The sequence below is a fragment of the Pseudomonas sp. HR1 genome, assembly GCF_030175875.1.
Lineage (GTDB): Bacteria > Pseudomonadota > Gammaproteobacteria > Pseudomonadales > Pseudomonadaceae > Chryseomonas > Chryseomonas oryzihabitans.
This window is the reverse complement of the sequence record NZ_JASNRF010000004.1, coordinates 111,753-334,063: the sequence shown is the minus strand read 5'-3', so window position 1 is coordinate 334,063 and position 222,311 is coordinate 111,753. Positions and strand designations below refer to the sequence as shown.

Genomic DNA, 222,311 nt, shown 5'->3' with positions numbered 1-222,311 from the left:
CCTTCGCGGTAGTCGTCGGCCTGGTCCACGTGATGCTGCCCTTCATGATCATCCCGGTGTGGACCTCGCTGCAGAAACTCGATCCTGCCGCCGAACAGGCCGCGCTGTCCCTGGGCGCCAGTCACCTGACGGTGCTGCGCCGCATCGTGCTGCCCCAGGTGATGCCCGGGGTGCTCTCCGGAACCCTGATCGTCTTCGGCCTGGCCGCCAGCTCCTTCGCCATCCCCGGCCTGCTCGGCGGACGCCGGCTGAAGATGGTCGCCACCCTGATCTACGACCAGTACCTGGCCGAACTCAACTGGCCGATGGGCGCCACCCTGGCGGTGGCCCTGCTGCTGCTCAACCTGCTGGTGATGCTGGGCTGGAATCGCCTGGTGGAACGCCGCTACAAACGTGCCCTGGGAGTCTGACCTCATGACCCGCAACGGCCCGCTCGGGCTCGCCTTCCATACCCTGGTGATGGTCTTCATGCTGGCGCCGCTGGTGGTGGTCTGCCTGGTGGCCTTCACCCCGGAGAACACTCTCAGCCTGCCCACCGCCGGCTTCTCGCTGCGCTGGTTCGCCGCCGTCTTCGAGCGAGCGGACTTCCTCACCGCCTTCTACAACAGCCTGCAGCTGGCGGCGCTGTCGGCCACCCTGGCGACGCTGATCGCGGTGCCGGCGGGGCTGGCCATCACCCGCTACCGTTTTCCCGGCCAGGGCTTTCTCAACGGCCTGTTCCTCTCGCCGATCATCATCCCGCACCTGGTGCTGGGCGTGGCCATGCTGCGGCTGTTCGCCCTGCTGGGGGTGAACGGCAGCTTCAGCTGGCTAGTGCTGGCCCACGTGGTGGTGATCACCCCCTATGTGCTGCGCCTGGTGATCGCCGCCGCCATCGGCATCGACCGCAGCGCCGAGCAGGCCGCCGAGAGCCTGGGCGCCAGTCGCACCACGCTGTTCTGCCGCATCACCCTGCCGATGATCCTGCCCGGGGTGGCCGGCGGCTGGCTGCTGGCCTTCATCAACAGTTTCGACGAGGTGACCCTGTCGATCTTCGTCACCTCCCCGGCGACCCAGACCCTGCCGGTGCGGATGTACGTCTACGCCACCGAATCCATCGACCCGATGATGGCGGCGGTGTCGGCCCTGGTGATCGCCCTCACCGCGGCCACCATGATCCTGCTCGACCGCATCTATGGCCTGGATCGCGTGCTGGTGGGCAAACAATGAACAGCCGAGATCCCTCCATGGCACTGCTCAAGCGGGTGGCCGAACGCGACCGCCCGACCCTGGCCTTCACCCTCGACGGCCAGCCGGCCGAGGGCCTGCAGGGCGACACCCTGCTCACCGCCATCCTGACCCAGAGCGATCACCTGCGCGGCAGCGATTTCGGCGGCGAACCCCGCGCCGGTTTCTGCCTGATGGGCGCCTGCCAGGATTGCTGGGTGCGCCTGGCCGACGGCCGCCGGGTGCGCGCCTGCGCCACCTTTCTCGAAGCGGGCCAGCAGGTCAGCCGCGATCCGGGGCGGCCGCTGTGAGCGCCGTCGTGGTGGTGGGCGCCGGACCGGCGGGCATTCGCGCAGCCCAGACGCTGGTCGCCCATGGCCTTGCGCCGGTGCTGCTGGACGAAAGCGCGCGCGGCGGCGGCCAGATCTATCGCCAGCAACCGGGCAATTTCCGGCGGCCGAGCAAGGCGCTGTACGGCTTCGAAGCCGGCAAGGCCCAGGCGCTGCACGGCGCGCTGGAAGCCGTGCAGGCACAGCTGGACTATCGACCCGACACCCTGGTGTGGAATGCCGAAGCGCGCGCCCTGGATACCCTGAGCCAGGGCCGCTATGTCGATCGCCTGGCCTTCGACCAGGTGATCGTCGCCACCGGCGCCACCGACCGCATCCTGCCGGTGCCGGGCTGGACGCTGCCCGGCGTCTACAGCCTGGGGGCCTCCCAGGTGGCGCTCAAGTTCCAGGGCTGCGCCATCGGCAGCCGCCCGGTGCTGGCCGGTACCGGCCCGCTGCTCTATCTGGTCGCCTATCAATACGCCAAGGCCGGGGCCAAGCCGCTGGCGGTGCTGGACAGCGCGCCCTTCCGCGACCAGGCCGCGGCCACCCCGGCCCTGCTCGGTCAACCGGCCACCTTCGCCAAGGGCCTCTATTACCGCAGCTGGCTGGCGCTGCACGGCGTACCCGTGCATCAGGGGGCCGAACTCCTCGCCGTCGAAGGCGAACGCCGGGTGGCTGCCGTGCGCTGGCGCGCCGCTGATGGCGAGGCGCACCGGCTGGAATGCGACGCCCTGGGCTTTGGCCAGACGCTGCGCAGCGAAACCCAGCTGGCCGACCTGCTGGGCTGCGACTTCGCCTGGAGTGACCTCAATCGCGCCTGGTTGCCGGTGCGGGATCCGGGTGGACGCAGCAGTCAGACCGGGGTCTACCTGGCCGGCGACGGCGCCGGTATCCAGGGCGCCGATGCCGCCGAACTGGCGGGCGAACTGGCGGCCCTGAGTCTGCTGGACGATCGCGGCGTGCCGGTGGACAGAACGCGCATCCAGACCCTGCAAGCACGCCTGGCGCGCTTCGAGGTGTTTCGTCAGGGCCTGGAGCGGGCCTTTCCCTTCCCCGCGGACTGGGCGGCCAAGGCGCCGGACGAAGTCACGGTCTGTCGCTGCGAACAGGTCAGCGCCGGCGAGATCCGCGCCGCCGTGGCCCAAGGCCATTGGGAGATCAACAGGGTCAAGGCCACCTGCCGGGTAGGCATGGGCCGCTGCCAAGGGCGCATCTGCGGCGCCGCCGCGGCCGAGCTGATCGCCTGCGCCAGTGGTCGCCCGCTGGACCAGATCGGCCGGTTGCGCGCCCAGGCGCCGATCAAGCCGCTGCCCTTTGGCGTGGAGCTGGCGCCATGAGCCGGCTGGACGTGGATGTCCTGATCATCGGCGGTGGCATCGTCGGCAGCAGCGCGGCGCTGTTCCTGGCCCAGGGCGGCCAGCGCGTCGCCCTGCTGGAACGCAACTTCTGCGGCGCCCAGGCCAGTGGCGTCAACTACGGCGGGGTACGCCGCCAGGGCCGCCCGCTGGTGCAGTTGCCGCTGTCCAGTCGCGCCCATCAGATCTGGGGCGGTCTGCGGGACCTGCTGGGTACCGATGGCGAATACCTCAGATCCGGCCACCTCAAACTGGCCCGTAGCGACACCGACTTCGCCTCCCTGCAGGCCTATGCCCAGGCCAGCCAGGGCTTCGACCTCGATCTGCAACTGCTCGACCGGGGCGAATTGCGCCGGCGCTTTCCCTGGGTCGGCGACATCGCCGTGGGCGCCTCCTTCTGCCCGGAGGACGGCCACGCCAATCCGCGCCTGGTCTCCCCGGCCTTCGCCCAGGCGGCTGCCCGCGCCGGCGCCCGCATCCTCGAACGGACCGCCGTGACCGCGGTCGAGCACGACGGCCAGCGCTTCCAGCTCCGCACCGACAGCGGCCTGACCCTGAGCGCGCCCTGGCTGCTCAATTGCGCGGGTGCCTGGGCGGCGGAGCTGGCCGCCCGCTTCGGCGAGCCGGTCCCTCTCACCGCGGCCCATCCGGCCATGCTGGTGACCGAACCGCTGCCGCCGTTCATGACCGCCAGCACCGGCGTAGAAGGCGGCGGCATCTATGCCCGCCAGGTGGCGCGGGGCAATTGCGTGCTGGGCGGCGGGCGCGGTTTCGCCCTCGACGCCGACCGCGCCCGCCCCGGCCAGCTGGCCATCCTCGACATCCTGAGAAACGCCGCCGAACTCTATCCGGCCCTCAGCGGTGCCCAGGCCATCCGCACCTGGAGCGGCGTCGAGGGCTATCTGCCGGATCACCAGCCGGTGCTCGGCCCCAGTCTCACCACCCCCGGCCTGCTGCACGGCTTCGGCTTTGCCGGCGCGGGCTTCCAGATCGGGCCGGCGGCTGGCGAAGCCCTGGCCGAGTGCATCCTGCAGGGCGCCCCCCGGCACAGCCTGCAGGCCTTTTCCATCGCCCGTTTCCCATCCCAGCCCAGGAGTTCCCAAACATGCGCCTGACCCCTGCCCTGCTCGTGGCCCTCGCCGGCCTGCCCCTGGCCGCCGTGGCCGAACCGACGCTCTACCTCGGCATGAATGGCGGCACCATGGAGCGCCTCTATGCCGACAGCGTGCTGCCCGCCTTCGAGAAGGCGCACAACGTCAAGGTGGTGATCGTGCCCGGCACCTCGGCGGACATCCTCGCCAAGGTCCAGGCCAGTCCGCAGAAGCCGCCGATCCATGTGATGTTTCTCGACGACGGCATCATGTACCGCGCCATCGGCATGAATCTGTGCAGTCCGCTCAAGCCCAGCGCGGCCCTGGCGCAGATCCCCGAAAAGGCCAAGATCAAGGACCAGGCAGCCGCCGTCAGCCTGGGCGTGACCGGTCTCGCCTACAACAGCCGGCTGTTCAAGGACAAGGGCTGGGCGGCGCCGACCTCCTGGGCGGACCTCGCCGATCCCAAGTACAAGGGCAAGGTGGTGTTCCAGTCGCTGTCCTCGTCCACCTTCGGGCTGCATGGTTTCCTGATGTTCAACCGGCTCAAGGGCGGCACCGAGCAGGACGTCGACCCCGGCTTCAAGGCCTGGTCCACCACCGTCGGCCCCAATGTGCTGGAGTACATACCCAGCTCGGCCAAGCTCTCGGAGATGGTGCAGACCGACGAGGCGGCGCTGTTCCCGCTCACGCCCACCCAGGTCACCGCGCTCAAGCTCAAGGGCATCCCGGTGGAATACGCCCCGCCCAAGGAAGGCGCCGTGGTGCTCAACGTCGCCGAGTGCGTGACCGCCAACAACGACCAGCCCGAGCTGGCCCAGCAACTGGCGGAATACCTGCTGACCCCCGAGGCCCAGGCGCCGGCGCTGGAACTGGGCGACCAGATCCCGTCCAACCCCAACACCCCCACCACCGACAAGACCCGCGGCCAGGTGGAAGCCATGCAGAACTACCTGAAGACCGCCGTGACCATCGACTGGGACGAAGTGAACAAGGTGCGGCCGCAGTGGAACGCCCGCTGGAATCGGCAGGTGGAGCGCTAGCCGCTCGGACAGCGCAAATGCACCGTTAGGTGTCGACCCTGGACAACCCAGCTTCGGGGCGACCCTTCACCCTTGGCGGCTTCCATCACCAGGAGAGCCGCCATGGCCAACCCGCCCATCACCGTTCTGCGCGACACCCAACCCCTGCCCGTGGTCGATGCCTGCAAATGGGAGCGTATCGAGGGCGAGCCCCATACCGTCAATCTCAATGCCTACACCTCCGATGACGGCAGCAAGATCATGGGCACCTGGATCTGCACCCCCGGCAAGTGGCGCGTCGACTACGTGAAGTGGGAGTACTGCCACTTCCAGGAGGGCTACTGCATCATCACCCCCGATGGCCAGGAGCCCCTCCACCTGAAAGCCGGCGACATCTTCGTCGTCGAACCCGGCATGAAGGGCACCTGGGAAGTGGTCGAGACGGTGCGCAAGTATTTCGTGTTCGCCTGATCAGGTGAGCCCCCGGCACTGGCGTCGGGGGCCGGCTGTCACCGACCGTCGAAACCGCGGAAGAAGCGCTCGGCGTTGTCGCTCAGGGTTTCCAGGTCGTATCCCCCTTCCTGCACGATCACCGTGGGCAGCCCCAGGGCCTTGATCCTTCCGCCCAGCAGACCGAATCCCGCCTGACTCACCGCCACCTTGGACTGCGGATCGTTTTCGTAGATGTCGAAGCCGAGGGACAGCACCAGCACGTCCGGCGCCCATTCACGTAGTGCCGTCTCGGCCTGATCCAGCCGGGCGAAGAAGTCCGCCTCGGAGGCGCCGTGGGGCATTGGCAGATTGAGGTTGCAGCCCTCGCCCCGCCCGCTGCCGCGTTCATCGGCGAAACCGGCCACCACCGGATAGAAGTTGGTCGGATCGCCATGGATCGACAGGTAGCAGACGTCATCCCGGTCGTAGAAGATTTCCTGGATGCCCTGGCCGTGGTGCATGTCGGTATCGAGGATGGCGACCCGGGCGAAGCGCGCGCGCAACTCCTGGGCCGCGATGGCGGCGCCATTCAGGTAGCAGAAGCCACCGGCCGCCTCGGCACGGGCATGGTGCCCGGGTGGACGACAGAGGGCATAGGCGGCTGGCGCGCCATCTCGTACGCAGCGCGCCGCGGCGACCGCGCTCTGGGCGGAGCCATAGACGGCGGCCCAGGTCTGGGCGCCGATCGGACAACTGCCGTCTGCCAGGTAGCGGGCGGTCTGGCCGAGGATGCCACGCAGCGGGTTGTTCTCGCGGATATAGATGTTCGACATCACCTCGTCACCCCAGTCCTCGGGTACCTGGTGCCAGTCGCGATAGGCATTCTCCAGGTAGGTCACATAGGACTCGCCGTGCACGGCATGCAGCGGCGCGCGACCGTGATCCGCCGGCTGTTCGAGGGGATAGCCCAGTCGCTCCACCGCGGCCAGCAAGGCGTCGAGGCGGGCCGGCACCTCCTGGGGGGTGCGCATCTGGCCACGGGACAGGTAGCTGCGCGGATGATGCAGGCGCTGATCGGGATGGAAAAAGGTCTTCATGTCATCTCTCCTGATGGCCCGCGCGGGCCAGCACGGCATTGAACAGGACGTCGGCGCCGCGACGGACGTCATCGAAGCTGGCCGACTCGGCCTCGTTGTGGCTCAGGCCGCCGGCACAGGGGATGAAGATCATCGCCGTGGGGCAGTGCTTGGCCAGGTGGATGGCGTCGTGACCGGCGCCGCTGATGATGTCGCGGTGGGGATAGCCCAGCGCCTGGACCGCATCGCGCACGGCGGCGACGCAGTCGGCGGCGAAGGGGGTAGCAGGACTCAGCCAGTGCCGCCGGACGTCCAGCGACAAGCCGCGCTCGGCGGCCACGGCGGCCAGGCATTCCCGCGCGGCGGCTTCCAGCGCCGCCAGGGTCTGGTCCTGGGGATGACGCAGGTCCAGGGTGAAGTGCACCTCGCCGGCGATGGTGTTGCGCGAGGAGCGCGCCACGTCCAGTTGACCCACGGTGACCAGTCCGTCGCCGAAGCGAGTTGCGAGATCCTCCAGCGCGGCCAGCATCCGGCCGACGCCGAACAGGGCATCCCGGCGCCGGGCCATGGGGGTGGTGCCGGCGTGGGCCGCGGTGCCCTGGACGCACACGTCGAGCCAGCAGATCGCCTGGCCCCCGGTCACCACCCCCACGGCCAGGCCTTCGTCTTCGAGGACCGGACCCTGTTCGATATGAGCCTCGAAATAGGCGTCGAAGGTCCGCCCCAGCGGCTGGTCGCCGGCATAGCCGGTGCGCTCCAGGCTGGTGGCCACGGAGATGCCATCCCGGTCGCAGGTCGCCAGGGCCTCGGCCAGCGGCAGTTGCCCGGTGAAAACCGCGGAGCCCAGCATGGCCGGGGTGAAGCGGGCGCCCTCCTCGTTGGTCCAGACGGCGACTTCCAGGGGGCGGTCGGTCTGGATGTCGGCATCGTTCAGACTGCGCATCACTTCGAGACCGGCCAGCACCCCATAGACGCCATCGAAGCGCCCACCCTTGGGTTGGGTGTCCAGATGACTGCCCATGACCACCGGCGCGGCCTGGTCATCACGGCCCGGACGACGGGCGAACAGGTTGCCGATGCGGTCCACCGTCAGACTGAGACCGGCGGCCGCGCACCACTGGCTGAACAGTGCCCGTCCCTGGCGATCCTCTTCGCTCAGGGCCAGCCGGCTGCTGCCGCCGGCTTCGCCAGGGCCGATCTCGGCCATGGCGGCAAGGCTCTGCCAGAGACGCTCGCCATCGATTCGATACATGGTGGATTCCTTGTGTTCAGGCGGGAGAGACATGGGCGGTCGCTTCCCGACGGCGCGCCAGAGCGGCCACGCACAGCAGCGACAGACCGGCCAGCAGGGAGTAGAAGACCGCCAATGGCCACCACTCGCCCGTGAAGCGGTGAGCCAGCAAGGTGCCGATCATGGGTGTGAGGCCACCGGCGATGGCGCCACAGATCTGGTAGGCCATGGAGATGGCGGTGTAGCGCACCCGGGTAGCGAAGACACCACTGACGAAACCGGCGATCACCGCATAGAAGGACGCCATGCAGGCCGCCGCCAGGGCGATTCCCAGCACGATCAGCGGCGCCGAGCCGGTCTTGACCAGCACGAACATCGGATAGGGCGAGGCCATGGCAAGGGCCGCGATCAACAGCAGGAAACGGGCGCTGCCCAGGCGCTCGGCGAACAATGCGGCCAGCGGCTGGACCAGAAACTGGATGAGGGCGACGAACAGCAGGCAATCGAGGATCAGCGAGCGCGACAACTCCAGCACCTGGGTGGTGTAGCTGAGCATGAAGGTGTTGGTGAAATAGACGCCGGCGATGCCCAGGGTATTGGCACCGATGCACAGCAGCAACGGACGCCAGGCGCTGCGCAGCACCTCGGCCGCCGGCGCCTTGACCGTTTCCTGGCGCTCCTTCATCTCGGCGAATTCGGGGGATTCATCCACGCCCAGGCGGATGGCCAGCCCGACCACCAGCAGCAGCGCGCTGGCCAGAAACGGCAGGCGCCAGCCCCAGCTGAGCAGGTCCTCTTCCGGCAGGCTGGTGACGCTACGAAAGGCAATGATCGACAGGATCAGGCCGGCCGGGCTCCCCCACTGGGCGAAGGAAGCGAAAAAGGTACGACGGCCCGCAGGTGCATGCTCGCCGGCCATCAGCACGGCGCCGCCCCATTCACCCCCCACGGCAATGCCCTGCACCACCCGCAACAGGATCAGCAGGATCGGCGCCCAGACGCCAGCCTGGCTATAGGTGGGCAGAATGCCGATGAGCACGGTGACCACGCCCATCATCAGCAGGGTGACGATCAGGGATTTCTTGCGGCCGATGCGGTCGCCGATATGGCCGAAGACCAGGCCACCCAGAGGTCGGGCGAAGAAGCCTACGGCGAAGGTCCCGAAGGCAGCCAGGGTGCTCAGCAAGCGGTCTTCGGAAGGAAAGAACAACTGGCCGAAGACCAGCGCGGCGGCCGTGGCGAAGATGTAGTAGTCGTACCACTCGATGGTGGTGCCCACGAAGGCAGCGGCGGCGGCGCGTCTGGGTTGGCGACGAGGAGAGGTGGACGGCATGCAGGGTGCTCCTATCGACTGCCGGAAAGAGAGGCGGCGCGGCGGATTGGAAGGCCGGACGCACGGAGAGCAATGGGCAGGGGCGATCAGGGCGACATGGACGCAGCACTCCTGGGGGTATCGTTCTTGTTGGGCAGGAGAGGAAGAAGGATCGAGGACGCTCTAGGGCGCCTTGACGTCGTTATCCCTTGGCGGGCTAAGATTAGTCAATTTTCTAATTCTTATACTTATCTATAAACATGGCTAATAATCAGGATGAACCGCTCTCCCCCGCGCCCTTGCCCGAGGGCCGGCGTTTTCTCAACGATCGGCTGGACTGGAATCTCCTGCGCACCTATCTGGTGATCGTCCAGGAAGGCAGCGTGAGTCGTGCGGCCGCACGGCTGCACCTGACTCAGCCAGCCGTGAGCCAGGCCCTCAAGCGGCTGGAGGAACAACTCGATCGCGCGCTGATCATTCGCCGTGGGCCGCGCTTCGCCCTCACCGAGGCCGGCGAAGAGGTGGCCCGGATCGCCAGCGACCTCTATGGCAACGTCTCCCGCCTTGGCGCTGCCTTGGAGCGCTCGACGGAAACCGTGGTGGGCAAGGTGCGGATGCTCACCATCAGCCGCATCCAGTCGCGCTGCTACGACGACTTCCTCGCCGACTTCCACCGTCGCTTTCCACGGGTAGAACTGGAGATCGACGTGATGCGCAGCTCGGACATCATCAGCTCCCTGCTGCAGAAGACCGCGACCCTGGGCCTCGCCCTCTGCCGTATTCCTCAGCCCAAGCTGGAGCAGCGCGTGCTGTTGCAGCAGCGCTACGCCTTCTTCTGCGGACGCCGCCACCCCTTGTTCGGGCGCAGTGGCCTGTCGCTGGCCGATCTGCAGGGCGAAAACTTCGTCAGCTTCACCAGCGACCAGATTGGCGGCAGCCTCTCGCCGCTCACCATCTTTCGCGATCAGCAGGGCTTCACCGGACGTATCGTGGCCTCCTCGCCCAGCCTCGAAGAAATCCGCCGCCTGGTCGGCGCCGGTTACGGCATCGGCTGTCTGCCCCAGCATGTGGTGGCCGACGAGGTGGCCGCCGGCGAACTCTGGCGCCTGCCGCCCAGCGAGGGCGTGGCCGATGTCGACGTGCACCTGCTCTGGCACCGCGAACAGCGCATGACCCAGGCGGAAACCGCACTGCTGGAAGGCTTCCAGCATCTGCTGGCGACCACCGAGGTCGCCGCGCGGCTCTAGGCCTCAGGGCGTGGCATCGCTCGCATAGCAGGCCCAGGCCGGGCGGGTGGCCAGGCGTTCGAGATAGGCCATGATGGCCGGCGCGGCGATGCGCTCCATCGGGGTGCTGCGCCAGCGGTGCAGCGACAGGCCCAGGGCGATGTCGGCCAGGCTGAAGGACTCGCCGGCCACATAGGGACCGTGCTGCGCCAGGTGCGCCTCCAGAATGGCGATGCGCCCGTTCCAGGCGGCGATGCCTTGCGCCAGGCGTTGCGGATCGGGTTCCGGTGGCTGCTGCTTCACCAGCGCCAGATAGGCATAGCTCCAGGCCGGATTGAGTTCGCAGGCCTGCCAGTCGAGCCACTGATCGACCCGCGCCCGGGCGCGCGGAGCGGTAGGATAAAGCGCCTCGCCGCCATGGGCATTGGCCAGGTAGCGCAGGATGCTGTTGGACTCCCAGAGCACGAAGTCGCCATCCAGCAGAACCGGGATCTGGCCGTTGGGATTCCACTGCAGGTACTCGGCGGATTGCGCCGAGCGAAAGCCGGCGCCCCAGTCCTCACGCTCATAGCCCAGGCCCAGTTCATCGAGGCACCAGAGCGCCTTGCGTACGTTGATCGAAGAGACGCGACCAAGAATCTTCAGCATACCGAGGCGACCTCCCGGGATGGATGGCTGAGATAGGGCTCGATATTGCCGAGCGCGCGCTGCACATAGTCCTCCTTCTCGCCCACCGGTGCCACGTAATGCAGCACCTCGGCCGCCGCGTCACGGCCCAGCAGCCTGGCGATGGCCCAGGCCGCCAGGTAGCTGGAAGCCAGGCAGCCGCCAGCGGTGGCCAGGTTGCCGCGGGCGAAGAAGGGCTGATTCAGCACCTCGATGCCGGCTTCCTGCACCCAGGGCTTGGTGGTGAGATCGGTGCAGCCGGGTACGCCGTCGAGCAGGCCGAGGCACGCCAGCAGCAGCGTCCCGGAGCACTGGGCACCGATCAGCTGGCGCCCGGGATCGAGCACCGCCAGCTGTTCCAGCAGCGCGGCGTCTCGCGCCAGTTCCCGGGTACGGCTGCCACTGCCCACCAGCACGGCGGTGCAGTCCGTCAGTTCGTCGAAGCCGGCCTGGCGCTCCAGGCGGACGCCGTTCATGGACGTGATGAAGGGGGTCGGCGCCATCAGCGAGACCCGCCAGTCCGGGCGCCTGATGCGATTGAGCAGGCCCAGGGCGATGAGGGAGTCCAGTTCGTTGAAGCCTTCGAAGGTGAGGATGGCGAGGTGCATGGGAGCTACCAAGGGCTTGCTGTCGATCCAAGGATTCTTGGCCGCGACTCTGCCGTTCGACCAGATACAGTGCCGCACCGGGCTGGCCATACAGTCATGCCAATCATCGGCAAACCGCTCTAAGCCGCGCAACGACGACGCTGGAGCACTGGAAGCTATGGCACTTAGCCATTACAGTGACACACCCTGGCCGAGCCACCGGCCGATTTGTCATCGCCCATCGGCCTTACCCCCTTTCGAGATGTCGATGGACAACGAGATTCGTTATGAACAGCACGTCCGGCGGGTGCTGCGCACGCCCCTGCTGGTGCTGCAGCCGCTGATGCTGGCGATGTGGCCGCTGACCCTGTGGTGCAATCCGCTGATCGGCAGTCCTTACAAGGGACGCTATTTCGCGCTGATGCTGCTGTTGCTGGCGATCAGCGCCCTGCTCAGCGTGGCGCGCAGCGCACGCATGATGAGTCTGACCTTTACCGGCAACATCTGGGCATTCGCCCTCGCCTTCCGCATCCAGATCCAGGATGGCGGCGCCGTGGGTCACTACTGGAACCTGCCCGTCGCCCTCATCATCATCCTGGGCACCTGCGGCCTGACCTACCGCCTCTCCCACTACCTCATCACCCTGGCCGGCGCCGGCTTCATCCTCTTCATCGGTCAGGACCGGTTGATACCCAGCGCGATGCCGGAGCAGTTGGTCGGGCTGCTGGTCAGTGTCGCCCTGGCAATCGGCATCGCCTACAACCACGCCAACAGCCAGTGGATGCGACGGACCTTCAGGCTCAAGGAGCGCTATCGGATTCTCGCGGAAACCGATGAACTCACCCGGATCGCCAACCGCCGCAAGCTCCTGCAACAGCTGGACGCGGCGCGGGGCGAGAGCGGACGGGAAGCCAGGCATTTCGTCATGCTCGACATCGACAACTTCAAGGAGATCAACGACCGGCACGGCCATCAGGTGGGCGATGAGGTGCTGGTCGCCACGGCGCGGGAACTCGATCGACTAGATCCGCGACTGGAGGGCGGCCGCCTGGGCGGCGAGGAATTCGGCCTGCTGATCCGCGGCCTCGATGAGGCAAGGATCAGCCACCTGCTGGAAACCCTGCGCGAGCGCCTGGCCGAGGCAGCCCCCTTGGGCATCCGCTTCAGCGCCGGAGCGCTGCGCCTCGCGCCGGAGCTGTCGCTCAACGAGCTGCTGCGCCGAGCGGACGAAGGCCTCTATCAGGCCAAGCGCCAGGGCAAGGATCAGGTGGTCTGGCCGCGCTAAAGGCGCTACTCCAGCTTTTCCACCTTTACTGCGGTGGTGCCGTCGTCGACCATGTCCACCCGCCGGGCAGCGGCGCGGGAGAGATCGATGATGCGGCCGCGGATATAGGGCCCGCGGTCGTTGATGCGCACCACCACGGCGCGATCATTTTCCAGGTTGGTCACCTTGACCCGGGTGCCGAGCGGCAGGGTCTTGTGGGCGGCGACCAGTTCGTTGTTGTTGAAGGTCTCGCCACTGGCGGTTTCCTTGCCGTGGAACTTGCGCGAGTAGAAGGAGGCCTTGCCGCGCTGTTCGAAGCCGGCTTCCTTCTTGACCGGTGCCGCGACGGTCTTGGCGTCCTTTTCCTGGCAGGCGGTGCAGGCAAGTATCAGAAGCAACACGAGGGATCTGGGACGGATGAACACGTTTCACCTTCCTCTTTTTCTTGGTTTTCGGGAAAGCAACGCTCGGGGAGTGGATTCAGCTAGCTCTGAACCCGGGCGCCCCCGGGAGGTTCGCCAGGGATGGCCAGCGGCCATCCTATCTGTGACGAGCCCCTCAAGACCGCCCTAGGGCGCCGGCAGCACGTACCTGAGGATGGCCACGAAATGCAGGGCGCTGCCGGCCATGACGAAGCCGTGCCAGATGCCATGCCAGTGGCGGAAGCGATCGTCGAAGACGAAGAAGAGGATGCCGACGGTATAGAGCACCCCGCCGGCCGCCAGCCAGGCGAAGCCCTCGCCGCCCAGGCGGTCCAGCAACGGCCCCACCGCCACCAGCACGATCCAGCCCATGGTGGCGTAGATCACCAGCGACAGGATGCGCGCCTCCGAACGCGGCTTGAGCTCCTGCGCCATGCCGATCAGCGCCAGGCCCCAGACGATGCCGAACAGCGTCCAGCCCCAGGGACCGCGCAGGGTCACCAGGCAGAACGGCGTGTAGCTGCCGGCGATGAGCAGGTAGATCGACAGGTGATCGAGCTTTTGCAGCAGGCGTTTCGCCCGCCCCTTCACGCTGTGGTAGAGGGTCGAGACACTGTAGAGGATCACCAGCGCGACCCCATAGATGGCCACGCTGACGATGCGCCAGGGATCGCCCTGCAGGCTGGCCAGTACCACCAGGGCAATGGCGCCGGCCAGGGCCAGCAGGGCACCGACCAGATGGGTCCAGGCATTGAGACGTTCGCCGTAGTACATGCGTCCTCCGGTGTAGGTCGCAAACGAGCTCAGGGTCTCGCCGAGCCCTCGCGACGGGCAGTGAGGCGCTCGTAGCGGTCGAGCAGCGGCTGGATGGAAATCCCGTGGACCGCGATGCTCAAGGCCACCACCGACAGGGTCAGGTCGACGATGGTCCCGGCCCAGTCGGCCGTGACCTGATGCGTGAGCGCGTAGCACAGATAATACAGGCTACCGATGCCACGGATGCCGAACCAGCCGATCAGCGCACCCTGGTGGCGATCGATGCGGGTGAAGGGCAGCATGCTGGCCACGCCCAGCGGGCGGATCACCACGAACAGCAAGGCGCCCAGCAGCAGCGCGCGGCTGTCCCAATGGGTGATCAGCACCACCCCGAGCAGGGTCACCAGCAGCACCTCGAAGGAGCGCTCCACCAGGCTGCCGAAGGCGAGCATGTCGCCCATCATCACCCCAGCCGCCATGCGCGGCTCCTCGATGTCCTCGGCGTTGGCCACCGTGGCACGCTCCGGCGCTCCGGTGAGATGCCCGATCACCGGTTGCGCCAGTTGCTCGGAAGGCGTTTCCGCATTACCGGAGGTCTGTACCTCGGCCTGGCGCAGGCCCAGGCCGGCGGCGAACACCGCGAGAAAGCCGAAGGCGCCGATCTCGTCGGCCAGCACATAGGACAGGGCGATCAGCGCCAGGGCGAGGAAATCGTTGGGCGAGATGGTGCTGTCGCCATGCCGCGTGCGCAGGAAGATCATCAGCCGCCCGACCCCCTTGCCCATGACATAGCCCAGCAGCAGGCCCGCCGGTACGCCCCAGACCACATTCTTGAGAAACCACTCCAGGGTCCAGCCCCACTGGAGTTCGCCATGCTGCAGGAGCAGCAGACCGAGCAGCACGAAGGGAAAGGCGGTGCCGTCGTTGAGGCCCGCCTCGCCGGAGAGACCGAAGCGCACCCGGTCGAAATCCTGAGCGTGGTTGACCTGCACCAGCCCGGCCAGCACCGGGTCGGTGGGCGCGAGGATGGCGCCGATCAGCAGGGCCACGCCCCAGGGCAGACCGAGCAGGTAGTGGGCGACCAGGCAGACCCCGGCGATGCTGAAGATCATCACCGGCCCGGCCAGCAGATAGGCGCCGTGCCAGGAAGAGCGATGAAAGGACAGGCGCAGCTTGAGGCCGCTGACAAACAGCGAAAAGAGCACCGCCACCTCGGTGAGGTGGCCGATCCAGGTCGCCGATTGCTGGAAGTCGACCTCGGCCAGGCCCAGGCCGATGGGGCTGATGAGCATGCCGAAGGCCAGGCAGACCACCGAGGTGGTGACCGGTAGCCAGCGCAGGTAGGCGGAGGTCAGGGCGAGGATCATCAACAGCGATCCCAATACCCCGACCCAGACGAGAAAAGTCATGTGGGTAGCGTGATCCAGAACAGAGAAGGAAGAACGGGTAGCAGACGTCACCCTTCTGATGGAGACTGCGCCGACGTAGCCACGTGCCCCCTATCTGCCGAATGGCGCGCCTCCGGGTGACCCCGTGGCCCTGGCCGGGGTCCCATGCCCTATAGTCCCCAAGGAAAGCCTCTACCCGCATGAGCGATCACCACCTCCGCAAGCAACGCCGCCTCGAACGCCTGCAGCGCTTCCTCGACTGGGCCGGCCGCACCCATCCCGACTTCGTCGCCAAGCAGCAGCACCAGGAACTCTGGTTCAAACCCTATTCGGGCTATCCCCTGCCGCACCTGGGTCGTATCGCCAAGGCCTTCTGGCTGGGTCTCGACGAAGCCACCGCGGTAGCCGTCGGCAGCGCGCCCGATCCCGACAGCCTGCTGGGCCAGACGCTGCTCAATGCCGGCAAGACCTTCGGCTATCCGGTGGATGTCTTCGGCAGCGAAAAGCTCTTTACCGGCGGCGCGGCGAGCGAATTACTCGAACCCCACTGGGCGCTGAATCTGGCCGACAGCGCTTCGGCCGAGGCCTTTGCCGCCGCGGTCAGCGAGCGTCTGGGCGATGCCGTGCGCGAGCGCCTCGGCATTCTGGCGGCGCCCTTCGCCGAGATGGCCGACGAGGATCGCCAGCGGGTGCTGGAGCGGGTGCCCCAGGCGTTGATCCGCCTGGACGACTTTTTGCCGCGGGCGGTGGAGGTGCTCAACGAAACGCGCCACGAATTGAGATTCAACGTGGTGCTGACCCACGAGGACATTCGCCTGGAGATCCCCCGGCGGCTGGCGGCCAACCAGGGCCGACTGCTGAGTGACGCCGATGTCGCCGCGCTCAGGGCCGAAGCCGAGGCGGACCTGCGCGAGCGTTTCGCCGTGCTGGTGGGCGAAGCCGATGCCCTGGACTTCGATCTGCACCAGCTGGGCACGCCGCGCCTGCAGGAGCTGATGCGCCTGGAAGCCGACAAGCTGCGCCGCGCGCTGCGCCACGCCGTGACCCAGCAGCGCGAGAAGATGGCCTTCGCCGTTCTGCTGGAAAACAATCCGCGCTTCGGCCAGTACCATCAGAATTATCCGGCCCGCCGCCTGACCCGCACCTGGACCGCCCTGCTCGGCCCCACCAACAGCGGCAAGACCCACAGGTCCATCGAGGCCATGGCGGCGGTGACCCATGCCATCTACCTCTCGCCGCTGCGGTTGATGGCCCTGGAAAACCAGGAGCGCCTGGAGTCCCTCGGCGTGCCCTGCTCGCTGGTCACCGGCGAGGAGGAGATCATCCGCCCGGGCGCCACCCACTTCTGCTGCACCGTGGAGGAATTCGCCCGCTTCCGCCGCCAGCAGTGGGAGGTGGTGGTGGTCGACGAGGTGCAGATGCTGGCCGATCCGCAGCGCGGCTGGGCCTGGGTCGATGCCCTGGTCAGCGCCCACACCAAGCGCCTGCTGATGACCGGCCCGGCGCTGATCGAACCCTCGCTGCGCACCCTCTGCGAGCTGTGCGAGGACCGCCTGGAGATCAAGCCCACCAAACGCCTGTCGCCGGTCACGGTGGCGCGCCACGCCACCACCCTGGAGCGCCTGGAACCGGGTTCGCTGCTGGTGGCCTTCAGCCGTCGGGTGGTGCTGGAACTCAAGGGCCTGCTGGAGATGGCCGGGCGCCGGGTGTCGGTGGTCTATGGCGCCCTCTCGCCGGAGGTGCGGCGGGAACAGGCGCGGCGCTTCCGCGAAGGCGAGACCGAGATCATGGTCGCCACCGATGCGGTGGGCATGGGCCTCAACCTGCCGGCCCATACCCTGTGCTTCTACACCGACGAGAAATTCGACGGGGTGGAGAACCGGCCGCTGCGGGTGCAGGAGGTCAAGCAGATCGGTGGGCGCGCCGGACGGTTCGGTCATCATGCCGAGGGCGAGATCACCGCGCTCGAACCCCATGTGCTGCGCAACATCAAGCGGCTGTTCCACAGCCCGGACGATCCGGTTGACCTGCACCAGTTCCAGGTGCGGCCGAGCCTGGAGCACCTGCGCGCGCTGTCCGAGTTCATGGAGGAGCCCAGCCTGCTGCGCACCTGGCTGACCTTCAATCGCAACATCAACTATGGCGACGCCTTCGTCTCGGTACTGCCCGACGAGCTGGCCGAGTGGATCAAGCTGATCGACCTGCCCGGCATCGACTTCCAGCTGCGCTGGATCTTCGCCTGCACGCCGATCCGTGGCGGCCTGGAAGGCCCGGCCAGCAGCCAGGCCCAGCGCTGGCTGAGAATCGTCGCGCGGGGCGAGCCGGTGGATTTGCCGCGCATCCCCATGGGCACCGATCTCGCCGGACTGGAAAGCGCCCTGCACGTGGTGGAGACCTATCTGCACCTGTCCCGCAGCCTGCCCGAGCTGTTTCCGGCCCTGGAACGCGGCCAGGACCATCGCGACCTGCTCAACGACGCCATCACCCGGGAGTTGTCCCGTCGACGCCGGCCGCGTGGCCAGGAAAAGGGCCAGGGCAAGGGCGGCCGCCGCCAGGGTCGCGGCGAGCGGCGCAGTGGGCGCTTCGGGCGTTAGGCGGCGCGGAAAGTTGCCAGCGGTCGCGCTACCGATCGCGGCCATGGGCCGCTCCTACAGGGAAATGATGCTCCTGTAGGAGCGGCCCATGGCCGCGATAGTCCAAGCCAGAACGGCCGCATCGGCGGACCGCCATGGCCGCGATCATGGCCACGATAAAGAAAGACAGTCGCTCCTACCGGGACGTCCCCAGCGGCGCCCGCGCCTTGAAGCTCCAGGTGAAGAAGAATTCCGCCACCTGCTCACCGCTTTCGTCGGTGCCGATGCTGCGCAGCTCGACCTGCTGCGGCTTGCCGGTCTCCCGGGCGCGCACCAGCGCCGCGGCGATGGCCGCGCCCTGGTCGCAACGAAAGACGATGGTGCCCACGGCCTTCTTGCTAAAGGTCGCGCTCATGGCCACTACCAGCATGGCGTAGCGGCTGCCGGAACGGCGGATGTGCCGGTCGGCGAGGATGCCGGTGGAAAATTCCGCCGCCATGCCCTCCACCGCCCAGAACATGCTCTTGAAGGGATTCTGGTTCAGCCAGCCATGGGTGACCTGCATCTGGCAGCCGGCATCGTCCAGGTGGCGCAGGCGCAGGCCGGCGATCTTGGCGATGGGCACCTTGGTCCAGACGAAGAGATTGAACAGCAGTCGATTCATGGCGAGCGCATCCGGCAGCCTGGCCGGAGCGCCAGGTGCCCGCAGCTTAGCGCTTCGCCCCGGGCCGCTCCATGGCTGGCGGACGCGGCCCGGTAGACAGTTCGCGACCCCTGGGTCGCGCGGCCGGGGGGCCTCGCCGAAGAGGCGCCCGCGGGCCTTATAGCGGATTGGCGTTGAGTTGCTCGGCGTAGCGCCGGGTCATGAACACTGCGAACAGCAGACCGGCCACCGCCAGGCTGCCGCCCACCAGGCCGACGTAGGGCATGCCGACATGGGTCCCCACCACGCTGCCGAGCAGGGCGCCGCCGCCGATGCCGACGTTGTAGATCCCGGAGAACAGCGCCATGGCGACGTCGGTGGCGTCCTTGGCCAGGGCCAGCACCTTGGATTGCAGCGCCAGGCCGAAACTCATGATGGCGATGCCCCAGATGACGCTCAGGCCCTCCAGCATGAAGCTCTTCCAGGCGAACGGCAGCAGCAACAGCAGCGACAGGGCGATGCCAGCGATGGCCGCGATCAGGAAGCCATTGGGGAATCTCAGGCTGTAGCGGCTGAACAGCAGCGAGCCGATGACGCCGGAGCCGCCGAACAGCAGCAGCAAGGCGGTGATCTGCATACCACCCATGCCGGCCACCTCCACGGCAAAGGGCTCGATGTAGCTGTAGCCGGTGAAGTGGGCGGTCACCACCAGGGTGGTGAGCAGGTAGATGCACAGCAGCGCCGGGCGCTTGAACAGCACCGGCAGGCTGGCCAGGGAACCGGAATTCTCGCTGGGCAGCAGTGGCAGGTTGCGCGCCAGCCAGAGCACCGTGCCCACCGCCAGCGCCGCGATGGCGACGAAGGTGTAGCGCCAGCCCAGCAATTCACCCAGCACCCGGCCCAGCGGGATGCCCAGCACCATGGCCAGGCAGGTGCCGGTGGCCAGCAGGCCGAGCGCCTGGGTCTGCTTGCCGGCCGGGGCGATGCGCACCGCCAGCGAGGCGGTGATCGACCAGAACACCGCATGGGCGAAGGCGATGCCGATGCGGCTGGCCACCAGCACCTCGAAGCTCCAGGCCACCCCGGAGAGGCCGTGGCAGGCGATGAACACGATGAAGACGAACACCAGCAGCCGGCGCCGCTCGATGGAGCGGGTGGCGAGCATCATCGGCAGCGACATCAGGGCCACCACCCAGGCATAGATGGTCAGCATCAAGCCGACCTGCGAGGGGCGCATGTCGAAGCTGCGCCCGATGTCGCTGAGCAGCGCCACCGGAACAAATTCCGTGGTGTTGAAGATGAAGGCGGCCAGGGCCAGGGCGATGACACCGGACCAGCTGGGCTTCCGGGCTTCGGCGGTAGCATCCATGGGGGGTCTTCTACTCCAGAGCGAAAGGGTGGATGGCGACTCTCGGTCAGAAAGCCGACGACAAAAACCCACGAGCAAAGGCCTGGCCCGCCTGCGACGCCGGGTCGCGAGCGAGAAGTCTGCCGTAGGTAGGGATTGGAATTGAATGTAGTAAAAATTCTACGCTGTCGATTCGGACCATCACAACCTCCCGCAGTTGCGCCTGACAGCGGCAATCGCCTGGCCGAAGCGGCCAACCGCCTGATCGGTGGCGCTTTTTTACCCGGGAGCAGCACGCCGATCGCCTAGCGCTGCGACAAAACATCGCGAAACCTTTTGCCTGGACGAAGCTCCGAGCGAAACGCGCCGGACGATTGACCTTACCCCAGGGGCAAGCTCTAGCCTCGGCGTCACCAGCCCAGTCAGGAGCCTCCCCCATGCGTATCGTCCTCTCCTCCACCCTGCTCGCCCTCAGTCTGCTCGCCGGCGGCGTCGCCCAGGCCGCCGAGACCCAGCACCCGGCCCACCAGGACATGCAGAAGAGCATGGAGACCATGCACCAGGGCATGGAAGAAGGCCTCAAGGCCAAGGACCCGGACCTGGCCTTCGCCAAGGGCATGCTGGCCCATCACGAGGGCGCCGTCGACATGGCCCGCTATCAGCTGCAGCACGGCAAGGACCCGGAGATGCGCAAGCTGGCCGAGGACATCATCCAGGCCCAGCAGAAGGAAATCGACCAGCTCAATCGCTGGATCAAGGCCCACGGCAAGTAATGGCGCACCGCATCCGGGACTGGCACAGTGGGACGCCAGGCCCGAAGCGGAGTCCACCATGCTGATCGACCATCTGGATCATCTGGTCCTGACCACCATCGACCTCGCCGCCTGCGAGGATTTCTACACCCGGGTGCTGGGTATGCGCCTGGAGACCTTTGGCGCGGGGCGCAAGGCGCTGCGCTATGGCAACCAGAAGATCAATCTGCACGAGCGGGGGCACGAATTCGAACCCAAGGCGCACCTGCCGGTGCCGGGCGCCCTCGACCTCTGCTTCATCGCCCAGGAGCCGCTGGACCAGGTGATCGCCCATCTGCAGCGCGAGGGCTGGCCGATCATCGAAGGCCCGGTGGCTCGCACCGGCGCCACCGGACCGATTCGCTCGGTCTATGTCCGCGATCCCGACCTCAACCTGATCGAGATCGCCGAGTACCCGACCTAGGCTCTGCGCGAAAGGTCGCCGAGCGAAGGTCAGGCGAGGCGAAAAGAAGCCTGAGGAAGCGGAGTTTACGAGTGGTAAATGAGCATTCCGAAGGCTTTTTCAACGACGCATCACCGAGTGCAGGCACTTTTCGTACAGAGCCTAGCGCGGCCGACCGAACACCTGAGTCCAATAGAGGCTGTGGGTGCTCCGCGGATTCAGGGCATAGGCCGCGCCCATTTCGGTGAATTCCGGATTCATCAGATTGGCGCAGTGGCCCGGACTCGCCAGCCAGCCCTGCATGGCCTGGCTGACCGAACCGGCGCCCGCGGCGATGTTTTCACCGATGCGGGTCCAGCCGTAGCCCTGTTTGCCCACCCGCTCGGCCACGGTGCCGCCGCCGGGGGCGGTATGGGAGAAGTAGTCGCGACCGGCCATGTCCTGGCTGTGGGCCAGGGCGGCATTGGCCAGCGCCGGATTCCAGCGCAGCGGGGTGGTCGCGGCAAAACGCCGGGTGCCGCAGGTGCGCGCCTGGGCCCGGGCGCGATTGACCTCGGCCAGCACCGCCTTGCCGGCGCTCTGCCAGTCGCCCAGGCCGGCGCTCACCACCGGACGCGCCAGCACCAGCTGCCAGCGCGGACCCTGCTGACTCACCCCGATCTGCGCATAGTCGCTACTGGCCAGCGGCCGGCAATACTGCTGGCGCAGCCCGGCCATGGCCGCCTGGGCGGTAGGGGCACCGGCCAGCATGATCACCTGCACCGCTGACGCCTGATAACCCGCAGCACGCAGATCGCTCTGCAGGCGATCGCGGCCGCTCAGGCGTACCGCCGCCAGGCGATTGTCGGCGGCGAGCGGTGCGGCGGCGCGGGTGCCCGGGCAACCCTGGGGGGCGGCGCGATAGGCGTTGATCAGGCTGACCAGACGCGCCTCTTCGGGCGTCGCCGCCAGGGCGGCCTGGCTCAGCAAGGTCGTGGTCAGCAGCAGGGACAAGGCAGGGAAACGGGACATGCGTGAGCGGATCCGGAAAAGACGGAAGCGCTATGTACCCGGCCTGAATCCGGGGCGCAAGCCAGACCGGTGGCCAGCCGAGGAACGGATGGCAGTTTGCTTGCAAGGGTGATTGGAGTAGGCTCGCCGGCTCATTCAACAGGAGTCTCTCCCATGGCCAAAGCCTCTGCCCGCCACATCCTGGTTTCCAGCGAAGCCAAGTGCAACGAACTCAAAGCCGCCATCGAAGGGGGCGCCGATTTCGCCCAGGTGGCCAAGGACAACTCCAGCTGCCCCTCCAGCCGCCAGGGCGGTGACCTGGGCACCTTCCGCCCGGGCCAGATGGTCAAGGAATTCGACACCGTGGTGTTCAGCGCGCCGCTGCATCAGGTCCAGGGTCCGGTAAAGACCCAGTTCGGCTATCACCTGGTGGAAGTCACCAGCCGCGAAGATTGATCGCGCCGGTGCTCCCGCTCGCAGCGGGGGCACCTCCCTTCCCTGCGCCCAACCGGCTATCCTGCAGACCTCCTGTCTCACGAGGATAGTGCCATGTCCCTTCCCCTCGAACGTCACGGTCAGTGCCTGTGCGGCGCCGTCCAGCTGGATTGTCGCCTCGACAGCCTTGCCGTCTCGGCCTGTCATTGCCGGACCTGTCGCCGCTGGAGCGGTGGCCCGCTGCTGGCAGTGGACTGTGCTCAGCCACCGGTGATCGGCGGTGGCGATGCCCTGGCCGTCCATGCCTCGTCCGACTGGGCGGAGCGCGGCTTTTGTCGCCACTGCGGCACTCACCTGTTCTATCGCCTCAAGGCCGAGCCTTACTACGCCATTCCGGTGGGCCTGCTCGAGGGCAGCGACTGGTTGCTGGACAGCGAGATCTTCATCGAAGAAAAGCCGGCCTGGTATTGCTTCGCCAACCAGACCCGCCAGCTGACCGGCGCCGAGGCCATCGCCGAGCACGGCGAACAGGACTAGTCGCCTTCCGGCGCCAGCCATGACCACCGGTCGCCTCGCTGCGGGCGACCTCGGGGTCCTGCGCACGCTCGTTATCACGCCAAGGCTCATGCCAGAGCCCCGGCCTCTGCCGCCCCCCTGATCCGTTGCGCCCGGTCGCCTGCGGCCTGGACGCACACCCCTATCAAGCCGCTGGCAAACGCGCCGATGCCTGGGTGAGCTCCCTTTCCCAGCCTGCCAGACAAGAGGAACAATCATGGGGTTTCTGCAACGCTTCGGCGCGCGTGCCCGCCAGGGCGGTAGCGGCGTGTTCAGCCTGACCTGCTCCGCTCGCGAACTCGGCGACCGCCTCGGCGGCGTCGCCCTCAAGCCCACCTATATCGCCGGCTTCGTTTCGCCACACCTGGACCTGGACGCCATCGCCCGGCAGCTGGCGGGGCGCTTTCCCGGCGCATCCATCAGCCTGTGCACCACCTCCGGCGAACTCTGCGGCAGCGAGCAGCGCCTGTATTGCCCCGCCGATGGCGCCTGGGACCGGCTGGTGCTGCAATTCTTCGACGCCTCGGTCATCGCCTCGGCCGAGGTGGTGCACGTTCCGCTGGACAGCGAGGACATCCGCCGTGGCGGACCGCGGCGCAGCATGAAGGAGCGCCTCGCCCGCCTGACCGAGTCGCTCAAGCGCCTGCAGGTGCGCACGCCCATCGATCACCGCGATACCCTGGCCTTCGTGCTGTTCGACGGCCTGTCCGCCTCGGAATCCTTCTTCATGGAGGCGCTGTACGAGTCCGGCCGCTTTCCCTGCCTGTTCGTCGGCGGCTCCGCCGGCGGCAAGGGCGACTTCCGCCAGACGCTGCTGCACGATGGCCGCAAGGCCTATGAAAACCATGCCCAGCTAGTCTTCCTGAAGATGGCCCGGAACACCCGCTTTGGGGTGTTCAAGAGCCAGAATTTCAGCGCCACGCCGCTCAGCCTCAGTGTCCTCACCGCCTCCCTGGAAGAGCGCTACATCAGCCAGGTGGTCGACAGCCGCGGCCAGATCAAGAGCATGGTGGCGGCCCTCTGCGAGGCCCTGAGCTGCCGCGCCGAGCAGCTGGAGCAGCGCCTGGCGGACTATTCCTTCGCCATCCGCGTGGGCGAGGAGCTGTTCGTCCGCTCCATCGCCCGCATCGACTACGAGCGCGAGCGCATCCACCTGTTCTGCGACGTGGCGCCCGGCGAAGAGCTGGTGATGGTCAAGCGCACCTCCCTGGTGGACGCCACCCGCGAGGACTTCGCCCGCTTCCTGCAGGGCAAGAGCGGCACCCCGCTGGTAGGCGTGCTCAACGACTGCATCCTGCGCCGCGCCAACAACGGCGCCGAGCTGCCGCGCATGGGCGAGGTGTTCGGCCAGACGCCGGTGGTGGGCTTTTCCACCTTTGGCGAGATCCTCGGCCTGAACCTCAACCAGACGCTCACCGCGGTGTTCTTTTTCCGTACCCCGGAGGGCGCGCCCTTCCGCGACGACTACGTCGACAACTTCGCCGCCCACTACGGCGAGTTCAAGGCCTTCTTCCTGCGCCGGCAGATCAAGAAGCTGGCCGGGCTAAGCCAGGTGGTGGTCAACCAGATCAACGAGTTCAAGCGGCAGAACTTCACGGGTGTGGTGGATGCCCAGGGCCTCGACGACTCCATCCAGGCGGTGTTCGGCGGCCTCGCCGACCTCGGCCAGGTGCTGCGCCAGGCGCACCAGAGTCGCCAGGAGATCGGCGAGCAGTTGCGGCACTACTCCGGCGAATTGCACAGCAGCATGGACGATCTGGCGGGCAACATCTTGCAGCAGGGCGAGGTCACCCGCCAGGCCGACAGCACCGTGCAGCACCTCACCGAACAGGCGGAGGACGTGGTGCGCAGCGCCAACGAGCTGAGCCAGTCGAGTCTGCGCATCCAGTCCATCGTCCAGGTGATCCAGCAGATCGCCGGCCAGACCAACCTGCTGGCGCTCAACGCGGCCATCGAGGCGGCGCGCGCCGGCGAGAGCGGTCGCGGCTTCGCGGTGGTGGCCGACGAGGTGCGCAACCTGGCGGCCATCACCCACAAGAACGCCGCCGAGATCGGCGCCGACATCGACCAGTTGTCGCGCGCCATCAGCGAGGTCGGTGCCCATATCGCCGGCCAGGCCCAGGACGTGGGTTCGCTGCAGGAGCTGCTCGCCGTCCTGCGTGAGTCCGGTCGCCTCACCGCCCAGACCTCCCACCGCACCAAGGACATCGCCGATACCCTGACCGGTCTCACCGCCGCTACCTCGTCCTAAGGCAGGAGGGGACTTACCGTTCGTCGGCACTGACCGGCAAGTCCCGCCCTCTTCCCGCGCCGCCGCCCCTCACCAGGAGGGGCGACCGGAGGCCGCCGGCTCACCCTTTGAGTGACCGCAGGGTCACGGCCAGCGCCGTGGCTTGCGGCCCTGTTTTGCCCTCATCGGCGACCCATGGGTCAGCAATAGACGCCCCAAACCCGCTCCCAGCCGCGTCTACGACTTTTGTAGTGACTATACGAAAGCACTACAAAACTGAGTTGACGACGCCCTTATCTCCTGCAAATCTCTAGCTGCACCGGACGCGAACCCCCTATCCATGCGGGTCGCGCCTGGGCTCCGGGTGACCCTCGGGCCGTCTTGCGTAGTGATGCTCAAGAGGCACTACAAGAGAAGACGACTGAAATGCCGCGCTGCTCGAGGCAGCGTCGCCAGAGGTGACGTCCGGATCCATGCAGGAACGTACGGCGACATGACTCGACAGCTGGGCTGACCTTTCGCCTTCGCGACCGGTATCCGGGTGGCAACCGCCATCCCGCTGCCGGACGTTGGGAAAAGACTGGTACCCAAGCCAACCTCATCGAGAAGGATCGACTCATGTCCGCTTACGAGAACGACGTTCAGGCCATCGCCGCCCTCAAGAACAGCACCGGCAATCACTGGAGCGCCATCAATCCGGAGTACGCAGCGAGGATGCGCCTGCAGAATCGCTTCAAGACCGGTCTCGACATCGCCCGCCACTGCGCGGCCATCATGCGCCGGGACATGGCCGCCTACGACGCCGACAGCAGTGCCTACACCCAGTCGCTGGGCTGCTGGCACGGCTTCATCGGGCAGCAGAAGCTGATCGCCATCAAGAAGCACCTGGGCAGCACGAAAGGCCGCTACCTCTATCTGTCCGGCTGGATGATCGCCGCGCTGCGCTCGGAATTCGGCCCGCTGCCGGATCAGTCCATGCACGAGAAGACCAGCGTGCCGGCACTGATCGAAGAGCTCTACACCTTCCTGCGCCAGGCCGACGCCCGCGAGCTGGGCATGCTGTTCCGCGAGCTGGACGCCGCCCGCGCCGCCGACGAGAACGCCAAGGCCGCCGCTATCCAGGCCAAGATCGACAGCCATGAAACCCATGTGGTGCCGATCATCGCCGACATCGACGCCGGGTTCGGCAACGCCGAGGCCACCTACCTCCTGGCCAAGAAGATGATCGAGGCCGGCGCCTGCTGCATCCAGCTGGAAAACCAGGTCTCCGACGAGAAGCAGTGCGGCCACCAGGACGGCAAGGTCACGGTGCCCCACGAGGACTTCCTGGCCAAGATCAACGCCGTGCGCTACGCCTTCCTCGAACTGGGCGTGGACGAAGGCGTCATCGTCGCCCGCACCGACTCCCTGGGCGCCGGCCTGACCAAGCAGATCGCCGTGAGCAAGCAGCCGGGCGACCTGGGTGACCAGTACAACAGCTTCCTCGACTGCGACGAGGTAGACGCCAGCCAGCTGGGCAACGGCGATGTGCTGATCAGCCGCGGCGGCAAGCTGCTGCGGCCCAAGCGCCTGGCCAGCGGCCTGTTCCAGTTCCGTGCCGGCAGCGGTGTGGATCGCGTGGTGCTGGACTGCATCACCTCGCTGCAGAACGGTGCCGACCTGCTGTGGATCGAGACCGAGAAGCCCCACGTCGGCCAGATCAAGGCCATGGTCGACCGCATCCGCGAGGTCGTGCCCAATGCCAAGCTGGTCTACAACAACAGCCCCTCCTTCAACTGGACCCTGAGCTTCCGCCAGCAGGTGTTCGACGCCCTGCAGGCCGAGGGCAAGGACGTCTCCGCCTACGACCGCGCCAAGCTGATGAACGTGGACTACGACGACACCGAACTGGGGCGCCTGGCCGATGCGCGGATTCAGAGCTTCCAGCGCGATGCGGCGCGCGAGGCAGGCATCTTCCACCACCTGATCACCCTGCCCACCTACCACACCGCGGCCCTGTCCACCGACAACCTGGCCAAGGGCTACTTCGCCGAGGAAGGCATGCTGGCCTACGTCAAGGGCGTGCAGCGCCAGGAGATCCGCCAGGGCATCGCCTGCGTCAAGCACCAGAACATGGCCGGCTCGGACATGGGCGACGACCACAAGGAATACTTTGCCGGGGAAGCCGCGCTCAAGGCGGCGGGCAAGGACAACACCATGAACCAGTTCCACTGATCACGGCCACTGCGGAGGACACGCTCATGAACCTGAACGACAACCCCAGCCTGGACGATCTCAAGCAGCTGTTCGGCCGGCTCAAGGACAAGAACCACAACCACATCCTCTGGGTCTGCGAGAGCGGCGCGGTGCACGTCGACCGCCTGCCCGGCGGCGAGACGCCCGAGCAGTTCGAAGAGCGCCATCCCAGCCTGCGCATCCGCTTCAAAACCTACAACAAGGGCGGCGGCTACGTCGGCAAGTCGGCAGCGGCGGACGACAACTTCATCCGAAGCGTCTACACCGCCCTGCAGGAGCACTGGCGCCTGGCCGGTCGGCAGCAGCAGCCGGCCTATGTGGATCGCTACTACTAAAAGAAAAAGGGCGCGGCGGGGAGCTGATCACCCGGCGCGCCCTGCCCCACCTCTGAGGCGACTCGCCTGATCCTGGATGGCCCTCCGGGATCGAGCGAGTCGCCTCTTCCGTTTACAGCACGAACAGGTCCACGAAGCGATGCACCGGGGTGGCTTCCAGGCCTGCCTGGTCCTTGCACAGCGCGAAGATCTGGGCGCAGCGACCGGCCGGGAAGCGCGTGGCCAGGTTGCTCTGGAATTTGCGCTCCAGCAGCGGAATGCCCTCTTCGCGGCGCCGGCGATGGCCGATGGGATATTCCACGGCGATCTTCTCGGTGCTGCTGCCATCGGTGAAGAACACCTGCAGGGCATTGGCGATGGATCTCTTGTCGGCTTCCAGGTATTCGCGGCTGTAGCGCTCGTCCTCGACGATCTCCATCTTCTCGCGCAGCTGGTCGATGCGCGGATGCGCCTGGTGGAAGGCGTCCTCGTAGTGCTCGGCGACCAGGTCGCCGAACAGCAGCGGCACGGCGATCATGTACTGCAGGCAGTGGTCGCGGTCGGCGGCGTTGGCCATGGGGCCCTGCTTGGAGATGATGCGAATGGCCGATTCGTGGGTGGTCACCACGATCTTCTCGATCTGATCGACGCGGTCGCGCACCTGGGGGTGCAGGATCACCGCGGCTTCGGCGGCGGTCTGGGCATGGAATTCCGCCGGGAAGCTGATCTTGAACAGCACGTTTTCCATCACGTAGCTGCCGAAGCCCTGGGGAAAGCTGAACTGACGCTGGTCCGCCGGCTTGGTGGCCAGATCCTTGTTGGTGTGGCTGAACAGCACGTCGTAGAAGCCCCACTGGGGCGCGCTGAGCACGCCCGGGATACCCATCTCGCCACGCAGAGCGATGTCGGCCAGGCGCACGCCGCGGCTCGAGGCATCACCGGCGGCCCAGGACTTGCGGCTGCCGGCATTGGGTGCATGGCGATAGGTGCGCAGGGCCTGGCCATCGACGAAGGCGTGGGACAGGGCCGCCAGCAGTTGCTCGCGGTTGGCGCCCATCAGCTTGGCGCTGACCGCGGTGGAGGCCAGCTTGACCAGGAAGACGTGGTCCAGGCCGACACGGTTGAAGGAGTTCTCCAGGGCGAAGACGCCCTGGATCTCGTGGGCCATGACCATGGCCTCCAGCACCTCGCGCATGGTCAGGGGCGCTTCGCCCTGGGCCACGCGGCGCTGGGAGAGGTGGTCGGCCACCGCCAGGATGGCGCCTAGGTTGTCGGAGGGGTGGCCCCACTCGGCGGCCAGCCAGGTGTCGTTGTAGTCCAGCCAGCGAATGATGCAGCCGATGTCCCAGGCCGCCTTGACCGGGTCCAGGCGATAGCTGGTGCCCGGCACCCGCGCGCCCTGGGGCACCACGGTGCCCTCCACCTGGGGGCCGAGCAGCTTGGTGCACTCGGGGAAACGCAGGGACAGCAGGCCGCAGCCGAGGGTGTCCATCAAGCAGTTGCGGGCGGTGTCCAGGGCCTCGCGGGAGGTGACCTGGTAGTTCAGCACGTAATCGGCCAGGTCCTGGATGACCTGGTCGTAATCGGGTCGGTTGTTGAGATCGACGTTGGCGCTCATGGGTTTTGGTTCCTAAATATCGTGGTCATGGCGGTCCGCCGATGCGGCCGCTGTACGGGGTTAGGTTCATCGCGGCCATGGGCCGCTCCTACAGGACGCTCCCGCCCTTGTAGGAGCGGCCCATGGCCGCGATCAAACAATCAACGATTGGCGATGGGCGTGAAGGCCCGCTGCTCGACACCGATGTAATCCGCGCTGGGGCGGATGATGCGGTTGTCGGCGCGCTGCTCGAAGACGTGGGCGCACCAGCCGGCCGTCCGCGAGCAGACGAAGATCGGGGTGAACAGCGGCGTCGGGATGCCGAGGAAGTGATAGGCCGAGGCGTGGTAGAAGTCGGCGTTGGGAAACAGCCCCTTCTCTTCCTTCATGGTGCGGTCGATGGCTTCCGAGACCGGGAACAGCACCCGGTCGCCCACCTCCGCCGCCAGTTGCCGGGCATAGTCCTTGATCACCTCGTTGCGCGGATCGCTGTCGCGGTAGATGGCGTGGCCGAAGCCCATCACCTTTTCCTTGCGTTCGAGCATCTGCTTGAGGCCGGTGACCGCCTCCTCGGGCGAGGCGAAGCGCTCGATCAACGCCATGGCCGCCTCGTTGGCGCCGCCATGCAGCGGGCCGCGCAGGGAGCCGATGGCGCCGGTGACGCAGGAATAGAGATCCGACAGCGTCGAGGCGCAGACCCGGGCGGTAAAGGTGGAGGCGTTGAATTCGTGCTCGGCATAGAGGATCAGCGAGACGTTCATCACCCGGGCATGCAACTCGCTGGGCGCCTTGCCGTGCAGCAGGGTGAGGAAGTGGCTAGCGATGTCCGGGGCGTCGCTGGTGCAGTCGATGCGGGTGCCGCTCTGGCTGAAGTGGTGCCAATACAGCAGGATCGCCGGAAAGGCGCCGAGCAGGCGATCGGCCACCTGCTGCTGGTCGGCGAAGCTGTGCTCCGGCTCCAGGGTGCCCAGCAGGGAGGCGCCGGTACGCATCACGTCCATGGGGTGGGCGCTGGCGGGGATACGCTCCAGGCCTTCCTTGAGCGGCTGCGGCAGGTCGCGCAGGGCCGCCAGGCGCTGGCGATAGGTGTCCAGTTGCGCTTGCGTGGGCAGCTCGCCATAGAGCAGCAGGTGGGCGATTTCCTCGAAGTCGGCCTGAGCGGCCAATTCACGGATGTCGTAGCCCCGGTAGGTGAGGCCGGCGCCGGTCTTGCCGACGGTGCAAAGCGCGGTGCGGCCGGCGACCTGGCCACGCAGGCCGGCGCCGCCGAGGGTTTTGCTGTCTGCCATCGTCTCGCTCCTCTTGGATTTGTTAGGCGAAAAAGCGGGCGTTCAGGGTGGAGCGTCAGTGTTTCTGTTGTTGGAACAGGCGATCCAGCTGGTCCTCGTAGCGGTGATAGTCGATGCGGTCATAGAGTTCGGCGCGGGTCTGCATGGTGTCGACCACCGCCTGCTGGCTGCCATCGCGGCGGATCGCCGTGTAGACGTTTTCGGCGGCGCGATTGGCCGCGCGGAAGGCCGACAGCGGATAGAGCACCAGGCCGACATCGGCCCCGGCCAATTCTTCGGTGGTGAACAGCGGCGTGGCGCCGAATTCGGTGATGTTGGCCAGGATCGGCACCTTCACCGCCTGGGCGAACTGGCGGTACATGGGCAATTCGGTCATGGCCTCGGGAAAGATCATGTCGGCGCCGGCCTCGACGCAGGCGCAGGCGCGGTCGATGGCGGCCTGCAGGCCTTCCACCGCCAGGGCGTCGGTGCGGGCCATGATGACGAAGTCGGGATCGGTGCGGGCATCCACCGCGGCCTTGATGCGGTCGACCATCTCCTGCTGGCTGACGATCTCCTTGCCCGGCCGATGACCACAGCGCTTGGCGCCGACCTGATCCTCGATGTGCATGGCCGCCGCGCCGGCCTTGATCAGGGCACGGGTGGTGCGGGCCACGTTGAAGGCCGAGGCGCCGAAGCCGGTGTCGACGTCCACCAGCAGCGGCAGGTCGCAGACATCGGTGATGCGGCGGACGTCGATCAGCACGTCTTCCAGGCCGCTGATGCCCAGGTCCGGCAGCCCCAGGGAGCCGGCCGCGACCCCGCCGCCGGACAGGTAGATGGCCTGGAAGCCGGCGCGCTTGGCCAGCAGCGCATGATTGGCGTTGAGGGTGCCGACCACCTGCAGCGGGCGTTCGGCGGCGACGGCGGCACGGAATTTCTGGCCGGGACTGACGGCAGGCATGGCGTTACCTCGACTGAGCTTGGACTAGGGGATGGTGCTGCAGATTGCGCTTGGAGGCGGCGATGTGGCGGCGCATCAGCAGTTCGGCCAGTTCGCCGTCGCCCTCGGCCAGGGCATCGAGGATGCGGTGGTGCTCGGCGAAGGCCTGGCGCGGACGATTGGGGGTGGCGGAGACCTTGAGCCGGTACATGCGCACCAGGTGATAGAGCTCGCCGCAGAGCAGCCGCACCAGCATGCCGTTGCCGCTGGCCTGGATGATGCGGTAGTGGAAGTCGTGGTCGCCTTCCTGCAGGTAGTAGCCGGTGCCGGCCTGGAACGCCGGATCGCGTTCGTGGGTATCCAGCAGCTGGCGCAATTCGTCGATGCCCTGGGGCGTGAGCCGCTCGGCCGCCAGGCGGCAGGCCATGCCTTCGAGGGATTCGCGGATTTCGTAGAGTTCGACCAGTTCGGCCAGGCTCAGGGCGGCGACCCGGGCGCCGGCATGGGGCACCCGCACCACCAGCCGCTGGCCTTCCAGGCGGTGGATGGCTTCGCGCAGCGGCCCGCGGCTGATGCCATAGGTGCGCGCCAGCTCGGGCTCGGAAATCTTGCTGCCCGGCGCCACGTCACCGCGGACGATGGCCTCGCGGATCCGGCGGAACACCTGCTCGGAGAGGGTCCCACTGTCGGTCTCGGGCGCTTCGGCCTGGAGGGGGCTATCGATCATTGTCGACACCTTTTGTGTTTATGGCCTGAATAACTACGCCTGAACGCCTTTCCCGTCAATCTTTGTCGACAATCCAGCTGTGACACCCTGTATCTCGCTCCGCCAGAGGCGGTTCGCTACACTAGCGCGCCGTCCTTCCCAGCCGACCTCGCCATGCCCCTCTGCCACCTGCATCCCCTGCCCTACCACGCCGATCCCACGGCGCGTTTCGCCCTGCTGCAGGGCGAGCCCGGCGCGGTGCTGCTGGATTCGGGGCGGCCAGTGGCCGAGCGCGGACGCTACGACCTCATGGCGGCCTGGCCGCTGGCGGTGCTGCAACCGGCAGCCGAAGAAGATGGCCGCGCTTTCTTCGCCCGGGCGCGTACCGCCTTGGTCAAACTGGGCCGGGCGGAATTGCCGGACGAGGTGGAGCTGCCTTTCGCCGGTGGCCTGCTGGGCTATCTCGGCTACGACTTCGGCCGGCGCTTGGAACGGCTGCCAGACGGCGCCCACGCCGATCTGCAACTGCCCGATAGCCGCCTGGGCCTCTATGCCTGGGCGCTGATCAGCGATCACCAGGCGCGGACCAGCCAGCTGGTCTGCCATCCGGCGCTGGACGCGGAGGAACGCCAGCGACTGATCGCCCTGTTCGAAGCAGAGGAAACGCCCGAGACCTCTGACTTCAGCCTCACCGCACCCTTCACTGCCGATATAGACCGTGATACCTATCGCCAGCGCATAGAGGCCATCCAGGCCTATGTCGCCGCCGGCGACTGCTACCAGGTCAACTTCGCCCAGCGCTTTCGCGCGCCCTTCCAGGGTTCGCCCTGGACCGCCTACCAGGCGCTGCGCGCGGCATGCCCGACGCCCTTCTCCGGCTATCTGGCGCTGGAGCGCGGCGCCCTGCTCAGTCATTCGCCGGAGCGCTTCCTGCGGGTCAGCCGCGGTCAGGTGGAAACCCGCCCGATCAAGGGCACCCGGCCAAGGCGCGCCGAGGCCGGTGCCGATGCCGCCGAAGCCCGTGCCCTGCTGGCCAGCCCCAAGGATCGCGCCGAGAATCTGATGATCGTCGACCTGCTGCGCAACGACCTGGGGCGCAGCTGCCGGATCGGCTCGGTACGGGTGCCCGAGTTGTTCGCCCTGGAGAGCTATCCCAACGTCCACCACCTGGTCAGCGCCGTCACCGGCGAACTGGCCGCAGGGCTGGACGCCCTGGATCTCCTGGCCGGCAGCTTTCCCGGTGGCTCCATCACCGGGGCGCCGAAGATCCGCGCCATGCAGATCATCGACGAGCTGGAAGAGACCCGCCGCGGCCCCTACTGCGGCTCGCTGCTCTATCTGGACGTGCGCGGCGAGAGCGACAGCTCCATCCTGATCCGCAGCCTGCTCGCCGAAGACGGCGTGCTCAGTTGCTGGGGCGGCGGCGGCATCGTCATGGACTCGCACTGGGCCGACGAATACGCCGAATCCCTGGCCAAGGTGCGAGTGCTGCTGGAGACGCTGGCAGCCCACAGCTGATCCGGCTTTGCTACCATGGCCCCATCCCTTACCCGGCTGGAGTCCGCCATGTCTCTCGATCTCGCCCGCATCAACGCCGACCTCGGCCGCGACCCCGAAAAGCTCGTCGCCTGGGCCCTGGGTCTGGGTAAAAGCGCCATCGTCACCACCAACTTCCGCCCCTTCGAGGCGGTGATCCTGCACCTGGTCAGCCAGGTCAAGCCGGACATCCCGGTGGTCTGGATGGACAGTGGCTACAACACCCCCGCCACCTACCGCTGCGCCGACGAGATCGTGCGCAAGCTGAATCTCAACCTGGTGACGTACCTGCCCAAGCGCTCGCGCGCCCACCGCGAGGCCATCGACGGCCCGGTACCCGGGCTGGACGATCCGCGCCACGCCGCCTTCACCGAAGAGGTCAAGCTGGAACCCTTCGCCCGCGCCCTGCGCGAGACGGCGCCCGAGGTCTGGTTCACCGCCCTGCGCGCCACCGATACCGCGGTGCGCGCCCAGATGGACCCGGTCAGCGTCAATCCGGACGGTCTGATCAAGGTTGCGCCGCTGCTGCACTGGACCTCCAAGGATCTCTACCAGTACCTCACCGCCCACGACCTGCCCAACGAGTTCGACTACTTCGATCCCACCAAGGGTGACGAGAACCGCGAGTGCGGCCTGCACCTCGCCCACTGAGTCCGTGCCTTTCGCGCGTCCGCTCCCGGGCGCGCGCCCTGCTCCTGCTGATAGCTCGCCCATGACCGCTTCCCGCCCTATCCACTCCCGCAAGGGCGTCTTTGCCGTGGTGCTCGGCAACGCCGTGGAGTTCTTCGACTTCGGCGTCTACGCCACCTTCGCCGTGCTGATCGGCCAGGTGTTCTTTCCCTCGCAGAACGCCTTCGCCAGCCTCATGGCCAGCGTCATCACCTTTGGCGTCGGCTTCGTCGTCCGCCCGCTGGGCGCCATCCTCATCGGCGCCTGGGCCGACCGGGTCGGGCGCAAGCCGGCGATGCTGCTGACCATGGTGCTGATGGCCCTGGGCACCGGCGGCATCGCCGTGCTGCCGGGCTACGAGCAGATCGGCATCGCCGCCCCCATCCTGCTGGTGCTGACCCGGCTGTTGCAGGGCCTGGCCTGGGGTGGCGAAGCCGGCCCGGCCACCACCTACATCCTGGAAGCGGCGCCGCTGCACAAGAGGGGCACCTACGCCTGCTGGCAGGTGGTGGCCCAGGGCCTGGCCGCGGTGGCGGCCGGCCTGATCGGCTATGGCCTGACCCTCTGGCTGACACCGGAGCAACTGCTGGCCTGGGGCTGGCGTCTGCCCTTCCTGCTCGGCCTGGCGATCCTGCCCATCGGTCTCTACATCCGTCGCGGCCTGGTGGATACCCACGTCGGTGAAACCCGGGGCACCGGCGCGGTGCTGGGCGAGGTGCTGGCCACCCAGCGGCGGCCACTGCTGCTGGGACTGCTGATCCTCTCCGGCAGCACCATCACCCAGTATTTCCTCAACTACATGACCACCTTCGCCCTGGTGGAGCTCAAGCTGCCGGCCGGGATCGCCATGCTCGCCACCCTGGTGATGGGCGCGGCCATGGCGGTCTGCTCGATCCTGGGCGGGGTGCTCAGCGATCGCTATGGCCGACGCATCGTGCTGATCCTGCCGCGGCTGCTGTTGCTGGTGTTGCTCTATCCGGCGCTGGAACTCATCACCCAGGCACCCGGCCCGGGCACCTTCCTGCTGACCCTGGCCGTGCTCTCCGGCCTGCACGGCATGAGCGGCGCGGCCCTGATCGTGCTCCTGGTGGAAAGCTTTCCGCAGCGGGTACGGGCCACCGGCTTCTCGGTGGTCTATGCGCTGGGGGTGGCGGCCTTCGGCGGCACCGCCCAGATCGTGGTGACCTGGCTGATCGGCGCCACCGGGGATCGCATGGCGCCGGCCGGCTATCTGCTGGTGGCCAATCTGGTCTGCCTCGGCGCCGCCTGGTTTGCCGCCGAGACCTGCCCGGGGCGTCAGCCGGCGGAACGCTCCGCGGCGTAACCCTCTTCCCGACGGTTCTTGCGCTCCAGGCGGGTGTAGACGATGCCGGTCAGCAGGAGGCCAAACACCAGCACCGCGGCCAGCAGATAGAGACCCGAGGCCAGGGTCCCGGTCGCCGCCTTGAGCGCGCCGATGCCATAGGGGCCGAGATAGCCGCCGAGGTTGCCTACCGAATTGATCAGGGCGATGCCGGCGGCGGCACTGGCCCCGGCGAAGAAGCGTCCGGGCAGGGTCCAGAACAGCGCGGTAAGGGAAAACAGGCAGAAGGCCACGACCGACAGCGCCGCCAGTTGCAGCACGGCGGTGCCGAACCAGGCGCTGCCGGCCATGGCCAGGGCGCCCACGGCATAGAGCACCGCCAGGTGACCGTAGCGATCGCCCAGGCGATCCGAACTGCGCGGCACGATGAGCAGGCCGAGAATGCCGAAGGCATAGGGGATCGCCGAGATGAAGCCGGTGGTGAGATCGCTGCCGCCGAACTGGTGGATCAGCGTCGGCAGCCACAGCCCCAGGCCATAGATGCTCAGGGTCACCGGCAGATAGTAGAGCGCCAGCAGCAGCACCCGGCGGTCCTTGAGCGCATGCAGGGGGTTGCCATGGCGGGTCTGGTCGAAGAGGTGCAGGTCCTTTTCCAGCTCCGTGGCCAGCCAGCGCTTTTCCTCGGCATTCAGCCAGGCGACCTGTTGCGGACCATCCGGCAGCCGGGTCAGGGTCGGCCAGGCCAGCAGCACCGCCGGCGCGCCGATGCAAAGGAACAGCCACTGCCAGCCGTGCAGGCCGAGCGCGCCATCCAGTTGCAGCAGCATGCCCGACAGCGGCCCCGTCACCAGCATGGCGATGGGTTGGGAGAGGATGAACAGCCCCATGATCTTGCCGCGGTGACGCACCGGGAACCACTGGGTGAGGTAGTAGAGCACCCCGGGAAAGAAGCCGGCCTCGGCCACCCCCAGCAGGAAGCGCATGACATAGAAACTGGTGGGACCCTGGACGAAGGCCATGCCCATGGTGATGGCGCCCCAGGTGATCAGGATGCGGGCGAACCAGCGCCGGGCACCGAAGCGCTCCAGCAGCAGATTGCTGGGTACTTCGAAGAGGAAGTAACCGATAAAGAACAGGCCGGCACCGAGGCCGTAGGCGGCGTCGCCGATGCCGACGTCGGCGCCCATGTGCAGCTTGGCGAAGCCCACGGCAGAGCGGTCGATGTAGGCGACCAGATAGAGCAGGACGAGAAAGGGAATCAGCTTGTGCGTGATCCGGCGAATGAGGACGGATTCGGGGTGCATGGCGTTCTCCGACTTGTTGTTTTTGTGCGGTTGAAGCGCAGATCGCCCTAAAGTCTAACGTAATATCATTAAGACGTTAAATAGCCATAAGCCGCCATTAATCGGCACTTAAGGTAAATTTGGTACTATTAAAACAATGTTACGAAGTAGGAAATCTTACCTCTTGCTTTCCGCTGATCCCCATTACAGAGCCGCCTGGCCCACGATAAGATCGGTTATCGCGCTGATGGTGTTATAGTGATGGCACGACGACTTCGGATGCCTTTCGATGAATTACAAGACACCGCTGCCGCGCAAAAGCAGACACGCTCGCATCGTTCATGAGCTCGGTACCCAGATCGTGTCTGGACACTTTCTGCCAGACCAGCGCCTGCCCCCCGAGGCGCAGCTGTGCGAAGAGTACCAAGTGAGCCGCCCTGTCCTGCGTGAGGCTACCCGGGTGCTCGTGGCCAAGGGCCTGGTCAGGTCCAAGCCCAAGGTCGGAACCGTGGTCAAACCACGCAACGAGTGGCATCTGCTCGATCCCGACGTCCTGCATTGGCTGCTGGAGAGCGATTCGCGGCACAGCTTCTACGAGACCCTGGTCAAGGTGCGCAACATCATCGAGCCGGAGGTCGCCGCCATGGCGGCTGCCAATGCCCAGCCCGAAGACGTGAAGGCCATCGAAGACGCCTACGAGCGGATGGAGCAGGCCGTGGACATCGCCAACATGGCCGAACCGGACATGGCCTTTCACCTGTCCATCGCCACGGCCACCCACAACGAATTGCTGACTCACCTCTACAGCATCATGTTGCTGCCGGTGCGGGACTACCTGGAACGCTCCTCGGCGCTGTTCGCCGCCGGCGACAGCCTCAACCTGCTGGTCTCCCGGCACAAGGCGATCCTCACCGCCATCCAGCACCGCGACCCGCTGACCGCTCGCCACGCCGCCATCGCCCAGCTGGCCGGTGTCAATGACATGGTCGCCGAGGCCTTCCGGCCGCAGCCCTTGTCTGAAGGTGAAATTTCGTATGATCATTGAGGGCAAGAACCCACTCGCGGTATGCCCTCATGTCCAGCAGCTACCATGCCTCTACCGTAGAACAACTCGGCCAGCGCCTCGCGGCCGGGCAATTTCCGCCCGGTAGCGCCCTCAAGGTAGAGGCGGATCTCTGCCAGGAGCTGGGCGTCAGCCGCACCATCCTGCGCGAAGCGATCAAGACCCTGGCGGCCAAGGGCATGCTGGAAGTCGGCCCCAAGGTCGGTACCCGGGTCCTGCCGCTGAGTCGCTGGAATCTGTTCGATACCCAGGTGGTGGGCTGGCTGGCCACGGGCGGTCTGCCTGCCCATTTCGTCAAGGACTTGCTGGATCTGCGCCACGCCATCGAGCCGGCGGCGGTCCGCTGGGCCTGCGAAAGAGCCACCCCTGAGCAGGTGCAGGCGATCCAGGTCGCCTACCAGCATCTGGAAGCCTCCCTCGAGGGCGGCGACTACAACACCGCCGACCAGCGTTTCCACGAGTGCGTCCTGGCGGCCAGCCACAATCAGTTCATCGAGCAGATGGTGCCCGCCCTGGGCGCCCTGCTGGCGGCCTCCTTTACCCTGTCGTCGGCCGATCCCGCCGAATTGCGACGTACCCTCCCCCTGCACAAGACCCTCGCCGACGGCATCGCCTCGCGCGATGCGGCGCGCGCCGTCTGGGCCTGCATGATGCTGATCGACAGCGCGGCGGTGACCCTGGCGCGCTATACGGACTGACGTTTCGGTCGGCAACCTTGGCGTCGCCGCAGGTTCCCATGCCTGGACTTCCCGTACTGCCACAACAAGAGAGGTGAACGATGGATTGGCAGCCGCTGCTTCCCCAGCGCTTCAAACTGGCCGAGGGCCCCTTCTGGGACCAGGAGACCCAGGCGCTCTACTGGGTGGACATCGCCGGCTTCAAGGCCTGCCGCCTGAGCGGCGAGCACTATCAGGAATGGCAACTGGATCGGCCCTGTTCCGCCTTCGTGCCCACGGTGCGCGGCGACGCCCTGGTGACCCTGCCAGACGGCGTCTTCCGTCTTGACCTGGATTCGCCACCGGACCGTCCCGCCCTGGAACTCTTCTGCGTCGCCGATCCCGATCCGGGCAATCGCGGCAACGAAGCCCGCTGCGATGCCCAGGGGCGACTCTGGCTGGGCACCATGCAGAACAATCTCGATGCCCAGGGTGGCGACGTGGCCATCGACCGCCACTCGGGCGGGCTGTTCCGCATCGATCCGGACGGCAGCGTCAGTCGTCACGCCAGCGATCTCGGCATCGCCAACACCCTGGTCTGGAGCGCGGCGGACAACCACGTCATCAGCGCCGATACCCTCAAGGACACCCTCTATCGCTATCCGCTGGATGCCAATGGCAACCTGGGGACCCCCACCGTCTGGGCCGGCCCCCACGAGCGCGGCTCGCCGGACGGCTCGGCCATCGACAGCGAGGGCTGCGTATGGAATGCGCGCTGGGATGGCAACTGCCTGCTGCGCTTCTCGCCGGAGGGCGAGCTGCTGGAGATCGTCGAACTGCCCGTCCAGCGCCCCACCAGCTGCGTCTTCGGCGGACCGGATCTGCGCACCCTGTACGTCACCAGCGCCGCCGCCGATGGCGCCCTCGACGGCGCCCTGCTCAAGGCCACCGCACCGGTAGCCGGCATGCCCTGCCACAGGTTCGCTGGCTGATTCATCCTACCGACCCAGGCGCCCCTCTGCGGCGCCTTTCCGTTCCAGCCCCTATGTAACAGCTTGGTGACACAGGTGACGAAAAATCTCGTCACCTTTTCCTTGCACCCGCACCCATCCAATCATAATATCAATGAAGAGCGGTGTCGTCTGACCTCCACGACGGCAGCCCGCCGCCTCGCATTGCCTGGCCACACCAATAAAAACAAGGAGTTCCAGCTATGTTCCGTGTTCCGGGAGTTCGTTCTCTGCTGCGTGCCGCCCTCGCCGCCGGTGCCGTCAGCCTGTCTCTCTCCGCTTTCGCTGCCGATCCGGTCAAGATCGGTTTCCTGGTCAAGCAACCCGAGGAGCCCTGGTTCCAGACCGAGTGGGCCTTCGCCGAGAAAGCCGCCAAGGACAAGGGCTTCACCCTGCTCAAGATCGCCGTGCCGGATGGCGAGAAGACCCTCGCCGCCATCGACAGCCTGGCCGCCAACGGCGCCAAGGGCTTCGTAATCTGCCCGCCCGACGTCTCCCTCGGCCCGGCCATCGTGGCCAAGGCCAAGCTCAACGACCTCAAGGTCATGGCCGTGGACGACCGCTTCGTCGACGCCAAGGGCAAGTTCATGGAAGACGTGCCCTACCTGGGCATGGCCGCCTTCGAGGTCGGCCAGCAGCAGGGCGCCGCCATGGCCGCCGAAGCCGAGAAGCGTGGCTGGAAGTGGGATGACACCTATGCGGTGATCAACACCTACAACGAGCTGGACACCGGCAAGAAGCGCACCGACGGTTCGGTGGAAGCCCTGAAGAAGGCCGGTTTGCCCGCCGATCACATCATCTTCGCGCCGCAGAAGACCCTGGACGTGCCCGGCAGCATGGACTCCACCACCTCGGCCCTAGTCAAGCTGCCCTCGGGCGCCAAGCACCTAATCATCGGCGGCATGAACGACAACACCGTGCTGGGCGGCGTCCGCGCCACCGAAAGCGCCGGCTTCAAGGCCGAGCAGGTGATCGGCATCGGCATCAACGGCACCGACGCCATCGGCGAACTGAAGAAACCCAACAGCGGCTTCTTCGGCTCCATGCTGCCCAGCCCCCACGAAGAGGGCTACCAGACCGCCAGCATGATGTACGAGTGGGTCACCACCGGTAAGGAACCGCCCAAGTACACCGCGATGGACAAGGTCACCCTCATCACCCGCGCCAATTTCCAGCAAGAGCTGGAAAAGATCGGCCTCTGGAAGTGATGACCCCGGCGGCGCCTCGGCTGGCGCCGCCCTCCTCTTTCGTCTGACAGGAGTGCCCCATGGCAGCCCTGGAACAAACCACCGCCCAGAGCGCCGACAGCCTCGGTTTCGTCGGCATCGGCAAGACCTTTCCCGGCGTCAAGGCGCTCGCCGACATCTCCTTCAACGTGCGTCCCGGCTCGGTGCACGCCCTCATGGGCGAGAACGGTGCCGGCAAGTCGACCCTGCTGAAGATCCTCAGCGGCTACCACGCCCCCACCACCGGCCACCTCAACATCGACGGCCAGGAGCTGGTGTTCAAGAGCACCGCCGAAGCCATCCGCGCCGGCGTCGCCGTGATCCAGCAGGAGCTGCAGCTGGTGCCGGAAATGACTGTCGCCGAAAATCTCTTTCTCGGGCACCTGCCGGCGCGCTACGGCATCGTCAATCGCGGCCACCTGCGCCGCCAGGCCCTGGACCTGCTCAAGGGCCTGGCCGAAGAAATCGACCCCAATACCAAGGTCGGGCGCCTGTCGCTCGGTCAGCGCCAGCTGGTGGAGATCGCCAAGGCGCTCTCCCGGGGCGCCCGCGTCATCGCCTTCGACGAGCCGACCAGCTCGCTGTCCGCCCGCGAGACCGATCGGCTGATGACCATCATTGCCCGGCTGCGCGACGAAGGCCGGGTGGTGCTCTATGTCTCCCACCGCATGGAAGAAGTCTTCCGCATCTGCGACGCGGTGACGGTGTTCAAGGACGGCCGCCACGTGCGCACCATCGAGCGCCTGGCCGACATCACCCCCGACCAGCTGATCACCCTGATGGTCGGCCGTGATCTCGCCGACATCTACGACTACCGCCCGCGCGAGATCGGCGGCGGCTGCCTCAAGGTCGAGGGCCTGCTCGGCCAGGGTCTGCAGCAGCCGGTGGGCTTCGAGGTCTGCCAGGGCGAGATCCTCGGCCTGTTCGGCCTGGTCGGTGCCGGTCGCACCGAGCTCTTGCGTCTGCTGGCGGGGCTGGAAAAGCACAAGGCCGGCAGCCTGAGTCTCAAGGGCGCCCCGGTCAGCCTGAAGTCGCCGCGTGACGCCATCGCCGCCGGCATCCTGCTGTGCCCGGAAGATCGCAAGAAGGAAGGCATCGTGCCCCTGGCCAGCGTGGCCGAGAACATCAACATCAGCGCCCGCGCCCACCACGCCAGCCTCGGCTGCCTGATCCAGGGTCGCTGGGAAAAGGCCAACGCCGAAAAGCAGATTCGCGCGCTGAACGTGAAGACGCCCCACGCCGGGCAGAAGATCAAGAATCTCTCCGGCGGCAACCAGCAGAAGGCCATCCTCGGGCGCTGGCTGTCGATGCCCATGCAGGTGCTCTTGCTCGACGAACCCACCCGCGGCATCGACGTGGGCGCCAAGTCAGAGATCTACGCCATCATCCATGACCTCGCCGCCCGCGGCATCGCCGTGGTGGTGGTGTCCAGCGACCTGATGGAAGTCATGGGCGTGGCCGATCGCATCCTGGTGATGAGCGAAGGCGCCATCACCGGCGAGGTGGCCCGCGCCGAGTTCAACGACGAGCGCCTGCTGCAGCTCGCCCTGCCCCGTACCCGGGCCTGATGAAAACAAGAAAAGAGGTCACGTCCATGTCCGCCCAACCCCACAGCCTGACCCCGCCGCGCCGCGGTTTCGACACCCGCCGCTTCCTCGACGACTGGGCCATGATGCTGGCCGCCGTCGTCATCTTCACCCTCTGCGCGCTGTTCGTGCAGAACTTCCTCTCGCCGCTGAACATGCGCGGTCTGGGTCTGGCGATCTCCACCGTGGGCATCGCCGCCTGCACCATGCTGTTCTGCCTGGCCTCCGGCCACTTCGACCTCTCGGTGGGGTCGGTCATCGCCTGTGCCGGGGTGGTTGCCGCGGTGGTGATGCGCGAATTCGACAGCGTCTTTCTCGGCGTCGCCGCCGCCCTGGCCATGGGCCTGGTGGTGGGTCTGATCAACGGCCTGGTGATCGCCAAGCTCAAGATCAACGCCCTGATCACCACGCTGGCGACCATGCAGATCGTGCGCGGCCTGGGCTACATCTTCTCCGACGGCAAGGCCGTGGGCGTCTCCCAGGAGCAGTTCTTCGTGTTCGGCAACGGCCAGCTGTTCGGCCTGCCGGTGCCCATCGTCATCACCCTGCTGTGCATCCTGTTCTTTGGCTGGCTGCTCAACTACACCACCTTCGGCCGCAACACCATGGCCATCGGCGGCAACGAGGAAGCCGCGCTGCTGGCCGGCGTCCACGTCGACCGCACCAAGATCATCATCTTTGCCATGCACGGGGTGATCGGCGCCCTGGCCGGCGTGGTGCTGGCCTCGCGCATGACCTCCGGCCAGCCGATGATCGGCCAGGGCTTCGAACTCACGGTGATCTCCGCCTGCGTGCTGGGCGGGGTTTCCCTGGCCGGCGGCATCGGCATGATCCGCCACGTGATCGCCGGCGTGCTGATCCTGGCGATCATCGAGAACGCCATGAACCTGAAGAACATCGACACCTTCTATCAGTACGTCATCCGCGGAACCATCCTGCTGCTGGCCGTGGTCATCGACCGCTTCAAGCAGCGCTAAACCTTGACTCTGCCCTCCCCCGCGGCGCCAGGCGCGCCGTGCCGGGGACCGCTTTGCCCGTGAAATGCCCGAGGACCAAACAATGACCACGCCCAAACGCCCGCTCCGCTCCGCCCAGTGGTTTGGCAGCAACGACAAGAACGGCTTCATGTACCGCAGCTGGATGAAGAACCAGGGCATCCCGGACCATGAATTCCAGGGCAAGCCCGTCATCGGCATCTGCAACACCTGGTCCGAGCTGACCCCCTGCAACGCCCACTTCCGGAAGATCGCCGAACACGTCAAGCGCGGCATCTACGAAGCCGGCGGCTTCCCGGTGGAATTCCCGGTGTTCTCCAACGGCGAATCCAACCTCAGACCCACCGCCATGCTGACCCGCAACCTGGCCAGCATGGACGTGGAAGAAGCCATTCGCGGCAACCCGGTGGACGCCGTGGTGCTGCTCACCGGCTGCGACAAGACCACGCCGGCGCTGCTGATGGGCGCCGCCAGCTGCGACGTGCCGGCTATCGTCGTCACCGGTGGCCCCATGCTCAACGGCAAGCACCACGGCCGCGACATCGGCGCCGGCACCATCGTCTGGCAGATGCACGAGGCCTACAAGGCGGGTGCCATCGACCTCAACGAATTCCTCTCCGCCGAAGCCGGGATGTCGCGTTCGGCCGGGACCTGCAACACCATGGGCACCGCCTCGACCATGGCCTGCATGGCCGAGGCCCTGGGCACCTCGCTGCCGCACAACGCCGCCATCCCGGCGGTGGATTCGCGGCGCTACGTGCTGGCCCACCTGTCCGGCATGCGCATCGTCGAGATGGTGGAAGAAGACCTCCGGCTGTCGAAGATCCTCACCAAGGAAGCCTTCGAGAACGCCATCCGCGTCAACGCCGCCATCGGCGGTTCCACCAACGCGGTGATCCACCTCAAGGCCATCGCCGGCCGCATCGGCGTGGACCTGGAGCTGGACGACTGGACCCGGGTCGGCCGCGGCACCCCCACCATCGTCGACCTGCAACCGTCCGGACGCTTCCTGATGGAGGAGTTCTATTATTCCGGCGGCCTGCCGGCGGTGATCCGCCGCATGGGCGAAGCCAATCTGCTGCCCCATCCCGAGGCCCTGACCGCCAACGGCAAGACAATCTGGGCGAACTGCGCCGAGGCGCCCATCTACGGCGACGACGAGGTCATCCGCGCCCTGGACAACCCCCTGCGCTCCGACGGTGGCATCTGCGTATTGCGCGGAAACCTGGCGCCCAAGGGCGCGGTGCTCAAGCCCTCGGCCGCGACCCCGGCGCTCATGCAGCATCGCGGTCGCGCCGTGGTGTTCGAGAACCTCGAAGACTACAAGGCGCGCATCGTCGACCCGGATCTGGACATCGACGAGACCTGCGTGATGGTGCTGAAGAACTGCGGGCCCAAGGGTTACCCGGGCATGGCCGAGGTAGGCAACATGGGCCTGCCGCCCAAGCTGCTGGCCAAGGGCATCACCGACATGGTGCGCATCTCCGACGCCCGCATGAGCGGCACCGCCTACGGCACCGTGGTGCTGCACGTGGCGCCCGAGGCCTCGGCCGGCGGCCCGCTGGCGGTGGTGCGCGAAGGCGACATGATCGAACTGGACTGCGCCTCCGGGCGCCTGCACCTGGATATCCCCGACGAAGAACTGGCCGCGCGTCTGGCCGACTGGCAACCGCCGGCCGATCAGCTGCTGGCCGGCGGTTATCGCCGCCTCTACGTCAACCATGTGCTGCAAGCCGACGAAGGCTGCGACTTCGACTTCCTGGTCGGCTGCCGCGGCGCCGAGGTGCCCCGCCACTCCCATTGATCCGCTTCTACCCCCTCTCCCTTCGGGAGAGGGTTGGGGTGAGGAGGCTTTACCGCCCCTCCTCCGGCTTCCGGGTCGCCTGACCCACCCTTGCACAACAACAAACCGAAAAGGTGGTCGAGATGAAACGCACGTTAGCCCTCACCGGACTTGGACTGTCACTCATGATCAGCACCCTTACCGCCCAGGCGGCCGGCCTCAGCAGCCAGCAGTCGAGCTTTGGCAAGCTGCCCGATGGCACCCCCATCGAGAAGTTCGTCCTGACCAACAGCCACGGCATGCAGGCCACCGTCATCACCTACGGCGGCGTGCTGCAGGCGCTCAAGGTGCCCGACCGCAAGGGCCACAGCGAAGACGTGGTGTTGGGCTTCGATGACGTCCAGGGTTATCTCGACAACCCCACGGTATTCTTTGGCGCCACCATCGGCCGCTTCGGCAACCGCATCGCCGACGGTCGTTTCAGCCTCGACGGCAAGAGCTACCAGATCCCGCAGAACGACAAGACCAACGCCCTGCACGGCGGTCCCCAGGGCTTCAACACCAAGGTGTGGAAGGCCGAGCCGGCCAAGGGCGACGGCTGGGTCGGCGTGACCCTGAGCTATGTGTCTCCCGATGGCGAGATGGGCTTTCCCGGCACCCTGACCACCCAGGTGACCTACCAGCTGGACGAACACAACCAGCTGACCCTCAAGTACCGCGCCACCACCGACAAGCCGACGGTGCTCAACCTGACCAACCACAGCTACTTCAACCTGGCGGGCGCCGGCAGTGGCACCGTGCTCAAGCAGGTGGCGATGCTCAATGCCGACACATACACGCCGGTGACCGCCAAGCTGATTCCCACCGGCGAATTGCCGCCCGTGGCCGGCACACCCCTGGACTTCCGCAAGCCGACCGCCATCGGCAAGCACATCGCCGACGACAACCAGCAGCTGAAGTACGCCGAACCCAAGCAGGGTGGCTATGACTTCAACTGGGTGCTCAACACCGCGGGCGATCTGCAGAAGGCCGCCGCCGTGGTGACCGATCCGGGCTCCGGCCGCACCCTGACCCTCTACACCACCGAACCGGGCGTGCAGTTCTATACCGGCAACTTCCTGGAAGGAAACATCAAGGGCAAGGCCGGCAAGACCTACGGCCACTGGGGTGCCTTCACCCTGGAAACCCAGCACTATCCGGACGCCCCCAACCAGCCGAACTTCCCCACCACCCGCCTGGACCCCGGCCAGACCTACACCCAGACGACCATCTTCAAGTTCGCCGCCAAGTAAGGCGATTGCCGATGCACGCAAGGCCGCTCCCAGGAGCGGCCTTCTTCTTTGGGGATTGTGCATGCGGCTTCCCTCACCCCAACCCTCTCCCGGAGGGAGAGGGGGTTGTTCCGGCACGCGCTTGGCTCTTCAGTAGCGTGGAAAACGGCGCAGCCTTTTCCACTGTCCTGCCACCCCCCTTCCACCACCCAATACACCACCCAATAAAAAAACCGGCGTCTCGCGACGCCGGGTTCTCAACCACTCAGGACCGCGCGATCAGATCGCGGCCTTGGTGTTCTCGCCGTTCACCAGGCGCTGGATGCCCAGCGGGTTGGCGTTCTGCAGGGCTTCCGGGAGGAAGGCGTCCGGATAGTTCTGGTAGCACACCGGGCGCAGGAAGCGGTCGATGGCCAGGGTGCCGACCGAGGTGCCGCGAGCATCGGAGGTCGCCGGATAGGGACCGCCGTGGACCATGGCGTCACAGACTTCCACACCGGTGGGATAGCCGTTGAGCAACAGGCGCCCGGCTTTCTGCTCCAGCAGGCCGATGATGGCCTCGAAGCGTTGCAGATCGGCCGGCTCGGCCAGCAGGGTGGCGGTCAGCTGGCCATGCAGGCCTTGCAGCGCCTGGTGCAGCTGGGCCTCGTCAGCCACCTCGACCACCACGGTGGTGGGGCCGAAGACTTCTTCCTGCAGCAACTCGTCGTTTTCCAGCAGCAGGCTCACGTCAGCCTTGAACAGCTGCGGACGCGCCTGGTTGCCTTCCTGGCTGGCACCGGCCAGGTGTTGCACGCCGGAATGGGCCAGCAGCGCCGCGACGCCCTTTTCGTAGCTTTTCAGGGTGCCCGGATTGAGCATGGTCTGGGGCGCCTGCTCGTTCATGGCACCGGCCAGGCGCTCGAGGAAGGCGCTGAATTCGGGCGAACGCAGGCCGATGACCAAGCCCGGATTGGTGCAGAACTGGCCGCAACCCAGGACCACGGAGGCCGCGAGTTCGCCGGTGATGGCGTCGCCACGGGCCTTGAGCGCCTCGGGCAGGACCACCACCGGGTTGATGCTGGACATCTCGGCGAACACCGGGATCGGCTGCGGACGGGCCGCGGCCATGTCGCACAGGGCGCGACCGCCGCGCAGGGAGCCGGTGAAGCCCACCGCCTGGATGGCCGGGTGCTTGACCAGCTGCTCGCCTACGCCACCGCCATAGATCATGTTGAACACGCCCTTGGGCATGCCGGTCTTCTCGGCGGCGCGAATGATGGCGTCGGCCACGTATTCGGCGGTGACCATGTGGCCGCTGTGGGCCTTGAACACCACCGGGCAACCGGCGGCCAGGGCCGCGGCGGTGTCGCCACCGGCGGTGGAGAAGGCCAGCGGGAAGTTGCTGGCGCCGAACACGGCCACCGGACCCAGGCCGATACGGTACTGGCGCAGGTCAGGACGCGGCAGCGGCTTGCGCTCGGGTAGCGCGGTGTCGATGCGCGCACCGTGGAAGTCACCGCGGCGCAGCACCTTGGCGAACAGGCGCATCTGGCCGCTGGTACGGCCGCGCTCACCCTGGATGCGGCCAGCCGGCAGCGCGGTTTCCTGGCAGACCAGCTGGACGAAGTCGTCGCCCAGGGCATCCAGTTCGTCGGCGATGGCATCAAGGAAGCTGGCGCGCTTTTCGGCGCTCAGCTTGCGGTACAGGGGCGCGGCCTGCTCGGCGGCGCGGGCGGCGGCATCGACCTCGGCCGTGGACGCCTGGAAGAATTCGTAGGGCAGCTTTTCGCCGGTCGTGGCGTCGATGCTGTAGACCCGCACCTCGCCCTCGCCGCTACGAGCGCCACCGATGTAGTTCTTGCCTTGGATCTGCATTGTTCTCGACTCCTTATACCTAGGGGTTCAGGGAAGACCACCCGCTACGGGGAGGTCTTCGAAAGGGTGGCACGCTCGGTGTCCGAGCGGCCGGGCCAGCCTGTGCGATACCCACTCTAGCATTCGCATAGTCAGCAGTCATCATACAACCATCAGAGCTGACGGACCTGCCCGGGCTGGAAAGCTGCCGTGCCGGCCTTGACGCCATTGCTCAGCGGCTCGCCGAATTCCGGCACCGCGATCTCGAATCTGTCGCCCGGCTCGACCCGCACCCCATCGGCGAAGGACAGGGTCGCCGTGCCGAAGAAATGTACATGGACATCGCCCGGCCGCAGGAACTGCGCGTACTTGAAGTGGTGATACTCGAGGTTCTCCAGGCTGTGGCACATGTTGTCCTCGCCCGAGAGGAATTCCTTCTCCCAGATCACCTGCTCGCCGCGACGGATCCGGCTGGTGCCCGCCAGATGGCTCGGCAGTTCACCGGTGCGCAAGGCCGGACCGAAGCTGCAGTAGCGTAGTTTGGAATGGGCTAGGTAGAGATAGTTCTTGCGTTCCATCACGTGGTCGGAGAATTCGTTGCCCACCGCATAACCCAGGCGGTAGGGCTTGCCGTCGTCACCGATCACATAGAGACCGGTCAGCTCCGGCTCTTCCCCGGCGTCCTCGGCGAATTCCGGCAGCGGGATGTCGCCGCCCGGACGCACCAGGATGCCGCCGTCGCCCTTGTAGAACCATTCCGGCTGTGCACCGGCGCTCCCCGCCGCAGGCCGACCGCCCTCCACGCCCCATTTGAACATGCGCATGGAGTCGGTCAGCTTGGCCTCTTCCTGGCTGTTCTGCTGGTGCATCTTGTCGCGGGTGGCGGCGCTGCCCAGGTGGGTCAGACCGGTCCCGGTGACCAGGCAGTGCGCGGGATCCTCATGGTCCAGCGGCGGCAGCAGGCGACCGGCCTCGAGCAGCTCGGCATAGGCCGGGCCGGGCTCCAGGCCCAGGGTCTGCACCTGAGATTCCAGGGAAACGCCGGCACGGATGGCCTGCAGCGCCAGGGTCCGGGTGCTGGTCGCGCCGCGGACCTGCTGGACTTCACCGCGCTCGACCACGCCGACGCGGCGCTGGCCCTGTTGGTCTTCGAACTGAATCAGGTGCATGGCATTCTCCTTGTTGGTTATCGCCTGCAGGAGACTTTACTCGGCGCCATGGGGCCTGCCTAATGAGAGCTCCCTATCCCGCGATAACCAACGGTTATTCCCATGCTGCCATCCCTGGGCTCCATCGCCTCCCGTCTGCGCCTGCGGCAACTGCGCCTGCTGATCGCCCTCGACGAGGAAGGCTCGCTGCACAAGGCCGCCGAGCGCATCGCCATTTCCCAGCCCGGCGCCACCAAGGCCCTGCACGAGATCGAGAGCACCCTGGGCGCCACCCTCTTCCTGCGCACCCACCAGGGCCTGCAGCCCAATGACCTGGGCCGCTGCGTGATCCGCTATGCGCGGCTGATCGAAAGCGACCTGGCCCATCTGCGCGAAGAGATGCTCGGTATCCTGCAGGGCGAAGGCGGTCGGCTGGCGGTGGGAGTGATCATGGGCGCCGTGCCTCGGCTGACCGCCGCGGTGTCGCGCCTGGGTGCGGCGCAGCCCCAGCTGGGGATCGAGATCATCGAGGACACCAGCGTGCGCCTGCTCGACCTGCTCGACGCCGGTCGCATCGAACTGGCCATCTGCCGCAGCAGCGTCAGCCGCCGGCCGGATGCCTACGACTGCCTGGAGGTGCGCGAAGAGCGGCTGGAAATCGTCTGCCATCCCCGCCATCCGCTGGCGGAGTCCGAGACGCTGAGCCTGGCCGAACTGGTCGACAGCCGCTGGATCGTCTATCCGGCCAACCTGCCCATGCGCCTGACGCTGGAGCGGGAATTTCGCGCGGCGGAACTGGAGTTTCCCCGCTATCCGGTGGAAACCTCCTCGACCTTCACCCTGCTCGGCCTGCTGCAGGAGGACGCCAACCAGGTGGCCATGCTGCCCAGCGACATCGCCCAGTTCGGCGAAAGACACGGCCTGCTGCGCCGCCTGCCGGTGGTCCAGCGCACCCGCAACGAACCCTATTCGATCCTGGTCCGTCAGGGCGCGGGATTGTCGGCGGCCGCGCAGCTGCTGCTGGAGCAGTGGCGGTTGGCGGGGTGAGGTAACGCATCGTGGCCATGGCGGTTCGCCGATGCGGCCGCTCCTACAGATGGAAGCACGACGGCTTGTTGCGATTTCGCCGAGGCTGACGTGACTGAACGCCTGCTTGGATAGCCCCCTCTCCCCTCGGGAGAGGGTTGGGGTGAGGGTGCCCCCTACAGCGCAGTCTCCAGTGGAAAAGGCTACGCCGTTTTCCACGCTACGTGCTGCTGCGGCCGCGATGATTTCAGCGAGAGGAAGCCCTCAATACGTCGGCAGCGTCACCCCATGGAACAGGGTCTCCAGCTCCTGCCGCGAGGGCGTCTGCATGGCCTCGGTGAGGACATCGCGGGTCAGGTGCGGCGCGAAGCGGCCGATGAAGTCGCACATGAAGCCGCGCAGGAAGGTGCCGCGGCGCAGGCCGATCTTGGTCACGCTGGCTTCGAAGAGGTGGCTGGCGTCCAGGCAGACCAGGTCGGCATCGGCTTTGTGATCCACCGCCATGTCGGCGACGATGCCCACGCCCAGGCCGAGGCGGACATAGGTCTTGATGACGTCGGCGTCCGCCGCGGTCAGCACCACGTTGGGCTCAAGACCCTGGCGGGCAAAGGCCTCGTCGAGCTTGGAGCGGCCGGTGAAGCCGAAGACGTAGGTCACCAGCGGCTGTTCCGCCAGGTGTTCCAGGGTGAGGTGCTCCACCTTGGCCAGGGGGTGACCCTGGGGCACGATGACACAGCGGTTCCAGCGATAGCAGGGCATCATCACCAGATCGTTGAAGCGTTCCAGACCCTCGGTGGCGATGGCGAAGTCGACGGTGCCGTCGGCGGCCATCTCGGCGATCTGGGTCGGCGAGCCCTGATGCATGTGCAGGGCCACGTCCGGATACTGCTTGATGAATTCGCTGATCACGTCCGGCAGCGCATAGCGCGCCTGGGTGTGGGTGGTGGCGATGGACAGGGTGCCCTTGCGCTCGTTGGAGAATTCCTGGGCGATCTGCTTGATGCTCTCGCACTTGCGCAGGATCTCGCCGGCGGTCTGGATGATGCGTTCGCCGGCCGGGGTCACCCGGGTCAGGTGCTTGCCGCTGCGGGCAAAGACCTCGACCCCCAACTCGTCCTCGAGCAGGCGGATCTGCTTGCTGATGCCAGGCTGCGAGGTATAGAGGCTCTGGGCGGTGGCGGAAACGTTCAGATCGTGGTGGGCGACTTCCCAGATATATCGCAACTGTTGCAGCTTCATGCCGGCTCCTCGCTGACCCATGCGCAAGCATATAACAGTAAAGCAGGCCTTAAGGTTTTTCTAGACCGAAATCGAATTAAGTCGCGGAGGAGCAAGACTGACGCTTACGGATCAGCCCTGTCGCAGCGGCACCAGGTACACCGGAATGCGTGCGGTCTGCAGCAGACGGCTGGCGGTACGTCCCAGTGGGGCGACCTGGGCGTCGCCCTGGCTGCGACTGCCGATCACCAGCAGATCCGCGGCGAAGTCCTGGGCCTGCTTGAGAATGGCCGCCGGCGGATCGCCCTGCACCACCCGCACGGCCCGGATCAGACCCGCGGTGGCCGGGATCTCCAGCAGGTCCTCGCGCAGCGACTCGAACACCTGCTGCTCGATGGTCTCCAGCACCAGCTCCAGACCGCCATTGCGCAGGCGATCCAGGGATTCACCATTCGGATGCTGTTGCAGCAGCGTGGAGGCCAGCAGGCCGAGCGGCTCCACCACATGGACGACATACAGCCGGGCCTGATGGATGCGAGCGAGATTCAAGGCATGCTGAAAGACATAGGACGAACACAGGCCCAGGTCCGTGGCATAAAGCAGCGAGCGGATCACGATTCCTCCTGGCCAGATCAGGCGACCTGACCGGTGCAATGCGGGATAGCCCTTTCCAGCGTAGCAGGGGAAAGACATTTGCGCTGCGAAGCGCGCGTTAGAGGCCTTTCAGGGTATTTCCTCGGGTTCCCGCGCCGCCGCGGCCTGGATCGCCGCCACCAGGGCCGGCTCGCGCAGGGGCGCCTGCACCGGGCCGAAGAAGTCGCCATCCCCGATCAGGAACAGCGCCGGCAGATGAAAGACTCCATAGCGCTGCACCAGACCGCCACTGCGCTCGGCATCCACCCAGTACAGCCGCTCGACCGGCAGCGCCGCCGTCGGCAGCACCTGGCGCGCCAGGCGGCAGGAGGCGCAACCGGCGCTGGTAAAGATCAGCAGGGAGCGCCCCGGCGCCGCCAGCAGGACGGCATCGGCCGTCCCATCGTCCAATTCCATGCTTTCCTCGTCGCGATCATCGCCAAAGCACGCCTTCGGGCGCGTCGATAGCGTCGTAGCCATTGTGAGCGGGCGGTACAAGCGTTAAGGTGCCCCACCCTCTCCATCGTATTTTGCCTGCACGGGCCCTGACCTGTCGCAGCGCCGTGACCGACGAGTAGCACCATGGCCGCACAGCCCCGCCTTAACGACCTCAACATCGAAGCCAACGAGCCGCTCATCACCCCCGAGCAGCTCAAGCAGGAGATCCCGCTGAGCGATCTCGCCGCCGACACCGTCGCCCAGGGCCGCCAGGTCATCCGCGACATCCTCGACGGCAAGGACCATCGCCTGTTCGTGGTGATCGGCCCCTGCTCCATCCATGACATCAAGGCCGCCCACGAATACGCCGAGCGCCTCAAGGCCCTGGCCGCCCAGGTCAGCGACAGCCTCTATCTGGTCATGCGCGTCTACTTCGAGAAGCCCCGCACCACCGTGGGCTGGAAGGGCCTGATCAACGATCCCTACCTGGACGACTCCTTCAAGATCCAGGACGGCCTGCACATCGGTCGCCAGCTGCTGCTGGACCTGGCGGAAAAGGGCCTGCCCACCGCCACCGAGGCGCTGGACCCCATCTCCCCCCAATACCTGCAGGACCTGATCAGCTGGTCGGCGATCGGTGCCCGCACCACCGAATCCCAGACCCACCGGGAAATGGCCTCGGGCCTCTCCTCCGCGGTCGGCTTCAAGAACGGCACCGACGGCAGCCTGACCGTGGCCATCAACGCCCTGCAGTCGGTGTCCAGCCCGCACCGCTTCCTGGGTATCGACCAGCGCGGCCAGGTATCCGTGGTCATGACCAAGGGCAACGCCTATGGCCATGTGGTGCTGCGCGGCGGCAACGGCAAGCCCAACTACGATTCGGTCAGCGTCACCCTGTGCGAGCAGGCGCTGGTCAAGGCCAAGGTCAAGCCGAACATCATGGTCGACTGCAGCCACGCCAACTCCAACAAGGACGCCGCCCTGCAGCCGCTGGTGATGGACAACGTCGCCAACCAGATCGTCGAGGGCAACAACTCCATCGTCGGCCTGATGGTGGAAAGCCACCTGGGCTTTGGCAGCCAGCCGATTCCGGCGGATCTGTCGCAGCTGCAGTATGGCGTCTCGGTGACCGACGCCTGCATCGACTGGGCCATGACCGAGAAGAGCATTCTCGACATGCACCGCAAGCTCAAGGATGTGCTGCCGCGCCGCGCGCGCAGCTGATCCTGCAGCAGATACGAAAACGCCGGGCTCAGCCCGGCGTTTTTCTTGGCGTGGCCATTCAGGCCAGCGGCGTCACCTGGCCACGACGTTCCAGGTAGTGCTCCACATAGGAGCAGGAGGGAATGACGCTGTAGCCGCGGCTCTCGGCGTAGTTCAGCGCGTACTCGGTCAGCCGCGCTGCCAGGCCGCGCCCACGCAGCGCATCGGGGACGAAGGTGCGATAGAAATCCATGGTCTGCTTGCCCAGATCCATGTAGGCGAGATAGGCGCGCTGGCCGTCGACAGAAAGGTGGAATTGATGATTGGCCTCATCGTGTTCCACGTGCAGGGACTCGTTCATGACTACTCCTTGGCGGTTTGGCTCCGCCTTATCCATTGTTATCGATGATACCCGAAGACGAGAACGCACCCTTCCTGTGCGGGACTGAGCCACAGCGCGTCAGACCCCTCCGGAAGAAGCAGGTTCTGACCAGCCGTCGCACCGAGAAGACACACTATATCAGGGCCGCCTGCGCGGGAGCAGGCGCGGCTCGGCGCTTGACAACTTCCGCTCATCCTCTAACGTTTTGAAACGTTCGCGACTTTCAGCCATCCAAGCAGTTGCTGATACCGGGTGCGCAGGGATTCCGGGACGAACACGGGGAGCCGAGAAGGATTTTTCCGCAAAAAATCCTTCTTCAACGGGTTCGCTCAGTTTACTTACGACCGGTAATGAGTAGTATGTAGCCGCAATTTTCCACCTGGGAAATTGATCTTAAAACAGGATGTCTACCTCAAGGGGTTTACGATGAACAACGCTCTGAAATTCGCCGCCCTGGCTCTGGCCGCTGCTCTGGCCACTGGTTGCAGCACCGCTAACAAGGAAAGCGAAGCTCGCCTGACCGCTACCGAAGACGCCGCTGCCCGCGCTCAGGCTCGTGCTGACGAAGCCTACCGTCACGCTGACGAGGCCCTGGCCGCCGCTCAGAAAGCTCAGCAGACCGCTGACGAAGCCAACGAGCGCGCCCTGCGTATGCTGGAAAAAGCCAGCCGCAAGTAAGCGCCTCGGCTGGAAAGGCGAGTGGCAACAGTCGTCTTTCCCGGAGCAAACAAAAAGCCCGCCATCTCAGATGGCGGGCTTTTTGTTTGTCTGGCCGGCCGAGCGCGCTCAGCCGGTCGCGATCACAGGGTCTTGGCAGGCGCCTTGGCCACCGCACCCGGCGTCATCCCGGCCGGCAGGTCGGCGATTTCCACTGGCAGGCCGTCCTGGCCCTGGACCACGTCACGCACCGTGTTCCAGTTCACCGCGCTATTGGCCTGCAGCAGGTCGTCACGCTTGATCAGCGCATTGACCACCGCGGCCTGACGGTCGATCTCGGTCGGATCGCCCTTCACGGTCACCGGCTGGTGGGCTTCCAGGTAGAGCTTGCCCTGGCTCACGCCGAACTTGTAGGGCTCGTCGATGATGCGCACCGGCGTGCCCACGGGCAGCATGCCGACCAGTTCGGTCACGTTGAAGTTGTACATGCGGAAGCAGCCATGGCTGACCTGCATGCCGATGCCGAATTTCTTGTCCGAGCCGTGGATGAGATAGCCCGGCAGGGTCAGGCGGATCTTGTAGGGCCCCAGGGGATTGTCCGGACCGGGCGGCACCACCTTGGGCAGCGGATCGCCTTCGGCGGCGTGCTCGGCGCGTACCGACTCCGGCGGATACCAGGACGGATCCTTGATCTTGTCCACCACCTTGGTCACGCCGATGGGCGAACCCCAGCCTTCGCGGCCGATGCCCAGCGGGTAGGTGAACACCGTGTGACCACCCTTGGGGTAGTAGTACATGCGGTATTCGGCGATGTTGATGACGATGCCTTCGCGCGGGCCGGGCGGCAGGATGAAGCGCGTGGGCAGCACGATCTCGGTGCCGGCACCCGGCAGCCAGGCATCGACGCCCGGGTTGGCGGCCACCATCTCGGTGTAGCCCAGATCGTACTTCTGGCCGAGATCGGCAAAGGTGTCTTCGTAGGCGGCCTTGATGACCTGAACCTCGCCGACCACGTCTTCACCGGGTGGCGGCAGCGGCAACTCCAGTGCCTGCGCCGTACCCGCGCTCAACAGACCAAACAGCGAGAGGGAACCGACCAGGGTCGAAACGCGCGCGGGCATGGGATGAATCCTTGCAAGGAGCAAAAAGGTGACGGCGCGAATTGTACACGCCTCGATCGGCGTCCGGCAGGGCCTCAAAAGACCTGTAACGGATTCGGCAAGCCCCGTTTGGCGCCTTGCAGCCGCTGCATGCAGGCCGGACAGAGGGTCTTGAGGCCGAGCGCCCGGCGATTCAGCGGATGCAGGCGGGGACGCGCCGGCAGCAGGGTACCGCACAGCGTCCGGTCGGTCGGCGAGCCCAGCTCCAGCTGCCGGGCGACGATATGGACTCGGCCCTCGCGGCAGGCGAACAGGTCGAGCTGGGCATCGGGCTGGATCAGCTGATAGCCGTGCATGGACCGGGAAAGGCGGGACATCGGGATACTCCAGGGGCGGTTCCGCCGGGCGGTCGATTGGCCGGACCGGCGGGGCGCGCAACCTTAGCGGAAAGCCCCGTCGGGGAAAAGTCCGGCGTTCAGTCGCGCAGCAGCGGCTGCAACTGGGGCCAGGCGTTGTCCAGCAGGCGCTGCTGGGCATTGGCCTGGGGGTGGATGCCATCCGGCTGCATATAGGCCGGATCGCCGCCTACCCCTTCCAGCAGGAAGGGCACCAGGGCCACCTGCTGGGCCTTGGCCACGTCCGTGTAGACCTGGGCGAAGCCATCGGTATAGCGCGGTCCGTAGTTGGGCGGCAGGCGCATGCCCAGCAGCAGGACGCGCGCGCCTCGGGCCTTGGCCTGTTCCACCAGGGCGGTGAGGTTGCGCTCGAACTGCGCCAGCGGCTGGCCGCGCAGGCCGTCGTTGCCGCCCAGCTCGATGGCCACCACGTCGGGTCGATGCTCGGCCAGCAACCGTGGCAGTCGCGCCAGGCCGCCGGCGGTGGTGTCGCCGCTGATAGAGGCATTCACCACCTGATAGTCGAGCCGCTGCGCCTGCAGGCGCTGCTCCAGCAGGCGTACCCAGCCCTGCCCGTCGGCGAGGCCGTAGCCGGCGCTGATGCTGTCGCCCACCACCAGCAGGGTGCGCGCCATGGCCAGGGGCGTGAGGGTCAGGCAGAGCAGCGCCAGCAGCCAGGCAATGCCTTGCCGCAAAGGCGCGCTGGACTTCGCCCGCTTTTTTGACTCTAACTCGCCACAGCCGCCCGCATGCGGGCCCTTCGAATACGGCATCGGATACCTCATGAGCGAAGTCATACTGCTGGCACGCGACCTTAGCAAGGTCGTCACGGGCGCGGAAGGCGCGCTGCCGATCCTCCAGGCGCTGGATCTGCAACTGCAGGCCGGCGACAGTTTGGCCATCGTCGGCAGCTCGGGTTCCGGCAAGTCCACCCTGCTCGGACTCTTGGCCGGTCTCGACCTGCCCAGCGGCGGCGAGGTCCATCTCGCCGGTCAGCGCCTGGATACCCTCGACGAAGACGCCCGTGCCCGCCTGCGCGCCGAACGGGTGGGCTTCGTGTTCCAGTCCTTTCAGCTGCTGGACAGCCTCACGGCGCTGGAAAACGTCATGCTGCCGCTGGAGCTGGAGGGCGTGCGCCAGGCCCGCGATCAGGCGATGGCCCTGCTGGAACGGGTCGGCCTGGGCGAGCGGCTGCGCCATTATCCCCGGCAGCTCTCCGGCGGCGAGCAGCAGCGGGTCGCCCTGGCGCGCGCCTTCGCGCCGCGCCCGAGCATTCTCTTCGCCGACGAACCCACCGGCAATCTCGACAGCCGTACCGGTGCCCATATCAGCGATCTGCTGTTCGAACTCAATCGTGAGCGCGGCACGACGCTGGTACTGGTGACCCATGACGAGCGCCTGGCCGCGCGCTGCGCCCGCCAACTGCGCCTGGAAGGCGGCCGGCAGGTCGCGGCATGAGGCGTACCGGTCTGCCCTTCGCCCGGCTGTTCGGCCTGGCCTGGCGCCAGAGTCTGAGAGAGCTCCGCGCCGGCGAGATCCGCATGCTCTGCCTGGCGCTGGTGGTGGCCGTGGCCGCCAGCGTCGCCATCGGCTACTTCACCGCCCGCCTGGGCGCGGGCATGGAAAATCGCGCCAGCGAATTCCTCGCCGCCGACCTGGTGCTGCTGGGCAGCGAACCGCCACGTCCGGAACAGGTGGACGCCGGCCTGCAGCGGGGCCTCGAACACAGCCGCTCGCTCAATTTCAGCACCATGGCCGCAGGTGCCGAGGCCCTGCAGCTGGCCAGCGTCAAGGCGGTCCAGGCCAACTTTCCCCTGCGCGGCGAGGTGCGCAGCGCGGCGGCGCCGGACGCGCCCGACCAGCCGGGCGGCGCTCCGGCGCCCGGGGAGGCCTGGGTCGAGCCGCGCCTGCTGCTGGCCCTGGACGCCAAGGTCGGTGATCGCCTGGACATCGGGCGCAAGGCCCTCACCATCACCCGGGTGCTCACCTACGAACCGGATCGGGCGGGTGACTTCTACAGCCTGACGCCGCGGGTGCTGATCAATCTCGACGACGTGGCCGCCACCGGGGTCATCCAACCCGGCAGTCGGGTGCGCTATCGCGAACTCTGGCGCGGCGAGCCCCAGGCCCTGGCCGCCTATCGCCAGGCGCTCACCCCGGCCCTGGCCGCCAACCAGCGCTTCGAAGGCCCGGGCGATGGCAATCGCCAGCTGGGCAATGCCCTGGAACGTGCCCAGCGCTATCTGGGGCTGGCCAGCCTGGTGGCGGTGGTGCTGGCCGGCGTGGCCGTGGCGCTGTCGGCCAATCGCTTCGCCGCGCGGCGCTTCGACGCCAGCGCCCTGCTGCGCTGCCTGGGTCTGACCCGCCGCGACGCCCTGGTGCTCTATGGCCTGCAACTGGGGTTGCTGGGCCTGGCGGCGAGTCTGCTCGGCGCCCTGCTCGGCTGGCTGGCGCAGCTGGTGCTGTTCGAGCTGCTGCATGGCCTCCTACCAGCGCGCCTTCCAGCGGTCGGGATTGGCCCGGCGCTGGCCGGCATGGGCACCGGCCTGGTCGCCTTGGTCGGCTTCGCCCTGCCGCCGCTGGCCGCCCTGGGGCGGGTCCCGCCGCTGCGGGTGTTGCGCAGCGATCTGCAGCCCGTCCCCCTGCGCACCTGGCTGGTCTATGGCTGCGCCCTGCTCGCCCTCGGGCTGATCATGTGGCGCCTGTCGCTGGATCTGCGCCTGACCCTGGCGCTGCTGGTGGGTGGCCTGGTCGCGGGACTGCTGTTCGGCAGTCTGCTCTACCTGGCCCTGCGTGGCCTGCGCCGGGCCATGCAGGGTGCGCCCCTGGCCTGGCGGCTGGGTCTGGGTCAGCTGCTCCGGCATCCCCTGGCGGCGGTGGGCCAGACCCTGGCCTTCGGCCTGATCCTGCTGGCCATGAGTCTGGTGGTGCTGTTGCGGGGCGAGCTGCTGGAACGCTGGCAGGCGCAACTGCCGGCCGAGGCGCCCAATCACTTCGCCCTCAATGTGCTGCCGGACGAGGGCCAGGCCTTCGCCGCGGCGGTGGCCGGTCTCTCGCCCCACGCCAGTCCGCTCTATCCCATCGTGCAGGGCCGCCTGGTCAGCGTGAAGGGGCATCCGGCCCAGGAAGGCCTGGAAGACGACTCCCGCGGTGGCCGCGCCACCCGGCGCGATCTCAACCTGACCTGGTCGGCTGGGTTGCCGGACGGCAACCGCCTGGAAGCCGGTCAGTGGTGGGACGCGCTGCCCGCCGGCGACCTGCCCGGGGTGTCCCTGGAAAGCGAGCTGGCGCGCAGCCTCGGCGTCGGCCTGGGCGACACCCTGGGCTTCGTCATCGGCGATCGCCAGATCGAGGCGCGAGTCACCAGCCTGCGGCAGGTCAGCTGGGACAACTTCCAGCCGAACTTCTTCGTGATCTTCGCCCCGGGCGCCCTGCAGGACGTGCCCTTCACCTACCTGGGCAGCTTCTACCTGCCGCCCGGGCACGATCGCGAATTGCTGGCCCTGGCCCGGCAATTCCCGGCGGTGACCCTGTTGCCCATCGACGCCCTGCTCGATCAGCTGCGCAGCATCCTGCGCCAAGTCAGCGTGGCGGTGGAGTTCGTGCTGCTGTTCGTGCTGGCCGCCGGCATCGCCGTGCTGCTGGCCGGCCTGCAGGCGACCCTCGACGAACGCATCCGCCAGGGCGCCCTGCTGCGTGCCCTGGGTGCCCGGCGCGAGTTGCTGCAACGGGCGCGGCGCACCGAATTCATCCTGCTCGGCGGCGCCAGTGGCTTGCTCGCGGCGCTCGGTTGCGAGATCGTCAGCGCCCTGCTCTACCGGCTGGCCTTCGACCTGGACTGGCAACCCCATCCCTGGCTGCTGCTGTTGCCGGTGCTGGGCGCCCTGCTGGTCGGGGCGGCGGGCCTGCTGGGCACGCGGCGGGCCCTCACCGCCAGTCCGTTACTGATCCTGAGAGAAAGCTGATCCATGAGTCGTTACCGTCCGCCGCGCACCGCCGGCACGCCCCTGATCACCGCCGCCGGCGAAGCCCGGTTGCGCGCCGAACTCCACGACCTGTGGAACGTGCGCCGGCCCCAGGTCACCCAGGCGGTGAGCGAGGCGGCCGCGCTGGGCGATCGTTCGGAAAACGCCGAGTACATCTACGGCAAGAAGATGCTGCGGGAGATCGACAGCCGGGTGCGCTTCCTGCGCAAGCGGCTGGAGAATCTCAAGGTGATCCGCGAACGACCGGCCGATCCGACCAAGGTCTATTTCGGCGCCTGGGTCACCCTGGAAGACGACGAGGGCGCCGAGAAGCGCTATCGCATCGTCGGCCCGGACGAACTCGACCTCCGGCAGAACCTCATCAGCATCGACTCGCCCCTGGCGCGGGCGCTGGTCGGCAAGGCGCTGGACGCCGAGGTCCGCCTGCAGACGCCGGCCGGCGAACAGCGCTGGTACATCGTCGAGATCGCCTATCCCGAGGAATGACGGCTAGCGGCGACGGGTGATCACGCCCTGCCGCGCCACGCGGGTCAGTTCCCGCACCAGGGATTCGAGACCGGCCTGGCCCGGCGACTGCACCACGGCGAAGTCGAAGCTGTCGTCGCCAAAGGCGCGCAGCTGTTCGGCCCGGTCGGCGAAGCGAATCTGCAGGGTGCGGCTGTGCGGCCAGCGCTTGGGCCAGCCTTCGAGGTAACGCAGCAGGGTGGGCTGGTCGGGACCGCCGAGGAGGATGGCGGGATGACTGGCGAGTTTGCCCTGGGTCAGGGGCGTCAGGCGTAGCGGGAGCGGTAGCATGGACGAAATTCCGCCTCGTAGATCCAGCTGGGCGGTAGTACGAGGCCTGTTCCGTCCAGCGCTTTAGCGGTATTTGGGAGCGCCCCGCAAGTTGCTGTTTAAATCGGCGCGGGATCATCCTAGGGAGGGCTCGACCGCCCTGTCAAGCGGGCTTCAACCGTCCCCGCGGCCGTTCTCCCTGGCACCGGTCGCCGCTACGGCCGGCGCTTCCAGCCGGGCCCGTTCGCGACTGAAGGCCACCCGGTACTTGTTGACGCTGGCCACGTAGTTGACCACCCCGATACCCACCTCCTCGGCGGCGATGCGCTCGACCTGGAAGAACCAGCGATCGCCGTCCAGCCCCTGCTTGCGCGCCTTGGCCCGGAGCGCCTGGACGCGCTCCGGGCCAAGGTTGTAGGCCGCCAGGGTAAAGGCGCGGCGCTCGCGCTCGGCGAGCCGCGGACTGGAGAAGAATTCGCGGCGCAGGCGCGCCAGATACCGGGTGGCGGCCCTGACGTTGTCCTCGGCGGAATGCAGGTTGCGCACCCCGACGCTGCGCGCCGCCCGCGGGGTGATCTGCAGCAGCCCTGCGGCGCGGCCGGCACCGCGGGCATGGGGATCGAGGCCGGATTCCTTGTAGGCCATGGCGGCCAGGGTCAGCCAGTCGAAGTCGTAGGCCTTGGCGTAGCGCTGCAGCAGCGGCCGCACCTGGGCCAGGCGCTTGCGGTCATGGGCCTGCAGCGGATCGCGCACCTGGTAGCGGCGCGCATAGGCCTGGCGAAAGGCCTGGTCGTCGTCGCGCGCCTGGGGTTGCCGGGCGAAGGTCCGGATCCGCTCGGCGAGCTGGTGCGCCGGGGCGCGCAGATACCAGAGCTGCGCCTGGTCATGGGCCACCACCAGCCGATCGGCCACCCGCAGGCGTGGCAGCACCCGCGCCCAGCGATGGGCCAGCCCGGACTCGACGACGCTGAGCGGATAGATGCCGGCCTGGGTCAGCTCCAGGACGTCTTCCACCGCCAGGGTCGGATCGGCCCACTCGACCTGCACCGGCCGCAGCCTGCGCTTCTCCAGCTGGGCGTTGAGCCGGGCCAGGGCCGGACCGGCCGCGCTGCCCTGGGGCAGCACCACCCGCCGCCCGGCCAACTGCTCCAGATGGCGGGGCAGGCGCTGGCCGCGCCCACCCACCACCACCAGACTGGTGGGCGCCGCCACCGACGCGGCGATCAGCGCCGAATGCGGCGGTGGCAGCAGGGTTTCGCCGGGCGCCACCAGATCGCCCTCGCCGCGCTGCAGCGCCGCCAGGAGGTCGTCCTTGGCCTTGGGCACGAAGACCAGGCGCAACGGCCGGCCCCCGGGCTGGTGCTGCAGGTAGCGGGCGAAGGCCTGCAGGCGCCGATACTCGATGCCGAGGGCCTGGCCGTTCCATTCGCCGGAGCTGTGCCGACTCTGGTTGACCAGGACGCGCAACTCGCCGGCCCGCTCGATGGCGGTCAGGTCGCGCGCCGCGACATGGCGTGGTGCTTCGGGTGGCAGGGCACCGAGCCGTGCCTGGGCGGAGCAGGCGAGCAGGCAGCCAACAAGGACCAGGGTGAATCGAAACGGCATCCAGGACTCCTGACCTGGCCGGGACAGCGCCGATAGCACCCGGACTACGGATAGAATGAAGGGACAAAATCTGTGGAAGGTCCGCACCATGCAATTGATCGACATCGGCGTCAACCTCACCCACCCTAGTCTGCTCAAGCGGGTGGACGCGGTGATCGAGCGGGCCCAGGCCGCCGGTGTGATGCAACTGGTGCTGACCGGCACCACCCTCGAAGACAGCGAGAACGCCCTCAATCTCTGCCTGCGCCTGGATGCGGGCGAGGCGCTGTTCAGCACCGCGGGCGTCCATCCCCACGAAGCCTCGACCTGGAACGCGGCCGCCGCCAGGACCCTGCGCGACCTGGCCAGCCAGCCCAAGGTACGAGCCCTGGGCGAATGCGGCCTGGACTTCAATCGCGACTTCACCCCGCGGCCGCAGCAGGAGCGCTGCTTCGAGGAACAGCTGGCCCTGGCCGCCGAATTGCGCCGCCCGGTGTTTCTCCACGAGCGCGACGCCAGCGAGCGCATGCTGGCGATCCTGCGCGACTATCGGGACCACCTGCCGGCCGCCGTGGTGCACTGCTTCACCGGCGAACGCAAGGCGCTCTATGGCTACCTGGATCTCGACCTGCACCTGGGCATCACCGGCTGGATCTGCGACGAGCGCCGCGGCCTGCACCTGCATGAGCTGGTCGGGCAGATCCCGGTCGGTCGGCTGATGCTGGAAACCGATGCCCCCTACCTGCTGCCGCGCACCCTCAGACCCAAGCCGCGCCATGGCCACAACGAACCGGCGTTCCTGCCGGAGATCCTGCGCACCGTGGCGCGCCTGCGCAACGAAACGCCCGAGCAGACCGCCCTGCACACCAGTGCCACCGCCCGCGCCTTCTTCGGGCTGCCGGAGATCGCCGTGCCAGAGCGGATCGAGGAATTCGACTAGGCAGGGTTGCCGTTTCGCTAAAGTCAGACCCGTGCAAGCCGTTAACCTTTGGGCTTATTCCACGGCGTCAGACGTCTTCTCGCAGGACATTGACGCCAGTCAAGATCCGGGTCGCGCCGGCCTGCCAGGCTGTGCGGCCCCGCCGACTGGATGCCCCCTATGTTTGCCTGGCTGCGCGATATTTCCCTCAAGTACAAATTCTGGGCGGTCAACGCCGTTGCCTTCGTCACCAGCCTCCTGCTGGTGCTGTTCGCCATGCAACTGGAGGTCTCCGGCCGCGCCGAGCAGCTCAAGGCGGTCAAGGCCGTCGTGGGTGAGGCGGCTGCCAGCCTGAGCGCCCCGACCTTTACCGACATCTTCCTGGCCCGGGCACCGGAATACGCCCTGGCCGTGGGCGTGCTGATGCTGGTGCTGCTGGTGGCCTCGCAGCTCCTGATCCGCTTCATCCTCGGCAATCTGCAACGCCTCAAGGACACCATGCTGCGGGTGGAGCGCGACGGCGACCTCACCGCCCGGGTCGAGGTGCGCGGGCGCGACGAGGTCGGGCAGATGACCCAGGCCTTCAACGCCATGCAGGACAGCTACACCCGCGTCGTCGGTACCGTGGCCGCCAGCGCCGCCCGCCTGGACGAAGGCGCCGGACGCCTGGCCAGCGGCATGCAGGGCGTGCGGGGCGGCATGCAGGATCAGCAGCACGAGACCGACCAAGCGGCCACCGCCATCAACGAGATGAGCGCCACCGTGCAGCAGATCGCCGAGCACGCCGCCGGTACCCGTGACCAGTCCCAGGAAGCCGACCGCCTGGCCGGCGCCGGCCAGCAGGCGGTGGAGCGCGTCAGCCATTCCATCGCCGACCTCTCCCAGGGCGTGCAGCAGACCGCGGTGATGATCCAGGAGCTGGCCGAAAACAGCGAGCGCATCACCAGCGTGGTCAACGTCATCCATGGCATCGCCGAACAGACCAACCTGCTGGCGCTCAACGCTGCCATCGAGGCGGCCCGCGCCGGCGAGGCTGGCCGCGGCTTCGCCGTGGTGGCCGACGAGGTGCGCAACCTGGCCAAGCGGGTGCAGGGTTCCACCGACGAGATCACCCGCATGGTCGACGGCCTTCAGGCCGGCACCCGCGATGCCGTGGAATTCATGCGCGAAAGCTCGCTCAAGGCCGATGACTGCGTGGTCCAGGCCGGCGCTGCCGGGCAGGCCCTGGCCGACATCACCGCCGCCGTGACCCTGATGCGCGATAGCAACACCCAGATCGCCGTGGCCGCCGAACAGCAGGCCCAGGTGGCGGAAGAGATGAGCAGGTCGGTTGTAGGCATCCGCGATGTCACGGAAAGGACCATGCTGCTGACGCAGGAGTCGGCCAGCACCAGCACTGAACTGGCCGCCCTCGCAGGAACCCTGAATCAGGCGATTCGCCAGTTGCGCCTATAGCCTCCATAGCGAGAGCGCATTCGCGCGGTTGCCCGACAGGCGGCAAGATGCCCGCACGTTTTTCGGAGAACCGTCATGCGCTCGGTCACCACCCTCACTTCCGCCGTGCTGTTGTTGCTGGGCCTGGGCTGCATCGCCCAGGCGCTCGGCAACCCCCATCCACAACCGCTGATCCTGGCGGCCGTCGTCTGCCTGGTGGCCTTCGCCCTGCAAGAGCCTGACGCCCTCCCCGTGCCTCAGTCGCTGCGCGCCTGACGGCCACGCAGCTGACGTTTCAATAGCTTCAGCGTCCTGGTCAGAGCCGCAGGATCCTGCGGCCGACCGGCATAGCGCTGCGCCTGGAATTCCTGGGAAAAGGCCGAGATCGCTGCGCGCGCCGCCGGCAGCTCGGCCATGGCGCGTCCGGCGAAGCTGCCCGCCGCCTCGCCGCTTCGACGCCTGACGCCTTGCCGCGCCAGCAGCCGCTCGAACTGGTCGAAACGCGTCAACAGGGGATCCCGCGTCCGCTGCCAGGGCTTGAGCACCAGCAGGGCCATCACCCCGAGCACGCCCAACACCACCAGCGCCAGCAGCAGCCCCAGGCGTTGCAGCGAACCCTCGCCGAGCAGCCGCTTGAAGAGTTCGCCCTGGGTATCCTCCTGGTAGTTGAGCACCCAGCGCTGCCAGCCGTAGTTGAGGCGGTCCCAGCCCAGACGCAGGTCATTGAGCCAGGCCAGGTTGCGATAGCGATTGGCGGCGAAGGGATTGTCGGCGAGGAATTCGTTGGCCGCGCCCTGGGCCGCCAGGGCCTCCTGCAGACCCCGCTCGATACGCTCGGGCGCCACCTGGGCGGTAGGGTCGACGCTGACCCAGCCGCGCCCCGGCAGCCAGTATTCCACCCAGGCATGGGCATCGAATTGCTGCACCAGCAGATAGCCGCCCGCGGCATTGAATTCACCGCCCTGGTAGCCCGCCACCACCCGCGCCGGAATGCCCGCCACCCGCAGGGCAAAGGTCATGGCGCCGGCATAGTGGGCGCAGAAGCCGCGATGGTTGTCGAAGAGAAAGGCGTCGATGGCATCGACGCCTGCCGTGGGCGGTTGCAGGGTGTAGACGAAGGGTTGCTGGCGGAAATAGGCCAGGATCGCCTGGGCCAGGGCCTCGGGCGTTGGCGCGCGAGTCTTGAGCCCGGCTACCCAGGCACGGGTGCGCGGCTCGCCGCCACTGGGCAGCTGCAGCGCGCGCCTCTGGCTGGAGGCGGACAGCCGCTCCGGCTCGCGAGTGGCCTGCGGCCAGCTGGATACCCGATAGAGCAGCGCCTGATCCACCGGGCGGCGGCGCTGCAGATGGAAGTCGCTGGCCAGGCGCACGTCGCGCTGATCGCTGCGCGCCACGTCCAGGCCGTAGAGCCAGGGCCGACCGCTCGGCTCCATGACCACCTGGTAGTCCAGTCGGGGACCGCTCGGCGTCCAGGCCGGTTCCGGACTCCAGGCCGTGTCGGGATCCACCGACCAGCGCGCGCCGTCGAAGCGCTCGTAGGTGGTGGCCCGCCAGTAGAGATCACGCTGCGCCGGCCGGTCGCCGGCGAAACTGACGCGAAATACCCGCTCGGCGGATTGCGAGAGCTGGGCGATCTCCCCCGGCGCCATGCTGTCGCCCAGTCCGGTGCGCGCCTGGTCGCCCGGTTGTGGCAACGACCACAGCGGGCCGATACGGGGAAACACCAGGAACAGCAGCAGCATCAGCGGCACCGCCTGCAGCAGCAGGGTGCCGGCGACTTTCAGCGTCGCCAGCGGCCGACTGGCCAGGGCACTCTGCTGCAGGCCGATCAGCGCCGCCACCAGGGCGGTCACCGGCAGCAGGCTGTAGAGCGCGGCGAGCAGGCCATCCTCGAACAGGTAGGCGATCACCACCGCGAAGAACCCCAGGTAGATCACCACCAGGGCATCGCGGCGGCTGTGCATCTCGATCAGCTTGAGGGCGAAGGTCACCAGCAGCAGCACGGCACCGGCATCCAGGCCGATGAAGGAGCCACGCGACAGCCAGATGCCGCCCATGGTCAGCAGCAGCAGGCCGCCCTTCTCGATCCGCGTCGGCGCCCGCACCCGCATGCGAAACAGCAGCACCCGCCAGCCGGCGCAAAAGGCCCAGAGCAGGCCGACCCAGGGCGGCAGATGGGTGAGGTGCGGCAGGATCACCAGCGCCTGGGCCACCAGCAGCCAGATCAGGGCGATGCGCGGAATGGCTTGCGGCACGGCGGTGCTCATGATGGCCGCCCGAACAGGGCCAGGGCCTGCAGCGCCGCGTCACGCTGGCTTTCGCCGCTGGCCGGCGCCAGCTCCACCCCGGGCACCCTGAGGCCGAAGCGCAGCTGGCGGGCGCTGCAATCCAGCACCGCCTGGCACAGCCAGGACAGCCGCGTCTCGGTGTCACCATCGAGCACGCTGAAATCCAGCCAGAGTTCGCTGCCGGCCAGAGCGGTGAAGTCCTTGACCAGCAGGCCCTGCCCGCGGGAAAAGGCCTTCCAGTCCAGCCGCCGGCGCGAATCGCCGGGCTGATAGGACCGCAACCCCTGGAAGTCGTCGGCGCCCTGCCCCGTCTGGCGCTGGCCTTCCTCGTTGCCGGCATCCTGGCCGCTGCGCAGCGGCGTCGTGGTCGCCAGTGGCTGCGGATAGACCAGGGCGCGCACGTCCAGGTCCAGCCAGCTCCAGGCGACGAACAGGCCGAGGGGAAAACGGCTCTCCACCCGCAGCCGCCCGGGTCTGAGCCAGCCGCGATCTGGCGCCGGGTGGAAGATCTGCAGGGCGACGCTCTCCCCCGCCGGCACGTCGCTGAGCACCAGCGGCTCGTTGCGCCAGCCCAGGGCGATGCCCTGGTGCGCGCGGCGCTCGCTCTCCAGGCGCAGGCGAAAGCCGGCGGCCTCGCCGGCGAACACCGGACTGGCGCCGCCGCCGACCAGTTGCAGACCGGCCAGGTTGCGATAGGTGTGCAGCATGGCCACCAGCGCCAGGGAAAACAGCAGGAAGGTCAGGCCATAGGCCAGGCTGTTCTGGTAGTTGATGCCGGCCAGCAGCATCAGCAGCAGGGCGATGGCGAAGGCGCCCCCCTGGCGGGTGGGCAGGATGAAGATGCGCCGCTGATCGAGGATGATGCGATTGGCCGGAGGAATCCGCCGCGCCAGCCAGCCGTCTCGATAGCGCTGCCAGGCGCCGCCGGTCACAGCGCCGGGACTTCGCGCAGCAGCCACTGCACCAGGGCGCCGCCGCCATGCCCGGCGGGATCGGCGATGTCGCGCAGGCGATGCCCGGCCACCGCTGGCAGCACCGTCTGGACATCCTCGGGCAGCACATGGTCGCGCCCCGCCAGCAACGCCCAGGCGCGCGCCGCGGCCAGCAGCGCCAGACTGCCGCGCGGCGACAGGCCGAGGGCGAAGGACGTCTGGGTGCGGGTGGCCTCCACCAGGCGCAGCACGTAGTCCACCACCGCCTCGCTGGCATGGATGCGCGGCACCTCGGCCTGGATCAGCCGCAGCTGGGCGTGATCCAGCAGGGGCTCGAGGCGCGGCAGCTGCTCGCGCCCGGAACCGCCGAGCAGCAGCGCCCGCTCGGCGGCGCGTCCGGGATAGCCGAGCGACAGGCGCATCAGGAAGCGGTCGAGTTGGGATTCCGGCAGGGCGAAGGTGCCGCCCTGGGAGATGGGATTCTGGGTGGCGATGACAAAGAAGGGATCGGGCAAGGGCCGGGTGGCGCCCTCGATGGTCACCTGCCCCTCCTCCATGGCCTCGAGCAGCGCACTCTGGCTCTTGGGCGTGGCGCGGTTGATCTCGTCGGCCAGTAGCAACTCGGCGAACACCGGCCCGGGATGAAAGACGAACTGGCCGCTGTCGCGATCGAATACCGAGGTGCCGAGGATATCGCCGGGCAGGAGGTCGGAGGTGAACTGGATGCGCTGGAAGGACAGCCCCAGCACCTTGGCCAGGGCATGGCTGAGGGTGGTCTTGCCCATGCCGGGCAGGTCTTCGATCAGCAGGTGTCCCCGCGCCAGCAGGCAGGCCAGCGCCAGCCTGACCTGGGTTTCCTTGCCCAACAAAACGCCGTCTACCGCCTTGAGACAGGCGTTCAACCTATCGTGCATGCCCTGAGGTCTCTCGCCTTGCGCCGACATGAGAAGGCGTCGGCCTGCAAGACGAGAATAGCAGCACCTTTTGCCGGCGACCGCCGCCCTGGAGCTTTACCGCTTATTTCAGGGTAGCGAGGATCTCTTCCACGGCGCGGGCCGGATCGGCGGCGCGGGCGATGGGCCGGCCGATCACCAGGTAGTCGGAGCCGGCGTCCAGGGCCTCGCGCGGGGTGAGGATGCGGCGCTGGTCATCCAGGGCGCTGCCGGCCGGCCGGATGCCGGGGGTGACCAGTTGCAGCGCCGGTTGCGCGGCCTTGAGCGCGGAGGCCTCCTGGGCCGAGCAGACCAGGCCGTCCAACCCGGCGCGAGCGGCCAGACCGGCCAGGCGCAGTACCTGCTCTTGGGGATCCACGTCCAGGCCGATGTCCGCCAGGTCCTCGCGCTCCATGCTGGTCAGCACGGTGACACCGATCAGCAGCGGCTTGGGACCCTGGAAGGCCTCCAGAGTCTCGCGACAGGCGGTCATCATGCGCAGGCCGCCCGAGCAGTGGACATTGACCATCCAGACGCCCATCTCCGCCGCGGCCTTGACCGCCATGGCGGTGGTGTTGGGGATGTCGTGGAATTTCAGGTCGAGGAAGACTTCGAAGCCGCGCGTGCGCAGAGCCTCCACCACCCCGGCGGCGCTGGCGGTGAACAGCTCCTTGCCGACCTTGACCCGGCAGGTGGCGGGGTCGAGGCGGTCGGCCAGCGCCAGGGCGGCGGACGACGAAGGGAAATCCAGGGCGACGATGATGGGAGACTGGCAGGCGGACATGGGAGCTCTCGGCAAAACGGCAAAGGCCGGCATTTTCGCAGAAAAGCGCCGCGCCGGCACTTGGCCGTTCTCGTCCGTCAGCTCGGCCTGAGCAGGCGTTCGCGCAGCCAGTTGCCCGCCGGACCCAGTGGCCGTCGCCGTGACCAGACCACGTCCACCGCCACCCGTTGCGGCCAGCCCGGCACGGCCAGCTCCACCAGCCGCCCCTGGCCAAAGGTCGTCACCAGCCACAGCGGCAGTTCGGCCCAGCCGAAGCCCTGCACCGCCATGTCCAGCAGCAGCAGGTAGTCGGGCGCCGACCAGCAGCGGCCGCGGGTGTCCGGCAGGCGGCTGACCTGGGGAGAGGCTTCGGTCACGGTGCTCAGGCGCAGCAGCCGATAGGGCGCCAGGTCGGCCGGTGTGACCCGCTCCAGCGCCGCCAGCGGATGATCGACGGCGACATAGAGACCGAAGGTGACCAGACCATCCAGGGTGGCCGCCTCGATGTCCGCCGGATAGGGCGGCTGACCGGCCAGCAGGCCCAGATCCGCGCGTCCCTGCACCAGGCTGAGCACATCGGCGTCCTCGGCGATCAGGCATTCGAACTCGAGATCCGGATAGCGCTGGTCCAGCTCCGTCAGCAGCGCCTCGTAACGGGTGGGCTGATAGGTATCGGAGATCACCAGGGTCAGGCGCGGCTCCACCCCGGCCGCCAGCTGGGTGGCGCGATTGGCCAGGCGGTCGTGGGCCGAGAGCACGGCGCGGGCCTGGTCGAGCAGTTGCTCGCCGGCCGCCGTCAGCAGCGGGTAGCGGCCCTGGCGATCGAACAGCGACACCCCCAGGTCGTCCTCCAGCCGGGCGATGCTCTCGCTGATACTGGACTGCCGCTTGCCCAGCACCCGTGCCGCGGCGCTGAAGGAGCCGGCCGCAGCCGCCTCGACGAAGGCCTCGAGGGCTTCGGCATTGGGATACATATCGGCTCAGCCTATGGGATCCACTTTGATCTCCCCAGCTTAACCGATGAGACTGAGGGCCTGTCCATCGTGGAGTCACCTCATGTCCGGCCTCCTCACCCAGCGTCCCGCCAGTGCCCGCATCCTGCATGCCCTGCTGTTCGAGGGGATCGCCGTGCTGCTCGCCACTCCGACCCTGGCCTGGCTGCTGGATCGCTCCCTGGGGCACATGGGCCTGCTCACCGCCGCTTTTTCGGCCATCGCCATGCTCTGGAATCTGGTGTTCAACCTGGGTTTCGATCGGCTGCAACAGCGCCTGGGCTTCACCCGTGGCCTGGGTGTCCGCCTGCTGCACGCCCTCGGCTTCGAAGGCGGACTGATCCTGGTGCTGGTGCCGCTGGCCGCCTGGTGGCTGTCCATCAGCCTGTGGCAGGCGCTGCTGCTGGACCTGGGACTGATCCTGTTCTTCCTGCCCTACACCCTGGCCTTCAACTGGCTCTACGACCTGGGTTACGCCGCCTGGCTCAGGCGCACGAATGCGACCTGCCGGGCGCACTGATAGCCTTGTCCGTGGTCGAAGCGATATAGCCACTCAAGGAGAAGACAGATGCCCTGGTATGCCTGGTTGATCCTGCTGGTTGCCATCGGCTCGGTGGTCGGCAGCCTGCTCATGCTCAAGGACACGGCGCGCAAGGTGCCCTTGACCGACGAACAGAAAACCAAGATCCGGCAGCGCAATGCCGAGATGGATGCCAAGGAGGCCCAGGACCGCTGATCGCGCGCCCCGGGCGTCCAGGCAGAGCCCTGTCACCCTCTGGGTGGCAGGGCTCTGTAGCATCAGGACTCCAGCGGTGCCTTGGTATTGACGTACTCCGGCACCTCCGCCAGTGGCAGGCTGCGCACCTGCTCACGGGTCGGTCCCTGACGCTTGGGCAGCGGTTCCAGGGATTGCGGCTGACCGCTTTCCAGGGCGCGCTCGATGGCCGCCAGCACACGCACGTCGCGCCAGCCCTCCTCCCCGTCCATTTCCGGCTGCCGATCCTGCAGGATGCAATCGGAGAAATAGGCCGTCTCGCCGCCGAAGTGATCCACCACCGGCGCCTTGAATTCCTCGGTCTCTCCGTCCACGGTCAGGCGATAGCCGATGGCGACGCCTTCACCGAAGCCAAAGCACGGCGAGGCTTCGATCTCGCCCTTGCGGCCGATCAGCTGGAAACGCTCGGTATTGGGGCCGCTGAAACTGACGGTAAAGCTCGCCAGCCGTTCTTCAGGAAAGCGCAGGGTCACGGTCACGGCATCCCAGGTCGTGACGTCACGCCCAGGCGTCTGGACCCCCACGGCACTGACTTCGATGGGCTCGTCAGCGAAGAGCGCCCGCACGGCATTGAGCGGATAGGGCCCCATGTCGGTGACGGGACCGGCCCAGAAGCCGCTCTGGGCGCGGTGGTTGGCCGTGTCGACCGGCTGGGTGAAGGTCGAGGTGAACAGACGCGGATCGCCGATCTCGCCATTGCGCACCCGCTCGATGATCTCCACCGTGCCCGGCTCGCAGTGCAGTCGATAGGCGATCATCAACTTGGCGCCGGAGCGCGCGGCCGCGGCGTTGATCGCCTGGCATTCTTCCTCGCTGATGGCCATGGGCTTTTCCAGCAGGACATGGATACCGGCCTCCAGCGCCGGCACCGCGAACTCCAGATGGCGGAAGTTCGGCGTGGCCAGGTAGATGGCATCGATCTCGCCCGACGTGAGCAAGCTGGGAAATTCTTCGTAGCTGTAGCTCTTGAGGCCGTACCTGGCGGCCAGGTCCCGCGCCTTGATGGGATCGCCGGTGACCAGGGCGGTCATCTCGGAATTGCTGGTCTGGCCGACCCCGGGCATGAAGGCGCCCTGGGAAATCCAGCCACCTGCTACCACTGCATAACGAATCTTGCCTGTTGCGCTGGGCATGGAACGCTCCCGAATCCAGGCAGACAACGTGTCCGCCACCTGAACTGTCGGCAAGCGTTGCGGCCAGGAAGTTCCGGACAGCCGTGCAACGACGGCACGGCGCCCGCGTCAGGCTAGCGGCGAAAGCGCAACTCGACTTCCGCGCCTTCGAAATCGTCGCTGCGATCCCGGCTGATCACCCGCCCGCCCAATTCGAAACGCCCGGGATCGTCCGCCTTGCGAAACAGCTGCGGCAGCAGACCCGCCTCGGCGACGCTGCTGTCGGCCTTGCCTGCGCCCAGGTGACGCGTGCTCACCGCCTGGGGCGTGGCCGCCTCTCCGGGTACGCTGAGATCGAGGGGATGGGCTGCAGCCGGTGCCGGCTTGGGCACGGCGGGCTTCTTGACCTGGCTGTTCTTCGCCAGGTCCTGCTTTTTCGGGGGCGGTGCCGGCAACACGAAGGCCTTGCCGGGCAGTGGATCCAGGCGGTAGGCGCGCAGATCGGCGGCGCTGCCCTGGGGCTCGGCGGCCACTGGCGGCTTCGGTGCCTCTGGCACTGGCGCTGGCGCTGGTGCGGGAGGCGTCTTGGCCGTGGCGGGCGGTGACTCGTTATCGCAGCCCGCCAACAGCAGGGTCACGGCCAGCGCCGTCGTTGCCAGGTATCCACGCATGGGCTCACCACACTCAGGGTATCGCACCCGGAGCGGAGCATCGGGGGCGACAGGGGTCAGTCTCTACAACCGACTCCGCTGCCCCACGGCGGGTTCCAGGCCTGCCGCTAGGCGGCCAGGGTTTCCTGGCAGAGTTGACGGGCGAGCAGGCCCAGGGTCATCAGAGCCCGCTGGGCATCGCGCCCCCAGGGCAGACCGCAATTGAGGCGGATGCAGTGATTGAACTGGTCGGTGTTGCTGAAGATCATGCCGGGCGCGATGCTCACCCCCTGATCCAGGGCACGCTGGTGCAGCAACCGGGTATCCACCCGCACCGGCAGGCTGACCCAAAGGATGAAGCCGCCATTGGGCCGGCTCATCTGGGTGCCCTCGGGGAAATGCTCCTGGATCGCCAGCTGGAAGGCGGTCATGTTGCGCCGGTATTCCTGGCGGATGGCGCGCAGGTGGCGGTCGTAGCCGCCGTTCTCCAGATAGGCCGAGACGCCCATCTGGGTCACGCTGCAGGCGGAATGGGTGGTGAAGGTCTGCAGGCGGCAGATGTCTTCCTGGTAGGGCCCGGCCACCACCCAGCCGATGCGGACGCCCGGCGAGATGGTCTTGGAAAAGCTCGAGCAGTAGATGACCCGCCCCTGCTTGTCGAGGGCCTTGAGTGCCTTGGAACCACTGTCGTAGGTCAGCTCGCCATAGATGTCGTCCTCGACGATGGCGATGTTGCGCTCGGCGGCCAGCCTGAGCAGCTGCTTCTGCCGCGCCTCCGGCATGCTGCCGCCCAGGGGGTTGCTCAGGCGGGCGGCCACCACCAGGGCCTTGACCGGCCACTGGCTCGCGGCCAGCTGCAACGCCTCCACGCTGAGCCCGGTATCCGGATCGCAGGGGATCTCGATCACCTTGAGGCCCAGCACCTCGGCCAGTTGCAGCAGCCCGTAGTAGGACGGCGATTCGGTGGCGATCAGGTCGCCCGGCTTGGTCAGCACCCGCAGCGACATCTGCAGCGCATCCACGCAGCCATGGGTGATCACCACCTCTTCCGGCCCCACCACCACCCCCGCATCGCGCAGGCGAATGGCGACCTGGCGGCGCAGGGGCTCGTAGCCCGGACTGTGCAGGTAGGAAAAGGCCGCGCGGGCCTGGAAACGGGTGACCTTGGACAGCTGCTGGTGCAGGGCCCGCAGCGGCAGATAGTCGGGCTGGGGCACCGCCATGCCCAGGGGCACCACGCCTTCCCGCCGTGATTCCGCCAGCACCTGGTTGATGATGCCGGCACGGGTCACCAGACTGGGCCGCTCCACCGTGGCGATGTCCGGCGTCGGCGCGGTCAGCGCCGGGGTCTGGTGCACATAGAAGCCCGACTGCGGCCGGGCGCGGATCAGCCCCTGGTCTTCCAGGGTGGCATAGGCCTGCAGGACGCTGGCATGACTGACGCCCAGCTGCTGGCTCAGCTTGCGCACCGAAGGCACCCGTTCGCCGGGCTTGTAGACCCCCGTGCGGATGTCGTTCGCCAGTTGCTGGGCGATGCGCTGATAGAGCAACAGATTGGTCATGGCGTCTTCCTGGACGAAAGCGGAACAGTAGCAGGCTACCCTGAAGGTATACCGGTACAGCTAGGCCTGACCTTAACCCTTCCCTTCCCGGGGCGGCAATGTCCAAAAACGACAAGGAACCGGCGCACCTCTCCTTGACGCCAGGGGCTCTGCCAGAGGGCTTGTCGCGCCCATGAAAAAGCCCGCCAAGGGGCGGGCTCTTGCACGGGTGTGGGCCTCAGACGGCCTTTTCCAGCTCGGGGATCAATTCGAACAGGTCACCCACCAGGCCGTAGTCGGCCACCTGGAAGATCGGCGCCTCCTCGTCCTTGTTGATGGCGACGATCACCTTGGAGTCCTTCATGCCCGCCAGGTGCTGGATGGCACCGGAGATGCCCACCGCGATGTACAGCTGCGGCGCGACGATCTTGCCGGTCTGGCCGACCTGCATGTCGTTGGGCACGAAGCCGGCGTCCACCGCGGCGCGCGAGGCACCCACGGCAGCGCCCAGCTTGTCCGCCAGGGCGTAGAGGATCTTGAAGTTGTCGCCGTTCTGCAGACCGCGACCACCGGAGACCACCACCTTGGCGGCGCCCAGCTCCGGACGGTCGGACTTGGCCAGCTCTTCGCCGACGAAGCTGGAGATGCCGGCGTCCTTTACCAGGCTCACGCCTTCGATGGCGGCGGAACCGCCCTCGGCGGCGACCGGATCGAAACCGGTGGCGCGCACGGTGATCACCTTGATCGGCGCCGTGGAGCGCACGGTGGCGATGGCGTTGCCGGCGTAGATCGGACGCTTGAAGGTGTCGGCGGATTCGACGGCGATGATCTCGGAGATCTGGTCGACGTCGAGCAGTGCGGCGACGCGCGGCAGGAAGTTCTTGCCATTGGTGCTGGCAGCGGCCAGGACATGGCTGTAGTTGGCGGCCAGCTCGACCACCAGCGGCGCGACGTTTTCCGGCAGCTGGTGAGCGTAGGCGGCGTTGTCGGCCAGGAGGACCTTGCTGACACCGGCGACCTTGGCGGCGGCGTCGGCGACCGGCTGGGCATTCTGGCCGGCGACCAGCACATGGATATCGCCACCGATGGCCTGGGCCGCGGCGACGGTGTTCAGGGTAGCGCCGAAGAGGTTGGCGTTGTCGTGGTCGGCAATGACGAGAATGGCCATCAGATCACCTTCGCTTCGTTCTTGAGTTTTTCGACCAGTTCGGCCACGGACTTGACCTTGATGCCCGCCTGACGACCGGCCGGGGCTTCCACCTTGACCACCTCGTAGGAGGCCTTCACCGCCACGCCGAGGGCGTCCGGGGTCAGGGTTTCCAGCGGCTTCTTCTTGGCCTTCATGATGTTGGGCAGCGAGGCGTAGCGCGGCTCGTTGAGACGCAGGTCGGTGGTCACCACCGCCGGCAGCTTGAGCGCCACGGTCTGCAGACCGCCATCGATCTCGCGGGTCACGTTGAGGCCGTCACCGGCCTGCTCCACCTTGGAGGCAAAGGTGCCCTGGGCGAAGCCGGTCAGGGCCGCCAGCATCTGGCCGGTCTGGTTGTTGTCGCTGTCGATGGCCTGCTTGCCCAGGATCACCAGCTGGGGCTGTTCCTTGTCCACCACGGCCTTGAGCAACTTGGCGGTGGTCAGCGACGACAGCTCGGCAGTGCCGGTGTCGATCAGCACGGCGCGATCGGCGCCCAGTGCCAGGGCGGTACGCAGTTGCTCCTGCGCCTGGGCGGGACCCGCGGTCACGACCACGATCTCGCTGGCGATACCCTTTTCCTTCAGGCGCACCGCTTCTTCCACGGCGATCTCGCAGAAGGGGTTCATGGACATCTTGACGTTGGCCAGGTCGACACCGGTCTGGTCGGCCTTGACGCGGACCTTGACGTTGTAGTCCACCACGCGTTTGACAGCTACGAGAACCTTCATGAATCCCTCGATTTATTCTGGTGAATAAACAGGACGCCAAGGCGGCCTTGCGTTGGACACGACCCCTGCCGCTCCAACCTTGTTGCAAATTCTTCTTATGTTGACCTCCACGGCAGCAGGGGTCAACGCGACAGTCCGTCAGGGGCCAGTAACTCCCGAGTCTAACAGGCTTGCAGAAAATTTAAACAAACGTTTGAATGGGTGCCAGGGAGCACGCGGGATATAATGAAGTCTTTTGTTGCACCCCTACATAAATAACCAGATCGTGAGCTTTGCCTGAGGAGAGTGAGCCGTGGAACGCGAATACATGGAATTCGACGTGGTGATCGTCGGGGCCGGCCCCGCGGGCCTGTCCGCGGCCTGTCGCCTCAAGCAGCAGGCGGCCGAGAAAGGCCAGGAGATCAGCGTCTGCGTGGTCGAGAAAGGCTCCGAGGTCGGCGCCCACATTCTCTCCGGTGCGGTCTTCGAACCGCGCGCCCTGGACGAGCTCTTTCCCAACTGGAAGGAACTGGGCGCGCCCCTGAACACCCCGGTCAAGCGCGACGACATCTACCTGCTCAAGGACGAGCGTCAGGCGACCAAGGTACCGAATTTCTTCGTGCCCAAGCCCATGCACAACGAGGGCAACTACATCATCTCCCTGGGCAACCTCTGCCGCTGGCTGGGCCAGCAGGCCGAAGCCCTGGGCGTGGAGATCTATCCGGGCTTTGCCGCCCAGGAGCCGCTGATCGATGAGCAGGGCGTGGTGCGCGGCATCATCACCGGCGACCTGGGCGTGGATCGCGAAGGCCAGCCCAAGGAGGGGGTCTACACCCCCGGCATGGAACTGCGCGGCAAGTACACCCTGTTCGCCGAGGGCTGCCGTGGCCATCTGGGCAAGCAGCTGGGCCAGAGATTCAAGCTCGGCGAAGGCGCCGATCCGCAGCACTACGGCATCGGCATCAAGGAGCTGTGGGAGATCGACCCGGCCAAGCACGAGCAGGGCCTGGTGATCCACACCTCCGGCTGGCCGCTGGACAAGGAGAACCCGGGGGGTTCCTTCCTCTATCACCTGGAAGACAATCAGGTGGTGGTCGGGCTGATCGTCGATCTGGCCTACAGCAATCCGCACCTCTCGCCCTATGACGAGTTCCAGCGCTACAAGCACCACCCGGTGGTGGCCCAGTACCTGGAAGGCGGCAAGCGCGTCTCCTACGGCGCCCGCGCCCTGGTCAAGGGCGGCCTTAATTCCCTGCCGAAGATGGTCTTTCCCGGTGGCGCCCTGATCGGCTGCGACCTGGGCACCTTGAACCCGGCCAAGATCAAGGGCAGCCACACCGCCATGAAGTCCGGCATGCTCGCCGCCGACGCCATCGTCGCCGCGCTGGCGGCCGGTCGCGAAGGTGACGAACTCCAGGGCTACGTCGATGGCTTCAAGGGCAGCTGGCTGCAGGAGGAACTCCATGCCAGCCGCAACTTCGGTCCGGCCATGCACAAGTTCGGTCCGCTGCTCGGCCCGGCCTTCGCCTTCGTCGAGCACAACCTGCTGGGGGGCGCCCTGCCCTTCACCCTGCACGATCGGCGCATGGACCACACCTGCCTGAAGAAGGCCGACGAGGCGCCACGCATCAGCTATCCCAAGCCGGATGGCAAGCTGAGCTTCGACAAGCTGTCCTCGGTGTTCCTCTCCAACACCAATCACGAGGAAGACCAGCCGGTTCACCTGAAGCTCAGGGACCCCTCGATTCCCATCGCGCAGAACCTGCCGCTGTATGACGAACCCGCCCAGCGCTACTGCCCGGCCGGCGTCTACGAGGTGGTCCGCGATGGCGGCGAGCCGCGCTTCCAGATCAATGCCCAGAACTGCGTCCACTGCAAGACCTGCGACATCAAGGACCCGGCGCAGAACATCACCTGGGTGGCGCCGGAAGGCAGCGGGGGCCCCAACTACCCCAACATGTAAGCGTAAAAAAGGGCCCCGAGGGGCCCTTTCTTCATTCAGCGGGCGCTACGGGAAAGAAGCTGCCACGGCTCCAGAGACCGAGCCAGGAACGGCCCTCGTGGTCACTCTCCTCGACCCTCTCCATCAGCCGGTAGAACACCGCCCGATTGAGCCGCGCCTCCAGACCGCCACGCACCCGCACATAGGGTGCCGGCTGGTCATCCTGCTCCTCGAAGCGCAATGGATGTTCGGCATCGACGGCGACCCTGTCGCCCACGTTCGTAACCAGATCCAGGGTCTGCTCCTGGCCACTGCCACGCCATTCGACGTCCACGGCCATAAAGGGCACGTCTTCCACCTGGATGCCCACGCATTCCACCGGCGTCACCAGCACATAGCGCTCGGGATCGCGGCGCAGGATGGTGGAAAACAGCCGCACCATGGCCGGTCGGGTGATGGGGGTGCCCTGGTGATACCAGGTGCCATCCCGGGCGATGCGCATGTCGATGTCGCCGCAGAAGGGCGGATGCCAGAGCTCCACGGGCGGCAGCCGGCCCTCTTCTGCAGCTGGCAATTGCGCCAGCAGGTTGCGCGTCACATCGACCTGGCTCACGTCCCTCTCCTCTAGCGGCTGCCCAACCCCAGCAGGCGTTGAGCGTATTGGTTGAGCGCCGGTCCGAGCAGGTCTTCCGGACGCTCGTCATAGAACGTCAGGAAGCCGCCACGACTGCGGATCCGCGCCGTGTCCACCAGGCGGAAGGTGGCGACCTCCACCAGCATCATCTGCACGACGCTACGATCGCGCCCTACCCGGCCGATGTCGTCCTGGTCTTCCCACTCTTCCCACGTCCCGATGCGATCGTCCGCACCGGCGAAGCGGGTGTAGAGCACATAGTGGGCCCCAAGCTGGCGGGCCTTGGCCATGGCCTCGTCGAAGCCCTCCGGCTTGTCCGCCCGACGCACCCGGGGGAAATACTCCACGAAGCCCTTGAAGGCCTCTTCCGCCACCACGTTCGGGCGGGCATAGGGATGGCCGAGGGGCACGAAGGCGCCCTGGGCTATGTAGATGTAGGAGTCGGCCTGCAGCCGAAAGTTGTTCAGCCGCTGGGTCTTGCTGTAGTCGAGCAGCCCCGCATCGCGCAGGTGGTACTCGACCCCGGACGCCATGTCGCTGACGTTCATGCAGCCACCCAGAGCGGCCAGCAGCACGGAAATGAACAGAAAACGCAGTGTGACCATGGAAAGCAGACCCCTGTCCGGCGCCAAGTTGCCGTCGATACAGGGGCCTTAGCAGCTTTCGCGCCAGCTTGGGGCGCAGCGGGTAGATCAGCCGCCGATGATCTTCATGACCGTCACGCCCCCCGAGAAGGCCACGTCCTGCTTGTCGCCCAGCGCCTTGACCAGCAGCCGCTGCAACGCCGGCAGCGCCAGGTGCCGCGGCTTGTCCAAGAGATCGCCGACATAGTGGCGGTTGCTCGACGACAGGCAGCCGTGCAGCCAGCCCGTGGACGACAGCCGCAGTCGCGAGCAGGTCCGGCAGAAGGGCACGCTTTCATTGGCGATGACGCCGAAATGCCCACCCGACTCGACGCGGTAGCGCAGCGCCGTGGAGTCCACCGGCGCATCGGCCTGCACATAGGCATGGCGCGAGCCGATGATCTCCAGCAACTCGGCCAGGGAGACCAACTGGTTGTTGAACGCGACCGGATCCTTCGCCAGGTGGCCCATGCGCATCAGCTCAATGAATCTGAGTTCGAAGCCGCGCTCCAGGCAGTAGTCCAGCAGCGGCAGCACCTGATCGAGATTTTGGCCGCGCAGGGGCACCATATTGAGCTTGATCTTGAGACCGGCCGCACGGGCCGCTTCGAGTCCGGCCAGCACTGTGGCCAGATCGCCCCCCCGCGCCAGACGCGGAAAGGCCTCGGCATCGAGGGTATCCAGGGAGACGTTGAGCCGGCGGATGCCGTGGTCGATGAGGAAATCCAGCTTGCGCGGCAGCAGCTGACCATTGGTGGTCAGGCTGATGTCCTTGAGACCGAGCTGGGAGACGCGGGCGAGAAAGGGTTCCAGCCGCGGCGTGACCAAGGGTTCGCCCCCGGTGATGCGCAGCCGTTCGATACCGGCGGCATCGATGAGGTATTCCACGCCCCGTGCCATGGTTTCGGCACTGAGTTCGTCCTGCGCAGCCACGAGCCGCTTGCCGTTGGGCACGCAGTACGTACAGGCATAGTTGCAGGCCGCCGTGAGGCTGATCCGCAAGTTGCGAAACGCCCTACCCTGGCGGTCAACGATCATCTTTGGGGTTACTCCAGTGGGACAAGAGAAAAGGGATGGCGCGGCATCCCTCGCCTCTATCGGACCCTAGGATCGGACAGGCGTTTCGACGTCTCGCTTGCGTCGGTTGCCCATGCGAACGCCGATCTCCATGAGGAACTGGAAGAAGCCTTCCTGATCCTCCAGCACGTCGCGCCAGAACGGCGAATGGTAAAGGGCCACGGCGCCGTGCACCAGCGCCCAGGCAGCACAGTAGTGGAAATAGGGCGGCACGTCCTCGAGCTTGCCTTCGTCGATGCGGCCTTCGATCAGGCTGGTCAGCCGCTGGAAGTTGGAGGTGCGGATGCTGTGCAGCTGCTCGACCAGTTCGGGCACCTGCCGCGTCTTGACCACCTTCTCCTCGAGGCGATCGAACAGGCGGTAGCGCTGCGGATCGCTCATGCGGAATTCGAAATAGGCGCGGGAGAGCGCCTCGCGGTCGCGGGCAACGTTGTCCGACTGGAACAGCTCGGCCAGGTCCCGTTCGTAATCCAGCATCAGCCGCAGATAGATCTCGGCCTTGGAATTGAAGTGCTTGTAGATGGTGCCTTTGCCGATACCGACCGCCTCGGCGATCATCTCGACGGTGACGCTGTCTTCTCCTTCGGAGAGAAACAGCTGCAGGGCGGTATCGAGGATTTCCTGTTCGCGGCGACGGAACTCGCGGACTTTGCGGGATTCTTTCTGCATGGCAGCCCACTTGTTGTTTTGAAAAGGGATAGGGCCTTCGAATCGCCAGTCACCCCTCGGCATACCGGCACTTCGTCACACCTTGGGCGAGCTGCACCGAAAGCATCGGTGAACCGCGCGGGCGCGCCCCTTATTATGCCCCATCACACCCAGATTGTACGGATCGAGTCAATGTCTTCCTGGAAGCACGAATTCCCTCAGGCCTACGCCATGAGATACCTCAACCACGCGGCCGTGGCCCCGTGGCCCAAGCGCGCCGCGCAGGCCGTCACCGAATTCGCCGCCGAAAACTGCCAGTACGGTGCGCGCAACTATCCGACCTGGCTGGTCATGGAACAGCGCCTGCGCGAGCGCCTGACCCGCCTGCTCAATGCGCCGTCCAGCAGCGACATCGCCCTGGTGAAGAATACCTCCGAGGCTCTCTCCTTCGTCGCCTTCGGCCTCGACTGGCAGAGCGGCGACCAGGTGGTGATCAGCGACGAGGAGTTCCCCTCCAACCGGGTGGTCTGGGAAGCCCTGGCGCGCTTTGGCGTCGAGGTGGTGGAAGTCGGCCTGGGTGACACCCCCGAGGCCAATCTGTTGGCCGCCTGCGGTCCGCGCACCCGCCTGATGGCCATCAGCGCCGTGCAGTACGCCAGCGGCCTGCGCCTGGACCTGCCCCAGCTGGGCCAGGGCTGCGACGCCAAGGGCGTGCTGCTGTGCGTCGATGCCATCCAGCAACTGGGCGCCCTGCCCTTCGATGCCCAGGCCTGCAACTGCGCCTTCGCCATGGCCGACGGCCACAAGTGGATGCTCGGCCCGGAAGGCCTGGGGGTGTTCTATTGCCGCGCCGATCTGCGCGAGCAGCTGAAGCTGCACGAATACGGCTGGCACATGCTGGACAACGCCGGCGACTACAGCCAGCGCGAATGGCAACCGGCCAAGACGGCGATGCGCTTCGAGTGCGGCAGCCCGAACATGCTTGGCGCGGTGGCCCTGGAGGCGAGTCTGTCGCTGCTGGAAGATGCCGGCATGGAACAGGTGGGCAAAGACCTGCTGGCACGGATCGAACTGCTCGACAGCCATATCCGCGGTCTCCCCGGTGCCGTCCTGCATTCACCGGTCACTGCCGAGCGCCGCTCGGGCATCCTCACCTTCTCGCTCGAGGGCTGGGACAATCGGCAGCTGTTCGAGCGACTCAAGACCGCCGACGTGGTCTGCGCCCAGCGCGGTCCGGGCATCCGCCTGTCGCCGCATTTCTATACCAGCGAGCACGTGCTGGAGCAGACGCTGGATCTGATCGGGGCGCTGGCACGCTTCTAAGGTAAGGGCCTGAAAGGCCCGAGATAGCCAGTGTCGGGGCAGCGCTATTCCAAAACTGTTTAAAAAACGTCCAATCCCGACTGGACCTTTCCCCGAGCTGGCCAATACTCAAGTGACTGGCCGCGTCGACCCCCGCGGCGCGGGCCAGGGAGGCGGCTCTCCGTCTGGGCGAACCGCTGGTCCGGCCCGGGTATCCCAGGATACCCGGGCCATTTTTTTGCCTACAGGGTGGCGCGGGGAAACAGCCGGCGAAAGTTGGCGGTGGTCTGCTCGGCGAGGGTTTCCAAGGTCACCCCGCGCACGTCGGCCAGGCACTGGGCGACCTCGACCACGAATTGCGGCAGGTTGGCCTTGCCGCGGTGGGGCACCGGCGCCAGATAGGGCGAATCGGTTTCCACCAGCAGGCGATCGGCCGGTACCTGGCGCGCGACGTCGCGCAGATCGGCGGCATTGCGAAAGGTCAGGATGCCGGAAAAGGAGATGTAGAAGCCCAGGTCCAGCGCCGCCTTGGCCGTTGCCCAGTCCTCGGTGAAGCAGTGCAGCACCCCGGCGCCCGGCAGGTCGGCGGCCCCCAGCATGGCCAGGGTATCGGCGCGCGCCTCGCGGGTGTGGATCACCAGCGGCAGCCCCGTGCGCCGAGCCGCCTCGAGGTGCAGGGCGAAGGAGCGCTGCTGGATCCCGGCGGTGTCGGGCTGATAGTGATAGTCGAGGCCGGTCTCGCCGATGGCGGCGACGCGCGGATGGGCCAGCCGCGCCAGCAGCCAGTCGAGATCGATGGCGCTGCCCTGGGCGGCATCCAGCGGATGGATGCCCACGGCGCAGTGGACGTCGGCATAGCGTTCGGCCAGGGCCTGCACCGTGGGGGCATTGCCGGCATCGACGCCGATGCAGAGGAACTGGCTGACACCCCGGGCGCGCGCGGCATCGAGCGCTGCATCCAGGGAGCCGTCATGAAGGGAAAGATCGAGTCGATCCAGGTGACAGTGGGAGTCGACGAAGTGCACGAGAAATAGCCTTGAATCAGCAGCGACGCCCCGCCCCGAGCGGGACGGCACAGGCGTCACATGGTATGGGTGGGACGGTCCGACTTCAGCGAGCCGGCCAGATAGGTTTCGATCTTGTTGCGCGCGGTGTTGTCGCCTTCGTTGAACTGCACGCCGACCCCGGCGGCTCTGTTGCCCTGGGCGCCCTTGGGCGTGATCCAGACCACCTTGCCGGCGACCGGGATCTTGTCCGGCTCGTCCATCAGGTTGAGCAGCATGAAGACCTCGTCGCCGAGCTTGTAGGTCTTGCCGGTCGGGATGAACAGGCCACCGTTGCGGATGAAGGGCATGTAGGCGGCGTAGAGCACCGACTTGTCCTTGATGGTGAGGGACAGGATGCCATTACGGGGGCCCAGGTTCTGCGGCAAACTCATGAGATTCTCTCGACACAGGCAAGACGGACGCGCGGATCGCTAGCGTCCGGGCACCAGACCGGCCCAGCGGATCAACAGCGATTCCAGCAACAATACGCGGTTGAGGTTGGCTTTGCCCAGCACCTTCTGCCGCTCGGCATGCAGCCATTCCTGCAGGGCCAGCACCTCGTGCGGCGCGCTCTTCTCCGCCAGATAACCCAGCACCTTGGCCATGTCCGGCGCAGCCTCAGCATCGGCGCCACCCCATTGCTGGCGCAGGACACCATGGGTCCATTCGCAGAACCAGTCGAGCAGCAGCGGCAGGGGCACGGCATTCCAGCTCTCGGCCAGCTGACTGGGCGCCGCCTGGCGCTTGAGCAGGCGCTTGACCCCCTCCACCACCAGGGCCCGGCGGGCCAGCACGTCCTCGCCATGCAGACGCAGGGCCGCCAGCGGCGAGCCGCCGGCCAGCACCAGCAACTGGGTACGGACCTCCGCCTCGAGGTCCGGCAGACGCTCGCCCAGCCAGGCGAGACTTTCGGCCCGCGAGGGCACCGGACAGGCCTGTTGCACGCAGCGACTGCGCACGGTGGGCAGCAGGCGACTCGGCTGGTGGCTCACCAGCAGCAGCACGGTAGCGCCCGAGGGCTCTTCCAGGCTCTTGAGCAGGGCGTTGGCGGCATTGAGGTTCATCGCCTCGACCGGCTCCAGCAGGATCAGCTTGCGCCCGCCCAGCTGGGCGGTCTGGGAGACGAAGTCCACCAGGCCGCGGATCTGATCGACGCGAATGGGCTTTTCGGCCTCTTCCGGCTGGATCACGCAGTAATCGGGATGGGTCCCCGCCCTGAGCAGGGCGCAGGCCTTGCACTGGCCGCAGGCGGCAGCACCCTGGGGCGCCTGGCACAGCAGCAGCGCGGCCAGGCGCTCGGCCAGGTCGCGCTTGCCGATGCCGCGCGGGCCATGCAGCAGATAGGCATGGGGATGCTGTCGCCGGGGCCAGATCCGCGCCCAGAGTTCCTCCTGCCAGGGATAGACGTCAGCCACCTGGCGTCGGCTCCAGGGTGGCGACCAGGGCGCGCAGCTCCGCCTGCACCTCGGCCAGACTGCGCGAGGCATCGATCAGGCGATAGCGCGCCGGCACGGCCTGGGCACGGTCCAGGTAGGTCTGGCGCACCGCCTCGAAGAAGGCGCGCTGCTCCCGTTCGAAACGATCCAGGGCGCCGCGTCGAGCTGCCCGCGCCAGGCCGATCTCCACCGGCAGGTCGAAGACCAGGGTCAGGTCGGGTTGCAGGTCGCCCAGCACGAAGGCTTCCAGGGTGGCGATGCGTTCCACGGGCACACCGCGGCCGCCGCCCTGATAGGCATAGGTCGCATCGACGAAACGATCGCAGAGCACCAGGGCACCGCGCGCCAGGGCGGGCCGGACGACCTGGGCCAGGTGCTGGGCGCGGGCGGCGAACATCAGCAGCAATTCGGTATCCACCGCCATGGGCTCGGCGGCCGGCGCCAGCAGGATCTCGCGGATGCGCTCGGCCAGTGGCGTGCCGCCCGGCTCACGGGTCAGCACCACCTCGCGCCCACCGCTGCCGAGGAGTTCGGCGAGATAGTCGCGGTTGGTGCTCTTGCCCGCGCCCTCGGGGCCTTCGAGGGTGATGAACAGGCCGTTTGCCGTCATGGGGTTTCCTTGCTGTCGGGCGTCTGCGGAGCGGGACTGGAGCGGTAGTCGGAGCGCCGCTTGAGCTGGAAGTCGCGAACCGCCTGATTGTGCGCCTCCAGGTCCTTGGAAAAGACATGGCTGCCGTCGCCACGGGCGACGAAGTACAGGCTGTCGCCGTCCTTGGGATGCAGCGCCGCATGGATGGCCTCGCGACCGGGCATGGCGATCGGCGTCGGCGGTAGTCCCGCGTTGAGATAGGTGTTGTAGGGCGAGGGCTCGCGCAGATCGGCGCGGGTGATGCGGCCGTTGTAGCGCTCGCCCATGCCGTAGATCACGGTGGGATCGGTCTGCAGCAGCATGCCGGCCGCCAGGCGGCGGACGAAGACCCCGGCGATCTCGTCGCGCTCCTCGGGCACGCCGGTCTCCTTCTCCACCAGCGAGGCCATGATCAGTGCCTGGTAGGCATCCTTGTAGGGCACCGCGGGATCGCGTGCCTGCCACTCCTGATCGAGCACGGCCTGCAGGCGCTGGTTGGCCTGGCGCAACAGGTCGGATTCGCGCTGACCCTTCACATAGCGATAGGTATCGGGAAAGAAACGCCCTTCGGGGTGCTGGCCGTCCAGGCCCAGGCGCTTCATCAGGGCGGCATCGTCCAGCTCGGCGGTGTCGTGCTCGAGCTTGGGCTGCCGCGCCAGGGCGGCGCGTACCTGATGGACATTCCAGCCTTCCACCAGGGTAAGGCCGTACTGCACCACTTCGCCCTTGCGCCAGAGGCTGAACAACTGCTCCACCGTCATGCCGGGGGTCAGGCGGTATTCACCGCTGTGCAGCGTCTGCCCGGCCAGATTGAAGCGCCAGTACAGGCGCAGCCAGAAGGCGCCGTCGAGCACGCCCTGCTCTTCAAGGCGCAGCAGGCTGCCGCCCGGGGTCGCGCCCTTGGGGATCTCGATCAGTTGCTCGCCGTCGACCTTCAGCGGCTGAGTCAGCGCCTGGTGCTGGCGCCAACCGGCCAGGACCAGCAGCAGGCCGCCAGCGGCCAGCAGCGCCGTAAGCAGAGCTCTCGCCTTGCGCATCGGCTATTCCAGAATCTCGTTTATCGAACCTTGCAGTTTACGGGTCACCGGCCCCACGGACCAGTTCGCGGCTGCGTACCGGCGCACGGGCCAGATACCGTACTGGCTGTTGCAGAGGAAAACTTCGTCGGCCGCCAGCAGATCGTCCAGCGCCAGCGGCCGGACCTCGGCCTGGATGCCTTCCCGGGCAGCGACATCGAGCAGCAGACCGCGCAGCACGCCGGCCACGCCACAGCCGTCCAGCGCGGGGGTCAGCAGCCGCCCGGCGCGGACCAGGAACAGATTGCTGAATACGCCCTCGATCGGCCTACCGTCCTGATCCAGCATCAGGCCTTCGGCATAGCGGGGGTCATTCCACTCCCCCCGCGCCAGGACCTGCTCGAGTCGATTCAGGTGCTTGAGCCCGGCCAGCAACGGCTGACGGGCCAGGCGGGTGGTGCAGGGATAGAGGTCGATGCCCTCGATGGCATGGGCCGCCGGATAGGCCGGGACGGGAGAGCCCAGCAACAGGCGCCGCACCTCGGGCTCGGCGGGCGGGGCATACCCGCGCAGTCCGTCACCGCGGGTGAGCAGCAGCTTGGCGACGCCCTCCCCCAGCAGCGCCGCATAGGCGCGGATCTCCGCGTCCAGCTGAGCGACATCGCAGGGAAGGCGCAGCCGCTGGCAACCGGTGACCAGCCGCTGCAGATGACGGTCCAGCAGACGTGGCTGGCCCCGGCGAACCGCGATGGTCTCGAACAGCCCATCGCCATAGGCCAGACCCCGGTCGCGTTGCAGACCGGAATCCAGCGGTTGGCCATTGAGCCAGTCCTGGATCAAGCGTCGAAGCGCCGGAACACCAGACTGCCGTTGGTGCCACCAAAGCCGAACGAATTGGACAGGGCCACTTCGATGGGCCGCTGCCGCGCCTCGTGGGGCACGAAGTCCAGATCGCAGCCGTCGCTGGGATTGTCCAGATTGATGGTGGGCGGCGCCACCTGATCGCGCAGGGCGAGCACCGTGAAGATGGCCTCCACCGCGCCGGCGGCACCCAGCAGGTGACCGGTCATGGACTTGGTCGAACTCACGCTCAGGCGCTTGGCCTGCTCGCCGAACACCTGCTTCAGGGCCGCCACTTCAGCCAGGTCGCCGGCCGGCGTGGAGGTGCCGTGGGCATTGACGTAATCGACCGCTTCCGGCGCGATACCGGCGTCCTTGAGGGTCGCCTTCATGCAGCGCGCGGCACCTGCGCCGTCTTCCGGCGGTGCGGTCATGTGGAAGGCGTCCGCGCTCATGCCGAAACCGATCAGCTCGGCATAGATGCGGGCGCCCCGCGCCTTGGCGTGCTCATACTCTTCCAGCACCAGGGCGCCTGCGCCATCGGACAGCACGAAGCCGTCACGGTCGCGATCCCAGGGACGGCTGGCACGGGTCGGATCGTCGTTGCGGGTCGACAGGGCACGCGCCGCGCCGAAGCCGCCCAGACCCAGACCCGAGGTCGCCATCTCCGAACCGCCGGCGACCATGGCATCGGCCTCACCGTAGGCGATGTTGCGCGCCGCCATGCCGATGCAGTGCGTCGCCGTGGTACAGGCGGTGGCGATGGCATAGTTGGGACCCTGCAGACCCAGGTGGATCGACAGGAAGCCGGACACCATGTTGATGATGGAGCCCGGTACGAAAAAGGGGGAAATACGGCGTGGACCCTGGGCGAGCAGCGACTGGCAATTCGCCTCGATATTGGTCAGTCCACCGATGCCGGAACCCATGGCGACACCCACGCGCTCGCGATTGCCATCGTTGATCTCGAGACCGCTGTCACGCATGGCCTGGAAGCTGGCAGCGAGACCGTATTGGATGAACAGATCCAGCTTGCGGGCTTCCTTCGCGGACAGGTACTGCTCCACGTCGAATCCCTTGACCGATCCGCCGATCCGCGTGCTGAAGGCAGAGACGTCCATATGCTCGATCGGCGCGATACCGCTGCGACCGGCCAGGATGCCTTCCCAGCTGCTCGCCACATCGGCGCCAAGCGGCGATACCATGCCCATACCCGTGATCACGACACGTCTACGCGACACACCCAACTCCTCTTGTCCTTCCGGGGCGGCCACCCCTCTTAAAAAAAGCCGATTCCATCAATCTTGACCTTGGACCTAAAGAAAAGCCGCACGCCCTACAGGACGTGCGGCTTCTTGTGTCCGAAACTGGCGACTACTTATTGCTGATGAGCAACGATGTAGTCGATAGCTTCCTGGACGGTGGTGATCTTCTCAGCCTGCTCGTCCGGGATTTCGGTCTCGAATTCCTCTTCCAGAGCCATCACCAGTTCGACGGTGTCAAGGGAGTCGGCGCCCAGATCCTCGACGAAGGAAGCGCTGTTGGTAACTTCCTCTTCCTTCACGCCGAGCTGCTCAGCGACGATCTTCTTAACGCGTTCTTCGATGGTGCTCATACCGTGTTCTCACTCCTAAAGGAAAAATCCGCACAACGGATTGCGCGTAAGTGTATAGAAAGGGATTTCCGTATTTCAAGCTGACGCGACATCAAGACGTATGCGCGGCCATTGCTGGTCCGACAGTCTACCAGCTTAGCGCAATAGCCGCGCGGGGGGTAACGCCGGTCAGCTCATGTACATTCCGCCGTTGACGGGGATCGTGGCGCCGGTCACATAGGCCGCGCCCTCGCCCGCCAGGAAGCCGACCACCTTGGCGATCTCGTCGGCCTGGCCGAGGCGACCGGCCGGGATCTGGGTCAGCAGCGCGGTGCGCTGGGCTTCCGGCAGTTCACGGGTCATGTCGGTGTCGATGAAACCCGGAGCCACGGCGTTGACGGTGATGTTGCGCGAACCCACCTCGCGGGCCAGTGCCCGGGTGAAGCCCTCGAGGCCGGCCTTGGCGGCGGCATAGTTGGCCTGGCCGGCATTGCCCATGGCACCCACCACCGAGCCGATGCTGACGATGCGACCCCAGCGGCCCTTGGTCATGCCCTTGAGCACGGCCTTGGACAGGCGGAACAGGCTGTTGAGGTTGGTATCGATCACGTCGAACCACTCATCGTCCTTCATCCGCAGCATCAGGTTGTCGCGGGTGATGCCCGCGTTGTTGACCAGGATGGACGGGGCGCCGAACTGGGTCTGGACCTGCTCGAGGGCGGCCGCGACGGAGGCGTTGTCGGACACGTTGAGCACCAGGCCGGTGCCTTCGATGCCGTTGGCCTTGAGCGACTCGGCGATGCGCTGGGCGCCCGCCTCGCTGGTCGCGGTGCCGATCACGGTGGCGCCCAGCCGACCCAGTTCCAGGGCGATGGCTTGACCGATACCACGGGTAGCGCCCGTGACCAGGGCGACCTTACCTTGCAGACTCATCTCGTTTTCCTCGATTCAAAAAGCCGCGCGAGCGGCGGCGAAGGCGTCGGGGGTGTCCAGGGCCAGCGTTTCCACGCCCTTGACGCATCTCTTGTTCAGACCGGCCAGCACCTTGCCGGGGCCGCACTCCACCAGGTGGGTAACGCCCTGGGCTGCCAGGTACTGCACGGATTCGACCCAGCGCACCGGGCTGTACAGCTGGGCCAGCAGGTCCTGCTGGAGACTGTCCAGGTCGGTGTTGACGCCGGCATTGACGTTCTGCACCACCGGAATCTGCGGCTGGCTCCAGGTGCAGCCACGCACGTCCTCGGCGAAGCGCTCGGCCGCCGGGCGCATCAGTTCGCAATGGGAGGGCACGCTGACCGGCAGGGCCACGGCGCGCTTGGCGCCCAGGGCCTTGCAGGCCTCGATGGCGCGCTCCACCGCCGCGGCGGCACCGGCGATCACCACCTGACCGGGAGCATTGAAGTTGACTGCGCTGACGACCTCGCCCTGGGCGGCTTCGGCACAGGCGGCCAGCACCTGGGCGTCTTCCAGACCGAGGATGGCGGCCATGCCGCCCTGCCCGGCCGGCACCGCCTGCTGCATCAGCTCACCCCGGCGCGCCACCAGGCGGACCGCCTCGGCGAACGGCAGGCTGCCCGCGGCGACCAGTGCCGAGTATTCGCCCAGGCTGTGCCCGGCGACATAGGCCGGCTTGGCGCCGCCCTCGGCCAGCCACAGACGCCACAGCGCGATGGAGGCGGTCAGGATGGCGGGCTGGGTACGGTCGGTCTGGTTGAGCGACTCCTGCGGGCCCTGCTGGGTCAGCGCCCAGAGGTCGTAGCCGAGGACGGCGGAGGCCTCGGCGAAGGTTTCGCCGATCAGTGCGTGGTGCGTGGCCAGCTCACCCAGCATGCCCAGGGCCTGGGAGCCCTGACCGGGAAAGACGAAAGCGAGAGAGGCAGACATAGGCAGGTCTCTTGTAGGTCCATTGCTGGCGAAACCGCGGTTCCGCCACTGACAGACTGAGATGTCGGTGTCGACCGGTCGGTCACACCGCTTTCAGAGCCGCCAAGTTTAACCGGATCCGCCCGGGGAGATCAGTCTCCACGTCGCGCAGGGCGCGCTCGATGGCCTGAACGAGACCGACTTCGCCTGCCGCGCCATGGCTTTTCACCACCACCGCATTCAGGCCGAGAAAGCTCGCGCCGTTGCGCAGCTCCGGATCCCAGTGGCGGAAACGCCGGGCCAGCCAGCGCTGCAGCAACTGACGCTCGAGCCAGGAGGCCGTGCCGCTGCGCTCGACCAGCAGGCGCAGCAGCGCCTCGCCGGACTTGAGCACCGCATTGCCGGTGAAGCCATCGCAGACCACCACGTCCGCGACGGCGGCATAGAGATCGCTGCCCTCGACGAAGCCGATGAAATCGAAGGCCTGACTCTGGGCGAGGCGCCGTGCCGCCTCCTGGATCACCGGCGTGCCCTTGCCCGGTTCGCGCCCGACATTGAGTAGCGCGACCCTTGGCCGCACCAGGCCACGCGCCTGGGCCGCACCCGCCCCCAGATAGGCGAATTGCACCAGCTGTTCGGCAGAGCTGTCGAGATTGGCGCCGAGATCAAGCAGCAGCGTCTGGTGCTCTCCCCGTCCAGGCAACGCCGACATCATCGCGGGTCGATCGATGTCCGGCAGCGTTCCCAGCAGCTGTCGCGCGAGCGCCATCCAGGCCCCGGTATTGCCGGCGCTCAGACACCCCTGGGCACGCCCCTGTCGGACCGCGTCGAGCGCAGCATGCATGGACGTCCGGGTACGACTGCGCACCACGGCAGCGGGGCGTTCATCGGGCCCGACAAGGGCATCGACGTAGTCGAACTGCAGGCGATTGGCGAGGGAGGCAGGCGGTGACCAGGCCGACAGGGCGTCGCGCTGACCACAGAGGAGAAGATGTAGGGCGGGGAAACGCTCGAGAGCGTCGAATGAAGCAGGAACAATGCAGCGGGGACCGAAGTCCCCGCCCATTGCATCGATCGCGATGACGATTTCGATCGAGGATTACTCGTCGGAACCCTTGTCGATCACTTTGCGACCGCGGTAGAAACCGTCGGGCGACACGTGGTGGCGCAGGTGAACTTCACCGGTGCTCTTTTCCACGGACAGAGCGTTCGCTTCGAGGGCGTCGTGCGAACGACGCATGTCGCGAGCGGAACGGGATTTTTTGTTCTGCTGAACAGCCATGATTTAACTCCTAAACGTTTGGGTCACGCTTCAACTGCGCAAGTACACTGAACGGGTTGGGTCGCTTTTCCTCGTCCGCCGGCTCTTCGGGCGCCTCGAAACCTTCCGGATGCTGGCAATCCCCTTCCGGATGCACAGGGATGATCGGCAGAGCGAGCAACAGCTCTTCTTCGATCAGGCTATGCAGATCCAGCGGATCTTCGCCAACCTCCAGGGCATCGTAACCCTGTGGCAAGGCATCGGCCGACTGCCCCTCCCAGAGCACGGCGAAATCGAATTCGCTGTGGATGGGAAGCACTGCCGGCTCCAGACAACGCTGGCAGATCATCTCGACCGCGGTATCGAGGACACCGTGGATGACGAACTGCCGCTGTTGATCACGCCCGAAGTCGAGGACGACGGCTACCGCGCCTTCGGACTTCACGAGCTGCTCGCCGACACGCCGCATGTTCGCGAGAGGCAGCTCACCCTTGAGGGTTACGCCGCGATCCGCCAATTTGCGAGGATCGACCTGAGGTGGAATTGGCCCATTCAACATAAGCGCGCCATTATAGGGACGGCCTTACGGCTGTCAAAGGAAATTAACCCCGAAGCGACTTCGACCGACCTCTGGTCGATCTCGCCCGAGAACAAACTGATGCCTCTCATTCTACTCGCTTCCAGCTCGCCTTACCGCCGCCAATTGCTGGAAAGACTCCAGCTGCCCTTCGCTCATCGGTCGCCGGACATCGACGAAACGCCACGGCCTGGCGAAAGCCCGAGGGCGCTGGTGGAGCGCCTGGCCCGGGCCAAGGCCGCTGCCCTGGCCGACCAGCCGGAGCCGACCCTGATCATCGGCTCGGATCAGGCGACCGCCATCGACGGCGAGATCCTCGGCAAGCCCCTGACCCATGAGCGAGCCCGGCAGCAACTGGCCCGGGCCAGCGGTCGCACCCTGGTGTTCCATACCGGACTGGCCGTGCTGGACAGCCGCACCGGGGAGTGCCGCAGCGAGGTGGTGGATTTCCAGGTGCGCTTTCGCCCGCTCGAGGCTGCGACGATCGACCGCTACCTGCTGGCGGAACAGCCCTACGATTGCGCCGGCAGCTTCAAGGCCGAGGGCCTGGGCATCGCCTTGTTCGAGGCCATGCAGGGGGACGACCCGACCAGCCTGATCGGCCTCCCCCTCATCCGCCTCGCCGCACTGCTGCGGGAGGCTGGCCTGCAGGTCCCTTGAGATCTGCAGGCTGTCGCCCTAGCGCAACGCCGGACCCTGCCAGCCCATGTAGAGCGCCAGGCGCTCGGCGACACTGGCGCCCAGGCGCTTGGCGAAACGGTCGAAGGGCGAGTCTTCCTGGGTGTAGTCGACCAGGCGCTCTTCCTTGACCACATCGCGCGCCACATAGCTGGCGCTGCCGAGGCCATCGATCAGCCCCAGGGACAGCGCCTGCTCGCCGGACCAGACCAGCCCGGAGAACAGCTCCGGATGACCCTCGACCTTGAGCCGGTCGCCACGCCCCTTCTTGACGCTGTCGATGAACTGCTGATGGGTGGTATCCAGCACCTGCTGCCAGAATCGGGTCTCTTCCGGCTTTTGCGGCTGGAAGGGATCGAGGAAGGCCTTGTGTTCGCCCGAGGTGTAGACCCGGCGCTCCACACCCAGCTTTTCCATGGTGCCGACGAAACCGAAGGAAGCCGCCGTCACGCCGATGGAGCCGACCAGACTGGCCTTGTCGGCATAGATGGCGTCGGCCGCGCTGGCCACATAGTAGGCGCCGGAGGCCCCCAGGTCGGTGATCACCGCATACAGCTTGATATCCGGATGCAGACCGCGCAGGCGCTTGATCTCGTCATAGATGTAGCCGGATTGCACCGGACTGCCGCCCGGACTGTTGATGCGCAGCACCACGCCACGGGTGTTGCTGTCGTCGAAGGCCTTGCGCAGAGCCGTGACCACATTGTCGGCACTGGCCTTCTCGTCGTCGGCGATCACGCCCTTGAGTTCGATGAGCGCGGTATGGGCGCCGGACTCGGTCACCCCACCCTTCTTGCCCAGCGACAGCAGGGGCGTGAACAGCACCAGCATGACGATCAGGTAGGCGAAGGTCAGCAGCTTGAAAAAGATGCCCCAGCGCCGCGCCCGCCGCTGCTCGCGCACACTGGCGAGCATGGTCTTCTCGATCAGGGCCCAGGTCTTGTCGTCCGCCGGACGCGTACGTCCGCTGTCTTCCTTCCACTCGTCAGCCATGCCCAACCTCACTCCTGACCACAACGTTGTCACCCAGCCATAGCGCCAGGTCCGCGAAAGCTTCGATCACCAGGCGCGGCCCGAAATCCCTCAGCACCTCGGCCGGCTGGGCACCATAGGCCACCCCGACCGCAGCGACCCCGGCGCGGCGGGCCATTTCCAGGTCGAACACCGCATCCCCGATCAGCAGGGCGCGCTCCGGCGCCACGCGGCAATGGGCGAGAATCTCCTCGACCATTTGCGGATCGGGCTTGCCGGCGGCCTCGTCGGCGCAACGGGTGATGTCGAAGAACTCGCTCAGGCCATGCTGCTGCAGCGAACGGGCCAGGCCGCGCCGGCTCTTACCCGTCGCCACGGCCAGCTGGTAACCCAGGGCGCGAAAGCGCTGCAGCCCGCTCAGCACCTCGGGAAACAGAGGCGACGCCTGCTGTTCGCGACGGACGAATTCGGCGCTGTAGGCATCGCGAAAGCCCTCGATCTGCGCCGGAGTGACCAGATGCGGATAGAGCGTCTGGATGGCCGCGACCAGCTCCAGGCCGATGATGCCCTTGACGGCCACGTCGCTGCGCGGTGGCAAGCCCAGCTGCTCGGCCGCCACGTGCATCACCTCGACAATCCGGCCGATGGAATCCGCCAGGGTGCCGTCCCAGTCGAAGATCAGCAGCTGGTATTCAGGCATCCAGACGCTCCAGCGTCTGACTCCAGGTGCTGTCGACCGGCGCTTCCAGTCGCAACTCGCCGCCTTCGGGCAGCGGAATCACCAGACTCGCCGAGTGCAGGAACAGCCGCTTGCCGCCCAGCTCGCGAATCTCCTGGGAGAAGTCTTCGTCGCCGTATTTGGGATCGCCGGCGATGGCGTGCCCGGCGTGGCGGGCATGGACGCGGATCTGATGGGTACGCCCGGTCACCGGCCGCGCCTCGACCAGGGTGGCGAATTCGCCATAGCGCCGCAGCACGCGGAATTCGGTGAGCGCCTCCTTGCCTTCGTCATTGACCTCGACCATGCGCTCACCGGATCTGAGGGTATTCTTAAGCAGGGGCGCGCTGATCTTCTTCTTGGCCGCCGGCCAATGGCCGCGCACCAGGGCGTGATAGCGCTTATCGACGCCGTCGCCGCGCAGGGCCTCGTGCAGGAAGCGCAGCATGCTGCGCTTCTTGGCGATCATCAGCAGCCCGGAGGTATCCCGGTCGAGACGATGGACCAGCTCGATGTCGCGGGCGTCGGGACGCAGTTGGCGAAAGACCTCGATGACCCCACCGGACAGGCCACTACCGCCGTGCACGGCGATACCGGCCGGCTTGTTGATGACGATGAGGGCCTTGTCCTCGTGGACGATGGAATCCTCCAGGCGCTCGAGCAGGCCCCTGGCCAGGGGTGCAGGCTCGTCGGGCTCGGACAGACGCAGGGGCGGTACGCGGATCTGGTCGCCGGCCTGCAGGCGGTAGTCGGGCTTGATGCGGCCCTTGTTCACCCGCACTTCGCCTTTGCGCAGGATGCGATAGATGAGGGTCTTGGGCGCACCCTTGAGGTGGGTACGCAGGAAGTTGTCGATGCGCTGGCCGGCATAGTCGGCGGGCACGTCGAGCAGCTGAACGCCGGTGCTGGGAGAAGGAGGCTTAGTCATCGGCAGATGATAGCAATTTTCCCTTATTTGAAGCACTTAAAGCTTGCTGCTATAGTCCGGAGGCGGTTATCAGTCCTGTCTGGATGGCACCGCTCGCGAGGCCGTAGATTCCGCCCGCGAATATAGGCTGCAAATGCAATAGTCACTGGACGTCTGGCCGTCCAGCAGAACGCCGACTCTGCCCAAGGGGGTGAGTGGCGATCTGCGATCCGCCTGGTAACCAAGGCAGCGGCACCCAGGGTGCCAGCTGTAAAACGACAACCGCTCCGGACCTTGCGGGCGGCACCTGATTCCTGAAGATTGTGTGCAGGATGGAGATGCACAACCAGCGTATCGCGTAGCCTGACAGTACGCCTGCAGCCCGCTTCGCGCCCAGCTTCGGCCAAGGTGACGATCGCAGGTGGAAGCCTCAAGGCCAACGGCCGATGCTCCAACCGAGCGACACCTGACACGAATCCCGCGACGACCCGGCTGCCCGAGCCTTTCGGCTGTCACGCCCGCACCATGCCTGGTTGATTCCTCCTCCTGTGGAGCTGCAACGGCAGTCGCTCAAGCGCCTGCAGGAGACGTAGTCGCGGCACGCCCCAGGGCCTGCTGCTGGACACGAAGGCCGGCTTTGCCCGGCTTCGATACGACCCCGTGCACCCTTCTCTTGAATCCTGTTGCCACCCTGCGGGCCGAGAGCCCGGAACGTAGTGGTATTACATGAAGAGAATGCTCATCAACGCGACCCAGCCCGAGGAATTGCGGGTTGCCCTGGTCGACGGTCAACGGCTGTTCGACCTGGACATCGAGTCCGGAGCCCGCGAACAGAAAAAGGCCAACATCTACAAAGGCCGCATCACCCGCATCGAACCCAGTCTGGAAGCCGCCTTCGTCGACTTCGGCGCCGATCGCCACGGCTTCCTCCCGCTGAAGGAAATCTCCCGGGAATACTTCAAGAAGAACCCGGAAGGCCGCGTCAACATCAAGGAAGTGCTCTCCGAAGGCCAGGAAGTAGTCGTCCAGGTCGAAAAGGAAGAGCGCGGCAACAAGGGCGCCGCCCTGACCACCTTCATCAGCCTCGCCGGTCGCTACCTGGTGCTGATGCCCAACAATCCCCGTGCCGGCGGCATCTCCCGTCGCATCGAGGGTGAAGAGCGCAACGAACTGCGCGAAGCCCTGAACGGCCTGAACGCCCCGGGCGACATGGGCCTGATCGTGCGCACCGCCGGCCTGGGCCGCAGCACCGAAGAACTGCAGTGGGACCTCGATTACCTGCTGCAACTCTGGTCCGCCATCACCGAAGCCTCGGGTGAGCGCAAGGGCCCCTTCCTGATCTATCAGGAAAGCAACGTCATCATCCGCGCCATCCGCGACTACCTGCGTCAGGACATCGGTGAAGTCCTGGTCGACAGCGTCGAAGCCCAGGAAGAAGCCCTGAGCTTCATCCGTCAGGTGATGCCGCAGTACGCCAGCAAGATCAAGCTCTATCAGGACAGTGTCCCGCTGTTCAATCGCTTCCAGATCGAAAGCCAGATCGAGACCGCCTTCCAGCGTGAAGTGAAGCTGCCGTCCGGCGGCTCCATCGTCATCGATCCCACCGAGGCCCTGGTGTCCATCGACATCAACTCGGCGCGCGCCACCAAGGGTGGCGACATCGAAGAAACCGCCCTGCAGACCAACCTGGAAGCGGCCGAGGAAATCGCCCGTCAGCTGCGTCTGCGCGACATCGGCGGCCTGATCGTCATCGACTTCATCGACATGACCCCGGTCAAGAACCAGCGCGCCGTGGAAGATCGCGTCCGCGAAGCCCTGGAAGCCGACCGCGCCCGCGTGCAGATCGGTCGCATCTCCCGCTTCGGTCTGCTGGAAATGTCCCGCCAGCGCCTGCGCCCTTCCCTGCGCGAAACCAGCGGCATCGTCTGCCCCCGTTGCAACGGCCAGGGCATCATCCGCGACGTGGAATCCCTGTCGCTGGCCATCCTGCGCCTGATCGAGGAAGAAGCCCTCAAGGATCGCACCGCCGAGGTGCGCGCCCACGTACCCATCCAGGTGGCGTCCTTCCTGCTCAACGAGAAGCGCAACAGCATCACCAAGATCGAGCTGCGCACCCGCGTGCGCATCATCATCCTGCCGGACGATCACATCGAGACCCCGCACTTCGAAGTGCAGCGTCTGCGTGACGACAATCCCGAGCTGCTGAACAGCCAGTCCAGCTACGAGATGGCCAACACCGAAGCCGAAGAGGTGCAGCCGGTCAGCTCCACCCGTACCCTGGTGCGCCAGGAAGCGGCCGTGAAGGTGGCACCTGAGCGCGCACCGGCCCCCACCCCGGTCGCCGCCGAAGTGGTCGCTCCTGCTGCCCCTGCCGCCAAGACCACCGCCGAGCCGAACCTGTTCAAGGGTCTGGTGAAGTCCCTGGTCAGCCTGTTCGCCGGCAAGACCGAAGAGCAGCCCATGGTCGACAAGACCGCTGCCACTCCGGAAGCGCCCAAGAGCAGCGACGAGCAGCGTCGCCAGGACGAGCGCCGCAACGGTCGTCAGCAGAATCGCCGCCGTGAAGGCCGCCGTGACGACGAGCGCAAGCCGCGCGAAGAACGCCAGCCGCGCGCCGATCGTGGCGAACGCAGCGAACGCCCGGCCCGCGAAGAGCGCAAGCCGCGTGAAGAGCGTCAGACCCGTGAAGACCGCCCGGCTCGCGAGGAGCGCCAGCCCCGCGAAGAGCGCGCCAATCGCGAAGAGCGCCAACCGCGCGAAGAACGCCAGCCCCGCGAGGAGCGTCAACCGCGCGAGGAGCGTCAGCCCCGCGAGGAGCGTGCCACTCGCGAAGAGCGCCAGCCGCGTGAAGAGCGTCAGCCCCGCGAAGAGCGTCAACCTCGTGAGGAGCGTCAACCCCGCGAAGAGCGCGTGAGCGCTGAAGAGCGTCCGGCTCGCGAAGAGCGTCAGCCGCGTGAAGAGCGCAAGCCGCGTGAAGAGCGTCAGCCGCGCGAAGAACGCAAGGCCCGCGAAGAGCGCCAGGAAGCGGCCAGCGCCGAAGAGCTGAACGAAGAAGAGGTGCTGGAAGGCAACGAAGAGCTGGAAGAAGGCGAAGAGCGTCCGCGTCGCCGTTCCCGCGGCCAGCGTCGTCGCAGCAACCGTCGCGAGCGTCAGCGTGATGCCAACGGCAACTTCATCGAAGACGAAGAGCAAGGTACTGCAGCCACCGACACCCCTGTCGCGCCGGCCGCGGTCGCCCTGGGTACCGCCGTCGTGGTCAGCGAAAGCGTGACCGCCATTGCCACCCAGGAAGAGGTTCGTGACGTTCGCCAGCAGGAGTCGGCAGCCACCGCCGAAACCCCGGCCGCCACCGAAGCCACCCAGGAGGCTGCAATGGAGCAGCCCGCAGCGGACGCCCCTGCCCAGCCGGAGATCCTCACCCCCCAGGTGAGCCAGCTGCAGGACGAGCGTGCGCCGCACCAGGAAGTCGAGATCACCACTCCGGTGGTCGAGCAGACCGCTCCGGTAACGGCCACCGCGCCCATTCCCGCGGCACCGGTCGAGACCGAAGCTGCGGAATCGGCTGCCGGTCGCGCCTCCAACGATCCGCGTGAGCGCCGTCGTCGCGAGCGCCTGGCACGTGAAGCCGAAGCGGCACGCGCCAAGCAGGCCGAGCAGGACGCTCAGGCCCCTGCCCTGGGTGCCATTGCAGAAACCGAGGAAACCTTCGCCACCGCGGCGGTAGGTACCGTCGAGCCGCAACAGACGCCCGAAGCCCAGCCGGCCCCGATCGCTGAAGAGCTGCCTGCAGCCGAAGCCGAATCGGCGCCGATCGTGGTGGAAGAGCCCGTGGAAATCGTGCCCAGCCCTGCGCAGGAAGAAGCGGCTACCGTCGCCCTGACCGGCGAAGCCGACACCCCTGCAGAGGCTCCCAAGGCCGATGCGGTGAAAGAGGATGAAGCCACCCAGGCCGAACTCGATCGCAAGCTCAAGGAGTCGCGGGAAAATCATCCCGGCTGATCTCCGCCAGCCATGAAAAGGGGCGCCTAGGCGCCCCTTTTTTATGCCTCGAATTCGAGTGGGCATGGCGCACCGAGGGTGACGAGCCGGTCCCGATAGATCGATACAGGCTAGCCCTCTACGCACTGGAGCCCTGCCCGCGATAAAGGCCTGCCTGGTTGGGCTTCGGCGGTGGAGCTGCCGCAACCCAATCTACGGGCCCAGGGAATCGACGTAGGTTGGCGCCGAGCGTAGCGAAGCCCAACACGGGGAGATGGGCTGATTGTTGGGCTTCGCCGGTGGAGTTACCTCAACCCAACCTACGGTGCCCGAGGGAATCGACGTAGGTTGGCGCTGAGCGTGGCGAAGCTCAACAAAGGACAGGATGGCCTGACTGTTGGGCTTCGGCGGTGAAGCTGCCTCAACCCAACCTACGGACCCAAGGGAGTCGACGCAGGTTAGCGCTGAGAGTAGTGAAGCCCAACACGGGGAGATGGGCTGATTGCCGGGCTTCGGCGGTGGAACTGCCTCAACCCAGCCTACGGTACCCATGGGAATCGAGGCAGGTTGGCGCTGAGCGTAGCGAAGCCCAACGTTCGGCCGATACCGGACTGCCGACCTTTGGCGGCGAACCCACACCATTGGCCCTGCGCACCCTTCGCCGAAAAATCCCAGGCATAAAAAAACCCAGCCGCTTGGCTGGGTTTTTCGAGCGTATCCCGAAGGATTAACGCTTGGAGTACTGCGGACGCTTACGCGCTTTGCGCAGACCGACTTTCTTACGCTCGACTTCACGGGCGTCACGAGTGACGTAACCGGCTTTGCGCAGGGAGCTGCGGTAGCCTTCGTCGTACTCGATCAGCGCACGGGTGATGCCGTGACGGATAGCACCGGCCTGACCGCTCACACCACCGCCAGCGACGGTAACGTAGACGTCGAACTTCTCCAGGGTCTCGGTCAGCTCGAGGGGCTGACGCACGACCATGCGCGCGGTCTCGCGACCGAAGAAGGTGTCCAGAGCGCGATCGTTGATGGAGATCTTGCCAGTGCCCGGACGGAGGAAGACACGAGCGGTGGCAGTCTTACGACGGCCGGTACCGTAATTTTGAGTTGCCGACATGTTGTACTATCCCGATTAAAACTTGAGTTCTTGGGGCTGCTGAGCGGTGTGCGGATGGTTCGCACCCTTGTACACCTTGAGCTTGCGATACATGTCGCGGCCCAGCGGGTTCTTCGGCAGCATACCCTTGACGGCGGTCTCGATGACGCGCTCGGGAGCACGGGCGATCAGCTTTTCGAAGTTGATCGACTTGATGCCACCCGGGAAACCGGAGTGATGGTAGTACATCTTGTCGGTAGTCTTGGCACCGGTCACACGAACCTGCTCGGCGTTGATGACGACGATGTAGTCGCCGGTGTCAACGTGAGGGGTGTATTCGGGCTTGTGCTTGCCACGCAGGCGAGTGGCGATTTCAGTAGCCAGACGACCCAGAGTCTGGCCAGCAGCGTCGACGACGTACCAGTCGCGCTTAACGGTTTCCGGTTTTGCGGTGAAAGTTTTCATTCTCTATGGCCTCAGAGGCCGCCCTGGTAAAAAGACGGCAAATTCTACACAACAGTGCAACCCCAGACAAGTCGGGGGCAGCCGGAAACAGACGCTCTTCGGGGGCTCGGGTCGGCGTCCGCTACGGCGATCTCGGCAGGCTTAGGCATCCCCCGCCAAGAAAGCTGCGGCATGATACCCGTTCACGCCAGAAAAGCAACCGCAAGCTAGAAAGAAAATAGCGCCTGGGTCGCCGCCGAACCCTGGCGACGGGAGGCCAGGTGATCGGCCAGCCGCGTCGGTTCCGGCAGACGGTGACGCCTTACGCAGGCCATGACCAGCGCCGGTGCGCTGGCCAGGCTGACCCGGTGCCCGGGCGAGACGATCAGCGGCTTGACCCGGTCCTTGCTGCGCAGCACCGTGCCGATCACCCCACCCTCGCGATCCCGCAAGTCGACCTGGCTGCCGCGCGTCTCGGCGAGTTCGCCGTGGTGACCGGTGAGAATCTTCTTGGCCACGCCGATCGTTGGCAGACCGGTGACCACCCCGAGATGGGCGGCGATACCGAGGCGGCGTGGGTGAGCGATGCCATGGCCGTCGCAGAACACCAGCTCGGGCGTCTCCGGCAATTCCGCCAGGGCCTGGAGCAGCGCCGGCAATTCGCGAAAGGACAGCAAGCCCGGTACATAGGGCATCACGGTGGGGATGCGGGCGACGGCATGGGCCAGTGGCTGCAGGGTCTCGGCATCCAGCAGGACGGCCACCGCGCGGGTGATCTCGCCCCCCTCCTCGAAGCCCACGTCGACCCCGGCGTAACGCCGCGGCGCGCCGAAGTCGTCGTGCAAGAGGACCTGCGTGGCCAGTTGCTTCTGCAGGATGCGCGCCTGGGCGGGCGAGCCGTCCCACTCGGCGAAGGGATCGGAATTCACACGTACCTCCCAAAAACCTGGGTCAAAGGATTGATCCTTCAACCCGGGCAGGGGTTCACGGCTTGTGCGGACGGGCCAGGTATTCGTGGGACTGCATTTCCAGCAGGCGGCTGAGGGTGCGCTGGAATTCGAACTCCAGGCGGCCACCGGAATAGAGGTCCTTGAGCTCCACTTCGGCCGACAGGATCAGCTTGACCTGGCGATCGTAGAATTCGTCGACCAGGTTGATGAAGCGCCGCGCCATGTCGTCCTTGAGCGCGTCCATCTGCTCGACGTTGCTGACCAGCACCGTCTGGAAGATCTTGCCCAGCTCGATGTAGTCGTTCTGGCTGCGCGGACCGTCGCAGAGGGCACGGAAATCGAACCAGGCGACGTCTTCGCAGGTGCGGCGCGCGCGGATCTCGCGATTCTCGATCATCAGCGGCACGTCTTCGCAAAGGTCGTTGCACTCGACGGTGAGCGAACGGAAGCTCTTGGCCATCGCCGCCTCGACTTCATCGCTCAGCGGATAGTGAAACAGCTGCGCCTGCTCCAGGGCGCGCAGGCGATAGTCCACGCCGCTGTCGACGTTGACGATCTCGGTGTGCTCCTTGAGCAGCGCGATGGCTGGCAGGAAGCGCGCGCGCTGCAGACCGTCCTTGTAGAGGCCGTCGGGCACGATGTTCGAGGTGGCGACCAGACTGACGCCGTTCTTGAACAGCTCTTCCAGCAGGGTCGCCAGGATCATGGCGTCGGTAATGTCGGAGACGAAGAATTCGTCGAAGCAGATCACCCGCGCCTCGTCGGCGAAACGCCGGGCGATAATGGTCAGCGGATTCTTCTCGCCCTTGAGGGTGCGCAGCTCTTCGTGGACCCGCTTCATGAAGCGATGGAAGTGGGTGCGCATCTTCTGCTTGAACGGCAGGGCGTCATAGAAGGTATCGACCAGATAGGTCTTGCCGCGCCCTACCCCACCCCAGAAATACAGACCCTTGACCGGCGTGACCGTCTTGCGCCCGAGCAGCTTGCCGAACAGGCCACCCTTGGACGCGGGCTCGGCGAGCAATTCGTCATAGAGGCGTTGCAGATGGCGGACGGCCTCTTCCTGGGCAGCATCGTAGAAAAACTCCGGGCGCTTGAGGTCGGCCTGGTAACGCTCGAGGGGGGTCATGGCGGCTTCTGGTCGGGTGGGAAAAAAGGGTGGTCACTGTAATGGCGGTCCCTGGCGTTGACAACGCCGGGGACCGCGGGTGCCCTTTAGGCCTCGGCCAATTGCGCGAGTGCGGTGCGCGTCCGCTCGATCAGCGCATCGCGCGCGGCGGGGGAATCGCTGGCGACGCCCTCGGCCACCACCTGATCTGCCAGCAGCAGCTGGAAGCCGTTGCCCTCTCCCGCCACGACACTGGCCGGCGTGGTGACCAGCTGCTTGCTGGTGATGCCGGCGGTCTTGGCCTCGGCGAAGGGGATCGACAGGGCCAGTTCGGTGCCGTCGGCGTCGAGCAGGCGGAAGCGGAAGCTGCCGTCGCTCTCGCGGAAGCTGACGAAGCGGGCGGTCTTGCTGGCCTTCTTCTTGGCGCCGCCGGTGGCGACCTGGGTCTTGAGCGAGCGCAGGCCCACGGCTTCGCGCAGCTCGCCGAGGAAGGGCGTGGCATAGCGGCGGGCCTTGGCGGCACCGGCCAGCAGGATGTCTTCCAGATCATCGGGACGGGCGATCAGCGCCGCATAGCGCTCGCGTGCTTCGCCCAGCTCGGCGTCGAGCAGCTCGAACAGCTGGCCCTTGGCTTCGCCCCAGGCCAGGCCGTCCAGCAGGGCCGCGCGGAAGGCCGCGCTCTGCTCGGGGGTGGCGAAGGCCTGGTAGAGGGTGAAGAGGTGGGCGCTGTCGGGGTCCTTGGGCTCGCCGGGCAGGCGCGAGTCGGTGACGATGCGGGCGATGGCGTCCTTGAGCTGCTTGGCGCTGCCGAACAGCGGGATGGTGTTGTCGTAGCTCTTCGACATCTTGCGGCCATCGAGGCCGGGCAAGGTGGAGACGCTTTCCTCGATGACCGCCTCGGGCAGGGCGAAGTAGTCGCGCCCATTGCCGAACAGATGGTTGAAGCGCTGACCGATGTCGCGGGCCATCTCCACGTGCTGGATCTGGTCGCGCCCGACCGGCACACGCAGGGCGTTGAACATCAGGATGTCCGCGGCCATCAGCACCGGATAGCTGTAGAGCCCCATGGTGACCCCGGCATCGGGATCCTCGCCCTGCTCCAGGTTGCGGTCGACCGCGGCCTTGTAGGCATGGGCGCGATTGAGCAGGCCCTTGCCGGCGACGCAGGTGAGCAGCCAGGTCAGCTCGGGGATCTCGGGGATGTCGGACTGGCGATAGAAGGTCACCCGCTCCGGATCCAGGCCGCTGGCCAGCCAGGTGGCGGCGATCTCCAGGCGCGAACGCTGGATGCGCGCCGGGTCGTCGCACTTGATCAGGGCATGGTAGTCGGCGAGGAAATAGAAGGAGTCGGCATCGTCGGCCAGGCTGGCGCGGATGGCGGGACGGATGGCCCCGGCATAGTTGCCCAGGTGCGGGGTACCGGTGGTGGTGATGCCAGTGAGGATGCGAGTGGTCATGGAGGCGCTGGAAATCCGAGAGACTAACGAGGGTCAGGCCTGCAGGCGGGGCAGGACCAGATCTTTGAGTTCGACGAGTTTGCCATGGAAGAAATGGCTGCAGTCGGCGACGCGGAGCAATTCGTGCGGCTGTTCGAGCGCCGCGGACCAGGCATAGACCCGCTCGGGGGTCACCACCTCGTCGGCCTCGGGCTGGATCACGGTGAGGCGCGCCCGCTGGGGCAGGCGGCCGTCGACCGCGAAACGCTCCACCGGCGGCGCCAGCATGAACAGCCGTTCCACCGCCACGCCCTCGCCTTCCAGGCGCCCGCCGAGGCAGGCGGCGACGCAGGAGCCGAAGGAGAAGCCGCAGAGGGTCAGGGGCAGGTCGGGATGGCGTTCACGCAACCAGGCCACGGCGGCCGCGGCATCGTCGATCTCGCCTTCGCCACCGGCATGCACGCCGGTGCTGGCACCAACGCCGCGAAAATTGAATCTGAGGGTGGCCTGGCCGGCATCCCGGGCGATGCGCTGCAGGGTGGCGACCACCTTGTTCTGCATGGCGCCGCCATGGAGCGGATGGGGATGACAGAGCAATACCGCGCCGGTGGGGGCATCCGGGCTCTGGTACAGCGCCTCCAGAGTGCCCGCGGGGCCCTCCAGCAGCAGGGGTTGTTCACGGGCTGACACGCTTGACTCCGTGATCCCGGACGAACAGTGCTCATCCAAGGAGTTGATTTTGATAGGGTCGATCCTGCGCGATGCCTGAGTGCGGGGTATGATGACGCCCAGCGAATGGCAGAAGACGCAACCCAGTGTACAGGCTCGCCGGTCTGCCGTTACCGTAAAGCAAAGCCGCTCATAGAGGAAGTTTCGTGGAACAGTCGCTCACTACCTGGTTGTTGCCCCTGGTCGCGCTGCTGATCGGGGTCGGGATAGGTTTTCTGCTGGCACGCCTGGTGCCGGGTGCCGCGCCGAGCCGGGTGCAGCGCCAGCTGGATGATCTGCAGAAGAAGTTCGACGACTACCAGCACGAGGTCACCAGCCACTTCAGCACCACCGCCGGCCTGGTGCGCAAGCTCACCCAGACCTACCAGGACATGCAGTCGCACCTGTCCGAAGGCGCCGAGCGCCTGGCCCAGGACGAACTGACCCGTCAGCACCTGCTGGCCTCGCTGCACAGCGCCGAGCAGCGTTACCCCTCCAGTCGCGAGCGCATCGACGGCCCGACCGAAGCGCCGCGGGACTACGCGCCCAAGGGTGACGGCACCCCCGGCACCCTCGACGAAACCTACGGCGTGAAAAGCCGCGGTTGATCGCCAAGGCCGGGGACTCCCCGGCCTTCTGCTTTCCGGCCTCCGCCCTCTGCACTCAGGGCGCGACGCCCGGCCCTTTTCCGGCCCGTCATGGCATAATCCGCGGTTGCAGTCTTTCGCAGGAGAACGCCATGCCCGCAGCGGCCAGTGGCCTGAGCCTCTACGGCATCAAGGCCTGTGACACCATGAAGAAGGCCCGCCTGTGGCTCGACGAGCACGGCCAGGCCTACCACTTCCATGACTACAAGCAGAGCGGCATCGACCGCGAGCGGCTGGCGGCCTGGTGCGCGGAGCATGGCTGGGACAAGGTGCTCAATCGCGCCGGCACCACCTTCCGCAAGCTCGACGACGCCCAGAAGGCCGACCTCGACACCGCCAGGGCCATCGACCTGATGCTGGCGCAGCCTTCGATGATCAAGCGACCCGTGCTCGATCTCGGCGACCGTACCCTGCTGGGCTTCAAGCCCGAGCTCTATGCCGCGGCCCTGAACTGATCCCGCGGCCACCGCCCCTACTACCGAACATCTCGCACCGACCGGATCGGTGCCTCTGCAAAGGAACAGTCTCATGTCGAATGCCCTCTTCAGTATCGCCTTCGGTGTCGGCACCCAGAATCGCCAGGACGCCTGGCTGGAAGTCTTCTATGCACAGCCCCTGCTGAATCCCCCGGCGGCGCTGGTCGAGGCGGTCGCGCCGCTGCTGGACTACCAGGGCGGCAACCAGGCCATCGCCTTCGCCCCGGCCCAGGCCCGCGGCCTGGCCGAAGCCCTCAAGGGCATCGATGCCGTGCAATCGGCGCTGCTGACCCGCCTGGCGGAAAGCACCAAGCCGCTGGTGGCCACCCTGCTGGCCGAAGACGCCGCGCCCGCCTCCACCCCCGAGGCCTACCTGAAGCTGCACCTGCTGTCCCATCGCCTGGTCAAACCCCACGGCCTGAACCTCAGCGGCATCTTCGCCCTGCTGCCCAACGTGGCCTGGACCAACCAGGGCGCCATCGACCTGGCCGAGCTGCCGGCCGAGCAGCTGGAAGCCCGTCTGCGCGGCAAGCTGCTGGAAGTCTTCTCGGTGGACAAATTCCCCAAGATGACCGACTACGTGGTGCCGGCCGGCGTGCGCATCGCCGATACCGCCCGCGTGCGCCTGGGTGCCTATGTGGGTGAAGGCACCACCGTGATGCACGAAGGCTTTGTCAACTTCAACGCCGGTACCGCCGGCCCCGGCATGATCGAAGGCCGCGTTTCCGCGGGCGTCTTCGTCGGCAAGGGCTCGGACCTGGGCGGCGGCTGCTCCACCATGGGCACCCTGTCTGGCGGCGGCAACATCATCATCAGCGTCGGCGAAGGCTGCCTGATCGGCGCCAACGCCGGCATTGGCATCCCGCTGGGCGATCGCTGCACCGTGGAATCCGGTCTCTATGTGACCGCGGGCACCAAGGTCGCCGTGCTGGATGACCAGAACCAGCTGGTACGGGTAGTCAAGGCGCGCGAGCTGGCCGGTCAGAGCGACCTGCTGCTGCGCCGCAATTCGGAAACCGGCGCGGTCGAGTGCAAGACCAACAAGACCGCCATCGAACTCAACGAAGCGCTGCACGCGCACAACTGAGTCCACAACCGGGCAGCCCGCCTCGCGCGGGCTACCCCGGAGCTGTCGCCATGTCGCTACCCTCCCCCTGGAGAGCCGAATTCCCGGCTTTCACCGCCTTCGCCGCCGACGGCATCACCTACCTCGACAGCGCCGCCACGGCGCAGAAGCCCCAGGTAGTGCTGGATGCCCTGCTGGCCAGCTACAGCCTGGGTGCGGCCAATGTGCACCGGGCCCAGCACTGGGCTGCCGAGCGCGCCACCGCCGCCTACGAAGGCGCCCGGGGGCGGATCGCCGCCTGGCTGGGCGCTGCCGCGCCGCCCGAGGTGGTGCTGACCCGCGGCGCGACCGAGGCGCTCAATCTGCTGGCCTATGGCCTGGAAGACGCCTTCGCAGCCGGGGACGAGATTCTCATCAGTGCCTTGGAGCACCACGCCAACCTGCTGCCCTGGCAGCAGCTGGCCCGGCGTCGCGGCCTCGAACTCAGGGTCATCCCGCTGACTCCGAGCGGTCATCTGGATCTGGCAGCCGCCGAGCGGTTGCTGGGGCCGCGCACCCGCGTGGTCGCGGTCAGCCAACTGTCCAACGTGCTCGGCACCTGGCAGCCGCTGGCGGAACTCGCGGCCCTGATCCGGGCACGCTCGCCGGCCTGGCTGGTGGTGGATGGCGCCCAGGGCGCGGTCCATGGGCGGCATCGCCCGGCCGACTTCGACGCCGATTTCTATGTGTTCTCCGGCCACAAGCTCTATGCCCCGGAGGCCATCGGCGTGCTCTGGGGCAAGGCCGAGTGCCTGGCGCAGCTCAAGCCCTGGCAATTCGGCGGCGAGATGGTGCAGCACACCACCTTCACCGACGCCCGCTTCCACGCCGCGCCCATGGGCTTCGAGGCGGGGACGCCGCCCATAGGCGCGGCCATCGCCCTGGGCGCGGCGGTCGACTGGCTGCAGGGCCAGGACGAGACGCTGATCCGCGGTCACGAGCAGGCCCTGAGCCTGAAGCTGCTGGCCGGGCTGGCTGCCCGCGACGGCGTGCGGGTGCTGGGTGAACCCCAGATCGCCCTGGCCAGCTTCCAGGTCGCGGGCGTGGACGTCGGCGATCTCTCCCATCTGCTGGGCGAACAGGGCATCGCGGTGCGCGCCGGTCAGCACTGCGCCATGCCGCTGTTCCAGACCCTGCAGACCCCCGGTGCGCTGCGGATTTCCCTGGGCCTGTACAACGATGCCGAGGACCTGCAGCGCTTTTTCACCGCCCTGGACAACGCCCTGGAGCTCTTGCGATGAATCTGCTTCCCGATGCGGCGGAAGCCCGCCGCGCCTTTGTCATCGCCAAGGGCTGGGAGGCGCGCTCGCGACTGCTGCTGCAGTGGGCCGAGCGCCTGCCGGCGGTGCTCGAGGAGCGTGACGAAGACCTGGTACAGGGCTGCGAGAGCCGGGTACGCCTGACCCATGAAGCCCAGGGCGAGCGTCATTTCTTTCGTGCCAGCAGCGAATCCCGGGTGCTCAAGGGCTTGCTCGCCGTGGTGCTGGTGCGCGCCAATGGCCTGACCCGCGAAGAGCTGGGCCGCCTCGACATTCACGGCTGGCTGGGCGAACTCGGCCTGGAACGGCAGTTGTCGCAATCGCGCAGCAACGGCCTGAATGCCGTGCTCACGCGGATGCGCGAACTGGCGGCCTAGCCTTCGCCGGCCGCGGGATTGCGCCGCGCGCGGAAGAAGTCGGTCAGCACCTGACCACAGGCCTCGGCCAGCACCCCACCCTCCACCAGCACCCGGTGGTTGAGGAAGTCCTGCTCGAAGAAGCGCCCGCGGCTCTGGGCCATGCCGGCGCGCGGCTCGCTGGCGCCATAGACCAGGCGCTGGATGCGACTGTGGACGATGAGGCCGGCGCACATGCTGCAGGGTTCGAGCGTCACATAGAGCGTCGCGCCAGGCAGCCGGTAGTTGGCCAGCCGCGCGGCGGCGTCGCGAATCGCCTGCATCTCGGCATGGGCGCTGGGATCGTGGGCACCGATGGGGCGATTGAAGCCGCGGCCGATGACCTCGCCGTCGAGCACCACCACGGCGCCGACCGGCACCTCGCCCTGGGCGGCGCCCTGTTCCGCCAGGGCCAGGGCTTCGCGCATGAACAGGTCATCCCGGCTGCGGTCGATGATGGGCAAGGGGCGGAAGCGGGCCATGACTGAACTCTGGACAAAGCGCCATGATACCGCCGTCAGCCCGCGAGACCAGTCGCGGGATCCGCCGCCAAAGATGAACCCTTCGGCAAAAAATGATCGCGATAATGGTTATCAGATAATGCCAATGCGAAAATGGTGCGGTGACTGCTGGCAGTGCGTGAACGGCATCACATTCACAGCCATTCGGTGCTAAAGCTTTAACAGGTCCGCCTCGTTGCGGTCCTATTCAAGAGTTCATCTGAGACAGTCGCATGATTGCTGCACCCTCCGGTCAGTCCCTGCAAAGCTGCGAAAGCGAGCCGATCCGCATTCCAGGCGCCATCCAGGCACACGGCTACCTTATCGCGTTCGATGAGGCGGAAGGGCTGATCAAGCATGCCAGCCGCAACCTCCCCGAGCTGTTCAGCAAGCCCCAGGTCGAGTTGCTGGATCGACCGCTGCAGCAGGTGCTGCCCCTCGAACTGTACGAACAGGTGCGGCAGGCGCTGACCCTGGAGCATCTGGAGGAGGCCAATCCGCTGAGCTGGACGCGTCCGGTCCGCGACATGGACGTGATCCTGCATCGCAATCATGGCCTGGTGTTCCTGGAATTCGAGCCGGACGACCATGGCGGTGTCGAACCCGCCGGGCTGGCCCGTGCCCTGGCCCGCCTGCAACAGGCCCGTACCCTGCCCGAGCTGTGCGAAGGCGCTGTGCGCGAGGTGCGCGCCCTGACCGGCTTCGATCGGGTGGTGGTCTATCGCTTCGATGATGGCGGCGATGGCCAGGTGGTGGCCGAGGATCGGGTCGACGACATCGACAGCTACCTGGGCATGCACTTTCCGGCGAGCGATATCCCCGCCCAGGCCCGGGCGCTCTATCACGAGAACTGGATCCGCAATATTCCCGACGCCCAGTACGAGGCGATCCCGCTGGTACCGGCCTTTCTCCATGGCACCGAGCGCGACCCCATCGATCTGACCCATGCGGTGCTGCGGAGCGTATCGCCCATCCACTGCCAGTACGTGCGCAACCAGGGTCTGCGCGCCTCCATGAGCGTGTCGCTGATCAGCGACGACAAGCTCTGGGGACTGATCAGCTGTGGCCACCGCGAACCCCTGTATCTGCCCTATCGCACGCGGATGGCCTGCCGCTCGGTCGGGGTGCTGGTATCGCTGATGATCCGCGCTCTGGAGAATCGCCAGGTGCAGCGTGAGATCGACGCCCGCGAGGCGCAGTTGGCAGCCCTGATCCAGGGCATGTGCGACAGCCGTGGCGAGGTGCTCAGCGGACTCTGCGAAAGACCCACCGACCTCCTGGAGCTGGTGGATGCCACCGGGGTCGCGGTGTTGGTGGAGGACGAGCTCTGCACCCTGGGAGAGTGCCCCGGCGCGGAGGACATTCGCGTCCTCGCCGCCTGGGTCACGGCCGAGATGGACACTTCGGGCATCTATGCGACTCGCTGCCTGGCCGACGAATTGCCCGACGCCCGCCGTTACAGCGCCAGCGCCAGTGGCGTGCTGGCCCTGACGTTGCCCAAGCCGGTGCGCAACCTGGTGCTCTGGTTCCGCCCCGAGATCGTTACCACGGTGGTCTGGAGCGGTAACCCGGCCAAGCTGGAAGCCACGGTGCCCATGCCGGGTCCAGGGCTCAACTATCCGCATCCGCGGCGTTCCTTCGATGCCTGGAAGGAGCTGGTACGGCTGCGTTCCGAACGCTGGCGCCAGGCCGATCTGTTCGCCGCCAAGGACCTGCGCCGCTCGGCCATCGAGCTGGATCTGGCACGCCAGGTCGAACGCGAGCGGCAGGCGGTGCGTCTACGCGACGAGATCGTGGCGGCGGTCTCCCATGACCTGCGCAGCCCCATCACCATCATCCTGATGAAGGTCGGAATGCTGCAGCGCCAGCTGGAAAAGCTGGCCCCGGGCGATGATCGCCTGCCCGGTTCGCTCGAGGTGATAGAGACCGCGGCCAATCGCATGAATGCCCTGATCAGCGACCTGCTGGACCTGTCCAAGATCGAATCGGATCGCCTGGCGCTGGATCTGAAGCCCGCGCGCCTGGCCGACGTCTGCGCGCAGCCCATCCTGCTGTCGCGCCCGCTGGCGGAGATCAAGAACATCAGTCTGGAATACGCGGCCGATCCGGAGCTCCAGGTCCTGGTGGAAGCCGAACGCATCTTCCAGGTACTGATGAATCTGCTGGGCAATGCCATCAAGTTCACCGCGCCGGGCGGTCTGGTACAGCTCAGCATGCGGCAGGTCGGCAACCTGGCGGAGATCAGCGTGACGGACAACGGTCGCGGCATGAACCAGGCGCAGCAGGCGCGGGTGTTCGAGCGGTTCTGGCATGTCCAGGAAGACAACCCTACCGGTCATGGGCTGGGGTTGTATATCGCCAAGGGCATCGTCGAAGCCCATGGCGGCGAGCTGAGCGTCACCAGCGCCCTGGGCGAAGGCAGTACCTTCCGCTTCACCCTGCCCATCGCGCCCTAGCGTACCCGGACGAGAGAAAAGAAAGCCCCGGTGGCCGACAGCGACGTTGAAACCACCGGGGGAGCGCTGGGCTCGCTGTAATGGACGTTAGCGAAACGCCGCGAATTCCCGCCTTTCGTCGGGCTGCAAGGGTCATTTTCTTCAATACCTCCAGAGGGCATCCCCGCTAGGTTCAGGTCTCCACAACTGTCGAGACCTCGCGATGACCCTGATCCTGTCCATGGCCGCCTTTGCCCTGGTGGCGTCCCTCTCTCCCGGCCCGGTCAATCTGGTGGGCTTCAACACCGGCCTCACCCACGGCTGGCGACCGGCCCTGTGGCATGTCGCCGGGGCCACCCTGGGCTTCGTCGTCCTGCTGCTGGCGGTCGGCCTCGGCCTGCACGAGGTGCTGGCCGCCTGGCCGGCACTGCTCTGGATCCTGCGCGTGGCGGGCGCCCTCTTCCTGCTGTACCTGGCCTGGAAACTGACACGGGCCTCGGGGGACCTGGGCAGCGGCGCAGTGGCGGCCTGCCCGGGCTTTCGCGACGGCGCCCTGCTGCAGTGGCTCAATCCCAAGGCCTGGCTCGCCGCTGCGGCCGGGGTGGCGCTGTTCGTGGGCGAGGATCGCGGCCGCCTGGCGCTGTTCGCCGGCCTCTACCTGGTGATCTGTTTCGCCTCCCTGGCCTGCTGGGCGGTGGCCGGTCAATGGCTGCGTGGCCGCGCCCTGACGCCAGGTCGCCTGCGCCTGCTCAATCGCGCCCTCGCCGCGTTGCTGGTGCTGTGCGCCGCTTCGCTGCTATGGGAGGGCTGACGCGGCGCGATACTGACCGGGGGTGGCCGCCACCAGGCGCTTGAAGGTGCGCTGCAGGTGGGCCTGGTCGGCGAAACCGGTGGCCAGGGCGACCTCGGCCAGCCCCTCGCCCTGACGCAGGCGCTGCCGCGCCAGGCGGATGCGCCGGTCGATCAGATAGGCATGGGGCGTCAGGCCAAAGCGCCGGCGAAAGCTGCGAATCAGCTGGGTGGGCGAGAGATCCGCCACCTGGCTGAGTTGGTCCAGGCTGACTCCTTCGCCGCAATGGGCATCGAGAAATTCGGCGGCGCGCCTCAGCCGGCGATCCTCGCGCACCGGCACCGCCGCGGCCGGGGTGCGACCCAGGCGGGCCAGCACGGCCTCGAAATACAGCAGCGCCTGGCTCTGGCGCTGCAGGGTGAGAGTGTCGGGATCCACCAGGCAGGCATGCAGGGCTTCCAGGCCGGCATAGAGCTGGCCGTCCCGCGACAGCTGCGCCGCCAGGGGCTGGAAGTCGTCGCGCCCCGGACGCTGCAGCTCGGCCAGCCAGCCGGCATCCACGTGCAGCATGCGATAGCGCCAGGCAGCCTCGCCCTGGGGATTGCAGGCATGGACGTCACCGGGATTCATCAGCACCAGGGTCCCCGCCCCCACCAATTCGCGGGTCCGACCGTTGTGATAGCGACTGCGCCCACCCAGCACGGTGCCGATGGAAAAGGTCTCGTGGGAATGCGGGGCATAGCAGAGCGCGCGGCCGTCCTGGATGGAACGGGCTTCGAGAAAGGGCAGCGCGGGATCGCGCCAGAACTGAGGGACGGCGCCGGTAGCGGTCATGCGGCAGGGATTCCGGGACGACGGACCGGAGCAGTCTAGACGTCGTCCCGGAAGGGGGAAAGTCAGGTGTCAGCGGGTGGCGGCGTCTTCGGCTTCCTCCAGCAGGACGTCGGCGGTGATCAGGTAGTCGGCGTCCGGATGGAGTTCGGCGCCCAGCGCCAGTTGCTGCGCCGCGGCGGCCAGGGTCGGGGCGCCCTGGTAGGTGGCGTTGAGTTCGGCCAGCAGGAGGCCCATGTCCTTGTGCATCAGCGCCGCCGGGAATTGCGGGGCGAAGTCGCCGTCGCGCAGCGCCGCCAGCTTGCGCTGGTGATGGGGCGAGAGCACCGCCAGGTCGCCGAACACCTCGAACAGCACCTCGGCATCCAGGCCGGCGCGGGTGGCATAGGCCAGCGCCTCGGCCAGGGCGGCGAGTCCGGCGCCCATCAGGCCGTTGATGGCCAGCTTGATGGCGGCGCCCTGTCCGGTCGGACCGACGTGGTGCACGGTCTTGCCCAGGGTCTCGAGGATGGGACGGGCGCGCTCCACCGCCTCGGGTTCGCCACCGGCCAGGACCACCAGTTGCGCCTTTTCCGCCTCGGGCGTGCTGCCGGACACCGGGGCCTCGACCACGGCGATACCCCGGGCGCGACCGGCCGCCTCCAGGCGCAGCGCCAGCGCCGGCGAGTTGGTGCTGGTGTTGATCAGCAGACGACCGCTCTCCAGCCGGGCGAGGACGCCGTCGGGGCCGAGCAGCACCTGTTCGAGGATGGCGTCGTTGGGCAGGGAGACGATTACCACCTCCGCCTGGGGCAAGAGGGTCGCCAGGGGCTCCATGGGCGTGCCGTGGCGCTCGCCGTCCTGCTGGTGCTCGGCATAGGCGCTGACCGCATAGCCGGCCTCGCGCAGGTTGGCGCCCATGCGCTGGGCCATGGCACCGAAGCCGGTGAAACCGATCGAGGGATGGGCGGACATGGCGAGACTCCTGGGTAAAGGATGGGTGGTATCTCGACTGCCCCCGACGACGGGGGTTCCGCCGGCTAGATCCCGCTCAACGTCTCGCGAGCTAGAGACAGACAAGGCGCAACGACCTGCGGGAGTAACAGGCGCAGCCTGGCCCGAAGGGTGAGCGCTAGCGAATCAAAGACCTGAGGAAGCGGATCGGACCCGCGCTCGGGTTTACGAGTGGTAAATGAGCATTGCGACGGGGCCGCCTAGGCCGGGCTGGCGACCCAGGGTCTTTTCAACGCAGTTTGGCCGACGCGCAGCAGACGTTGAGTGGGATCTAGATCCCGCTGAACCAGTTATAGCCCTGGTCCTCCCAATAGCCACCGGGATAGTCGTTGGTCACGAACAGCGCCTGGATGTGCTTGGGATTCTTGAAGCCGAGCTTGGTGGGTACCCGCAGGCGCAGCGGGTAGCCGTAGTCCGGCGGCAGGGCCACCTGGCCGAAGTCCAGCGCCAGCAGGGTCTGGGGATGCAGCGCCGAGGCCATGTCGATGCTGGAGTAGTAGCGATCGGCGCACTTGAAGCCGACGTACTTGGCCGTGGTGTCGGCACCGATGCGTTCGAGGAAGGTGCGCAGCGGCACCCCGCCCCACTGGCCGATGGCGCTCCAGCCTTCGATGCAGATGAAGCGGGTGATGTCGGCGCGCTGCGGCAGGCGGCGCAGGTCTTCCAGGGTCCAGGCCTGCTTGTGGGCGACCAGGCCGGAGACCTCCAGGCGATAGTCGCTCAGGTCCACTTCCGGAACGTTGTATTCGGGGTAGAAGGCGTTGAAGGGAAAGGGGTTGGTGATCTGGCTGGCGGCATAGGTCGGCGCCAGGCGCTCGCGGCCGAACAGCCAGGCCTGCACCCGGTCGTTGAAGCGCGACATGGACCAGAGCACCTTGTCGACGCTGTCGCCGTCCTGCAGGTTGCAGCCGCTGAGCATGGCCAGGGCGCCCACCGTCAGGCCCTGCTTGAGCAGCAGGCGTCGTTGCAGATTTTCCACCTGCCGCTGTTGCGCCGGTTCCAGGCGCAGCCGTTCACGCCGACTCATCGTCAACCTCCTCGTGCGCACGGCCGGTGATCATCGGCGGCAGGGTGCGGGGGACCAGGATGACCAGGGCCAGGTGCACGACGACGAAGGCGCCGATGCCGGCCATGGCGAAGAAATGCACGTATCGGGCGGTGTCGAAACCGCCCAGCAGCACGGCCAATCCCTGCAACTGCACGGGTTTCCAGATGGCCAGGCCCGAGAGCACCACCAGCACCCCGAGGGCGAGCACACCCCAGTAGAGCAGGCGCTGCACGGCGTTGTAGGTGCCCAGCTGGTGGCCAAGCCGCAGACGTGCGGCGGCGATGAAATCCCGGCCGATGGCGCGTGGCGACAGGGGCAGGAAATCGCACCGGAAGTGGCCGCTGAACAGGCCATAGAGCAGATAGACCAGGCCGTTCACCGCCAGCAGCCAGAACACCGCCAGGTGCCAGGCGATGGCGCCACCCAGCCAGCCGCCGAGGGTCGACCAGGCGGGAAAGGTGAAGGAGAACAGCGGCGAGGCGTTGTAGATCGCCCAGCCGCTCATGAACATGCAGGGCATCGCCAGGGCGTTGAGCCAGTGGGTGAGGCGCACCGGCCAGCGGTGCACCAGGCGCCGTCGCGAGGTGGTCATGGGGTTCCCCTCCACGGAAAGTTGGACGCGGTCGCCTGGCGACCGCGCTGGGGTTTACATGGGCGGGGTGAAACCGTCCTTGCCTACGGCCACGCCCTTGGCGTGCTTGCCGTCTTCGGCGGGGAACAGCACGACCTTGGCACCGGGCTTGAGCAGGCTGCGGTCGCCCTTCTCGACATAGGCGATGGGCACGTCTTCCGGCACCACCAGCTGCTTCTCGCCGCCCTTGTACTGCACGGTCAGGGTGCGGCCGTTGGCCTTCTTGAGTTCGCCCACGGTGCCGTTGGTCATGGTGCCGGTGCTGCCATCGGCATTTTCCCAGCCGTAGTGGCCTTCGCCGGAGCCGCGCAGGCTGGCCTCGAACACCGTCACCTCCAACGCCTTGAGGGTGCCGTCGGGCTGCGGTGTGGCAGCGGATCCGATGAAGCTGTTGGCCTCGATGCGATCCAGGTTGGCCTTGGATACGGCGCGGTAGCTGGTCTTGTCATCCAGCATCAGGGTCTGGTGGGCGCCATTGCGGGTGGTGAAGGCCAGGGTGTCGCCCTGGACGCTGTCCACCGTGCCGCGCATGGGCTTGACGGTGGGCATGGGCGCGGCCTGAGCCAGCAGGGCACTGCCGGCGAGCAGCAGGGCGAGGGAACCGCGGAGCAGAGTCTGGGTACGCATGGAGCCTCCTGGGATAGGGAATCGCCCCGCCACAGTGCGACGCGTGGGGGGTCAGCAAGATGACCGGCGAATGACAAAAATGTCACCCAGCGGAGCGACCGGAAGCCCTACCATTACGTCATGCACATTCTCCTCATCGAAGACGACCAGAAGACCGGCGAGTACCTGAAGAAGGGCCTCGGCGAATCCGGCTACGCGGTCGACTGGACCCAGCACGGCGCCGACGGCCTGCACCTGGCCCTGGACGGCCGTTACGACCTGATCATCCTCGACGTCATGCTGCCCGGCATCGACGGCTGGCAGATCATGGAGGTGCTGCGCAAGAAGCTCGACGTGCCGGTGCTCTTTCTCACCGCCCGCGATGGCCTGCAGGATCGCATCCGCGGCCTGGAGCTTGGCGCCGACGACTACCTGGTCAAGCCCTTCTCCTTCGTCGAGCTGCTGCTGCGCATCCGCACCCTGTTGCGGCGTGGCGTGGTGCGCGAGCCCGAGCATTTCCACCTCGCCGACCTGCAGCTGGACCTCCTGCGGCGACGAGTGAACCGTGGCGACGACCTCATCGTGCTGACCAACAAGGAATTCGCCCTGCTGCACCTGCTGCTGCGCCGCGAGGGCGAGGTGCTGTCGCGCACCCTGATCGCCGCCGAGGTCTGGGACATGAACTTCGACAGCGACACCAACGTGGTGGACGTGGCCATCAAGCGGCTGCGCGCCAAGGTCGACAACCCCTACCCGGTCAAGCTGATCCATACCGTGCGCGGCATCGGCTACGTCTGCGAGGTCCGCCCTTGAGCGCCCGCTCACCCTCGCTGATCCTGCGCGCCACCCTGGGGTTCGCCCTGGTGGCGCTGCTCGCCGTGGGCGGCGCGGGCGTCTTCCTCTACCACAGCCTGGAACGGACGGTGCTGGAGCGCGCGGACTATGCCCTGCTCGGTCGCCTGGCGCATTTTCGCAGCCTGCTCAGCGCCGATCTGTCACTGGAAACGCTGGAGCGCAGCCCACAGCTGTTCGCCAACATGCTGGGTAACGAGCAGGACGTCTTTCTCATCGGCGCGCCGGGCGCCAAGCCGGTGATCGCCTCCAATCCGCTGCAGATCGCCCTTCCCGAGCTGGCCGTCATCCCCCAGACCCGACGACCGACCCGGGCCGATCTGCGCGAAGGCCAGCTGGCCGACGGCACCCGCTGGCGCGCGGCGCGGGTCGCGGTGAACACCCCCGAAGGCCCGGTGGAGCTGACCGCCGCCCATGTGCTGCGCAACGAAGACACCACCCTGGCCGATTTCCGGCTGGGCCTGATCGGCGCGGTGACCCTGGCCTTCCTGTGTACCGCTGGCCTCGGCTATCTGCTGCTGCGACGCGGCCTGGCGCCGCTGCGGCGCATCGCCCGCCATGCCGGCGGCATCACCCCGACCCGCCTGGCCGCGCCCCTGGAGCTGGCCGATGCCCCGCGCGAGCTGCAACCGCTGGTGGAGAACTACAACGCCATGCTGGCGCGACTGGCCGACGGCTATGGCCGACTGGTGCAGTTTTCCGCCGACCTCGCCCACGAGATCCGCACGCCGATCAATGCCCTCATGGGCCATACCGAGGTCGCCCTGCGCCAGGTGCGCAGTGCCGAGGACTACCAGGCGCTGCTGGCGTCCAACCTGGAGGAGCTGGAGCGCATCTCGCGGCTGGTGGAAAGCATCCTCTTCCTCGCCCGCGCCGACGACGCCCAGGCGGTGCTGACCCCGCAGCCGTTGCAGCTGGACGAAGAGCTGGCGCGCATCGCCGACTATTTCGAAGGGCCGGCCGACGAGCGCGGCCTGCGCCTGGTGGTATCGGGCGGCGGCGAGGTTGTCGCCGATCCGCTGATGCTGCGCCGCGCCCTGAGCAACCTGGTGGCCAATGCCATCCGCTATGCCGAGCCGGACGGCGAGATCCTCCTGCAGGCGGACGGCGGGCGCATCCGCGTCAGCAATGCCGGGCCGGCGCTGGCACCGGAGCACCTGCGTCGGCTGTTCGACCGCTTCTACCGCGCCGATCCCTCGCGCCACCAGCCCCATGATTCCAACGGCCTGGGCCTGGCCATCGTCGCCGCCATCATGCGCCTGCACGGCGGCCGCGCCGAGGTCGAGCAGGATGAGCGGGGCATCCATTTCAGCCTGGTCTTCCCGACCCCGGCGGCCTGAAGCGCGACCTATCCCTCAAACCACGCAACCGCCCGTCACCAAAGGACTTTTTCCGCTTGCCCAGGCCGGCTATGAGCTGCATCGACACTCCTACTACTGTACATTCATCTACCTTAGGCAATAAGCAAGGGTGGTAGGCGATGAGCGTGGATGTCGAACTGGTGCTGGCCGGCAAGATCGGTTTTGCGGCGCACCAGAACGCGGTGCCCGTGCTGCGCGAATTGCGCCTCACCCACAGCGGCCAGGAACCCCTGGTCGACGTCAGCCTGACGGTGACCGCCGAGCCGGCCTTCGTGGTCCCGCGCACCTGGCACCTGGAGCGCCTGGACCCCAAGGGCACCCTTCATCTCGATGATCGCGACCTCGAATTCGACGCCGCCCTGCTCGGCAGTCTGCAGGAAAGCCTGGTCGCCCAGCTGACCTTCACGGTACGCCAGGGCGAAGAGATCCTGCAGACGCGGCGCTATCCGGTCGAGCTGCTGGCCCGCAACCAGTGGGGCGGCGTGGACAGCATGCCCGAGCTGGCCGCGGCCTTCGTCATGCCCAACGACCCGGCGGTGGATCGCCTGCTGGGCGCGGCCGCCGAGGTCTTGCGCCGCGCCGGCAAGTCCACGGCGCTGGACGGGTACGAGAGCGGCTCGCGGCGACGCGTCTGGGAGCTGGGTTCGGCGCTCTGGTCGGCGCTGTGCGGTCTGCAGCTGACCTATGCGGTGCCGCCGGCCAGTTTCGAGCGCCAGGGCCAGAAGATCCGCACGCCGGGCGCCATCCTCGACGGCGGCCTGGCCACCTGCCTGGATCTCGCCCTGCTCGCCTGCGCGGCGCTGGAACAGGCCGGTCTCAATCCGCTGCTGGTCATTACCCGCGGCCATGCCTTCGCCGGGGTCTGGCTGCAGCCCCAGGAATTCGCCCAGCTGCTCACCGACGACGCCGAGCCGGTGCGCAAGCGGGTAGCGCTCAAGGACCTGCTGGTCTTCGAGACCACCCAGGCCACCGCCTCGCCGCCGCCTTCCTTCAGCCAGGCCATGCAACTGGCCGAGCGGCAGCTGGACGACGAGTCCTTCGTGCTGGCGCTGGACGTTCGTCGTGCCCGTCTGCAACGCATTCGCCCGCTGGCGGTGCCCGGCCAGCCGGCCATCCATGCGGACGGCCTGCTGCTGCCCGGCGAAGCCCTGGAAGAAGCCCCGCCGCTGCCGGCCTTCGACGTGGACGTCGAGGCGGCGCCGACCACCCCGGTCGGGCGCCTGGCACTGTGGCAGCGCAAGCTGCTCGACCTCACCACCCGCAATCGCCTGCTGCATGTGCCGGACAACGCCCGCAGCGTGCCCCTGCTCTGCCCCGAGCCGGCGGCGCTGGAAGATCGCCTGGCCGAGGGCCGGGCACTGCGCCTGGTGCCGCTGCCGGATCTGGCGGTGAGCGGGCGCGACGCCGTGCTGCACGAAGCCCGCGAGCACGAGAATCTCGACGACGAATACGCCCGCGGCGCCCTGGCCCGCGGCGAGGTGGTCGCGCCCCTGGATGCGACCAAACTGGACGCGGCCCTGGTGGAGCTCTATCGCCGCGCCCGCAGCGATCTCGACGAGGGCGGCGCCAACACCCTCTACCTGGCGCTGGGCTTCCTGCGCTGGAAGAAGGCGGCCGACGATCCCAAGCACTACCGGGCGCCGCTGATCCTGCTGCCGGTGCGCCTGGAGCGACAGAGCGCCGCCAGCGGCATCACCCTGCACCTGTTCGAGGACGAGCCACGCTTCAACCTGACCCTGCTGGAGCTCCTGCGCCACGACTTCGACCTGGACATTTCCGGGCTCGACGGCCCGCTACCCGGCGATGGCAACGGCATCGACGTGGATGGCATCTGGACCAGGGTCCGCCGCGCGGTGCGCGACCTGCCCGGCTTCGAGGTCAGCAACGAATTGCTGCTCGGCCAGTTCTCCTTCGCCAAGTACCTGATGTGGAAGGACCTCACCGAGCGCAGCGACCAGCTGATGGAAAGCCCGCTGGTGCGTCACCTGCTGGAGCGCACCACGGAATCCGGCGCCTACCTGAGCGGGGGCAGCTTTCCCCGCGAGCGCGAGCTGGATCGCCAGGTCACCCCGGCCGAACTCTTCACCCCGCTGCCGGCGGATTCTTCGCAACTGGCGGCGGTATTGGCCTCGGCCGGTGGCCAGGACTTCGTGCTGGACGGCCCGCCCGGCACCGGCAAGTCCCAGACCATCGCCAACATGATCGCCCACAACCTGGCGCTCGGTCGGCGGGTGCTGTTCGTCGCCGAGAAACGCGCGGCCCTGGACGTGGTGTATCGCCGCCTGGAGGCCCAGGGGCTGGGCGAATTCTGCCTGGAGCTGCATTCGAGCAAGGCGTCCAAGGCCGAGGTACTCAAGCAGCTGGAGCGCGCCTGGGATACCCGCGACGGCCTCGACGAAGAAGAATGGCTGGCCGAGGCCGCCGAGGTGGAACGCCTGCGCGATCGCCTCAATGCAGTGGTCGAGCGCCTGCACCGGCGCTGGCCCAATGGCCTGACCCTGCAGCAGAGCATTGGCCGCGTCCTGCGCGACGCCGCCCCCGATACACCGCGCCTGGCCTGGCCCAATGCCGACGCCCACGACGCCGAGGCCCTGGCCGAGTTGCGCAACGCCGTGCGCCGCCTGGCCCTGCACGCCGAGACCGGCCGCAGCCTGGCGGCGGATTTCGCCCTCCTGCCGGCCCATCCCTGGTCCAACGCCTGGCAGGACGCCCTGGTCGGCGCCGCCGAACGGCTGCGCGACACCCAGCAGGCCCTGCAGCAGGCGCGGCAACGCCTGCGCGATGTCCTTGGCCTGCCGCTGGCGGATCAGGTGGCACCCCGGCGCCTGCTGGAATTCGCCGAGCTGCTGCAGAACGCCGCCGGCCAGGACCTGGCCTTCGCCTTCGGGCCTGGCGCCGCCGAGCGTCAGCGCCAGCTGGGGCGCGCCCTGGAGTTGCTGCGGGACTACCAGACGCTGGAGCGCGAGCTGTCGGTGCCCTATGCCGCCGAAGCCTGTCGCCGCGTCGCCCTGACCCAGCTGGAAACCGCCTGGGACGCCGCCGGGCAGCGCTTCTGGATCTTCGCCAGCCGCGCCCAGCGCCAGGTCACCCAGGATCTCGCCCGCCAGGGCGAAACCCAGGGCCAGCCCGATGTGGCCGCCGACCTGCCTCGCCTGCGGCGCCAGCGCACCCTGCTCACCGAACTGGACGAGTTGACGCCCAACCTGGCCGGCATCAGCGGTTGGCAGGGCGTCACCAGCGACCTGGAGGCCCTGCTCGCGCGCCGCGCCCTGGCGGAAAGGCTGAGCACGGCGCTGCCGACCCTGGCGGAAACGCCCGAGCAGCTGCTGGCCCTGCGCCAGGCCGCAGCACGCCGATTGCAGCATTCCGAGGACCAGCCGGCAGACACCAGTCTGGCCCCGGCCAGCAGCGCCTTCGCCGCCGCCCTGGAGGCCGCCGAAGCCGCGCGCCAGAGCTTCGCCGAGCAGGCGGGACTGCCGGCAGACACCCCGGCCGCCGAGTTGGTACGCACCGCCGCCGCCCTGTTGCGCCAGCCCGGTCGCCTCAAGGCCTGGTGCGACTGGCAGCGGGTCCGCGAGGAAGCCGACGCCCTCGGCCTGGCAGCGCTGATCGCGCGCGTCTCGGTCGGCTCCGGCGAGGATCTCGCAGCCGTCTTCGAAACCGCCTATGCCCGCTGGTTCGCCGCCACCGCCCTGGACGCCGAGCCGCTGCTGCGCGATTTCGTCCCGGCCGAGCACGAAAGCGACATCCAGGCCTATCGCCGGTTGGACGATCGCCTGCAGACCCTCGCCGTGCGCCATATCCGCGCCCTGCTCTGCCACGGCCTGCCGCCGAAGAACGACGCGGCGCGCCAGGGTGGCGGCTTCGCCGTGCTCAAGCACGAATTGCAGAAGCAGCGCCGGCACAAGCCGCTGCGCCAGCTGGCGCTGGAAATGGGCGACGCCCTGGCGCGGCTGGCGCCTTGCATGCTGATGAGTCCGCTGTCCATCGCCCAGTACCTGCCGCCCGATGGCGGCCTGTTCGACCTGGTGATCTTCGACGAAGCCTCGCAGATCGCGCCCTGGGACGCGGTGGGCGCCATCGCCCGCGGCGTGCAGGTGGTGATCGCCGGCGACCCCCGGCAGATGCCGCCGACCCGTTTCTTCGACCGCGCCGCCGGCGAGGACGACACCGCCGAGGACCTGGAGAGCATCCTCGACGAATGCCTGGGCGCCGGCATCTACAGCCACAGCCTCAACTGGCACTACCGCAGTCGCCACGAGAGCCTGATCGCCTTTTCCAACCATCACTACTACGACGGCAAGCTCATCACCTTCCCCGCCCCGGAGATCCGTCCGAGCGCGGTGGAATGGCGGCGGGTGGACGGCGTCTACGCCAAGGGCAAGGGGCGTCACAACGCTCTGGAAGCCCAGGCCATGGTCGCCGAGGCGGTCAAGCGCCTGCTCGACCCGGCCTTCGCCGGTCTCAGCCTGGGCATCATCACCCTCAACAGCGAACAGCAGCGCCTGGTCACCGATCTGCTCGACCGCGCGCGCCAGCAGCACCCGGAGATCGAGGCGCACTTCGCCGAAGACCTGGCCGAGCCGGTGGTGGTGAAGAATCTGGAAACGGTCCAGGGCGACGAGCGCGACCTGATCATGCTCGGCATCGGCTTCGGTCCCACCGAGCCGGGCGCCAATACGATGTCGATGAACTTCGGCCCCTTGAACAAGGACGGTGGCTGGCGCCGCCTCAACGTGGCCGTGACCCGGGCGCGGCGGGAGATGCTGGTGTTCTCCTCCTTCGATCCGGGGCTGATCGACCTCAACCGCACCAATGCCCGCGCGGTACGGGATCTCAAGCTGTTCCTGGAATTCGCCCAGCGCGGTCCCCAGGCCCTGGCGGCGGCGGTCAAGGGCTCGCTGGGCGGCCACGACTCGCCCTTCGAGGAAGCCGTGGCCCAGGCGCTAGAGGCCAAGGGCTGGCAGGTGGTGCCGCAGATCGGCGTGTCGCGTTTCCGCATCGACCTGGGCATCGTCCATCCGGACCGTCCGGGCGACTACCTGGTGGGCATCGAATGCGACGGCGCCACCTACCACAGCGCCGCCACCGCCCGCGACCGCGACAAGACCCGCAGCGCCATCCTCCAGGGCCTCGGCTGGACGCTGCTGCGCGTCTGGTCCACCGAATGGTGGATCGACCGGGTTGGCGCCACCGAGCGGCTGCATGGGGAGATCGAGCGGCTGCTGGAGGAATCGCGAGCGAAAGTCTGAAATGGGCTTCGCTGCGCTCAACCCAACCTACACGGCACTCGATCACACCGAACTGCCCCCTCTCCCCTTGGGAGAGGGTTGGGGTGAGGGTATTCCCGGACATGCCGATGGCCAAAGGTGGCAAGTAGCCAAGGTTGGCCTTAGCTAGGTTGAGGCTACTCCATCGCCGTAGCTCAACAAGCCGCGCTCGATCCTGGCACCGTTGGCGGGGGGGCAACCCTCACCCCAGCCCTCTCCCCGAGGGAGAGGGGGCGGTTGGGTCCGGCGCGGGTGGTAGCTTGTCCCCTGGTGTCGCGCTGCCAGGGTATCCGTAGCGTGGAAAACCGCGCCGCGTTTTCCACTGCCCTCTGCACCTGGGCGTGGATAAGGCTGCGCCGTTATCCACTCTACGCGGCTACCCCCTCTCCTCATGGGAGAGGGCTGGGGTGAGGTCATTCCTGGACGTGCCGATGGCCAATGGACTGTTGGGCCTCGCTGCGCTTAACCCAACCTACGAGGCGCCCGATCACACCGAACTGCCCCCTCTCCCCTTGGGAGAGGGCTGGGGTGAGGGTATTCCCGGACATGTCGATGGCCAATGGACTGTTGGGCTTCGCTGCGCTCAACCCAACCTACACGGTGCCCGATCACACCGAACTGCCCCCTCTCCCCTTGGGAGAGGGCTGGGGTGAGGGCACTCCCGGACATGCCAATGGCCAATGGACTGTTGGGCTTCGCGGCGCTCAACCCAACCCACCAGGCCCAGCCCTGTAGGTTGGGTTGAGGCGGCCTTATCGCCGAAGCCCAACAAGCCGCGCATGACCTCGGCACCGTTGGGCTTCGCTGCGCTCAACCCAACCTACAAGGCCCAACCTGCAGAGCGCCGCCCATCACAGGATATTCAACGGATACTCGGTGATCAGCCGGGTTTCGGCCACGGTGCCGCCGGTGCTCTGGCTGCCGGAATGCCAGGCCTGGCGCAGGCGGAAGCTGAGGTCCTTGGCCGGGCCGTTCTGCAGGACGTACTTGGCCTCCAGATCGGTCTCGTGTTCCTTGTCGCCGTCGCCATAGAGACCGGCATAGGCCGAGTCCGCGGCCAGATGGGTGCCATCGATGCCGCTGCCACGGGTATGGCGCACCATCAGGCTCAGGCCCGGCACGCCATAGCTTTCCATGTTCAGGTCGTAACGGGCCTGCCAGCTGCGCTCGCCCGGGCCGTTGAAGTCGGAGAACTGCATCGAGTTGCCGAGCAGGATGGAATCACCGAAGGACCCCGGCACCGGCGCGCCGAAGACCGCGTAGTCGAAGGGCTGGTCGCCATGGATACGCTGGTGGATCAGGGTGAAGGTGTGGGCGCCAGTCTGGAAGGCGGCGGCCAGCGAGCCGGCGGTATTGGCGATACTGCCGGCCTTGGCGCTGCCGGCGTCCAGGGTGCGATAGAGGTTGGCGTCGAAGGTCAGACTCTGCTCGGCGGCCAGCGGCACCACATAGTTGAGGTTGCCGTAATACTGGTCCCAGACATCCTCGAAGTGCCCGGCATAGAGCGAGGCACTGAGGTGATCGCTGAACTTGTAGACGCCCCCGGCGTAGCTGGCCGAGGCCGCTTCGACGCCGGCGTAACCGGCGAAGATGCCGCCGTCCGAACCGGTGGTGCGCGGCGCCGTGGCGGCGGTGAAGTGACCGCCTTCGAGCATCAGGTGATCGACCTCCTGGCTCACCAGGCTCCAGCCCCGGGCGGTCTGGGGAAACAGCCAGTTGCCACCCGCCGCCAGCACCGGCGCCGTGGGCTGCTGGTCGCCGTACTTGAGCACGGTGTTGGAGACGCGCAGCTTGACCGCCGCTCCACCCTTGCTGAATTCGCTGCGCTGGCTGCCGTCGCCGTCCACCGGCATGTTCGGGGTGTTGGCGTGGCCATCGCCGCCATCCAGCTTGAGACCCAGATAGCCATAGGCATCCACACCCACGCCCACGGTGCCCTGGGTGAAGCCCGAGGTGTAGTTGAGCAGGAAGGCCTGGGTCCAGCTGCGCGGATCGCGACTGTTGCGCGCTTCAGCGCCATGGCCGTCGCCTTCGTTCTGGCGCAGGTAGTAGTAGTTGCGCAGCAGCAGGGTCAGGTCACCGTCTTCGACGAAGCCCTTGGCATCGGACTGCTGACTGGCCAGGGCGGCGCCGGTGAGGAGCAGGCCGGGCACGCCGAGCAGCCAGACGCGCTGGCGGGCAAAGGGGGAAAACAGCGATAGCTTCATGGGCGGTTCACTCAAGGGTTGGAATCGTTAGGTCGCGAACGAGTTTGCCAGCTAGCGCCGGTGCATACCGATTCGCTGACCGTCGTCATCGTCCGGTAACCTCCCTGTGCTGCGCTGGCGGTTCGCCCCTTTCGCCAGAGCGCCGCCATGTCCAGCCAGCCCTTTGCCGTCGATCTCGCCTATCGCCCGCGCCTCGCCGACCTGCGCCCCCTGCTGCCGGCGCAACCCGCCGGTCTGAGAAGCGCCGAGCCGCGCATCACCCCCGCCGCCAGCCTGGCCGATCGCCAGGGTTACCAGGCCGATTTCCTTGGGGACTTCCAGGTCCCCTGGCCCCGTCCGAGCGCGGCCCTGGCCGGCGATGTCTATCCCCTGCCCGCCTCGGGCGACCGCCTGGACTACACCCACTTCTCAGTCAGCCTCTCGCGCAGCCGGCGAATGGCGCTCTGGGTCGGGGTCAATATCGACGGCAGCCAGCACCAGGAGGTGCTACGTAGCCGCGATGCCTGGGCCTGTGACGGGCGGGTGCCGCTGGAAGCCCAGCTCGGCGAGGCGCTCTATGCCGACAACCTGCTCGACCGGGGTCATCTGGTGCGGCGCCAGGATCCCAACTGGGGTCCCATGGCGGCCCAGGCCAATAAAGACACCTTCCACTTCACCAACTGCGCGCCGCAGATGGCCGCCTTCAACCAGAAGACCTGGTTGGAATTGGAGGACTACATTCTCGACAACACCCACCGCTGGCAGGCACGGGTCAGCGTCTTCAGCGGCCCGGTCCTGCGTGCGGATGACCGCGCCTATCGCGACGCCCGGATCCCCGAAGCCTTCTGGAAGGTGGTGGCCTTTCTCGGTGACGACGGCAAGCCCTCCGCCAGCGCCTACCTCATCGACCAGCGCCGCGAACTGGACGAGCTCTCCATCGCCTTCGGTCGCCTGCGCACCTACCAGTGCAGCGTCCTGCGCATCGAGCAGCTGACCGGCATCGACTTCGGCCCGCTGCGCGACCACGACGGCTTCTCCAATGAAGAGCGGGTCACCGGCAGCCCCGTCGAGCGGGCCATTTTCGGTCCCGCCGACATCCTGCTCTAACCCGGCTGCACGCAGGCACGGGGCAGGCTATTGCGCACCCCCAGCAGCGCCAGCAGGATCACCCCGACCAGATAGAGCTCGGCGGCGCCAGTCAGGCCCAGCCGTGGCACCAGGGCGCTGACCGCCAGGGCCGGCAGGCAGAACGCCAGGTAGCTGAGCACATAGAAGGCGGCCAGCAACCCGGCGCGCTGGGTCGCTTCCGCCAGCGGCAGCAGACTGCGGGTGGCGCCGAGAAAGCCGCTGCCGAAGCCGACGCCGGTCACCAGGGTGCCCAGAGCGAAGAGTCCCAGCTGACCGCTGGCCACCGCCAGCCAGAGCAGCGCCGGACCGGCCACCAGGGTGCTCGCCCCCAGCCGCAGCAGGCGCGCCGCCGGCCAGAGGCGCAAGCCATGCAGACAGGCCGCACCGGTGAGCGTGAGGCCGGCCACCACGCCCCCGCCGACCAGGATCGACGTCGTACCGGTCGCCGCCTTGACCAACGCCGGCATCAGCGACAGATAGAAGCCGCCCACGGCCCAGACCGCCAGCTCCAGCGGCAGGACCCGCCAGAGCATGGCGCGGGCCTGGGGCGGCACCGCCAGCTGGGGGCGCAAGGCGGCGAGCAGACCCGGTCGGCGCGGACCGCTATCGGGCAGGCGCAGCAGCGCCAGGCCCTGCAGCAGAAAGAGCGCCAAGAACAGCCGATAGACCAGTTGCAGCGGCGCCGGCGCGAATTCCACCAGCAGGCCGCAGCCCAGCGCGCCGATCGCCATGCCGAGCAGCGGCGTCAGGCTGTTCAACCAGGGACCGCGCTCGGCATCCACGTCGAGCAGCGCCGCACCCAGGGCACTGGTGGCAATCCCGGTCGCCAGGCCCTGCAGGGCGCGGGCGAGTACCAGATCCGCCAGGTCATGCGCCTGGTGGAACAGCAGCATGGCACCGGCCTCCAGCAGCAGCGCCGCCAGGATCACCGGCCGCCGCCCCAGATGATCGGACAGCCGCCCGCCTACCAGCAGGGCGGCCAGCAGGGCGAAGGCATAGACGGCGAACACCCAGGTCAGCCAGAAGGTGGAAAAGCCCCAGGCCTGCTGGTAGCTGGCATAGAGGGGGGTCGGCGCGCTGGACGCGGCCAGGAAGGTCAGCAGCACTGAACCCAGCAGCGTCAGGCGTGGAGAGGAGGAGCCGTTCAGCGAAGACATGTCCGCACCTTAAAGCTAAATAATTGCTTTAAAGCCTGAACCCTTCCTGCAGCAAAAGCAATGCGTTTGCGTTAAGAGCCGGGTATCCTGTCACCATGACCAGCAAGCAAGCCCGTCCCGGCGGCCGCAGTGCCCGCGTTCAGCAAGCCATCCACGAGGCCGTCCTGGCGCTCCTGCAGGAGCAGCCCCGGGAAGCCCTCACCGTCCCCCTGATCGCCGCGCGCGCCGGGGTCACGCCCTCGACCCTCTATCGTCGCTGGGGCAATCTGCCCAGTCTCCTGGCCGACGTCGACCTGCAGCGGCTGCGCCCGGACCAGCCGCCCGAGGACACCGGCAGCCTGAGAGGCGATCTCGAACGCTGGCTGGAACACTATGTCGACGACCTCGCCTCCACCCCCGGCCAGGCCATGCTCAGGGACGCCCTGGCGGCCACCGATCCGGGCTGCGCGGTGCGCTGCACCGAGCCGACCCGGGAACGCCTGGAGCTGCTGCTCGAACGCGCCCGCAGCCGTGGCGAACCGGCTCCGACCCTGGACGTCCTGCTCGATGGCCTGGTCGCCCCGCTGATCTATCGCACCCTGTTCGGCGCCGAGCGCCCGGACCTGGTGCTGTGCCGGCAGCTGCTCGCCCGGGTGCTGCGGCCAGACCGTTAGGCGAGGCGTCATCTCTGAACGACGAGGCCCGGACTGTCGCCAGTCCGGGCCTCGTGCTTGGTCAGCGGATCCCGCGGGATCCGCTGGATGCTGCGCTTAGGCGGCAACCACCTTGTTGGCCGGCTGGGTACGACGACCCAGGGCACCACCGATGGCACCGACGATGCCGCCGATCACCAGGCTGATCAGCAGGACCCAGCTGGCCTGGGAGACCTTGCGGGCAGCCACGTCAGCCGCTTCGCGAGCCTTCTGTTCGGCCTGGGCCTTGAGCTCCTGGTACTTGGCATAGGCCTGCTGGTAGGTCTGCTGGGCCTTATCGACGATCGCGTTGGCCTCGGCATCGCTCTTGCCGGTGCGGGCCTTAATCAGGTTGACCAGCGCCTGACGGTCGGCGGCGTTCCAGGCCTGGTCGCCACGCTGCTTCAGACGATCCAGCAGTGCACTCAGCTGGTCATCGGTCTGCTGCGGATTGTTGGCGCTGTTCTGGGCGGTGTTCTTGGCGTCCTGTTCGGCGCCCTGAGCCTGCTGCTTCAGATTCTCCGGCTGCAGTTCGGTCTTGCCGGTCTGGCGCAGCGCGGTTTCCAGTTCGTTCTGCAGATCACCCAGGTCGAGCTGGATGCCCTGCTGACGCAGTTGGTCCTGAACCTGGTTGGTAAGGGCCGGTGCCGCCTGGGACAGGCCGCTGCCGATCATCGACAGACCGCTGCCCGCCACGTTCAGACCGGTACGCACCACGCCGCTCACGGCGCTGGACACCAGATAGACGCTGACCAGGGTCACGCTGGCCCAGACCAGGATGCCGTGCAGGGCGCCTTCGCGCTGGGCCAGGCGACCGGCGATCCAGGCACCGACGAAGACCGACACCACGGCGCTGACGCCGACCCAGATACCGGTGCCCTTGCCCAGGCCGGACAGCGGATTGGCTTCCTGCTGTGGATCGATGGAAGCCGAGCCGATGGCGGTGCCGAGCAGGCTCAGCAGCAGCGACACGGTCAGGGCGATGACCACGCCGGCGATGATCGAACTCCAGGAAATACGCTTCAGCAGCGGTGCGGTAGCGGTGGCCGTGGTGGCCGCATAGGCTGGGGTGTGGCGGGCGTCGTAGGACATGGCAAGTGCTCCAGGGTGGTTATGGGAAGAACTTATTGTGGTAACGGATTGATACCGTCACGCTTTTAGAAGTTCCCAGACCAGCATTCCAGAGCCACCAAAGGTCGTCAGACCTCAGTTATCCGCTATCCGAGAAGGATATCGGCCAGCAGCTTCACATTGAGCACCACGATCAGCCCGGCGATCGCCCAGGCCAGCACCTGTGTGAGCCGACCGATCACGAAGCTACCCATCAGCTGGCGATCCGAGACGAAGCGCACCAGTGGGATCACCGCGAAGGGCAGCTGCATGGACAGCACCACCTGGCTCAGCACCAGCAGCTTGGCCGTGCCGCTTTCCCCATAGAGACCGGTCACCACCACCACCGGGATCACGGCGATGCCGCGGGTGATCAGCCGCCGCGCCCAGTCGGGAATGCGCAGCGACAGGAAGCCTTCCATGACGATCTGGCCGGCCAGGGTCGCGGTGACCGTGGAATTGATGCCCGAGGCCAGCAGCGCCACCGCGAACAGCAGCGAGGCGATGCCGACGCCCAGCATCGGCGACAGCAGGTGGTAGGCGTCCTGGATCTCGGCCACGTCGGTGCGCCCGGCGCTGTGGAACACCGCCGCGGCAGTGATCAGGATGGCCGCGTTGACGAACAGCGCAAGCATCAGCGCCAGGGTGCTGTCGGCCACCGCCCAGCGCAGGCCCATCCGGCGCCCCTCCTCGGTCCGCGGATAGGCGCGGGTCTGCACGATGGAGGAATGCAGATAGAGGTTATGGGGCATCACCGTCGCGCCGATGATGCCGATGGCCAGGTAGAGCGCGGCCGGATTGGTGACGATTTCCGCCTTGGGCAGAAAGCCGTCGGCGATCGCGGCGAGGGACGGCTGGGCCAGCACCATCTGCACACCGAAGCAGACGAAGATCAGCGTCAGCAGGGCGATGACGAAGGCTTCCAGCCAGCGAAAGCCGCGATTCATCAGTAGCAGGATGAGAAAGACGTCCAGCGCCGTGAGGATGGCGCCCCACATCAGCGGGATACCGAACAGCAAGTTGAGGGCGATGGCGGTGCCGATCACCTCGGCCAGGTCGCAGGCGATGATGGCGATCTCGCAGGCGATCCACAGCAGCAGGCTCACCGGCCGCGAATAACGCGCGCGGCAGGCCTGGGCCAGGTCCAGCCCGGTGGCGATGCCCAGCCGTGCGGCCAGGGCCTGCAGCAGGATGGCCATGAGGTTGGAGAGCAGGATCACCGACAGCAGCAGGTAGCCGAATTGCGAGCCGCCGGCCAGGTCCGTGGCCCAGTTGCCCGGATCCATGTAGCCCACCGAGACCATGTAGCCGGGGCCGAGAAAGGCCAGCAGCCGCCGCAACCAGCTGCCGCCTTCGGGCACCGGCACGCTGGCATTCATCCGCCCCAGACTGGGCCGGGCGGACGGCGCAGGCTCCTGCCAGGCAGGCTCGACGTAGCTGGCGGATTCTTTCATGGCGGACTCGTGCGGCAAGGTAGGACTACCCTTTGGAGAATTTAGCCTAGGCTAAAATTCACACATCCAGCAATAAAAAATCTCTATCTCATCCGTCGATAACGCCCATTGGCGAAGGAATCTTTGGTATTCGCCCGCAACTCGGTCAAAATGGCGCCCGATCGCGTCCTCTCGACGCGCCTCAGGTCTTTGCGGAGAAGGTCATTCAGGTGGGCAACATGACAAAGGACGACGAACTGCTGAATCGGTTGGTCGATCCATCCATTCATATGGAAGGTTTTCAACAGGTCCGCGAGGCGCATCGTCAGGAGCTGATCGAAGACTATGTCGAGCTCATTTCCGACCTCATCCGGGACGGCGGTGAAGCCCGTCAGGTCGACATCGCCGCGCGCATCGGCGTGGCCCAGCCGACCGTGGCCAAGATGCTCAAGCGCCTGGCCGCCGCCGGCCTGATCGTGCAGCGTCCCTATCGCGGCGTCTTCCTCACCCCCGAAGGCGAAGCCCTGGCCGAAGCCAGTCGCGCCCGCCACCATGTGGTGGAGACCTTCCTGCTGACCCTGGGCGTGGACGCCGATACCGCCCGCCGCGATGCCGAGGGCATGGAGCACCATGTCAGCGAGGCCACCCTGGAAGTCTTCCGGCGTTTCATCGCCAGTCGCCAGGCCTGACGGCTGCGGCTTTAGTCGAAAGTCGCTGCGCTCCCCTTAAGAAAATCCCGGCACCGTCGAAGTAGTGGAAGTCATACTTTCACTCCTCTCGGTGTCCTGCCATGTTCAATCGCCCGCTCAAGACCGAACTCGCCCAACTGCGCGCCGAGGTCGCCGAATTGCGTCAGCTGCACGCCGGTTTCGAAAGCCAGGCGCTAAGTCTTACCGTGGACGAGCGCGGCAACGTCGAGCGGGTCAACGAACGCTTCTGCCGCGAGATGGGCTATCGCGCCGAGAACGTGGTGGGGCGTCCGCTGGATGCCTTCATTCCGGAATACGTCAAACAACTGCCCTGCTATCGCGACCTCAAGAATGCGCTCAGCCAGGGCAACCAGACCAGCGGCATGTACCGCCTGCTGCGGGCCAACGGCCAGGAAGCCTGGCTCTATGCCACCTGGCAGCCGCTGCGCGACGCCGACGGCCGCATCCACAAGACCATCTGCTACGGCAACGACCGTACCGAACAGGTCGAGACCTCCACCGAGCATTCCGGGCTGATCAACGCCCTGCTGCGATCCACCGCGGTCATCGAATTCAACCTGGCCGGCGAGGTGCTCACCGCCAACGACCGCTTCCTGCAGGGCATGGGCTATTCGCTGCAGCAGATCCAGGGCAAGCACCACCGGCAGTTCTGCACCAGCGAAGAAGCCAATTCCGCCGAATACCAGGCGTTCTGGGCGCGGCTGAATCGTGGCGAATTCATCGCCAGCCGCTTCAAGCGCCTCGACAGCCATGGCCGTACCGTGTGGCTGGAGGCCTCCTACAACCCGGTGCTCAACACCCGTGGCGAGCTGTACAAGGTGGTCAAATTCGCCACCGTGATCACCGAGCAGGTGGAACAGGAACAAGCGGTGGCCGAGGCGGCCAAGGTCGCCTTCGACATCTCCCAGCAGACCGACGAAAGCGCCCGCCAGGGTGCCGAGGTGGTGCAGAACACCGTCTCGGTGATGCGCAAGATCGCCGAGGAGCTACAGGTCGCCTCCAACGGCATCGAGGCCCTGGGCGAGCAGTCGCTGGTCATCAGCACCATCGTCAAGACCATCAGCGGCATCGCCGAACAGACCAACCTGCTGGCGCTCAACGCCGCCATCGAAGCGGCGCGGGCCGGTGAACAGGGCCGGGGCTTCGCCGTGGTGGCCGACGAGGTCCGCCAACTGGCCGGCCGCACCAGCAAGGCCACCGAGGAGATCGTCGGCGTGGTGCAGCAGAACCAGCAGCTGGCGCAGACCGCGGTCGCCAACATGGCAGCGAGCAAGCACCAGGCGGAACAGGGCCTGCAACTGGCCAATGCCGCCGGTACCCGCATCACCGAGATCCAGGACGGCGCCCAGCGCGTGGTGGGTGCGGTGGGTCAGTTCGCCCGCCGCCTGAACTAGCGCGCCCGCCTCAGGCCGGCGCCGGACGCCGCCGGCCGAGCAGCCCCAGCGCGGCCAGGGTCACGCCCAGGCTGACCAGCAGGCAAAGCCCGAGCAGACCACGACCCCCCCAACTTTCCCGCGCCAGGGCATAGCACCAGGGCGCGGCCGCCGAGAGCAGAAAGCTCGGCGCCAGCAGCTTGCCGGTCAGCCGCGCATAGAGCGCCCGGTCGAACAGTTCCAGCGGCAGGCTGGCTCGCAGCACCGCCACCAGGCCGTTGAGGGCGCCATAGAGAAAGACGAAGCCGGCGGTGAGGCCCAGGTGGCCTTCGCTCGCCAGCGCCAGGGCGAAACTCAGCGGCAGGCCCAGGCCCAGCAACAGATTGAGCTGGCGCGCCGAAAGCCGCTGCCCGGAGGCCAGTTCCGCCAGCCGCGCGCAGACCTGGCCGATCCCCCACAGCGCCGCCACCCCCACCGGCACCCCACGCTCGGCCAGCAGTGCCGGCAGATGCGCCGACAGTCCCGCCGAAAGAAAGCCGATCAAGGCCATCCCGGTGGCGAACAGTACCCTGGCCAGGCGTGGCGAGCCGCCCGCCGCCGCGACGGGCACCTCGGCACTGGGCAGGCATCCCCGTACATTGGGCAGCGGCAGAAGCAACAGCAGCCCGGCCAGGGCGATGCCGGCATAGACCACCAGCCCCAGGCGCCAGCCCAGCCCCTCCAGCAGCCAATGTCCCAATGGCCAGAACACCGCCGAGGCCAATCCACCGAGCAGGGTGATGCGCACCATCACCGCCCGCGACCGCTCGCCGGCCAGCCGCGCCAGGGTGGCGAAGGCGGCGTCGTACAGCGACAGGCGCATGCCCACGCCCAGGGTCACCCAGGCCAGGTAGAACAGCGGCGCCGACTGGGCCGCGGCCAGGCCCAGGCAGCCCAGGGCATCGAGCACCAGGCCGAGTTGCAGGGTGCGACAGCCACCCAGGCGTTCGATCACCGCGCCGCTGAAGGGCGAGACCAGGCCCATGGTCAGCATCGCCAGGGAAAAGCCGCCATAGACCCAGCGCGCGTCCCAGCCCAGCCCCGCGGCCATCGCCGGGCCATAGACCCCGGGCAGATAGAAGGCCAGGCCCCAGGCCAGCAACTGCATCAGCCCCAGTTGCCAGATGGCGCGATCGCTCGGCATCGGCGTCATCAGCGCGTACCCGGGGTCCGCTCGCCCTCACCCAGGCTGCGCTGCATCAGCACCGTGTCCACCCAGCGCCCGTGCTTGAAGCCCACCGCCTCGAAGGTGCCGACGGTGCGAAAGCCCAGCCGCTGATGCAGGGCGATGGAGCCCTGGTTGGCGCTGTCGCCGATCACCGCCACCAGCTGGCGAAAGCCCGCTGCCGTGCAGGCCGCGACGATCTCTTCCAGCAGGCGGCGGCCAATGCCCTGGCCGCCCAGGCCGTCGCGCACGTACACCGAGTCTTCCGCGGTGTGGCGATAGGCCGGGCGCGGGCGATAGAGCACCGCATAGGCATAGCCGACCACCTCGCCCTCCAGCTCGGCCACCCGGTAAGGCAGCCCGACCTGGCGCACCGCGGCCAGGCGGCGGCCCAGCTCGGCCAGGTCCGGCGGTTCCAGCTCGAAGCTGGCGCAGCCATGCAGCACGTGCGGGGCATAGATGGCCTGGATGGCCGGCAGATCGGCAGGGGTGGCATCGCGCAACAGCAGAGCGGTGTTCACGGGAGAGGTCCATTCACGGGATCGATAGGGCGATCATGCCGGGACGGCCAGCCAAAGATAAAGCTATGCTCGGTTATCACCGGTATAAGCGAAACCTTGGCATGGCCGACCTCAACCTCACTCAGCTGGAGACCTTCGTCCAGGTCGTCGCCACCGGCAGCTTTTCCGCCGCGGCCGATCGCCTGGGGCTGAGCCAGCCGGCGGTCAGCCTGCAGATCCGCCAGCTGGAGCGACGCCTGGGTCTCAAGCTGCTGGAGCGCCTGGGGCGCGGTCTCAAGCCCACCGCCGCGGGTCGTCTGCTGCTGGATCACGCCGAACGGATCCAGACCGCGGTGGACCAGGCCCTACAGGCCCTCTCCAGCCATGGCGAGACGGTCGCCGGCCGGGTCGCCATCGGCACCGGCGCCACCGCCTGCATCCACCTCCTGCCGCCGCTGCTGGGCCAGTTGCGCCAGCGCTTTCCGCAGCTGGATGTGCGGGTCAGCACCGGCAACACCCTGGACGTCCTGCGGGCGGTGGAAGACAACCGCCTCGACCTGGGCCTGGTCACCCTGCCCGCCAGCGGTCGCAACCTGCAGGTGGAACCCCTGCTGGAGGATGCCTTCGTCGCCCTGCTGCCCCCCGCCAGTCCCCTGCCAGCGCGCGCGCTGGCGCCAGCCGACCTGGCCGAGACGCCGCTGCTGGCCTTCGAGACCGGCAGCAGCACCCGGCTGCTGATCGACGACTGGTTTCGCCGCGCTGGCCAGGCCAGTCGACCGGTGATGGAGCTGGGCAGCATCGAAGCGCTCAAGGAACTGGTGGCCGCCGGCCTCGGCTACAGCCTGGTGCCCGGCATCGCCGTGGCCACCGAGCACCATCGCCACGGACTACAGGTTCAGCCGCTGGCACCGCCCCTGACCCGCACCCTGGCCCTGGTGCTGCGCCGCGACAAACCGCTGAGTCGCCCGCTGCAGCAGGTACTGGAAGCGTTGCGACAGCTGCGCCGCTGATAGGGGCTCGACCAGACGCCCACCACGCCCTATCATTCAATGATTCAACGATCCTTGTACTATTGAACCATGAATGAAGAGCTTGCCGTTTCCGCCCTCGCCGCCCTCGCCCACGCCCAGCGCCTGAAGGTCTTCCGCGCCCTGGTGGTCGCGGGCACGACCGGCCTTACCCCCAGCCAGTTGGCCGATCAGCTCGAGGTAGCCCGCAGCAACCTCTCCTTCCACCTCAAGGAACTGGCCAATGCCGGTCTGGTTTCGGTGGAACAGCAGGGCCGCAATCTCATCTATCGCGCGGCCTATGACCAGATGAATGCCCTGCTCGGCTACCTGACCGAGCACTGTTGCGCCGGCGATGATTGCGCGGTCAGCGCATCGCCGCGCTGCTCCTGCTGACCTCCGTCCCTCCACCGCCAACCACAAGACCAGGCCCGCCATGCACAGTCCCCCCGCCTGCCCCCCGGCAGCACCCGCCATGAACACCTTCGAGCGTTATCTCAGCCTCTGGGTCGCGCTCTGCATCCTCGCCGGCATCGCCCTCGGCCAGCTGGCTCCGGGCCTGTTCCGCGCTATCGGCCGGATCGAGGTGGCCCAGGTCAATCTGCCGGTCGGCCTGCTGATCTGGATCATGATCGTGCCGATGCTGCTGAAGGTGGATTTCAGCGCCCTCGGCCAGGTGCGCCAGCACTGGCGCGGGATCGGCGTCACCCTGTTCGTCAACTGGGCGGTCAAGCCCTTCTCCATGGCGCTGCTCGCCTGGCTGTTCATTCGCGAGCTCTTCGCGCCCTGGCTGCCGACGGAGCAACTGGACAGCTACATCGCCGGGCTCATCCTGCTGGCAGCGGCGCCCTGCACCGCCATGGTCTTCGTCTGGAGTCGACTCACCCAGGGCGATCCGCTGTTCACCCTGTCCCAGGTCGCGCTGAACGACACCCTCATGGTCTTCGCCTTCGCCCCCATCGTCGGCCTGTTGCTGGGCCTGTCGTCGATCACGGTGCCCTGGGCCACGCTGCTGCTTTCGGTGGTTCTCTACCTGGTGCTGCCGGTGATCCTCGCCCAGCTCTGGCGGCGGGCGCTGCTGCGCCAGGGTCAGGCCGCCTTCGACCGCACCCTGGCCCGTCTGGGCCCTCTCTCGATGGCCGCCCTGCTGGCAACCCTGGTGCTGCTGTTCGCCTTCCAGGGCGAGGCCATCCTGGCGCAGCCGCTGGTGATCGCCCTGCTGGCCGTGCCCATCCTGATCCAGGTGCTGTTCAATTCGGCCCTGGCCTACTGGCTGAATCGCCTGGTGGGCGAGAGCCACAGCGTGGCCTGTCCCTCGGCGCTGATCGGCGCCAGCAACTTCTTCGAACTGGCGGTGGCCGCCGCCATCAGCCTGTTCGGCTTCCACTCGGGCGCCGCCCTGGCTACCGTGGTGGGCGTCCTGATCGAGGTACCGCTGATGCTGCTGGTCGTGCGCCTGGTGAACGGCTCGCGTGGCTGGTACGAACGGGGTGCCCCTTCCCACCGTCGAGACCGTCCATGAACAGCGCCATCACGATCTACCACAACCCCGCCTGCGGCACCTCGCGCAACGTGCTGGGCCTGATTCGCAACAGCGGCGTCGAGCCGACGGTCATCCACTACCTGGAGACACCGCCCGACCGGGCGCAGCTGGAGCGGCTGATCGCCGACCTGGGCATGCCGGTGCGCGAGCTGCTGCGTCAGAAGGGTACGCCCTACGCCGAGCTGGGCCTGGACGATCCGCAGCTGGATGACGCGGCCCTGATCGCCGCCATGCTGCAGCATCCCCTGCTGATCAATCGACCCATCGTGGTGACCCCCCTGGGTACCCGCCTCTGCCGGCCCTCGGAACGGGTGCTGGAGATCCTGCCCGAGCCGCAGCGCGGTCCCTTCGTCAAGGAGGATGGCGAGGTGGTGGTTCCCTCTGCGGCGCCGCGCGGCTGATCGAGGCCCCCATGCGCGACATCGCCCGCGATAAGGACGGCGCCTGGCAGGTCTTCCTGATCTTCCTGCGCCTGGGCTGCACCAGCTTTGGCGGCCCCATCGCCCACCTCGGCTACTTCCGCCAGGCCTTCGTCACGCGGCGCCAGTGGCTGGACGAAGCCGCCTATGCCGAGCTGGTTGCCCTCTGCCAGCTGCTGCCCGGCCCGACCAGCAGCCAGGTCGGCATGGCCCTGGGCCTGGGGCGTGCCGGTGGCTGGGGTCTGCTGGCGGCCTGGCTGGGTTTCACACTGCCCTCCGCCCTGCTGCTGATCCTGTTCGCCCTGGGCCTCGCCCACTTTCCGGGATTGGCCGACTCGGGCGCGGTGCATGGGCTCAAGGTCTTTGCCGTGGCGGTGGTGGCCCAGGCGGTCTGGAGCATGGGCCGCAGCCTGTGCCCGGATACCTCGCGCCGCGTCCTGGCGCTGGTCGTCGCCGGCCTGGCGCTCTGGCTGCCCGGTTCGGCGGGCCAGCTGCTGGGCCTGGGTCTGGCCGCCCTGGTCGGGCGCCTGGCCCTGGCGCCCGCCGCCACGCCGCCGGCCCCGAGCCTGCAAACGGGACTCTCCCGACGCCTGGGTGTGATCGCACTGCTGCTGTTCCTGCTGCCGCTGCTGCTCTTACCCGTCTGGGACAACCTGGCCGCGGGTGTCTATCGCACCGGCGCCCTGGTGTTCGGCGGTGGCCACGTGGTGCTGCCGCTGCTGCAGGCGGTGGTGGTGCCCAGCGGCCTGGTCAGCGACAGCCAGGTCATGGCCGGCTACGGCCTGGCCCAGGCGGTGCCCGGACCGCTATTCACCTTTGCCGCCTACCTGGGGGCCCTAGTGCCCGCGGCCCTGCCCGCCTGGCTCAATGGCCTGTTCTGGACCCTGCTGATCTTTCTGCCCGGCGCCCTGCTCCTGCTCGCGGCCCTGCCCTTCTGGCAGTCGCTGCGCCAGCACCCCGGCTGGCAACGCCTGCTGACCGGACTCAACGCCGGGGTGGTCGGTCTGCTGCTCGCGGCGCTCTACGATCCGGTGTGGACGGGGGCGATCCGCAGCCTGACGGATGTCGTCCTGGCCGCCCTGGCCCTGGCGCTGCTCCTGCGCACCCGCTGGTCACCGGTGCTGATCGCGCTGCTGGTCGCCTTAATCGTCTGCCTATTGAACTTTTAGCGCACTACCGTTTAGCGGCATCCCACTAGTGGCCCGATGAAATTGCGGCGTGGTTCGCTGTAGCTCCGTGGAAAGCTAGGCACTGTCGGCGTGACGTTCAGCTGTGTGAAACGTCTTGCCCTGCGCGAGAACGTGTCCAGCGAGCGCAAGGCCTGACCTGCATTAAGGATGACCGCAATGACCTACAAGAACCCCCTGGACACCCCCGCTCCCCTGTTCACCGCCGCCGCCACCACCAAGGCGCCGCTGACCGCCGCCCCCGCCAAGCCGGCCGGCATCTCTGACGGCGTCACCTACTACGCCTTCCAGAGCCAGCCGCGGCTGACCCTCGACATCAATACCGCGCCCGAATACGTTGGCTTCGCCAAGACCTTCGATGCCAAGGGCCCCCACTATGCGGCCGGCTCGACCCTGAACGAGCTGACCCTGACCGGGCATTGGGAAGGCCAGCTGACGCGCCTCGACGGCCATACCCGCGGCGCCACCGCCAGCGACGGCACCCTGGATTCGAGCATCACCAAGCTCACCGTCAGCCTCACCGACACCGCTGACAACCAGTTCCACGAAGGCGACATCATCACCCTCAACAACTTCGACGGCCTGCAGACCTTCGACGGCTCCAAGTCCACCGCCGGCCTGTCGATCGACTTCCTCAATGGCTACGAGCACGGCCTGGATCACCTCTATTCCAGCCAGAGCGCCTTCCTCAAGAGCGTGACCACCGGCAGCGGCAACGACCTGATTCAGGTCAGCACCATCGCCGCGCCGGAACTCGACAGCGTGGCCGCCCTGAGCAACTGCCGGGTCAAGACCCTTACCGTCGACAGCGGCGCCGGCAATGACCAGATCGGCGCCCATATTCAGCAGGCCGACATCGTCATCAAGGCCGGTGCCGGCAACGATTTCGTCGACCTGCTGTTCACCGAAGGGGTGGCTGCCCACAACGCCACGGTACGCGGCAACTATGGCCATGGCGCCACCGTCACCCTGGGTGAAGGCCGAGACACCCTCAGCCTGCTCACCTCCAGCCTGGTCAACTTCGACGGCTCCAGTAGCGCCGCTGCCAACCGCTCCCTGGCAGCCAACCACGTGACCGTGACCGACTACAACGCCAAGGATGACCAGATCGTCTTCGGCTCCTCGCTGTTCGTGGATTCGGCGGTCACCACCGTGGCGGACGCCACCCTCAAGGGCGCGACCAGCCTCTATGCCGCCCTGCAGCAGGTGGTCCAGAACACCACCGGCGACGCGCACGCTGCGGTCTTCCACTATGGCAAGGACACCTACGTCTTCCATGACGGCAGCGACCGCGGCCAGATCGACGCCTCGGACTCCTTGATCCAGCTGGTGGGTACGCACGACCTCACCGACGTGGCCTCCACCGTCGCCGCTGGCGAGCGCGGCATCGGCAACTGGGGCTGATGTCATACCGCTGCCCTGCCCCTTACTCCGGGCAGGGCAGCGAGCGCTGGTTCCCAGCGCTGGCCTTTCGAGGGCACTAGCCGGACGCATCCAGGGTCTGTCTAACCACACCCACCCCGCGTGCAAGAGGAAACCGAGATGAAGATCCTGATGGTCCTGACCTCCCATGACCAGCTCGGCGACACCGGCAAGAAAACCGGCTTCTGGCTGGAGGAATTCGCTGCTCCCTACTACGTCTTCAAGGACGCCGGAGCCGAGATCACCCTGGCCTCCCCCGCCGGCGGCCAACCGCCGCTGGACCCCAAGAGCGACGCCGCCGACGCCCAGACCGAGTCCACCGAACGCTTCAAGAACGATCCCGAGGCGCAGCAGGCCCTGGCCAGCACCGTCAAGCTCGCCGAGGTGCAGGCCGAGGACTACGACAGCGTCTTCTATCCCGGCGGCCACGGCCCGCTCTGGGACCTCGCCGAATCCCGCGACTCCATCGCCCTGCTCGAAGCCTTCGCCCAGGCCAACAAGCCCTTCGGGCTGGTCTGCCACGCCCCCGGCGTGCTGCGTCACGTCAAGGCCGCCGATGGCACCCCGCTGGTCAAGGGCCGTACCGTCACCGGCTTCACCAACAGCGAAGAAGCCGGCGTGCAACTCACCGACGTGGTGCCCTTCCTGGTGGAAGACGAACTCAAGAAGCTCGGCGCCCGCTACGAGAAGGGCCCGGACTGGGGCGAGTTCGTGGTCGAGGACGGCAACCTGGTCACCGGCCAGAATCCGGCCAGCTCGGAAGCCGCGGCAGACGCCTTGCTGACCAAGCTGGGTTAGGAACTGCGCACCTGAAAAAGCCCGCCAACTGGCGGGCTTTTTACTGCGCCCCGCCAACGCCTGCGCACGGCAGTTTTCCGCGCGGCGCCCCCGCTCTGCTGCCCAGGTGCCACTAGTCGTAAAGATTGCAGAATTCCTGGCGCCAGCCGACAGCCTCTCATGAGCGTAGCCTTAGCCCTGCGCCGCCCAGGCTGGAAAGGATATTCCGTGCAAGCTATTACCTGGTCGTATTTTCAGAGCCCTGCCCGATGAAGAGACTCCTGCTCGGCGTGCGCGCCCTGATGTCCGTGCCCAAGGACAATCCTGGCCTGGTCAAGGCGCAATACCTTGCGCTGTCGCGCCAGCTGCCGATGATGTACTTCATCTTGCTGACCAACACCCTGATGCTGGCCGGCACCCACTATGCCGTGGCGCCACGCTGGCTGGTGCTCTACTGCCCGCTGGTCATGACACTGTTCGGCGTGATCCGCGCGGCCGAGTGGTTCCGCACACGCAACCAGCCGCGCAGTCCGACGCAGATGCTCACGGCCCTGAAGCGCACCAACCGGCTGGCGCCCTTCGTGGCCTCGGCCTTCACCGCCTGGGCGCTGGCGCTGTTTCCCTATGGCGACAGCTACACCCAGGCGCATGTGGGCTTCTACATGGCGATCACCGTGATCGGCTGCATCTTCTGCATGATGCACCTGCTGCCCGCGGCCCTGGCCACCACCGCCGTGGTCAACACCGCCTTCGTGGTGTTCTTCGCCTCCACCACCATCAGCACCTTCGTGGCCACGGCGATCGACGTCCTGCTGGTGTCCATCGCCATGCTGGTCATCCTCAAGGCGCAGTACGGCGACTTCACCCGCCTGGTGAACATGCAGGCGCAGACGGCGAAACTCAGCGAGGAAAATCTCAAGCTGGCCAACCAGGACAGCCTGACCGGCCTCGCCAATCGGCGGCAATTCTTCTCCCGCCTTGATACGCTGCTGGCCGACGCGCGCGCCCAGGGGACCCGCCTGGCCGTGGGCCTGATCGACCTGGACGGCTTCAAGCCGGTCAACGATCTCTATGGTCATAGCGTGGGCGACCGACTGCTCCATCAGGTCGGCCAGCGCCTGAGCGCGCTGCTGGGCGAAGACGTCCACCTGGCCCGCCTGGGCGGCGACGAATTCAGCCTGATCATCACCGGGGTCTTGAGCGATGAGCAGCTGCGGGCGTTTGGCGAAAGGGTCTGCGCCAGCCTGCGCGAGCCCTTCCTGCTGGTGGACCTGCCCATCCAGATCAGTGGCTCGCTGGGCCTTGCCACCTTTCCCGACCAGGCCTTTTCCGCCACGGACGTCTATGAATACGCCGACTACGCCCTGTACCAGAGCAAGCGCCACCGTCCCGGCACGGCCTGCCTGTTCAGCACCGCCCATCGCCAGCAACTCAATCGCGAAGGCCTGACCGAACAGGCCCTGCGCCGGGCCGACCTGGAGCGCGAGTTCTACATGGTCTTCCAGCCCATCGTGGACATCCGCAGCAAGCAAACCGTGGCCTTCGAGGCCCTCGCCCGCTGGGAAAGCCCTGAGCTGGGCAACGTTCCGCCGGGTGATTTCATCGCCACCGCCGAGCGCGTCGGCATGGTCAATAGACTTACCCTGCCGCTGCTGAACAAGGCCCTGAACGCGGCCGCGCGCTGGCCCGCCGGCATCCGCCTGGCCTTCAACCTCTCCGCCCACGACTGTGCCTCCGAGGAAGCCGCCCAGCAGATCGTCGAACTGATCAAGCACAGCCCGTTCGACCCGGCCTGCCTCGACCTGGAAATCACCGAAACCGCCGCCATCCAGGACCTACCCCAGACCCAGCGCGCCATCAGCCGCTTCCGCGAACTGGGCTGCGGCATCTCCCTCGACGACTTCGGCACCGGCTATTCCAGCCTGAGCCAGATCCACGCACTGCCGCTGACCAAACTCAAGGTGGACCGCACCTTCGTCACAGACCTCCACCTCGACCCGGCCAGCTTCAAGATCGTCAAATCCCTGATCGCCCTGTGCCAGGACATGCAGCTGGAATGCATTGTGGAAGGGGTGGAGACGGTTACAGAACTGGGTGCGCTGAAGAATCTAGGCTGTACAAGGGCGCAGGGATATCTGTTCGCCAAGCCTATGAGGGCGAGTGAGATTAGGGGTTGGTTGGAGGGAGAGCATTTGGCTGAGGTGTTGGCGGTTTGACTCGTAGGGGGTATCAGGTGCGATAAGAGCTCTTATCCAAGCAGTGACCTCTGGCTTAGCCGAGTCCGTTCACAACCGTAATCCCGGAATACCTTGCCCCCGCTCGGGTTTACGCAGGCACTCATGCCACTTCATTCAGAAGCTTGAAGAAGTTTAGGTTAGGCCGATGAGTATGGGCTTAACCTTTCAGTCCTGTAGCCGGCGAAAAGCCGACGGAGACATACCGATTACGCAACACGCTCCGCCCGCCGGGCCTAGAACATGAGTACCGTGATGTGATCATTCCGTGGCTGCTGGCGGCAAAAAGCGAACGTAAACTAGCGACCGCTACCGACCCAAAGCTGCCGTTGTCGTAGGGCCACTAGCGGCCAGGTGCAGACACTTCCCGCCATGAAAATAGGGCCAAAAAGCAAACGGTGTAGCCCCTTTGAACTCAGCACATCACCCGTTTGCGTTGCACGGTTTGCGGAATGGAAACGATCAGGTATGAGCTTTCCTACTATCGCGCGGCGCTTGGGTCCGGTCTTCAAGACTGTAGTCTCGTACCACGTGGGCAATTCGCAGATGGTAGTCGTTGAAAACCTGCTCGCGGCCTGCTGATTGGGCCGCACGATGCAACTCAAGGCCGCGCCATCGTTGAACAGCTTCTTCGTCACGCCAAAATGACAGTGATAGTACTTTTTCTGGCTCACTCAGGCTTTGGAAACGCTCTACGGAGATGAAGCCATCCAATTCGGCCAGTAATGGTTTCAGTTCAGCGGCGAGGTCAAGGTAACGCTGGTATTGCCCTTCGCGTGGCCAGGCTTCAAAAATAACAGCGATCATCACCGGGCCTCCTCGGCGAGATAAAATTTAGGAATGCGCCCATTCAGCGACGGCAAATAGCTCCATCGATCCAATCGAACAGCGGAAGAAGGCTGACGTTGCAACCACTCCAATATCGCTTCAGAGGCAATCGTCAACGCCAGTTGCTGACCTGGGCATTCATGTCGCCCTAAGCCGAAGCTGAAGGCTCGTCTGTGGCTTCGCTTGAGCAAGAAGCTATCGGGGTCTGGGTTCAGGCCGGGATCCCGGTTTGCTGAAGCGAATAACACCAGAACAGTATCACCCGCCTCCAGGATGGTATCGCCAACAGTGCACCGCTTTGCAACGAATCGCCGGGTGTTTTGCACCGGCGAATCGTAGCGCGCTACCTCAGCCACCAGGTCTCCAACGAGGCTCCGCGCAGGCTGTCCGTGTCCAATCAGGTCTGGATTTCGGTGGAGCGCCACAAGCGTGTTGCCAATCAAGCCTGCAGTCGCTTCGCAGGTCTGAGACATCAAGCCGATCAGATTGGCAATCAGCGCTTCCTCGTCTGCCCATTCAATGGCCTTGCTCTCGCTGCGGATGCGAGCCAAAAAAGGACTTTCACTTCTATCGTCGCGCAGCAGCACGCTGAATATTCGGCTTAACTGCGTCGCACCAGAATGAGCTTCGTTGATCTGCGCTTCATCACTTAGTGGCGACAGGCAGGCCACAAAATTGCGTGTCAGCTTTGCGACTTCTTGCATGCGGGAAGATGGCAGCCCAATCAACGAAGCAATCACGCAAGCCGGCAACGTGAACATCAATTCGTCTGTAGTTTTGAGGGAATCACCAAGGGTCGTGACCACACGTGCCACCATGTCGGCAACACCTTTCATCTCGATAGATGCTAGTGCGGGCTCAATCACCATCCTCGGGCACCTATGTCGAGCGCCTTCATTCATACGCATCAACCGACCAAAAACATCTCCGGCGGCGCCTTGTGCAATGGCGGGAGGAATTGGCTCGTGCAGGGGGCGCACCCGACAATCGGGGCTCTCCAGAACGGCCTCGACCGCTTCGACCCCACTTGCAATCCATAAACCAAGATCTGCATCGAAGAACAATGCTTTCTGTTGCCTGAGGAGGGCGTAGTAACCATAGGGATCATCATGGGTGGCTGCTTCAAACGGCGTCATTTGCAAGTCCGGTTCACAAAGAACGGTTACTATCGGCTACTTTCCACGCTGACGATTCGCTCAGGAACGAAATATGGATTTCCGAGGTAATGAGCTTGCCCTTTCACGGATCGCCGGCGCTATTGCCGAACCTGCGAGGACGAAAATGCTTTGCTCGCTTATGGATGGTCACGCGCGAACCAGTACCGAAATGGCCGTCATCGCCGACGTAAGCACGTCCACCGCAAGCGCGCACTTGGCGAGACTCAAAGAGGACGGGTTGCTCAAGCTGCACACGCAGGGACGGCATCGTTATTACAGTCTGGCGGACATACAAGTGGCACAAGCTCTTGAAGCCCTTATGGTGGTGGGCCAGTCCGTGAGCCCGAGGTTTGTTTCAACCGCTCCTAACCGATTGCAGTTTGCGCGTACGTGCTATGACCACATGGCCGGAACCTTGGCAGTGCGTCTGCATGATCACTTCATCGAGTCAGGTTGGTTGACCAGCGCTGACGCTGATCACCGTGCATATCAACTGACTGATTGCGGCGAAGCAGCGATTGTTGGTTTGGATATCGAAATAGCGAAAGTAAAGGCACAGCGGCGCATGTTCGCTTGTTCGTGTCTGGACTGGAGCATGCGGCGCCCTCATTTGGGCGGTGCGCTTGGAGCAGCTTTGCTTCAGACAGTGTTGAACCGCAAATGGGTTATCCAAGACCTCGATAGCCGAGCACTTTCATTGACACCCAAAGGCAGAAAAGAGCTATCTGGCCGATTTGGTGTCACCTTTGGACATGCGGAACCGGAGAAAACAGACATAAGAAACATGACACGATTCACTGCTTCGGATTTACCGACGTCATGAGTGTTAATGTCTGCTTTGGGTCGTTAGCGGTCAGTCATGAATGATTGCTTTCGTCCCTGAGCCGTGTGTGCGGCCGGTCATGGCAAATGCAAACGGCTAGTCAGCGGCTATGAAAATTGTTCCGATGGGGAGCAATTCCCCCATCAAGCGACTAGTTTTAATGAACGGCAACCACGCAACCCACCCAATAGTCTCCCAGGTTGCCTGAGCGTCCATCCGTCAACCACAGCTGCCTAATCCTGCCCCATCGCACGACGCTGATCCCGCCACGACCCTCTTTTAAACGGTGCCCATACCCCTCTGCTGATGCACTGGGCATTTCTTGATTCAGTCAGGGTTGTAGCCCAACGGGTGCTAAAGAGGCTAGCCGTGCGGCGCAAGTCGTGGAGACTGCCAGGATTCACCCTCATCAAAAAACCAAAAGCCCGCAATTACGCGGGCTTTTGGTTTTCTCTGCGAGACTTACCGGCCTATGCCGGACGCGGGATCACTCCCACTCAATCGTCGCCGGCGGCTTGCTCGAGACGTCGTAGGTGACGCGGGAGATGCCGTCGATTTCGTTGATGATGCGGTTGGAGACCTTTTCCAGCAGCTCGTAGGGCAGATGGGCCCAGCGGGCGGTCATGAAGTCGATGGTTTCCACTGCGCGCAGGGCGACGACCCAGGCGTAGCGACGACCGTCGCCGACCACGCCGACGGATTTCACCGGCTGGAAGACGACGAAGGCCTGGCTGACCTTGTGGTACCAGTCGGCCTTGCGCAGTTCGGTGATGAAGATGTCGTCGGCCCGACGCAGCAGGTCGGCGTATTCCTTCTTCACTTCGCCGAGGATGCGCACGCCCAGGCCCGGACCCGGGAAGGGGTGGCGGTAGACCATGTCGTAGGGCAGGCCCAGTTCCAGACCGATCTTGCGCACCTCGTCCTTGAACAGTTCGCGCAACGGCTCGACCAGCTTGAGGTTCATCTCCTCGGGCAGGCCCCCGACGTTGTGGTGGGACTTGATGACATGGGCCTTGCCGGTCTTGGCGCCGGCCGACTCGATGACGTCGGGATAGATGGTGCCCTGGGCCAGGAACTTGATGTTGTCGAGCTTGCTGGCTTCGGCGTCGAAGACGTCGATGAAGGTGCGGCCGATGATCTTGCGCTTCTTCTCCGGGTCGGCTTCGCCTTCCAGGTTGGTCAGGAAGCGCTGCTCGGAGTTGGAGCGGATCACCTTGACGCCCATGTTCTCGGCGAACATGGCCATCACCTGGTCACCCTCGTGCAGGCGCAGCAGGCCGTTGTCGACGAAGACGCAGGTCAGCTGGTCGCCGATGGCCTTGTGCAGCAGGGCTGCGACCACGGAGGAGTCGACGCCGCCGGAGAGGCCCAGCAGCACGTTGGCGCTGCCGACCTGGGCGCGCACCTGGGCGATGGCGTCCTCGACGATGTTGGCCGGGGTCCAGAGGGCTTCGCAGCCGCAGATGTCCTTGAGGAAGCGCGAGAGGATGCGCCCGCCCTGCTTGGTGTGGGTCACCTCGGGGTGGAACTGCACGCCGTACCAGCCGCGCTCGTCGTCACCCATGGCGGCGATGGCGCAGCTGGGGGTGCTGGCGACGATGTGGAAGCCGTCCGGCAGCTTGCCGACCTTGTCGCCATGGCTCATCCAGACGTCCAGGCCAAGCACGCCGTCGTCGTCGATGTGGTCTTCGATGCCTTCGAGCAGGCGGCTCTTGCCGACCACGTCGACCTTGGCGTAGCCGAATTCACGGATGTTGGAGCCTTCGACCTTGCCGCCGAGCTGCTCGGCCATGGTCTGCATGCCGTAGCAGATGCCGAACAGGGGCACGCCCAGGTCGAACACCGCCTTGGGTGCGCGGGGGCTGCCAGCCTCATGGACCGACTCGGGACCACCGGCGAGGATGATGCCGCGCGGAGCGAAGGCACGGATGTCGGCGTCGTCCATGTCGAAGGGGTGCAGCTCGCAATAGACGCCCAGTTCGCGCACGCGGCGGGCGATGAGCTGGGTGTACTGGGAGCCGAAGTCGAGGATGAGGATGCGGTGGGCGTGGATGTCTTGGGACATGGCCAGGTCTCGATAGCGCTAGGTTCAGACGATTCGGGGCTGTGAGACAGCCCCGAATCGCAACGTAAGAACTAAGAGCCTGTTAAAAGTCCGCTGCGCGTCGGCCAAACCGCGTTGAAAATGGCTTCGGAATGCTCATTTACCCTTTGTAAACTCCGCTTCCTCAGCCATTTTCGCCTTGTTTGTCGCTAGCTCGCGGCGCTTTTAACAGGCTCTTGAATTAGGAATCAGCCCACGCGGTAGTTGGGCGCTTCCTTGGTGATCTGCACGTCGTGGACGTGGGATTCGGCCATGCCGGCGCCGGTGATGCGCACGAACTGCGGCTTGGTGCGCATCTGCTCGACGGTGGCGCAACCGGTGTAGCCCATGGAGGCGCGCAGGCCGCCCATCAGCTGGTGGATGATCGCCGCCAGCGGGCCCTTGTAGGGGACGCGGCCTTCGATGCCTTCGGGAACCAGCTTCTCGGCGCCGGAGGCGGAATCCTGGAAGTAGCGGTCGCTGGAGCCCTGGGTCTGGGACATGGCGCCCAGGGAGCCCATGCCGCGGTAGGACTTGTAGGAGCGGCCCTGGAACAGCTCGACCTCGCCCGGGGCCTCTTCGGTACCGGCGAACATGGAGCCCATCATCACGCAGTAGCCACCGGCGACGATGGCCTTGGACAGGTCACCGGAGAAGCGGATACCGCCGTCGGCGATCAGCGGGACGCCGGTGCCTTCGAGGGCGGCGGCGACGTTGGCGATGGCGGAGATCTGCGGCACGCCGACACCGGCGACGATGCGGGTGGTGCAGATGGAGCCCGGGCCGATGCCGACCTTGACCGCGTCGGCGCCGGCGTCAGCCAGGGCCTTGGCGGCTTCGGCGGTGGCGATGTTGCCGCCGATGACCTGGACTTGCGGGTAGGTCTCCTTGACCCAGCGCACGCGCTCGATCACGCCCTTGGAGTGACCGTGGGCGGTGTCGACCACGATGACGTCGACGCCGGCGGCGACCAGGGCGGCCACGCGCTCGGGGGTCTCGGCACCGGTACCGACGGCTGCGCCGACGCGCAGGCTACCGGCGTCGTCCTTGCTGGCGTTGGGGTAGGCCTTGGCCTTTTCGATGTCCTTGACGGTCATCATGCCCTTGAGGGCGAAGGCTTCGTCGACGATCAGCACCTTCTCGATGCGGTGCTTGTGCAGCAGCTCGCGGACTTCCTGCTTGTCGGCGCCTTCGCGCACGGTGACCAGGCGATCCTTGGGGGTCATGACTTCGCGCACCGGCACGTCGAGACGGGTCTCGAAGCGCACGTCGCGGGAGGTGACGATACCGACCAGGTCACGACCGGAGAGCACAGGAACACCGGAGATGTTGTGCATACGGGTCAGGTCGAACAGGTCGCGCACGCTGGCGTCGGCGTCGATGGTGATGGGGTCCTTCACCACGCCGGCCTCGAAGCGCTTGACCTTGCGGACTTCCGCGGCCTGCTGCTCGACGGTCATGTTCTTGTGGATGATGCCGATGCCGCCTTCCTGGGCCATGGCGATGGCCAGACGGGACTCGGTCACGGTGTCCATGGCGGCGGACACCAGGGGAATGTTCAGCTCGATGCCACGGGTCAGGCGGGTCTTGAGACTGACGTCTTTCGGCAGGACATCCGAATAGCCGGGGATGAGGAGAACGTCGTCGAACGTCAGGGCTTCTTGGCTGATGCGCAGCATGGCGGGCGCTCCCGGGCGGGAAAATTTAGGAGCGCGACATTATACCTGCGCTTGGGGATGGGCGGCAACGGACCTGGACACCAACGGTAAGAGGATTCGATTTACGTGAGAATGACTATCAACATAGAATCGCCGCCACTTTCCCCGCCCCTCTCGAGATCGCCCTTGAACACGCCGCCCAGAGCCCTTCGCCGTTTTGCGCCCTTCGCCTTCAGCACCCTGGCCCTGGCGACCAGTTCGGGCCTCCTGGCCGCGGAAAACGCCAGCCTCGCCCCCATGGACATTTCCGCCCCGGCGACGGAGGCCGACCAGGGCTATCGCGCGACCCGGGCCTCGACCGCGAGCAAGAGCGATGTGCCGATCAAGGAAGAGGCGCAGTCGGTGCAGGTGGTAACACCCGAGACCATTGGCGATTTCGAGGTGCGCAGCCTGGATGACGCCATGAAGTTCATCAGCGGCGTGACCCAGAGCAATACCCTCGCAGGTACCAAGGACAGCTTCGTCAAGCGCGGCTTCGGCACCAACGCCGATGGCTCCATCCTGCGCGATGGCGTCCGCTCAAGCCTGTCGCACAACTTCGATGCCACCGCCGAGCGCGTGGAAGTCCTGAAGGGCCCCGCCTCTCTGCTCTATGGCGCCCTGGAGCCCGGCGGCCTGATCAACGTGGTCAGCAAACAGCCGCAATATCAGCAACGCACCCGGCTCAGTGGTTCGGCCTACAGCGAAGGCGGCGGCAATCTGGGGCTGGACACCACCGGCCCGATTGGCGATACCGGCCTGGCCTACCGGCTGGTCACCGAACGCCAGAGCGAGGACTATTGGCGCAACTATGGCGTCAGCCAGCACACCCTGGTGGCGCCGTCGCTGTCCTGGACCGGCGAGCGCGCCAGCCTGACCCTGGCCTATTCCTACAACGACTACAGCGGCCCGGTGGATCGCGGCACCGTGTTCGTCAACGGCCATCCGGCCAGCGTCGACTACAACAAGCGACTGGACGAGAAATGGGCGAAGGGCGACGGCATCACCGAGACCGCCAGTGCCCGTTTCGAGTATCAGCTCAGCGACGACTGGAAGACCCGGCTGATCTATGCCTGGAACAACGATCGCTACAGCCTGGACTTCGCCCAGCCGGTCTCTCTGGCCGCCAACGGTAACCTGCTGCGGACTGCCAATGGCGCCAACTACGACTATGAAACCCAGTACACCAGCTGGGACTTCATCGGCAGTCAGGAGTTGTTCGGCCAGCGTCATGAGCTGCTGGTGGGCATCGACCACGAAGAGAACAGTCAGTACCGCGGCAAGACCTACCGCAACAACACGGGCTCCCGCCGCAACATCAATATCTTCGCGCCGGTGTACGGCAACCTGGCGGCGCCCAGCCTGCTCAGCGCAGCCCAGAGCGATCAGGATAGCGACCTGGATTCGACGTCCCTCTACTTCAAGGACAACTGGCACCTGAATGATCGCTGGATTCTGGTGCTCGGCGGGCGCTATCAGCAATTCGACCAGTACGCCGCTCAGGGCCTGGGCAACACCCATGTGGTCAACCTGGACAAGCGCGATCATGCCGTGGTGCCGCTGGCCGGACTAGTGTTCAAGGCGACCGAGGACCTGTCGCTGTACGGCAACTACAGCCGCTCCTTCGTCCCCAACACCACGGTGGACGACCGCGGTACCACCTTCGATCCCGAAGAAGGCCGCAGCTTCGAGGTCGGCGCCAAGTACGACCTGACGCCGGGGCTGAACCTGAACGTCGCGCTCTACGACATCGAGAAGAAGAACGTCGTCACCACCACTAGCGTGAATGGCGTAAGCATCGGCGAAGCCGCCGGCAAGGTCGGCTCACGAGGCGTGGAGGTGGATCTCACCGGTCGCCTGGCCGAGCGCTGGGACATGATCGCCACCTATGCCTACAACAAGACCAAGGTGCTGGATGACCCCAGCAATGAGGGTAATCGTCTGACCCAGGCACCCGAGCACATGGGAAGCCTGTATCTGACCCATCACCTGCAAGTGCGTTCGAACCTGGGCGACTGGCGTCTGGGCGGCGGCGCCCGCTACGTCGGCGAACGGGCCGGCGATACGGCCAACAGCTTCTACATGAGCAGCTACACCGTGGCCGACGCCTTCCTGCGCTGGGACCTGCCGGTGACCGGCTACCAGACCCGCCTGCAGCTCAACGTCGACAACCTGTTCGACAAGCAGTACTACCCATCGAGCGCCAACAGCCCGCTGCAGGTCGCGGTGGGCGAGCCGCGGACGGCGCGGTTGAGTGCCAGCGTGAGCTTTTGATCTAAAGGATACGCGTACCTCTTAGCCCTCAGCGTGCGAAAACCGGCCGAGGGCTGAAAGGTACGATCCCCTCTTCCGGCACCGTCCTTCAGCGCCAACGAATGAGGCATGGTTCACTGACGGGGCGTGGAAAGGCAGGCACTGTCCAGTCCACGTTCGTTTGTTCAAGTCGTTTGCTCCCCTGAGCAAGTTCAGCGAGCGCTCAACCTGACTTTCACCAAGGATGAACGCCATGACTGCCAAGCAACATCCGCTAGACGCTGACCAGACCCTCTCCAATCCATCCGCCACCTTTGCCAGGGCAGCCCAGGCCGCCGTACCCGCCACGCCGGCCGGTACCTTCGACGGCTTCAGCTACTACGCTTTCCAGAACCAGCCGCGCCTTACCCTCGACATCAATGCCGCCGCGGCCAAGGTCGGTTTCGCCAAGACCTTCGACGCCAACGGTCCGCACTACACGGCAGGCTCGACGTTGAATGAAGTGAGCCTCATCGGTCACTACGAAGAGCAACGAACGCTCCTGGATGGCCATACCCGCGGCACCACACCGGGAGACACCTCGCTGGATTCGAGCATTGCCAAGCTGACCGTCAGCCTCACCGATGTGCCCACCAATGACCTCAACCTGTGGTCTCACGTCGACCTGAGCAACTTCGACGGGCTGCAGACGTTCGACGGCTCCCAGTCCACCGTCGGCCTGTTCATCGACCTGACCAATGCCTACAGAACCGATGGCCCCGACGTCCGTAGCGAGAGCGCCTTTCTCAAGACGGTAACGACCGGTAGCGCGGGCGATTTTCTCTATGTCAGCACCATCGCCGCAGCGGAGTTGGACAGCGTCGCCGCGCTCGGCAATTCCAGGGTGAAGCCGTTGACGATAGACACGGGTGCCGGTGGGGACGATATCTCGGCCTACATCCAGCAGGCCGATATGGTCATCAACGCCGGTGCGGGTGGAGACTCCATCGACCTGTCCATCGAAAAGGGCGTCGCGGCGCACAATGCCACCGTAAGGGGCAACTACGGTCACGGCGCTACCATCACCCTGGGTGAAGGCCGGGACTACCTCATCGTCGACACCCTGGGCAACGGTACGTTGGCCAACTTCGATGGCAGCAGCAGCGCCGCCGCCAATCGCTCTCTGGCGGCCAACCACGTAACGATTACCGACTACCAGGCCAGTGAAGACCAGCTCATCTTCGGTTTTTCGATCCAGAAACCCGAGGCGGTCACCACGGTGGAGGATGCGGCCCTGAAGGGCGCCACCAGCCTGTACGGCGCACTGCAACAGGTGGCGCAATCCATGGCCTACAACGAGCGTGCCGCGGTCTTTCACTATGGCTCGGACACCTACGTTCTGCATAACGTGGGCGATACCGGTCAGATCGACGCCGCCGATTCGCTGATCCAACTGGTGGGCATCCAGGATCTGCAGGACGTGGCCGGTACGGTGTCCGCCGGTCCGCGCGGCATAGGCAGCTAGGGCCCGGCACCCGGCCGCGGGATCCCTGCCTGCCCAGACGTTGGGGTCCCGTGGCTTTCCCGCGATCTGGCGGCTCGGAACAATGGAGGCGACAGCACCGCCGAGAGCGGGCGAAGAAAATCGCCCTGAGCCAGAAAGAGGCAATGGACAGCGGATGTCAGCCAGGTGCTGATGCTCTATCCTAGCCGCCCCGCCACGGGGCCTCGGCCCGCCTGGCGGGCCTCTTTCCGTCTTCAGCCAGTCCCCGTCATGCTCGATCGCCGTTCCCTTCTGCAATTCGCCGCTGGTACCGCGCTGCTCGCCGGCCTGCCCGGTCGGGTGTTCGCGCGGCCAGCGGTCGTCGATGGCGACTTTCCGCGGCAGGTGGAGCATGTGGTGGGCAGCACCCTGATCCCGCGCCAACCCCAGCGGGTGGCCGTGATCTCCACCGGCCAGCTGGACGCCGCCCTGAGCCTGGGCGTGATCCCGGCGGGCACCACCCGTGTGGACAATCGCGAACTGGCGCCCGGCTATCTGCGCACCGCCCTCGCCAGCCGCGCGCAGGAGCTGGAGGCCATGGTCGATCTGGGCAGTCGCCAGGCGCCGGATCTGGAAGCCCTGGCGCGCCTGGCGCCGGATCTGATCGTACTCAATCGCACCGTGCTCAAGGCCGGCGGGCTGGAGCTGTTCTCGCGCATCGCCCCCACGGTGGTGGCGCGCGGTACCGGCGGCAACTGGCGACCGGATTTCCTGCTGCTGGCCGATGCCCTGGGCCGCCGGCAGCAGGCCGGGCGACTGCTGGCGGACCTGGATAGTGACCTGGCCGGTCTGGCGCAGCGCTTCGGCGCCCAGCCGCCCTCCGCCTCCCTGCTGTTTTCCAGCGGCGCGCGACTGCGCCTGATGGGCGCGGATTCCTTTGCCGGCGGCCTGTTGCAAGCCATGGGCGTGACCCGTCCGGCGGCGCAGCGCTTCAAGGGCACCTCGCGGGATGTCAGCGCCGAGTTGCTGGACCTGGCCGACGCCGACTGGCTGTTCTATGCCGAGCAGGGCACCGCCCTGGCCAGCCTGGCGCGACAGCCGCTGTGGCCTCGACTCACTGCGGTGAGCCAATCCCGAGCCATCCGCGTGGACACCGACGCCTTCTATCTCAACGCCGGCCCCCTCGCCGCGCGCCAGGTGATCAGCACGGTCGCCGGCGCCCTGGGGATGACATGACCGCGCCAGCCCGCCCCGCGCCTCTGGCGCAACGAGCATCCGCGACCCGCGGTGGCCTGGTACTGGTCCTGCTGCTGATCGTGCTGGCACTGGCGGTGGTGGCGAGTCTGGGCATAGGGGCGCGGTCGCTGTCGGCGGCGCAGATCCTGCACCTGCTCGTCGCGCCCGATGACTCGACCGACGCCGTGGTGCTCTGGGAACTGCGCCTGCCGCGCACCCTGCTCGGGCTGCTGGTGGGCGCGGCCCTGGGCCTGGCCGGTGCACTGATGCAGGCGCTGACGCGCAATCCGCTGGCCGATCCCGGATTGCTGGGGATCAATGCCGGGGCGGCCTTCGCCGTGGTGGCCGGGTTGTCGCTGGTGGGGCTGGACGATGCCCCGACGCGCCTGGCCTGTGCCCTGCTGGGAGCGGCCCTGGCCGCCGGCCTGGTCTATCTGCTCGGTGGCAGTGCCCCGGCCCGTGGTCAGCCCATACGGTTGATCCTGGCCGGTATCGCCCTCAGCGCCAGCCTCAACGCCTGCACCGGCATCATCACCCTGTTCGACAGCGCGGTGTTCGACAGCTACCGCTTCTGGGCGGTGGGCGCCCTGAGCGGCCAGACGCCGGGCGGCGCCCTCGGCATCCTGCCGTTGCTGCTGATCGGCCTGGCGCTGGGTCTGCCCCTGGGCAGCCGTCTCAATGCCCTGGCCCTGGGCGACGACCTGGGTCGCGCCCTGGGGGCCCGACCGGGGCAACTGCGGCTGCTGGCCTTCGTCGCCATCGTGCTGCTGTGCGGCGCCGCCACCGCGGTGGCCGGACCCATCGGCTTTCTCGGCCTGGTGGTGCCCCATGCCCTGCGCCTGCTGGTGGGCGCCGACTGGCGCTGGATCCTGGCCCTGGCGCCCCTGGCCGGTGCCAATCTGCTGTTGCTGGCCGACACCCTGGGCCGCCGCGTGGCCCTGCCAGGCGAGCTGGAAGCCGGGATCGTCTGCGCCCTGCTCGGTACCCCGGTGCTGCTCGCGCTGATCATCCGTTCCGCCCGGCGGGTGCGCCCTTGAGTCGTCATCGCTTCGCCCCCCGCCGCTCGGCGCGCTTCAAGGCCTGCCTGCTGCTGCTCCTGCTGGCGGCCATCGGCATCTGCGCCCTGACCCTCACCGGCGGCGCCTTCGCCCCGGCGCCGCACCGGGTGGCGGTCACCCTGCTCGGCCGGGGCGATGCCCTGGCCAGTCTGATCCTGCTGGATCTGCGCCTGCCGCGGCTGCTGGCGGCCTTTGGCGTCGGTGCGGCCCTGGGCGCCAGCGGCGCCATCTTCCAGCGCCTGGCGCGCAATCCCCTGGCCAGTCCGGACCTGGTGGGCTTCACCGTCGGCTCGGCCAGTGGCGCCCTGATCACCCTGCTCTGGCTGCAACTGGGCGGCGCGGCGCTGATGCTGGGCGCCCTCGGCGGTGGGCTGCTGGCCGCGGTACTGGTGGCGGGCCTCGCGGCCCTGGCGGGGATCCGCGGCGAGCGGATGATCCTGCTGGGCATCGCCGTCAGCGCCCTGCTCGCCTCCCTCAACGAATACCTGCTGACCCGCGCCGAGCTGGACGAAGCCCAGGAGGCCCGGCTCTGGCTGTTCGGCAGCCTGGACATGCTGACCTGGAGTCGCACCCTGACCCTGCTCGCCGGCTGCCTGCTGCTCTTGCCGCTGGCCGCCTGGCTGGCGCGGCGGTTGCGCCTGCTGGAGCTGGGCGACGACCTGGCCCGGGCCCTGGGCCTGGCCGTGCTGCCCAGCCAGAATCTGCTGCTGGCGGTTGCCGTGGCCCTGGCCGCCCTGGCCATCGCCACCGCCGGTCCCATCGGCTTCGTCGCCCTGGCGGCGCCCCAGCTGGCCCGGCGCCTGACCCGCAGCGCCGATCTCGGCATCCTCGCCCCCGCCCTGCTCGGCGCCTGCCTCACCGCCCTGGCCGACCTGCTGGCCCAGCGGCTGCTGGCGCCCTTCCAGATTCCGGTCGGCTTGCTGACCGGCGCCCTGGGCGGCCTCTATCTGATCTTTTTGCTGAGCCGCGAATGGCGGCGGACCTCATGAGCCAAGACGCCCCTTCCAGTCGCCTCGCCGCCCACGGTCTCACCGTCGGTTATGGCGGCCAGCCGATCTGCGCCGACCTCGATGTGCGGCTGCCCGATGGGCGCTTCACCGTCATCATCGGCCCCAACGGCTGTGGCAAGTCGACTCTGCTGCGCAGCCTGGCGCGGCTGATCCGTCCCAGTGCCGGCGAGGTACGCCTGGACGGTCGGCTGATCCAGGACCTGCCGACCCGCGAGGTGGCTCGTCGCATCGGCCTGCTGCCGCAGAGCGCGGTGGCGCCGGACGACATCCTGGTCAGCGACCTGGTGGCGCGCGGGCGCCATCCCCATCGCCAGGCCTTCGCCGGCTGGACGGAGGCTGACGAGCGCGCGGTGCAGCACGCGCTGGAAGCCACCAACACCCTGGAGCTGGCCGAGCGGGCGGTGGACAGCCTGTCCGGCGGCCAGCGCCAGCGTGTCTGGATCGCCCTGGCACTGGCCCAGGAGACTCCGCTGCTGCTGCTCGACGAGCCCACCACCTTTCTCGACATCGCCCACCAGGTGGAGCTGATGGAGTTGCTCTGCCGCCTCAACCGCGAAGGCGGCCGCACCCTGGTGGCGGTGCTGCACGACCTCAACCAGGCCTGTCGCTACGCCGACCACATCATCGCCCTGCGCGCCGGCCGCATCCTCGCCGAGGGCCCGCCGGCGGAGATCGTCAGCCCCGAGCTGATCGAGGCGCTGTACGGCCTCAAGTGCGCGGTGATCGAGAATCCCCTGGCGGGTACGCCGCTGGTGATTCCCTACTAGGGCTCGTCCCGGAAAACGCTGCGCGGTTTTCCAGGCTACCGGTAGGGTAGACAAGGGCACAGCTGCGTCCACCGTTGCGCCCCATCTTGTCGGACGACTCCGCAGGTGCTCCACTGGCGATCCAGAACAACAACGGAGCTCGCCATGCATATCGTCATCCCGGACGACTACCAGCACGTCGTCGAAACCCTGGATTGCTATCCCCTGCTCCAGCGCGCCGGGCATCAGGTGACGCTCTATCACGACGCCGAACGCGATCCCAGGGTGCTGGTGGAGCGTTTCCGTGACGCCGATGCCCTGGTGCTGACCCGCGAGCGCACCCGCATCGACGCCGAGCTGCTGGCGCACCTGCCGCGACTCAAGCTGATCAGCCAAACCGGCAAGGCCACCGCCCACCTCGACGTGGCCGCCTGCACCCGCCAGGGCGTGGCGGTGTGCGAAGGCAGTGGCTCGCCGGTCTCCACCGCCGAGTTGACCTGGACGCTGATCCTCATGGCCCGCCGCAAGCTCAAGCCGGCCATCGACGCCCTCTATGCCGGGCGCTGGCAGGTCAATCTGGGCGAACGACTGGACGGGCAGATCCTCGGCATCTGGGGCTATGGCAAGATCGGCCAGCGCCTGGCGCGCTACGGCCAGGCCTTCGGCATGCCGGTGCTGGTCTGGGGCAGCGAGGCCTCGCGCGCCCGCGCCGAAGCCGACGGCCATCGCGCGGCGCCCAGCAAGGAGGCCTTTTTCGCCGAGGCCGATGTCATCAGCCTGCATCTGAGATACAGCGAGCGCAGCCGCGGCTGCGTGCGCGCCGAGGACCTGGCGCGGATGAAGAAGAGCGCCCTGCTGGTCAACACCGCCCGCGCCGGCCTGATCGAACCCGGTGCCCTGCTCACGGCGCTGGAATTGGGCCACCCTGGCCAGGCGGCGCTGGATGTCTTCGAGCAGGAACCGGTGGCGCCGGACGATCCCCTGCTCGCCCACCCCCAGGTGCTCTGCACCCCGCACCTGGGCTACGTGGAAAAGCACAGCTACGAACTCTATTTCGGCGAGGCCTTCGCCAACCTGGTGGGCTTCTTCAGCGGCGAACCGACCGGCCTGGCCAATCCGGAGGTGCTGGGGCGGTAGGCTTGGGGGCGCGTGGATCGCGTGGATAAGGCTGCGCCGTTATCCACCCTACGCAGCGCTCTGTAGGGTGGAAAACCGCACAGCGTTTTCCACCGTCTTGGCATTACCGCCCCTGTTGAGCTTCGACGATGAAGCCGTATCACCCCAGCCCTCTCCCAGAGGGAGAGGGAGGAAAAGCGGCGCACGCCTCGTAGGTTGGGTTGAGCGCAGCGAAGCCCGACATTGTCCAGGCTTGAACGCTGTCGGACTTCGACGATGAAGCTGTCTCAACCCAACCTATGGCAAGCGCTCCCTTACCGCGGCGGCGAAGGCGGCGGGGGCTTCCTGGGGGATGTTGTGGCCGCAGCCGGGCAGCACCTCGTAGCGGAAGGGTCCGCTGAAGTGCTGCGCTACCTCGGCTTCACCCTGCACCGCGGTGACCCCGTCGTCGGCACCGGCCAATACCGTGGTGGGCACGCGGATGGGTGGCTGAGCGGCGAGCCGGCGCTCGGTCTCGGCATAGGCCGGATCGTCCGGGGCCAGACCGTAGCGGTGGCGATAGGAGTGGATCACGGTATCGACGAAATCGGGATTGTCGAAGGCCGCGGCGGTAAGCGCGTAGGTAGCGTCGCTGAAGCGCCAGCTGGGTGACCACAGCGACCAGAGCAGTCGACAGAATTCGCGGCGATGTTTCGCCAGTCCGGCGCGACCTCGCTCGCTATGGAAGTAGTACTGGTACCAATAGCGCAGCTCCGCCGCCGGTTCGGCAGGCTGGGTCGCGGCGCGGGCGATGTCCTGGATCGGATAGCCGTCGCCCAGCACCAGCCCTGCGACCCGCTCGGGCCAGAGGGCGGCGACGATACCCGCAGCGCGACCACCCCAGTCGTAACCGGCCAGGGTCGCCCGCTCCAGGCCCAGGGCGTCGAGCAGCGCCAGGACGTCATGGGCCAGGGCGGCCTGCTGGCCGGAGCGCGGGGTGTCGGCGCTCAGGTAGCGGGTCGCGCCATAACCGCGCAGAAAGGGCACATGGACGCGGCAGCCAGCGGCGGCCAGTTCATCGGCTACCTCGGCGTAGGCGTGGATGTCATAGGGAAAGCCATGCAGCAGCAAGACCGGATGGCCGGCGTCCGGGCCCTGGACCTGGTAGGCGACGTCCAGGACGCCGGCCTGGATGGAGGTGAGCATGGGGGATCTCCGCCACGGGTGTTGTAGAGCGGAGAGGTGGATCGGCTTGGGAGTTCCCGAGGTGGCAGCGTCGCGTGGAAAACGCTACGCGGTTCCACCCTACCAGGCTACGGCGTCTGAGAGCATCGCGGCCATGGGCCGCTCCTACGGAGTCACCGGTCACTGTAGGAGCGGTCGCTACGGCGCACCGGCATGGCCGCGATCATCACAACGCCAAACTTGATAGCGGACCACCGTAGGCTCGTTGGTTACCCCACCAAATACCGCCCGATCAGGGTCACGCCCGACACCAGCACCAGCCAGGTCACCAGGCGGGTGAAGCGTTCGCGGGACAGGCGGCGCTGCAGGTGGCGGCCGATCCAGCCGCCGAGCAGCATGGCCGGCAGCAGGCAGACCGCCAGGAGCAGCAGGCTGCCATCGCTGTAGGCGCCGGCGATCAGCAGCAGGACGATGCGGATGGAGGCGCTGCAGCCGATGAGGAAACTCTGGGTGCCGCGGATGGCGTTCTTGTCTTCCAGGCGGCCATTCAGATAGAGCGCATAGAGGAAGCCGCCACTGCCGAACAGGGCGCCGCACAGGCCCCCTACCCCGCCCGCCGGGATCGACCAGGCCGGCGCCAGTTGGCGAAAGCCCTTGGGACTGAACAGGCTGTAGGTGGAATAGGCCACCACGAAGAGCCCCAGCCAGAGCATCAGCAACCGGGCATCGGTGCGCATCAGCAGGTAGGTGCCCAGGGCCGCGCCCAGCAGCAGCATGGGCAGCAGGCGCCTGAGTTCACGTCCGGCAATGGCGCGGCGATCCGGCAGCCAGTTGTGGAAGGAGGCGAGGAAATCCAGCATCACCAGCAGGGGCACGATGCGCGACAGCGGCATCCAGCTGGTAAGCAAGGGACCGGCGACCAGGGCGCTGCCGAAGCCGGCGACGCCAAAGATCAGATAGGCCAGGACCACGATGGCTTCGATGAAAAGCCAGTCCAGCGGGCTGAAGGCGGGAACGAGGGCAACGAGAGAGTCGAGCATGGGGGCGCATCCTGCGAGAAGAGCTCGCATTCTGCGCCCCGCGTGCAACCTCTGAAAACCGCCAGCCGCCCCCGTTCACGGGGACCGGCGGTCCAGAGCGGCTCAGGGAATCAGGCGCTGGGCCCGCAGCCGGGTGAAGAGGTCGAGAAAGCTCGCCCGGGTGTCGCGATAGCCGAAGAAGCCCAGGTCGCGGCTCTTGGTCATGTCGTTGAGGCACTCGATCTCGCGGCCCAGGTCGGCGTCGCTGTGCCACCAGGAGGCCAGCTTGTCGACGTCGGCTTCCACCAGGTCGTGCTCCTCGGCGAGCTTGCGCCACTGCGCCGGGGCCACGTCCTTCATCCGCGCTTCCAGCGGCATGGGCTGCTCGGGATAGGGCGCCGGCTCCAGGTCGAAGAAGGCGGCGATCTCGCCCCACAGCCAACGCCAGCGGAAGACGTCGCCGTTGACGGTGTTGAACGCCTGGTTGCGCGCGGCCGGCGCCAGGGCGGCCCATTCCAGTTGCTCGGCGAGCAGGCCGGCGTCGGTGACGTCGGTGATGCCGTCCCACTGGGTACGGGAACCGGGGAAGACGAAGGGCTGGCCGGTGGCCTTGCACAGGGAGGCGTAGACCGCCAGGGTCAGGCCCATGTTCATGGCGTTGGTGCCCTTGGCCTGGCCGATCATGCTGTGGGAGCGGTGCACGCTCCAGCCGAAGCCATGGCGCTCGGCGGCGGCGAAGAGGATATCTTCCAGGGTGTAGTAAAAGTTGGCGCCGGCCTGGCGCGGCTCGCTTTCGCGGAAGGGCGTCTCGGCCTTGCCGCTGCCGTATTCCTCGAAGGAACCCAGGTAGTGCTTGGTGCCGGTCACCAGGGCCAGGTGCTCGAGCGGCGCGCCGTCCAGGGCCTGGCAGAGGTTGTCCATCATGGCGCCATTGGCCTCGACGTTTTCCTTCTCGGTGGGGCGACGGGTCCAGGTGCAGAAGAACACATGGCTGATCGGCAGACCGGCCAGCGCCTGGCGGGTGGACTCGGCGTCAAGCAGATCGGCGGCGACCGGGATGACGCCTTCCTGCGCCACCGGCTTGCGCGCCAGACCGTAGACGGTCCAGCCCGAGGCGACCAGGGTATTGGCCAGGTTGTAGCCGGAAATGCCGGTCACGCCGACGATGAGAGCGGTGCCCTTGCGCATGAAACCTCCAGATAGGGATGGGAGACGGCCTGCGGCGGTCGCAGGCGCTGTAGATAAGGGAGTGCCTTGTCTCAGGGTTGATTCCAGCCTATTGGAGAATTAACGGCGTATCCTGGGTATAAATTCCTTTTTAACTGGAATTAGATTCCGCAATCGGGAGCCAGCCTTGTATTCCTCCGAACGCCTCAAGGGGCTCGACGTCTTCGTCACCGTGGCCGATCTCGGCAGCTTCACCGCGGCTGGCGAGCGTCTCAATCTCACCGGTTCGGCCGTCGGCAAGAGCGTGGCCCGGCTGGAAAGCCGGCTGGGCGTGCGGCTGTTCCAGCGCACCACCCGCCGGCTGAGCCTGACCGAAGCCGGCACCCGCTTCTATCGCACCTGCACCGGGGTGCTGGCCGAGCTGGAACAGGCCGAAGTGGGCCTGGCCGCCCAGGACGGCGAGCCCCACGGTCGGGTACGCATCGACCTGCCCGCCTCCTATGGCCGCCTGCATGTGCTGCCGCTGATCCTGGAATTGCTGCACCGCTATCCGCTGTTGCAACCGGATCTGTCGCTGTCGGATCGCTTCGTCGATCCGGTCCACGAGGGCATCGACATCCTGGTGCGCATCGGCGGCTCCGACGCCTGGCCGGCCAGCCTGGGGCATCGCTTCCTCGGTACCCAGCGCCAGGTCTTCTGCGCCGCCCCGGCCTATCTCGCCCAGCATGGCCGCCCCCGGACCCCGGCCGAGCTGGTCGATCACCAGTGCATCGGCTTTCGCCAGGCCGATGGCCTGATCAGCCCCTGGCAGCTGCGCGGCGAACAGCCGGGCGACAGCGAACGCTGGATCTTCCAGCCGCGCCTGGTGGTGGGGGATGGCGAAGGCGAGGTGCTGGCCGCCCTGGCCGGGCATGGCATCGCCCAGTTGCCGACCTGGCTGATCGCCACGCACCTGGCCAGCGGCGCTCTGGTGGACGTGCTGCCCGAGCACGGCGTCGAGGGCTCGCCGATCAACCTGGTGTGGCCGCGCAGTCGCGAGAGTCTGCCGCGGGTCCGGCTGCTGCTGGAGCACCTGGCCAGTCGCCTGCTGCCCACGGTGGCGCCGAAGCTTTCGCGCTAGCCACGACCGCTCGACCAGTGGCCCCGACTGCCGCGCCACGGACGGGAACATCCGCTCAAGCACCCCGGTCGTAAACCCTCGTACACCCGCTCGCCCCTGAGTTCCATCGATGGGCGGCATGACGATTATCGAGACGATCGATTGGTGCCGTCGGCTCTGGCTCAGCAGGATCGACGGTTTGTCACCGGGCCAGGCCAACCTGGCCGCCCTGCTCCACCACTCAGTTCCACCACCTAGATGAGGTATCTCATGAGCCAAGCCCAAGGCTACGCTGCCCAGTCCGCCGACCAGCCCCTGGCGCCCTTCTCCTTCGAGCGGCGCGAACCCGGCGCCCACGACGTGCAGATCGACATCCTCTTCTGCGGCGTCTGCCATTCCGACCTGCACACTGCCCGCAACGAGTGGAACAACACCCTGTACCCGTCCGTGCCCGGTCACGAGATCGTCGGCAAGGTGACCGCGGTCGGTGCCCACGTGAAGAACTTCAAGGTCGGCGACACCGTCGGCGTCGGCTGCATGGTCGACAGCTGCCAGCACTGCGCCCCCTGTGACGCCGGTGAAGAGTCCTACTGCGAGAACGGCTTCACCGGCACCTACAACGGCAACCTCTACGGTGGCAGCGAAAACACCCAGGGCGGCTACTCCGACCACATCGTGGTCAACGAGAAGTTCGTGCTCAAGGTGAGCCACACCGAGAACCTGGCCGCCGTGGCGCCGCTGCTGTGCGCCGGCATCACCACCTACTCGCCGCTGGCCCACTGGAAGGTTGGCCCGGGCAAGAAGGTCGGCATCGTCGGCCTGGGTGGCCTCGGCCACATGGGCGTCAAGATCGCCCATGCCATGGGTGCCCACGTGGTGCTCTTCACCACCAGCGCAGGCAAGAAGGACGACGCCCTGCGCCTGGGCGCCGACGAGGTGGTGGTGTCGAAGAACGAAGACGAGATGGCCGCGCACGCGAACAGCTTCGACTTCATCCTCAACACCGTGGCCGCGCCGCACAACCTGGACGCCTTCCTCACCCTGCTGAAGTGGGACGGCACCATGACCCTGGTCGGCGTACCCGCCGAGCCGCACCCGGCGCCCAGCGTGTTCAACCTGGTGATGAAGCGCCGCCAGCTGGCCGGTTCGCTCATCGGTGGCATCCGCGAGACCCAGGAAATGCTGGACTTCTGCGCCAAGCACGGCATCGTCTCGGACATCGAGCAGATCGCCATCCAGGACATCAACGAAGCCTATGAGCGCATGCTCAAGAGCGATGTGAAGTACCGCTTCGTGATCGACATGCAGAGCCTCAAGCAGGGCCAGACCGTGGCCTGATCCCGCGCTCCGCTCCGCCGACAACGCCCGCGCCCGTCGCGGGCGTTGTCATTTCCGGTAACGCATTTTTGGCGCGCCCCGCGGTCCTAGCTTCTGTCCGAAAAGTCGTCGAGCGAAGGTCAGGCGAGGCGAAAAGTCCTGAGGAAGCGGAATTTACGAGCGGTAAATGAGCATTCCGAAGGGCTTTTCAACGAAGCATCACCGATGCGCAGACGCTTTTCGGGTAGAAGCAAGCGATAACGACAATCACGAGGCGGCCGCCATGCAGTGGGACAAGGGACAACGTAGCGACAACGTGCAACAGGCCAGCGGTGGACGCGGCATGAAGATCGGCGGCGGCCTCGGCCTGGGTGGCGTGGCCCTGGTGGTGGTGTTCGGCCTGCTCAGCGGCCAGAGTCCGACGCAGATCCTCGGCAACCTGATCAGCCTCAGCGGCCAGAGCGCGCCGAGCCAGCAGGAGACCACCGCCCCGGCCGACAACCGCCAGGTAGACTTCGTCCGCGTGGTGCTGGGCGAGACCGAAAACACCTGGACGCGCATCTTCCAGGCCCATGGCGAGCAGTATCAGCCGCCCAAGCTGGTGCTGTTCAACGGCCAGGTGCAATCCGGTTGCGGCGGCGCCACCGCGGCCAGCGGTCCCTTCTATTGCCCGGTGGACAGCAAGGTCTACCTGGACCTGACCTTCTTCCAGGAACTGCAGCAGCGTTTCGGCGCCGACGGCGACTTCGCCCGTGCCTATGTGATCGCCCACGAGGTCGGCCACCATGTGCAGAACCTCACCGGCACCACCAGCAAGATGGAAGCGGCGCGCCGCCGTGGTATTCCCACCGAGGGTGCCACCGGGTTGTCGGTACGCTTGGAACTGCAGGCCGACTGCTATGCCGGGGTCTGGGCCAACGACGCCCAGAAGCGGCTGAACTGGCTGGAGCCGGGGGACCTGGAGAAGGCGCTGAACGCCGCCAACGCCATTGGCGATGATCGCCTGCAACGCCAGTCCCAGGGCCGCGTGGTACCGGATTCCTTTACCCACGGCAGCTCCGCGCAGCGGGTCAAGTGGTTCCGCACCGGCTTCGACAGTGGCAAGGTGGAGAGCTGCGACACCTTCGCCGCCAAGGCGCTCTGACCTCTAGCGGGAGATCCCCGATGCGTCGCCTGCTCGCGCTGTGCCTGGCCCTGGCCTGGGGCTCCGCCCTGGCGGCGCCCCATGAGGGGGTCGCCCGTATCGTCAGCGACCGGCTGCCGATCGGCCAGGCGCAGGCCGCGCTGCAGCTGTCCACCGACTGGGACCGGCCCCATCCGGAGATCCGCCGCGCCTTGGTGATCGTGCATGGCCGGCTGCGCAATGCCGCGACCTATTTTCGCTCCGGCCAGACGGCCACGGCAGCGGCCGGCGCCATGGCGGACACCCTGGTGATCGCCCCGCAATTCCTCAATGAAACGGACGTCCAACGCCATCGGCTGCCGGACACCCTGCTGCGCTGGCAGGGCAATGCCTGGATGGGCGGCGAGCCCGCCCTGGGTCCGCAGCCGCTGAGCAGCTTCGCGGTGTTCGATGCCCTGCTCGCCCGCCTGGCGGAGCGTCGGCTGCTACCCAATCTGCAGGAGGTGGTGATCGCCGGACATTCCGGCGGTGGCCAGGTGGTGCAGCGCTACGCCGTGCTCGGCCAGGGCGAGCAGGCCCTCGCCGCCCAGGGCATTCGCCTGAGATACGTGGTGGCCAATCCCTCGTCCTATGCCTATTTCGATACCCGTCGTCCGGATGCCCAGGGCCAGCCCGTGCCCTTCGCCGCGGCGGCCAGCTGCCCGGACTTCGACACCTGGAAATACGGCATGCAGGGCCTGCCGGCCTATGCCGCGGGTCGCACGGCCGCCAGCCTGGAAGAGCACTATGCGGGACTCGACCTGACCTATCTGCTGGGCGCCGAGGACACCGATCCCAACCATCCGGCGCTGGACAAGGGCTGCGCCGCCGAGGCCCAGGGCCCCTATCGCCTGGCCCGCGGGCTGAATTACTACCGCTATCTCCAGGGCCGCCATCCGGGGCTGCGCCAGGCGCTGATCGAGGTGCCCGGCGTGGGCCACAACGGCGACGCCATCTTTACCTCGCCCGCAGGCCGCCAGGCACTGTTCGGCACCGGCGACCAGGCTTCAGCGCGCCAGGGCGGCGGGCGCGTCCAGTAGCTCCTGCACCTGGGCGACGAAGGCTTCCAGGGTGAAGGGCTTGCCCAGCACAGCCATGCGCTCGCCGACCAGCGGGACGGGCGGCTCGTTGCCCGCCGCATAGCCGGTGATGAAGAGGATCGGCAGGTGCGGTCTGAGGGTACGGGCCGCGCCGGCCAGCAAGCGGCCGTTCAGCCCCGGCAGGCCGACATCGGTGATCAGCAGGTCGAAGCCCTCGCCTTCGCGCAGGGCCGCCAGCGCCGACTCGGCATCCACGGCGTCGCGATACTCCCAGCCCAGGTCGACGAACACCTGCACCAGCAACTCGCGGATGACCGCATCGTCTTCCACCAGCAGCACCCGGACGCCGGGCAGGACGCAAGCGGTCGGGGCACTGGTGACCGGCTGGGGTGCCTGGGCGGCCAGGGCCGGATGACGCGGCAGCAGCAGGCTCACCCGACAGCCCTGCCCCGGCGCGCTGGTCACGCTCACCTGGCCGCGCGACTGGCGGACGAAGCCATAGATCATGGACAGTCCCAACCCCGAGCCCTGGCCCACCGGCTTCGTGGTGAAGAAGGGTTCGAAGACCCGCTCCAGCACCTCCGGCGCCATGCCCACGCCATCGTCGCCGACCTCGATCAGCAGGTAGTCGCCCGCCGGCAGACCCGGATCGGCGTCGGACTGCACCCAGTTGCGCGCGCGGATGGTCAGGGTGCCACCCGCCGGCATGGCATCGCGGCTGTTGATGGCCAGATTCAGCAGGGCATTTTCCAGCTGGTGCGGATCGACGTCGACCGGCCAGAGTCCGGCCTCCAGTTCGAGCTGGCAGCGGATCTGCGGTCCCAGGCTGTGCAGCAGCAATTCCTGGAAGTCGCCGATCAGCCGGGCGACGTCGACCGCCTGGGGATTGAGCGTCTGGCGGCGGGAAAAGGCCAGCAGTCGATGGGTGAGACTGGCGCCCCGTCCGACCGACTGGGTGGCGGTGTCGAGCAGACTGCCGACCCCGGCCAGGACCTCCGGCGCCAGGCGGCGGCGCAGGAGATCCAGGCTGGCCTGGATACCGGCCAGCAGGTTGTTGAAATCGTGGGCGATGCCGCCGGTGAGCTGGCCCACGGCTTCCATCTTCTGCGCCTGGCGCAGCAGCTCCTCGGCCTGGGCGCGACTGTGCATCTCCTCGCGCAGCTGGCGATTGCTCTCCTCCAGTTCGGCGGTCCGCGCCTGCACCTGGATCTCCAGGGTGGCGCGCTCGCGGCGCAGGGCTTCTTCGGCCTCGCGGCGGTCATCGATGTCTTCGCTGGTGCCGTACCAGCGGATCACGGCGCCCGCTTCATCGCGCCGCGGATAGGCGCGGGTGCGCAGCCAGCAGTGGCTGCCATCCGCCACCCGTACCCGGTGCTCCTGGTCGTAGGCCCGACCGGCGCGGCGCGCCGCGTCCCAGGCCTGCCGGGTCGCCTGGCGGTCGTCCGGATGCAGCAGCGTCCAGAAGGTATCGGCGTGCAGCGCCGGCTGGCCGGTCAGTTGCTGCCAGCGCGGCGAAAAGACCATCCGCCCGCCGTCGGGATCGCAGGTCCAGGTGTACTGGGGATTGAGCTCCACCAGATGCCGATAGTGGTCTTCGCTTTCGCGCAGCTGCAGATCCGCCTGGTGGCGCTCGATGGCCAGGGCGGCGGTCTCGGTGACCAGGCGGAAGGCGTCGCGCTCGGCGACCAGAGGGCGCCGTGGCTCCAGATAGTAGTTGGCGAAGGTGCCCAGCAGCCGGCCATCCAGGGCCAGCAGCGGCATCGACCAGCAGGCCCGCAGGCCGTAGCGCAGCGCCAGGTCACGGGCGCCCGCCCACAGCGGATCGCAGGCGATGTCCTCGACATAGACGGCTTCGCGCCGGTAGGCGGCGGTGCCACAGGAGCCCGCCAGCGGGCCGATCTCCAGCCGACCGAGATCGCGGCTGTAGGCTTCCGGCAGACTGGGCGCGATGCCGTCCTGCAGATAGCGGCCATCCTCGCTGAGCAACAGGATGCAGGCATGCAGGCGAACCTGGGCCAGGGCCTCCACCCGCTGCAGCAGCGCGTGCAGCACGCTGGTCAGAGGCAGCCCGGTGGCAAGGCTTTCCAGCGTCTGGCGCTCGTACTGACGCAGATCGCTGGAGGACGGCTGGTCGCTGGAAGGGGCGTGGAGGCTCATAGGGCTGGCCTGAGATGGATCCGAAGCCGGCATCTTAGCCAGTGGCCCGGCAAACAACAGACTATTTGCGCCTGACGGGCAATTTCCTGGCGTCAGAGCGCCGCCAGGATCTCGGTGCAGGTCTCGAAGCGCTGGTCCCGCGCCGCCGGCCAGGGATCGCCCGGCTGATTGACCTGAAGTGTCCGGCAGCCCACGGCCCGCCCGCACTCCAGGTCGTAGCGGTGATCGCCGATCATCACCAGGCGGTCTGGCGCCACCTGCCAGAGTTCGGCCAGCCGCAGCAGGCCACCCGGATCGGGCTTGGGCGGCGCCTCGTCGCGCCCCAGCACCGCGGCGGGCGCGAAGCAGTCTTCCAGACCGATGGCGGCCAGGGTCAGCAGCGCCAGATCGCGGGCATTGCGGGTGAGGATGCCCAGCGCGCGACCGTCCTCGTGCAGGCGCCGGATGAGGGCGACCGCACCCGGTGCCGGGCGGGCAGCGACGGCCAGTTCGCGCTCGTGCTCGAACAGCCAGGCGTGCTTGGCCTCGCGCTCGGTGGCCGGCAACTCGGCCAGGTGGTGGAGGATGTCGGCCTGTTCGGGGATGCCCAGATGCCGGCGAATGGCGGCGAAGTCGTGTACCGCCAGGGTCAGGGTGCCGTCCAGGTCGAACACCCAGTGGCTGAGGTGACGCAGTGTCATGCAGGGATCCTTTGGCGAGAGGTGACCTTCGGGCACTCCGGGGGAACCCCCGTCACCCGTGCTCCGTCTGGTGGAGACAACCTTCTGCAGGAGTCTACCCATGACGACGACCGTCCGGGCGCTACTTTTCGATGTCTTCGGCACTGTGGTGGACTGGCGTGGCAGCCTGGTCGAGGGCTTGCAGGGGCTGTCGGCCAAGCATGGCGTCCAGGGCGACTGGGAGCGGCTGGCCGATGCCTGGCGCGCCGAAGCCTACGAGGCCATCCTGCCGCAGATCGAGGCCCGCACCCTGCCCTGGCTGCCCCTCGACGAGGTGCATCGGCTGGCGCTGGACGAATTGCTGCCCCGTTACGGCCTGGTCGGCCTGACCACCGCCGAGGTGGCCTGGATCAATAGACTCTGGCACCAGCTGACCCCCTGGCCCGATGCCGTGCCGGGTCTCACGCGGCTGCGCCAGGGCTATCCGGTCTGCGCCCTGTCCAATGGCAATGTCAGTCTGCTGCTGGACATGGCCCGCCATGCCAGGCTGCCCTGGGACATGCTCTTTGGCGCCGATCTCTTCCAGCGCTACAAGCCGGCCGCGGAGGTCTACCTGGGTGCCTGCGCCCTGCTCGACCTGGAACCGGAACAGGTAATGCTCTGCGCCGCCCACAATGGCGACCTGCAGGCGGCCAAGGAGTTGGGCCTGGCCACCGCCTTCATCCAGCGCCCGCGGGAAAAGGGCCCGGCCGGTGGCGAAGTCTCCGCAGGCGGCTGGGATCTGGAAGCGAGCGACCTCCAGGATCTCGCCGACCAGCTCGGCCTGCCAGCGATGGAGGACGAGCGGGCCGAGCCCGGCGATTGAGCGCGGCCCAGGCGCTTCTGTATCCTGCCGGATACTTTTCGCCAGGGCACCGCCATGGGTTTTCTCGACAAGCTGCGCAAGAAACGTGAACGCCAGGCCCTGGCCGCCCTGCCCCGCCTGCACCAGCGCACGGCGCGCCTGCGCCGCGAGCTGCCCGACTACGAGATCGGCGCCGGCACCTATGGCGCGCCCAGGGTGTTCGATCTCAAGGAAGGCGCCACCCTGCGCCTGGGGCGCTACACCTCCATCGCCGAAGGGGTGCGCATCCTGCTTGGCGGCCTGCACCGGCTGGACTGGGTGACCACCTATCCCTTTCCCGCCTTCGTCGACGACCTGGCCCACATCAAGGACTACGGCGGCACCCGTGGCGACGTGGTGATCGGCAGCGACTGCTGGATCTGCACCGATGCGCTGATCCTCTCCGGCGTCACCATCGGCCATGGCGCCGTGGTGGCCGCCGGCGCCGTGGTTACCCGCGACGTGCCGCCCTATGCGGTGGTGGGCGGCAATCCGGCACGCTTCATCAAGTGGCGGTTTCCCGAAGCCACCTGCCAGGCACTGCTCGCCATCGCCTGGTGGGACTGGCCCGAGGCGGAGATCCTCGCCGCCGGCGAATACCTGTGCAGCGCCGATATCGACGGCTTCATCGCCTACGCCCGGGCGCGCCATCCGGCGTCCTGAATCCAGCGTCTGGAACTCGAGGCGCCTCCCAAGGCTCACCTTCATTAGTCAATCTTTTGAAGGTTTTCCATGGAAGCGCTCGATCTGCTGCAATGGCCGGCCATGGCCATCACCCTGCTCGCCGCCTGGCTGGTGGCCTCCCAGCGCCAGGGCCGGCGCAGCCTGGGTTTCTGGGTGTTCCTGCTCAGCAATGCCCTGTGGATCGCCTGGGGCCTGCAGGCCGAAGCCTATGCCCTGATCGTACTGCAGCTGGGCCTGGCGGCGATGAATCTGCGCGGCGTGCGCCGCAACGCCGACGAGGCGCCCGCCGCCGCCGAGGTCTCGGGCAGGGCATAATGACCAGCCCTGCGTCAGACGGCCCCGCCCCATGCAGCACAGCGTCACCCCCATCGGCCACGTCCGCTCCTGCTTCAAGGAGAAATTCGCCATTCCCCGGCAGCCCGCCCTGGCGCCGGCCGCCCGCGGCGTGCTGGAACTGCTGCCGCCCTTCGATCGGCCCGAGGCGGTCGAAGGGCTGGAAGGCGTCAGCCATGTCTGGCTGCTGTTTCTCTTCCACCAGGCGCTGGAGAGCCAGCCGCGCCTGCGGGTACGGCCGCCGCGCCTGGGCGGCAATCGCTACCTGGGGGTGTTCGCCACCCGCGCCACCCACAGACCCAACGGCATCGGCCAGTCGGTGGTCCGGCTGGACGGCCTCGAACCGGGACGGCTGCTGCTCTCGGGCATCGACCTGCTCGACGGCACCCCGGTGCTGGACATCAAGCCCTATGTGCCTTACGCCGACAGCCCGCCGGGTGCCCACAACGCCATCGCCGAGGCGCCGCCGCCGGCCCTGGCGGTAGGCTGGGCGGACGCAGCGCGCGTCCAGGCCGAGGCCCATGGCCAGCGCCTGGGTGAGCCCCTGGCCGAGCTGATCGAGCAGTGCCTGGCCCAGGATCCGCGCCCGGCCTACCAGGCGCCCACGCCCGAGCGCCGCTATGGCGTGCGCCTCTGGGACGTCGAGGTGCACTGGCACTATCCGACCGCGGAACAGATCCGGGTACTGGACGTGACCGCGGCGTCCTGATGCCGCCCGGTTTGCATTCCGGCGGCCAAGGCCCCAACAATGACATTGCCGGATCGCATGAGGCGGTCCGCACCCGGCTACGGCCGCCGTTCGGCCGTATCACCGATAGGGAAGCATCTATGGCTCCAAGCAGACAGGTCATCAACGCTCAGGTCAGCCCCAAGGGCAGCCTGGAGACCCTTTCCCAACGCGAGGTCCAGCAGCTCAGCGCGGCCGGCTCGGGCAACCTCTACCAGCTCTTTCGCCAGTGCGCCCTGGCCATCCTCAACACCGGCGCCCACAGCGACAACGCCAAGACCATCCTCGAGGCCTACCAGGACTTCGAGATACTCATCCACCAGCAGGACCGCGGCGTGCGCCTGGAACTGATCAACGCCCCGGCCGACGCCTTCGTCGACGGCGAGATGATCGCCAGCACCCGCGAGATGCTGTTCAGCGCCCTGCGCGACATCGTCTACACCGAGAGCGAACAGAGCAGCCTGCGCATCGATCTGGAAAGCTCCGAGGGGATCACCGACTACGTCTTCCACCTGCTGCGCAACGCCCGCACCCTGCGCGCCGGCATTGAGCCGAAGATGGTGGTCTGCTGGGGCGGTCACTCCATCAGCACCGAGGAATACAAGTACACCAAGAAGGTCGGTCACGAACTCGGCCTGCGCAGCCTGGACATCTGCACCGGCTGCGGCCCGGGCGTGATGAAGGGCCCGATGAAGGGCGCCACCATCGCCCACGCCAAGCAGCGCATTCAGGGCGGCCGCTACCTGGGCCTCACCGAGCCGGGCATCATCGCCGCCGAGGCGCCCAATCCCATCGTCAACGAACTGGTGATCCTGCCCGACATCGAGAAGCGCCTGGAGGCCTTCGTCCGCGTTGGCCACGGCATCATCATCTTCCCGGGTGGCGCCGGCACGGCGGAGGAATTTCTCTATCTGCTGGGCATCCTCATGCACCCGGACAACCGGGACATCCCCTTCCCGGTGGTGCTCACCGGGCCGCAGAGCGCCGCGCCCTACCTCGAGCAGCTGCATGCCTTCATCGGCGCCACCCTGGGCGAAGCCGCCCAGCGTCACTACCAGATCGTGGTCAACGATCCGGTCGAGGTGGCCCGGCAGATGGCCCAGGGCCTCAAGGCGGTCAAGCAGTTCCGCCGCGAGCGCCACGACGCCTTCCACTTCAACTGGCTGCTGCGCATCGAGGAAGGCTTCCAGCGCCCCTTCGATCCCACCCACGAGAACATGGCCGCCCTGCAGCTGACCCATGCCGTGCCGCCGCACGAACTGGCCGCCAACCTGCGCCGCGCCTTTTCCGGCATCGTCGCCGGCAACGTCAAGGCCAAGGGCATCCAGCTGATCGAGGAACGAGGGCCCTACGAGATCCATGGCGATCCCGACATCATGCGGCCGCTGGATCGGCTGCTGCAGGCCTTCGTCGAGCAGCACCGGATGAAGCTGCCCGGCGGCGCGGCCTACGAGCCCTGCTATCGCGTGGTCAGCTGAATCCTTTCACGTTGGCCTTTTTGGCCGATTTCCTCCCGCCATGACCGTTCGTCCACATCCTGTTCGACGAACGGTCATGATGCTAGCCAGGTGATATCAAAAAGTCGCTAGCCAGCTATCCAGAGCGCTTCGCTGATTCGCGTCCGGAGGGTGATGGAAGTCCCTTTGCCGCCCTGAAAAAACCTTGCGCGCTAACTGCATGGCTCCGCGTTAAAGCCCCTCTTCACCACGCCGATAGGGCAAGGCAAGCTAATCTCAGAGCGCAGGTTGCCGTAGTGAAATCTACCCGGGCGGAGACCCCGCCGGGCCGTCTTCCTCCAGCCGCGCCAGACTTCCTGCCGAGGCCACGGAATGAACAACTGGCTGGGACTCGACTTTCTCGTCGCCCCTCTCGCCCAAGAGCAGGTGCACCTGCACGGCCAGCATGATGGCTGGCTGGTCGCCCTCGCCTATCTGGTGGCGGTCAGCGCCTGCTATGTCACCCTGGTATTCGCCGAGCGCATCGGCCAGACCCGCACCCTGGCCCGGCGCCGCGCCTGGAGCCTGATGGGCGCCCTGAGCTTCGGCTTCGGCGTCTGGGGCATGCACTTCATCGCCATGCTGGCCTTTACCGTGCCCACCCGGGTGCACTACGACCTCTTCATCACCCTGGCCTCGCTGCTGATCGTGGTGCTGGCCGGACTCATGGCCATGCCCGCCCTCAGCCAGCCCGATCTCACTCTGGGCCAGCGACTCAAGGCCGGCACGGTGCTGAGCGTGGGCATCGTGCTCATGCACTACACCGGCATGGCCGCGGTGCACACCGAGGCCATGGTGCTCTATCGCCCGCTGCCCTTCCTGCTGTCGATCGGCATCGCCGTGGGGGCGAGCTTCGCCGCCCTGCAGCTGATCCAGATCTTCCGTCGCCACTACACCGGCATCTATCGCTGGCTGCGCATCGCCACCGCCCTGGTGATGGGCCTGGCGATCGCCGCCATGCACTTCACTGGCATGTGGTCCATGGTGCTGGTCGCCCCGGCCGAGACCGCAGACGCCCTGCAGGGCGCCAGCAATTCCTGGCAGCTGGGGGTGGGCATCGCCATCATCGCCCTGCTGCTGGTGGTAGGTGGCCTGGGCGCGGCCTGGGCCGATCGCCAGCTGCAGCGCAAGGAAAACGACCTGGAGCGGGTCAATTCCCTGGTCGGCCAGCTCGACGAGGCGCGCGCTTCGCTGCAACAGGCCGCGCACTACGATCCCCTCACCGACCTGCACAACCGCCGCGCCTTCAATCAGGCCTTCGCCGAGATCCTCGAGCGCCATGCCCAGCAGGGGCGCAGCCTGGGGGTGATGTTTCTCGACATCGATCACTTCAAGCGCATCAACGACAGCCTCGGCCACGACGCCGGCGACCAGTTGCTGGTGGCCATGGCCAAGATCATTCGCGAGGCGGTGCGTGACGGCGACCTGGTGGCTCGCTTCGGTGGCGACGAATTCTGCATCCTGGCCAGCCTCGCCGGACCCGAGGAGGCCCGGCACCTGGCCCAGCGCATCCTGGAGCGCCTGCGCAATCCGGTCACCATCGGCAACCGCACCCTGGTGATGACCACCAGCATCGGCATCAGCCTCTATCCTCGCGACGGCGGCTGCTGCGAAGAGCTGCTCAAGAGCGCGGATCTCGCGCTCTACCTGTCCAAGGGCAATGGCCGCAACACCTTCAGCTTCTTCGACGAGACCCTGCGCGAGAAGATCTCGCTGCAACTGGAGCTGGAGGCCGAACTACGCGAAGCCCTGGTCGAGGAGCGCGGTCTGCAGCTCTACTACCAGCCCATCCTCGACGTCGCCAGCGGTCAGCTGGACAAGGCCGAAGCCCTGATCCGCTGGGACCATCCCCGCCTCGGCATGCTGGCGCCCAACCACTTTCTCGGCGTGGCCGAGGCCAATGGCTTCGTCGAAGAGCTGGACGCCTGGGTGCTCCGGCGGGCCTGCAAGGACCTGGCCGAGCTGACCGCCGCTGGCCTCACGGAGCTGCGCATCGCAGTCAACTGCTCGGCGCTGAGCCTGAGCAACGACGCCCTCCCCGGGCAGATCGCCTGGCGGCTGGACGACCACCAACTGTCGCCGCGGCGCCTGGAACTGGAGGTGACCGAAAATGCCCTGGTCAAGAACGTGCAGCCCACCGCCGAGCTGTTGCAGCGCATTCGCGACCTGGGCGTGACGGTGTCCATCGACGACTTCGGCACCGGCTATTCCTCGCTCGCCTACCTCAAGCGCCTGCCGATCGACACCGTGAAGATCGACCGCTCCTTCGTCACCGGGCTGGCCGAGGGCAACGCCGATCACCAGATCGTCCAGGCCATCATCGGCATGGCCCGGCCGCTCAAGCTCAAGGTCACCGCCGAGGGCGTCGAGCATCTGGAGCAGCTGCGGCTGCTGTGCGCCCTGGGCTGCGACTTCATCCAGGGCTATCACATCAGCCGACCGGTCCCCCTGGCCCAGGTGCCCGAGGTGATCGCCCGCTATGCCAGCGGGGTCTGCCCACTGCAGGCCCAAGCGGAGGTGGATGCCGACGCCCTGGCGCTGGCCAGGGCGCTCGGCTAGCCGCGCCGATAGCGCAGCCAGACGCTGCCGTCGTCCTGGGCTTCGGCCGTATCCAGCTTGAGGTACAGCGGCTGCTGCCAGGCCTGCTCGGCGATCTCGAAGGAGGCCGGATGGGCGCCACGGCCGTCCACCAACGGGATGATCAGCACACTGATCTCGTCCACCAGGCCGGCGGCGACAAAGGAGCCGCTGACATGGGGACCACCCTCCACCACCAGCCGCTCGATGCCCAGTTCTGCGTTGAGCAATTCCAGCACCGCTGCCAGATCCAGTTCGTCCTTGCCACCGAAGACGTAGGAGGCACCGATGTTCTGCAGGTGCGTCAGGTAGTCATCGCTGACGCCTTCGGTCAGCACCGCCACCACGTGGGAATCCAGGGCCTCGTTCTTTTTCCAGGCCACCTTGCCCTGGGGATCGATGGCGATGGCGTACTTGGCGGCATCGCGCTTGGCGAAATGATGGGTGCGCGGGATGGGCGCCTGGGCGACGCCGGTGGGATAGCCTTCGCCATGGGCGATCTCTTCCATGGTCACCCGGCCGCAGGCCCAGGCATCGAAGGCGAAGCGCTCGGCCAGGCGCTCGTAGGTGGTATCGGCCTGTTTCTTGACGGCGCGATCCCAGCCATCGGTGAGGGCGTGGCCGTCGACCGACGACATCATATGGCAGATCACATAGGGCTTCATGGGGACTCCCGGCAGTGGCGTGTCGCCATGACACGCCTTGCAGCAACCGACCGGTCCGGCGCCGGGGGAGTTCAGCCCGCCGGGCCGCGGAAACGAAAAACCCGCCGGAGGGCGGGTTTTCGGGGAGCCTGCTCGCGTTATTTCTCGACGAAGGCGCGCTCGATCAGGTAGTCGCCCGGATCGCCCATGCGCGGCGAGATGGTCAGGCCGAATTCGTTCAGCACGGCGCTGGTCTCGTCCAGCATGCTCGGGCTGCCGCAGATCATGGCGCGGTCATCCTGCGGATTGATCGGCGGCAGGCCGATGTCCGCGAACAGCTTGCCACTGCGCATCAGGTCGGTCTGACGACCCTGGTTGCGGAATTCCTCACGGGTCACCAGGGGGTAGTAGATGAGCTTCTCGCGCACCAGATCGCCGATGAACTCGTGCTCCGGCAGGGTCTTGGTGATGAAGTCGGCATAGGCCAGTTCGTTCACGTAGCGCACGCCGTGGACCAGGATCACCTTCTCGAAGCGCTCGTAGGTTTCCGGATCCTGGATGGTGCTCAGGAAGGGCGCCATGCCGGTGCCGGTGCTCAGCAGATAGAGGTGCTTGGCGGGCTTGAGATCGCTGAGGATCAGGGTGCCGGTGGGCTTGCGGCTGACCATCAGGTTGTCGCCTTCCTTGAGGTGCTGCAGGCGCGAGGTCAGGGGGCCGTCCGGCACCTTGATGCTGAAGAACTCCAGGTGCTCTTCGTAGTTGGGGCTGGCGATGCTGTAGGCGCGCATCAGCGGACGACCGCCTTCGGTTTCCAGGCCGATCATCACGAACTGACCGTTCTCGAAACGCAGGCCCGCGTTGCGGGTGGTCTTGAAGCTGAACAGGGTGTCGTTCCAGTGATGAACGCTCAGGACGCGCTCGGTGTACAGGTTGCTCATCGATGACTCCAGGAAAAATCGGTACAGCCCGGGGCTGGATAGAAATTGCGCGACAGTTTATAGAGGGGGAAAATATCCGTGAAATGAATAATTCGAATATAGGTTATCCAAAAGGCAGATATGAGATTCACGTTGCGTCAACTCGAGGTCTTCGTCGCCGTGGCGCGCCAGGAAAGCGTTTCCCGGGCGGCCGAGGCGCTCAGTCTGTCGCAGTCGGCCACCAGCACCGCCCTGGGCGAACTGGAACGGCAATTCGACTGCCGGGTATTCGACCGCGCGGGCAAGCGTTTGACGCTCAACGCCCTGGGCCGGCAATTGCTGCCCAAGGCGGTGGCCCTGCTCGACCGCAGCGCCGAGGTGGAAAATCTGCTGCGCGGCAAGACCGGCTTCGGCTCCCTGGAGGTCGGCGCCACCCTCACCATCGGCAACTACCTGGCCACCCTGCTGCTGGGCGATTTCATGCAGCGCCATCCCGACTGCCGGGTGCGACTGCACGTGCATAACACCGCCAGCGTGGTGCAACGCATCGCCAACCATGACATCGACCTCGGCCTGATCGAAGGCGACTGCCAGCATCCGGATCTGGAGGTGCAACCCTGGATCGAGGATGAACTGGTGGTGTTCTGCGCGCCCGGACATGTCCTGGCGGGCAGGGAGGCCACCCAGGCCGAACTAGAAGCCCAGGCCTGGATCCTGCGCGAACAGGGTTCCGGCACCCGCCTGACCTTCGACCAGGCCATGCGCCATCACGCCCAGCCACTGGACGTGCGGCTAGAGCTGGAACACACCGAGGCCATCCTGCGCGCGGTGGAATCGGGACTGGGCATCGGCTGCCTGTCGCGGCTGGCGCTGAGAGACGCCTTCGCCCGCGGCACCCTGGTGCCCATCGCGACCCCGACCCTGGATCTGCGCCGCCAGTTTTGCTTCATCTGGCACAAGCAGAAGTACCAGACCGGGGCCATGGTCGAATTTCTCGACCTCTGTCGCCAGCTGACCCTGGGCCTCGCCCGCAGCGATCAGATCGACACCGCGCGGCCCCGGCCAGGGCGCTAGTCACTGGCCCTGGTAGATCCGGCGATTCTCCAGCTCCCGCTGCTCGTGGCGGCGGTGCGCGCGCAACGCCAGCAGCGCCAGGACGCCGATCACCAGGCGATAACCCTGGGAATAGAGATCCAGCTCGGCGGTGGCCGATTCGCCCAGTACGCCGCTGATCAGGCGCACCACGAACAGCGTCAGCTGCACGAAGGCCACCAGCAGCAGGCCGGCCGACAGCCATTCCGCCCGCCGGAAGGCCAGCACGGCAAACAGCGCCAGGGCGAATTGCATGCCGCCGTACCAGACCCGCGCCTCGGCCACCGAGGCCGAATCCATCAGCACCATGCCGCGGGCATTGGCCATCTCATAGGGATAGAACCAATGCGCCAGGGCGAGTCCAAACCAGACCAGGGCCTGCAGACCCAACACCAGACGTGCGAAGCGAAGCTCGGACATTCCCCGTTTCTCCTTGGGGCCAGAGGTGAATGACAGCCGCTCCAGTGTAGCCAGCGCCGGGAGCGATCTGCACTGCCGATGCAGACCGCCACAGGCGGGTTAGGGTTCGCCGGAAGCGCTGGGGTAAGCTGCAGGCCTCCACCCTTCCGGCTCCTGACCCGGAGCCCGCCGCCCGAGAGATCGCCATGCCCGCCGCCCTGCCCGCCCAGCCGCCGCTGGTGCTGTCCATCCAGTCCCATGTCGCCTACGGCCACGTCGGCAACGCTGCCGCTACCCTGCCGCTGCAACTGCTCGGCCTGCAGCCGGTGGTGGTCAACACGGTGCAATTCTCCAATCACACCGGCTACGGCGAATTCAAGGGCCAGGTCTTTCCGCCCGAACACATCCACGACGTGCTCGACGGCCTGCGCGCCCGCGGGGTGCTGGAGCGCTGCGTGGCGGTGCTCTCCGGCTACCTGGGCGACGCCGCCATCGGCGAGGTGATCCTCGGCGTGGTGCAGGAGATCCGTCGTCAGCGCGGCGACCTGCAGTATCTCTGCGATCCGGTGATGGGCGACGTCGGCCGCGGCATCTTCGTGCGCCCCGGCATTCCCGACTTCCTGCGCCGCCGCGCCATCGAGCAGGCCAGTCTGATCACCCCCAATCAGTACGAATTCGAGTTGCTGCACGGCCAGCCACTGGCCGACACCGCCGACGCCGTGGCCGCTGCCCGCTTGCTGCTCGGCCGCCCCGGTCAACCGGGGCCCAAGACCATCGTCATCACCAGCCTGCGCACCCCGGATCTGCCGATCGACGTCCTCAGCACCCTGGTGGTGGAGGCCGCGGACGCCTGGCTGGTGCAGACGCCCTACCTGGATCTGCAGCCGCTGCCCAACGGCATGGGCGATGTCTTTTCCGCGGTGCTGCTGGGCCAGTTGCTCAACGGCCAGTCCACGCCCGCCGCGGCGTCCCATGCGGTCAGCGCCCTCTACGCCCTGGTCGCCCGCACCGCCCCCGGCAGCCGTGACCTGCCGCTGATCGCCGCCCGCGAGCAGATCGTGCGACCGGGCGAGTTGTTCGAGGCGCAGCGGCTGCCGTAGGTGGGGTTGAGCGCCAGCGAAGCCCAAGGGCGCCCCGCCCTGTTGGGCTTCGACGATGGAGCCATACCCTCTTCGCGCGCCGTACCGCCCCCTCTCCCCCCGGGAGAGGGTTGGGGTGAGGGCAACCCTTCACGCCTGAAACCTTGAACGCGTGGAAAACGCTGCGCGGTTTTCCACCCTACGCCCTTGCAGGATCCTCCGCCGCTCCATACCGCCCCCTCTCCCCTCGGGTGAGGGTTTGGGGTGAGGGCACCTCTTCACGCCTGAGCCCTTGAACACGGGGAAAACGCTGCGCGGTTTTCCACCCTTGTATCTCGACTACAGCCTCCTCAGGAGGTCATAGTCCCCGACTGATCATCGGGGGAGGATGGCAAGCCGCGTCCACCCTTAAGCCTTTGAGCTTGCAGCGTAGATAGGCTGCCTCCTCCACACTCATCCCCAAGTCCGAACGGTATCTGGAGCCTCAAGAGCTCGTATTACGCAAGGTTGGACGGGATGACGTGATCGTGACGCATCTGAAGGAGGAGACTTCATGGCCGTAGTAGTAGGCGTTGATATCGCCAAGCGCAGCTTCGACCTGGCCGTCCTGCAGTCCAACGGCAAGTACCGGACAAAGGGCAAGCTGAGCAACGATCAGGCAGGCTTCGCGGTCTTTGCTGACTGGCTGCAACAGCATGCCGAGCCAGGCGCTTGGATCGTGATGGAAGCCACGGGCATCTATCACGAATCGCTCGCCGGGCACTTCCATGCGTTGGGCTACCGAATCGCGGTGCTCAATCCAGCACAGATCGCCCGTTATGCGCAAAGCCAGTTGCAGCGCAGCAAAACGGACAAACTCGACGCCAAGCTGATTGCCACCTATGGCCAGCGGCATGAAGATAGTCTGCGAGCCTGGCACCCGGAACCTGTGTCCATCCGCACGCTTCGCGCGTTGACCCGGCGCCTGGAGGATCTCCAATCGCTACGGCAGATGGAGCTCAATCGGCTTGAGATCAGTCCGGAAAAAGTCCAGGACTCGATCCGGGCAGTCTTGCAACGGCTCGATGAGCAGATCGCCTGGACGCTCGAACAGATCAATCGCCATATCGACGACGATCCGGACTTTGCGTGGTAAGCGCGACCTGCTGGTGAGTATCGACGGCATCGCTGACAAGACCGCCGCCCTGATCCTGGCGGAGCTCAGCGATATCGACCGCTTCGCCGATGCGCGCGCCGTTACCGCCTTTGCCGGCTTGAACCCGCGCCTGCAGGAGTCCGGCCTCGCGCGCGCCCATACCTGCATCTCGCGCATGGGATCAGTCCGCTTACGAAGTGCGCTATACCTACCTGCTGTCGTGGCGCTGACCTATAACCCGGCTATCAAGGCGCAAGCCGAGCGCCTGAAAGCCAGGGGCAAGAAAGGTAAACAAACCGTCTGCGCCGCCATGCGTAAGCTGCTGACCATCGCCTATGGCGTGCTCAAATCGGGCAAGCCTTTCGACCCTGCTTTAGCCATTGCACACTGAAGGGCGAAGACGGTATCTACGCCCCTTGCGGGGTCCTCCGCCGCTCCATACCGCCCCTCTCCCCCCCGGGAGAGGGTTGGGGTGAGGGAAGCCCTTCACGCCTGAGCCCTTGAACGCGTGGAAAACGCTGCGCGGTTTTCCACCCTACGCCCCTTGCAGGGTCCTCCGCCGCTCCATACCGCCCCCTCTCCCCCAGGGAGAGGGTTGGGGTGAGGGAAGCCCAACCGCGAATCCCTCACGACGACTGCAGATGCCGCTCCCGCTGTTCCTGGCGCTCCTTGGCTTCCACGCTGAGGGTCGCGGTGGGTCTCAGCAGCAGCCGCGCGAGGCCGATAGGTTCGCCGGTCTCCTGGCACCAGCCGTAGTCGTCGCGGGCCAGGCGCTCCAAGGCAGCGTCGATCTTGTCCAGCAGCTTCTTTTCCCGTTCCAGCTGGCGCAGTTGCCACTGGCGTTCCTGCTCGGCATTGCCGACGTCGGCCGGATCGCCGTGGGTGTCCAGGCCGCGCAGGTCTTCCACCTGCTCGTCGATCAGGCGCTGCAGATCGCCACGCTGGGTCAGCAGCAACTGGCGAAAGAATGCGCGCTGGACCTCGTTCATGTAGTCCGCGGCAGGTAGCGCCAGCAGTTCTTCAGCGGTCATCGACCAGCCCTCCATCCGCAAATGTTATATTATAACACTTAATAGCCGCTCTAGCCCGCTTCTGCCAGCCGTAGAATCCATCACAAAAATTCCGTAGTGCCTCAGCCCAAACCACTACACAAAGGCAAAAGCCTGTGCGAAAGTAGCGCTACAACCTGTATGACAACCTTACAACCACATAAGCAGGTCTCCATGTTCGCCAAGGTTCCCGCCAATGTCCTGAGCGACAGTGTCGCTCAGCAGCTGCTGGACAAGATCGAAGCCGGTGTCTTCGCCCCCGGCAGCAAGATCCCCAGCGAAGCCCTGCTTTCCGAAGCCTTCGGCGTCAGCCGTACCGTGGTGCGCGAGGCCATCTCGCGGCTGAAGAACGAAGGCGTGCTGCAGCCCCAGCAGGGTCGCGGCATCTTCGTCACCGCTCACGCCAGCATCCGTCCGCTGCGCATCGACGCCGACGAAGCCAGCCTGCCCGGCAGCGTCTTCCACCTGCTGGACCTGCGTCGCGCCATCGAGGCCGAGATCGCCTCCGAAGCCGCCATCAACCGCAGCGAGACCGATCTGGTCGCCATTGACGAGGCCCTGGCCGCCATCGACGAAGAGGTCGCCGACGGCCATGACGGCGTACGCGCCGACGTGGCCTTCCATCGCACCATCGCCCAGGCCACCGGCAATCCCTACTTCATCAGGACCCTGGAATTCGTCAGCCAGTACCTCGAGACGGCCACCCGCATCACCCGCACCAACGAGGCGCGGCGCGAGGACTTCTCCCGTCAGGTGCACGAAGAACACCAGGCCATCGTCGCCGCCATTCGCCTCGGCGATCCCCTGGCCGCCGCCAACGCCGCCCGCCAGCACATCTACAACGCCGCCCGCCGCCTGCGGCAGGCCGGCTTCGCCTGACCTTTTACGGAGAACAACAAGATGCAAGACAACGTCGGTGTCATCGGCCTCGGGGCCATGGGTCTGGGCGTCGCCCGTTCGCTGCTGCGGGCCGGCTTCGCCGTGCATGCCTGCGACGTGCGCGCCAGCGTGCTGGAAGCCTTCGCCAGCGAAGGCGGCGTGGCCTGTACCTCGCCTGCGGCCCTGGCCGACAGCTGCGACATCCTCATCACCGTGGTGGTCAACGCCGAGCAGACCGAAGCCGTGCTGTTCGGTGAGCAGGGCGCGGTTGCCGCCCTGCGTCCGGGCAGCCTGGTGATCGCCTGCGCCACCGTGGCTCCGGCCTACGCCGTGGAGCTGGGCGAGCGCCTGGCCGAGCGCGGCATCCTGCTGCTGGACGCCCCGCTGTCCGGGGGCGCCGCCAAGGCCGCCAGTGGCGAGATGACCATGATGACCTCCGGCACCGCGGAAGCCTATGCCAAGGGCGAAGCGGTCCTGGCCGCCATGGCCGGCAAGGTCTATCGCCTGGGCGACGCCCCCGGCCAGGGTTCCAAGGTCAAGATCATCAACCAGCTCCTGGCCGGGGTGCACATCGCCGCCTCCGCCGAGGCCATGGCCCTGGGCCTGCGTGAAGGGGTCGATCCGGAGGCCCTCTACGAGGTCATCACCCACAGCGCCGGCAACTCCTGGATGTTCGAGAATCGCGTGCCGCACATCCTCAAGGCCGACTACACCCCGCTGTCCGCCGTGGACATCTTCGTCAAGGACCTGGGCCTGGTACTGGATACCGCGCGCACCTCGAAATTCCCGCTGCCGCTGTCGGCCACCGCCCACCAGATGTTCATGCAGGCCTCCACTGCCGGCTACGGTCGTGAAGACGACTCGGCGGTGATCAAGATCTTCCCGGGCATCGAGCTGCCCAAGGCCGCGGAGTGAGACCGATGAGCGCGACCGAGACCCGCCCGCTGCTGGGCTGCATCGCCGACGACTTCACCGGCGCCACCGATCTCGCCAACATGCTGGTGCGCGGCGGCATGCGCACCGTGCAGGTGATCGGCGTGCCCGCTGCCGACGCCGAACTGGAAGCCGCCGACGCCGTGGTAGTGGCGCTGAAATCCCGCACCACGCCGGCGGCCGAGGCGGTGAGCGAATCCCTGGCCGCCCTCGCCTGGCTGCGCCAGCGTGGCTGCCGGCAGTTCTTCTTCAAGTACTGCTCCACCTTCGACTCCACCGCGGAAGGCAACATCGGCCCGGTGGCCGAGGCCCTGCAGGAGGCGCTGGACTACGACTTCACCCTGGCCTGCCCGGCCTTCCCGGAGACCGGCCGCACCCTGTTCCGTGGCCACCTGTTCGTACAGGACCAGCTGCTCAGCGAATCCGGCATGCAGCACCACCCGCTGACGCCCATGAGCGATGCCAACCTGGTGCGGGTGCTGCAGGCCCAGAGTCGCGGCAAGGTAGGGCTGCTGCGCTACGACCAGGTCGCCAAGGGCCCCGAGGCCGTGCGCGCGGCCATCGCCGAGCTCCGGACTTCGGGTCATCGTCTGGCCATCGCCGATGCCCTTTCCGATGCCGATCTGCACACCCTGGGCGCGGCCTGTGCCGAGCTGCCCCTGGTCACCGGTGGTTCGGGCATCGCCCAGGGCCTGCCGGAGAATTTCCGCCGCGCCGGTCTACTGCAGGCGCACGACGCCGCCGCCCTAAAGTTGCCCACCGGTGGCGAAGCCGTGCTGGCCGGCAGTGCGTCCCAGGCTACCAATGGCCAGGTCGCTGCCTGGCTGGAAGCCGGGCGCCCGGCCCTGCGCCTCGACCCCCTAGCCCTTGCCCAGGGTGACGACACCATCGACGCCGCCCTCGCCTGGGCGCGCGAGCAGGACCAGGCCGTGCTGATCTATGCCACCAGCCCCGCCGACGAGGTCAAGGCCATCCAGCGCGAGCTGGGCGTGGCGCGCGCCGGTGAACTGGTGGAGCGTGCCCTGGGCCAGATCGCCCGCGGCCTGTTCGACAGCGGCGTACGCCGTGTGGTGGTGGCCGGTGGCGAGACCTCCGGCGCCGTGGTCCAGGCCCTGGGCGTACAAGCCCTGCGCATCGGCGCCCAGATCGATCCGGGCGTGCCGGCCACCCTCGGCCAGGTGCAGGGCGAACCCCTGGCCTTGGCGCTCAAGTCCGGCAATTTCGGCAGTCGCGACTTCTTCGCCAAGGCCCTGCGCCAGCTGGCGGGAGAACAGCCATGAGCGCCGAAGCCCGGCTACGCGAAGAGATCTGCACCGTCGGCGCCAGCCTCTATGCCCGCGGCTACACCGTGGGCAGCGCCGGCAACATCAGCGCCCGCCTGGAAGACGGCTGGCTGATCACCCCCACCGATGCCTGCCTGGGTCGCCTCGATCCGGCGGCCATCGCCAAGGTCGGCCTGAACGGCGACTGGGTCTCCGGCGACAAGCCGTCCAAGACCCTGGCCCTGCATCGCCAGGTCTATGACCGCAATCCCGGCGTGGGCGGCGTGGTGCATACCCACTCCACCCACCTGGTGGCCCTGACCCTGGCCGGCGTCTGGCGCCCGGACGACATCCTGCCGCCCATCACCCCCTACCAGGTGATGAAGGTCGGTCATATCCCGCTGATTCCCTACGCCCGCCCCGGCGCCGCCAGCGTCGCCGAGCAGGTGGCGCAACTGGCCAACCGGGTCCGCGGCGTGATGCTCGAACGCCTCGGTCCGGTGGTCTGGGAAAGCAGCGTGAGCAAGGCCAGCTTCGCCCTGGAGGAGCTGGAAGAAACCGCGCGGCTGTGGCTGCTGACCGAGCCGCGCCCGGCGCCGCTGGATGCCGCCGCGCTGGCCGAACTGGCGGAGACCTTCGGCGCCGTCTGGTGACCTGAAGCCCGCGTTACCGCAATACCCCCACGATGGCCCTCATTGGCCGTCGCGGGATCGGCTTGCCCTGGAAAAACAACAATAGCGAGGAAAGTGCCATGTCCCACGTCGTCAGCCCCATCCGCCCGGAGTCCCGTTCATGAGTCCGTTGCTGCTGGTCCTCATCGCCGCGGCGGGCATCGCCCTGCTGCTGTTCCTGGTTCTCAAGTACAAATTCCAGCCCTTCGTGGCGCTGATGCTGGTGAGCATCCTGGTGGCCCTGGCCGCCGGGGTCGAGCCGTCCAAGCTGGTGGCGACCATCGAAGGCGGCATGGGCAAGATCCTCGGCCACATCGCCATCATCATCGCCCTGGGCGCCATGATCGGTCGCATCATCGAACTCTCCGGTGGCGCCGAGGCCCTGGCCAAGACGCTGATCGAGCGCTTCGGCAACCGACGCACGCCGCTGGCGCTGACCCTGGCCGGCTTCCTGGTCGGCATCCCGGTGTTCTTCGAGGTCGGTGTGATCGTGCTGATGCCGCTGGCCTATGGCATCGCCCGCACTGCGCGCAAGCCGCTGATCGTCTTCGCCCTGCCGATGTGCGCCACCATGCTCACCGTGCACGCCATGCTGCCGCCCCACCCGGGCGCCGTGGCCGCCGCCGGCCAGTTGGGCGCGGATCTCGGTCGGGTGCTGCTGTTCGGCCTGCCGATCACCGCCGTGCTGGCCCTGATCGGCTGGTGGGTGGCCGGGCGCATGACCCGTCGTCACTACCCCATGACCGACGATATCCGTAGCGACGTCTATGGTCCGCAGATCACCGACACCCACCTGCAGCAGTGGGGCCGCGGCCAGGACATGGCCCCCGGCCTGCCCAGCCTCGGCGCCGCCGCGGTCAAGGTCGACGAGACCCCGGCCGGCCTCGCCGCCGGTCTGCCGCCCGCCCCGGCGCCCGGCTTCGGTCTGGTAGTGACCCTGATCCTGCTGCCCATCGTGCTGATCCTCCTGGGTACCCTGGCCACCAGCTGGCTGCCCGCCGGCAACCTGCTGCGCGACATCCTCACCGTGGTCGGCGCGCCCCTGGTGGCCCTGCTGATCGACACCCTGCTGTGCGCCTATGTGCTGGGCTTCCGCCGCGGCTGGTCGCGCGAGCAGGTCTCGGACGTCATCGGCTCGGCGCTGCCCGGCGTAGCCATGGTCATCCTCATCGCCGGTGCCGGCGGCGTCTTCGGCAAGGTGCTGGTGGACACCGGCATCGGCGCGGTGGTCTCGGAACTGCTGCGCGCCACCGGCCTGCCGGTGCTGGCGCTGGGCTTCGTGCTGACCCTGCTGCTGCGCGCGGTCCAGGGCTCCACCACCGTGGCCCTGGTCACCACCGCCGGCATCCTCGGCCCGCTGATCGCCACCCTGGACCTCTCGGCCAACCACATGGCCCTGCTGTGCCTGGCCATGGGCGCCGGCGGCCTGGCCGTGTCGCACATCAACGACGCCGGCTACTGGATCTTCACCAAGCTGGTCGGCCTGAGCGTCGCCGACGGCTTGCGTACCTGGACCGTCCTGACCACCCTGCTGGGGTGCCTGGGCTTCGCCATCACCCTGCTGCTCTGGCCCTTCGTCTGATCTGGGAGACAAGCCATGCCCCGCTTCGCCGCCAACCTCAGCATGCTCTACCCCGAGCATGCCTTCCTCGACCGCTTCGCCGCCGCCGCGGCGGATGGTTTCCAGGCCGTGGAATACCTCTTTCCCTATGAGCACACCGCCGCCGAGATCAAGGCCCGGCTGGACTCCGCCGGCCTGACCCAGGTGCTGTTCAATGCCCCACCCGGTGACTGGGCCGCTGGCGAGCGCGGCCTGGCCGCCCTGCCCGGTCGCGAGGCCGAGTGCCGCGCCGGCATCGACCGCGCCCTGGACTACGCCGCCGTGCTGGGCAATCGCCTGGTGCACGTGATGGCTGGGCTGCTGCCCACCGGGGTCGACCGGGCCCGCGCCCGCGACACCTACCTGGGCAACCTGGCCCATGCCGCCGAGCAGGCGGCCAAGGCCGGGGTAACGATCCTCATCGAGCCGATCAACCCGCGCGACATGCCCGGCTATTTCCTCAATCGCCAGGACGACGCCCAGGCCATCCGCCAGGCCATAGGCGCTGACAATCTGAAGGTGCAATTCGACTGCTACCACTGCCAGATCGTCGAGGGCGATGTCAGCAAGACCTTCGAGCGCGACTTCGCCGGCATCGGCCACGTGCAGATCGCCGGCGTCCCTGACCGCCACGAACCGGACCTGGGCGAGCTGTACTATCCCTACCTGTTCGAACGCTTCGACGCCCTCGGCTACGACGGCTGGATCGGCTGCGAGTACCGCCCGCGCGGTGATACCTCGGCGGGGCTGGAGTGGTTGCGTAAGCTTAAGGCGTAGGTCGTGGCGTGGACAAAGACACAGCCTTGTCCACTGTCATACGGTGACGTCCAGTGGAAAACGCTGCGCGGTTTTCTACGCTACGGACAAACCCAGCGCAGCGCCGCCATGCGCTCCCCTGTCTTATCGCGGCCATGGCGGCCCGCCGATTCAGCCGCTCCTACGAGACATCGGTTTTTTGGTGATCGCGGCCATGGGCCGCTCCTACAGATGAATCTGAGCTTGTAGGAGCGGCCCATGGCCGCGATAAACCCCCGGGAAAATTCCTAAACCTCAACCACCGCCAACGGCTGCCCCAGCCTTCTCCGGAATTCCTCCAGGAAGGCCGGAGCGAAGGCCCGTGCCGGCCAGTGGTTGAAGATGAAGCCCAGATCGGAAAAGGCGCAGGGCTGGGGGAAATCGAAGCCGTTGATGTCGTCTTCGTGATCGCATTCCGGGCAGGCGAAGTTGTCGCTTTCTGCTGGCATCCACACCTCCAGGTGCTCGAACAGCGCTTCACCGATCTCGCGACGGCAGGCAGGGCAACGCGCCCGCCCCTCGAAGCCGTCCAGCGGGGTGAAGATGCAGCGCTCGGTGACGATCTCCAGACCGCCATCGGCATAGTCGCGCGGATCGTCCATGCCCGGCGCCAGGCGCAGCACCTCGGTCAGTCGCGGACCCGGCGCATGGCCCCGCCGGCCGCGGCTGGGCAGGCAGGGCGAGGCCTCGGCCCGGACCACGCCGCTGGCGGCGAGCCAGCCAAGGATCTCCACGGCGGTGCGCTCCACCCGTGGATGGCTGGAAATGCGGGGAGCGAGGATGGTCTGGCGCAGGGTCATGGAACGCGGGTCTCGAAGAATGGGGCGCGCAGCTTAATCCGCTGCTCGCCGCGCGCCCATAGCTGCTAAGGTGAGGCCGACGAAAGCCATAGAAAGCGCCCCATGTTCAAGGACCCCTTCGCCCGCCTCGGTCTCGACCGCGAGGTGCTCAGCGTCAGCCAGCTCAACAGCCGTGCCCGGGTGCTGCTGGAGGACGTCTTCGCCCAGGTCTGGGTCGAGGGCGAGATCTCCAACCTGGCCAAGCCGGCGTCCGGCCATCTCTATTTCACTCTCAAGGACGGCCAGGCCCAGGTGCGTTGCGCGCTGTTCCGCCAGCACGCCAGCCGGGTGCGCCAGGCGCTGCGCGACGGCCTGGCGGTCAAGGTGCGCGGCAAGGTCTCGCTGTTCGAGGGCCGCGGCGACTACCAGCTGATCCTCGACAGCGTCGAACCGGCCGGCGACGGCGCCCTGCGCCTGGCCTTCGAGGCACTCAAGGAGCGGCTGGCCGCCGAGGGCCTGTTCGCCGCCGAACGCAAGCGCCCGCTGCCCGCCCATCCGCAGCGCATCGGCATCGTCTCCTCGCCGACCGGCGCGGTGATCCGCGACATCGTCAGCGTCTTCAAGAGACGCGCGCCCCAGGTGGAGCTGACCCTGGTCCCCACCGCGGTGCAGGGCCGCGAGGCCACCGCCCAGATCGTCCGCGCCCTGCAACTGGCCGACCGCCAGGGCTTCGATGCGCTGATCCTGGCGCGCGGCGGCGGCTCCCTGGAAGACCTCTGGTGCTTCAACGAAGAACCCGTGGCCCGCGCCCTGGCCGCCTGCCAGACCCCGGTGGTGAGCGCCGTCGGCCACGAGACCGATGTCTCCATCGCCGACTTCGTCGCCGATGTCCGCGCCCCTACCCCGTCGGCGGCCGCGGAGTTGCTGGCGCCCCACAGCGCCGACCTGCGCCAGCGCCTGGACGGCCTGCATCGCCAGCTGCTCCTGCGCATGCGCGAGCGCCTGGCCCGCGAGCGCCTGCGTCTGGAAGCCTGCAGCCGCCGCCTGCGCCATCCCGGCGAACGACTGCGCCAGCAGGCCCAGCGGCTGGATGACCTGGACCTGCGCCTGCGCCGCGCCTATGTCATCGCCCAGAATCGCCGCCGCGATCGCCTGGCGCACCTGGACACCCGCCTGGCCGGCCAGCATCCCGGGCGCCAGCTGGCTCTGTTGCGCCAGCGCCTGGAGCAACTGGCCGAGCGGCTGCCCCGGGTCATGCAGCGCCAGTTGAAGGAGCGCCAGCAGCGCCTGACCGGCACCGTGCAGACGCTGCAGATCGTCAGCCCCCTGGCGACCCTGGGTCGCGGCTACAGCATCCTGCTCGACGAGCGGGGCCATGCCGTGCGGTCCGCCGCCGAGGTCGCCAATGGGCAAAAGCTCATTGCCCGCCTCGCCGAGGGCGAACTGGCGGTGCGGGTACTGGACAATCACCAAGAACCCACCACTCTGTCTCTGTTGGACTAATCGGTCCAACCCGGACCGATGGTGGCATGTATCTTGAACCCTCGGTCAGGATTTCCCCCTACCGAGGCCCTCCATGCATTCCCTTCTGCGCGCTTCCCTGTTTCCCCTCACCACCGCCCTGCTGGCCGGCGCGGCCCAGGCCGAGACCCCGCCCGCCGCGCCGCTGCAACCCAAGGTCATGCTCGTGGCGATGTTCGCCCCCGAGGCCCAGACCTGGATCGATCGCCTCAAGCTCACCCATAAGGTCGCCGTCGACGGGCTCTCCGCCGACTATCCGGATGTGCTCTGCAATGAGGCACGGGTGTGCCTGATGACCACTGGAATGGGGCACGCCAACGCCGCCGCCTCGACCCTAGCGCTGACCCTGTCGCCCAAGTTCGACCTCAAACAGACCTACTTCCTGATCGCTGGCATCGCCGGGATCAGTCCCAAGGAAGGCACCCTGGGCACCACCGCCTGGGCGCGCTACCTGGTGGACTTCGGTATCCAGTGGGAGCTCGATCCTCGCGACGTGCCCAAGGACTGGCCCACCGGCTACCTGGGCATCAACACCCGGGGGCCGGGCGAGAAACCGCCGCTGGACTACAAGACCGAGGTGTTCGAACTCAATGTGCGCCTGAGAGACAAGGCCTACGCCCTGTCCCGCCAGGCCGAGCTGATCGAGAGCGCGGAATCCAAGGCCTGGCGCCAACGCTACGACTACGCCCCGGCCAACCAGCCGCCGGTGGTGACCCGCTGCGACACCCTGGCCGGCGACACCTGGTATTCCGGCACCCGCCTCTCCGAACGCGCCGAGGAGTGGACCCGCCTGCTCACCAACGGCCAGGGCCGCTACTGCACCACCCAGCAGGAGGACAACGCCACCTACGAGGCCCTGCTGCGCGCCAGCCGTCTGGGCAAGGTGGACCTGCAACGCCTGGCGGTGGTCCGTGCCGGCTCGGACTTCGACCGTCCGGCCAAGGGCGCCTCCGAGGTCGACAACCTGCTCGACTACGCCAAGCAGGGCGGCTTCGCCCCGGCGCTGGAAAATCTCTATCGCACCGGCAATCCGCTGGTGCAGGAGATCGTCGAACACTGGGATGTCTGGCAGCAGGGCGTGCCGGCGAGCTGAGCCCTACTGGCGGGGCTGCTCCACGGTTCGCTCGGGTGACTGGGTAGCCGGATCGCTGCCCGGCGCGCTCTTTTGCACCACCTCGCTGCGCTGGGGTGGTGGCGTTTCCGGCGACTTGTCGCAACCGGCGAGCAGAGCGCCGAGGGTCAGCAGGGCCAGGCTGCTGGTGATGAGACGAGGCATGGTCTTCTCCCTGGGGGTTTGAAGGAGGACCCCGGGATTTCCACGGACGTTCCCGCCTGGGGCCAGGGCCGGCCGGCCGTCGGCCCCGGCGATCTTCCGGGCGGCTGGCGCAGTCGTACCTGCAGGACCGGCCCTTCCGGTCACCCATCAGGAATCCGCCATGCCCAGACCCGCCCTCTCCCGCCTCGCCCTGGCCACCCTGCTGACCGCCCTGCCCCTGGCACCGGTCGCCCTGGCCGCCGAATCCAGCGCAAAACTGGAAAAGGTCGCCAGCTTCGATCACCAGGTCACCGGCGTCACCGTCAGCGAGAGCGGACGGATCTTCGTCAACTTCCCCCGCTGGACCGAAGACAGCGAGGTCTCGGTCGCTGAACTCAAGCCCGATGGCAGCCTGGTGCCCTATCCGGACCCGGCCTGGAACGGCTGGCGCAATGCCAAGCGCGACGAGCTGACCCCGGGCAACCACTGGGTCTGCGTGCAATCCGTGGTGGCCGACGGTCGCGGCAGTCTCTGGGTGATCGATCCGGGCGCTCCGGCCCAGGCGCTGGTGGTGCCCGGCGCACCCAAGCTGGTCAGGATCGACCTGGCCAGCAACCAGGTGAGCAAGGTCTATGCGCTGGACGAAAGCGTGGCGCCTCAGGGCAGCTACCTCAACGACGTGAGATTCAGCCCGGACGGTCGCCACGCCTATATCACCGATTCCGGTGCCCGCGGCGCCCTGGTGGTTCTGGATCTGGAGAGCGGCAAGGCGCGGCGCGCCCTGGATGGCGATCCGAGCACCCAGGCCGAGAAGGGCGTCAAGGTCAAGGCCGATGGCGAGCCGCTGGTGCGTCCGGATGGCCGCGGCGTGGAATTCTCCGCCGACGGCATCGCCCTCTCCCCGGCAGGCGACTACCTCTACTGGCAGGCGGTCAAGGGCAATACCCTCTACCGCATCGCCACCGCGGCGCTGCAGGGCGACGACCTCGCCAGCCTGCCGGCCAAGGTGGAAAAGGTCGGCGAGAACGGTCCGGCCGATGGCCTGCTGATGGACCCGCAAGGGCGCCTCTATGTCAGCGCGGTGGAAGACCATGCGGTGAAGATCCGCGAGAACGGCCAGCTCACCACCCTGGTGCAGGACAAGAAACTGATCTGGCCGGACACCTTCGGTCGCGGACCGGATGGCACCGTCTATGTCACGGATTCGCGCATCCCCGAAATGAGCTTCTTCGATCCCAAGCAGAAGCCGGCCTTGGAAACCGTGCTCTACAAGATCGTGCCCAACTGACGAAGCGGGCTGCGGGCGCCTTGCCCTGCGGCCCTCGCCTGCTCCAGCATGGGCGTTTTCGCCGTTGGAAAACCCCATGTCCCGCCTGCTGCCCCTGCTCTGCTGCCTGTTCCTCGCCCTGCCCGCACATGCCGGTACCTACCTGCAACGCCTGCTGGACAAGCCCGTGCCGGGCGGCGTCGCCGTGGTGCCGATCCCCGGCGACGCGGCGCCGCGGGTGCGCTACCAGGGCAAGCCGGTGCTGGTGGTCAAGGACGGCAACGGCTGGGTGGCCATCGTCGGCATCCCCCTGGGCACCGCCGCGGGTCGCCAGCCGCTGGAGGTCCCCGGCGCAGCACCCCAGGCCTTCACGGTCGGCAACCGCCACTATGCCGAGCAGCGCATCACCCTGAAGAACCAGCGCCAGGTCACGCCCAACCCCGAGGATCTCAAGCGCTTCGAGCGCGAGCTGGCCGAACAGCAGGCCGCCTACCGGCTGTTCTCGCCGAACCAGCCCAGCAACCTGCTCCTCGACAAGCCGGTGGACGGCCCGCTCTCCAGTCCCTTCGGCCTGCGCCGCTTCTTCAATGGCCAGGAGCGCAATCCGCATTCCGGCCTGGACTTCGCGGTGCCCGCCGGCACGCCGGTCAAGGCGCCCGCGGCCGGCAAGGTGGTGCTGGTGGGCGACTACTTCTTCAACGGCAAGACGGTGTTCGTCGACCACGGCCAGGGGCTGATCAGCATGTTCTGCCATCTCTCCCGCGTCGACGTCCAGGTCGGCCAGGAGGTGCCCCGTGGCGGGGTGGTCGGTCGCGTCGGCAGCACCGGGCGCGCGACCGGCCCGCACCTGCACTGGAACGTCAGCCTCAATGACGTGCGCGTCGATCCGAGCATCTTCATCGGCGCCTTCAAGCCCTGAACAGTGGCAAACAATTGGTAGCAGTCGCAGGCATTGCCAGACAGCCGGCTTCGGCTTAAAAGGAACGCCCGCCTCCACCCCGACCCGGAATGACCGCCATGACCCCAAGACCCCGCTTCGGCAGCGCCCTCGGCAGCATCCTGCTGGTCGCCGCGGCCTGCTATCTGCTGGTGGGCTTTTCCCAGGGCTTCGTGCTGTCGGCCTGGTCCTGGCGCACCTGGGTGGTGTTCGCCGTCATGGTGACGCTCTATCCGGTCGGCCTGTTCGCCGGCTGGTGGAAGAAGCGCGAGCCGGTGGAGCGCTAGACACCTGGCCCCCAGCCGTGGCGGGCATAGGCCCGCTCCAGCCGTTCCTCGCGCGAACTGAAGAGATCGCCGTCCGCCAGACCGCTCGCGGCCAATAGCCGGTCTTCCAGCACGGCCTGGGATTCCAGCCGACCGTCCGCATGGATATGGGTCACTGCCAGGCCCCGCCGCACCAGGCAGGGCGCCACCAGCAGGCCACGATGACAGGTCAGGGGATCGCGCTCGGCGCAGAGCAGGGCGATGCGCCAGCGGGCCTGGCCCTGCTCCAGCCGCAGCAATCCCTGCTGGAACGGCGCGCTGGCGGCCAGGCGGTCATAGCGCAGCTGTCCGTCCTCGTAATGCGCCGGATCCGGGCTGCGCGCGCCCAGCTCCCGGCCCAGGAACACATAGGCGATCCCCGCCGCGGCCAGACCGTCGCGCAGGGCCTCGCGGCGATACTGGGGCACATGGCGGCTATAGGGTTGGGAGCGCACATCGGCCACCGCCGTCACCCCCTGCGCCTGCAGCAGCTCGACATAGCGCGCCAGCGGATGATTGGAATGACCGAGGGTCAGGATCATGGGATTTCAGCGCCAGGGATCGAGGCGATACAGCCCGCCGATGGGGCACTCCATACGGTTGCCCCGGGCATCGGTGGAGACGAGGACGTCACCCGGGCGCAGGCCGGCAGCCCGCGAGCGATAGCCGAGGCGATTGCCAGCGGCCAGATTGCGGCAGGGCACGGTGAAGTCCACCAGGTAGGCGCGGCCCAACCCGGTGCCCAGCGCCAGGTGCCGGGTGTCCAGGTAGTGCCAGCCGGACAGATCGAAGCCCAGGATGGTGTCCATGGCCGCGCCCTGCCGATAGCCGAGGTCGGCCAGGCGATCGTCCAGGGTCGGCGGTCCGAAGGGACGTCCGGCGCAACCGGCTAGCAGCAGCACGGCGACGAGGGTGAAAAAGGCAGGTAGAACGCGCATGGAATTTTTCCTGGAAGGGCTGAACCTTGGACCGAGCACAGGCGCCGAATACGGCATGCTGGGCGCAGCTTTGCTAACGTGGCGCCCGTAGTATCCCGTCAAGAGACCCCCTATGCCCACGGCCCTGACCAACCTGATCGACGACCTCGAAAAACACCCGCAACTGCTCACCCTGGTCGCCTGCCTCGGCCTGCTGCTGGCGGCCTGGGTGCTCAACTGGATCGTCAAGCGCATCCTGGTGCGCGGCTTCTATCGCCTGCTGCGCAGCACCTCCTTCGGTCAGGACCAGGAGCTCAATCACCACCGCGTCATCGGCCGGCTGGCCAACATCGTCCCGGCCCTGGTGCTGTCGATCGGCATCGAACTGGTGCCCGGGCGTCCCGAGGCCCTGGTCACCGTGGTGCAGAACGTCTGCAGCGCCTTCATCGTGCTGACCATCGCCCTGGCCCTGGGCAGCGCCCTGAACGTGGTCAACGTGCTCTATTCGCGGCGGCCCTCGGCACGGCTCAAGCCGATCAAGGGCTATGTCCAGGTCAGCAAGATCGTCATCTACGCCATCGCGGTCATCCTGATGATCGCCACCCTGATCGACCGCTCGCCGCTGATCCTGCTCTCCGGCCTCGGCGCCATGGCCGCGGTGCTGCTGCTGATCTTCCAGGACACCCTGCTCTCCCTGGTGGCCAGCGTGCAGATCTCCAGCAACGACATCATCCGCGTCGGCGACTGGATCGAGATGCCCCAGCTCAACGCCGACGGCGACGTCATCGACATCGCCCTGCACACGGTCAAGGTGCAGAACTTCGACAAGACCATCACCACCATCCCCACCAAGAGATTCATCACCGACTCCTTCCGCAACTACCGCGGCATGCAGGAAGCCGGTGGCCGACGGATCAAGCGCGCGCTCAACATCGACCAGAACAGCGTGCACTTCCTCAGCGACGCCGAGCGCGAGCACCTGCACCGCTTCAACCTGCTGGACGACTACCTCACCGCCAAGGAACAGGAACTGGCGGACTGGAATCGCAAGCTGGAAAAACGCGGCCAGGAGCCGGTCAACACCCGCCGGGTCACCAACCTGGGGACCTTTCGCGCCTATGTGGAACGCTATCTGCGCGCCCATCCCGGAGTGCACCAGGGCATGACCCTGCTGGTGCGCCAGATGCCGCTCTCCAGCGAGGGTCTGCCGGTGGAGATCTACTGCTTCACCAACACCACGGTGTGGGCGCAATATGAGGGCATCCAGGGGGACATCTTCGACCACCTGCTCTCCATCCTCCCGGAATTCGGCCTCCATGTGTTCCAGCACCCGAGCGGACGCGATTTCCGCATGCGGCTGGAGCCAACCGAGGCCATGACCTCCCTCGGCGAACCGGGCACCCCGGCGCCCTGACCCGCCCGCTCCAGGCCTAAGGAAAGACCATGATCGTCGTCCACCACCTGAACAACTCCCGCTCCCAGCGGGTGCTCTGGCTGCTCGAAGAGCTCGGTATCGAGTATCGGGTGCAACGCTACGAGCGAGCAGCTGGCGGCCTGTTCGCCCCGCCGGAGTTGCGCAAGGTGCATCCGCTGGGCAAGTCGCCGGTGATCGTCGACGGCGACCTGACCCTGGCCGAATCCGGCGCCATCGTCGACTACCTGGCGCGGCGCTACGGCCCGCAACTGCTGCCCGCCCAGGACAGCCCGGAGTTCGTGCGCTACACCTACTGGCTGCACTATGCCGAAGGCTCGGCCATGACCCCGCTGCTGCTCAAGCTGGTGTTCGACCGCATCGCCACCTCGCCCATGCCCTTCTTTGCCAAACCCATCGCCAAGGGCATCGCCGCCAAGGCCACGGCCAGCTTCATCCAGCCCCAGCTCGACCTGCACCTGGACTACCTGGAAAGCCAGCTGGGCGCAAGCGGCTGGTTCGTCGGCGATAGCTTCACCGCGGCCGACATCCAGCTCAGCTTCCCCCTGGAAGCCGCCGCCAGCCGCGCCGGCCTGGACAACGGCAAGCGCCCCAAGCTGGTGGACTTCCTCAAGCGCATCCATGCACGTCCGGCTTATCAACGGGCATTGGAGCAGGGTGGGCCCTACGTCTACGCCTGAAGGCTGGGACGCCTATATCCTCACGCAATAGGTTGGGTTGAAGTAGCCACATCGCTGAAGCCCAATCCAACCTGCGCTGCATCCGGCTGCCTCGACAGGCCCCCTCTCCCTCCGGGAGAGGGCTGGGGTGAGGGAAAACCCCAACCCCGTAGCGTGGAAAACCGCGCCAGCGTTTTCCACTGACGGCACGCCACCGTACTTATCGCGGCCATGGCGGTCCGCCGATGCGGCCGCTCCTACGGTCACATCGGAGCCTGTAGGAGCGGCCCATGGCCGCGATCAGCTCAGGCACTCAGCCCGCAATGTTTCCGGTGACTCGGCGCTCCCACGTGGACAAGGCTGCGCCGTTGTCCACCTACACGGCGTCCGGATGGCCTCGGAGAACCCCCTCTCCCCCTTGGGAGAGGGCTGGGGTGAGGGAGCTACGACTACCGCCGCATCGGCATCCGGTCGATAGTGCCGAACAGCGCCTTGAGCGACCAATCCTGCTGCTCCCGCACCTTGACCCCGCCGTCCTTGCCCACCAGATAGAGCGTTGCCGGCTGGCCGGCGCGGGCGTCCAGCGCCTTGAGCAGCGCCCGGGTCTGCTCCGGCCGCAGCGGCTCGTCGTTGCGGCTGCCGGCGTCACCTACCACCGTATAGAGCACCATTTCCCGCTCGACGAAGGCTTCGCGATTGGCCGGCTGCGCCAGTTCTTCGCGAAGCTTCGCGACCTGGGGATCCTTCGCCGTCGGCGACACCAGGATCAGCGGTCGCGTCTTCCAGCGTTCCGCCTCCAGGGGGTTGTCGGCGGCCTGGACCGCCGACGCCAAGCCGGCGATCAGGGTGGTCGCCAGCCCTGCCAGCACCAGAGTCTTCATGGACGCCTTCCTTCCGTTCGTTTGCAGGGAATCGTCCAGCATTGACCCCAACCCGACGCCAGGGATCACCCCGGCGATTTCGGGTTACACAAAAAACACAAACCCGCTCTTTTAGAAATCACCAATAACCAGCCTCATCCAGCAATAAATCATCAGAAAATCGCGCTGATCGAACATTACTGCCAATTTCAAAAAGAACATTGCGAGACCTGCCCTGGGCGGACTAACGTAAGCGCCATGCACAACGCCCATACCCTCATCCTCCTCCGGCAGCACCGCTGCCTGCGACTGGTCAGTCCACGACTGCGAAGCTCGACCGCGCTCGCTTCGTAAGTCCCGACCACGCCCAAGGAAAGAATCGCCATGACCATGCTCAAAGACCCCTCGCAGAAGTACCGTCCCTTCACGCCCGTCGCCCTGCCCGACCGCACCTGGCCGGACAAGGTCATCGACAAGGCGCCGATCTGGCTGTCCACCGACCTGCGCGACGGCAACCAGTCGCTGATCGAGCCGATGGACGCCGAGAAGAAGATGGCCTTCTTCAAGTGTCTGGTCGCCGTGGGTCTGAAGGAGATCGAGGTGGGCTTCCCCTCCGCCTCCCAGACCGACTTCGACTTCGTCCGCGAGCTGATCGAGGGCGGTCACATCCCCGACGACGTCACCATCCAGGTGCTGACCCAGGCCCGTGACGACCTCATCGAGCGCACCTTCGAATCGCTCAAGGGCGCCAAGCGCGCCATCGTCCACTACTACAACGCCTGCGCGCCGAGTTTCCGCCGCATCGTCTTCGGCCAGGACAAGGCCGGCGTCAAGGCCATCGCCGTGGCCGCCGGCCAGACCATCGTGCGCCTGGCCGCCGAGCGGCCGGAGACCCAGTGGGGCTTCGAGTACTCCCCCGAGGTGTTCAGCTCCACCGAGACCGACTTCGCCGTCGAGGTGTGCAACGCGGTGATCGCGGTGTTCGCGCCGACCCCCGCCAACAAGCTGATCCTCAACCTGCCGGCCACCATCGAGTGCGCCACGCCCAACAACTACGCCGACCAGATCGAATGGTTCGGTCGCCACATCGACCGCCGCGACAGCGTGCTGATCAGCGTCCACACCCATAACGACCGCGGCACCGGCGTCGCTGCCTCGGAACTGGCGGTGATGGCCGGCGCCGATCGCGTCGAAGGCTGCCTGTTCGGCAATGGCGAGCGCACCGGCAACGTCTGCCTGGTGACCTTGGCGCTCAACCTCTACACCCAGGGCGTCGACCCCGAGCTGGACTTCTCCGACATCGACGCCGTGCGCAAGACCGTCGAGGAGTGCAACCAGCTGCCGGTGCACCCGCGCCATCCCTATGTCGGCGATCTGGTCCACACCGCCTTCTCCGGTTCCCACCAGGACGCCATCCGCAAGGGCTTCGCCCAGCAGAAGCCGGACGCCCTCTGGGAAGTGCCCTACCTGCCCATCGACCCGGCCGACATCGGCCGCGACTACGAGGCGGTCATCCGCGTCAACAGCCAGTCGGGCAAGGGCGGTATCGCCTTCCTGCTGGAACAGGAATACGGCATCAGCCTGCCGCGCCGCATGCAGATCGAATTCAGCCAGGTGGTGCAGCGCGAAACCGATCGCCTGGGCCTGGAGATGACCGCGGCGCAGATCCACGCCCTGCTCGAACAGGAATACTTGCAGGCCAAGAGCCCCTACGCCCTGGTCAGCCACAAGCTGCGCGAGGAAGACGGCACCTCCACCGTCGACATCAAGGTCGCCGTCGAGGGTCGTACCGAGCACTGGCACGGCACCGCCAAGGGTCCGCTGGAAGCCCTGGTCGCCAGCCTGCCGCAGGCGGTGGAGATCATGGACTACCACGAGCACTCCATCGGCGCCGGCGCCAACGCCAAGGCCGCTTCCTACATCGAGGTCCGCCTGGAAGGTCAGCGTCCGCTGCATGGCATCGGCATCGACGAGAACATCACCACCGCCAGCTTCCGCGCCCTGCTCAGCGCCCTGAATCGCGCGGTGACCCAGGCCCAGGCCAAGGCCGCCTGAAACTGACATTCGTCAAACCAAAGGGAATACCTGTCGGTGTTCCCTTTTTTTATGGCGAATCAGCGGAGATACTCCCCGCTTCCTAGGGACCGTCTCGCCTGCCCGCTTCGGCCAGCCGGGCAGCTTGTCTGGATAGGCAATGACCTTCACTCTGTCGCGAAACACCTCTCTGCTGCGTGACGCCACCGCGCTGGCGCTGCTGTTCCTGATCAGTTCGGTCCTGTGCATCCTCTTCACCCGCCAGGCGTCCTCCACCGTGGCCACCCTCTGGTTGCCCAATGGCCTGGCGATCGCCTGGCTGCTGCGCTCGGCGCCCCGGCGCTGGCCGCTGCAACTGCTGGCGGTCTGGCCGGCCGGCGCCCTGGCCGAATTGCCCTTCAGTGGGGACCCGGCCATCGGCGCGCTCTATTCCCTACCCAATCTGGCCGAGATCCTGTTCGGCGCCTGGCTGCTGCATGGCCGCATCCTCCATCCCGAACGCAATGTCGCGGCCATGGGCCGACTGCTGTTCTACGGGGTGCTGGTGACGCCCCTGGCCGGTACCGCCCTGGGCACCCTGATCGCCGCTCAGCAGGGCAATCCCGAGCTGCTGCGGGTGGCCCTGCACTGGTACCTCGGCGACGCCCTCGGCCTGCTGGTGATGATGCCGCTGGCCTTTCTCGGCCGCCCGCTGCAGTGGCGGCAATTCAGTCGTCAGGGTGCCCGTGAGTTCATCGTCCTGCTGCTGATCAGCCCCGTGCTGGTGCTCGGCCTGCTGGCCTATGTGCCCTACCCCTTCGTCTACGTCTCCACCCTGCTGCTGCTGATGACCCTGAGGCTCACTGCCCTGGGTACCGCGGTGGTCGGCGGCCTGAACATCCTGATCTTCACCTACCTGGTGGCCCACGGTTATCTGCTCGGCGTTCGCGGCGCCACCCTGGTGCAGGAAGCCCTGACCTACATTCCCGTGGCCCTGATGCAGATTCCCCCACTGTTGCTGGCCGCCGCCGTGCAGCAGAGCCGTCACCACAACCAGCGCCTGGCGCGCAACGAGGCACGCTTTCGCCATGCCCTGAGCGCCGCGCCCTATGGCATGGCGCTGCTGTCGGTGGAGGGCCGCCTGAGTCAGGTGAATGCCGCCCTGGAGGCCATGCTCGGCTATCCGCGCCACAGCCTCGACGGCCGGTCGCTCAAGGAGTTGATCGCCGATGGCGAAGAACCCCTGACGATCGAGGAAGGCGAGCAGACCCGCCGTCTGCTGCACCGCGACGGCCAGGGACTGTGGATGCAACTGGCGCTGTCGCCCGACCATGATGATGGCGACCTGCTCACCGGCTATCTGCTGCAGGCCCGCGACATCGACGCCCAGCGCCGGGCCGAGGCGACCAACGCCCGGCTCCGCGAGCGGCTGCAACTGGCCATTCGCGCCAGCAACGTCGGCATCTGGGAATGGGATACCCGCAGTCCGGGCTTCAATGCCGATGCGCGGCTGAGAGATCTCTACGGCATTGCCCCCGACAATCTCAGCCGGGACATGGACTTCTGGCTCACCTTCATCCACCCGGACGACAAGGCGCGTTCGCTGGAGGTGTTCGACAAGGTCGCCAGCGAGTCGATGTTCTACACCTTCAACTTCCGCATCAACCGCGGCGGCCCCGGCGGCGAGGTGCGCCATATCCGCTCCGAGCTGATCTCGGTGGTCGAGGCCGACGGCCACGTACGCCTGGTCGGCAGCAACAGCGACGTCACCGAGCACCATCAGCTGACCACGGCGCTCTACGAGGAAAAGGAACGGCTGCAGGTCACCCTGGCCTCCATCGCCGACGCCGTGCTGACCACCGACATGGATGGACGCATCCTCTTTCTCAATCCGGTCGCCGAGCAGCTCACCGGCTGGTCGCTGGCGGATGCCCGGGGCCGGCCCCACGAAGAGGTGTTCCTCATCCACGACAGCCAGAGCGACGAGGTCCTGCCCAGTCCGGTGACCCGCTGCCTGCGCGAGCAGACCATCACCTCCCTGGACGAGGGCGCGGTGCTGCTCAGCCGCCAGGGTGAAAGGCACGAGGTGCAGGATTCGGCCGCGCCGGTGCGTACGGTGGATGGCCGCATCATCGGCGCGGTGCTGGTGTTCCAGAATGTCACCCATGCCCGCAACCTGCAGCGCGAGCTGAGCTACAACGCCTCCCACGACGCCCTGACCGGCCTCTACAACCGCCTGAAGTTCGAGCAGGAGCTGGACGCCGCCTGGCAGCAGGCCCAGGCCGGGACCGTCCAGCACGCGCTGTGCTTCATCGACCTCGATCGCTTCAAGGTGGTCAACGACTCCGCCGGCCATGCCGCCGGGGATCTGCTGCTGCGCGAACTGGGCACTCTGCTGCGGGACTCCCTGCGCGGCTCGGATGCCGTGGCGCGGATCGGCGGTGACGAATTCGCCCTGCTGCTGCGCGACTGCGATCTGGTGCAGGCCGAGGCCGTCGCCGAAAAGCTCATCGCCAGCATCGGCGCCGTGCGCTTCAACTGGCAAAGCCGGATCTATGACGTCGGCGCCAGCGCCGGCATCGTCGCCATCACCGCCGAAACCCCGAGCCCGGCCGAATTGATGAGTCAGGCCGACGTGGCCTGCTACACCGCCAAGCACGCCGGGCGCAATCGCGCGGCGCTCTATCGCGCCGGCAGCGAGGACGTCGAGCGCCAGCACCGCGAGATCCTCATGGCCAGCGGCCTGCGCGAGGCCCTGGAGCAGCATCGCTTCGAACTGCACGCCCAGACCATCGTCCCCACCCGGAGCCGCGGCGGCGCGGCGCAGCATGTCGAGTTGCTGCTGCGCCTGCGCGATGTCCAAGGCCAGCTGATCTCGCCAGCCACCTTCATCCCGGCCGCCGAGCGTTTCGGCCTGATGAGCAGCATCGACCGCTGGGTGGTGCGTCAGGTGCTGGTCGAGCTGGTGCCCTGGCTGCAGGAACGACCCGGGTTGCACGTGGGCATCAATCTCTCGGGCAACAGCCTGAGCGATCCCGACTTCCTGCCCGAATTGCTGGAGCTGATCGCGGCCTCGCCGCTGGATCCGCAGCGCCTGCTCTTCGAGCTGACCGAGACCGCGGTGATCAACAAGCTCTCGGTGGCCTCGGCGCTCATCAGCCAGGTCCGCGAACGCGGCTGCCGCATAGCCCTGGACGACTTCGGCGCCGGCCTCAGCTCCTTCGCCTACCTCAAGCACTTCCGCGTCGACTACGTGAAGATCGACGGCAGCTTCATCCGCAGCCTCGACCAGGATCCGCTGGATCGCGCCATCGTCGAGTCCATCAACCAGGTCGCCCACCACCTCGGCGCCGAGACCATCGCCGAATTCGTCGAGTCCCAGGCCACCTTCGAATTGCTCGGCACCATCGGCGTGGACTACGCCCAGGGCTATGCCCTGGGCAAACCCCTCCCCCTGCGGGAGTGGCCCGGGCCTACGCGCCTCGAACCTTGAGCCGCGGCCATCGGTCGTAACCTGCATGACTCCCCCAACCGGATGAGGATTCCATGCACACTCGTACCCTTGGCCACTCAGATCTCCAGGTGCCCCCGCTCTGCTTTGGTGGCAACGTCTTTGGCTGGACCCTGGACGAAGCCCAGTCCTTTCGCATGCTGGATGCCCTGCTCGAGGCGGGCCTGACCTTCATCGACACCGCCGACGTCTATTCGCGCTGGGCGCCGGGCAACAGCGGCGGCGAATCCGAGACCCTGCTGGGCAAGTGGTTCGCCCGCAGCGGCAAGCGCGACCAGGTGATCCTGGCCACCAAGCTGGGCATGGACATGGGCGAAGGTCGCAAGGGTCTCAAGGCCAGCTATGTGCAGCAGGCAGTGGAAGCCTCGCTCAAGCGCCTGCAGACCGATCGCATCGACCTCTATCAGGCGCACTGCGACGACGAGGACACCCCGCTGGAGGAAACCCTGGGCGCCTTCGCGCGGCTGGTGGAACAGGGCAAGGTGCGGGTGATTGGCGCCTCCAACTACAGCGGCCAGCGCCTGCGTGAAGCGGCCCAGGTCGCCGAACGCCTGGGCGTGCCGGCCTACCAGAGCCTGCAGCCCCACTACAACCTGCATGCCCGCCAGGACTACGAGACCGAGCTGGAACCCGTGGTCAAGGAACTCGGCCTGGGCGTGATCAGCTATTTCTCCCTGGCCAGCGGCTTCCTGACGGGCAAGTACCGCACCAAGGACGATCTGCAGGGGTCGCGCGCGGAGATGGTCAAGCGCTACCTGGACGAACGCGGCATGGCCATCCTGGCCGGCCTCGACGAGATCGCCGAGAAGCACGACGCCACCCCGGCCCAGGTCGCCCTGGCCTGGCTGATCGCCCGCCCCAGCATCACCGCGCCGATCGCCAGCGCCACCTCCCAGGCCCAACTGGACGACCTGGTGGCCGCCACCCGGCTGCAACTACCGGCCGACGACATCACCCTGCTGGATCAGGTCAGCGCCTATCGCTGAGGTGTCGCGGCCAGGGGCCGCTCCTACAGGCCTGATCCATACCCCGTAGGAGCGGCCCATGGCCGCGATAGCCCAATCCTCCTACCGCACATAATCCAGCGGCAAGGCGGTGCTGTACTTGATCTGCTCCATGGCGAAGCTGGAGCTGACGTCCAGCAATCCCGGTACCTGGATCAGCCGCTTGTAGACGCCATCGTAGGCGGCGATGTCCGGCACCACGATGCGCATCAGGTAGTCGGTATCGCCCGCCATGCGATAGAGCTCGACCACCTCCGGAATGGCCGCCACCGCCTCGTGGAAACGCTGCAGCCAGTCCATGGCGTGCTGATTGGTGCGTACCGAAACGAAGACCGTCACCCCCACGTTGAGCTCGCGGGGATCGAGCAGTGCCACCCGGGCGCGGATCACGCCCTGCTCCTCCAGCTTCTGGATACGCCGCCAACAGGCCGTGGTACCCAGGCCGATGCGTTCGGCGATATCGGCCACCGGTCGGGTGCTGTCCTGCTGCAAGATCTCGAGAATGGCGCGATCGAAGCGATCCATGAATTCATTTTCTCTACAACGGCTATTAGAAAGAATTCTATTCTGCTCGAAAGCTCAATGAGCGATAAAAAAGCAAATTTCTTCACGCGCGCCAGCGTTAGCCTAGGTCCATTCAAATGCCCGAGGCCGCCATGGACGCTTATCCCCTGTATTTCGATTACGCCGCCACCACCCCTGTCGACGATGTCGTCATCGAAGCCATGCTGGGCTGTATGGGGCGCCAGGGCGTCTTCGGCAATCCCGCCTCTCGCGGCCATGCCTTCGGCAACGACGCCCAGCGCGCCGTGGACACCGCCCGCCAGCAGGTGGCCGACCTGGTTGGCGCCCGGCCCGAACAGCTGATCTGGACCTCCGGCGCGACCGAATCCAACAATCTCGCGCTGCTCGGCGTGGCCCGGCGTCGCGGGCATGGCCATCTGATCACCAGTTGCCTGGAGCACCGAGCGGTACTGGATACCGCCGCCCAGCTGGAAGCCGAGGGCTTCACCGTCACCTACCTGGCGCCAGACGCGGCAGGCCTCATCACCCCTGAGGTCGTCGCCCAGGCCTGGCGAGCGGACACTTGCCTGGTCTCGCTGATGATGGTGAACAACGAGCTGGGTACCCTGACCGATATCGACGCCATCGGCCGGCTGGTGCGCGTCCGGGGCGCCCTCTTCCACGTGGACGCCGCCCAGGCCACCGGCAAGGTCGCCATCGACCTGGCCGGCCTGGAAGTCGATCTGATGTCCTTTTCCGCGCACAAGACCTATGGGCCCAAGGGCATCGGCGCCCTCTATGTCGGTCCGCGCGCCGAGGGTGCCCTGCAGGCGCAGATCCACGGTGGCGGCCATGAGCGCGGGCTGCGTTCCGGCACCCTGGCCACCCACCAGATCGTCGGCATGGGGACCGCTTTCGCCCTCGCCGGCCAGGCCATGGCGCGAGAGAACGAGCGTCTCGGCCAGTTACGCGAGCGATTCCTGGCCGGGGTACAAACCCTGAACGGCATGCGGCTCAATGGCTGCGCCCGGCAGCGCATTCCCCACACCCTGAATCTGACCTTCGCCACGCCGCTGGACACCGCGGCGCTGCAGCGGCAGCTGGCCTTCTCGACCACCTCGGCCTGCAGTTCGGCCAAGGCGGCGCCCTCCCATGTGCTCCTGGGCCTCGGCCTGACCGCCGAACAGGCGGCACGCAGCTACAGATTCAGCCTGGGTCGCTACACCACCGCGGCGGACGTGGACCAGGCCATTGCCCTGATCCACCAGCATGCCGCCCAGCCAGCGCCCTTCTGGGCCTGATCAGTCCAGGCGGAAGGCATCGGCATCGCGCTGCGCCGGAAAGCGCTCGCGATAGGCCGTGAGGGCTGCGGCCGACAGCGTGGTGTGGAAGATGCCGGATTCCACGCCGGCGTCGATCAGGGGCTCCCCCTGGAAGTCCAGCACCTGGCTGTCACCGGCATAGGGATGACCGTTGCCGTCGCTGCCGATCCGATTCACCGCAGCGACATAGCAGAGATTCTCGATGGCCCGTGCCGGCAGCAGGCGATTCCAGTGGCCGCGCCGCGGCGCCGGCCAGTTGGCCACATAGAGCAGCAGATCGGTGTCGTCCTGGGCGCGACTCCAGACCGGGAATCTCAGGTCGTAGCAGATCAGCGGGCGGATCAGCCATCCCTTGAGCGTCACCCGCAGTCGCTGCTCGCCCGGGGCATAGTGCTCGTGCTCGCCGGCCATGCGAAACAGATGGCGCTTGTCATAGTGCTGCAACTCGCCATCCGGCGTCGCCCACAGCAGGCGATTGCGGTGCTGTCCAGCCGCGTCCCGCACGATCAGGCTGCCGGTGACCACCGCGCCGAGCCGCTGCGCCTGTTCGCTCATCCAGGCCGCCGTCGGCCCGTCCGCGGGCTCGGCGAGCGCGGCCGATTCCATGGAAAAGCCGGTGGTGAACATTTCCGGCAGGATGATCAGGTCGGTCTCGCCCACGTCCCTCAACAGCGCCTCGAAATGGGCACGGTTGGCGGCCGGGTCGTGCCAGGCCAGTTCGCTCTGTACCAGCGCCAGGCGCAGGTCCTGGATGGGGGTCAGATCGCGCATAGCCGCTCCGCTGCCTGGCGCAGGGTGTCTTCGCGCTTGGCAAAGCAGAAGCGCACCAGGCGCAGGTCCGCGGGTGGCGCCTGGTAGAACACCGACAGCGGAATGGCGGCGACGCCATGCTCGCGGGTCAGCCATTCGGCCATGGCCACGTCGTCCAGCTCCGGGCGGATGGCGGAGTAGTCGACCACCTGGAAATAGGTGCCGGCGGCGCGCTGGAAGGTGAAGCGCGAGTTGCCCAGCAGATCGCAGAAGAGATCGCGCTTGGCCTGGTAGAAGCCCGGCAGCTCGCTGAGATGCTCGGGATGGACGGCCATGAAGTCGGCCAGGGCGGCCTGGATCGGCGTCACTCCGCAGAAGCTCACGTACTGGTGCACCTTGCGCAATTCCGCCGACAGCGCCGGTGGCGCCACCACATAGCCGGTCTTCCAGCCGGTGACGTGATAGGTCTTGCCAAAGGAGCTGACCACGAAGGCGCGGGCATAGAGTTCGTCGTGGGCGATGACGCTGGCATGGCGCTCGCCGTCGTAGACCAGGTGCTCATAGACCTCGTCGCTGACCAGATAGAGATCGCGCCCGCGGATCAGCGCGGCCAGGCGGTCCAGCTCGGCGGCGCTGACCAGGGCGCCACTGGGGTTGTGCGGGGTATTGAGTACGATGGCACGGGTGCGCGGACTCAGGGCCGCCTCCAGCGCCGGCCAGTCGATACCAAAGCCCGGCAGCGCCAGGGGCACGTGCACGCAGCGCCCGCCGGCCAGTTGCACCGAGGGTTCATAGCTGTCGTAGCAGGGATCGAAGACGATCACCTCGTCACCTGGCCGCACCAGCGTCTGCAGGGCGCAGAACAGGCCCTGGGTGGCGCCGGGTACGATGGTGACCTCGGTCTCGGCATCCACCTCTCGGCCATAGAAGGCGGCGACCTTGGCTGCCACCTGCTGGCGCAGCGCCGGCAGCCCGGTCATGGGCGCGTACTGGTTGTGGCCGGCCGCGACATGGCGACCGACCGCCGCGAGCAACTCGGCCGGGCCATCGAAATCGGGAAAGCCCTGGGACAGATTCAGCGCACCGGTCTGGGCGGCGAGCTGGGACATGCGGGTAAAGATGGTGACGGCGAGGCCGGGAAGCTTGCTCTGGATCATCGCGCGGGCACAGGTCTGGCTGGAAGGAGATCGGCAGACTGCGATTTTTTGTGCGAGAGGGCAAGTAGTGCTAAGCCGATCAGCCAGCCAGCGGTCTAGGCATAGCCTGGGTACAAGGCCTGACCCAAACATCCCCTCTCCCTCTGGGAGAGGGCCAGGGTGAGGGCAACCGCAGGCAGTCAGGTCACCCCTTGGCGACGCGAAGGGGACAAGGCTACGATCTTTTTCACTGCTAGGCCGTCGCAGGGATCACCCTCACCCCAACCCTCTCCCGAAGGGAGAGGGGGAAGTTCGGTGCGCGAGGAGCCTCCTCGCCAGAATCCGCTAACAAAGAGAAAGGGGGCTATTAAGCCCCCTTCCCTTCAAAACGCCCGACCGGCTTACCGCCGCTTGTCCTTGCGCTTCTTCTCGGCCTTCTTGTGGTGGCTCATCAACCGGCGCTTCTTGTTGACCTGGCGCTCGGTGAGGGTGTTCTTCTTGCCCTCGAAGGGGTTCTCGCCACCGCGGTATTCGATGCGGATCGGCGTCCCCACCAGCTTGAGCACCCGGCGATAGGTCTTTTCCAGGTAGCGGGTATAGGACTTGGGCACCGCTTCCGTCTGGTTGCCGTGGATGACGATCAGCGGCGGATTGGCGCCGCCCAGGTGGGCATAGCGCAGCTTGATGCGGCGTCCGCTGACCATCGGCGGCTGGTGCTCCTGCACCGCGTCCTCGAGGATCTGGGTCAGGCGGCTGGTGGGCCAGCGGGTGGTGGCCGAGGCGAAGGACTGCTGCACCGACTTGTACAGATGGCCTACGCCGGTGCCATGCAGCGCCGAGATGAAGTGGATGTCGGCGAAGTCGACAAACAGCAGCCGGCGTTCCAGCTCGGTCTTGACGTAGTCACGCTCGCCGGACTCCATGCCGTCCCACTTGTTGAGGGCGATCACCAGGGCACGACCGGTCTCCAGCACGAAGCCGAGCAGGTTGAGGTCGTGCTCGACCACGCCTTCGCGGGCGTCCATGACAAAGATCACCACGTTGGCGTCCTGGATCGCCTGCAGCGTCTTGACCACCGAGAACTTCTCGACCGCCTCGAAGACCTTGCCACGCCGGCGCACGCCGGCGGTGTCGATCAGGGTGTAGCGTTCTTCGTTGCGCTCGAAGGGGATGTAGATGCTGTCGCGCGTGGTGCCGGCCTGGTCATAGACGATGACCCGCTCTTCGCCGAGCATGCGGTTGACCAGCGTCGACTTGCCGACGTTGGGTCGACCGATCACGGCGATCTTGATACCGGTGGTCTCGTCGATGCCCTGCACGCGGCGGAAGACGTCACCGCCCTCTTCCGCGGCCGCCCGCACCTGCTCCTCGGAGAGCTCCTCGACCTCGACCTCGTCCTTGGGGAAGACGCCCAGGGCGGCTTCCAGCAGGTTGTTCACGCCACGGCCGTGGGCCGCCGCGATGGGAAAGGCATCGCCGATGGCCAGCGGGCTGAATTCCGCCCGGGCGATCTCGGGATCGACGGTGTCGACCTTGTTGGCCACCAGGAAGGTGCGCTTGTTTCTCTTGCGCAGGTGCTCGGCGATCATCTGGTCGGCGACGGTCATGCCGTCGCGGGAGTCCACCAGGAACAGCACCGCATCGGATTCTTCGATGGCCTGCAGCGACTGCTCGGCCATCTTCAGGTCGATGCCTTCCTCGTCACCGGAGATACCGCCGGTGTCGACCACGATGTAGGTGCGTCCCTGCCACTTGGCTTCGCCGTACTTGCGATCGCGGGTCAGGCCGGCGAAGTCGGCGACGATGGCGTCCCGGGTCTTGGTCAGGCGATTGAAAAGCGTGGATTTGCCGACGTTCGGCCGCCCCACCAGGGCAATTACGGGAACCATGCGGCTCTCCCAGAGCAGAAAACACGATGGCCGCTACCGAACTTCACGGTAGCGGCCATCGGTTGAGGATAATAGTTTCTAGCGCAGACGATAGGCGACGAGTTTACCGCCATTGCCGTAAACGTAGAGCATATCGCCGACGACCAGTGGCCGTACCCGGACGCCGTCACCGTCGACCTTGGTGCGACCGACGAAACGCCCATCGACCTGGCTCAGCAGGTGGATGTAGCCGGCGTAGTCGCCCACCACCACGTTGCTCGACCAGACCACCGGCCCGGTGAGCTGGCGACGGGCCAGATCGGCATTGGTCCAGAGCGCGGAGGTTGAGGATTCCTCGACGGCTTCCACGGTGCCGTTGTCCAGGCTCAGGTAGACGTTGCCGAAGCCTTCGGCCACGCCGTCGTAGCTGGAGGCGTCACGCTGCCAGAGGATCTGGCCGTTGGCCGGATTGAGCGCGACCACGCGGCCGTTGTAGCTGACCACATAGAGGGTGTCGCCCGACAGCGAGAGGCCGCCGTCCACGTCGACGATGCGCTCCAGTTCGGAACGGCCCTTGGGCACGGCGATCTGCTGTTCCCACAGCGGCAGGCCACGCTGCACGTCCAGGGCGACCACCTTGCCGCTGGCGAAACCGGCCATCACCACCTGGTTGGTGACCAGGGGGGCACCGGTGCCTCTCAGACTCAGCACCGGCTGGGTGTCTTCGTAGATCCAGCGACGGGTACCGCTGCCCAGTTCGAAGGCCTGCAGCTTGTCGTCCTGGGACTGCACCACCACCACGTCGTTGTTGACGACCGGAGCGGACAGCACCTCGCTGGAGGCCTGGGCGCGCCACTTCTCGTCGCCGCTGCCGGCGTCGAGGGCGATGACCTGGCCACGCAGGGTACCGACCAGCACCAGACCGGAACCGACCCCGACGCCGCCGGAGACCGGCAGGTCCAGGTCCTTCTTCCACAGCACCGCACCGGTCTCGCGATTCATCGCCATGACCCGGCCATCGGCATCGGCGGCAAAGATGGTCTGGCCGTCCACGGCCGGGACCAGGCGGTTGTATTCCTTGCCCTGGCCATCGCCCACCGAGCGACTCCAGACTTCATCCAGCCGGACCTCGGCCTTGATGTCCTTCAGCTCGGCCGGCGGCAATTCCTTCTTGCCGGTGCTGCTGCACCCGACGACCGCAAGGGCGAGACCCAGTACCGCGATAGGCTTCCAGCGCAACATCAGGCGTCTCCTTTGGCGAGATCATCGAGTTTCATCTGCAGCACGCCTTCGGCTGCATCGTTGGGCAGCGCGGCGCGGGCTTTTTCGTAGGCGGCGCGGGCCTCGGTCGGCTTCTTCAGCGCCACCAGCAGATCGCCACGCAATTCTTCGCGGTTGGCGACATAGGCCTTGGGCGCCTCGCCGTCCAGCAGCTTGAGGCCCTCTTCGGCCTTGCCCTCGGCCGCCAGCACCCGGGCCAGACGCTGCCGCGCCAGCTCGCCGAGTTCGGCATCGTGGGGCTTGTCCACCACGGCCTTGAGTTCGGCGGCGGCGTCGTCCAGGCGATTGTTCTCCACCGCCACCTTGGCGACGAAGAGACTGCCGTACTGGGCGTAGGCAGTGCCGGAATAATCCTGCTTGAGCTTGCTGTAGGTATCGGTCACCCGCGCGGTGTCGACCTTGCCACCGGGCGCCAGCGCGGCTTCCACCAGCTGCTGATAGAGCACCGAGGCGCCTTGCGCCTGGTTGTTCTGATAGCGCTGCCAGCCCTGCCAGCCGAGTACCGCCACCAGGGCGATGACGCCACCGGCCACCAGCGGCTTGCCGTTACGCTGCCACCAGGCCTTGGCGACCACCAGATTGTCGTCGTCGATGGAACTCAAATCCGTTCTCCTCAATTCCCGCGACCGGAACCGGCCGGGGGCAAAATCTCGTCCAGACGAGCGGCCAGGGCCGCGAAATCGACCTTTTCCTGGGGCGCCTCGCCACGCAGCGGCTTGAGCGCCACCTGTTGCGCGGCCAGTTCGTCATCACCCAGGATCATCGCCCAGAGCGCGCCGCTCTTGTCCGCCTTCTTGAACTGGCTCTTGAAGCTGCCGGCACCGGCGTTGACCAGCAGACGCAGGTCGGGACGGGCATCGCGCAGCTGCTCGGCCAGCTTGAGGCCGGCCAGTTCGGCCGCCTCGCCAAAGGCGCAGAGATAGAGATCGGCGGGGCGCTGCAGATCACCGGGCAGGCACTCCAGGGTTTCCAGCAGCAGCACCAGGCGCTCGACGCCCATGGCGAAGCCGACGCCCGGGGTGGGCTTGCCGCCGAACTGGGTGATCAGGCCGTCGTAGCGGCCACCGGCGCAGACGGTGCCCTGGGCACCCAGCTTGTCGGTGACCCACTCGAAGACGGTCCGGCCGTAGTAGTCCAGGCCACGCACCAGCTTGGGATTGATCTGGTAGCGGATGCCGGCGGCGTCCAGGCGGGCCTTGAGGCCATCGAAGTGGGCGCGGGATTCGTCGTCCAGGTAATCCGCCAGGGTCGGGGCGTCCTGCAGCAGCGCCTGGGTCTGGGCGTTCTTGCTGTCGAGGATGCGCAGCGGATTGGTGGTCAGGCGGCGCTGGCTGTCTTCGTCGAGTTGCTCGAAGCGTTCCTGCAGATAGGCCACCAGGGCTTCGCGATAGCGCGCGCGGTCGGCGCTGGAACCCAGGCTGTTGAGCTGCAGGGTGACGGCGTCGGTCAGCCCCAGGCGCTGCCAGAGGCGCGCGGTGAGCACGATCAGTTCGGCGTCGATGTCCGGACCGGGCAGGTTGAACACCTCCACGCCGATCTGGTGGAACTGGCGATAGCGACCCTTCTGCGGCTTCTCGTAGCGGAACATCGGGCCGGCGTACCAGAGCTTCTGCACCTGGCCACCGCCGGTCATGCCGTGTTCGAGCACGGCCCGCACGCAACCCGCGGTGCCTTCCGGCCTCAGGGTCAGGGACTCTTCGTTGCGGTCGAGGAAGGTGTACATCTCCTTGTCCACCACGTCGGTGCCCTCGCCGATGCCCCGGGCGAAGAGTTCGGTGAACTCCATGATGGGCAGACGGATCTCGTGGTAGCCATAGCCGTCGAGCAGCGTCGCGAAGGTACGTTCCAGGTAGCGCCAGGCCGGGGTCTGCTCCGGCAGGATATCGTTCATGCCACGGATGGCTTGCAGGGACTTGCTCACGAAAGGGCCTTATTCCTTGATCTTTCAGCTGCGCGCGATGAGCGCGGCATCCGCTTCGGCCTTTTCGGCCGCCTTGCGGCGGATGAGCCCTTCCAGCTCGTCCACCAGATTGTCGTTGTTCAGCTTGGAGGCCGGCTTGCCGTCGATGTACACCAGGTTGTTGGGCGTACCCCCGGTCAGGCCGACATGGGCCTCCTTGGCTTCGCCGGGGCCGTTGACCACGCAACCGATCACCGCGACGTCCAGGGGCACCAGCAGGTCCTCCAGGCGCCCTTCCAGTTCGTTCATGGTCTTGACCACATCGAAGTTCTGCCGCGAGCAGCTCGGGCAGGCGATGAAGTTGATGCCGCGCGAACGCAGGCGCAGGGATTTCAGGATGTCGAAACCGACCTTGATCTCCTCGACCGGATCGGCCGCGAGCGAGATGCGGATGGTGTCGCCGATGCCCTCGGCCAGCAGCATGCCCAGGCCCACGGCGGACTTCACCGTACCCGAGCGCAGGCCACCGGCTTCGGTGATGCCCAGGTGCAGCGGCTGCTCGATGCGGGTGGCCAACTGGCGGTAGGCGGCCACGGCCATGAAGACGTCGCTGGCCTTCACGCTGACCTTGAAGTCCGGATAGTCCAGCTTCTCCAGGTGGTCGACGTGGCGCATGGCCGATTCCACCAGGGCTTCCGGGGTGGGCTCGCCGTATTTCTTCTGCAGGTCCTTTTCCAGCGAACCGGCGTTGACGCCGATGCGGATCGGAATGCCGCGCTCGCGGGCCGCGTCGACCACCGCCCGGACCCGGTCTTCGCGACCGATGTTGCCGGGGTTGATGCGCAGGCAGTCCACGCCCAGTTCGGCCACGCGCAGGGCGATCTTGTAGTCGAAGTGGATGTCGGCCACCAGCGGCAGGCTGACCCGCTGCTTGATGCGACCGAAGGCTTCGGCGGCGTCCATGTCGGGCACCGAGACGCGCACGATGTCGGCACCGGCGTCCTGCAGGCGCTGGATCTGCGCCACGGTGGCGTCGACGTCGCAGGTTTCGGTGTTGGTCATGCTCTGCACGGCGATGGGGGCATCGCCGCCGACCGGCACCGAGCCGACCCAGATCTTGCGGGACAACCGACGTTTGATGGGCGATTCGCTATGCATGCTGGTTTCCCATGGGGTCGCCGGACGTCATTGTCCGGCCTGACCGAGTTTGATGCGGGCGGTCTCGCCCTTGGTGTAAGGCGCGAGGTCGACGACCTGGCCGTTGTAGGAGATCTGGGCACCGCGGGCAAAGCCGAGACGGATGTTCACCGGCGCCTTGATCGAGGCGTATTCGAGGCTCTCGCCGCCTTTCTTCACGCCGCTGAAGAGGATCTTGCCGTTACCGTCGCTGACCTGCGTCCAGCAATTGGCGGTGAAGCGGATGTTCAGGTTGTCGCTGCCGGCGACGGGCGCCGCGGCAGGGGCGCTGGCCGGCGCGGCCGGGGTCGCGGCGGCGGGTGCCGTGGGCGCTGGCGAGGTCGAACCCGTGACCGGAGCCGGGCTGGGCGCAGCGGTCGGGGCGGTCATGGCGGCGACGGCATTGGCATCCGGCGTCGGCGTGCCCACCGGGGACGGCAGGGTGGCGGCCGGCTGCTGGGCGGTGACCGGGGGCTGTTCTTCCGGCTCGTCGATGGGATGGATCTCGGTCTTGCCGTCGGCGCCCTCGACCTCGACATGCTCCATGCTCACGGCACTGGCGCTGGAGGCCTGGCGACTGCGCTCCTGCCACCAGAACAGGCCCATGGCGATGATCAGCACCACCAGGATGAAACTGACGAATCTCAGGACATTGCGCGACAACCGCACCGGCTCGTCGAGACGCCCCAGGCTGTGCACGGTGCTGCCCTTGGCATCGGTGCCGGTGTAGCCGTCGAAGGTCCGCACCAGTTCGACCTGGTCCAGGCCGAGCAGCTTGCCGTAGGCCTTGGTATAGCCGCGGGCAAAGGTGTGCCCCGGCATCTGCTGATAGTTGCCGGACTCGAGCTGCTCGATGATGCGCTCGCTGAGATTGAGATTCTGGGCGACCTGGGCCTGGCTCCAGCCAAGCGACAGGCGCTTCTGACGCAAGATCTCACCGGGATTGCCCCGTCCGGCGTGTACCGCTTCGGATTGCACTGCGGTCATTTCTGCTCCGACTGAAGTTGACGATATTCAGGTGAGTTCGGGTAGAGGCGCTTCAGCTGCAGGGCATAGCTCGCGGCGGTGTTGCGATCATTGAACACCTCGGCGAGGCGGATCCCGAGCAACAGGCTGCGGGCATCCTGGGGACTGAGCTGGCTGAAGGCCTGGTAATAGCTCCGGGACGGCACATAGTCGCGCGTCTGGTAGGCCAGTTGAGCCAATTCGAACAGGGCCCTGGGCTGATTGCGATCCAGCCGCAGGGATTTTTCCAGATTTTCCTTGCCCAAGTCGACCTGATTGAGTCGCAGGGCGGTCAGGCCGAGATTCTCGAACACCCGGGCGCGCTCGGGGTAGAGACTGTCTTCGGCGGCCTGGGTGAAACGTTCGTAGGCATCCTTGTAGCGCCCCTGCTCATAGAGGAAGCTGCCATAGTTGTTGAGGATGCGGGCATCGCGGGGCCGCTCGCGCAGGGCCAGGCGGTATTCCTGATCGGCCAGGCCGGTCTCGCCCTGGGCCTGGAACACCAGCCCGAGGGCGGCATGGGCGTCGGCGCTGGACGAATCCAGCTCCAGCGCCTTCTTCAGCGGCACCTTGGCCTGTTCGGTGTTGCCCTGCTGGACATAGCCGAGGCCGAGCTGGATGTAGGCATCACGGGCCTGCATCCGCCCCTGGCGGGTATCCATGGGATTGCGGTCGCCCTCGGTCACGCAGCCGGCGAGGCCGCCGACCACCAGGGCGAGCGCGACAGCCGCAAAGCGCGTGATCGCCATGGTCGCGCCCTCAGCCCTGGAGCGGCGTTACGGTTTCGGCACCGTCGAGCTGGCGAACGGCGATATAGCGCTGGCTGCGGCGGGTGCGGTCCATGACCTGGCCCACCAGCTGGCCGCAGGCGGCGTCGATGTCGTCACCGCGGGTGGTGCGCACCGTGACGTTGAAACCGGCCTGCTGCAGCAGCTCCTGGAAACGGCGGGTGGCGTTCTTGCTCGGCCGCTCGTACCCGGAGTGCGGGAAGGGATTGAAGGGAATCAGGTTGATCTTGCAGGGCACGTTGCGCAGCAGCTCGATCATCTGCAGGGCGTGCTCGGGCAGATCGTTGACGTCCTTGAGCAGGGTGTACTCGATGGTCAGGACGCGTTTCTCGCCAAGTTGGCCGATGTATCTCTGGCAGGCGTCGAGCAGCATGGCCAGGGGATACTTGCGGTTGATCGGCACCAGCTCGTTGCGCAGCTCGTCGTTGGGCGCGTGCAGCGACAGCGCCAGGGAGACGTCGATCTGCTTGGCCAGCTCTTCGATCATCGGCACCACGCCCGAGGTGGACAGGGTCACCTTGCGCTTGGAGATGCCGTAGCCGAGGTCGTCCATCATGATGCGCATGGCGGCAACGACGTTGTCGAAGTTCAGCAGGGGCTCGCCCATGCCCATCATCACCACGTTGGTGATGGCACGGTCGATCTTGGCGGGCACGCTGCCAAAGGACTTGTTGGCGATCCACACCTGGCCGATCACCTCGGCGGCGGTGAGGTTGCTGTTGAAGCCCTGCTTGCCGGTGGAGCAGAAGCTGCAGTCCAGCGCGCAACCGGCCTGGGACGACACGCACAGGGTGCCGCGGCCGTTCTGCGGAATGTAGACGGTCTCGACGCAGCTGCCGGAGGCGACACGGATCACCCACTTGCGGGTGCCGTCGCGGGAGATGTCCTCGCTGACGATCTCGGGGCCACGGATCTCCGCGGCGGCCTTGAGCTTTTCCTTGAGCGCCTTGCCCAGGTTGCTCATGGCGTCGAAATCATCGATGCCGAAGTGATGGATCCACTTCATGACCTGGCCGGCGCGAAAGCGCTTCTCCCCGATGGACTCGAAGAACGACTCGAGTTGCGGCTGGGTCAGGCCCAGCAGATTGACCTTATCGGTGGCTGTGGTCATGGGATCACCTCGACGAAATCTGTTTGAAGCCCGCGCAGGGCGCGGGCGGTGCCAGGAAGGCGGGCTGGCCGCTTCCCTGGCCAGCGCTCATCCTTAGCGGATGCGCTCGCAGACTTCGGTGGCTGCGAAGAAGTAGGAGATCTCGCGAGCGGCGGACGCTTCGGAGTCCGAACCGTGGACGGCGTTCTCGTCGATGGAGACGGCGAAGTCGGCACGGATGGTACCGGCGTCGGCCTTCTTGGGATCGGTGGCGCCCATCAGCTCACGGTTCTTGGCGATGGCGTTGTCGCCTTCCAGCACCTGGACCACGACCGGACCGGAGGTCATGAAGGAGACCAGGTCCTTGAAGAAGGGACGCTCTTTGTGTTCGGCGTAGAAGCCACCGGCTTCGCGCTCGGACAGCTGGACCATCTTGGCAGCGACGACGCGCAGGCCAGCCTTCTCGAAGCGGGTGACGATCTCACCGACGACATTCTTGGATACGGCATCGGGCTTGATGATCGACAGGGTACGTTGAACAGACATGTGAACTCCGAATGTGGGAATAGAGCAAAAACGAAACCCGCGGATTATACGCGGGTCCCGGTGAAAAGCGTAGCGCGGTACGGGCGATGCGTCAGGCGGACTCTTCGATCCAGGCGGCCTGGATGGCCTCCAGCACCTTCTCGCCACCCCGCTGGGGATCGTCGTCGAATTCCGGCAGCTCCACGACCCAGTTGCGCAGCTTGAGGAAATTCACGTAGCGCGGATCCACGTCGGGATGGGCGTCGTTGAGTTCGATGGCGATATCCAGCACATCGGTCCATTTCAGTGCCATGACAGCTGTCCTCAGTGACCTTCGGAAACCTGGTTGATGGTGTAGCGCGGAATCTCCACCACCAGGTCTTCGCTGCCAACTACCGCCTGGCAGGACAGGCGCGAACGCATCTCCAGGCCCCAGGCCTTGTCCAGCATGTCGTCCTCGAGTTCATCGGAAGGCTCGAGGGAGTCGAAGCCTTCCTGGATGACCACGTGGCAGGTGGTGCAGGCACAGGACATCTCGCAGGCGTGCTCGATGTCGATACCGTTGCGCAGGGCCGCGGCGATGATGGTTTCGCCTTCGCTGGCTTCGAAGACCGCGCCCTCGGGGCAGTGCTCGGCGTGGGGCAGCAGGGTGATCTGCGGCATGATGGAACTACTCCTCGATATCGTTGAGACGGCGACCCGCCAGGGCCGCCTTGACCGAGGCGTTCATCCGCCGGGCGGCGAAGGCATCGGTCACGTGAGAAAGACGCTTAGTCTGGTCTTCGAGCGCCTGGACGTCGGTGGCGTCCAGCAACTCGGCCAGCCGGCCGATTTCCAGCTCGATCACCTGACGCTCCTCGGCGTCCAGCAGGCGCTCGCCATCGGCGGCCAGCGCGGCGGTGACCGCCTCGATCAGCCGCCGGGCCTCGACCTGCTGCTCGCGCAGCGCGCGGGCCTG

The 222,311-nt window shown here is 66.8% G+C and carries 212 protein-coding genes and 1 pseudogene (2 of these 213 cut by a window edge); 105 read left to right on the top strand and 108 right to left on the bottom strand.

All coding sequences use genetic code 11. From position 1 onward, the window contains the following. From QKY98_RS16860 to QKY98_RS16830, 7 genes are all read left to right on the top strand, one after another. A protein-coding gene (locus QKY98_RS16860; protein WP_027598974.1) for an ABC transporter permease crosses the window boundary here: on the top strand, window positions 1–410 show its final stretch. 457 nt of this gene lie to the left of the window's left edge; 410 of the gene's 867 nt are visible here — the last part of the coding sequence; the start codon falls outside the window, past its left edge; it ends in the stop codon at window positions 408–410. A 4-nt stretch (window positions 411–414) separates the two neighbouring features. Beyond that, window positions 415–1,209: an ABC transporter permease gene (locus QKY98_RS16855; RefSeq protein WP_027598975.1), complete on the top strand. Its 795-nt coding sequence runs from the start codon at window positions 415–417 to the stop codon at window positions 1,207–1,209. A 17-nt stretch (window positions 1,210–1,226) separates the two neighbouring features. Further along, window positions 1,227–1,517 carry a (2Fe-2S)-binding protein gene (locus tag QKY98_RS16850; protein ID WP_007160508.1) on the top strand — a complete coding sequence of 97 codons (291 nt, stop codon included), beginning with the start codon at window positions 1,227–1,229 and terminating at the stop codon, window positions 1,515–1,517. Continuing rightward, entirely contained in the window at window positions 1,514–2,875 is a 1,362-nt protein-coding gene (locus tag QKY98_RS16845; protein ID WP_284671284.1) for an FAD/NAD(P)-dependent oxidoreductase, read from the top strand. Before QKY98_RS16850 ends, QKY98_RS16845 begins: the two co-directional genes overlap by 4 nt. After that, on the top strand, window positions 2,872–4,008 hold the full coding sequence (locus QKY98_RS16840; RefSeq protein ID WP_027598978.1) for an NAD(P)/FAD-dependent oxidoreductase: 1,137 nt from the start codon (window positions 2,872–2,874) through the stop codon (window positions 4,006–4,008). Before QKY98_RS16845 ends, QKY98_RS16840 begins: the two co-directional genes overlap by 4 nt. Beyond that, on the top strand, window positions 3,999–5,027 hold the full coding sequence (locus QKY98_RS16835; RefSeq protein ID WP_074584654.1) for an ABC transporter substrate-binding protein: 1,029 nt from the start codon (window positions 3,999–4,001) through the stop codon (window positions 5,025–5,027). The genes QKY98_RS16840 and QKY98_RS16835 overlap by 10 nt, the downstream gene beginning before the upstream one ends. A 102-nt stretch (window positions 5,028–5,129) precedes the next feature. Further along, entirely contained in the window at window positions 5,130–5,477 is a 348-nt protein-coding gene (locus QKY98_RS16830) for a cupin domain-containing protein (RefSeq protein WP_284671283.1), read from the top strand. Window positions 5,478–5,515: 38 nt separating this feature from the next. Here the strand turns inward: QKY98_RS16830 and QKY98_RS16825 are convergent, their stop codons facing one another. The 3 genes from QKY98_RS16825 to QKY98_RS16815 are packed head-to-tail and all read right to left on the bottom strand — an operon-like array spanning window position 5,516 to window position 9,078. Beyond that, window positions 5,516–6,535, bottom strand: a complete 1,020-nt coding sequence (locus tag QKY98_RS16825; protein WP_284671282.1) for a histone deacetylase family protein — start codon at window positions 6,533–6,535, stop codon at window positions 5,516–5,518. A gap of 1 nt (window position 6,536) precedes the next feature. After that, entirely contained in the window at window positions 6,537–7,766 is a 1,230-nt protein-coding gene (locus QKY98_RS16820; protein WP_197851439.1) for a Zn-dependent hydrolase, read from the bottom strand. Between the two features lie 16 nt (window positions 7,767–7,782). After that, window positions 7,783–9,078 carry an MFS transporter gene (locus tag QKY98_RS16815; RefSeq protein ID WP_007160515.1) on the bottom strand — a complete coding sequence of 432 codons (1,296 nt, stop codon included), beginning with the start codon at window positions 9,076–9,078 and terminating at the stop codon, window positions 7,783–7,785. A 239-nt stretch (window positions 9,079–9,317) separates the two neighbouring features. Between QKY98_RS16815 and QKY98_RS16810 the strand changes: the two genes are divergently transcribed. Further along, window positions 9,318–10,304 carry a LysR family transcriptional regulator gene (locus QKY98_RS16810; protein ID WP_051119454.1) on the top strand — a complete coding sequence of 329 codons (987 nt, stop codon included), beginning with the start codon at window positions 9,318–9,320 and terminating at the stop codon, window positions 10,302–10,304. A gap of 3 nt (window positions 10,305–10,307) precedes the next feature. Here the strand turns inward: QKY98_RS16810 and QKY98_RS16805 are convergent, their stop codons facing one another. Both QKY98_RS16805 and QKY98_RS16800 read right to left on the bottom strand, forming a co-directional pair. Further along, a complete protein-coding gene (locus QKY98_RS16805) occupies window positions 10,308–10,931 on the bottom strand; it encodes a glutathione S-transferase family protein (protein ID WP_181085296.1) in 624 nt (207 codons plus the stop codon). Beyond that, window positions 10,925–11,557 (bottom strand): DJ-1/PfpI family protein, encoded by a 633-nt coding sequence (locus tag QKY98_RS16800; protein ID WP_284671281.1) that lies wholly within the window; start codon window positions 11,555–11,557, stop codon window positions 10,925–10,927. Before QKY98_RS16800 ends, QKY98_RS16805 begins: the two co-directional genes overlap by 7 nt. 247 nt (window positions 11,558–11,804) lie before the next feature. Between QKY98_RS16800 and QKY98_RS16795 the strand changes: the two genes are divergently transcribed. After that, window positions 11,805–12,821, top strand: a complete 1,017-nt coding sequence (locus tag QKY98_RS16795; protein ID WP_284671280.1) for a GGDEF domain-containing protein — start codon at window positions 11,805–11,807, stop codon at window positions 12,819–12,821. 5 nt (window positions 12,822–12,826) lie between these two features. Here the strand turns inward: QKY98_RS16795 and QKY98_RS16790 are convergent, their stop codons facing one another. The 3 genes from QKY98_RS16790 to QKY98_RS16780 all read right to left on the bottom strand — a co-directional run bounded on the left by QKY98_RS16790 (window position 12,827) and on the right by QKY98_RS16780 (window position 15,387). Further along, window positions 12,827–13,225: a septal ring lytic transglycosylase RlpA family protein gene (locus QKY98_RS16790; RefSeq protein ID WP_007160522.1), complete on the bottom strand. Its 399-nt coding sequence runs from the start codon at window positions 13,223–13,225 to the stop codon at window positions 12,827–12,829. A gap of 144 nt (window positions 13,226–13,369) precedes the next feature. After that, window positions 13,370–13,996, bottom strand: a complete 627-nt coding sequence (trhA, locus tag QKY98_RS16785) for a PAQR family membrane homeostasis protein TrhA (RefSeq protein WP_007160523.1) — start codon at window positions 13,994–13,996, stop codon at window positions 13,370–13,372. A gap of 29 nt (window positions 13,997–14,025) precedes the next feature. Beyond that, window positions 14,026–15,387, bottom strand: coding sequence for a cation:proton antiporter (locus QKY98_RS16780; protein WP_284671279.1), 1,362 nt, complete (start codon window positions 15,385–15,387; stop codon window positions 14,026–14,028). 179 nt (window positions 15,388–15,566) lie between these two features. Here QKY98_RS16780 and QKY98_RS16775 point away from each other — a divergent pair, with 179 nt between their 5' ends. Beyond that, complete coding sequence (locus tag QKY98_RS16775; protein ID WP_284671278.1) at window positions 15,567–17,960, top strand: DEAD/DEAH box helicase; 2,394 nt, start codon at window positions 15,567–15,569, stop codon at window positions 17,958–17,960. 175 nt (window positions 17,961–18,135) lie between these two features. On the opposite strand, the gene QKY98_RS16770 is transcribed toward QKY98_RS16775, so the two are convergent. Beyond that, window positions 18,136–18,603 (bottom strand): DUF4442 domain-containing protein, encoded by a 468-nt coding sequence (locus QKY98_RS16770; RefSeq protein WP_284671277.1) that lies wholly within the window; start codon window positions 18,601–18,603, stop codon window positions 18,136–18,138. 157 nt (window positions 18,604–18,760) lie between these two features. Continuing rightward, complete coding sequence (locus QKY98_RS16765) at window positions 18,761–19,951, bottom strand: sugar transporter (protein ID WP_007160527.1); 1,191 nt, start codon at window positions 19,949–19,951, stop codon at window positions 18,761–18,763. 416 nt (window positions 19,952–20,367) lie between these two features. Here QKY98_RS16765 and copM point away from each other — a divergent pair, with 416 nt between their 5' ends. Together copM and QKY98_RS16755 are read left to right on the top strand one after the other, a co-directional pair. Next, on the top strand, window positions 20,368–20,703 hold the full coding sequence (gene copM, locus QKY98_RS16760; RefSeq protein WP_027598986.1) for a CopM family metallochaperone: 336 nt from the start codon (window positions 20,368–20,370) through the stop codon (window positions 20,701–20,703). 61 nt (window positions 20,704–20,764) lie between these two features. Further along, window positions 20,765–21,145 (top strand): VOC family protein, encoded by a 381-nt coding sequence (locus QKY98_RS16755; RefSeq protein WP_027598987.1) that lies wholly within the window; start codon window positions 20,765–20,767, stop codon window positions 21,143–21,145. Between the two features lie 141 nt (window positions 21,146–21,286). Here QKY98_RS16755 and QKY98_RS16750 read toward each other — a convergent pair whose 3' ends face one another. After that, entirely contained in the window at window positions 21,287–22,135 is an 849-nt protein-coding gene (locus QKY98_RS16750; RefSeq protein WP_144957700.1) for a CAP domain-containing protein, read from the bottom strand. Window positions 22,136–22,288: 153 nt separating this feature from the next. Between QKY98_RS16750 and QKY98_RS16745 the strand changes: the two genes are divergently transcribed. From QKY98_RS16745 to QKY98_RS16725, 6 genes and pseudogenes are all read left to right on the top strand, one after another. Further along, a complete protein-coding gene (locus QKY98_RS16745; protein ID WP_007160531.1) occupies window positions 22,289–22,570 on the top strand; it encodes a peptidylprolyl isomerase in 282 nt (93 codons plus the stop codon). A 93-nt stretch (window positions 22,571–22,663) separates the two neighbouring features. Beyond that, window positions 22,664–23,086 carry a GFA family protein gene (locus QKY98_RS16740; protein ID WP_027598988.1) on the top strand — a complete coding sequence of 141 codons (423 nt, stop codon included), beginning with the start codon at window positions 22,664–22,666 and terminating at the stop codon, window positions 23,084–23,086. A 235-nt stretch (window positions 23,087–23,321) separates the two neighbouring features. Beyond that, window positions 23,322–24,431 (top strand): annotated as a pseudogene (locus tag QKY98_RS24030) (FIST signal transduction protein); the annotation flags it as partial. A 3-nt stretch (window positions 24,432–24,434) separates the two neighbouring features. Further along, window positions 24,435–25,355 (top strand): methyl-accepting chemotaxis protein, encoded by a 921-nt coding sequence (locus tag QKY98_RS24025; protein WP_371099732.1) that lies wholly within the window; start codon window positions 24,435–24,437, stop codon window positions 25,353–25,355. 597 nt (window positions 25,356–25,952) lie between these two features. Next, window positions 25,953–27,548 (top strand): isocitrate lyase, encoded by a 1,596-nt coding sequence (locus tag QKY98_RS16730; RefSeq protein WP_284671275.1) that lies wholly within the window; start codon window positions 25,953–25,955, stop codon window positions 27,546–27,548. A 26-nt stretch (window positions 27,549–27,574) separates the two neighbouring features. Next, window positions 27,575–27,904, top strand: coding sequence for a hypothetical protein (locus QKY98_RS16725; RefSeq protein WP_284671274.1), 330 nt, complete (start codon window positions 27,575–27,577; stop codon window positions 27,902–27,904). A gap of 112 nt (window positions 27,905–28,016) precedes the next feature. Here QKY98_RS16725 and prpD read toward each other — a convergent pair whose 3' ends face one another. From prpD to QKY98_RS16705, 4 genes are all read right to left on the bottom strand, one after another. Beyond that, on the bottom strand, window positions 28,017–29,501 hold the full coding sequence (gene prpD, locus QKY98_RS16720; RefSeq protein ID WP_145153654.1) for a 2-methylcitrate dehydratase: 1,485 nt from the start codon (window positions 29,499–29,501) through the stop codon (window positions 28,017–28,019). A 140-nt stretch (window positions 29,502–29,641) separates the two neighbouring features. After that, a complete protein-coding gene (prpC, locus tag QKY98_RS16715; protein WP_284671273.1) occupies window positions 29,642–30,769 on the bottom strand; it encodes a bifunctional 2-methylcitrate synthase/citrate synthase in 1,128 nt (375 codons plus the stop codon). A 55-nt stretch (window positions 30,770–30,824) separates the two neighbouring features. Further along, the gene (gene prpB, locus QKY98_RS16710; RefSeq protein ID WP_074584640.1) at window positions 30,825–31,712 is read right to left on the bottom strand and encodes a methylisocitrate lyase; all 888 of its coding nucleotides are present in this window, start codon (window positions 31,710–31,712) and stop codon (window positions 30,825–30,827) included. Window positions 31,713–31,716: 4 nt separating this feature from the next. Beyond that, window positions 31,717–32,418 carry a GntR family transcriptional regulator gene (locus QKY98_RS16705; protein ID WP_027598994.1) on the bottom strand — a complete coding sequence of 234 codons (702 nt, stop codon included), beginning with the start codon at window positions 32,416–32,418 and terminating at the stop codon, window positions 31,717–31,719. 153 nt (window positions 32,419–32,571) lie between these two features. Between QKY98_RS16705 and pabB the strand changes: the two genes are divergently transcribed. The 3 genes from pabB to QKY98_RS16690 all read left to right on the top strand — a co-directional run bounded on the left by pabB (window position 32,572) and on the right by QKY98_RS16690 (window position 35,926). Next, entirely contained in the window at window positions 32,572–33,915 is a 1,344-nt protein-coding gene (gene pabB / locus QKY98_RS16700; protein WP_284671272.1) for an aminodeoxychorismate synthase component I, read from the top strand. A gap of 48 nt (window positions 33,916–33,963) precedes the next feature. Continuing rightward, window positions 33,964–34,584 (top strand): phosphoadenosine phosphosulfate reductase domain-containing protein, encoded by a 621-nt coding sequence (locus tag QKY98_RS16695; protein ID WP_017641933.1) that lies wholly within the window; start codon window positions 33,964–33,966, stop codon window positions 34,582–34,584. Between the two features lie 61 nt (window positions 34,585–34,645). After that, window positions 34,646–35,926 (top strand): MFS transporter, encoded by a 1,281-nt coding sequence (locus tag QKY98_RS16690; protein WP_077172355.1) that lies wholly within the window; start codon window positions 34,646–34,648, stop codon window positions 35,924–35,926. Here QKY98_RS16690 and QKY98_RS16685 read toward each other — a convergent pair. Beyond that, window positions 35,899–37,209, bottom strand: coding sequence for an MFS transporter (locus QKY98_RS16685; RefSeq protein ID WP_042138006.1), 1,311 nt, complete (start codon window positions 37,207–37,209; stop codon window positions 35,899–35,901). The genes QKY98_RS16690 and QKY98_RS16685 overlap by 28 nt on opposite strands. 268 nt (window positions 37,210–37,477) lie before the next feature. On the opposite strand from QKY98_RS16685, the gene QKY98_RS16680 reads away from it, so the two are divergent. From QKY98_RS16680 to QKY98_RS16645, 8 genes are all read left to right on the top strand, one after another. Beyond that, window positions 37,478–38,233 carry a FadR/GntR family transcriptional regulator gene (locus QKY98_RS16680; protein WP_007160544.1) on the top strand — a complete coding sequence of 252 codons (756 nt, stop codon included), beginning with the start codon at window positions 37,478–37,480 and terminating at the stop codon, window positions 38,231–38,233. Window positions 38,234–38,262: 29 nt separating this feature from the next. Then, window positions 38,263–38,949 carry a FadR/GntR family transcriptional regulator gene (locus QKY98_RS16675; RefSeq protein ID WP_007160545.1) on the top strand — a complete coding sequence of 229 codons (687 nt, stop codon included), beginning with the start codon at window positions 38,263–38,265 and terminating at the stop codon, window positions 38,947–38,949. An 80-nt stretch (window positions 38,950–39,029) separates the two neighbouring features. Then, a complete protein-coding gene (locus QKY98_RS16670; protein ID WP_144957690.1) occupies window positions 39,030–39,899 on the top strand; it encodes an SMP-30/gluconolactonase/LRE family protein in 870 nt (289 codons plus the stop codon). A 221-nt stretch (window positions 39,900–40,120) separates the two neighbouring features. After that, window positions 40,121–41,125, top strand: coding sequence for a substrate-binding domain-containing protein (locus QKY98_RS16665; RefSeq protein ID WP_007160547.1), 1,005 nt, complete (start codon window positions 40,121–40,123; stop codon window positions 41,123–41,125). Between the two features lie 59 nt (window positions 41,126–41,184). After that, window positions 41,185–42,711 (top strand): L-arabinose ABC transporter ATP-binding protein AraG, encoded by a 1,527-nt coding sequence (gene araG, locus QKY98_RS16660; RefSeq protein ID WP_007160548.1) that lies wholly within the window; start codon window positions 41,185–41,187, stop codon window positions 42,709–42,711. Window positions 42,712–42,737: 26 nt separating this feature from the next. Continuing rightward, entirely contained in the window at window positions 42,738–43,706 is a 969-nt protein-coding gene (gene araH / locus QKY98_RS16655) for an L-arabinose ABC transporter permease AraH (protein WP_027598999.1), read from the top strand. A gap of 82 nt (window positions 43,707–43,788) precedes the next feature. Beyond that, entirely contained in the window at window positions 43,789–45,528 is a 1,740-nt protein-coding gene (locus tag QKY98_RS16650) for an IlvD/Edd family dehydratase (protein WP_284671271.1), read from the top strand. Between the two features lie 122 nt (window positions 45,529–45,650). Beyond that, window positions 45,651–46,799: an aldose epimerase family protein gene (locus QKY98_RS16645; protein WP_027599000.1), complete on the top strand. Its 1,149-nt coding sequence runs from the start codon at window positions 45,651–45,653 to the stop codon at window positions 46,797–46,799. Between the two features lie 258 nt (window positions 46,800–47,057). Here QKY98_RS16645 and QKY98_RS16640 read toward each other — a convergent pair whose 3' ends face one another. Both QKY98_RS16640 and araD1 read right to left on the bottom strand, forming a co-directional pair. Then, window positions 47,058–48,635: an aldehyde dehydrogenase (NADP(+)) gene (locus QKY98_RS16640; RefSeq protein ID WP_145248431.1), complete on the bottom strand. Its 1,578-nt coding sequence runs from the start codon at window positions 48,633–48,635 to the stop codon at window positions 47,058–47,060. Between the two features lie 152 nt (window positions 48,636–48,787). Beyond that, window positions 48,788–49,783 carry an AraD1 family protein gene (gene araD1, locus QKY98_RS16635; RefSeq protein ID WP_042137998.1) on the bottom strand — a complete coding sequence of 332 codons (996 nt, stop codon included), beginning with the start codon at window positions 49,781–49,783 and terminating at the stop codon, window positions 48,788–48,790. Between the two features lie 102 nt (window positions 49,784–49,885). Between araD1 and QKY98_RS16630 the strand changes: the two genes are divergently transcribed. Continuing rightward, window positions 49,886–50,809, top strand: coding sequence for a LysR family transcriptional regulator (locus QKY98_RS16630; protein ID WP_284671270.1), 924 nt, complete (start codon window positions 49,886–49,888; stop codon window positions 50,807–50,809). Between the two features lie 243 nt (window positions 50,810–51,052). Here the strand turns inward: QKY98_RS16630 and cysB are convergent, their stop codons facing one another. The 3 genes from cysB to QKY98_RS16615 all read right to left on the bottom strand — a co-directional run bounded on the left by cysB (window position 51,053) and on the right by QKY98_RS16615 (window position 53,056). Further along, on the bottom strand, window positions 51,053–52,027 hold the full coding sequence (cysB, locus tag QKY98_RS16625; RefSeq protein WP_007160555.1) for an HTH-type transcriptional regulator CysB: 975 nt from the start codon (window positions 52,025–52,027) through the stop codon (window positions 51,053–51,055). Window positions 52,028–52,138: 111 nt separating this feature from the next. Next, on the bottom strand, window positions 52,139–52,621 hold the full coding sequence (locus tag QKY98_RS16620) for a universal stress protein (RefSeq protein ID WP_284671269.1): 483 nt from the start codon (window positions 52,619–52,621) through the stop codon (window positions 52,139–52,141). 108 nt (window positions 52,622–52,729) lie between these two features. Further along, window positions 52,730–53,056: a thioredoxin family protein gene (locus tag QKY98_RS16615; RefSeq protein ID WP_007160557.1), complete on the bottom strand. Its 327-nt coding sequence runs from the start codon at window positions 53,054–53,056 to the stop codon at window positions 52,730–52,732. A 165-nt stretch (window positions 53,057–53,221) separates the two neighbouring features. Between QKY98_RS16615 and QKY98_RS16610 the strand changes: the two genes are divergently transcribed. Continuing rightward, window positions 53,222–54,301, top strand: coding sequence for a 3-deoxy-7-phosphoheptulonate synthase (locus QKY98_RS16610; RefSeq protein ID WP_007160558.1), 1,080 nt, complete (start codon window positions 53,222–53,224; stop codon window positions 54,299–54,301). Window positions 54,302–54,359: 58 nt separating this feature from the next. Here QKY98_RS16610 and QKY98_RS16605 read toward each other — a convergent pair whose 3' ends face one another. Next, a complete protein-coding gene (locus QKY98_RS16605) occupies window positions 54,360–54,641 on the bottom strand; it encodes a GNAT family N-acetyltransferase (protein WP_007160559.1) in 282 nt (93 codons plus the stop codon). Between the two features lie 447 nt (window positions 54,642–55,088). On the opposite strand from QKY98_RS16605, the gene QKY98_RS16600 reads away from it, so the two are divergent. Continuing rightward, the gene (locus tag QKY98_RS16600; RefSeq protein WP_007160560.1) at window positions 55,089–55,340 is read left to right on the top strand and encodes an Lpp/OprI family alanine-zipper lipoprotein; all 252 of its coding nucleotides are present in this window, start codon (window positions 55,089–55,091) and stop codon (window positions 55,338–55,340) included. 122 nt (window positions 55,341–55,462) lie between these two features. Here QKY98_RS16600 and QKY98_RS16595 read toward each other — a convergent pair whose 3' ends face one another. The 3 genes from QKY98_RS16595 to QKY98_RS16585 form a co-directional block, all read right to left on the bottom strand. Beyond that, complete coding sequence (locus QKY98_RS16595; RefSeq protein ID WP_027599003.1) at window positions 55,463–56,440, bottom strand: L,D-transpeptidase family protein; 978 nt, start codon at window positions 56,438–56,440, stop codon at window positions 55,463–55,465. Between the two features lie 74 nt (window positions 56,441–56,514). Beyond that, window positions 56,515–56,796 carry a hypothetical protein gene (locus tag QKY98_RS16590; RefSeq protein ID WP_007160562.1) on the bottom strand — a complete coding sequence of 94 codons (282 nt, stop codon included), beginning with the start codon at window positions 56,794–56,796 and terminating at the stop codon, window positions 56,515–56,517. 98 nt (window positions 56,797–56,894) lie between these two features. Next, the gene (locus QKY98_RS16585) at window positions 56,895–57,449 is read right to left on the bottom strand and encodes an arylesterase (protein ID WP_219860090.1); all 555 of its coding nucleotides are present in this window, start codon (window positions 57,447–57,449) and stop codon (window positions 56,895–56,897) included. A gap of 148 nt (window positions 57,450–57,597) precedes the next feature. Between QKY98_RS16585 and QKY98_RS16580 the strand changes: the two genes are divergently transcribed. The 3 genes from QKY98_RS16580 to greB are packed head-to-tail and all read left to right on the top strand — an operon-like array spanning window position 57,598 to window position 61,286. Further along, window positions 57,598–58,272: an ABC transporter ATP-binding protein gene (locus QKY98_RS16580; protein ID WP_144957675.1), complete on the top strand. Its 675-nt coding sequence runs from the start codon at window positions 57,598–57,600 to the stop codon at window positions 58,270–58,272. Then, on the top strand, window positions 58,269–60,779 hold the full coding sequence (locus QKY98_RS16575) for an ABC transporter permease (protein ID WP_284671268.1): 2,511 nt from the start codon (window positions 58,269–58,271) through the stop codon (window positions 60,777–60,779). Before QKY98_RS16580 ends, QKY98_RS16575 begins: the two co-directional genes overlap by 4 nt. A gap of 3 nt (window positions 60,780–60,782) precedes the next feature. Then, window positions 60,783–61,286 (top strand): transcription elongation factor GreB, encoded by a 504-nt coding sequence (gene greB, locus QKY98_RS16570; RefSeq protein WP_027601576.1) that lies wholly within the window; start codon window positions 60,783–60,785, stop codon window positions 61,284–61,286. A 3-nt stretch (window positions 61,287–61,289) separates the two neighbouring features. On the opposite strand, the gene QKY98_RS16565 is transcribed toward greB, so the two are convergent. After that, window positions 61,290–61,595: a hypothetical protein gene (locus QKY98_RS16565; RefSeq protein ID WP_042137989.1), complete on the bottom strand. Its 306-nt coding sequence runs from the start codon at window positions 61,593–61,595 to the stop codon at window positions 61,290–61,292. 153 nt (window positions 61,596–61,748) lie between these two features. Further along, window positions 61,749–63,179, bottom strand: coding sequence for an MltF family protein (locus tag QKY98_RS16560; RefSeq protein ID WP_181085280.1), 1,431 nt, complete (start codon window positions 63,177–63,179; stop codon window positions 61,749–61,751). An 88-nt stretch (window positions 63,180–63,267) separates the two neighbouring features. Between QKY98_RS16560 and QKY98_RS16555 the strand changes: the two genes are divergently transcribed. The 3 genes from QKY98_RS16555 to QKY98_RS16545 all read left to right on the top strand — a co-directional run bounded on the left by QKY98_RS16555 (window position 63,268) and on the right by QKY98_RS16545 (window position 65,787). Further along, window positions 63,268–64,098 (top strand): TatD family hydrolase, encoded by an 831-nt coding sequence (locus QKY98_RS16555; RefSeq protein WP_284671267.1) that lies wholly within the window; start codon window positions 63,268–63,270, stop codon window positions 64,096–64,098. 159 nt (window positions 64,099–64,257) lie between these two features. Then, entirely contained in the window at window positions 64,258–65,532 is a 1,275-nt protein-coding gene (locus QKY98_RS16550) for a methyl-accepting chemotaxis protein (RefSeq protein ID WP_027599010.1), read from the top strand. A gap of 75 nt (window positions 65,533–65,607) precedes the next feature. Beyond that, the gene (locus tag QKY98_RS16545; protein ID WP_007160571.1) at window positions 65,608–65,787 is read left to right on the top strand and encodes a hypothetical protein; all 180 of its coding nucleotides are present in this window, start codon (window positions 65,608–65,610) and stop codon (window positions 65,785–65,787) included. On the opposite strand, the gene QKY98_RS16540 is transcribed toward QKY98_RS16545, so the two are convergent. The 5 genes from QKY98_RS16540 to QKY98_RS16520 all read right to left on the bottom strand — a co-directional run bounded on the left by QKY98_RS16540 (window position 65,769) and on the right by QKY98_RS16520 (window position 71,400). Continuing rightward, a complete protein-coding gene (locus tag QKY98_RS16540; RefSeq protein ID WP_027599011.1) occupies window positions 65,769–67,778 on the bottom strand; it encodes a transglutaminase TgpA family protein in 2,010 nt (669 codons plus the stop codon). The two genes, QKY98_RS16545 and QKY98_RS16540, sit on opposite strands and share 19 nt — an antisense overlap. Then, on the bottom strand, window positions 67,775–68,758 hold the full coding sequence (locus QKY98_RS16535) for a DUF58 domain-containing protein (protein ID WP_394337617.1): 984 nt from the start codon (window positions 68,756–68,758) through the stop codon (window positions 67,775–67,777). The genes QKY98_RS16540 and QKY98_RS16535 overlap by 4 nt, the downstream gene beginning before the upstream one ends. Continuing rightward, the gene (locus tag QKY98_RS16530; RefSeq protein WP_007160574.1) at window positions 68,728–69,645 is read right to left on the bottom strand and encodes an AAA family ATPase; all 918 of its coding nucleotides are present in this window, start codon (window positions 69,643–69,645) and stop codon (window positions 68,728–68,730) included. The genes QKY98_RS16535 and QKY98_RS16530 overlap by 31 nt, the downstream gene beginning before the upstream one ends. Window positions 69,646–69,748: 103 nt before the next feature. After that, the gene (gene pyrF / locus QKY98_RS16525; RefSeq protein WP_027599014.1) at window positions 69,749–70,447 is read right to left on the bottom strand and encodes an orotidine-5'-phosphate decarboxylase; all 699 of its coding nucleotides are present in this window, start codon (window positions 70,445–70,447) and stop codon (window positions 69,749–69,751) included. A gap of 77 nt (window positions 70,448–70,524) precedes the next feature. After that, complete coding sequence (locus tag QKY98_RS16520) at window positions 70,525–71,400, bottom strand: LysR family transcriptional regulator (RefSeq protein WP_027601571.1); 876 nt, start codon at window positions 71,398–71,400, stop codon at window positions 70,525–70,527. 82 nt (window positions 71,401–71,482) lie between these two features. Between QKY98_RS16520 and QKY98_RS16515 the strand changes: the two genes are divergently transcribed. Then, the gene (locus tag QKY98_RS16515) at window positions 71,483–71,938 is read left to right on the top strand and encodes a multidrug/biocide efflux PACE transporter (protein ID WP_284671266.1); all 456 of its coding nucleotides are present in this window, start codon (window positions 71,483–71,485) and stop codon (window positions 71,936–71,938) included. 48 nt (window positions 71,939–71,986) lie between these two features. Further along, a complete protein-coding gene (locus QKY98_RS16510; RefSeq protein ID WP_007160578.1) occupies window positions 71,987–72,154 on the top strand; it encodes a DUF2897 family protein in 168 nt (55 codons plus the stop codon). A 62-nt stretch (window positions 72,155–72,216) separates the two neighbouring features. Here QKY98_RS16510 and QKY98_RS16505 read toward each other — a convergent pair whose 3' ends face one another. From QKY98_RS16505 to QKY98_RS16485, 5 genes are all read right to left on the bottom strand, one after another. Beyond that, window positions 72,217–73,326, bottom strand: coding sequence for a Gfo/Idh/MocA family protein (locus QKY98_RS16505; RefSeq protein WP_284671265.1), 1,110 nt, complete (start codon window positions 73,324–73,326; stop codon window positions 72,217–72,219). 113 nt (window positions 73,327–73,439) lie between these two features. After that, on the bottom strand, window positions 73,440–73,976 hold the full coding sequence (locus QKY98_RS16500; protein WP_284671264.1) for a hypothetical protein: 537 nt from the start codon (window positions 73,974–73,976) through the stop codon (window positions 73,440–73,442). A 107-nt stretch (window positions 73,977–74,083) separates the two neighbouring features. Further along, a complete protein-coding gene (locus tag QKY98_RS16495) occupies window positions 74,084–75,517 on the bottom strand; it encodes an aminotransferase-like domain-containing protein (RefSeq protein WP_027601567.1) in 1,434 nt (477 codons plus the stop codon). Between the two features lie 217 nt (window positions 75,518–75,734). Then, the gene (locus QKY98_RS16490) at window positions 75,735–76,664 is read right to left on the bottom strand and encodes an electron transfer flavoprotein subunit alpha/FixB family protein (RefSeq protein WP_150339195.1); all 930 of its coding nucleotides are present in this window, start codon (window positions 76,662–76,664) and stop codon (window positions 75,735–75,737) included. Continuing rightward, window positions 76,664–77,416 (bottom strand): electron transfer flavoprotein subunit beta/FixA family protein, encoded by a 753-nt coding sequence (locus tag QKY98_RS16485; RefSeq protein WP_027599021.1) that lies wholly within the window; start codon window positions 77,414–77,416, stop codon window positions 76,664–76,666. Before QKY98_RS16485 ends, QKY98_RS16490 begins: the two co-directional genes overlap by 1 nt. A 292-nt stretch (window positions 77,417–77,708) precedes the next feature. Here QKY98_RS16485 and QKY98_RS16480 point away from each other — a divergent pair, with 292 nt between their 5' ends. Next, window positions 77,709–79,358 carry an electron transfer flavoprotein-ubiquinone oxidoreductase gene (locus QKY98_RS16480; RefSeq protein ID WP_027599022.1) on the top strand — a complete coding sequence of 550 codons (1,650 nt, stop codon included), beginning with the start codon at window positions 77,709–77,711 and terminating at the stop codon, window positions 79,356–79,358. 31 nt (window positions 79,359–79,389) lie between these two features. Here the strand turns inward: QKY98_RS16480 and QKY98_RS16475 are convergent, their stop codons facing one another. The 4 genes from QKY98_RS16475 to QKY98_RS16460 form a co-directional block, all read right to left on the bottom strand. After that, window positions 79,390–79,950, bottom strand: a complete 561-nt coding sequence (locus QKY98_RS16475; protein WP_108582306.1) for a DUF1285 domain-containing protein — start codon at window positions 79,948–79,950, stop codon at window positions 79,390–79,392. Between the two features lie 11 nt (window positions 79,951–79,961). Next, complete coding sequence (locus tag QKY98_RS16470; protein WP_115946467.1) at window positions 79,962–80,576, bottom strand: DUF4823 domain-containing protein; 615 nt, start codon at window positions 80,574–80,576, stop codon at window positions 79,962–79,964. A gap of 87 nt (window positions 80,577–80,663) precedes the next feature. Further along, the gene (locus QKY98_RS16465; RefSeq protein ID WP_027599025.1) at window positions 80,664–81,632 is read right to left on the bottom strand and encodes a GTP 3',8-cyclase MoaA; all 969 of its coding nucleotides are present in this window, start codon (window positions 81,630–81,632) and stop codon (window positions 80,664–80,666) included. Between the two features lie 66 nt (window positions 81,633–81,698). After that, window positions 81,699–82,340, bottom strand: a complete 642-nt coding sequence (locus tag QKY98_RS16460) for a TetR/AcrR family transcriptional regulator (protein ID WP_007160588.1) — start codon at window positions 82,338–82,340, stop codon at window positions 81,699–81,701. Between the two features lie 171 nt (window positions 82,341–82,511). On the opposite strand from QKY98_RS16460, the gene QKY98_RS16455 reads away from it, so the two are divergent. Continuing rightward, complete coding sequence (locus tag QKY98_RS16455) at window positions 82,512–83,642, top strand: aminotransferase class V-fold PLP-dependent enzyme (RefSeq protein WP_074584622.1); 1,131 nt, start codon at window positions 82,512–82,514, stop codon at window positions 83,640–83,642. A gap of 221 nt (window positions 83,643–83,863) precedes the next feature. On the opposite strand, the gene QKY98_RS16450 is transcribed toward QKY98_RS16455, so the two are convergent. From QKY98_RS16450 to QKY98_RS16390, 13 genes are all read right to left on the bottom strand, one after another. Next, window positions 83,864–84,646 (bottom strand): TatD family hydrolase, encoded by a 783-nt coding sequence (locus QKY98_RS16450; RefSeq protein ID WP_074584621.1) that lies wholly within the window; start codon window positions 84,644–84,646, stop codon window positions 83,864–83,866. A 56-nt stretch (window positions 84,647–84,702) separates the two neighbouring features. After that, entirely contained in the window at window positions 84,703–85,059 is a 357-nt protein-coding gene (locus QKY98_RS16445; protein ID WP_017641886.1) for a PilZ domain-containing protein, read from the bottom strand. A 39-nt stretch (window positions 85,060–85,098) separates the two neighbouring features. Then, entirely contained in the window at window positions 85,099–86,082 is a 984-nt protein-coding gene (locus QKY98_RS16440) for a DNA polymerase III subunit delta' (protein ID WP_027601562.1), read from the bottom strand. Continuing rightward, complete coding sequence (gene tmk / locus QKY98_RS16435) at window positions 86,075–86,713, bottom strand: dTMP kinase (protein ID WP_284671263.1); 639 nt, start codon at window positions 86,711–86,713, stop codon at window positions 86,075–86,077. The genes QKY98_RS16440 and tmk overlap by 8 nt, the downstream gene beginning before the upstream one ends. Further along, window positions 86,710–87,768, bottom strand: a complete 1,059-nt coding sequence (gene mltG / locus QKY98_RS16430) for an endolytic transglycosylase MltG (RefSeq protein ID WP_284671262.1) — start codon at window positions 87,766–87,768, stop codon at window positions 86,710–86,712. Before mltG ends, tmk begins: the two co-directional genes overlap by 4 nt. 3 nt (window positions 87,769–87,771) lie before the next feature. Further along, entirely contained in the window at window positions 87,772–88,584 is an 813-nt protein-coding gene (gene pabC / locus QKY98_RS16425) for an aminodeoxychorismate lyase (protein WP_284671334.1), read from the bottom strand. Beyond that, window positions 88,584–89,828 (bottom strand): beta-ketoacyl-ACP synthase II, encoded by a 1,245-nt coding sequence (fabF, locus tag QKY98_RS16420; RefSeq protein WP_007160596.1) that lies wholly within the window; start codon window positions 89,826–89,828, stop codon window positions 88,584–88,586. The genes pabC and fabF overlap by 1 nt, the downstream gene beginning before the upstream one ends. Before the next feature lie 137 nt (window positions 89,829–89,965). Further along, window positions 89,966–90,202, bottom strand: coding sequence for an acyl carrier protein (gene acpP, locus QKY98_RS16415; protein WP_007160597.1), 237 nt, complete (start codon window positions 90,200–90,202; stop codon window positions 89,966–89,968). Window positions 90,203–90,370: 168 nt separating this feature from the next. Continuing rightward, complete coding sequence (fabG, locus tag QKY98_RS16410) at window positions 90,371–91,114, bottom strand: 3-oxoacyl-ACP reductase FabG (protein ID WP_007160598.1); 744 nt, start codon at window positions 91,112–91,114, stop codon at window positions 90,371–90,373. 15 nt (window positions 91,115–91,129) lie between these two features. Next, window positions 91,130–92,065: an ACP S-malonyltransferase gene (fabD, locus tag QKY98_RS16405; RefSeq protein ID WP_007160599.1), complete on the bottom strand. Its 936-nt coding sequence runs from the start codon at window positions 92,063–92,065 to the stop codon at window positions 91,130–91,132. 82 nt (window positions 92,066–92,147) lie between these two features. Then, window positions 92,148–93,137, bottom strand: a complete 990-nt coding sequence (plsX, locus tag QKY98_RS16400) for a phosphate acyltransferase PlsX (RefSeq protein ID WP_377710490.1) — start codon at window positions 93,135–93,137, stop codon at window positions 92,148–92,150. A 6-nt stretch (window positions 93,138–93,143) separates the two neighbouring features. Continuing rightward, the gene (rpmF, locus tag QKY98_RS16395; protein ID WP_007160601.1) at window positions 93,144–93,326 is read right to left on the bottom strand and encodes a 50S ribosomal protein L32; all 183 of its coding nucleotides are present in this window, start codon (window positions 93,324–93,326) and stop codon (window positions 93,144–93,146) included. 10 nt (window positions 93,327–93,336) lie between these two features. Continuing rightward, the gene (locus tag QKY98_RS16390) at window positions 93,337–93,864 is read right to left on the bottom strand and encodes a YceD family protein (RefSeq protein ID WP_027599034.1); all 528 of its coding nucleotides are present in this window, start codon (window positions 93,862–93,864) and stop codon (window positions 93,337–93,339) included. A 99-nt stretch (window positions 93,865–93,963) separates the two neighbouring features. Here QKY98_RS16390 and QKY98_RS16385 point away from each other — a divergent pair, with 99 nt between their 5' ends. Further along, on the top strand, window positions 93,964–94,542 hold the full coding sequence (locus QKY98_RS16385; protein ID WP_044341765.1) for a Maf family protein: 579 nt from the start codon (window positions 93,964–93,966) through the stop codon (window positions 94,540–94,542). A gap of 18 nt (window positions 94,543–94,560) precedes the next feature. On the opposite strand, the gene sppA is transcribed toward QKY98_RS16385, so the two are convergent. Genes sppA through rluC form a run of 3 tightly spaced genes read right to left on the bottom strand, consistent with a single transcriptional unit; the run spans window position 94,561 to window position 97,178 of the window. After that, a complete protein-coding gene (gene sppA / locus QKY98_RS16380) occupies window positions 94,561–95,553 on the bottom strand; it encodes a signal peptide peptidase SppA (protein ID WP_007160604.1) in 993 nt (330 codons plus the stop codon). Beyond that, the gene (locus QKY98_RS16375) at window positions 95,546–96,232 is read right to left on the bottom strand and encodes an HAD-IIIA family hydrolase (protein WP_042137950.1); all 687 of its coding nucleotides are present in this window, start codon (window positions 96,230–96,232) and stop codon (window positions 95,546–95,548) included. Before QKY98_RS16375 ends, sppA begins: the two co-directional genes overlap by 8 nt. Beyond that, window positions 96,225–97,178: a 23S rRNA pseudouridine(955/2504/2580) synthase RluC gene (gene rluC, locus QKY98_RS16370; RefSeq protein ID WP_007160606.1), complete on the bottom strand. Its 954-nt coding sequence runs from the start codon at window positions 97,176–97,178 to the stop codon at window positions 96,225–96,227. Before rluC ends, QKY98_RS16375 begins: the two co-directional genes overlap by 8 nt. A 705-nt stretch (window positions 97,179–97,883) precedes the next feature. On the opposite strand from rluC, the gene rne reads away from it, so the two are divergent. Continuing rightward, a complete protein-coding gene (gene rne, locus QKY98_RS16365) occupies window positions 97,884–101,156 on the top strand; it encodes a ribonuclease E (protein WP_197851469.1) in 3,273 nt (1,090 codons plus the stop codon). Between the two features lie 706 nt (window positions 101,157–101,862). On the opposite strand, the gene rpsI is transcribed toward rne, so the two are convergent. The 6 genes from rpsI to QKY98_RS16335 all read right to left on the bottom strand — a co-directional run bounded on the left by rpsI (window position 101,863) and on the right by QKY98_RS16335 (window position 106,862). Next, window positions 101,863–102,255, bottom strand: coding sequence for a 30S ribosomal protein S9 (rpsI, locus tag QKY98_RS16360; protein ID WP_007160608.1), 393 nt, complete (start codon window positions 102,253–102,255; stop codon window positions 101,863–101,865). A 15-nt stretch (window positions 102,256–102,270) separates the two neighbouring features. Then, window positions 102,271–102,699, bottom strand: a complete 429-nt coding sequence (rplM, locus tag QKY98_RS16355; protein ID WP_007160609.1) for a 50S ribosomal protein L13 — start codon at window positions 102,697–102,699, stop codon at window positions 102,271–102,273. 206 nt (window positions 102,700–102,905) lie between these two features. After that, on the bottom strand, window positions 102,906–103,607 hold the full coding sequence (gene nfi / locus QKY98_RS16350; RefSeq protein ID WP_027598260.1) for a deoxyribonuclease V: 702 nt from the start codon (window positions 103,605–103,607) through the stop codon (window positions 102,906–102,908). 55 nt (window positions 103,608–103,662) lie between these two features. After that, on the bottom strand, window positions 103,663–104,757 hold the full coding sequence (zapE, locus tag QKY98_RS16345; RefSeq protein ID WP_007160611.1) for a cell division protein ZapE: 1,095 nt from the start codon (window positions 104,755–104,757) through the stop codon (window positions 103,663–103,665). Between the two features lie 86 nt (window positions 104,758–104,843). Then, window positions 104,844–106,193: a tryptophan--tRNA ligase gene (locus QKY98_RS16340; protein WP_007160612.1), complete on the bottom strand. Its 1,350-nt coding sequence runs from the start codon at window positions 106,191–106,193 to the stop codon at window positions 104,844–104,846. Window positions 106,194–106,226: 33 nt separating this feature from the next. After that, a complete protein-coding gene (locus QKY98_RS16335; protein WP_027598261.1) occupies window positions 106,227–106,862 on the bottom strand; it encodes an alpha/beta hydrolase in 636 nt (211 codons plus the stop codon). Between the two features lie 185 nt (window positions 106,863–107,047). Here QKY98_RS16335 and QKY98_RS16330 point away from each other — a divergent pair, with 185 nt between their 5' ends. From QKY98_RS16330 to QKY98_RS16310, 5 genes are all read left to right on the top strand, one after another. Beyond that, entirely contained in the window at window positions 107,048–107,488 is a 441-nt protein-coding gene (locus QKY98_RS16330) for a Z-ring associated ZapG family protein (protein ID WP_007160614.1), read from the top strand. A 131-nt stretch (window positions 107,489–107,619) separates the two neighbouring features. Further along, on the top strand, window positions 107,620–107,982 hold the full coding sequence (locus QKY98_RS16325; RefSeq protein WP_042137937.1) for an ArsC family reductase: 363 nt from the start codon (window positions 107,620–107,622) through the stop codon (window positions 107,980–107,982). Window positions 107,983–108,055: 73 nt separating this feature from the next. After that, the gene (gene dapD / locus QKY98_RS16320; protein ID WP_007160616.1) at window positions 108,056–109,090 is read left to right on the top strand and encodes a 2,3,4,5-tetrahydropyridine-2,6-dicarboxylate N-succinyltransferase; all 1,035 of its coding nucleotides are present in this window, start codon (window positions 108,056–108,058) and stop codon (window positions 109,088–109,090) included. A 50-nt stretch (window positions 109,091–109,140) separates the two neighbouring features. Beyond that, complete coding sequence (locus QKY98_RS16315; protein ID WP_267400162.1) at window positions 109,141–110,349, top strand: aminotransferase class V-fold PLP-dependent enzyme; 1,209 nt, start codon at window positions 109,141–109,143, stop codon at window positions 110,347–110,349. Further along, a complete protein-coding gene (locus QKY98_RS16310) occupies window positions 110,346–110,744 on the top strand; it encodes a SufE family protein (RefSeq protein WP_027598263.1) in 399 nt (132 codons plus the stop codon). Before QKY98_RS16315 ends, QKY98_RS16310 begins: the two co-directional genes overlap by 4 nt. Here QKY98_RS16310 and tadA read toward each other — a convergent pair. Continuing rightward, window positions 110,741–111,244, bottom strand: a complete 504-nt coding sequence (gene tadA, locus QKY98_RS16305) for a tRNA adenosine(34) deaminase TadA (RefSeq protein WP_144948364.1) — start codon at window positions 111,242–111,244, stop codon at window positions 110,741–110,743. The genes QKY98_RS16310 and tadA overlap by 4 nt on opposite strands. A 251-nt stretch (window positions 111,245–111,495) precedes the next feature. On the opposite strand from tadA, the gene QKY98_RS16300 reads away from it, so the two are divergent. Together QKY98_RS16300 and QKY98_RS16295 are read left to right on the top strand one after the other, a co-directional pair. Continuing rightward, the gene (locus tag QKY98_RS16300; RefSeq protein WP_267400164.1) at window positions 111,496–113,718 is read left to right on the top strand and encodes an ATP-binding protein; all 2,223 of its coding nucleotides are present in this window, start codon (window positions 111,496–111,498) and stop codon (window positions 113,716–113,718) included. Window positions 113,719–113,920: 202 nt separating this feature from the next. Then, window positions 113,921–114,508: a LysE family translocator gene (locus tag QKY98_RS16295; protein WP_267400165.1), complete on the top strand. Its 588-nt coding sequence runs from the start codon at window positions 113,921–113,923 to the stop codon at window positions 114,506–114,508. On the opposite strand, the gene QKY98_RS16290 is transcribed toward QKY98_RS16295, so the two are convergent. From QKY98_RS16290 to QKY98_RS16270, 5 genes are all read right to left on the bottom strand, one after another. Continuing rightward, window positions 114,494–115,321 (bottom strand): AraC family transcriptional regulator, encoded by an 828-nt coding sequence (locus tag QKY98_RS16290; protein WP_027601548.1) that lies wholly within the window; start codon window positions 115,319–115,321, stop codon window positions 114,494–114,496. The genes QKY98_RS16295 and QKY98_RS16290 overlap by 15 nt on opposite strands. Window positions 115,322–115,390: 69 nt before the next feature. Further along, window positions 115,391–116,272, bottom strand: a complete 882-nt coding sequence (locus QKY98_RS16285) for an NAD(P)-dependent oxidoreductase (RefSeq protein WP_284671261.1) — start codon at window positions 116,270–116,272, stop codon at window positions 115,391–115,393. Between the two features lie 310 nt (window positions 116,273–116,582). Next, entirely contained in the window at window positions 116,583–117,338 is a 756-nt protein-coding gene (locus tag QKY98_RS16280; protein ID WP_007160624.1) for a molybdopterin-dependent oxidoreductase, read from the bottom strand. Then, the gene (locus QKY98_RS16275) at window positions 117,325–117,951 is read right to left on the bottom strand and encodes a cytochrome b/b6 domain-containing protein (protein WP_284671260.1); all 627 of its coding nucleotides are present in this window, start codon (window positions 117,949–117,951) and stop codon (window positions 117,325–117,327) included. The genes QKY98_RS16280 and QKY98_RS16275 overlap by 14 nt, the downstream gene beginning before the upstream one ends. A 54-nt stretch (window positions 117,952–118,005) precedes the next feature. After that, window positions 118,006–118,617: a hypothetical protein gene (locus QKY98_RS16270; protein ID WP_007160626.1), complete on the bottom strand. Its 612-nt coding sequence runs from the start codon at window positions 118,615–118,617 to the stop codon at window positions 118,006–118,008. 120 nt (window positions 118,618–118,737) lie between these two features. On the opposite strand from QKY98_RS16270, the gene QKY98_RS16265 reads away from it, so the two are divergent. The 3 genes from QKY98_RS16265 (at window position 118,738) to proA (ending at window position 126,061) form a co-directional block, all read left to right on the top strand. Further along, entirely contained in the window at window positions 118,738–119,409 is a 672-nt protein-coding gene (locus QKY98_RS16265) for a heavy metal response regulator transcription factor (protein WP_284671259.1), read from the top strand. Continuing rightward, the gene (locus QKY98_RS16260) at window positions 119,406–120,788 is read left to right on the top strand and encodes a heavy metal sensor histidine kinase (RefSeq protein ID WP_284671258.1); all 1,383 of its coding nucleotides are present in this window, start codon (window positions 119,406–119,408) and stop codon (window positions 120,786–120,788) included. The genes QKY98_RS16265 and QKY98_RS16260 overlap by 4 nt, the downstream gene beginning before the upstream one ends. Window positions 120,789–120,928: 140 nt before the next feature. Next, the gene (gene proA / locus QKY98_RS16255; protein WP_284671257.1) at window positions 120,929–126,061 is read left to right on the top strand and encodes an anti-phage protein ProA; all 5,133 of its coding nucleotides are present in this window, start codon (window positions 120,929–120,931) and stop codon (window positions 126,059–126,061) included. Window positions 126,062–126,930: 869 nt separating this feature from the next. Here the strand turns inward: proA and QKY98_RS16250 are convergent. Continuing rightward, window positions 126,931–128,286 carry an OprD family porin gene (locus tag QKY98_RS16250; protein WP_144957788.1) on the bottom strand — a complete coding sequence of 452 codons (1,356 nt, stop codon included), beginning with the start codon at window positions 128,284–128,286 and terminating at the stop codon, window positions 126,931–126,933. A 147-nt stretch (window positions 128,287–128,433) separates the two neighbouring features. Between QKY98_RS16250 and QKY98_RS16245 the strand changes: the two genes are divergently transcribed. Next, on the top strand, window positions 128,434–129,372 hold the full coding sequence (locus QKY98_RS16245) for a DNA/RNA non-specific endonuclease (protein WP_284671256.1): 939 nt from the start codon (window positions 128,434–128,436) through the stop codon (window positions 129,370–129,372). Here the strand turns inward: QKY98_RS16245 and QKY98_RS16240 are convergent. Continuing rightward, complete coding sequence (locus QKY98_RS16240; protein WP_284671255.1) at window positions 129,369–130,550, bottom strand: MFS transporter; 1,182 nt, start codon at window positions 130,548–130,550, stop codon at window positions 129,369–129,371. The genes QKY98_RS16245 and QKY98_RS16240 overlap by 4 nt on opposite strands. 95 nt (window positions 130,551–130,645) lie before the next feature. Between QKY98_RS16240 and QKY98_RS16235 the strand changes: the two genes are divergently transcribed. Continuing rightward, on the top strand, window positions 130,646–131,203 hold the full coding sequence (locus QKY98_RS16235) for a TetR/AcrR family transcriptional regulator (protein WP_144957625.1): 558 nt from the start codon (window positions 130,646–130,648) through the stop codon (window positions 131,201–131,203). Between the two features lie 96 nt (window positions 131,204–131,299). On the opposite strand, the gene QKY98_RS16230 is transcribed toward QKY98_RS16235, so the two are convergent. Continuing rightward, window positions 131,300–132,313 carry a YrzE family protein gene (locus tag QKY98_RS16230; RefSeq protein ID WP_027598276.1) on the bottom strand — a complete coding sequence of 338 codons (1,014 nt, stop codon included), beginning with the start codon at window positions 132,311–132,313 and terminating at the stop codon, window positions 131,300–131,302. A gap of 125 nt (window positions 132,314–132,438) precedes the next feature. Beyond that, window positions 132,439–133,785, bottom strand: a complete 1,347-nt coding sequence (locus tag QKY98_RS16225) for an Nramp family divalent metal transporter (RefSeq protein ID WP_144957623.1) — start codon at window positions 133,783–133,785, stop codon at window positions 132,439–132,441. Window positions 133,786–134,003: 218 nt separating this feature from the next. Between QKY98_RS16225 and mntR the strand changes: the two genes are divergently transcribed. Continuing rightward, window positions 134,004–134,453, top strand: a complete 450-nt coding sequence (gene mntR, locus QKY98_RS16220) for a manganese-binding transcriptional regulator MntR (protein WP_027598278.1) — start codon at window positions 134,004–134,006, stop codon at window positions 134,451–134,453. A gap of 101 nt (window positions 134,454–134,554) precedes the next feature. Then, window positions 134,555–135,868, top strand: coding sequence for a methyl-accepting chemotaxis protein (locus tag QKY98_RS16215; RefSeq protein ID WP_044341709.1), 1,314 nt, complete (start codon window positions 134,555–134,557; stop codon window positions 135,866–135,868). Window positions 135,869–135,878: 10 nt separating this feature from the next. Here QKY98_RS16215 and QKY98_RS16210 read toward each other — a convergent pair whose 3' ends face one another. Both QKY98_RS16210 and QKY98_RS16205 read right to left on the bottom strand, forming a co-directional pair. Next, entirely contained in the window at window positions 135,879–137,039 is a 1,161-nt protein-coding gene (locus QKY98_RS16210) for an MFS transporter (protein WP_284671254.1), read from the bottom strand. Beyond that, window positions 137,039–137,572, bottom strand: coding sequence for a GNAT family N-acetyltransferase (locus tag QKY98_RS16205; RefSeq protein WP_115946441.1), 534 nt, complete (start codon window positions 137,570–137,572; stop codon window positions 137,039–137,041). Before QKY98_RS16205 ends, QKY98_RS16210 begins: the two co-directional genes overlap by 1 nt. Window positions 137,573–137,637: 65 nt before the next feature. Here QKY98_RS16205 and QKY98_RS16200 point away from each other — a divergent pair, with 65 nt between their 5' ends. The 8 genes from QKY98_RS16200 to QKY98_RS16165 all read left to right on the top strand — a co-directional run bounded on the left by QKY98_RS16200 (window position 137,638) and on the right by QKY98_RS16165 (window position 146,122). Further along, window positions 137,638–138,561: a LysR family transcriptional regulator gene (locus tag QKY98_RS16200; RefSeq protein WP_284671253.1), complete on the top strand. Its 924-nt coding sequence runs from the start codon at window positions 137,638–137,640 to the stop codon at window positions 138,559–138,561. Window positions 138,562–138,630: 69 nt separating this feature from the next. Beyond that, a complete protein-coding gene (locus QKY98_RS16195) occupies window positions 138,631–138,954 on the top strand; it encodes an ArsR/SmtB family transcription factor (RefSeq protein WP_267400189.1) in 324 nt (107 codons plus the stop codon). 79 nt (window positions 138,955–139,033) lie between these two features. Further along, window positions 139,034–140,080 (top strand): ACR3 family arsenite efflux transporter, encoded by a 1,047-nt coding sequence (gene arsB, locus QKY98_RS16190; RefSeq protein WP_144957786.1) that lies wholly within the window; start codon window positions 139,034–139,036, stop codon window positions 140,078–140,080. Next, window positions 140,077–140,502, top strand: coding sequence for an arsenate reductase (glutaredoxin) (gene arsC / locus QKY98_RS16185; protein WP_077172315.1), 426 nt, complete (start codon window positions 140,077–140,079; stop codon window positions 140,500–140,502). The genes arsB and arsC overlap by 4 nt, the downstream gene beginning before the upstream one ends. Before the next feature lie 11 nt (window positions 140,503–140,513). Beyond that, on the top strand, window positions 140,514–141,689 hold the full coding sequence (gene chrA, locus QKY98_RS16180; protein ID WP_284671252.1) for a chromate efflux transporter: 1,176 nt from the start codon (window positions 140,514–140,516) through the stop codon (window positions 141,687–141,689). A 177-nt stretch (window positions 141,690–141,866) separates the two neighbouring features. Continuing rightward, complete coding sequence (locus QKY98_RS16175) at window positions 141,867–143,111, top strand: hypothetical protein (protein WP_284671251.1); 1,245 nt, start codon at window positions 141,867–141,869, stop codon at window positions 143,109–143,111. Between the two features lie 138 nt (window positions 143,112–143,249). Then, window positions 143,250–143,927 (top strand): type 1 glutamine amidotransferase domain-containing protein, encoded by a 678-nt coding sequence (locus QKY98_RS16170; RefSeq protein ID WP_077172314.1) that lies wholly within the window; start codon window positions 143,250–143,252, stop codon window positions 143,925–143,927. Between the two features lie 248 nt (window positions 143,928–144,175). Next, window positions 144,176–146,122, top strand: a complete 1,947-nt coding sequence (locus QKY98_RS16165; RefSeq protein ID WP_284671250.1) for a putative bifunctional diguanylate cyclase/phosphodiesterase — start codon at window positions 144,176–144,178, stop codon at window positions 146,120–146,122. A gap of 480 nt (window positions 146,123–146,602) precedes the next feature. Here QKY98_RS16165 and QKY98_RS16160 read toward each other — a convergent pair whose 3' ends face one another. Next, window positions 146,603–146,947: an antibiotic biosynthesis monooxygenase family protein gene (locus QKY98_RS16160; protein ID WP_081320917.1), complete on the bottom strand. Its 345-nt coding sequence runs from the start codon at window positions 146,945–146,947 to the stop codon at window positions 146,603–146,605. Continuing rightward, window positions 146,947–148,104 (bottom strand): cytochrome P450, encoded by a 1,158-nt coding sequence (locus QKY98_RS16155; RefSeq protein WP_284671249.1) that lies wholly within the window; start codon window positions 148,102–148,104, stop codon window positions 146,947–146,949. The genes QKY98_RS16160 and QKY98_RS16155 overlap by 1 nt, the downstream gene beginning before the upstream one ends. Window positions 148,105–148,177: 73 nt before the next feature. On the opposite strand from QKY98_RS16155, the gene QKY98_RS16150 reads away from it, so the two are divergent. Beyond that, window positions 148,178–148,948 carry an ArsR/SmtB family transcription factor gene (locus QKY98_RS16150; RefSeq protein WP_284671248.1) on the top strand — a complete coding sequence of 257 codons (771 nt, stop codon included), beginning with the start codon at window positions 148,178–148,180 and terminating at the stop codon, window positions 148,946–148,948. A 487-nt stretch (window positions 148,949–149,435) separates the two neighbouring features. On the opposite strand, the gene guaA is transcribed toward QKY98_RS16150, so the two are convergent. Together guaA and guaB are read right to left on the bottom strand one after the other, a co-directional pair. Next, complete coding sequence (gene guaA / locus QKY98_RS16145) at window positions 149,436–151,013, bottom strand: glutamine-hydrolyzing GMP synthase (RefSeq protein ID WP_027598294.1); 1,578 nt, start codon at window positions 151,011–151,013, stop codon at window positions 149,436–149,438. A 227-nt stretch (window positions 151,014–151,240) separates the two neighbouring features. Further along, a complete protein-coding gene (gene guaB, locus QKY98_RS16140; protein WP_007160653.1) occupies window positions 151,241–152,710 on the bottom strand; it encodes an IMP dehydrogenase in 1,470 nt (489 codons plus the stop codon). Window positions 152,711–152,875: 165 nt separating this feature from the next. Between guaB and QKY98_RS16135 the strand changes: the two genes are divergently transcribed. The 7 genes from QKY98_RS16135 (at window position 152,876) to QKY98_RS16105 (ending at window position 161,630) form a co-directional block, all read left to right on the top strand. Next, window positions 152,876–155,002 carry a TonB-dependent siderophore receptor gene (locus tag QKY98_RS16135; protein ID WP_284671247.1) on the top strand — a complete coding sequence of 709 codons (2,127 nt, stop codon included), beginning with the start codon at window positions 152,876–152,878 and terminating at the stop codon, window positions 155,000–155,002. A 232-nt stretch (window positions 155,003–155,234) separates the two neighbouring features. Continuing rightward, window positions 155,235–156,485 (top strand): hypothetical protein, encoded by a 1,251-nt coding sequence (locus QKY98_RS16130; RefSeq protein ID WP_284671246.1) that lies wholly within the window; start codon window positions 155,235–155,237, stop codon window positions 156,483–156,485. 249 nt (window positions 156,486–156,734) lie between these two features. After that, on the top strand, window positions 156,735–157,679 hold the full coding sequence (locus QKY98_RS16125) for an ABC transporter substrate-binding protein (protein WP_284671245.1): 945 nt from the start codon (window positions 156,735–156,737) through the stop codon (window positions 157,677–157,679). Beyond that, entirely contained in the window at window positions 157,676–158,716 is a 1,041-nt protein-coding gene (locus QKY98_RS16120) for a FecCD family ABC transporter permease (protein WP_284671244.1), read from the top strand. Before QKY98_RS16125 ends, QKY98_RS16120 begins: the two co-directional genes overlap by 4 nt. Then, window positions 158,713–159,726 carry a FecCD family ABC transporter permease gene (locus tag QKY98_RS16115; protein WP_027598299.1) on the top strand — a complete coding sequence of 338 codons (1,014 nt, stop codon included), beginning with the start codon at window positions 158,713–158,715 and terminating at the stop codon, window positions 159,724–159,726. The genes QKY98_RS16120 and QKY98_RS16115 overlap by 4 nt, the downstream gene beginning before the upstream one ends. Further along, the gene (locus QKY98_RS16110; RefSeq protein WP_284671243.1) at window positions 159,708–160,514 is read left to right on the top strand and encodes an ABC transporter ATP-binding protein; all 807 of its coding nucleotides are present in this window, start codon (window positions 159,708–159,710) and stop codon (window positions 160,512–160,514) included. The genes QKY98_RS16115 and QKY98_RS16110 overlap by 19 nt, the downstream gene beginning before the upstream one ends. Window positions 160,515–160,658: 144 nt before the next feature. Continuing rightward, window positions 160,659–161,630 (top strand): D-2-hydroxyacid dehydrogenase family protein, encoded by a 972-nt coding sequence (locus QKY98_RS16105; RefSeq protein ID WP_108582276.1) that lies wholly within the window; start codon window positions 160,659–160,661, stop codon window positions 161,628–161,630. Window positions 161,631–161,906: 276 nt separating this feature from the next. Here the strand turns inward: QKY98_RS16105 and QKY98_RS16100 are convergent, their stop codons facing one another. From QKY98_RS16100 to QKY98_RS16090, 3 genes are all read right to left on the bottom strand, one after another. Beyond that, window positions 161,907–162,794 (bottom strand): alpha/beta fold hydrolase, encoded by an 888-nt coding sequence (locus tag QKY98_RS16100; protein WP_284671242.1) that lies wholly within the window; start codon window positions 162,792–162,794, stop codon window positions 161,907–161,909. 248 nt (window positions 162,795–163,042) lie between these two features. Continuing rightward, on the bottom strand, window positions 163,043–163,813 hold the full coding sequence (locus QKY98_RS16095) for a sulfite exporter TauE/SafE family protein (RefSeq protein WP_284671241.1): 771 nt from the start codon (window positions 163,811–163,813) through the stop codon (window positions 163,043–163,045). Between the two features lie 102 nt (window positions 163,814–163,915). Further along, a complete protein-coding gene (locus QKY98_RS16090; RefSeq protein ID WP_007160663.1) occupies window positions 163,916–164,980 on the bottom strand; it encodes an SDR family oxidoreductase in 1,065 nt (354 codons plus the stop codon). Window positions 164,981–165,146: 166 nt separating this feature from the next. On the opposite strand from QKY98_RS16090, the gene QKY98_RS16085 reads away from it, so the two are divergent. The 4 genes from QKY98_RS16085 (at window position 165,147) to QKY98_RS16070 (ending at window position 169,577) form a co-directional block, all read left to right on the top strand. Next, the gene (locus QKY98_RS16085; RefSeq protein WP_027598304.1) at window positions 165,147–166,079 is read left to right on the top strand and encodes a LysR family transcriptional regulator; all 933 of its coding nucleotides are present in this window, start codon (window positions 165,147–165,149) and stop codon (window positions 166,077–166,079) included. Window positions 166,080–166,328: 249 nt separating this feature from the next. Continuing rightward, the gene (locus tag QKY98_RS16080; protein WP_284671240.1) at window positions 166,329–167,396 is read left to right on the top strand and encodes an NAD(P)-dependent alcohol dehydrogenase; all 1,068 of its coding nucleotides are present in this window, start codon (window positions 166,329–166,331) and stop codon (window positions 167,394–167,396) included. Between the two features lie 262 nt (window positions 167,397–167,658). Next, window positions 167,659–168,519 carry a KPN_02809 family neutral zinc metallopeptidase gene (gene ypfJ / locus QKY98_RS16075; RefSeq protein WP_007160666.1) on the top strand — a complete coding sequence of 287 codons (861 nt, stop codon included), beginning with the start codon at window positions 167,659–167,661 and terminating at the stop codon, window positions 168,517–168,519. Window positions 168,520–168,539: 20 nt separating this feature from the next. Then, window positions 168,540–169,577 carry an alpha/beta hydrolase gene (locus tag QKY98_RS16070; protein ID WP_284671239.1) on the top strand — a complete coding sequence of 346 codons (1,038 nt, stop codon included), beginning with the start codon at window positions 168,540–168,542 and terminating at the stop codon, window positions 169,575–169,577. Here QKY98_RS16070 and QKY98_RS16065 read toward each other — a convergent pair. Both QKY98_RS16065 and QKY98_RS16060 read right to left on the bottom strand, forming a co-directional pair. Then, complete coding sequence (locus tag QKY98_RS16065) at window positions 169,545–171,734, bottom strand: ATP-binding protein (RefSeq protein WP_077172298.1); 2,190 nt, start codon at window positions 171,732–171,734, stop codon at window positions 169,545–169,547. The two genes, QKY98_RS16070 and QKY98_RS16065, sit on opposite strands and share 33 nt — an antisense overlap. Before the next feature lie 92 nt (window positions 171,735–171,826). Then, window positions 171,827–172,414: an HAD family hydrolase gene (locus QKY98_RS16060; RefSeq protein WP_074585388.1), complete on the bottom strand. Its 588-nt coding sequence runs from the start codon at window positions 172,412–172,414 to the stop codon at window positions 171,827–171,829. 100 nt (window positions 172,415–172,514) lie between these two features. Here QKY98_RS16060 and QKY98_RS16055 point away from each other — a divergent pair, with 100 nt between their 5' ends. The 6 genes from QKY98_RS16055 to QKY98_RS16030 all read left to right on the top strand — a co-directional run bounded on the left by QKY98_RS16055 (window position 172,515) and on the right by QKY98_RS16030 (window position 179,075). Beyond that, a complete protein-coding gene (locus tag QKY98_RS16055; RefSeq protein ID WP_284671238.1) occupies window positions 172,515–173,258 on the top strand; it encodes a haloacid dehalogenase type II in 744 nt (247 codons plus the stop codon). 54 nt (window positions 173,259–173,312) lie between these two features. Beyond that, window positions 173,313–173,939, top strand: coding sequence for a CatB-related O-acetyltransferase (locus tag QKY98_RS16050; RefSeq protein WP_181085208.1), 627 nt, complete (start codon window positions 173,313–173,315; stop codon window positions 173,937–173,939). A 69-nt stretch (window positions 173,940–174,008) separates the two neighbouring features. Then, complete coding sequence (locus QKY98_RS16045) at window positions 174,009–174,275, top strand: hypothetical protein (protein ID WP_007160672.1); 267 nt, start codon at window positions 174,009–174,011, stop codon at window positions 174,273–174,275. 31 nt (window positions 174,276–174,306) lie between these two features. Beyond that, window positions 174,307–175,002, top strand: a complete 696-nt coding sequence (tsaA, locus tag QKY98_RS16040; RefSeq protein ID WP_027598312.1) for a tRNA (N6-threonylcarbamoyladenosine(37)-N6)-methyltransferase TrmO — start codon at window positions 174,307–174,309, stop codon at window positions 175,000–175,002. A gap of 119 nt (window positions 175,003–175,121) precedes the next feature. Beyond that, window positions 175,122–176,498 (top strand): nucleotide 5'-monophosphate nucleosidase PpnN, encoded by a 1,377-nt coding sequence (gene ppnN / locus QKY98_RS16035; RefSeq protein WP_042137868.1) that lies wholly within the window; start codon window positions 175,122–175,124, stop codon window positions 176,496–176,498. Window positions 176,499–176,849: 351 nt separating this feature from the next. Continuing rightward, window positions 176,850–179,075, top strand: coding sequence for a putative bifunctional diguanylate cyclase/phosphodiesterase (locus QKY98_RS16030; protein WP_027598313.1), 2,226 nt, complete (start codon window positions 176,850–176,852; stop codon window positions 179,073–179,075). Here the strand turns inward: QKY98_RS16030 and QKY98_RS16025 are convergent. Together QKY98_RS16025 and fpr are read right to left on the bottom strand one after the other, a co-directional pair. Continuing rightward, window positions 179,072–179,758: a dihydrofolate reductase family protein gene (locus QKY98_RS16025; RefSeq protein ID WP_027601505.1), complete on the bottom strand. Its 687-nt coding sequence runs from the start codon at window positions 179,756–179,758 to the stop codon at window positions 179,072–179,074. The two genes, QKY98_RS16030 and QKY98_RS16025, sit on opposite strands and share 4 nt — an antisense overlap. A 137-nt stretch (window positions 179,759–179,895) precedes the next feature. After that, window positions 179,896–180,675 (bottom strand): ferredoxin-NADP reductase, encoded by a 780-nt coding sequence (gene fpr, locus QKY98_RS16020; protein WP_007160677.1) that lies wholly within the window; start codon window positions 180,673–180,675, stop codon window positions 179,896–179,898. Between the two features lie 120 nt (window positions 180,676–180,795). Here fpr and QKY98_RS16015 point away from each other — a divergent pair, with 120 nt between their 5' ends. Further along, window positions 180,796–181,728 (top strand): LysR family transcriptional regulator, encoded by a 933-nt coding sequence (locus QKY98_RS16015; protein WP_027601504.1) that lies wholly within the window; start codon window positions 180,796–180,798, stop codon window positions 181,726–181,728. On the opposite strand, the gene QKY98_RS16010 is transcribed toward QKY98_RS16015, so the two are convergent. Continuing rightward, entirely contained in the window at window positions 181,729–182,166 is a 438-nt protein-coding gene (locus QKY98_RS16010) for a DUF4345 family protein (RefSeq protein WP_017638634.1), read from the bottom strand. A 185-nt stretch (window positions 182,167–182,351) separates the two neighbouring features. On the opposite strand from QKY98_RS16010, the gene pdxY reads away from it, so the two are divergent. From pdxY to QKY98_RS15995, 3 genes are all read left to right on the top strand, one after another. Continuing rightward, window positions 182,352–183,245, top strand: a complete 894-nt coding sequence (gene pdxY / locus QKY98_RS16005; protein WP_267400248.1) for a pyridoxal kinase PdxY — start codon at window positions 182,352–182,354, stop codon at window positions 183,243–183,245. 532 nt (window positions 183,246–183,777) lie between these two features. Continuing rightward, complete coding sequence (locus QKY98_RS16000; protein WP_284671237.1) at window positions 183,778–184,359, top strand: IS110 family transposase; 582 nt, start codon at window positions 183,778–183,780, stop codon at window positions 184,357–184,359. A gap of 13 nt (window positions 184,360–184,372) precedes the next feature. Then, a complete protein-coding gene (locus QKY98_RS15995) occupies window positions 184,373–184,750 on the top strand; it encodes a transposase (protein WP_284671236.1) in 378 nt (125 codons plus the stop codon). Between the two features lie 235 nt (window positions 184,751–184,985). Here QKY98_RS15995 and dksA read toward each other — a convergent pair whose 3' ends face one another. Further along, a complete protein-coding gene (gene dksA / locus QKY98_RS15990; protein ID WP_044341679.1) occupies window positions 184,986–185,390 on the bottom strand; it encodes an RNA polymerase-binding protein DksA in 405 nt (134 codons plus the stop codon). A gap of 192 nt (window positions 185,391–185,582) precedes the next feature. Here dksA and QKY98_RS15985 point away from each other — a divergent pair, with 192 nt between their 5' ends. The 6 genes from QKY98_RS15985 to otnI all read left to right on the top strand — a co-directional run bounded on the left by QKY98_RS15985 (window position 185,583) and on the right by otnI (window position 191,530). Then, window positions 185,583–186,287, top strand: a complete 705-nt coding sequence (locus tag QKY98_RS15985; protein WP_044341678.1) for a FadR/GntR family transcriptional regulator — start codon at window positions 185,583–185,585, stop codon at window positions 186,285–186,287. Window positions 186,288–186,308: 21 nt separating this feature from the next. Beyond that, window positions 186,309–187,202 (top strand): L-threonate dehydrogenase, encoded by an 894-nt coding sequence (gene ltnD / locus QKY98_RS15980; RefSeq protein WP_027601501.1) that lies wholly within the window; start codon window positions 186,309–186,311, stop codon window positions 187,200–187,202. 5 nt (window positions 187,203–187,207) lie between these two features. Next, entirely contained in the window at window positions 187,208–188,500 is a 1,293-nt protein-coding gene (gene otnK, locus QKY98_RS15975; protein ID WP_284671235.1) for a 3-oxo-tetronate kinase, read from the top strand. After that, window positions 188,497–189,135, top strand: a complete 639-nt coding sequence (gene otnC / locus QKY98_RS15970) for a 3-oxo-tetronate 4-phosphate decarboxylase (protein WP_144948281.1) — start codon at window positions 188,497–188,499, stop codon at window positions 189,133–189,135. The genes otnK and otnC overlap by 4 nt, the downstream gene beginning before the upstream one ends. A gap of 139 nt (window positions 189,136–189,274) precedes the next feature. After that, window positions 189,275–190,735: a GntT/GntP/DsdX family permease gene (locus QKY98_RS15965; protein ID WP_027601498.1), complete on the top strand. Its 1,461-nt coding sequence runs from the start codon at window positions 189,275–189,277 to the stop codon at window positions 190,733–190,735. Window positions 190,736–190,750: 15 nt separating this feature from the next. Further along, on the top strand, window positions 190,751–191,530 hold the full coding sequence (gene otnI / locus QKY98_RS15960; RefSeq protein ID WP_284671234.1) for a 2-oxo-tetronate isomerase: 780 nt from the start codon (window positions 190,751–190,753) through the stop codon (window positions 191,528–191,530). A 266-nt stretch (window positions 191,531–191,796) separates the two neighbouring features. On the opposite strand, the gene QKY98_RS15955 is transcribed toward otnI, so the two are convergent. Beyond that, on the bottom strand, window positions 191,797–192,348 hold the full coding sequence (locus QKY98_RS15955) for a hypothetical protein (RefSeq protein ID WP_027601495.1): 552 nt from the start codon (window positions 192,346–192,348) through the stop codon (window positions 191,797–191,799). Between the two features lie 102 nt (window positions 192,349–192,450). Here QKY98_RS15955 and xseA point away from each other — a divergent pair, with 102 nt between their 5' ends. Continuing rightward, window positions 192,451–193,830 carry an exodeoxyribonuclease VII large subunit gene (gene xseA, locus QKY98_RS15950; RefSeq protein WP_284671233.1) on the top strand — a complete coding sequence of 460 codons (1,380 nt, stop codon included), beginning with the start codon at window positions 192,451–192,453 and terminating at the stop codon, window positions 193,828–193,830. 73 nt (window positions 193,831–193,903) lie between these two features. Further along, a complete protein-coding gene (locus tag QKY98_RS15945; protein ID WP_284671232.1) occupies window positions 193,904–194,941 on the top strand; it encodes a purine-nucleoside phosphorylase in 1,038 nt (345 codons plus the stop codon). 3 nt (window positions 194,942–194,944) lie between these two features. On the opposite strand, the gene QKY98_RS15940 is transcribed toward QKY98_RS15945, so the two are convergent. Then, window positions 194,945–195,124: a hypothetical protein gene (locus QKY98_RS15940; protein ID WP_027598327.1), complete on the bottom strand. Its 180-nt coding sequence runs from the start codon at window positions 195,122–195,124 to the stop codon at window positions 194,945–194,947. 160 nt (window positions 195,125–195,284) lie between these two features. Between QKY98_RS15940 and QKY98_RS15935 the strand changes: the two genes are divergently transcribed. The 3 genes from QKY98_RS15935 to QKY98_RS15925 all read left to right on the top strand — a co-directional run bounded on the left by QKY98_RS15935 (window position 195,285) and on the right by QKY98_RS15925 (window position 197,594). Next, the gene (locus tag QKY98_RS15935; RefSeq protein WP_284671231.1) at window positions 195,285–196,391 is read left to right on the top strand and encodes an L-dopachrome tautomerase-related protein; all 1,107 of its coding nucleotides are present in this window, start codon (window positions 195,285–195,287) and stop codon (window positions 196,389–196,391) included. A gap of 76 nt (window positions 196,392–196,467) precedes the next feature. Further along, complete coding sequence (locus tag QKY98_RS15930; protein WP_284671230.1) at window positions 196,468–197,289, top strand: peptidoglycan DD-metalloendopeptidase family protein; 822 nt, start codon at window positions 196,468–196,470, stop codon at window positions 197,287–197,289. Window positions 197,290–197,387: 98 nt separating this feature from the next. After that, a complete protein-coding gene (locus QKY98_RS15925; protein WP_007163073.1) occupies window positions 197,388–197,594 on the top strand; it encodes a hypothetical protein in 207 nt (68 codons plus the stop codon). On the opposite strand, the gene QKY98_RS15920 is transcribed toward QKY98_RS15925, so the two are convergent. Next, window positions 197,591–198,154 (bottom strand): DUF488 domain-containing protein, encoded by a 564-nt coding sequence (locus QKY98_RS15920; protein WP_284671229.1) that lies wholly within the window; start codon window positions 198,152–198,154, stop codon window positions 197,591–197,593. The genes QKY98_RS15925 and QKY98_RS15920 overlap by 4 nt on opposite strands. A 6-nt stretch (window positions 198,155–198,160) precedes the next feature. Beyond that, entirely contained in the window at window positions 198,161–198,550 is a 390-nt protein-coding gene (locus QKY98_RS15915) for a DUF6491 family protein (RefSeq protein WP_042138562.1), read from the bottom strand. 112 nt (window positions 198,551–198,662) lie between these two features. Between QKY98_RS15915 and QKY98_RS15910 the strand changes: the two genes are divergently transcribed. Continuing rightward, window positions 198,663–199,943, top strand: coding sequence for a mechanosensitive ion channel family protein (locus QKY98_RS15910; RefSeq protein ID WP_027598333.1), 1,281 nt, complete (start codon window positions 198,663–198,665; stop codon window positions 199,941–199,943). 29 nt (window positions 199,944–199,972) lie between these two features. Next, a complete protein-coding gene (locus tag QKY98_RS15905; RefSeq protein ID WP_181126063.1) occupies window positions 199,973–200,641 on the top strand; it encodes a glutathione S-transferase family protein in 669 nt (222 codons plus the stop codon). 428 nt (window positions 200,642–201,069) lie between these two features. On the opposite strand, the gene QKY98_RS15900 is transcribed toward QKY98_RS15905, so the two are convergent. Continuing rightward, on the bottom strand, window positions 201,070–201,501 hold the full coding sequence (locus tag QKY98_RS15900) for a DUF4174 domain-containing protein (RefSeq protein WP_284671228.1): 432 nt from the start codon (window positions 201,499–201,501) through the stop codon (window positions 201,070–201,072). Between the two features lie 363 nt (window positions 201,502–201,864). Between QKY98_RS15900 and leuA the strand changes: the two genes are divergently transcribed. The 3 genes from leuA to QKY98_RS15885 all read left to right on the top strand — a co-directional run bounded on the left by leuA (window position 201,865) and on the right by QKY98_RS15885 (window position 207,990). Beyond that, on the top strand, window positions 201,865–203,535 hold the full coding sequence (leuA, locus tag QKY98_RS15895) for a 2-isopropylmalate synthase (RefSeq protein WP_007162440.1): 1,671 nt from the start codon (window positions 201,865–201,867) through the stop codon (window positions 203,533–203,535). A gap of 139 nt (window positions 203,536–203,674) precedes the next feature. Continuing rightward, window positions 203,675–206,986 carry an EAL domain-containing protein gene (locus QKY98_RS15890; RefSeq protein ID WP_284671227.1) on the top strand — a complete coding sequence of 1,104 codons (3,312 nt, stop codon included), beginning with the start codon at window positions 203,675–203,677 and terminating at the stop codon, window positions 206,984–206,986. 53 nt (window positions 206,987–207,039) lie between these two features. Further along, window positions 207,040–207,990 carry an aldo/keto reductase gene (locus QKY98_RS15885; RefSeq protein ID WP_284671226.1) on the top strand — a complete coding sequence of 317 codons (951 nt, stop codon included), beginning with the start codon at window positions 207,040–207,042 and terminating at the stop codon, window positions 207,988–207,990. Window positions 207,991–208,071: 81 nt separating this feature from the next. Here QKY98_RS15885 and QKY98_RS15880 read toward each other — a convergent pair whose 3' ends face one another. Next, window positions 208,072–208,533 carry an Lrp/AsnC family transcriptional regulator gene (locus QKY98_RS15880; RefSeq protein WP_007162437.1) on the bottom strand — a complete coding sequence of 154 codons (462 nt, stop codon included), beginning with the start codon at window positions 208,531–208,533 and terminating at the stop codon, window positions 208,072–208,074. 131 nt (window positions 208,534–208,664) lie between these two features. On the opposite strand from QKY98_RS15880, the gene QKY98_RS15875 reads away from it, so the two are divergent. Next, entirely contained in the window at window positions 208,665–209,813 is a 1,149-nt protein-coding gene (locus QKY98_RS15875; protein ID WP_284671225.1) for an aminotransferase class V-fold PLP-dependent enzyme, read from the top strand. Here QKY98_RS15875 and QKY98_RS15870 read toward each other — a convergent pair whose 3' ends face one another. The 14 genes from QKY98_RS15870 to hscA form a co-directional block, all read right to left on the bottom strand. Next, the gene (locus QKY98_RS15870) at window positions 209,814–210,605 is read right to left on the bottom strand and encodes an amidohydrolase (RefSeq protein ID WP_284671224.1); all 792 of its coding nucleotides are present in this window, start codon (window positions 210,603–210,605) and stop codon (window positions 209,814–209,816) included. It lies immediately after the preceding gene. Next, window positions 210,593–211,741 (bottom strand): pyridoxal phosphate-dependent aminotransferase, encoded by a 1,149-nt coding sequence (locus QKY98_RS15865; RefSeq protein WP_284671223.1) that lies wholly within the window; start codon window positions 211,739–211,741, stop codon window positions 210,593–210,595. The genes QKY98_RS15870 and QKY98_RS15865 overlap by 13 nt, the downstream gene beginning before the upstream one ends. A gap of 380 nt (window positions 211,742–212,121) precedes the next feature. Then, on the bottom strand, window positions 212,122–213,609 hold the full coding sequence (der, locus tag QKY98_RS15860; RefSeq protein WP_007162433.1) for a ribosome biogenesis GTPase Der: 1,488 nt from the start codon (window positions 213,607–213,609) through the stop codon (window positions 212,122–212,124). 78 nt (window positions 213,610–213,687) lie between these two features. Further along, window positions 213,688–214,830 carry an outer membrane protein assembly factor BamB gene (gene bamB / locus QKY98_RS15855; RefSeq protein ID WP_027601482.1) on the bottom strand — a complete coding sequence of 381 codons (1,143 nt, stop codon included), beginning with the start codon at window positions 214,828–214,830 and terminating at the stop codon, window positions 213,688–213,690. Continuing rightward, entirely contained in the window at window positions 214,830–215,471 is a 642-nt protein-coding gene (locus QKY98_RS15850) for a tetratricopeptide repeat protein (protein WP_284671222.1), read from the bottom strand. Before QKY98_RS15850 ends, bamB begins: the two co-directional genes overlap by 1 nt. A gap of 11 nt (window positions 215,472–215,482) precedes the next feature. Then, window positions 215,483–216,790 carry a histidine--tRNA ligase gene (hisS, locus tag QKY98_RS15845; RefSeq protein WP_044341665.1) on the bottom strand — a complete coding sequence of 436 codons (1,308 nt, stop codon included), beginning with the start codon at window positions 216,788–216,790 and terminating at the stop codon, window positions 215,483–215,485. Window positions 216,791–216,814: 24 nt separating this feature from the next. After that, on the bottom strand, window positions 216,815–217,927 hold the full coding sequence (ispG, locus tag QKY98_RS15840; RefSeq protein WP_007162429.1) for a flavodoxin-dependent (E)-4-hydroxy-3-methylbut-2-enyl-diphosphate synthase: 1,113 nt from the start codon (window positions 217,925–217,927) through the stop codon (window positions 216,815–216,817). Between the two features lie 27 nt (window positions 217,928–217,954). Then, window positions 217,955–218,932 (bottom strand): RodZ domain-containing protein, encoded by a 978-nt coding sequence (locus QKY98_RS15835; protein WP_284671221.1) that lies wholly within the window; start codon window positions 218,930–218,932, stop codon window positions 217,955–217,957. Then, window positions 218,929–219,699, bottom strand: a complete 771-nt coding sequence (gene pilW, locus QKY98_RS15830) for a type IV pilus biogenesis/stability protein PilW (RefSeq protein ID WP_284671220.1) — start codon at window positions 219,697–219,699, stop codon at window positions 218,929–218,931. The genes QKY98_RS15835 and pilW overlap by 4 nt, the downstream gene beginning before the upstream one ends. A gap of 10 nt (window positions 219,700–219,709) precedes the next feature. After that, complete coding sequence (gene rlmN / locus QKY98_RS15825; RefSeq protein ID WP_007162426.1) at window positions 219,710–220,849, bottom strand: dual-specificity RNA methyltransferase RlmN; 1,140 nt, start codon at window positions 220,847–220,849, stop codon at window positions 219,710–219,712. Window positions 220,850–220,942: 93 nt separating this feature from the next. Next, the gene (gene ndk / locus QKY98_RS15820) at window positions 220,943–221,374 is read right to left on the bottom strand and encodes a nucleoside-diphosphate kinase (RefSeq protein ID WP_007162425.1); all 432 of its coding nucleotides are present in this window, start codon (window positions 221,372–221,374) and stop codon (window positions 220,943–220,945) included. Window positions 221,375–221,465: 91 nt separating this feature from the next. Continuing rightward, window positions 221,466–221,666, bottom strand: coding sequence for a Fe-S cluster assembly protein IscX (gene iscX, locus QKY98_RS15815; protein ID WP_007162424.1), 201 nt, complete (start codon window positions 221,664–221,666; stop codon window positions 221,466–221,468). Between the two features lie 11 nt (window positions 221,667–221,677). Then, complete coding sequence (fdx, locus tag QKY98_RS15810; protein WP_007162423.1) at window positions 221,678–222,016, bottom strand: ISC system 2Fe-2S type ferredoxin; 339 nt, start codon at window positions 222,014–222,016, stop codon at window positions 221,678–221,680. Between the two features lie 7 nt (window positions 222,017–222,023). Then, window positions 222,024–222,311, bottom strand: the end of a protein-coding gene (hscA, locus tag QKY98_RS15805) for a Fe-S protein assembly chaperone HscA (protein WP_284671219.1). It continues 1,572 nt past the right edge of the window; only the last 288 of its 1,860 coding nucleotides appear in the window; the start codon falls outside the window, past its right edge; the stop codon is at window positions 222,024–222,026.

What these genes read in the sequence shown, in the direction of transcription:
- QKY98_RS16855 (WP_027598975.1), top strand. Translation starts at nt 415, where the DNA reads ATGACCCGCAACGGCCCGCTCGGGCTCGCCTTCCATACCCTGGTGATG.
- QKY98_RS16850 (WP_007160508.1), top strand. Translation starts at nt 1,227, where the DNA reads ATGGCACTGCTCAAGCGGGTGGCCGAACGCGACCGCCCGACCCTGGCC.
- QKY98_RS16840 (WP_027598978.1), top strand. Translation starts at nt 2,872, where the DNA reads ATGAGCCGGCTGGACGTGGATGTCCTGATCATCGGCGGTGGCATCGTC.
- QKY98_RS16835 (WP_074584654.1), top strand. Translation starts at nt 3,999, where the DNA reads ATGCGCCTGACCCCTGCCCTGCTCGTGGCCCTCGCCGGCCTGCCCCTG.
- QKY98_RS16830 (WP_284671283.1), top strand. Translation starts at nt 5,130, where the DNA reads ATGGCCAACCCGCCCATCACCGTTCTGCGCGACACCCAACCCCTGCCC.
- QKY98_RS16825 (WP_284671282.1), bottom strand. Translation starts at nt 6,535, where the DNA reads ATGAAGACCTTTTTCCATCCCGATCAGCGCCTGCATCATCCGCGCAGC.
- QKY98_RS16820 (WP_197851439.1), bottom strand. Translation starts at nt 7,766, where the DNA reads ATGTATCGAATCGATGGCGAGCGTCTCTGGCAGAGCCTTGCCGCCATG.
- QKY98_RS16815 (WP_007160515.1), bottom strand. Translation starts at nt 9,078, where the DNA reads ATGCCGTCCACCTCTCCTCGTCGCCAACCCAGACGCGCCGCCGCCGCT.
- QKY98_RS16810 (WP_051119454.1), top strand. Translation starts at nt 9,318, where the DNA reads ATGGCTAATAATCAGGATGAACCGCTCTCCCCCGCGCCCTTGCCCGAG.
- QKY98_RS16805 (WP_181085296.1), bottom strand. Translation starts at nt 10,931, where the DNA reads ATGCTGAAGATTCTTGGTCGCGTCTCTTCGATCAACGTACGCAAGGCG.
- QKY98_RS16800 (WP_284671281.1), bottom strand. Translation starts at nt 11,557, where the DNA reads ATGCACCTCGCCATCCTCACCTTCGAAGGCTTCAACGAACTGGACTCC.
- QKY98_RS16795 (WP_284671280.1), top strand. Translation starts at nt 11,805, where the DNA reads ATGGACAACGAGATTCGTTATGAACAGCACGTCCGGCGGGTGCTGCGC.
- trhA (WP_007160523.1), bottom strand. Translation starts at nt 13,996, where the DNA reads ATGTACTACGGCGAACGTCTCAATGCCTGGACCCATCTGGTCGGTGCC.
- QKY98_RS16780 (WP_284671279.1), bottom strand. Translation starts at nt 15,387, where the DNA reads ATGACTTTTCTCGTCTGGGTCGGGGTATTGGGATCGCTGTTGATGATC.
- QKY98_RS16775 (WP_284671278.1), top strand. Translation starts at nt 15,567, where the DNA reads ATGAGCGATCACCACCTCCGCAAGCAACGCCGCCTCGAACGCCTGCAG.
- QKY98_RS16770 (WP_284671277.1), bottom strand. Translation starts at nt 18,603, where the DNA reads ATGAATCGACTGCTGTTCAATCTCTTCGTCTGGACCAAGGTGCCCATC.
- QKY98_RS16765 (WP_007160527.1), bottom strand. Translation starts at nt 19,951, where the DNA reads ATGGATGCTACCGCCGAAGCCCGGAAGCCCAGCTGGTCCGGTGTCATC.
- copM (WP_027598986.1), top strand. Translation starts at nt 20,368, where the DNA reads ATGCGTATCGTCCTCTCCTCCACCCTGCTCGCCCTCAGTCTGCTCGCC.
- QKY98_RS16750 (WP_144957700.1), bottom strand. Translation starts at nt 22,135, where the DNA reads ATGTCCCGTTTCCCTGCCTTGTCCCTGCTGCTGACCACGACCTTGCTG.
- QKY98_RS16745 (WP_007160531.1), top strand. Translation starts at nt 22,289, where the DNA reads ATGGCCAAAGCCTCTGCCCGCCACATCCTGGTTTCCAGCGAAGCCAAG.
- QKY98_RS16740 (WP_027598988.1), top strand. Translation starts at nt 22,664, where the DNA reads ATGTCCCTTCCCCTCGAACGTCACGGTCAGTGCCTGTGCGGCGCCGTC.
- QKY98_RS24025 (WP_371099732.1), top strand. Translation starts at nt 24,435, where the DNA reads ATGGGCGAGGTGTTCGGCCAGACGCCGGTGGTGGGCTTTTCCACCTTT.
- QKY98_RS16730 (WP_284671275.1), top strand. Translation starts at nt 25,953, where the DNA reads ATGTCCGCTTACGAGAACGACGTTCAGGCCATCGCCGCCCTCAAGAAC.
- QKY98_RS16725 (WP_284671274.1), top strand. Translation starts at nt 27,575, where the DNA reads ATGAACCTGAACGACAACCCCAGCCTGGACGATCTCAAGCAGCTGTTC.
- prpD (WP_145153654.1), bottom strand. Translation starts at nt 29,501, where the DNA reads ATGAGCGCCAACGTCGATCTCAACAACCGACCCGATTACGACCAGGTC.
- prpC (WP_284671273.1), bottom strand. Translation starts at nt 30,769, where the DNA reads ATGGCAGACAGCAAAACCCTCGGCGGCGCCGGCCTGCGTGGCCAGGTC.
- prpB (WP_074584640.1), bottom strand. Translation starts at nt 31,712, where the DNA reads ATGCCTGCCGTCAGTCCCGGCCAGAAATTCCGTGCCGCCGTCGCCGCC.
- QKY98_RS16705 (WP_027598994.1), bottom strand. Translation starts at nt 32,418, where the DNA reads ATGATCGATAGCCCCCTCCAGGCCGAAGCGCCCGAGACCGACAGTGGG.
- pabB (WP_284671272.1), top strand. Translation starts at nt 32,572, where the DNA reads ATGCCCCTCTGCCACCTGCATCCCCTGCCCTACCACGCCGATCCCACG.
- QKY98_RS16695 (WP_017641933.1), top strand. Translation starts at nt 33,964, where the DNA reads ATGTCTCTCGATCTCGCCCGCATCAACGCCGACCTCGGCCGCGACCCC.
- QKY98_RS16690 (WP_077172355.1), top strand. Translation starts at nt 34,646, where the DNA reads ATGACCGCTTCCCGCCCTATCCACTCCCGCAAGGGCGTCTTTGCCGTG.
- QKY98_RS16685 (WP_042138006.1), bottom strand. Translation starts at nt 37,209, where the DNA reads ATGCACCCCGAATCCGTCCTCATTCGCCGGATCACGCACAAGCTGATT.
- QKY98_RS16680 (WP_007160544.1), top strand. Translation starts at nt 37,478, where the DNA reads ATGAATTACAAGACACCGCTGCCGCGCAAAAGCAGACACGCTCGCATC.
- QKY98_RS16675 (WP_007160545.1), top strand. Translation starts at nt 38,263, where the DNA reads ATGTCCAGCAGCTACCATGCCTCTACCGTAGAACAACTCGGCCAGCGC.
- QKY98_RS16670 (WP_144957690.1), top strand. Translation starts at nt 39,030, where the DNA reads ATGGATTGGCAGCCGCTGCTTCCCCAGCGCTTCAAACTGGCCGAGGGC.
- QKY98_RS16665 (WP_007160547.1), top strand. Translation starts at nt 40,121, where the DNA reads ATGTTCCGTGTTCCGGGAGTTCGTTCTCTGCTGCGTGCCGCCCTCGCC.
- araG (WP_007160548.1), top strand. Translation starts at nt 41,185, where the DNA reads ATGGCAGCCCTGGAACAAACCACCGCCCAGAGCGCCGACAGCCTCGGT.
- araH (WP_027598999.1), top strand. Translation starts at nt 42,738, where the DNA reads ATGTCCGCCCAACCCCACAGCCTGACCCCGCCGCGCCGCGGTTTCGAC.
- QKY98_RS16650 (WP_284671271.1), top strand. Translation starts at nt 43,789, where the DNA reads ATGACCACGCCCAAACGCCCGCTCCGCTCCGCCCAGTGGTTTGGCAGC.
- QKY98_RS16645 (WP_027599000.1), top strand. Translation starts at nt 45,651, where the DNA reads ATGAAACGCACGTTAGCCCTCACCGGACTTGGACTGTCACTCATGATC.
- QKY98_RS16640 (WP_145248431.1), bottom strand. Translation starts at nt 48,635, where the DNA reads ATGCAGATCCAAGGCAAGAACTACATCGGTGGCGCTCGTAGCGGCGAG.
- araD1 (WP_042137998.1), bottom strand. Translation starts at nt 49,783, where the DNA reads ATGCACCTGATTCAGTTCGAAGACCAACAGGGCCAGCGCCGCGTCGGC.
- QKY98_RS16630 (WP_284671270.1), top strand. Translation starts at nt 49,886, where the DNA reads ATGCTGCCATCCCTGGGCTCCATCGCCTCCCGTCTGCGCCTGCGGCAA.
- cysB (WP_007160555.1), bottom strand. Translation starts at nt 52,027, where the DNA reads ATGAAGCTGCAACAGTTGCGATATATCTGGGAAGTCGCCCACCACGAT.
- QKY98_RS16615 (WP_007160557.1), bottom strand. Translation starts at nt 53,056, where the DNA reads ATGGAATTGGACGATGGGACGGCCGATGCCGTCCTGCTGGCGGCGCCG.
- QKY98_RS16610 (WP_007160558.1), top strand. Translation starts at nt 53,222, where the DNA reads ATGGCCGCACAGCCCCGCCTTAACGACCTCAACATCGAAGCCAACGAG.
- QKY98_RS16605 (WP_007160559.1), bottom strand. Translation starts at nt 54,641, where the DNA reads ATGAACGAGTCCCTGCACGTGGAACACGATGAGGCCAATCATCAATTC.
- QKY98_RS16600 (WP_007160560.1), top strand. Translation starts at nt 55,089, where the DNA reads ATGAACAACGCTCTGAAATTCGCCGCCCTGGCTCTGGCCGCTGCTCTG.
- QKY98_RS16595 (WP_027599003.1), bottom strand. Translation starts at nt 56,440, where the DNA reads ATGCCCGCGCGCGTTTCGACCCTGGTCGGTTCCCTCTCGCTGTTTGGT.
- QKY98_RS16590 (WP_007160562.1), bottom strand. Translation starts at nt 56,796, where the DNA reads ATGTCCCGCCTTTCCCGGTCCATGCACGGCTATCAGCTGATCCAGCCC.
- QKY98_RS16585 (WP_219860090.1), bottom strand. Translation starts at nt 57,449, where the DNA reads ATGGCGCGCACCCTGCTGGTGGTGGGCGACAGCATCAGCGCCGGCTAC.
- QKY98_RS16580 (WP_144957675.1), top strand. Translation starts at nt 57,598, where the DNA reads ATGAGCGAAGTCATACTGCTGGCACGCGACCTTAGCAAGGTCGTCACG.
- QKY98_RS16575 (WP_284671268.1), top strand. Translation starts at nt 58,269, where the DNA reads ATGAGGCGTACCGGTCTGCCCTTCGCCCGGCTGTTCGGCCTGGCCTGG.
- greB (WP_027601576.1), top strand. Translation starts at nt 60,783, where the DNA reads ATGAGTCGTTACCGTCCGCCGCGCACCGCCGGCACGCCCCTGATCACC.
- QKY98_RS16565 (WP_042137989.1), bottom strand. Translation starts at nt 61,595, where the DNA reads ATGCTACCGCTCCCGCTACGCCTGACGCCCCTGACCCAGGGCAAACTC.
- QKY98_RS16560 (WP_181085280.1), bottom strand. Translation starts at nt 63,179, where the DNA reads ATGCCGTTTCGATTCACCCTGGTCCTTGTTGGCTGCCTGCTCGCCTGC.
- QKY98_RS16555 (WP_284671267.1), top strand. Translation starts at nt 63,268, where the DNA reads ATGCAATTGATCGACATCGGCGTCAACCTCACCCACCCTAGTCTGCTC.
- QKY98_RS16550 (WP_027599010.1), top strand. Translation starts at nt 64,258, where the DNA reads ATGTTTGCCTGGCTGCGCGATATTTCCCTCAAGTACAAATTCTGGGCG.
- QKY98_RS16545 (WP_007160571.1), top strand. Translation starts at nt 65,608, where the DNA reads ATGCGCTCGGTCACCACCCTCACTTCCGCCGTGCTGTTGTTGCTGGGC.
- QKY98_RS16540 (WP_027599011.1), bottom strand. Translation starts at nt 67,778, where the DNA reads ATGAGCACCGCCGTGCCGCAAGCCATTCCGCGCATCGCCCTGATCTGG.
- QKY98_RS16530 (WP_007160574.1), bottom strand. Translation starts at nt 69,645, where the DNA reads ATGCACGATAGGTTGAACGCCTGTCTCAAGGCGGTAGACGGCGTTTTG.
- pyrF (WP_027599014.1), bottom strand. Translation starts at nt 70,447, where the DNA reads ATGTCCGCCTGCCAGTCTCCCATCATCGTCGCCCTGGATTTCCCTTCG.
- QKY98_RS16520 (WP_027601571.1), bottom strand. Translation starts at nt 71,400, where the DNA reads ATGTATCCCAATGCCGAAGCCCTCGAGGCCTTCGTCGAGGCGGCTGCG.
- QKY98_RS16515 (WP_284671266.1), top strand. Translation starts at nt 71,483, where the DNA reads ATGTCCGGCCTCCTCACCCAGCGTCCCGCCAGTGCCCGCATCCTGCAT.
- QKY98_RS16510 (WP_007160578.1), top strand. Translation starts at nt 71,987, where the DNA reads ATGCCCTGGTATGCCTGGTTGATCCTGCTGGTTGCCATCGGCTCGGTG.
- QKY98_RS16505 (WP_284671265.1), bottom strand. Translation starts at nt 73,326, where the DNA reads ATGCCCAGCGCAACAGGCAAGATTCGTTATGCAGTGGTAGCAGGTGGC.
- QKY98_RS16500 (WP_284671264.1), bottom strand. Translation starts at nt 73,976, where the DNA reads ATGCGTGGATACCTGGCAACGACGGCGCTGGCCGTGACCCTGCTGTTG.
- QKY98_RS16495 (WP_027601567.1), bottom strand. Translation starts at nt 75,517, where the DNA reads ATGACCAATCTGTTGCTCTATCAGCGCATCGCCCAGCAACTGGCGAAC.
- QKY98_RS16490 (WP_150339195.1), bottom strand. Translation starts at nt 76,664, where the DNA reads ATGGCCATTCTCGTCATTGCCGACCACGACAACGCCAACCTCTTCGGC.
- QKY98_RS16485 (WP_027599021.1), bottom strand. Translation starts at nt 77,416, where the DNA reads ATGAAGGTTCTCGTAGCTGTCAAACGCGTGGTGGACTACAACGTCAAG.
- QKY98_RS16470 (WP_115946467.1), bottom strand. Translation starts at nt 80,576, where the DNA reads ATGGTCACACTGCGTTTTCTGTTCATTTCCGTGCTGCTGGCCGCTCTG.
- QKY98_RS16465 (WP_027599025.1), bottom strand. Translation starts at nt 81,632, where the DNA reads ATGATCGTTGACCGCCAGGGTAGGGCGTTTCGCAACTTGCGGATCAGC.
- QKY98_RS16460 (WP_007160588.1), bottom strand. Translation starts at nt 82,340, where the DNA reads ATGCAGAAAGAATCCCGCAAAGTCCGCGAGTTCCGTCGCCGCGAACAG.
- QKY98_RS16455 (WP_074584622.1), top strand. Translation starts at nt 82,512, where the DNA reads ATGTCTTCCTGGAAGCACGAATTCCCTCAGGCCTACGCCATGAGATAC.
- QKY98_RS16445 (WP_017641886.1), bottom strand. Translation starts at nt 85,059, where the DNA reads ATGAGTTTGCCGCAGAACCTGGGCCCCCGTAATGGCATCCTGTCCCTC.
- tmk (WP_284671263.1), bottom strand. Translation starts at nt 86,713, where the DNA reads ATGACGGCAAACGGCCTGTTCATCACCCTCGAAGGCCCCGAGGGCGCG.
- mltG (WP_284671262.1), bottom strand. Translation starts at nt 87,768, where the DNA reads ATGCGCAAGGCGAGAGCTCTGCTTACGGCGCTGCTGGCCGCTGGCGGC.
- acpP (WP_007160597.1), bottom strand. Translation starts at nt 90,202, where the DNA reads ATGAGCACCATCGAAGAACGCGTTAAGAAGATCGTCGCTGAGCAGCTC.
- fabG (WP_007160598.1), bottom strand. Translation starts at nt 91,114, where the DNA reads ATGAGTCTGCAAGGTAAGGTCGCCCTGGTCACGGGCGCTACCCGTGGT.
- fabD (WP_007160599.1), bottom strand. Translation starts at nt 92,065, where the DNA reads ATGTCTGCCTCTCTCGCTTTCGTCTTTCCCGGTCAGGGCTCCCAGGCC.
- rpmF (WP_007160601.1), bottom strand. Translation starts at nt 93,326, where the DNA reads ATGGCTGTTCAGCAGAACAAAAAATCCCGTTCCGCTCGCGACATGCGT.
- QKY98_RS16390 (WP_027599034.1), bottom strand. Translation starts at nt 93,864, where the DNA reads ATGTTGAATGGGCCAATTCCACCTCAGGTCGATCCTCGCAAATTGGCG.
- QKY98_RS16385 (WP_044341765.1), top strand. Translation starts at nt 93,964, where the DNA reads ATGCCTCTCATTCTACTCGCTTCCAGCTCGCCTTACCGCCGCCAATTG.
- sppA (WP_007160604.1), bottom strand. Translation starts at nt 95,553, where the DNA reads ATGGCTGACGAGTGGAAGGAAGACAGCGGACGTACGCGTCCGGCGGAC.
- QKY98_RS16375 (WP_042137950.1), bottom strand. Translation starts at nt 96,232, where the DNA reads ATGCCTGAATACCAGCTGCTGATCTTCGACTGGGACGGCACCCTGGCG.
- rluC (WP_007160606.1), bottom strand. Translation starts at nt 97,178, where the DNA reads ATGACTAAGCCTCCTTCTCCCAGCACCGGCGTTCAGCTGCTCGACGTG.
- rne (WP_197851469.1), top strand. Translation starts at nt 97,884, where the DNA reads ATGAAGAGAATGCTCATCAACGCGACCCAGCCCGAGGAATTGCGGGTT.
- rpsI (WP_007160608.1), bottom strand. Translation starts at nt 102,255, where the DNA reads ATGTCGGCAACTCAAAATTACGGTACCGGCCGTCGTAAGACTGCCACC.
- rplM (WP_007160609.1), bottom strand. Translation starts at nt 102,699, where the DNA reads ATGAAAACTTTCACCGCAAAACCGGAAACCGTTAAGCGCGACTGGTAC.
- zapE (WP_007160611.1), bottom strand. Translation starts at nt 104,757, where the DNA reads ATGACCCCCCTCGAGCGTTACCAGGCCGACCTCAAGCGCCCGGAGTTT.
- QKY98_RS16340 (WP_007160612.1), bottom strand. Translation starts at nt 106,193, where the DNA reads ATGACCACTCGCATCCTCACTGGCATCACCACCACCGGTACCCCGCAC.
- QKY98_RS16325 (WP_042137937.1), top strand. Translation starts at nt 107,620, where the DNA reads ATGCCCGCAGCGGCCAGTGGCCTGAGCCTCTACGGCATCAAGGCCTGT.
- dapD (WP_007160616.1), top strand. Translation starts at nt 108,056, where the DNA reads ATGTCGAATGCCCTCTTCAGTATCGCCTTCGGTGTCGGCACCCAGAAT.
- QKY98_RS16315 (WP_267400162.1), top strand. Translation starts at nt 109,141, where the DNA reads ATGTCGCTACCCTCCCCCTGGAGAGCCGAATTCCCGGCTTTCACCGCC.
- QKY98_RS16310 (WP_027598263.1), top strand. Translation starts at nt 110,346, where the DNA reads ATGAATCTGCTTCCCGATGCGGCGGAAGCCCGCCGCGCCTTTGTCATC.
- tadA (WP_144948364.1), bottom strand. Translation starts at nt 111,244, where the DNA reads ATGGCCCGCTTCCGCCCCTTGCCCATCATCGACCGCAGCCGGGATGAC.
- QKY98_RS16300 (WP_267400164.1), top strand. Translation starts at nt 111,496, where the DNA reads ATGATTGCTGCACCCTCCGGTCAGTCCCTGCAAAGCTGCGAAAGCGAG.
- QKY98_RS16295 (WP_267400165.1), top strand. Translation starts at nt 113,921, where the DNA reads ATGACCCTGATCCTGTCCATGGCCGCCTTTGCCCTGGTGGCGTCCCTC.
- QKY98_RS16290 (WP_027601548.1), bottom strand. Translation starts at nt 115,321, where the DNA reads ATGACCGCTACCGGCGCCGTCCCTCAGTTCTGGCGCGATCCCGCGCTG.
- QKY98_RS16285 (WP_284671261.1), bottom strand. Translation starts at nt 116,272, where the DNA reads ATGTCCGCCCATCCCTCGATCGGTTTCACCGGCTTCGGTGCCATGGCC.
- QKY98_RS16280 (WP_007160624.1), bottom strand. Translation starts at nt 117,338, where the DNA reads ATGAGTCGGCGTGAACGGCTGCGCCTGGAACCGGCGCAACAGCGGCAG.
- QKY98_RS16275 (WP_284671260.1), bottom strand. Translation starts at nt 117,951, where the DNA reads ATGACCACCTCGCGACGGCGCCTGGTGCACCGCTGGCCGGTGCGCCTC.
- QKY98_RS16270 (WP_007160626.1), bottom strand. Translation starts at nt 118,617, where the DNA reads ATGCGTACCCAGACTCTGCTCCGCGGTTCCCTCGCCCTGCTGCTCGCC.
- QKY98_RS16265 (WP_284671259.1), top strand. Translation starts at nt 118,738, where the DNA reads ATGCACATTCTCCTCATCGAAGACGACCAGAAGACCGGCGAGTACCTG.
- proA (WP_284671257.1), top strand. Translation starts at nt 120,929, where the DNA reads ATGAGCGTGGATGTCGAACTGGTGCTGGCCGGCAAGATCGGTTTTGCG.
- QKY98_RS16250 (WP_144957788.1), bottom strand. Translation starts at nt 128,286, where the DNA reads ATGAAGCTATCGCTGTTTTCCCCCTTTGCCCGCCAGCGCGTCTGGCTG.
- QKY98_RS16245 (WP_284671256.1), top strand. Translation starts at nt 128,434, where the DNA reads ATGTCCAGCCAGCCCTTTGCCGTCGATCTCGCCTATCGCCCGCGCCTC.
- QKY98_RS16240 (WP_284671255.1), bottom strand. Translation starts at nt 130,550, where the DNA reads ATGTCTTCGCTGAACGGCTCCTCCTCTCCACGCCTGACGCTGCTGGGT.
- QKY98_RS16235 (WP_144957625.1), top strand. Translation starts at nt 130,646, where the DNA reads ATGACCAGCAAGCAAGCCCGTCCCGGCGGCCGCAGTGCCCGCGTTCAG.
- QKY98_RS16230 (WP_027598276.1), bottom strand. Translation starts at nt 132,313, where the DNA reads ATGTCCTACGACGCCCGCCACACCCCAGCCTATGCGGCCACCACGGCC.
- QKY98_RS16225 (WP_144957623.1), bottom strand. Translation starts at nt 133,785, where the DNA reads ATGAAAGAATCCGCCAGCTACGTCGAGCCTGCCTGGCAGGAGCCTGCG.
- mntR (WP_027598278.1), top strand. Translation starts at nt 134,004, where the DNA reads ATGACAAAGGACGACGAACTGCTGAATCGGTTGGTCGATCCATCCATT.
- QKY98_RS16215 (WP_044341709.1), top strand. Translation starts at nt 134,555, where the DNA reads ATGTTCAATCGCCCGCTCAAGACCGAACTCGCCCAACTGCGCGCCGAG.
- QKY98_RS16210 (WP_284671254.1), bottom strand. Translation starts at nt 137,039, where the DNA reads ATGACGCCGATGCCGAGCGATCGCGCCATCTGGCAACTGGGGCTGATG.
- QKY98_RS16200 (WP_284671253.1), top strand. Translation starts at nt 137,638, where the DNA reads ATGCTCGGTTATCACCGGTATAAGCGAAACCTTGGCATGGCCGACCTC.
- QKY98_RS16195 (WP_267400189.1), top strand. Translation starts at nt 138,631, where the DNA reads ATGAATGAAGAGCTTGCCGTTTCCGCCCTCGCCGCCCTCGCCCACGCC.
- arsB (WP_144957786.1), top strand. Translation starts at nt 139,034, where the DNA reads ATGAACACCTTCGAGCGTTATCTCAGCCTCTGGGTCGCGCTCTGCATC.
- arsC (WP_077172315.1), top strand. Translation starts at nt 140,077, where the DNA reads ATGAACAGCGCCATCACGATCTACCACAACCCCGCCTGCGGCACCTCG.
- chrA (WP_284671252.1), top strand. Translation starts at nt 140,514, where the DNA reads ATGCGCGACATCGCCCGCGATAAGGACGGCGCCTGGCAGGTCTTCCTG.
- QKY98_RS16175 (WP_284671251.1), top strand. Translation starts at nt 141,867, where the DNA reads ATGACCTACAAGAACCCCCTGGACACCCCCGCTCCCCTGTTCACCGCC.
- QKY98_RS16170 (WP_077172314.1), top strand. Translation starts at nt 143,250, where the DNA reads ATGAAGATCCTGATGGTCCTGACCTCCCATGACCAGCTCGGCGACACC.
- QKY98_RS16165 (WP_284671250.1), top strand. Translation starts at nt 144,176, where the DNA reads ATGAAGAGACTCCTGCTCGGCGTGCGCGCCCTGATGTCCGTGCCCAAG.
- QKY98_RS16160 (WP_081320917.1), bottom strand. Translation starts at nt 146,947, where the DNA reads ATGATCGCTGTTATTTTTGAAGCCTGGCCACGCGAAGGGCAATACCAG.
- QKY98_RS16155 (WP_284671249.1), bottom strand. Translation starts at nt 148,104, where the DNA reads ATGACGCCGTTTGAAGCAGCCACCCATGATGATCCCTATGGTTACTAC.
- QKY98_RS16150 (WP_284671248.1), top strand. Translation starts at nt 148,178, where the DNA reads ATGGATTTCCGAGGTAATGAGCTTGCCCTTTCACGGATCGCCGGCGCT.
- guaA (WP_027598294.1), bottom strand. Translation starts at nt 151,013, where the DNA reads ATGTCCCAAGACATCCACGCCCACCGCATCCTCATCCTCGACTTCGGC.
- guaB (WP_007160653.1), bottom strand. Translation starts at nt 152,710, where the DNA reads ATGCTGCGCATCAGCCAAGAAGCCCTGACGTTCGACGACGTTCTCCTC.
- QKY98_RS16130 (WP_284671246.1), top strand. Translation starts at nt 155,235, where the DNA reads ATGACTGCCAAGCAACATCCGCTAGACGCTGACCAGACCCTCTCCAAT.
- QKY98_RS16125 (WP_284671245.1), top strand. Translation starts at nt 156,735, where the DNA reads ATGCTCGATCGCCGTTCCCTTCTGCAATTCGCCGCTGGTACCGCGCTG.
- QKY98_RS16120 (WP_284671244.1), top strand. Translation starts at nt 157,676, where the DNA reads ATGACCGCGCCAGCCCGCCCCGCGCCTCTGGCGCAACGAGCATCCGCG.
- QKY98_RS16110 (WP_284671243.1), top strand. Translation starts at nt 159,708, where the DNA reads ATGGCGGCGGACCTCATGAGCCAAGACGCCCCTTCCAGTCGCCTCGCC.
- QKY98_RS16105 (WP_108582276.1), top strand. Translation starts at nt 160,659, where the DNA reads ATGCATATCGTCATCCCGGACGACTACCAGCACGTCGTCGAAACCCTG.
- QKY98_RS16100 (WP_284671242.1), bottom strand. Translation starts at nt 162,794, where the DNA reads ATGCTCACCTCCATCCAGGCCGGCGTCCTGGACGTCGCCTACCAGGTC.
- QKY98_RS16095 (WP_284671241.1), bottom strand. Translation starts at nt 163,813, where the DNA reads ATGCTCGACTCTCTCGTTGCCCTCGTTCCCGCCTTCAGCCCGCTGGAC.
- QKY98_RS16090 (WP_007160663.1), bottom strand. Translation starts at nt 164,980, where the DNA reads ATGCGCAAGGGCACCGCTCTCATCGTCGGCGTGACCGGCATTTCCGGC.
- QKY98_RS16080 (WP_284671240.1), top strand. Translation starts at nt 166,329, where the DNA reads ATGAGCCAAGCCCAAGGCTACGCTGCCCAGTCCGCCGACCAGCCCCTG.
- ypfJ (WP_007160666.1), top strand. Translation starts at nt 167,659, where the DNA reads ATGCAGTGGGACAAGGGACAACGTAGCGACAACGTGCAACAGGCCAGC.
- QKY98_RS16070 (WP_284671239.1), top strand. Translation starts at nt 168,540, where the DNA reads ATGCGTCGCCTGCTCGCGCTGTGCCTGGCCCTGGCCTGGGGCTCCGCC.
- QKY98_RS16065 (WP_077172298.1), bottom strand. Translation starts at nt 171,734, where the DNA reads ATGAGCCTCCACGCCCCTTCCAGCGACCAGCCGTCCTCCAGCGATCTG.
- QKY98_RS16060 (WP_074585388.1), bottom strand. Translation starts at nt 172,414, where the DNA reads ATGACACTGCGTCACCTCAGCCACTGGGTGTTCGACCTGGACGGCACC.
- QKY98_RS16055 (WP_284671238.1), top strand. Translation starts at nt 172,515, where the DNA reads ATGACGACGACCGTCCGGGCGCTACTTTTCGATGTCTTCGGCACTGTG.
- QKY98_RS16050 (WP_181085208.1), top strand. Translation starts at nt 173,313, where the DNA reads ATGGGTTTTCTCGACAAGCTGCGCAAGAAACGTGAACGCCAGGCCCTG.
- QKY98_RS16045 (WP_007160672.1), top strand. Translation starts at nt 174,009, where the DNA reads ATGGAAGCGCTCGATCTGCTGCAATGGCCGGCCATGGCCATCACCCTG.
- tsaA (WP_027598312.1), top strand. Translation starts at nt 174,307, where the DNA reads ATGCAGCACAGCGTCACCCCCATCGGCCACGTCCGCTCCTGCTTCAAG.
- ppnN (WP_042137868.1), top strand. Translation starts at nt 175,122, where the DNA reads ATGGCTCCAAGCAGACAGGTCATCAACGCTCAGGTCAGCCCCAAGGGC.
- QKY98_RS16030 (WP_027598313.1), top strand. Translation starts at nt 176,850, where the DNA reads ATGAACAACTGGCTGGGACTCGACTTTCTCGTCGCCCCTCTCGCCCAA.
- QKY98_RS16025 (WP_027601505.1), bottom strand. Translation starts at nt 179,758, where the DNA reads ATGAAGCCCTATGTGATCTGCCATATGATGTCGTCGGTCGACGGCCAC.
- fpr (WP_007160677.1), bottom strand. Translation starts at nt 180,675, where the DNA reads ATGAGCAACCTGTACACCGAGCGCGTCCTGAGCGTTCATCACTGGAAC.
- QKY98_RS16015 (WP_027601504.1), top strand. Translation starts at nt 180,796, where the DNA reads ATGAGATTCACGTTGCGTCAACTCGAGGTCTTCGTCGCCGTGGCGCGC.
- QKY98_RS16010 (WP_017638634.1), bottom strand. Translation starts at nt 182,166, where the DNA reads ATGTCCGAGCTTCGCTTCGCACGTCTGGTGTTGGGTCTGCAGGCCCTG.
- pdxY (WP_267400248.1), top strand. Translation starts at nt 182,352, where the DNA reads ATGCCCGCCGCCCTGCCCGCCCAGCCGCCGCTGGTGCTGTCCATCCAG.
- QKY98_RS16000 (WP_284671237.1), top strand. Translation starts at nt 183,778, where the DNA reads ATGGCCGTAGTAGTAGGCGTTGATATCGCCAAGCGCAGCTTCGACCTG.
- dksA (WP_044341679.1), bottom strand. Translation starts at nt 185,390, where the DNA reads ATGACCGCTGAAGAACTGCTGGCGCTACCTGCCGCGGACTACATGAAC.
- QKY98_RS15985 (WP_044341678.1), top strand. Translation starts at nt 185,583, where the DNA reads ATGTTCGCCAAGGTTCCCGCCAATGTCCTGAGCGACAGTGTCGCTCAG.
- ltnD (WP_027601501.1), top strand. Translation starts at nt 186,309, where the DNA reads ATGCAAGACAACGTCGGTGTCATCGGCCTCGGGGCCATGGGTCTGGGC.
- otnK (WP_284671235.1), top strand. Translation starts at nt 187,208, where the DNA reads ATGAGCGCGACCGAGACCCGCCCGCTGCTGGGCTGCATCGCCGACGAC.
- otnC (WP_144948281.1), top strand. Translation starts at nt 188,497, where the DNA reads ATGAGCGCCGAAGCCCGGCTACGCGAAGAGATCTGCACCGTCGGCGCC.
- QKY98_RS15965 (WP_027601498.1), top strand. Translation starts at nt 189,275, where the DNA reads ATGAGTCCGTTGCTGCTGGTCCTCATCGCCGCGGCGGGCATCGCCCTG.
- otnI (WP_284671234.1), top strand. Translation starts at nt 190,751, where the DNA reads ATGCCCCGCTTCGCCGCCAACCTCAGCATGCTCTACCCCGAGCATGCC.
- QKY98_RS15955 (WP_027601495.1), bottom strand. Translation starts at nt 192,348, where the DNA reads ATGACCCTGCGCCAGACCATCCTCGCTCCCCGCATTTCCAGCCATCCA.
- xseA (WP_284671233.1), top strand. Translation starts at nt 192,451, where the DNA reads ATGTTCAAGGACCCCTTCGCCCGCCTCGGTCTCGACCGCGAGGTGCTC.
- QKY98_RS15945 (WP_284671232.1), top strand. Translation starts at nt 193,904, where the DNA reads ATGCATTCCCTTCTGCGCGCTTCCCTGTTTCCCCTCACCACCGCCCTG.
- QKY98_RS15940 (WP_027598327.1), bottom strand. Translation starts at nt 195,124, where the DNA reads ATGCCTCGTCTCATCACCAGCAGCCTGGCCCTGCTGACCCTCGGCGCT.
- QKY98_RS15935 (WP_284671231.1), top strand. Translation starts at nt 195,285, where the DNA reads ATGCCCAGACCCGCCCTCTCCCGCCTCGCCCTGGCCACCCTGCTGACC.
- QKY98_RS15930 (WP_284671230.1), top strand. Translation starts at nt 196,468, where the DNA reads ATGTCCCGCCTGCTGCCCCTGCTCTGCTGCCTGTTCCTCGCCCTGCCC.
- QKY98_RS15925 (WP_007163073.1), top strand. Translation starts at nt 197,388, where the DNA reads ATGACCCCAAGACCCCGCTTCGGCAGCGCCCTCGGCAGCATCCTGCTG.
- QKY98_RS15920 (WP_284671229.1), bottom strand. Translation starts at nt 198,154, where the DNA reads ATGATCCTGACCCTCGGTCATTCCAATCATCCGCTGGCGCGCTATGTC.
- QKY98_RS15915 (WP_042138562.1), bottom strand. Translation starts at nt 198,550, where the DNA reads ATGCGCGTTCTACCTGCCTTTTTCACCCTCGTCGCCGTGCTGCTGCTA.
- QKY98_RS15910 (WP_027598333.1), top strand. Translation starts at nt 198,663, where the DNA reads ATGCCCACGGCCCTGACCAACCTGATCGACGACCTCGAAAAACACCCG.
- QKY98_RS15905 (WP_181126063.1), top strand. Translation starts at nt 199,973, where the DNA reads ATGATCGTCGTCCACCACCTGAACAACTCCCGCTCCCAGCGGGTGCTC.
- QKY98_RS15900 (WP_284671228.1), bottom strand. Translation starts at nt 201,501, where the DNA reads ATGAAGACTCTGGTGCTGGCAGGGCTGGCGACCACCCTGATCGCCGGC.
- leuA (WP_007162440.1), top strand. Translation starts at nt 201,865, where the DNA reads ATGACCATGCTCAAAGACCCCTCGCAGAAGTACCGTCCCTTCACGCCC.
- QKY98_RS15890 (WP_284671227.1), top strand. Translation starts at nt 203,675, where the DNA reads ATGACCTTCACTCTGTCGCGAAACACCTCTCTGCTGCGTGACGCCACC.
- QKY98_RS15885 (WP_284671226.1), top strand. Translation starts at nt 207,040, where the DNA reads ATGCACACTCGTACCCTTGGCCACTCAGATCTCCAGGTGCCCCCGCTC.
- QKY98_RS15880 (WP_007162437.1), bottom strand. Translation starts at nt 208,533, where the DNA reads ATGGATCGCTTCGATCGCGCCATTCTCGAGATCTTGCAGCAGGACAGC.
- QKY98_RS15875 (WP_284671225.1), top strand. Translation starts at nt 208,665, where the DNA reads ATGGACGCTTATCCCCTGTATTTCGATTACGCCGCCACCACCCCTGTC.
- QKY98_RS15870 (WP_284671224.1), bottom strand. Translation starts at nt 210,605, where the DNA reads ATGCGCGATCTGACCCCCATCCAGGACCTGCGCCTGGCGCTGGTACAG.
- QKY98_RS15865 (WP_284671223.1), bottom strand. Translation starts at nt 211,741, where the DNA reads ATGATCCAGAGCAAGCTTCCCGGCCTCGCCGTCACCATCTTTACCCGC.
- der (WP_007162433.1), bottom strand. Translation starts at nt 213,609, where the DNA reads ATGGTTCCCGTAATTGCCCTGGTGGGGCGGCCGAACGTCGGCAAATCC.
- bamB (WP_027601482.1), bottom strand. Translation starts at nt 214,830, where the DNA reads ATGTTGCGCTGGAAGCCTATCGCGGTACTGGGTCTCGCCCTTGCGGTC.
- ispG (WP_007162429.1), bottom strand. Translation starts at nt 217,927, where the DNA reads ATGCATAGCGAATCGCCCATCAAACGTCGGTTGTCCCGCAAGATCTGG.
- QKY98_RS15835 (WP_284671221.1), bottom strand. Translation starts at nt 218,932, where the DNA reads ATGACCGCAGTGCAATCCGAAGCGGTACACGCCGGACGGGGCAATCCC.
- pilW (WP_284671220.1), bottom strand. Translation starts at nt 219,699, where the DNA reads ATGGCGATCACGCGCTTTGCGGCTGTCGCGCTCGCCCTGGTGGTCGGC.
- rlmN (WP_007162426.1), bottom strand. Translation starts at nt 220,849, where the DNA reads ATGACCACAGCCACCGATAAGGTCAATCTGCTGGGCCTGACCCAGCCG.
- ndk (WP_007162425.1), bottom strand. Translation starts at nt 221,374, where the DNA reads ATGTCTGTTCAACGTACCCTGTCGATCATCAAGCCCGATGCCGTATCC.
- iscX (WP_007162424.1), bottom strand. Translation starts at nt 221,666, where the DNA reads ATGGCACTGAAATGGACCGATGTGCTGGATATCGCCATCGAACTCAAC.
- fdx (WP_007162423.1), bottom strand. Translation starts at nt 222,016, where the DNA reads ATGCCGCAGATCACCCTGCTGCCCCACGCCGAGCACTGCCCCGAGGGC.